The 211,503-nt window shown below is 43.7% G+C and carries 177 protein-coding genes, 3 tRNA genes and 2 riboswitches (1 of these 182 only partly in view); of the genes, 87 read left to right on the forward strand and 93 right to left on the reverse strand.

The genetic code is table 11. The features are described from left to right. Together I6E86_RS01880 and ribBA are read left to right on the forward strand one after the other, a co-directional pair. On the forward strand, positions 1-244 hold the final stretch of the coding sequence (locus I6E86_RS01880) for a replication-associated recombination protein A (protein WP_197174817.1). 1,046 nt of this gene lie to the left of the window's left edge; 244 of the gene's 1,290 nt are visible here — the last part of the coding sequence; its start codon lies beyond the left edge, outside the window; its stop codon occupies positions 242-244. A gap of 329 nt (positions 245-573) precedes the next feature. Next, positions 574-1,686: a bifunctional 3,4-dihydroxy-2-butanone-4-phosphate synthase/GTP cyclohydrolase II gene (gene ribBA, locus I6E86_RS01885; RefSeq protein ID WP_197174818.1), complete on the forward strand. Its 1,113-nt coding sequence runs from the start codon at positions 574-576 to the stop codon at positions 1,684-1,686. A 168-nt stretch (positions 1,687-1,854) separates the two neighbouring features. On the opposite strand, the gene I6E86_RS01890 is transcribed toward ribBA, so the two are convergent. The 6 genes from I6E86_RS01890 to I6E86_RS01915 all read right to left on the reverse strand — a co-directional run bounded on the left by I6E86_RS01890 (position 1,855) and on the right by I6E86_RS01915 (position 8,297). After that, on the reverse strand, positions 1,855-2,346 hold the full coding sequence (locus tag I6E86_RS01890) for an acyl-CoA thioesterase (RefSeq protein WP_197174819.1): 492 nt from the start codon (positions 2,344-2,346) through the stop codon (positions 1,855-1,857). Between the two features lie 50 nt (positions 2,347-2,396). After that, positions 2,397-3,422: a hypothetical protein gene (locus I6E86_RS01895; RefSeq protein WP_197174820.1), complete on the reverse strand. Its 1,026-nt coding sequence runs from the start codon at positions 3,420-3,422 to the stop codon at positions 2,397-2,399. A 74-nt stretch (positions 3,423-3,496) separates the two neighbouring features. Then, a complete protein-coding gene (locus I6E86_RS01900) occupies positions 3,497-4,516 on the reverse strand; it encodes a uroporphyrinogen-III synthase (RefSeq protein WP_197174821.1) in 1,020 nt (339 codons plus the stop codon). 221 nt (positions 4,517-4,737) lie between these two features. Continuing rightward, positions 4,738-5,772, reverse strand: coding sequence for a hydroxymethylbilane synthase (gene hemC / locus I6E86_RS01905; protein WP_197174822.1), 1,035 nt, complete (start codon positions 5,770-5,772; stop codon positions 4,738-4,740). Between the two features lie 343 nt (positions 5,773-6,115). Then, a complete protein-coding gene (locus tag I6E86_RS01910) occupies positions 6,116-6,853 on the reverse strand; it encodes a LytR/AlgR family response regulator transcription factor (protein WP_194363412.1) in 738 nt (245 codons plus the stop codon). 364 nt (positions 6,854-7,217) lie between these two features. Beyond that, complete coding sequence (locus I6E86_RS01915; protein WP_320158514.1) at positions 7,218-8,297, reverse strand: histidine kinase; 1,080 nt, start codon at positions 8,295-8,297, stop codon at positions 7,218-7,220. Between the two features lie 185 nt (positions 8,298-8,482). Here I6E86_RS01915 and argH point away from each other — a divergent pair, with 185 nt between their 5' ends. Together argH and I6E86_RS01925 are read left to right on the forward strand one after the other, a co-directional pair. Next, on the forward strand, positions 8,483-9,856 hold the full coding sequence (gene argH / locus I6E86_RS01920; protein WP_197175032.1) for an argininosuccinate lyase: 1,374 nt from the start codon (positions 8,483-8,485) through the stop codon (positions 9,854-9,856). 201 nt (positions 9,857-10,057) lie between these two features. Continuing rightward, complete coding sequence (locus I6E86_RS01925) at positions 10,058-10,348, forward strand: oxidative damage protection protein (RefSeq protein WP_194363410.1); 291 nt, start codon at positions 10,058-10,060, stop codon at positions 10,346-10,348. An 81-nt stretch (positions 10,349-10,429) separates the two neighbouring features. On the opposite strand, the gene phoU is transcribed toward I6E86_RS01925, so the two are convergent. The 5 genes from phoU to pstS form a co-directional block, all read right to left on the reverse strand. Further along, a complete protein-coding gene (phoU, locus tag I6E86_RS01930; RefSeq protein WP_194363409.1) occupies positions 10,430-11,212 on the reverse strand; it encodes a phosphate signaling complex protein PhoU in 783 nt (260 codons plus the stop codon). A 121-nt stretch (positions 11,213-11,333) separates the two neighbouring features. Further along, a complete protein-coding gene (gene pstB, locus I6E86_RS01935; RefSeq protein ID WP_194363408.1) occupies positions 11,334-12,254 on the reverse strand; it encodes a phosphate ABC transporter ATP-binding protein PstB in 921 nt (306 codons plus the stop codon). 78 nt (positions 12,255-12,332) lie between these two features. Next, positions 12,333-13,238, reverse strand: coding sequence for a phosphate ABC transporter permease PstA (gene pstA / locus I6E86_RS01940; RefSeq protein WP_197174824.1), 906 nt, complete (start codon positions 13,236-13,238; stop codon positions 12,333-12,335). Between the two features lie 64 nt (positions 13,239-13,302). Next, positions 13,303-14,253, reverse strand: a complete 951-nt coding sequence (gene pstC / locus I6E86_RS01945; RefSeq protein ID WP_197174825.1) for a phosphate ABC transporter permease subunit PstC — start codon at positions 14,251-14,253, stop codon at positions 13,303-13,305. A gap of 228 nt (positions 14,254-14,481) precedes the next feature. After that, entirely contained in the window at positions 14,482-15,636 is a 1,155-nt protein-coding gene (gene pstS / locus I6E86_RS01950) for a phosphate ABC transporter substrate-binding protein PstS (RefSeq protein ID WP_197174826.1), read from the reverse strand. A gap of 303 nt (positions 15,637-15,939) precedes the next feature. Beyond that, positions 15,940-16,064: riboswitch (TPP riboswitch) on the forward strand. Positions 16,065-16,310: 246 nt separating this feature from the next. Here pstS and thiC point away from each other — a divergent pair. Both thiC and I6E86_RS01960 read left to right on the forward strand, forming a co-directional pair. Further along, positions 16,311-18,236 (forward strand): phosphomethylpyrimidine synthase ThiC, encoded by a 1,926-nt coding sequence (gene thiC, locus I6E86_RS01955; protein ID WP_197174827.1) that lies wholly within the window; start codon positions 16,311-16,313, stop codon positions 18,234-18,236. Positions 18,237-18,429: 193 nt separating this feature from the next. Continuing rightward, entirely contained in the window at positions 18,430-22,239 is a 3,810-nt protein-coding gene (locus I6E86_RS01960; RefSeq protein WP_197174828.1) for an autotransporter domain-containing protein, read from the forward strand. A gap of 100 nt (positions 22,240-22,339) precedes the next feature. Here the strand turns inward: I6E86_RS01960 and I6E86_RS01965 are convergent, their stop codons facing one another. Both I6E86_RS01965 and I6E86_RS01970 read right to left on the reverse strand, forming a co-directional pair. After that, positions 22,340-23,230 (reverse strand): fructose bisphosphate aldolase, encoded by an 891-nt coding sequence (locus I6E86_RS01965; RefSeq protein ID WP_197174829.1) that lies wholly within the window; start codon positions 23,228-23,230, stop codon positions 22,340-22,342. A 194-nt stretch (positions 23,231-23,424) separates the two neighbouring features. After that, positions 23,425-24,273 carry a DMT family transporter gene (locus I6E86_RS01970; protein ID WP_197174830.1) on the reverse strand — a complete coding sequence of 283 codons (849 nt, stop codon included), beginning with the start codon at positions 24,271-24,273 and terminating at the stop codon, positions 23,425-23,427. A gap of 307 nt (positions 24,274-24,580) precedes the next feature. On the opposite strand from I6E86_RS01970, the gene I6E86_RS01975 reads away from it, so the two are divergent. From I6E86_RS01975 to I6E86_RS01985, 3 genes are all read left to right on the forward strand, one after another. After that, on the forward strand, positions 24,581-26,485 hold the full coding sequence (locus I6E86_RS01975) for an ABC transporter ATP-binding protein (protein WP_197174831.1): 1,905 nt from the start codon (positions 24,581-24,583) through the stop codon (positions 26,483-26,485). Positions 26,486-26,550: 65 nt separating this feature from the next. Continuing rightward, a complete protein-coding gene (locus I6E86_RS01980; protein ID WP_197174832.1) occupies positions 26,551-27,441 on the forward strand; it encodes an alpha/beta fold hydrolase in 891 nt (296 codons plus the stop codon). A 20-nt stretch (positions 27,442-27,461) separates the two neighbouring features. Continuing rightward, positions 27,462-28,079, forward strand: coding sequence for an alpha-ketoglutarate-dependent dioxygenase AlkB family protein (locus I6E86_RS01985; RefSeq protein ID WP_197174833.1), 618 nt, complete (start codon positions 27,462-27,464; stop codon positions 28,077-28,079). Here I6E86_RS01985 and I6E86_RS01990 read toward each other — a convergent pair. The 10 genes from I6E86_RS01990 to I6E86_RS02035 form a co-directional block, all read right to left on the reverse strand. Continuing rightward, positions 28,076-29,071 (reverse strand): NADP-dependent oxidoreductase, encoded by a 996-nt coding sequence (locus I6E86_RS01990; protein ID WP_197174834.1) that lies wholly within the window; start codon positions 29,069-29,071, stop codon positions 28,076-28,078. The two genes, I6E86_RS01985 and I6E86_RS01990, sit on opposite strands and share 4 nt — an antisense overlap. A 142-nt stretch (positions 29,072-29,213) precedes the next feature. Next, positions 29,214-29,969 carry an endonuclease/exonuclease/phosphatase family protein gene (locus I6E86_RS01995; protein ID WP_197174835.1) on the reverse strand — a complete coding sequence of 252 codons (756 nt, stop codon included), beginning with the start codon at positions 29,967-29,969 and terminating at the stop codon, positions 29,214-29,216. A 247-nt stretch (positions 29,970-30,216) separates the two neighbouring features. After that, positions 30,217-31,137, reverse strand: coding sequence for an ABC transporter ATP-binding protein (locus I6E86_RS02000; protein ID WP_197175034.1), 921 nt, complete (start codon positions 31,135-31,137; stop codon positions 30,217-30,219). Positions 31,138-31,152: 15 nt separating this feature from the next. Next, positions 31,153-32,094, reverse strand: a complete 942-nt coding sequence (locus I6E86_RS02005; protein WP_197174836.1) for an ABC transporter permease — start codon at positions 32,092-32,094, stop codon at positions 31,153-31,155. A 72-nt stretch (positions 32,095-32,166) separates the two neighbouring features. Then, the gene (locus I6E86_RS02010; RefSeq protein ID WP_197174837.1) at positions 32,167-33,192 is read right to left on the reverse strand and encodes an ABC transporter substrate-binding protein; all 1,026 of its coding nucleotides are present in this window, start codon (positions 33,190-33,192) and stop codon (positions 32,167-32,169) included. A 150-nt stretch (positions 33,193-33,342) separates the two neighbouring features. After that, positions 33,343-35,184, reverse strand: a complete 1,842-nt coding sequence (atzF, locus tag I6E86_RS02015) for an allophanate hydrolase (protein WP_197174838.1) — start codon at positions 35,182-35,184, stop codon at positions 33,343-33,345. 79 nt (positions 35,185-35,263) lie between these two features. Further along, on the reverse strand, positions 35,264-38,917 hold the full coding sequence (gene uca / locus I6E86_RS02020; protein ID WP_197174839.1) for an urea carboxylase: 3,654 nt from the start codon (positions 38,915-38,917) through the stop codon (positions 35,264-35,266). 59 nt (positions 38,918-38,976) lie between these two features. Then, positions 38,977-39,657, reverse strand: coding sequence for an urea amidolyase associated protein UAAP2 (locus I6E86_RS02025; RefSeq protein WP_197174840.1), 681 nt, complete (start codon positions 39,655-39,657; stop codon positions 38,977-38,979). 198 nt (positions 39,658-39,855) lie between these two features. Further along, a complete protein-coding gene (locus tag I6E86_RS02030; RefSeq protein WP_197174841.1) occupies positions 39,856-40,620 on the reverse strand; it encodes an urea amidolyase associated protein UAAP1 in 765 nt (254 codons plus the stop codon). A 45-nt stretch (positions 40,621-40,665) separates the two neighbouring features. Beyond that, positions 40,666-40,779: riboswitch (guanidine-I (ykkC/yxkD leader) on the reverse strand. 530 nt (positions 40,780-41,309) lie between these two features. Next, positions 41,310-42,422: a hypothetical protein gene (locus tag I6E86_RS02035; RefSeq protein WP_197174842.1), complete on the reverse strand. Its 1,113-nt coding sequence runs from the start codon at positions 42,420-42,422 to the stop codon at positions 41,310-41,312. Between the two features lie 525 nt (positions 42,423-42,947). On the opposite strand from I6E86_RS02035, the gene I6E86_RS02040 reads away from it, so the two are divergent. From I6E86_RS02040 to I6E86_RS02055, 4 genes are all read left to right on the forward strand, one after another. Continuing rightward, positions 42,948-45,155 (forward strand): M3 family metallopeptidase, encoded by a 2,208-nt coding sequence (locus I6E86_RS02040; protein ID WP_197174843.1) that lies wholly within the window; start codon positions 42,948-42,950, stop codon positions 45,153-45,155. Continuing rightward, a complete protein-coding gene (locus I6E86_RS02045) occupies positions 45,156-45,413 on the forward strand; it encodes a YheV family putative metal-binding protein (RefSeq protein ID WP_194363395.1) in 258 nt (85 codons plus the stop codon). Positions 45,414-45,533: 120 nt separating this feature from the next. Then, positions 45,534-46,082 (forward strand): hypothetical protein, encoded by a 549-nt coding sequence (locus I6E86_RS02050; RefSeq protein ID WP_197174844.1) that lies wholly within the window; start codon positions 45,534-45,536, stop codon positions 46,080-46,082. Between the two features lie 29 nt (positions 46,083-46,111). Next, entirely contained in the window at positions 46,112-46,675 is a 564-nt protein-coding gene (locus I6E86_RS02055) for a hypothetical protein (protein WP_197174845.1), read from the forward strand. Positions 46,676-46,801: 126 nt separating this feature from the next. Here the strand turns inward: I6E86_RS02055 and pnp are convergent, their stop codons facing one another. The 14 genes from pnp to tpiA form a co-directional block, all read right to left on the reverse strand. Next, positions 46,802-48,904 (reverse strand): polyribonucleotide nucleotidyltransferase, encoded by a 2,103-nt coding sequence (pnp, locus tag I6E86_RS02060; protein ID WP_197174846.1) that lies wholly within the window; start codon positions 48,902-48,904, stop codon positions 46,802-46,804. Between the two features lie 654 nt (positions 48,905-49,558). Beyond that, the gene (gene rpsO / locus I6E86_RS02065) at positions 49,559-49,825 is read right to left on the reverse strand and encodes a 30S ribosomal protein S15 (protein WP_045443035.1); all 267 of its coding nucleotides are present in this window, start codon (positions 49,823-49,825) and stop codon (positions 49,559-49,561) included. Positions 49,826-50,143: 318 nt separating this feature from the next. After that, positions 50,144-50,320 carry a hypothetical protein gene (locus tag I6E86_RS02070; RefSeq protein WP_197174847.1) on the reverse strand — a complete coding sequence of 59 codons (177 nt, stop codon included), beginning with the start codon at positions 50,318-50,320 and terminating at the stop codon, positions 50,144-50,146. 131 nt (positions 50,321-50,451) lie between these two features. Continuing rightward, positions 50,452-50,604 (reverse strand): hypothetical protein, encoded by a 153-nt coding sequence (locus I6E86_RS02075; protein ID WP_197174848.1) that lies wholly within the window; start codon positions 50,602-50,604, stop codon positions 50,452-50,454. A gap of 88 nt (positions 50,605-50,692) precedes the next feature. Further along, positions 50,693-51,217, reverse strand: coding sequence for a type 1 glutamine amidotransferase domain-containing protein (locus I6E86_RS02080; RefSeq protein WP_197174849.1), 525 nt, complete (start codon positions 51,215-51,217; stop codon positions 50,693-50,695). Positions 51,218-51,567: 350 nt separating this feature from the next. Continuing rightward, a complete protein-coding gene (truB, locus tag I6E86_RS02085; protein WP_197174850.1) occupies positions 51,568-52,659 on the reverse strand; it encodes a tRNA pseudouridine(55) synthase TruB in 1,092 nt (363 codons plus the stop codon). A gap of 9 nt (positions 52,660-52,668) precedes the next feature. Beyond that, the gene (locus I6E86_RS02090; protein WP_194363387.1) at positions 52,669-53,058 is read right to left on the reverse strand and encodes a ribosome-binding factor A; all 390 of its coding nucleotides are present in this window, start codon (positions 53,056-53,058) and stop codon (positions 52,669-52,671) included. 187 nt (positions 53,059-53,245) lie between these two features. Then, on the reverse strand, positions 53,246-55,969 hold the full coding sequence (infB, locus tag I6E86_RS02095) for a translation initiation factor IF-2 (RefSeq protein WP_194363386.1): 2,724 nt from the start codon (positions 55,967-55,969) through the stop codon (positions 53,246-53,248). 149 nt (positions 55,970-56,118) lie between these two features. Then, on the reverse strand, positions 56,119-57,603 hold the full coding sequence (gene nusA, locus I6E86_RS02100) for a transcription termination factor NusA (RefSeq protein WP_194363385.1): 1,485 nt from the start codon (positions 57,601-57,603) through the stop codon (positions 56,119-56,121). Between the two features lie 142 nt (positions 57,604-57,745). Beyond that, positions 57,746-58,246 carry a ribosome maturation factor RimP gene (gene rimP / locus I6E86_RS02105; protein ID WP_197174851.1) on the reverse strand — a complete coding sequence of 167 codons (501 nt, stop codon included), beginning with the start codon at positions 58,244-58,246 and terminating at the stop codon, positions 57,746-57,748. A gap of 465 nt (positions 58,247-58,711) precedes the next feature. Then, positions 58,712-58,788: transfer RNA gene (locus I6E86_RS02110), tRNA-Met, on the reverse strand. Between the two features lie 124 nt (positions 58,789-58,912). After that, a tRNA-Leu gene (locus I6E86_RS02115) sits at positions 58,913-58,996 on the reverse strand. A gap of 142 nt (positions 58,997-59,138) precedes the next feature. Continuing rightward, positions 59,139-59,447: a preprotein translocase subunit SecG gene (secG, locus tag I6E86_RS02120; RefSeq protein WP_021814138.1), complete on the reverse strand. Its 309-nt coding sequence runs from the start codon at positions 59,445-59,447 to the stop codon at positions 59,139-59,141. Positions 59,448-59,662: 215 nt separating this feature from the next. Then, positions 59,663-60,475: a triose-phosphate isomerase gene (tpiA, locus tag I6E86_RS02125; RefSeq protein WP_197174852.1), complete on the reverse strand. Its 813-nt coding sequence runs from the start codon at positions 60,473-60,475 to the stop codon at positions 59,663-59,665. A gap of 418 nt (positions 60,476-60,893) precedes the next feature. Here tpiA and pilB point away from each other — a divergent pair, with 418 nt between their 5' ends. The 4 genes from pilB to coaE all read left to right on the forward strand — a co-directional run bounded on the left by pilB (position 60,894) and on the right by coaE (position 65,773). Next, entirely contained in the window at positions 60,894-62,609 is a 1,716-nt protein-coding gene (pilB, locus tag I6E86_RS02130; protein ID WP_227680477.1) for a type IV-A pilus assembly ATPase PilB, read from the forward strand. A 216-nt stretch (positions 62,610-62,825) separates the two neighbouring features. After that, positions 62,826-64,049: a type II secretion system F family protein gene (locus I6E86_RS02135; RefSeq protein ID WP_197174853.1), complete on the forward strand. Its 1,224-nt coding sequence runs from the start codon at positions 62,826-62,828 to the stop codon at positions 64,047-64,049. 8 nt (positions 64,050-64,057) lie between these two features. Next, a complete protein-coding gene (locus I6E86_RS02140; protein ID WP_197174854.1) occupies positions 64,058-64,957 on the forward strand; it encodes a prepilin peptidase in 900 nt (299 codons plus the stop codon). 123 nt (positions 64,958-65,080) lie between these two features. After that, a complete protein-coding gene (gene coaE / locus I6E86_RS02145; RefSeq protein WP_197174855.1) occupies positions 65,081-65,773 on the forward strand; it encodes a dephospho-CoA kinase in 693 nt (230 codons plus the stop codon). Here the strand turns inward: coaE and rlmB are convergent. Further along, complete coding sequence (rlmB, locus tag I6E86_RS02150; RefSeq protein WP_197174856.1) at positions 65,736-66,506, reverse strand: 23S rRNA (guanosine(2251)-2'-O)-methyltransferase RlmB; 771 nt, start codon at positions 66,504-66,506, stop codon at positions 65,736-65,738. The two genes, coaE and rlmB, sit on opposite strands and share 38 nt — an antisense overlap. Before the next feature lie 253 nt (positions 66,507-66,759). Continuing rightward, positions 66,760-67,095, reverse strand: a complete 336-nt coding sequence (locus tag I6E86_RS02155; protein ID WP_197174857.1) for a pyrimidine/purine nucleoside phosphorylase — start codon at positions 67,093-67,095, stop codon at positions 66,760-66,762. Between the two features lie 771 nt (positions 67,096-67,866). Between I6E86_RS02155 and recN the strand changes: the two genes are divergently transcribed. The 10 genes from recN to I6E86_RS02205 all read left to right on the forward strand — a co-directional run bounded on the left by recN (position 67,867) and on the right by I6E86_RS02205 (position 75,807). Then, entirely contained in the window at positions 67,867-69,546 is a 1,680-nt protein-coding gene (gene recN / locus I6E86_RS02160; RefSeq protein WP_197174858.1) for a DNA repair protein RecN, read from the forward strand. 144 nt (positions 69,547-69,690) lie between these two features. After that, positions 69,691-70,254, forward strand: a complete 564-nt coding sequence (locus tag I6E86_RS02165) for a YqgE/AlgH family protein (protein ID WP_197174859.1) — start codon at positions 69,691-69,693, stop codon at positions 70,252-70,254. 56 nt (positions 70,255-70,310) lie between these two features. Continuing rightward, the gene (gene ruvX, locus I6E86_RS02170) at positions 70,311-70,877 is read left to right on the forward strand and encodes a Holliday junction resolvase RuvX (protein WP_227680478.1); all 567 of its coding nucleotides are present in this window, start codon (positions 70,311-70,313) and stop codon (positions 70,875-70,877) included. A gap of 94 nt (positions 70,878-70,971) precedes the next feature. Continuing rightward, the gene (locus I6E86_RS02175; RefSeq protein WP_197174860.1) at positions 70,972-71,490 is read left to right on the forward strand and encodes a hypothetical protein; all 519 of its coding nucleotides are present in this window, start codon (positions 70,972-70,974) and stop codon (positions 71,488-71,490) included. Positions 71,491-71,547: 57 nt separating this feature from the next. Continuing rightward, positions 71,548-71,874 carry a sulfurtransferase TusA gene (gene tusA, locus I6E86_RS02180; protein WP_197175047.1) on the forward strand — a complete coding sequence of 109 codons (327 nt, stop codon included), beginning with the start codon at positions 71,548-71,550 and terminating at the stop codon, positions 71,872-71,874. A 120-nt stretch (positions 71,875-71,994) separates the two neighbouring features. Next, positions 71,995-73,209 (forward strand): methyltransferase, encoded by a 1,215-nt coding sequence (locus I6E86_RS02185; protein ID WP_197174861.1) that lies wholly within the window; start codon positions 71,995-71,997, stop codon positions 73,207-73,209. Positions 73,210-73,233: 24 nt separating this feature from the next. Beyond that, positions 73,234-74,172, forward strand: coding sequence for a site-specific tyrosine recombinase XerD (gene xerD, locus I6E86_RS02190; protein WP_197174862.1), 939 nt, complete (start codon positions 73,234-73,236; stop codon positions 74,170-74,172). 38 nt (positions 74,173-74,210) lie between these two features. Then, positions 74,211-74,549 carry a DUF3817 domain-containing protein gene (locus I6E86_RS02195; protein ID WP_197174863.1) on the forward strand — a complete coding sequence of 113 codons (339 nt, stop codon included), beginning with the start codon at positions 74,211-74,213 and terminating at the stop codon, positions 74,547-74,549. 149 nt (positions 74,550-74,698) lie between these two features. After that, positions 74,699-75,139, forward strand: a complete 441-nt coding sequence (locus tag I6E86_RS02200; RefSeq protein ID WP_197174864.1) for an MgtC/SapB family protein — start codon at positions 74,699-74,701, stop codon at positions 75,137-75,139. A 59-nt stretch (positions 75,140-75,198) separates the two neighbouring features. Further along, positions 75,199-75,807, forward strand: coding sequence for a class I SAM-dependent methyltransferase (locus tag I6E86_RS02205; RefSeq protein WP_197174865.1), 609 nt, complete (start codon positions 75,199-75,201; stop codon positions 75,805-75,807). 86 nt (positions 75,808-75,893) lie between these two features. Here I6E86_RS02205 and lptG read toward each other — a convergent pair whose 3' ends face one another. Both lptG and I6E86_RS02215 read right to left on the reverse strand, forming a co-directional pair. After that, entirely contained in the window at positions 75,894-77,102 is a 1,209-nt protein-coding gene (gene lptG / locus I6E86_RS02210; RefSeq protein WP_197174866.1) for an LPS export ABC transporter permease LptG, read from the reverse strand. Then, on the reverse strand, positions 77,102-78,409 hold the full coding sequence (locus I6E86_RS02215; RefSeq protein WP_197174867.1) for an LPS export ABC transporter permease LptF: 1,308 nt from the start codon (positions 78,407-78,409) through the stop codon (positions 77,102-77,104). Before I6E86_RS02215 ends, lptG begins: the two co-directional genes overlap by 1 nt. A gap of 589 nt (positions 78,410-78,998) precedes the next feature. Between I6E86_RS02215 and I6E86_RS02220 the strand changes: the two genes are divergently transcribed. The 4 genes from I6E86_RS02220 (at position 78,999) to sstT (ending at position 83,528) form a co-directional block, all read left to right on the forward strand. Then, positions 78,999-79,616 carry a cysteine hydrolase family protein gene (locus I6E86_RS02220; protein ID WP_197174868.1) on the forward strand — a complete coding sequence of 206 codons (618 nt, stop codon included), beginning with the start codon at positions 78,999-79,001 and terminating at the stop codon, positions 79,614-79,616. Positions 79,617-79,872: 256 nt separating this feature from the next. Continuing rightward, on the forward strand, positions 79,873-81,534 hold the full coding sequence (locus I6E86_RS02225) for a leucyl aminopeptidase (protein WP_197174869.1): 1,662 nt from the start codon (positions 79,873-79,875) through the stop codon (positions 81,532-81,534). Between the two features lie 7 nt (positions 81,535-81,541). Then, on the forward strand, positions 81,542-82,042 hold the full coding sequence (locus I6E86_RS02230; protein ID WP_197174870.1) for a DNA polymerase III subunit chi: 501 nt from the start codon (positions 81,542-81,544) through the stop codon (positions 82,040-82,042). Between the two features lie 283 nt (positions 82,043-82,325). Further along, positions 82,326-83,528 (forward strand): serine/threonine transporter SstT, encoded by a 1,203-nt coding sequence (gene sstT / locus I6E86_RS02235; RefSeq protein WP_197174871.1) that lies wholly within the window; start codon positions 82,326-82,328, stop codon positions 83,526-83,528. Positions 83,529-83,664: 136 nt separating this feature from the next. Here the strand turns inward: sstT and I6E86_RS02240 are convergent, their stop codons facing one another. The 4 genes from I6E86_RS02240 to I6E86_RS02255 form a co-directional block, all read right to left on the reverse strand. Then, positions 83,665-83,988 (reverse strand): chaperone modulator CbpM, encoded by a 324-nt coding sequence (locus I6E86_RS02240; RefSeq protein WP_197174872.1) that lies wholly within the window; start codon positions 83,986-83,988, stop codon positions 83,665-83,667. A gap of 100 nt (positions 83,989-84,088) precedes the next feature. Next, complete coding sequence (locus tag I6E86_RS02245; RefSeq protein ID WP_197174873.1) at positions 84,089-85,087, reverse strand: DnaJ C-terminal domain-containing protein; 999 nt, start codon at positions 85,085-85,087, stop codon at positions 84,089-84,091. A 322-nt stretch (positions 85,088-85,409) separates the two neighbouring features. After that, positions 85,410-85,703, reverse strand: a complete 294-nt coding sequence (locus tag I6E86_RS02250) for a Bor family protein (RefSeq protein WP_194363362.1) — start codon at positions 85,701-85,703, stop codon at positions 85,410-85,412. Positions 85,704-85,715: 12 nt separating this feature from the next. After that, on the reverse strand, positions 85,716-86,015 hold the full coding sequence (locus I6E86_RS02255) for a Bor family protein (RefSeq protein ID WP_197174874.1): 300 nt from the start codon (positions 86,013-86,015) through the stop codon (positions 85,716-85,718). Positions 86,016-86,890: 875 nt separating this feature from the next. Between I6E86_RS02255 and I6E86_RS02260 the strand changes: the two genes are divergently transcribed. Beyond that, entirely contained in the window at positions 86,891-87,253 is a 363-nt protein-coding gene (locus I6E86_RS02260; protein ID WP_194363360.1) for a septal ring lytic transglycosylase RlpA family protein, read from the forward strand. 74 nt (positions 87,254-87,327) lie between these two features. On the opposite strand, the gene I6E86_RS02265 is transcribed toward I6E86_RS02260, so the two are convergent. Then, positions 87,328-89,361: an ABC-F family ATP-binding cassette domain-containing protein gene (locus tag I6E86_RS02265; protein WP_197174875.1), complete on the reverse strand. Its 2,034-nt coding sequence runs from the start codon at positions 89,359-89,361 to the stop codon at positions 87,328-87,330. 470 nt (positions 89,362-89,831) lie between these two features. Here I6E86_RS02265 and erpA point away from each other — a divergent pair, with 470 nt between their 5' ends. The 8 genes from erpA (at position 89,832) to I6E86_RS02305 (ending at position 98,247) form a co-directional block, all read left to right on the forward strand. Next, positions 89,832-90,212, forward strand: coding sequence for an iron-sulfur cluster insertion protein ErpA (gene erpA, locus I6E86_RS02270; protein ID WP_227669969.1), 381 nt, complete (start codon positions 89,832-89,834; stop codon positions 90,210-90,212). Between the two features lie 361 nt (positions 90,213-90,573). Then, entirely contained in the window at positions 90,574-92,148 is a 1,575-nt protein-coding gene (gene gshA, locus I6E86_RS02275) for a glutamate--cysteine ligase (protein ID WP_197174876.1), read from the forward strand. A 158-nt stretch (positions 92,149-92,306) separates the two neighbouring features. Beyond that, positions 92,307-92,834 (forward strand): disulfide bond formation protein B, encoded by a 528-nt coding sequence (locus I6E86_RS02280; RefSeq protein WP_197174877.1) that lies wholly within the window; start codon positions 92,307-92,309, stop codon positions 92,832-92,834. Positions 92,835-93,286: 452 nt separating this feature from the next. After that, positions 93,287-93,916, forward strand: coding sequence for a copper resistance protein NlpE N-terminal domain-containing protein (locus I6E86_RS02285; protein ID WP_197174878.1), 630 nt, complete (start codon positions 93,287-93,289; stop codon positions 93,914-93,916). A gap of 236 nt (positions 93,917-94,152) precedes the next feature. Beyond that, positions 94,153-95,622 carry a UDP-N-acetylmuramate:L-alanyl-gamma-D-glutamyl-meso-diaminopimelate ligase gene (gene mpl / locus I6E86_RS02290; RefSeq protein WP_197174879.1) on the forward strand — a complete coding sequence of 490 codons (1,470 nt, stop codon included), beginning with the start codon at positions 94,153-94,155 and terminating at the stop codon, positions 95,620-95,622. 324 nt (positions 95,623-95,946) lie between these two features. Next, on the forward strand, positions 95,947-96,201 hold the full coding sequence (locus I6E86_RS02295) for a GlsB/YeaQ/YmgE family stress response membrane protein (protein WP_194363354.1): 255 nt from the start codon (positions 95,947-95,949) through the stop codon (positions 96,199-96,201). Positions 96,202-96,397: 196 nt separating this feature from the next. Continuing rightward, positions 96,398-96,949 (forward strand): peptide deformylase, encoded by a 552-nt coding sequence (gene def, locus I6E86_RS02300; protein ID WP_197174880.1) that lies wholly within the window; start codon positions 96,398-96,400, stop codon positions 96,947-96,949. A gap of 122 nt (positions 96,950-97,071) precedes the next feature. Then, positions 97,072-98,247 carry a type III PLP-dependent enzyme gene (locus I6E86_RS02305; protein WP_197175048.1) on the forward strand — a complete coding sequence of 392 codons (1,176 nt, stop codon included), beginning with the start codon at positions 97,072-97,074 and terminating at the stop codon, positions 98,245-98,247. Positions 98,248-98,339: 92 nt separating this feature from the next. On the opposite strand, the gene I6E86_RS02310 is transcribed toward I6E86_RS02305, so the two are convergent. From I6E86_RS02310 to dnaJ, 3 genes are all read right to left on the reverse strand, one after another. Next, positions 98,340-99,200, reverse strand: coding sequence for a hypothetical protein (locus tag I6E86_RS02310; protein WP_197174881.1), 861 nt, complete (start codon positions 99,198-99,200; stop codon positions 98,340-98,342). A 102-nt stretch (positions 99,201-99,302) separates the two neighbouring features. Continuing rightward, positions 99,303-100,133 (reverse strand): 4-hydroxy-tetrahydrodipicolinate reductase, encoded by an 831-nt coding sequence (dapB, locus tag I6E86_RS02315; protein WP_197174882.1) that lies wholly within the window; start codon positions 100,131-100,133, stop codon positions 99,303-99,305. Positions 100,134-100,305: 172 nt separating this feature from the next. Continuing rightward, entirely contained in the window at positions 100,306-101,445 is a 1,140-nt protein-coding gene (gene dnaJ / locus I6E86_RS02320; protein ID WP_194363350.1) for a molecular chaperone DnaJ, read from the reverse strand. Between the two features lie 406 nt (positions 101,446-101,851). Here dnaJ and I6E86_RS02325 point away from each other — a divergent pair, with 406 nt between their 5' ends. After that, positions 101,852-102,502 (forward strand): DUF2939 domain-containing protein, encoded by a 651-nt coding sequence (locus I6E86_RS02325; protein WP_197174883.1) that lies wholly within the window; start codon positions 101,852-101,854, stop codon positions 102,500-102,502. Positions 102,503-102,673: 171 nt separating this feature from the next. Here I6E86_RS02325 and I6E86_RS02330 read toward each other — a convergent pair whose 3' ends face one another. Continuing rightward, entirely contained in the window at positions 102,674-103,738 is a 1,065-nt protein-coding gene (locus tag I6E86_RS02330; protein ID WP_197174884.1) for a disulfide isomerase DsbC N-terminal domain-containing protein, read from the reverse strand. 528 nt (positions 103,739-104,266) lie between these two features. Continuing rightward, positions 104,267-104,971, reverse strand: a complete 705-nt coding sequence (locus I6E86_RS02335) for a pseudouridine synthase (protein ID WP_197174885.1) — start codon at positions 104,969-104,971, stop codon at positions 104,267-104,269. Between the two features lie 196 nt (positions 104,972-105,167). Here I6E86_RS02335 and I6E86_RS02340 point away from each other — a divergent pair, with 196 nt between their 5' ends. From I6E86_RS02340 to I6E86_RS02355, 4 genes are all read left to right on the forward strand, one after another. Then, a complete protein-coding gene (locus I6E86_RS02340) occupies positions 105,168-105,764 on the forward strand; it encodes a YigZ family protein (RefSeq protein ID WP_197174886.1) in 597 nt (198 codons plus the stop codon). Positions 105,765-106,008: 244 nt separating this feature from the next. Further along, a complete protein-coding gene (locus I6E86_RS02345) occupies positions 106,009-107,082 on the forward strand; it encodes a YheT family hydrolase (RefSeq protein WP_197174887.1) in 1,074 nt (357 codons plus the stop codon). 49 nt (positions 107,083-107,131) lie between these two features. Further along, on the forward strand, positions 107,132-107,674 hold the full coding sequence (locus I6E86_RS02350; RefSeq protein WP_197174888.1) for an acyl-CoA thioesterase: 543 nt from the start codon (positions 107,132-107,134) through the stop codon (positions 107,672-107,674). 113 nt (positions 107,675-107,787) lie between these two features. Continuing rightward, positions 107,788-108,165, forward strand: a complete 378-nt coding sequence (locus I6E86_RS02355; protein WP_197174889.1) for a DsrE family protein — start codon at positions 107,788-107,790, stop codon at positions 108,163-108,165. Between the two features lie 112 nt (positions 108,166-108,277). Here the strand turns inward: I6E86_RS02355 and I6E86_RS02360 are convergent, their stop codons facing one another. After that, positions 108,278-109,222, reverse strand: coding sequence for an alpha/beta fold hydrolase (locus I6E86_RS02360; protein ID WP_197174890.1), 945 nt, complete (start codon positions 109,220-109,222; stop codon positions 108,278-108,280). Positions 109,223-109,579: 357 nt separating this feature from the next. Between I6E86_RS02360 and I6E86_RS02365 the strand changes: the two genes are divergently transcribed. Then, a complete protein-coding gene (locus I6E86_RS02365; protein ID WP_197174891.1) occupies positions 109,580-109,834 on the forward strand; it encodes a DUF2798 domain-containing protein in 255 nt (84 codons plus the stop codon). 15 nt (positions 109,835-109,849) lie between these two features. Here I6E86_RS02365 and oppF read toward each other — a convergent pair whose 3' ends face one another. From oppF to I6E86_RS02390, 5 genes are all read right to left on the reverse strand, one after another. Continuing rightward, a complete protein-coding gene (gene oppF, locus I6E86_RS02370) occupies positions 109,850-110,866 on the reverse strand; it encodes a murein tripeptide/oligopeptide ABC transporter ATP binding protein OppF (protein ID WP_197175051.1) in 1,017 nt (338 codons plus the stop codon). A gap of 39 nt (positions 110,867-110,905) precedes the next feature. Further along, a complete protein-coding gene (oppD, locus tag I6E86_RS02375) occupies positions 110,906-112,057 on the reverse strand; it encodes an oligopeptide ABC transporter ATP-binding protein OppD (RefSeq protein ID WP_197174892.1) in 1,152 nt (383 codons plus the stop codon). Positions 112,058-112,084: 27 nt separating this feature from the next. Beyond that, positions 112,085-112,990: an oligopeptide ABC transporter permease OppC gene (oppC, locus tag I6E86_RS02380; RefSeq protein WP_010197600.1), complete on the reverse strand. Its 906-nt coding sequence runs from the start codon at positions 112,988-112,990 to the stop codon at positions 112,085-112,087. Between the two features lie 110 nt (positions 112,991-113,100). Further along, on the reverse strand, positions 113,101-114,021 hold the full coding sequence (gene oppB / locus I6E86_RS02385; protein WP_194363336.1) for an oligopeptide ABC transporter permease OppB: 921 nt from the start codon (positions 114,019-114,021) through the stop codon (positions 113,101-113,103). Between the two features lie 189 nt (positions 114,022-114,210). Continuing rightward, entirely contained in the window at positions 114,211-115,881 is a 1,671-nt protein-coding gene (locus tag I6E86_RS02390; protein ID WP_197174893.1) for an ABC transporter substrate-binding protein, read from the reverse strand. Between the two features lie 945 nt (positions 115,882-116,826). Between I6E86_RS02390 and I6E86_RS02395 the strand changes: the two genes are divergently transcribed. The 3 genes from I6E86_RS02395 (at position 116,827) to I6E86_RS02405 (ending at position 120,031) form a co-directional block, all read left to right on the forward strand. Further along, the gene (locus I6E86_RS02395; protein WP_197174894.1) at positions 116,827-117,804 is read left to right on the forward strand and encodes a zinc-binding dehydrogenase; all 978 of its coding nucleotides are present in this window, start codon (positions 116,827-116,829) and stop codon (positions 117,802-117,804) included. Positions 117,805-117,988: 184 nt separating this feature from the next. Further along, the gene (locus I6E86_RS02400) at positions 117,989-118,993 is read left to right on the forward strand and encodes an oxidoreductase (protein WP_197174895.1); all 1,005 of its coding nucleotides are present in this window, start codon (positions 117,989-117,991) and stop codon (positions 118,991-118,993) included. Positions 118,994-119,221: 228 nt separating this feature from the next. Next, a complete protein-coding gene (locus I6E86_RS02405) occupies positions 119,222-120,031 on the forward strand; it encodes an abortive infection family protein (RefSeq protein ID WP_197174896.1) in 810 nt (269 codons plus the stop codon). A gap of 189 nt (positions 120,032-120,220) precedes the next feature. Here I6E86_RS02405 and guaA read toward each other — a convergent pair whose 3' ends face one another. Next, the gene (guaA, locus tag I6E86_RS02410) at positions 120,221-121,816 is read right to left on the reverse strand and encodes a glutamine-hydrolyzing GMP synthase (RefSeq protein ID WP_197174897.1); all 1,596 of its coding nucleotides are present in this window, start codon (positions 121,814-121,816) and stop codon (positions 120,221-120,223) included. Positions 121,817-122,456: 640 nt separating this feature from the next. Between guaA and I6E86_RS02415 the strand changes: the two genes are divergently transcribed. Continuing rightward, positions 122,457-124,187: a YadA-like family protein gene (locus tag I6E86_RS02415; RefSeq protein ID WP_197174898.1), complete on the forward strand. Its 1,731-nt coding sequence runs from the start codon at positions 122,457-122,459 to the stop codon at positions 124,185-124,187. 233 nt (positions 124,188-124,420) lie between these two features. Here the strand turns inward: I6E86_RS02415 and I6E86_RS02420 are convergent, their stop codons facing one another. Further along, a complete protein-coding gene (locus I6E86_RS02420; protein ID WP_197174899.1) occupies positions 124,421-125,587 on the reverse strand; it encodes a MalY/PatB family protein in 1,167 nt (388 codons plus the stop codon). A gap of 354 nt (positions 125,588-125,941) precedes the next feature. On the opposite strand from I6E86_RS02420, the gene I6E86_RS02425 reads away from it, so the two are divergent. Both I6E86_RS02425 and I6E86_RS02430 read left to right on the forward strand, forming a co-directional pair. Beyond that, positions 125,942-126,793, forward strand: coding sequence for a hypothetical protein (locus I6E86_RS02425; protein WP_227680479.1), 852 nt, complete (start codon positions 125,942-125,944; stop codon positions 126,791-126,793). A 278-nt stretch (positions 126,794-127,071) separates the two neighbouring features. After that, positions 127,072-128,286 carry an IS256 family transposase gene (locus tag I6E86_RS02430; RefSeq protein ID WP_197174900.1) on the forward strand — a complete coding sequence of 405 codons (1,215 nt, stop codon included), beginning with the start codon at positions 127,072-127,074 and terminating at the stop codon, positions 128,284-128,286. On the opposite strand, the gene I6E86_RS02435 is transcribed toward I6E86_RS02430, so the two are convergent. Then, complete coding sequence (locus tag I6E86_RS02435; RefSeq protein WP_197174901.1) at positions 128,278-128,955, reverse strand: tetratricopeptide repeat protein; 678 nt, start codon at positions 128,953-128,955, stop codon at positions 128,278-128,280. The genes I6E86_RS02430 and I6E86_RS02435 overlap by 9 nt on opposite strands. A gap of 25 nt (positions 128,956-128,980) precedes the next feature. Further along, positions 128,981-129,781: a crotonase/enoyl-CoA hydratase family protein gene (locus tag I6E86_RS02440; protein ID WP_197174902.1), complete on the reverse strand. Its 801-nt coding sequence runs from the start codon at positions 129,779-129,781 to the stop codon at positions 128,981-128,983. A gap of 320 nt (positions 129,782-130,101) precedes the next feature. On the opposite strand from I6E86_RS02440, the gene I6E86_RS02445 reads away from it, so the two are divergent. Together I6E86_RS02445 and rlmF are read left to right on the forward strand one after the other, a co-directional pair. Next, the gene (locus I6E86_RS02445) at positions 130,102-130,833 is read left to right on the forward strand and encodes a LysE family translocator (RefSeq protein WP_197174903.1); all 732 of its coding nucleotides are present in this window, start codon (positions 130,102-130,104) and stop codon (positions 130,831-130,833) included. 29 nt (positions 130,834-130,862) lie between these two features. Continuing rightward, on the forward strand, positions 130,863-131,921 hold the full coding sequence (rlmF, locus tag I6E86_RS02450; protein WP_197175055.1) for a 23S rRNA (adenine(1618)-N(6))-methyltransferase RlmF: 1,059 nt from the start codon (positions 130,863-130,865) through the stop codon (positions 131,919-131,921). A gap of 211 nt (positions 131,922-132,132) precedes the next feature. Here the strand turns inward: rlmF and I6E86_RS02455 are convergent, their stop codons facing one another. The 5 genes from I6E86_RS02455 to dnaA all read right to left on the reverse strand — a co-directional run bounded on the left by I6E86_RS02455 (position 132,133) and on the right by dnaA (position 140,136). Further along, entirely contained in the window at positions 132,133-132,762 is a 630-nt protein-coding gene (locus I6E86_RS02455) for a manganese efflux pump MntP family protein (protein ID WP_197174904.1), read from the reverse strand. A gap of 107 nt (positions 132,763-132,869) precedes the next feature. Further along, complete coding sequence (gyrB, locus tag I6E86_RS02460; protein WP_227680480.1) at positions 132,870-135,479, reverse strand: DNA topoisomerase (ATP-hydrolyzing) subunit B; 2,610 nt, start codon at positions 135,477-135,479, stop codon at positions 132,870-132,872. A 503-nt stretch (positions 135,480-135,982) separates the two neighbouring features. Further along, entirely contained in the window at positions 135,983-137,188 is a 1,206-nt protein-coding gene (recF, locus tag I6E86_RS02465) for a DNA replication/repair protein RecF (RefSeq protein ID WP_197174905.1), read from the reverse strand. A gap of 168 nt (positions 137,189-137,356) precedes the next feature. After that, positions 137,357-138,532, reverse strand: a complete 1,176-nt coding sequence (dnaN, locus tag I6E86_RS02470; protein WP_197174906.1) for a DNA polymerase III subunit beta — start codon at positions 138,530-138,532, stop codon at positions 137,357-137,359. A 158-nt stretch (positions 138,533-138,690) separates the two neighbouring features. After that, positions 138,691-140,136: a chromosomal replication initiator protein DnaA gene (dnaA, locus tag I6E86_RS02475; protein WP_197175059.1), complete on the reverse strand. Its 1,446-nt coding sequence runs from the start codon at positions 140,134-140,136 to the stop codon at positions 138,691-138,693. A gap of 590 nt (positions 140,137-140,726) precedes the next feature. On the opposite strand from dnaA, the gene rpmH reads away from it, so the two are divergent. The 8 genes from rpmH to I6E86_RS02515 all read left to right on the forward strand — a co-directional run bounded on the left by rpmH (position 140,727) and on the right by I6E86_RS02515 (position 148,188). Then, positions 140,727-140,861, forward strand: coding sequence for a 50S ribosomal protein L34 (gene rpmH, locus I6E86_RS02480; protein ID WP_007394757.1), 135 nt, complete (start codon positions 140,727-140,729; stop codon positions 140,859-140,861). 186 nt (positions 140,862-141,047) lie between these two features. Beyond that, entirely contained in the window at positions 141,048-141,425 is a 378-nt protein-coding gene (rnpA, locus tag I6E86_RS02485; RefSeq protein WP_197174907.1) for a ribonuclease P protein component, read from the forward strand. A 1-nt stretch (position 141,426) separates the two neighbouring features. Next, the gene (yidD, locus tag I6E86_RS02490; RefSeq protein ID WP_197174908.1) at positions 141,427-141,801 is read left to right on the forward strand and encodes a membrane protein insertion efficiency factor YidD; all 375 of its coding nucleotides are present in this window, start codon (positions 141,427-141,429) and stop codon (positions 141,799-141,801) included. 216 nt (positions 141,802-142,017) lie between these two features. Continuing rightward, the gene (gene yidC / locus I6E86_RS02495) at positions 142,018-143,700 is read left to right on the forward strand and encodes a membrane protein insertase YidC (RefSeq protein WP_197174909.1); all 1,683 of its coding nucleotides are present in this window, start codon (positions 142,018-142,020) and stop codon (positions 143,698-143,700) included. A gap of 210 nt (positions 143,701-143,910) precedes the next feature. Then, positions 143,911-145,347 carry a tRNA uridine-5-carboxymethylaminomethyl(34) synthesis GTPase MnmE gene (gene mnmE / locus I6E86_RS02500; RefSeq protein WP_197175062.1) on the forward strand — a complete coding sequence of 479 codons (1,437 nt, stop codon included), beginning with the start codon at positions 143,911-143,913 and terminating at the stop codon, positions 145,345-145,347. Between the two features lie 117 nt (positions 145,348-145,464). Then, entirely contained in the window at positions 145,465-145,941 is a 477-nt protein-coding gene (gene nrdR, locus I6E86_RS02505; protein WP_194363315.1) for a transcriptional regulator NrdR, read from the forward strand. Positions 145,942-146,019: 78 nt separating this feature from the next. Continuing rightward, positions 146,020-147,075, forward strand: coding sequence for a bifunctional diaminohydroxyphosphoribosylaminopyrimidine deaminase/5-amino-6-(5-phosphoribosylamino)uracil reductase RibD (ribD, locus tag I6E86_RS02510; RefSeq protein ID WP_197174910.1), 1,056 nt, complete (start codon positions 146,020-146,022; stop codon positions 147,073-147,075). Between the two features lie 438 nt (positions 147,076-147,513). Continuing rightward, a complete protein-coding gene (locus I6E86_RS02515; protein WP_197174911.1) occupies positions 147,514-148,188 on the forward strand; it encodes a riboflavin synthase in 675 nt (224 codons plus the stop codon). A gap of 176 nt (positions 148,189-148,364) precedes the next feature. Here I6E86_RS02515 and I6E86_RS02520 read toward each other — a convergent pair whose 3' ends face one another. Beyond that, positions 148,365-151,235, reverse strand: a complete 2,871-nt coding sequence (locus I6E86_RS02520) for a response regulator (RefSeq protein ID WP_197174912.1) — start codon at positions 151,233-151,235, stop codon at positions 148,365-148,367. A gap of 319 nt (positions 151,236-151,554) precedes the next feature. Here I6E86_RS02520 and fmt point away from each other — a divergent pair, with 319 nt between their 5' ends. The 9 genes from fmt to I6E86_RS02565 all read left to right on the forward strand — a co-directional run bounded on the left by fmt (position 151,555) and on the right by I6E86_RS02565 (position 162,905). Next, entirely contained in the window at positions 151,555-152,625 is a 1,071-nt protein-coding gene (gene fmt / locus I6E86_RS02525; RefSeq protein WP_197174913.1) for a methionyl-tRNA formyltransferase, read from the forward strand. A gap of 75 nt (positions 152,626-152,700) precedes the next feature. Then, positions 152,701-154,281 (forward strand): transcription antitermination factor NusB, encoded by a 1,581-nt coding sequence (locus I6E86_RS02530; RefSeq protein WP_197174914.1) that lies wholly within the window; start codon positions 152,701-152,703, stop codon positions 154,279-154,281. A gap of 46 nt (positions 154,282-154,327) precedes the next feature. Continuing rightward, complete coding sequence (gene thrC / locus I6E86_RS02535; protein ID WP_197174915.1) at positions 154,328-155,749, forward strand: threonine synthase; 1,422 nt, start codon at positions 154,328-154,330, stop codon at positions 155,747-155,749. Positions 155,750-156,090: 341 nt separating this feature from the next. After that, on the forward strand, positions 156,091-157,188 hold the full coding sequence (locus I6E86_RS02540; RefSeq protein WP_227680481.1) for a LysM peptidoglycan-binding domain-containing protein: 1,098 nt from the start codon (positions 156,091-156,093) through the stop codon (positions 157,186-157,188). Positions 157,189-157,246: 58 nt separating this feature from the next. After that, a complete protein-coding gene (gene dprA, locus I6E86_RS02545; protein WP_197174917.1) occupies positions 157,247-158,500 on the forward strand; it encodes a DNA-processing protein DprA in 1,254 nt (417 codons plus the stop codon). Between the two features lie 170 nt (positions 158,501-158,670). Continuing rightward, positions 158,671-159,300 (forward strand): L-threonylcarbamoyladenylate synthase, encoded by a 630-nt coding sequence (locus I6E86_RS02550; protein ID WP_197174918.1) that lies wholly within the window; start codon positions 158,671-158,673, stop codon positions 159,298-159,300. Positions 159,301-159,439: 139 nt separating this feature from the next. Next, positions 159,440-160,393 carry a TIGR01777 family oxidoreductase gene (locus I6E86_RS02555; protein ID WP_197174919.1) on the forward strand — a complete coding sequence of 318 codons (954 nt, stop codon included), beginning with the start codon at positions 159,440-159,442 and terminating at the stop codon, positions 160,391-160,393. A gap of 174 nt (positions 160,394-160,567) precedes the next feature. Beyond that, entirely contained in the window at positions 160,568-161,641 is a 1,074-nt protein-coding gene (locus I6E86_RS02560; RefSeq protein WP_197174920.1) for a metallophosphoesterase, read from the forward strand. Positions 161,642-161,780: 139 nt separating this feature from the next. Then, positions 161,781-162,905, forward strand: a complete 1,125-nt coding sequence (locus I6E86_RS02565) for a metallophosphoesterase (RefSeq protein ID WP_197174921.1) — start codon at positions 161,781-161,783, stop codon at positions 162,903-162,905. Between the two features lie 54 nt (positions 162,906-162,959). Here the strand turns inward: I6E86_RS02565 and I6E86_RS02570 are convergent, their stop codons facing one another. Then, on the reverse strand, positions 162,960-164,354 hold the full coding sequence (locus I6E86_RS02570) for an alpha/beta hydrolase (RefSeq protein ID WP_197174922.1): 1,395 nt from the start codon (positions 164,352-164,354) through the stop codon (positions 162,960-162,962). 452 nt (positions 164,355-164,806) lie between these two features. Between I6E86_RS02570 and grpE the strand changes: the two genes are divergently transcribed. Both grpE and dnaK read left to right on the forward strand, forming a co-directional pair. Then, positions 164,807-165,406, forward strand: a complete 600-nt coding sequence (gene grpE, locus I6E86_RS02575) for a nucleotide exchange factor GrpE (protein ID WP_197174923.1) — start codon at positions 164,807-164,809, stop codon at positions 165,404-165,406. Between the two features lie 183 nt (positions 165,407-165,589). Next, entirely contained in the window at positions 165,590-167,533 is a 1,944-nt protein-coding gene (gene dnaK, locus I6E86_RS02580) for a molecular chaperone DnaK (protein ID WP_197174924.1), read from the forward strand. Between the two features lie 211 nt (positions 167,534-167,744). On the opposite strand, the gene I6E86_RS02585 is transcribed toward dnaK, so the two are convergent. Together I6E86_RS02585 and I6E86_RS02590 are read right to left on the reverse strand one after the other, a co-directional pair. Further along, positions 167,745-168,554 carry a methyltransferase domain-containing protein gene (locus tag I6E86_RS02585; protein ID WP_197174925.1) on the reverse strand — a complete coding sequence of 270 codons (810 nt, stop codon included), beginning with the start codon at positions 168,552-168,554 and terminating at the stop codon, positions 167,745-167,747. 116 nt (positions 168,555-168,670) lie between these two features. Then, positions 168,671-169,903, reverse strand: a complete 1,233-nt coding sequence (locus I6E86_RS02590) for an 8-amino-7-oxononanoate synthase (RefSeq protein WP_197174926.1) — start codon at positions 169,901-169,903, stop codon at positions 168,671-168,673. 296 nt (positions 169,904-170,199) lie between these two features. Between I6E86_RS02590 and I6E86_RS02595 the strand changes: the two genes are divergently transcribed. The 3 genes from I6E86_RS02595 to I6E86_RS02605 all read left to right on the forward strand — a co-directional run bounded on the left by I6E86_RS02595 (position 170,200) and on the right by I6E86_RS02605 (position 172,324). After that, positions 170,200-170,739: a porin family protein gene (locus I6E86_RS02595; RefSeq protein ID WP_197174927.1), complete on the forward strand. Its 540-nt coding sequence runs from the start codon at positions 170,200-170,202 to the stop codon at positions 170,737-170,739. A 214-nt stretch (positions 170,740-170,953) separates the two neighbouring features. Beyond that, a complete protein-coding gene (locus I6E86_RS02600) occupies positions 170,954-171,448 on the forward strand; it encodes an NfeD family protein (protein ID WP_227680482.1) in 495 nt (164 codons plus the stop codon). Between the two features lie 15 nt (positions 171,449-171,463). Further along, positions 171,464-172,324: an SPFH domain-containing protein gene (locus I6E86_RS02605; protein WP_194363297.1), complete on the forward strand. Its 861-nt coding sequence runs from the start codon at positions 171,464-171,466 to the stop codon at positions 172,322-172,324. A gap of 94 nt (positions 172,325-172,418) precedes the next feature. Here the strand turns inward: I6E86_RS02605 and hemN are convergent, their stop codons facing one another. Further along, positions 172,419-173,882, reverse strand: a complete 1,464-nt coding sequence (gene hemN, locus I6E86_RS02610; RefSeq protein ID WP_227680504.1) for an oxygen-independent coproporphyrinogen III oxidase — start codon at positions 173,880-173,882, stop codon at positions 172,419-172,421. A 410-nt stretch (positions 173,883-174,292) separates the two neighbouring features. Here hemN and I6E86_RS02615 point away from each other — a divergent pair, with 410 nt between their 5' ends. Continuing rightward, a complete protein-coding gene (locus I6E86_RS02615; RefSeq protein WP_197174929.1) occupies positions 174,293-175,864 on the forward strand; it encodes a YifB family Mg chelatase-like AAA ATPase in 1,572 nt (523 codons plus the stop codon). A 65-nt stretch (positions 175,865-175,929) separates the two neighbouring features. On the opposite strand, the gene I6E86_RS02620 is transcribed toward I6E86_RS02615, so the two are convergent. Together I6E86_RS02620 and I6E86_RS02625 are read right to left on the reverse strand one after the other, a co-directional pair. Beyond that, positions 175,930-176,613 carry a phosphoglycolate phosphatase gene (locus I6E86_RS02620; RefSeq protein WP_197174930.1) on the reverse strand — a complete coding sequence of 228 codons (684 nt, stop codon included), beginning with the start codon at positions 176,611-176,613 and terminating at the stop codon, positions 175,930-175,932. 188 nt (positions 176,614-176,801) lie between these two features. After that, entirely contained in the window at positions 176,802-177,302 is a 501-nt protein-coding gene (locus I6E86_RS02625; protein ID WP_197174931.1) for a DUF4385 domain-containing protein, read from the reverse strand. 104 nt (positions 177,303-177,406) lie between these two features. Here I6E86_RS02625 and I6E86_RS02630 point away from each other — a divergent pair, with 104 nt between their 5' ends. Beyond that, a complete protein-coding gene (locus I6E86_RS02630; RefSeq protein WP_197174932.1) occupies positions 177,407-177,748 on the forward strand; it encodes a hypothetical protein in 342 nt (113 codons plus the stop codon). A gap of 211 nt (positions 177,749-177,959) precedes the next feature. On the opposite strand, the gene I6E86_RS02635 is transcribed toward I6E86_RS02630, so the two are convergent. Further along, positions 177,960-178,035, reverse strand: a tRNA-Phe gene (locus tag I6E86_RS02635). A gap of 122 nt (positions 178,036-178,157) precedes the next feature. Further along, a complete protein-coding gene (locus I6E86_RS02640) occupies positions 178,158-178,580 on the reverse strand; it encodes a hypothetical protein (RefSeq protein WP_197174933.1) in 423 nt (140 codons plus the stop codon). 551 nt (positions 178,581-179,131) lie between these two features. Between I6E86_RS02640 and hisB the strand changes: the two genes are divergently transcribed. The 3 genes from hisB (at position 179,132) to I6E86_RS02655 (ending at position 181,282) form a co-directional block, all read left to right on the forward strand. Next, entirely contained in the window at positions 179,132-179,779 is a 648-nt protein-coding gene (gene hisB, locus I6E86_RS02645) for an imidazoleglycerol-phosphate dehydratase HisB (protein ID WP_110922184.1), read from the forward strand. Between the two features lie 188 nt (positions 179,780-179,967). Continuing rightward, positions 179,968-180,603, forward strand: coding sequence for an imidazole glycerol phosphate synthase subunit HisH (hisH, locus tag I6E86_RS02650; RefSeq protein WP_197174934.1), 636 nt, complete (start codon positions 179,968-179,970; stop codon positions 180,601-180,603). A gap of 286 nt (positions 180,604-180,889) precedes the next feature. Next, positions 180,890-181,282, forward strand: a complete 393-nt coding sequence (locus I6E86_RS02655; protein WP_197174935.1) for a hypothetical protein — start codon at positions 180,890-180,892, stop codon at positions 181,280-181,282. 52 nt (positions 181,283-181,334) lie between these two features. On the opposite strand, the gene I6E86_RS02660 is transcribed toward I6E86_RS02655, so the two are convergent. Beyond that, a complete protein-coding gene (locus tag I6E86_RS02660) occupies positions 181,335-182,657 on the reverse strand; it encodes a valine--pyruvate transaminase (RefSeq protein WP_197174936.1) in 1,323 nt (440 codons plus the stop codon). 544 nt (positions 182,658-183,201) lie between these two features. Here I6E86_RS02660 and I6E86_RS02665 point away from each other — a divergent pair. Genes I6E86_RS02665 through I6E86_RS02675 form a run of 3 tightly spaced genes read left to right on the forward strand, consistent with a single transcriptional unit; the run spans position 183,202 to position 185,363 of the window. Next, positions 183,202-184,251: a hypothetical protein gene (locus tag I6E86_RS02665; RefSeq protein ID WP_197174937.1), complete on the forward strand. Its 1,050-nt coding sequence runs from the start codon at positions 183,202-183,204 to the stop codon at positions 184,249-184,251. A gap of 13 nt (positions 184,252-184,264) precedes the next feature. Then, the gene (locus I6E86_RS02670) at positions 184,265-184,696 is read left to right on the forward strand and encodes a hypothetical protein (protein WP_197174938.1); all 432 of its coding nucleotides are present in this window, start codon (positions 184,265-184,267) and stop codon (positions 184,694-184,696) included. After that, complete coding sequence (locus I6E86_RS02675) at positions 184,689-185,363, forward strand: hypothetical protein (protein ID WP_197174939.1); 675 nt, start codon at positions 184,689-184,691, stop codon at positions 185,361-185,363. Before I6E86_RS02670 ends, I6E86_RS02675 begins: the two co-directional genes overlap by 8 nt. 207 nt (positions 185,364-185,570) lie before the next feature. Here I6E86_RS02675 and I6E86_RS02680 read toward each other — a convergent pair whose 3' ends face one another. From I6E86_RS02680 to I6E86_RS02740, 13 genes are all read right to left on the reverse strand, one after another. Further along, complete coding sequence (locus tag I6E86_RS02680) at positions 185,571-188,186, reverse strand: ABC transporter permease (protein ID WP_227680483.1); 2,616 nt, start codon at positions 188,184-188,186, stop codon at positions 185,571-185,573. Then, positions 188,179-188,907 (reverse strand): ABC transporter ATP-binding protein, encoded by a 729-nt coding sequence (locus I6E86_RS02685; protein ID WP_197174940.1) that lies wholly within the window; start codon positions 188,905-188,907, stop codon positions 188,179-188,181. Before I6E86_RS02685 ends, I6E86_RS02680 begins: the two co-directional genes overlap by 8 nt. Continuing rightward, entirely contained in the window at positions 188,904-189,743 is an 840-nt protein-coding gene (locus I6E86_RS02690) for an arylesterase (RefSeq protein ID WP_227680484.1), read from the reverse strand. Before I6E86_RS02690 ends, I6E86_RS02685 begins: the two co-directional genes overlap by 4 nt. Before the next feature lie 140 nt (positions 189,744-189,883). After that, positions 189,884-191,116 carry a CynX/NimT family MFS transporter gene (locus I6E86_RS02695; RefSeq protein WP_197174941.1) on the reverse strand — a complete coding sequence of 411 codons (1,233 nt, stop codon included), beginning with the start codon at positions 191,114-191,116 and terminating at the stop codon, positions 189,884-189,886. A gap of 383 nt (positions 191,117-191,499) precedes the next feature. Next, the gene (gene nqrM, locus I6E86_RS02700) at positions 191,500-191,745 is read right to left on the reverse strand and encodes a (Na+)-NQR maturation NqrM (RefSeq protein ID WP_194363280.1); all 246 of its coding nucleotides are present in this window, start codon (positions 191,743-191,745) and stop codon (positions 191,500-191,502) included. A gap of 145 nt (positions 191,746-191,890) precedes the next feature. Continuing rightward, positions 191,891-193,021 carry an FAD:protein FMN transferase gene (locus tag I6E86_RS02705; protein WP_197174942.1) on the reverse strand — a complete coding sequence of 377 codons (1,131 nt, stop codon included), beginning with the start codon at positions 193,019-193,021 and terminating at the stop codon, positions 191,891-191,893. A gap of 124 nt (positions 193,022-193,145) precedes the next feature. Continuing rightward, positions 193,146-193,946, reverse strand: coding sequence for an SDR family oxidoreductase (locus I6E86_RS02710; RefSeq protein WP_197174943.1), 801 nt, complete (start codon positions 193,944-193,946; stop codon positions 193,146-193,148). A 166-nt stretch (positions 193,947-194,112) separates the two neighbouring features. After that, positions 194,113-195,348, reverse strand: coding sequence for an NADH:ubiquinone reductase (Na(+)-transporting) subunit F (gene nqrF / locus I6E86_RS02715; RefSeq protein ID WP_110924426.1), 1,236 nt, complete (start codon positions 195,346-195,348; stop codon positions 194,113-194,115). A gap of 122 nt (positions 195,349-195,470) precedes the next feature. Next, complete coding sequence (gene nqrE, locus I6E86_RS02720) at positions 195,471-196,079, reverse strand: NADH:ubiquinone reductase (Na(+)-transporting) subunit E (RefSeq protein WP_011281361.1); 609 nt, start codon at positions 196,077-196,079, stop codon at positions 195,471-195,473. Next, positions 196,079-196,750: an NADH:ubiquinone reductase (Na(+)-transporting) subunit D gene (locus I6E86_RS02725; RefSeq protein ID WP_197174944.1), complete on the reverse strand. Its 672-nt coding sequence runs from the start codon at positions 196,748-196,750 to the stop codon at positions 196,079-196,081. The genes nqrE and I6E86_RS02725 overlap by 1 nt, the downstream gene beginning before the upstream one ends. A gap of 1 nt (position 196,751) precedes the next feature. Beyond that, entirely contained in the window at positions 196,752-197,654 is a 903-nt protein-coding gene (locus I6E86_RS02730) for a Na(+)-translocating NADH-quinone reductase subunit C (RefSeq protein WP_197174945.1), read from the reverse strand. Next, positions 197,635-198,870 carry an NADH:ubiquinone reductase (Na(+)-transporting) subunit B gene (locus I6E86_RS02735; RefSeq protein WP_197174946.1) on the reverse strand — a complete coding sequence of 412 codons (1,236 nt, stop codon included), beginning with the start codon at positions 198,868-198,870 and terminating at the stop codon, positions 197,635-197,637. The genes I6E86_RS02730 and I6E86_RS02735 overlap by 20 nt, the downstream gene beginning before the upstream one ends. Before the next feature lie 5 nt (positions 198,871-198,875). Next, positions 198,876-200,228 carry a Na(+)-translocating NADH-quinone reductase subunit A gene (locus I6E86_RS02740; RefSeq protein ID WP_197174947.1) on the reverse strand — a complete coding sequence of 451 codons (1,353 nt, stop codon included), beginning with the start codon at positions 200,226-200,228 and terminating at the stop codon, positions 198,876-198,878. A 1,076-nt stretch (positions 200,229-201,304) separates the two neighbouring features. On the opposite strand from I6E86_RS02740, the gene hisA reads away from it, so the two are divergent. The 3 genes from hisA (at position 201,305) to I6E86_RS02755 (ending at position 204,130) form a co-directional block, all read left to right on the forward strand. Continuing rightward, entirely contained in the window at positions 201,305-202,045 is a 741-nt protein-coding gene (gene hisA, locus I6E86_RS02745) for a 1-(5-phosphoribosyl)-5-[(5-phosphoribosylamino)methylideneamino]imidazole-4-carboxamide isomerase (protein ID WP_197174948.1), read from the forward strand. A gap of 75 nt (positions 202,046-202,120) precedes the next feature. Next, on the forward strand, positions 202,121-203,749 hold the full coding sequence (locus tag I6E86_RS02750; protein WP_197174949.1) for a mechanosensitive ion channel family protein: 1,629 nt from the start codon (positions 202,121-202,123) through the stop codon (positions 203,747-203,749). Between the two features lie 81 nt (positions 203,750-203,830). After that, entirely contained in the window at positions 203,831-204,130 is a 300-nt protein-coding gene (locus tag I6E86_RS02755; protein WP_197174950.1) for a hypothetical protein, read from the forward strand. Positions 204,131-204,215: 85 nt separating this feature from the next. Here the strand turns inward: I6E86_RS02755 and rnr are convergent, their stop codons facing one another. The 4 genes from rnr to thrS form a co-directional block, all read right to left on the reverse strand. Next, positions 204,216-206,492, reverse strand: coding sequence for a ribonuclease R (rnr, locus tag I6E86_RS02760; protein ID WP_197174951.1), 2,277 nt, complete (start codon positions 206,490-206,492; stop codon positions 204,216-204,218). 139 nt (positions 206,493-206,631) lie between these two features. After that, positions 206,632-207,876: a toxic anion resistance protein gene (locus I6E86_RS02765; protein WP_197174952.1), complete on the reverse strand. Its 1,245-nt coding sequence runs from the start codon at positions 207,874-207,876 to the stop codon at positions 206,632-206,634. Between the two features lie 290 nt (positions 207,877-208,166). Next, positions 208,167-208,670 (reverse strand): translation initiation factor IF-3, encoded by a 504-nt coding sequence (gene infC, locus I6E86_RS02770; protein ID WP_194363269.1) that lies wholly within the window; start codon positions 208,668-208,670, stop codon positions 208,167-208,169. A 23-nt stretch (positions 208,671-208,693) separates the two neighbouring features. Then, on the reverse strand, positions 208,694-210,628 hold the full coding sequence (gene thrS / locus I6E86_RS02775; protein WP_197174954.1) for a threonine--tRNA ligase: 1,935 nt from the start codon (positions 210,626-210,628) through the stop codon (positions 208,694-208,696). Positions 210,629-211,503: the final 875 nt, after the last annotated feature.

Genomic DNA, 211,503 nt, shown 5'->3' on the forward strand with positions numbered 1-211,503 from the left:
AGAAAAGGATGCCTCTCCTGTACCACTACATCTACGCAATGGCGTGACCAAGCTGATGCGACATCAAGGTTATGGTCAGTACTATGTCTATCCTCACGATTATCCCAACCATTACTATCCACAGTCTTATTTACCAGACAACTTAATCGGCACACGCTTTTATGAGTTTGCAGACAATCAACGAGAGCAGCATAGCAAACAATTTATGGAATGGCTAAAAACCCAAGCAGCAAGTAATGACTAACCATGTATAACATGGCTCGGATCATTATGTAACGTGCACTTTAATGCATAAATGGTAGCGGTCATTGATAATACTTATGACTATTTTTGACATACTGAACGATATAGTGGGAAGATGACACAGCACGTTGCGATGAAAAGCGTTAAAATAACCTCATAATGAACTATACAAGCCATTAAGTGCGTCACTTTTTATTTGAATGACATTACTGATAGCGCGCTTTGCTTGACCGTAACAGCGCTTTGTATCATCTGCTGCTACAATAGGCAGATAATGCTCTATATTCCAAATCACACCTATCTATAAATAATAAGACATTGAGATTTACTATGAGTTTAAATACGATCCCTGAGATTATCGAAGACATTCGTGCTGGTAAAATGGTCGTCTTGATGGATGATGAAGACCGCGAAAACGAAGGTGATATCATCATGGCAGCGACCCATGTGCGCCCTGAAGATATTAACTTTATGATTACCCATGCGCGTGGCTTAGTCTGTTTGACTATCTCACAAGCGCGTGCACATCAGCTGTCTTTACCACTGATGTCTGAGCGCAACGAAGCGAAATTCAGCACCAACTTTACTGTATCAATCGAAGCGGCTGAAGGCGTTACGACTGGTATTTCTGCTGCCGATCGCGCCCGTACGATTCAAGCAGCGGTATCTGCTACTGCTAAAGCTGAAGATATTGTACAGCCTGGCCATATCTTCCCTATCATCGCACAAGATGGTGGCGTATTGCATCGCGCTGGTCACACAGAAGCAGGTTGTGACTTATCACGCTTAGCAGGTCTTGAACCAGCATCTGTACTGGTCGAAATTATCAATGCTGATGGTACGATGGCACGTCGTGATGATCTTGAGATCTTTGCCAAAGAGCATGATTTAAAAATAGGTACGATTGCCGATCTTATCAACTATCGTATTGCGAATGAGCAAACAGTAGAAGAAGTAGAATCACATCCTTTTGAAACTGAACATGGTACGTTCACCTTGCATCGCTTCCGTGAATTTGGTGCTGATGAGACCCATTTAGCATTAGTCAAAGGCGATGTCAGCGAAGGCATCAGTACGGTACGTGTTCATGGCTTCCATCCATTACGTGATTTGTTTGCGGCCAAAAATGACATGACCGGCCGTAGTGGCTGGAGCGTACAAGCGGCATTAAAAGAAATTAGCGCCTCAGATCGCGGTGTATTGGTTTGGATTGGTAGTAACCAAGCAGTTGATTTAGGGGATGCGTTAGATAAAGCCGCAGATAATGAATCGCAATCAACGCTCACTCAACAGCCGTATCGTAGCGTTGGTGTTGGCGCACAAATATTACGTCACTTAGGTGTCCGTGATATGCGCCTATTGTCATCACCGATGAAGTTTTTTGCTCTTTCAGGCTTTGATCTGAACGTGGTTGATTTTGTTCAAGCACCGCAACAAAACTAATATCTGCTTGCACTATTGAGTCGAAAAGCTAAGATTAAAAAAGGGCACGCTAGCGTAATGTTAGCGTGCCCTTTTATTTTAACTGCTGGGGTCATCATTATTCAGAGGTTAACGATTCATCTAGACAGGCCCTAATATAGACAGTGATTGGTATAGATAGACCTTACGCTAAAGCTCAGGTACGTGACCAAACTCTGCCTCTAATGCCAACAGTTTTTCGCGTTCCTTGATCGTCCACGGCAATTTATTTACCCCATCACTGTCAAGACGCACCACAACTGCTGATGCTGTGGCGACGACTATATTCTGCGCAGTACTATAGTAGCTATACTCCATTGCCATACTGGTGTTACCCAAACGCTGACAGCGAACCCCTAACAGTAGGGTATCAGGATACGTCACTGGGCGTAAATACTGGCAACTCGACTGCGCCAATACGGTCACCATGCTGCCATCGAACATGTCTAGCGCATGTAAATAACCAATGCGTGCTGACTCTGAGTAACGATAATAAACCACGTTATTTAAGTGATTAAAGGCATCCATTTCACCCCAGTGAATAGGCTGATGATGAATCACTGCATAATGTGCCAGTGCTTCAGGACGAGGATAATACTCTGGTGCAGACACCAAACCTGATTGCTTATCAAAACTGCTCATAACTTACCTTATTGCTTGTATTGTCTGTGTCTAAATTTTTGAGAATTGGCCTAATTTTGGGGTTTTTCCAAAATTTGCGTGGTCAGTAACGGCGTGGGTTTGGGTGCATTGGCGATCAGTTGATCGAGCCAAGCGATCACTTCTGACACATCACTAGGTGATGTCATCGTCTCTACGTTATTCTGTCCACTGGCTGGTTTTTTATTGGACTGTACGATGCCGATTGCACTGTCTTGTGAGCGCTTTTTATTATCACTGGTAGGTACTTTGGGTACCAGGGTTTTAAGCTGTTTGCGAGCTTGGGTCAAATACCCAATCAGCTGATCTTGCTTACGCATATTGCTCGATTGACTGGCTAAATTCAACGTCATGATGACTTCATGAATCGTCAGCTGTCTGCGTGTCAATGTCGAGTCATTGCTAATAGATGTCTTGTTTGCGACACGATTGGTCTTGTCCTCAGTCACTGTATCTACTAGCTCACGTCGCTGAATATCGGCGCCCTCATAGCTGCCAAGGCGCTCGTGACTGTGTAAAAAGTCTTGGATATTTTGAATCGCAAGATTTTGTATTTGCCAAGGGCTAGGTTGCGAGCTTTGTGCCTGCAAGCGTTCAATATCTTTCATAAGGCTTTGTTTAATCACAATGGTCAACGCTGGCGCAATCTCATTACTCTTTTGTGCAAGCTGCCAATGCAGACCTCGTAACAGCTCTATGGCTGCGCCATCATCGCTGTCCGCCAACAACCTATCAGCCGCTTTTATCTGGAGTCGCAATAGATCGAGCTGATTTTGTGCTTGGCTACTGGCTTTGACGCTAGGTGTTGGCAAGGTCTGCTGGCTCACAGCAAACAAACGATCGTCCATCTCATTTAAACGACTGACCACTTGTTCGTTGCTTTGCAAGCGCTCATTGATACTATGTTGAAAGCGCTGCTGGCTGATATACAGCCATAATAATGCAGCGATAAGCAATAGGATAACGAACCACTGCATGCGCAATAACAGAATATTTGCTTGACGGCGCTGTTGAACCGTAGAAGGATCTTTAGGTAAAGATTCAGAATTCATTGACATAGGGCAGTACCGTTATGGATAGGTATAAACGTGTTTAGAGCAAATAATAAATTTGAGATACTATATTTGACATATCATGTTTCAGAAGTAATGGCACAAAGAATCGTATCTAGTGCCAAATCTTCTACGCGCCAGTGATTTAAGTGCTGAGCGGCGACTATATTGGCCAAACGCTCACCCAGTACCACATAAGAGAAATCTGATAATATGAGCTGGGTACTATGCTGAGTATCAGTTACTGTATAAATGCCATTTTCTGTATGACTGTCCATTGCTAGAGATGTAGCTGGTGCAGGTTCGATAGCCTGTGTTTGTGCTTCTTTGACAGTAGTTGTCCAGTGTTCAAAGGCTACTCCACTGCTCACGATTACGATTGGCTTTGGCCGCTGTGGGGCTGCGACACCTGAGACTGCATCACCTGCCAAAAATTGCTGTTGCCACTGCTGATATTGAGTTGCCGCATCGCTAGGCATGCTGCGCTCATACCATGCAATACTATCGATATGAACCCCTCGCGCCTCTAAGGTATCGACCAATAGTCGTCGCCCACCCAACCCACGCCATATCAGTAGTTTATCCCCTGCTTGCAAATCCTCAATTTCTGGCATGGCCAGCATACCTTCATTATTGGCCACGGTAGGCTGCAATATCTGGTAGCTTGCTATAACTGATATGTCTGACTGGCTGAGTACTGCAGCAGTTGCTGTGCCAACCGCAATGAGAGGGCTTGGTGGCTGCAAAACCTGACAATCTGTCTCTACTCGCTCATCATTATTAGCCTGAACATGATGTTTAAGGGACTGCCAAACCGCCAATCCTGCAGCGGCAGCCGTCGGGCTAATGATGACCAATGCTTTGTACTCACCAGCCAGCCATTGTCGCATTATTGCCATGTCACTATCAGTCGTAGGACGGGACTGTAGCGCCAGCATTGGTATCTCAACCACTGTCATTCCAGCCGCTTGTAGATACTCAGTCAGTGCTGCTGCACGCGCCAACGGTCTTGTATTGATGACAATTTTTGGCACTGATGAAGGCGTGTCAGTGGATGTATCACTATGAATCGAGGTCGTATGAGTTGACATTGATGACATAAAAGTACCACAGTGCAATGATGAATAACTGACGATTAATAACACTAAATAGGCTCAATCGCAGGCTATAGTCAATCTTTTATAAAAGAGTTAAGGCGTTAACCTTGCTTGAGGTATCACATATACATCTGTAGTCGGTTGCCTTGTACCTCTTTTAAACTGAATCAACTATAACCTATTCTATGGCTGGTCTATCAATTGAGTATCCTATGAACAACGCTTTATTCAGGATGATAAATCGCTGATAAAATAGCGCCAGCACCCTCAGTAAGTAGCATTTCTGCAACATCAATACCCAGCTGATTGGCCTGTATTTCCTGCTCATCTTGAGTACCAACTAAGGTGACCCTTTTATCTGATTTTAGCAGTTGACTGCCATCCGCTTGCCCGACTCGGCCACGCAGCCACAACACATTGCCGTGGTCGTTATTGCCACTTTCACCATTATCATCGTTGTTAGCGCTCGTCTCTTCTGCCATTTGTAAAACAGCATAAGCGGCAATCGGTACTTGACAGCCACCCTCTAAGTGACGGTTCAGCGCACGTTCAGCGATGAGGCGAATACGGGCCTTGGCATCATTCAGCGGGGCAAGTAATCTTAATACCTCGTCATCGCCTTCACGGCATTCAATTGCTAGTGCACCTTGACCAACCGCAGGTAAGCAAGCATCGATATCGAGCTCACCGCGAATTCGCTCATCAAGCTCAATACGTTGCAGCCCACTGGTCGCTAAAATAATGGCGTCATATTCACCAGCATCGAGCTTGCCCAACCGTGTACCCACATTGCCGCGTAGGGTCTTGATTTGTAGGTCAGGTCGATAGGCTTTGATCTGACATTGACGACGCAAACTTGAGGTGCCAACGACAGCTCCCTGTGGCAGCTCATCGATACTATTATAAGTGTTTGAGACAAAGGCATCTGTTGGGGAAGCGCGTTTGCAGTAGACGCCTAGCATCAAACCTTCAGGCAATTGCATCGGTACGTCTTTTAACGAATGGACTGCAATATCTGCTTGGTTCTCATACAAGGCTTGCTCGAGCTCTTTCACGAACAATCCTTTACCACCGATTTTGGCTAAAGGTGTATCCAAAATCTTGTCACCCTTAGTGACAATTTTTAGCAGGTTAATGGTCAGATCAGGATATAACGCCAATAAACGATCGCGAATATGCTCAGCTTGCCATAGCGCCAAAGGACTCTGACGTGTCGCGATATTTAGGGTAGTCAAAGCAGATGATTTTGGATTGCTCATAAAAGGCCTCAATAAGTTCAATACGATCGTCAGTGCTAATCATATCCGTGGCCATCATGTCATTACCAAGCGATACTATAAGGCGGTATCAAGCAATAGGTATGTTTGTCATAAATAGCAGGTGATATGGATCAGTGATAGTCAATACTGACGCAAAAAAATCCCCCTATTTAAGCATAAATAAGGGTTCGATGATATGGGATGATTATGTCACTCTTACTACAGCAGTATAAACTCACAACAATAGGGTCGGCCGTATCACACTCATCTAGTCTACGATATATCGTATGAGTACGGTATGGCTATTGGTTTCCTAGCTGTTCTTATTTTGCGAATGTTTAAGTTACATGCTTTGAATTTTATCACGCAATGCAGGCAAGTGACGACGGCTAACGGCTAATGTCTCATCAATGCCTTTAAAACGTATCTGGTACTGTCCTGCATCTAGCGTCTCTAAAAAATCCAAAAAACTCAAATTGATAATGGCATTGCGATGCACTCGAAACAGGCGATCATCGAACTCTAGCTCAAGCTCTTTTAGCGTCTCATCAATTAATACAATGCCATCTTTATGACGCACTTTGACGTACTTTTGGTCTGCTGCAAAATAGTAGATGTCTTTTAGCTTAATCAATTCTACACCGCGATGGGTGCGAGCAGCAATATGTTCACGTATTGGCCTAGCAGTGGGATCTTCGAGTTTACGGATCTCATTTAACTGTGCGGCATTCAAGTTTTTGGCTTTATTCAGTGCCTCTAATAGCTCATCTTTATTTGCAGGTTTTAATAAATAGCCAATAGCATTGGCTTTTAATGCAGCTATTGCATAATGATCATAAGCTGTGACAAATATGATTGCTGGTGGATGGTCAAGCTTTGCAAGCTCTTGAGCACAGCGTACACCGTCCATCTCAGGCATGCGAATATCTAATAATATGATATCTGGTTGCTGAGTCTTGACGGCGACGATGGCCTCTGACCCTGTGGTCGCTTGAGCAACAACGTCATGTCCTGACTCTTGTACGATTCTGACCAAACGCTCTCGCGCTAATGGCTCATCATCACAAACTACGATACGCATGTAAACTCCTATCCAAGGACGTACTTAATTTTTTGCTAAATAGTATGACCATAGTATTCATAGTCATTATCAATCACTTAGTATAAAAAATCTCAATTATTTTCTATCAATTTTTTAATAGTATTTTGACGAGATACGTCAGTTTTGTAGCGGTCAATATACGCGCGATACTTGTACGTTTACCACGGTGCAATTGTGTTGTATCGTATGTTGACGCTACTTACTGTTAATCGATATTTAACAAATAATAAGCAGTGCTGTTTTCGAACGTTTAAGACTTTAATATATTTAAGATTCTGCAATAAGCGTGCCATATAAATATTTACAGCCAGAACGCTTAAGGGAATCATTTAAAAATATAGCGTTATAGACCGACGTCTTGGAGGGGATAATCAATAACCGTCACGATTTGAGTGCTGGCCACTGTGCTATGAATATCGGCACTTTGGCCAAAATAGGCACGCAGACGATCCGCTTGAATATAAAAATTCATGTGCTGACGCAAATCGTGATTGATGATGAGTGTTTTTTTGGGAAGGGCGACATTGATTGTGATTGTGACTCGGTGCTGATGCCAAGTGACTTGAATGTCGATATAAATCGTTTCAGTGGTCATCTCCACCACGTTGAGCAGTATTTTTTCTAGTACGCTTTGTAGCGTCAGTGCTGTGATGACCATATCATACATCACATCCTCATCAGGTAGCTGCCAACTGACTTTGAGCTTATCGGCTAGCCGGCTAGACTCGATGGCCAAATAATGCTCACACAAATTGATCTCTTCTTCAAAGCTTATTTCACGCGCGCCACTAAAACTGGCACGAAACAATGCAGAGACGTGTTGCAATAAGGCCGCCGCTCTTGCTGGATTAGATTCGATCAAAGAGATCAGTGTATTAATGGTATTGAAAAAGAAATGCGGGGCAGTACGGGTTTTGATCAAGTCGTTCTGAGCGGTTAGCTTATATTCAAATGACAATTTTAGCGCATTGAGCTCGCGGTGACTGCGCAAAAAATACAATAAAAACACCAGCGTGAAACCACCTGTGAGTACCGTATTAAATAATAAGCTTAGCGCAAACAATTGAAAATTGTATTCTATCCAGCCAACATTGATCATGATTAATTCTACTAAAGTCATAGAAATAATAGTGGCTATCATGAGTAGTAAAACGATACGTATGCTGACACTAGGAATACTGGCTTGCTTTAAGATAGGTCGCAAATAATCGACCAAGTACAACGATGGCATGACGATTAGGGTGTTTTGTACCCAGCTACGCATGAATTGCATGATAAATGCAGACCATGTGGCCAGACCATGACGTTCAATCACCGTGAAGCATATAGACCAGAAAAAGATATACGTCAGCCACTGCCAAGGTCTCATCACTTCCATGAGTTTGGGAATAAAAAACTCTAAGCGCGTGGCTAGTAAGGCCACCTCATCATTTGCTATACTCGAGTTCTTATTCTGCTGACTTGTCTTGTACCGATATGAACGCCAATTCTTCAAAACCTAGTAATCCTGAATCAAGTAAAAGTTCATCTGTCTCTGATTTTAGCACAGATGGTTCTACAACAACCGCCCCAACACAAAACAGCGCTGCAAGTGGTCAAGGTCAGCAAATGTGGGGTGGCCGCTTTAGTGAAGCCACCGATAGCTTTGTTGCGGCTTTCACAGCCTCTGTGGGCTTTGACCAACGCTTTGCGCGTCACGATATCCAAGGCTCGATTGCTCATGCAACGATGCTAAACGAATGCGATATTTTGACCGCTGATGAAGTAGCCACTATCATCGACGGCCTACATCAAGTGCTGCGCGAGATTGAGGCTGGAGAATTTAACTGGTCAATCGCCCTCGAAGACGTCCATATGAACGTTGAATCACGCCTCACTGATATCATCGGTGCAGTTGGGAAAAAGCTCCATACTGGTCGTAGCCGTAACGATCAAGTGGCCACTGATATTCGCTTGTGGCTGCGTGAAGAGACAGACAATATCATCGCGCTATTAGTGCGTCTACAAAGCGGCTTGCTAGATTTGGCTGAGCAACATACTGATACCATCATGCCAGGTTTTACGCATTTGCAAACGGCACAGCCGGTCAGTTTTGGTCATCATGTGATGGCATGGTTTGAGATGCTGTATCGTGATACCGAACGTTTAGTCGACGCGCGTCGCCGTATCAATCAGATGCCACTTGGTAGCGCAGCACTCGCTGGCACGACGTTTCCAATTGACCGTACCATTACCGCTGAGTTGCTTGGCTTCGAAGGCATTTGCCAAAACTCACTTGATGCTGTCTCAGACCGTGATTTTGCGATTGAGTTCACCTCTGCCGCATCTATACTTATGATGCATATGTCTCGCATGAGTGAAGAGATTATCCTGTGGATGTCCGCGCAGTTTAACTTTGTGCAGATTCCAGATCGCTTCTGTACTGGCTCATCTATCATGCCGCAAAAGAAAAACCCTGATGTGCCAGAACTGGTTCGTGGTAAGGCAGCCCGTGTATTTGGTCAACTAATGACCCTGCTTAGTCTGATGAAAAGCCAGCCCCTCGCCTATAACAAAGACAACCAAGAAGACAAAGAACCTCTCTTTGATTGTGTTGATACCCTTACCGGCTGTTTATTGGCATTTGGTGACATGCTACCAAACATCACACCAAATAAAGAAAACATGCGCGCCGCCACCATGAAAGGCTATGCAACAGCGACCGACCTTGCAGATTATTTGGTACGCCAAGGAGTGGCGTTCCGTGATGCCCATGAAGTGGTGGGTAATGCCGTTGCTTTGGGTATCAAAGAAGGCGTTGATTTGAGCGATTTGTCATTGGCACAGTTACAGCAGTTTAGCGATGCTATCGGTGAAGATGTCTTCGATTATCTCACGCTAGAAGGCTCATTGGCCGCTCGTGACCACTTGGGTGGCACTGCGCCGAATCAAGTGAAACAAGCTGTTAGCCGTGGCCGTAACCGCTTAGAAGTATTTGCTTAACAGCTACTTTACGATTAAGTAGTGTATTAACCCAAAACTGCAAACACCCGCATCAGTAGCGGGTGTTTTTTATTGATGACGCTATGCTAGCACTTGCAAACAATACACCAGATACCCTTTGCTAAATGGTCTAAGACCGTTATCATAGAATCATATGACCATTTGGTTTCACCACTTACTATCACGAATAAGGAATGCCTGATGACTGAGACTTTTAATCCTCAAGCCAACACTGTATTTTGCCGTAAGTACAAACAAGACCTACCAAAGATGCCGCATCCACCTTTTCCTAATAAAAAAGGTCAAGAGCTCCAAGAAACCGTCTCTGAAAAAGCGTGGAAAGAATGGCTTGAGCATCAAACGATGCTTATCAATGAAAACCACTTGAGCATGCTAGATCCAGCAGCTAAAAAGTTTCTGACAGAGCAACGTGATAAGTTCTTAGATAATGAAGACTATGAGCGTGCACAAGGCTGGACGCCAGAAAGCTAATCAATCTAGACTTTGTCATCACCAATAAAAAACGCGCTATATTCAGCGCGTTTTTTATTGATCATAAGATAGTAGCTGTTATTAATCATCGTCATTGTTTAATAAGTCAAAGTCTGCAACTGAGATGTTACTGACTTGGCGGGCAGCCAAGCGATCATTGGCTTCTTGCACGGCTTTTTCGACCATTGCATAATCTGAATGGCGTACATCTTGGCCACTAATATAGTTAATCACCAGCTCTGCTACGTTTTGAGCATGGTCACCGATACGCTCAAGCGAGCGAAGTATCCACATGATATTGATGACTTTTGAGACTTGTCTTGAGTCTTCCATAATATAAGTCATCAAAGCACGAATAGCAGATTGATATTCGTTATTGACCACGCTGTCGTTGCGCATGACTTCAAATGCTTGCTCAGCATTCGATTGGCTAAAGGCTTCTAATGCGTTGTTGAGCATCAATCTTACCTGATTGCTCAAGTGTTGCACCTCGGCATAGCCGTATGCCGATTTGCCTTGTGCCGCGAGCTTGCTTGCCATTTTCGCGATTTTCACCGCCTCATCACCGACACGCTCTAAATCTACCACCCCTTTACTGATCGACATGACCAATCGCAAATCACTGGCGGCTGGCTGACGCTTTGCCACCAATAATAAAATATGTTCATCAAGCTCAACTTCCATCCGATTGATATCAAAATCCATATCAATGACTTCTTGTGCCAATGTCTCGTCTTTGTCAATGAGCGCACGAATGGCTTTGGCTACTTGGTTGGCAGCACTATCACCCATGTACAAAAATAAACGGATGGCTTCATCAAGATCTTGGTCAAAACTTTTGGAGATATGCTTGTCACTTTGCATGAGAGGTATTCCCTAAAATCCATATTTTGGTAGCACAGTTACTTGCTGAATCGTACGAGCTGGCTTGTGAATGAAGTCTGCTTAGACGGATGAACCATGCCGTATTTATTGGCTCATAATATTAGCCATAGCGACCTGTAATATAGTCTTCTGTCGCCTTTTGCACAGGCTTAGTAAATACCTGATCGGTCTCACCCATCTCAATCATATCGCCTAAATACATATAAACCGTATAATCAGACACACGCGCGGCTTGCTGCATGTTGTGAGTGACAATAGCAATGGTGTAGTCGTTTTTGAGATCTTCAATCAAATCTTCAATCGCGCCAGTCGAGATAGGATCAAGCGCTGACGTCGGCTCATCAAGCAGTAAAACTTCAGGCTTGGTCGCGACACTTCGAGCGATACATAGACGCTGCTGCTGACCACCTGATAGCGACAGTCCTGATGCTTTGAGCTTGTCTTTCACCTCTGGCCACAATGCTGATTTTTTTAGCGCCCACTCTACGCGGTTGTCCAGCTCAGCTTTGCTGAGTTTTTCATACAGTCGTACCCCAAAAGCAACATTGTCATAAATAGACATGGGGAACGGTGTTGGCTTCTGAAAAACCATGCCGACTTGGGCGCGCAGCAAGTTTACATCGATGTCTTTACCTAGGATATTATTACCATCAAGGTTGATGATGCCTTCTGCTCGCATCCCTGGATATAAATCATACATACGGTTAAATGTACGTAACAGCGTAGACTTACCGCAACCTGACGGACCAATAAAGGCGGTGACTTTTTTATCAGGGATATCGATATTGATGTTTTTTAATGCTTGGAAATCACCGTAATAGAAGTTTAGGTCTCGCACTTCCATTTTTGCAGGAGGCATATTTTTGGGCAAATCATGCAGCGTTTGTTTGGTCAGGCTGGCAGTATCTGGTTGCTGCATTTGCGTGCTCGTAGACATGGATCGATTCAATAAATTGCCAGTTGTCGTATTGAATGTATCAACCGTGCTTTTGGTGCGTGTTTTGCTTGCGACGTCATTCATAATATTATCCAACCTAGCTTAATTGATTTCGTATAAGTGTGAGTAAATGCTTGGTGTTATGTCATCTAGCTTCAGGATTTATTTGACCTGACCTCGATTGCCTATAAATCTTGCCAAAACATTTAATACCAAGACAGATGCTGTAATCAGAAGCGCCGCGGCCCACGCCAATGTGTGCCAATTATCATAAGGACTCATCGCAAACTGATAGATGGTATTGGGTAAGTTGGCAATTGGCTGACCCATATCGGTACTGAAGTACTGGTTGTTAAGCGCCGTAAATAGTAACGGTGCTGTCTCACCAGTGATTCGGGCAAAGGCCAATAACACCCCTGTCGTCAGACCCGCTTTGGCAGCCTTGATCGTCACTTGCGTTACCAATTTCCACTTAGGTGTGCCAAGTGCATAAGCGGCTTCACGCAAGCTGTTAGGCACCAAATTCAGCATGTTTTCAGTCGTACGTACGACGACAGGGATAACAATCAATGCCAATGCCAACGCGCCTGCCCAACCAGAAAAACTCTGACCTTTTACCATTAAAGCATATATGAATAGACCAATGACAATTGATGGTGCTGATAACAAGATATCATTTAAAAAACGGGTGACCTTGCCAAGCATACTGCCTTTAGAAAACTCAGATAAATAGATACCTGTCATTAGACCAATGGGCGCACCGATGAACAATCCTGAAAACGCTAGCATGACTGAACCAACAATCGCATTGCGTAGACCACCTGGGCTCATCGGTGGCGGCGTATCAGCCGTAAATATCGGCAGCTGCACTATGCCTTGAAAGCCTTCAACAAATAAAGTCACCAAAATCCATGACAACCAAAACAACCCAAAAATCATCGCTGACATGGCAAAGCCTAAACCCAACTTATTGGTCCAGCGGCGCTTGTTGTATAGGCTTTGGTTATAACGCCCAGCACTGCTTGGCTTATTAGGCATTGGAGCATTGATCACATTGTTAGCAGGCATAATATTCAATTCCCATATCTTTTATCAATATCTATCAAGGTCTAATGATTCCGTTTGGATCTGATCAGTTGCCTGCTTTGTGATCCATACGCATAAGCATTAATTTGGCTAAAGACAGCACGATGAAGGTGATGACAAACAAGATTAAGCCTAAATGTAATAAAGACGCCAGATGTAGCTCGCTCGACGCTTCGGCAAACTCGTTGGCTAAGGCTGAGGTAATCGTCACGCCTGAGGTAAACAGGCTTGGGCTGATGTTAAAGGCGTTACCAATCAAGAAGGTCACTGCCATGGTCTCACCCAATGCACGGCCAAGCCCCAAGATAACGCCACCAACCACACCAGCTTTGGTATACGGCAGGATAATCTTGAACATCACTTCCCACGTCGTCGCGCCCATACCGTAGGCTGACTCTTTGAGCAGATCTGGCACGACAGAGAAAACGTCACGCATGGTGGCGGCGATAAATGGGATGATCATGATGGCAAGTACCAAAGAAGCGGTAAACATGCCCAAACCCATAGGCGCGCCCTCAAACAACTTACCAACGATAGGCAATGGGCCAATGTGCTCGATGAACCATGGCTGAATATGATCGCCAAAGAATGGCGCAAAGACAAACAATCCCCACATACCATAAATGATAGAAGGGATACCAGCCAATAGCTCAATGGCGATACCGAGTGGTTTTTTGAGGAACTTAGGACACATCTCGGTCAAAAATATGGCAATCCCAAAACTGACAGGAACGGCGATCGCAATGGCGATGAATGACGTCACCAAGGTGCCATAAATAGGTGCGAGTGCACCGTACTCATTGGCGACCGTGTCCCAATTATTACTGGTATAAAATCCAAGGCCAAACGTTTGGATACTTGGCCAAGCACCAATAATGAGAGACACCAAAATGCCCCCTAAAGATAGGAGCACCAGTATGGCAAACGCTTTAGTAGAGTTGACAAATAAAGCATCGTAACGTTTTTGTTTAGCCAGTTGGGACCTTAAGTCTGTCATAAGTGTCTCAGCATTGAATGGGTGAATTCAAAAAACCAGTATTTTCGTTTAGTCTTATGACAGCAAACTCAACCCATATAATCATTGATGATGGTTCTCGACATACCCATCAGTACTATCAATATTATGGTCAAATTTGCTGTGATAAAACCTCTTAAATCACTACCGGAGAATAGTGATTTAAGAGGAGGTTTATAAAGTTATAAAACAATGACTAGCGTAGCAAGATTACTGTGCAGGCTTATAAACAGGCTGACCATCGCTACCTTTTACGTCGTTCCATTTCGCTTTGAACAAGGCAACCGCTGTATCAGAGAATGGGACATAGTCTAGTGACATGGCGCTGTCATCACCTTGAGTGTAGGCCCAATCAAAGAAGTTCAATACACCAGCGACTTGCTGCGGATTCTCTGGTTGCTTATGTACCAAGATAAAGGTCGCAGCAGCGATAGGCCATGCTTGCGCAGTCTCAGAGTTAGTGATGACTTTATAAAAGCCTTCTTGTTGTGACCAATCAATGTCACCTGCAGCAGCAAAGGTCTCAGCAGATGGCTGAACGATGTTGCCAGCGGCATTTTTTAGTGCCGTATGTGACATTTTGTTTTGCTTAGCGTAGGCATATTCCACATAACCAATAGAGTTTTTCATACGGTTTACGTAGCTTGAAACCCCTTCATTACCTTTACCACCTGCACCAGTTGCAGACGTTGGCCATTTGACTGTTTTATCAACACCAACTGTGTCTTTCCAGTCTGGTGAGACTTTGGCTAGATAGTCAGTAAAGTTAAAAGTGGTGCCAGAACCATCTGAGCGGAATACCGTGGTAATTGCTGCATCTGGCAAGGTCAAATCTGGGTTCATAGCAGTGATAGCAGGATCGTTCCACTTGCTAATCTTACCCAAATAGATGTTTGCTAGCGTTTCACCATCCAACTTTAACGCACCAGGCTCAATACCGTCGATATTGACGATTGGCACAACACCACCGATAACTGTCGGGAACTGGATAAGGCCAGATTCTTCAAGCTCTTCAGGTGTCAATGGCGCATCAGAGGCACCAAAATCGACCGTTTTTGATTGAATTTGCTTGATACCACCAGATGAACCAATCGACTGATAGTTGACTTGGCCGCCGGTAGCAGCATTGTAGTCATAAGACCATTTGGCATAGATAGGTTGCGGAAATGATGCACCTGCACCCGTGATATTCATGGCGATATTTTCAGCAGATTTAAAACCTGAAGTAGTAGAAGGTGTCGTTTCAGTTGTCGTGACAGCGCTACTGCTCGTGTCAGCAGTGGTTTCTGCTGTCTCTGTTGATTTATTACACGCCGTGAGCATCAATGTACAACTAACAGCCACTGCCAATAACGAATAACGCATGTAGAGCTCCTAAAGTTTAACAACGGTATGAAAAAGCATCGTTTGTGATATGCATGCTATCTTGCCAAATCTTTATGACAGTTTCATGACAGTTATCACAATCTTTCATTCGCTTTACATAATATTTAGGTAGCACTGCTATATTTTTAATAAATACATATAATATCAACATCTTATAGTCAACACCCTAACATAACCGTACTCATGCAAACCATCAGATGCCATCTTAAGTTGCCATATACTTAGCTAAATACTATTAGCCGTTGGTACAGAATTTTGTTAGTATGAGGGTGATTCACAACACTGACAGACTCGGGGTGCGGTGTGTTATTGACTGACTGATGGTTGGTTCTGATACATTCGCTGAGAGATCACCCGCCGAACCTGATGCGGTTAGTACCGACGCAGGGAAGTCTTAAGCACTTTGTTATTTATGACAAGGGACGCGTAGAAATACCTTTTTATCATCACTACTGTCTTAATATGCGTAATGCATGACCTGATAGCGGCGATCGATACAAAGCTGCGTCTGATATTTGATGACCGATACCTGCGACGATGTTTTTGGTTGCAGGCTTGTACTCACAATATGAACTTGTCTAGATGATTGATGCTACCTCCGCAGATACTGGCGGTGTTGATTTTATTTAAAAACCAACACGCTAGGACAGCATATGACTATTTCAAGCACCACCTCAAATACCCATACCGCTCAAACCCATACTCCAGCCAGTGCCTCACTCAATACCACTGACAGCAAAGCGGATAAAAAAGCTGATGCGCTAAAAACGCCTGCTCACCGCACAGCAAGTGATGCTCGCTTCGAAGAAGATGCGCGCGACTTACACCGTATTTTGCCAGCGTCTCGTAAAGTATATATCGAAGGCTCACGCCCCGATATTCAAGTACCCATGCGCGAGATCACGCTTGACCCTACCCCTGTGCAAGGCTTGTCTGAGAACGAATGGGAACAGAATCCACCATTTTATGTTTATGACACATCAGGCGTTTATACCGATCCTAACGTCGAGATTGATTTGACCAAAGGCTTGCCAAAGCTGCGTGAAGGCTGGATAAATGAGCGCGGCGATACCGAACAATTACGTGGCTTGTCTAGCGCTTATGGACTGGCTCGCGCTCGTGACATCAGCACTGCTAACCTTAGATTTGCTCATATCGACAAACCGCGCCGCGCCAAAGATGTCGATGGCAAAACAGGTAACGTCACCCAAATGTACTACGCACGTCGCGGCATTATTACCCCAGAGATGGAATATATCGCCATTCGTGAAACGCAAAAGCAGCATGAGTTGACTGACATGCGTCAACACGACGGTGAGAGTTTCGGTGCCAATACACCCAAAATAATCACTCCTGAATTTGTGCGTAGCGAAGTGGCGGCAGGTCGCGCCATTATCCCCAACAACATCAACCATCCAGAATCTGAGCCGATGATTATTGGGCGTAATTTCTTAGTGAAAATCAACGCCAATATCGGTAACTCAGCGCTTGGTTCTTCTATTGATGAAGAAGTGTCAAAAATGACGTGGGCAACACGTTGGGGTGCGGACAACATTATGGATTTGTCGACTGGCAATCATATTCACGAAACCCGCGAATGGCTGATTCGTAACTCGCCAGTGCCGATTGGTACTGTCCCTATTTATCAAGCGCTAGAAAAAGTCGATGGCGTGGCTGAAGACCTGACATGGGAGATATTCCGCGATACGCTCATTGAACAAGCCGAGCAAGGAGTGGATTACTTCACTATTCACGCAGGTGTGCTGTTGGACTATGTGCCGATGACTGCCGGACGCCTAACCGGTATTGTGTCACGCGGCGGCTCTATCATGGCGCAGTGGTGCATGGTGCATCAACAAGAAAGCTTTTTGTACACGCACTTTGAAGACATCTGCGAGATTATGAAAGCTTACGATGTCGCCTTTAGCTTAGGTGATGGTCTGCGCCCTGGGTGTTTACAAGATGCCAATGACGAAGCGCAATTTAGCGAACTCAAAACCTTGGGTGAGCTGACCAAAGTGGCGTGGGAGCACGATGTGCAAGTCATGGTTGAAGGACCAGGCCATGTCGCCATGAACCGTATTAAAGAAAATATGGATTTGCAGCTTGATCTGTGTGCTGACGCGCCATTTTATACGCTAGGGCCTTTGACGACTGACATTGCACCCGGCTATGATCATATCACCAGTGCTATAGGGGCTGCGATGATTGGTTGGTTTGGCACTGCCATGCTCTGTTATGTGACGCCAAAAGAACACTTGGGTTTACCTAACAAAAAAGACGTTAAAGACGGCATCATCACTTATAAGATTGCGGCTCACGCTGCTGATCTGGCTAAAGGTCATCCAGGTGCACAGGCACGTGACAATGCCTTATCTAAAGCCCGTTTTGAATTCCGCTGGGATGATCAGTTCAATCTGGCGCTCGATCCAGATACAGCACGTGAATTCCACGACGAAACGTTGCCAAAAGATGCACACAAAGTTGCTCATTTTTGCTCAATGTGTGGCCCTAAATTCTGCTCAATGAAGATCACTCAAAACGTGCGGGATTATGCGGCGGGGCTCAAAGCCTTATAACTAGGTATTAAACTTAACCCAATAGATAAAAATAAAAGCTGCCTTTTTAAGGCAGCTTTTTTACTTTTGCAAACAATCAAATTGGAACAAACTTTTGTGTATAAAATATAGACAAATTCATAGAATAGAGTAATATACTGGTCAATTAGTAATCAAATGTTACTTAAAAAACCCATTCTCTTAAGGTTCCAGTATGAATCATGTCTACCGCGTTGTCTTCAATCGTTCATTAGGTGTTTATCAATGCGTGTCTGAGCTTGCCAAGTCTCGTGGCAAGTCATCAGGTAAATCACAAGTATCTACTAAGCTCATACTTGCTCCATTAGCAGTAGCTATGCTTGGATTGTCGGGGACGGCCATAGCGGCTGATGTTGTAATCAATGATGGACAGCGGACAGAGTATCAAGACGATGTTGCTATTAATGGTAGTGTTTTGATAACGGGTTCAGGCACTGTTATTGCAGCGCCAAACCATCAAATTAACTTCGGTGCAAATCCAAATGGTCAAATTTTGGTTATAGATACAGACGTTTTTATTAAAAATAAGGCCGCTGTAGAAGCAGGTGTCAGTAGTACCGTAGGAGTGAGTAGATTTAGTAGAGTTACTGTCGATAACGCCTCATTAAATGCACCAGCTATAGCGATAGGAGGGCTCGTTGATGGTGAAGTTAACGTTATCAACAATGGAGAGCTAAAGGCTACCGATAAAGTAATATTAGGCTACAGTCCAAACACTACAGGACGTTTGAATGTAGATACCTCAGGCAAGGTTACGACAAATAATCTGATCATTGCCGACGCTGCAGATTCAGTAGGCAACGCGGTCATTGATGGTACTGGAAGTAATTTAACTGCTCAAAATAATACCTTTGTCGGTGATAATGGTATAGGTAGTCTCTCCGTTCAAAATGGTGGTGAACTTACTAGTAACACTCTAGTCGTTGCTAATGATATAGGTTCTTCGGGAAGCAATGTAGTTGTTAAAGGTGTAGGATCAAACATCAACGTTAAAGATAGTTTTTTTATAGGAACAACTGAGGATGGTTCATTAAGCATTAACGGTGCAGGGACTGTTACTAGCGACAAAATATCTGTAGGCGATCTATCAAAGGCTAAAGGTACCCTTTCTATTACTGATTCAAATTCTGTAGCTAATGTTACTTCAAGTCTAATAGTAGGGCGAGAAGGCTCAGGAATTATAAATATTACAAACAACGCTACACTAAATTCTAATAATGCTGATTTAGCTCAAGAAAGTAGCGCTCTAGGCGAAGTAAATCTCTCTAACGGTGGAAAGTGGAAAAACCTAGATACCATTATAGTGGGTGTCGAAAATATAGGCACTATTAATATGACAGGGCAACAATCTCAGATTGAGACCAGCGACCTTTTAGTTGGAGGCGTTAATGGTAAAGGAGTCGTAAATATTAGAGATAAAAGTAGTCTGAAAGTTGACCGAATCACTCAGGTTGGCGGTTTTGACCAAGATAGTCAAAACGCTATTGGAGAGTTAAACATTGATAATGCAAGAGTCGAAACTCTCGGAATGGTGGTCGGTGCATCTGGTAAGGGTACTGTTGATGTCAAAGAAGGTGGTGCCTTGTCTGTAAATGATTTAATTACTGTTGGTAATGAGTCAACAGGAAAAGGCACTATTAATTTAGATGGCGGTTCAAAATTTTTTACGAGTAGCATCGATAGTGAGCGACTCGTAATAGGCAGAGAAGGCAAAGGCATCGTAAACATTAACAACACTTATGATGTTGATGATGGTGCTTGGTCTATTGGAATGGAGATCTCAAAAGATACTATTATTGGTGATACTACAACAGGTATCGGTGAGCTCAATATTGATAGTGCTCTTGTCGATGCTGGTAACCTTATAGTTGGTAATGAAGGGTCAGGGACTCTAAGGGTCGTTAATGATGGATTTTTAGCGGTTGATAATATTTCGCGCGGTGTCGACTCGACACTTTCTGATGTTTATTTTGATCGTGCAGATTTAACTATTGGAAATGACCAGCCAAATCTTTTTGCCAACTTTACCGACAAGCAGCCCATCAAAATAGGTTCAAACGGTCTAATATTTGATGTTATTGATAATGATGTCACGATTAACCCAAATGCTGTACTGATGGGTAATGTAGGCGCTGTGGATTTTGAAGCAGTCAAAGGAGGGTTCGCCAAAGTTGGTACTGGGACTTTGACGATGTCTGCTAATAGCAAGCAATGGACAGGCGAAACTTTAATTACTGAGGGTATTCTGAAGTTGAACGGCGACTATACTATGGCGACAAATGACACGCTAGGTATTGCCCTTGATATCGAAGATGAAGGTAATCTAGAGAGTTATGGTCAATTAGTCGTTAATGGTAATGCTGATATCAGCAAAGGGGCTTTAAAAGTTTACGCTTCTGAAGCTATCGCAGGCATGTCTGGTAGTAATGAGTGGAAAAATATCGTTAGCGCAGACAGTCGTACTGGTGAGTTTGTATCAGTCAGCGATAACAGCCCACTGGTCAGTTTTTACGCAGATTACAGTGACGCTAATGCTGTACATTTAAAAATGGGTACAGCACCAGTTGAGCCTGAGACACCAGTAGTCACACCTGAACCACCAGTAATCACGCCTGAACCACCAGTAGTCACGCCTGAACCGCCAGTAGTCACACCTGAACCACCAGTAGTCACGCCTGAACCGCCAGTAGTCACGCCTGAACCGCCAGTAGTCACGCCTGAGCCACCAGTAGTCACGCCTGAGCCACCAGTAGTCATACCTGAGCCACCAGTAGTCATACCTGAGCCACCAGTAGTCATACCTGAGCCACCAGTAGTCATACCTGAGCCACCAGTAGTCATACCTGAGCCACCAGTAGTCATACCTGAGCCACCAGTTGTTGATACCACGTTTGTAGAATCAGTAAATACTCAGTCTCAACGTAATGACGTAGGCATCGCCTATGTATTAGACAAAGCCATTCAGGACCGTGTGACAAATGGTGACAATGTATTGGCTGATAGCTTGATTAACTCTACCATCAACTTCAATCAGGCTCAGCTTGCGACAGCTACCAATCAGTTACAGCCATTATTTATGGGTGCAACCAATCGTATCATCACTGATGCTAACTATGCAGTGACTGATGCTATCAACGAACATAGCCAGACTACCCCTCAGCGTAACCTTTGGGCTCAACTGCTCGGTAATGACAGTAGCCATGATACCGAAAACGGTATTACTGGCTATGACTCTGAAGGATACGGTGCCATTGTAGGATTAGACACACCTGTCAATAGTGATTTAAACCTAGGCGTTGCTTTCTCCTACATCAAGAGTGATGCAGATACCGACGGTACTAGTCTTGATCAGGAGCTAACTACCAAAAACTGGCAAGTATTGGGATACGGTAATTATACTGTAAGCGAAGCAACTGCTCTAAACTTCCATGCAGGTCTAGGTAACAGTGACGTTGAAGGTGAACGTCGTATGACCATATTGACAGATGCTATTGCAAGCTCTGATTACTCTGTTGATACCTTACAAGCAGGACTAGGCGTTGATCATCGTATTGGCACTCAGCAGCGTAATGTGACTCCGTTCGCCCAAGTGAACTATGCGCGTGCTGAGAGCGACAGCTATCGTGAAACAGGGGCTGGTGTATATAACTTAAATGTCGATGAAAATACCTATGAGTCAATGCGCTGGACTGCAGGGCTGCGTTTGTCACAAGCATTGACACCAACGCTTGCACTCACTGGTCAATTGGCAGCAGCTATTGAAAATGGTGATCGCCGATCTGATATTACGGCAAGCTTCATCAGTATGCCTAATGATGAATTCACTACCATTGGACAAGAAGTTGGCCGCGAAATTGGTATTGCAGGTATTGGTTTGAGCTACACACCAACTATCAATACTAAGCTATCTGTAGGTTATCGTGGTGAGTGGCGTGATAACTATGACAGTCAAGGCGCAAATATTTCCTTACAAACGACTTTTTAATAGTTAATACTGCTGCAGAATAAAAAAGCTTGAATCTAATTATCTTAGGTTCAAGCTTTTTTTATGTGTCTAATTTATTGTAAATTTCGTTATTTTGAACCTAAACTTTCGACGCCTGATAAATCTCTTCGATAGAGGTGTTGATAGTGTCAGCAAACTCGCTATCGCTTTGCTGTTTACTCAATCCTTCGGTAAAGGCACGCGAGAAGCTGGCAATCATACCGGGGTTTTGCTTGAGCTTAGCGCATGCGTCACTACGGCTATAACCACCCGATAGTGCCACTACTTTTAATACATTGGGATGGTCAATCAATTCTTGATAAAATCCTGCTTCCTCTGGCAATGTCAGCTTAAGCATGACTTGTACGCCGTCACTCAAACGTTCAAGATTGCGCAAAATATTGGTTTTGAGTATGACTTCGCATTCGTGCTTATTGCTACTGTTGATATCCACTTCTGGCTCAACGATTGGCATTAGACCTTTCGAGATGATTTGTTTGGCCACATCGAACTGCTGCTGTACGACCAGCTCAATACCATCGACGTTTGGCTCATAGATAACAGAACGCATTTTGGTACCAAATACCGGATAGTTTTTTGCTTTGTCTAATAGCAAGTCTAGATTTGGCATCGGCTTCATCACTTGCACGCCACTCATTTGCTCAGCCAAACCCTTATCTACCTTCAGAAATGGCACGATATTTTTATCTTCCCATAGATAATTGGCGGTTGGCTTACCATTGATTTCACGCTCCATGGTGTCTTCAAACAAAATCGCGCCAAGTACCCGTTCATTATCAAAAGCCTTGCACGTTATGATACGAGCACGCATTTTATGCACCATATCAAACATGGCCTCGTCATTATCGTAATCATCACTACCCACGCCATAAGTTTCTAGCGCCTTAGGTGTACTGCCCCCACTTTGATCGAGCGCCGCGATAAAGCCTGAACTGTTTTTTATGCGCTGTAATTGCTTGTCATATTCCATTGAGAGTGCATCCTGTTTTTATTAATTAAAGTTAAACGTTATAGATTGAGTTTTTGTTAGTTTATACAAATCATGCCATTTTTAGATAACCTTACCATAGGATGCTTTGTCTGCCTATATGGGATACGTGAGCATGGCCTAGATATTTCGATGTGTTAATTTATTAGATATCCATTAACGACATCCTAAATCTATCACGCCAAAAATAGTACCGCCACACAACAAACAGCCAGCCCCAATCCCAGCATGTTGATACGATTAAGCGTCTCTTTGAACACCCCAACCCCTATCAAAGTTGCAACGGCGATGACCCCAACATTCATACCTGTAAAGACGATACTGGGCGATTCGTGCAATACTTGGTGAGCGCGTACATAGGCATAAATATTCCCCATGTTTAGCGCACCCAGTAATACCCCTGCTGCTAGCGCATTGCCTTGCCAGCGCACGCGCGTCACGAGTAAATAGATAAAGAGCAGCAAACCGGCCAAACCAAAACTAAGAAACAACGTCAATGGAAAAGCAGTACCATGTTTGGCGACCTGCTTAAACAATATGTCAATGATTCCATAGCCCGCCCACACGCCAAATAGCCACAATGGCGTCTGTTTTGCTTGCGTGGTGATGTTTTTATGCTGTGGCCGATAGATCAATGCGCCCAATGCCAAAAACCCCAGTACCAACCCAAACACACGCGTACCCGTCAGCATCTCACCAAAAAACAAAAAGGCGGCTACAATCGGAATAATGAGAGACAAACGCTGCGCGGCATCAGTTGCGACCATACCCACTGATTCAATAGCACGTCCAAGAATAATGAACACCGCTGGCAGTAGGATGCCAAGTGCAATGACAATACCCCAAGCACTTCCAAGCGCATTGATACTACTCAGATCAGGCTTTAATAATAACCAAGTGAGCAAAAAGGCGACTGGATAACCGGCAACAATAGTCTGACGGATGTCTATGTTTTTCTGTCGTAATATTTTTAGAAGTACTGAAACGGCGACACTACAAAGCACCGCAATGGTTAAATACATCATACTTTTTTGCCTTATTACGCTTTGATATTTTATGCCAATTGATGTGAATACCAAATCTGCTATCACAGCTAAATTGAAACAAAATTTGAAATGTAGCAATATATTCATCATAGAGTCAGACATTTATCAGTGCTCAAAAGATAAAGTACCAGATAGTGTCTGCTACGTTCAAATTACAATTAGCCTGCAGGTCTGCTGGGTTATTTTGCTAAAATAGCGGGTAACCCCAATCACAAAAGTAAAGATTTGAGATAGCGAGTTTACTCGTTCATCTTGACGTACTGCTATTGATGTTTTATTACTGCCTATGAATGCTCTATTTCGCTTTTTCGAAAACCGTCTGCCCGCCTTTCCTGATACCCCCATGCCATTGCCATCCCCTCGTGATGGTATGCTCAAGTTTTTGTGGGCATGTACCACTGGACTGCGCGGCTGGCTACTGATTTTCATGATTTTGTCCGCTGGTATCGGCATTTATGAGGCCATGCTATTTGCTTGGATTGGCAATATCGTTGACTGGCTGGGTGTATATACGCCGCAGAATCTATGGCTAGAAAAAGGCGATATGCTGCTCCTGATGCTCGCGGTCATGATAGTCAGTCCGATATGGATTGCCTTATCGTCTTTTATCCATTTTCAGACCTTGCAAGGCGTGTTCCCCATGCAGATGCGCTGGCGTTTTCATCAGCGGATGCTGGGTCAATCCATGCAGTTTTATCAAGATGAGTTTTCGGGTCGAGTCTCAGCCAAAGTCATGCAGACGGCACTAGCCGTTCGCGATACGGTGATGACTGTCACCGACATGTTCATGTATGTCTCTGTGTATTTTATCACCTCAGGGGTGATTTTATTCAATTTAGACAGCCTGTTACTTATTCCTTTTATGATTTGGCTGGTCTTGGTTGCGATAACTATTTGGTACTTTATCCCTAAACTCAAGGAGACGGCCATAGTTCAAGCAGATGCGCGCGCGTTGATGACGGGGCGCATTACTGATGCGTATGCCAATATCATGACCGTTAAGCTGTTTAGCCATTCGCGGCGTGAGCTGGGTTATGCCAAAAATGCCATGGGACAATTCCTAGGTACGGTACATGCACAAATGCGCTGGGTCAGTTATTTGGAAGTGTCCACGCATATGATTAGTGTAATTTTGGTCAGTAGTACGGCCGGTATCGGGCTTTATTTATGGCAGCAGGGCGCAGTTGGTGTCGGCGCGATTGCGGCAGCGACCGCCATGGCACTGCGCTTAAATGGCTTAACACGCTGGATCATGTGGCAGACAGCCAGTTTGTTTGAAAGTATCGGTACGGTACAAGATGGTATGCGCACGTTGTCGGCGCCGCAAACGATTGTGGACAAACCTAATGCGCCAGCGCTTGCTGTTACGGACGGTCGCATCGTATTTGACCATGTTGATTTTAGCTATGAAGGGGATGAGGACGAGAGTATAGACGGAGCGCCTCTTGATGCTACTAAGCATACGCCAACCGCATACACCAAATTATTAGACGATTTTCACCTCGACATCAAACCCGGTGAAAAGATTGGTTTGGTCGGACGCTCAGGTGCTGGTAAATCAACGCTCGTTAATCTATTACTGCGCTTCTTCGATGTCGATAGCGGTAAAATCCTGATTGATGGTCAAGCTATCGATGCCGTTACGCAAGAGTCGTTACGCAGGCAAATCGGTATGGTGACTCAAGATACGTCATTGCTACATCGTACTGTGCGTGAAAACATTGCCTATGGTCGTCCTGATGCGACGGATGCAGAAATTATGATAGCGGCCAAACAAGCGCAAGCGTGGGATTTCATCAAAGACTTGTATGATGACAAAGGCAACGTCGGCCTTGATACCCAAGTGGGTGAACGCGGCGTCAAACTATCTGGCGGTCAACGTCAGCGCATTGCCATCTCACGTGTTATGCTAAAAAACGCGCCCATTCTATTGTTAGATGAAGCGACTAGTGCGCTAGATTCTGAGATCGAATATGCTATTACCGAGAGTCTAAACGATATCATGACGGGCAAAACGGTCATCGCTATCGCGCATCGCCTCTCTACCATTGCCGCACTGGATAGACTGGTTGTCATGCATCAAGGTCGTATCATCGAGCAAGGCAGCCATGATGAGCTGTTGGCATTAAATGGCGTTTATGCCCGACTGTGGCAGCGTCAAAGTGGTGGTTTCTTAGGTGAAGATAACTAAGATTCATTGAGAAAAACCACAATAAAACAAATCACAAAAATAAGTCACAAGGAATTGTTTATTTTATGGAAGCATTCACAAATAGTATCAGTCTTAATAGAAAACAGGCGCGCTATTATAACCTTAGCCAATTTAATCAACCGTTAGATTCAAACTCTACTCCACGCGCACCAGCGCACTTTTATGGTGGTAACAGTTTTACGGTTGGTACCTATACACCATTGTTAAGCGCGTTGACAAATAATTTTGAGGTCTGCTCCCTCGCCCTGCGTGGCTACTGGTACGATAAGCCACAAAGCCGTCGCCTCACGCGCGAGCAAGATGCCGACATGCTGATTGAGTTTTTGGAAAAAACCCAAGACAACCCTATCGTTGGCATTGGACATTCGCAAGGCGCAACGGCTACCGCCATTGCAGCAGCCAAACGTCCAGAGTTATTTTCGCAGCTGTATCTCATAGAGCCTGTGACCTTTACCAAAAACCAAGCCACCTTATATAACTTATTACCGCGTAAGCTTTTGCTGAACCGTGAGCCTTTTAAAAGCACGTTAATCAAGCAATCTACTTGGCCGAGCGTCCATGATTATTATGAGAGCCTACGGGCGCAGCGAGCCTATAAACGTATCAGCGATGAGCATTTGCAAGTGTTTGCTGAGCAAAGCTTAAGCAAAAATAAAGATGGTAGCTATACGTTGATATTCGCGCCTGAGCAAGAGCTCGCCAACTATTTTGGCGCACCTCATATTGATGCGGCGCTCAAAAAACTGCACTGTCCGTATACCTTGATTACTGGTAAGCCTACCTTATTCATTAATAACAAAGTGAGAAATCAATGGCAAAAATTTGTCCCAGATAGCAGTATCATCTCGCTGTCAGATTACGGTCATCTTTTACCAATGGAAGCGCCTGAACTGTGCGCTAAAATCATCAATGAGCATTATCAAAACAGCCAATAAGGATTTAAGACAAATAACCTATGACTGATCTCTTTGCCCCTGCGCCCACCGATAATTTACTGCCCTATGATGGTAAGGTGAACGATCTAGGGGTGATTATCGATGACGCCAACACTCTTTATAACACCTTACTCACCGACCTTCCTTGGCAATCAGATATCGTGACGTTGTTTGGTAAGACTCACGTGACGACTCGACAAATCGTCTGGATGGGAGATACAGAGGCAGACTATCAATACTCAGGGCATGTTCGGCAGACAGTGCCATGGTCAAGTACAGTGTTCCACGTGAAACAGTATATTGAGCAAGCTTTAGCAAAAATTGGGGTTATTGCTCATTTTAATACTTGCTTGCTTAATTATTATCCTACTGGCTCTGATGGTATGGGCTATCATGCAGATGATGAAAAAGAGCTAGGTGCTCAGCCAATCATTGCTTCGCTATCTCTTGGTGCGACGCGTAAGTTTGTCTTTAAGCATAAAAAAACTCAAGACAAAGTCGAACTTCATCTTGAGTCTGGTCAGTTAGTTGTGATGCATGGTGACACACAAACCTTTTGGAAACACACCATTACGAAGACTAAAAAGGTATCAGAAGGGCGTATGAGCCTGACGTTTCGGCAGATGGTCTTGAGCTAGTCAGCCTTCAAAACTATCTTGCCAAAGGCATCGCCTTTTTGCAGCTCATGGTGAGCGACAACGACTTCAGAGAGTGGATAGATTTTTTGAATCTTTAGCGTCAGCGCACCATCTGCGACAAGCTTTAGAACTCGTGCCATGTCGTCACCATTACGCTCCGACTTATAACCCGCCACATTTAAGTTCTTTTGACTACCTGCTTCTTTGAGCTTATCTACCCAAATGGTGGGTAATACATAGACATGCCCTTCAGGCTTGATCACGCTAAGCGCTCGTATACCGGCATCACCGCCAACCAAATCTAACAGTACATCCGCTTGCAGCTCAGGGAATGCCTCATCCTTAGTATAATCAATCCAACCTGCCAGCTTAGATTTATCTATTAACTCATCCAGCTTGGCGTACTTTTCTGGTGAGCAAATTACCGTCACTTTGATATTATCTTGCGCCACTTTATTCATGAGCAATTGAATCAATAAATGTCCGACGCCGCCTGCTGGCGCATTGATCACCACATGCTCATCTGCTTTTATATCTGCAAAATCTACAAACTGTAACGCCGTTTGACCAATACAAGGCAATGCCCCCGCTTGCTCCAAGGTGACATTTTCTGGCACTTTTGCAAGCAACTTGGCATCTACTGCCGCATATTGTGCATAGCCGCAACCACTAAAACTCAAAGCGGCCACTCTATCGCCGATAGCAAACTCGTCGCTATTACTGCTGACTACTTCGCCTGCTACATCAAAACCTAAAATTGCAGGCTGATTATTATCGAACTTTTCTGTTTGGATGGCAGCCGCTCCCCAACCCTTACCTTGACGTGTTTTATAATCGACAGGGTTGATGCCAGCATAGGCAATTTTTATCAATACTTGGTCGTCAGTCAGTTCTGGTACTGCCACATCTTCGTGGTATTGCATCACTTCAGGCTCGCCAAATTCACGTATGAGCACCGCATGCTGAGTATTTGGTATTTGATTATTAGACATCGTTATATATCCTTATATGTTATCGGACGATTTATTTTGCGCCCATTTTTTGATTGACACTTTATTTGATAAAGGCTGCATTTTATACAAGCTTAATTTTATAGAGCTTTTCTCATTATTTTTTTAGTACTTTATCGCTATTTTATAGCAAAGCCAATTCTGCGCTAATTGGCAGATGATCTGATAGCGTTGACCATGGTTTGCCAGTGTGTACCCAAGCGTCCTTAACAACCAGATTGCGTACATAGATACGATCTAGGCTGAGTACGGGTAACTTGGCTGGGAACGTCGGCATTAGCTTGCCATGGCAATGTTTAAAGGCTTCGGTCATACCAAGATCATGCGCCAGTTTATCGCAAGACATTTTCTTCCAATCATTAAAGTCGCCTGCCAAAATCAATGGCTGATCATCAGAAATCTCATGACATATATAGTTAGTAATGGCTTCATACTGCTTAATACGATCACGCTCAAACAGATTTAAATGCGCGCATAACACAACGACAGGTCGCTCCCAACCGATAGGCTGTACCTCACAGTGTAAGACGCCGCGTTGCTCAAGTTTATTGACGGTGATATTGACATTGTGTTTTGGATCTAACGGAAATCTGCTCAATACGGCATTGCCATGATGGCCGTTCTCGTATTCTGAGTTTTTACCATAGCTGTTTTCTAGATCTAAAAACTCGCCAAACCATTCGTGCTGCGACTGATCTGGGTATTCGTTGTATTGTATGTTGCGCTTGAGGTTTTGTCCTTGCACTTCTTGCAAGCACAGTATATCTGCACCCGCAGCTTCTAGTGCTTTAGCAATACCTTGCATTTTTACTTGGCGGTTTAGTGGTGACATGCCTTTGTGAATATTGTAGCTGGTCAGCACAAAAGAGGTGGTAGTCATAATTTCGTTCGTCATAAAAAGATCAGCAAGCAGATGAATACGCTACTGAGTATAACAGCAGTCGTATTTATCAGCAGCAGTTAATCAGAGATAACTCGTAGTAGTATTGCTAAGAGAAACTGATAAATAGATCATAGTCTTTATGACTCAATACGATAAAGCACAACCAATGCGCCATATGGCTAACAACGATCGTGCTGGTTAAAATTAATGCTACATGATGCCATTGATAATTTAAGATAAATGACTATGTTACTGATTTGTTTATATCCAAAGGCGTCATACGTGGAATATCTGGCATATCTGTCAACGCAGGATCAATAACAGGCTGTGGATTGTGAACGATACTATTGATATGAGCTTTTAGTTGTAAAAAATGACTGTCTGTCACAATATCAGGAGAACGAGGCCGTGCGAGCGGCACTTCAATAATCTCTTGTACCTCACCTGGATTGGCCTTTAGCACAACGATACGATCTGACAGTAATACTGCCTCATCCATGTCATGCGTAATAAATACGATGGTAATATCAATATTGCGCCACAAATCTAGCAAATGCTTCTGCATTTTTTGACGCGTGTAAGGATCAAGTGCGCCAAAAGGCTCATCCATGATCAATACTTTTGGCTCATTGACCAGCGCTCGCGCAATCGCAACACGCTGCTTCATACCGCCAGACAGCTGATGTGGATAGTGGTTTTCGTACTTGGTCAGTCCAACCACATCAAGCCACTCACGAGCGCTACGCTCTGCACTCGACTTGCTGCGACCGCCCATAATAGGACCAAACATGACATTTTCTTTCACCGTCTTCCAAGGAAATAACGTATAACCTTGAAAAACCATGCCACGACTGGCGCTTGGGCCTTTGACTTTTTCTTTATCAACGATCACCTCGCCGCTAGGATACGCATCTAAGCCTGCAACGATACGACCCAATGTTGATTTACCGCAACCAGAAGGCCCAATCACACATACAAACTCACGCTCATAGATTTTTAGGCTGACATCTTTCAATATTACTTTTTGGCTACCACCTTGATCAAACGATTGTGTCAGTTGATCAACTTGCAGCACCACATCTCGCTGATAAAGCGCTTTGAAATAATCATCAGTGGCACCGCTATGGGTGGTGCGTGCACTATCTGTAGGGACGGAAGAGACCATATCGTTATTTATCATTTAAATACTCGCTTTCCATTTGAAGAGTTTTTTACCGAGTTGGTACAACAAGATATCTGTACCTAAACCGATAAACCCAATGAGTAGAATACCTGCATAGACGTTATCAAAATGTTGGTAGCGGGCTTGTTGCACAATAAACCATGTAATACCGGACGTCGTCCCTATCAGTTCAGCGACAATCAAATACGTCCATGCCCATCCCAGTAGAACACGCAGGTCTCGATAGACATCAGGCAAGACGGCAGGCAGCAGTACATAAAAGAAGCTTTTTAGTTTGGTTGTGCCTAGCGTATAACCTGCCTCAATAAGACCGAGATCCATAGTACGCGTGGTATTTGCAATGATTAGAATCTGTTGAAATAGAGTCCCAATCACGATGATGGCAATTTTTGGTCCATCGTAAATACCAAGCACCGCCACGGCCAAAGGTCCAAATGCTGGCGCTGGTAGATAGCGAAAGAACTCTATGAAAGGCTGAGTGATTTGTGCGATTTTCTGAGAAAACCCGCACAGCAGACCTAGTGGTATACCGACGATAGATGAGATAAAAAAAGCGATAAATACCGTACGGATACTCTGCCAGAGACTCTCATGTAACCATGGCCCATCAGCTTGTGTAGGCGAGGTGACAAACGCAGTGACCATCGCTGTGGCTACCTCATCAGGTGCTGGCAAGTAAACAGGATTGACCAACTTTCCTTGCGGCGGTACTGCATCAGAGGCCATCGCATCCTGTGCCTCACGGTAAAATACCTCTTTATCAATGCGGCTGCCCTCTTGTAGATAGGTACTCGCGCCAGCATCGGTAATCTCAACCTGCGGATGCCAAATAAAAGGAAGGTAGCTGACCGCACACCATATTAAGATTGGAATCAAAAATGAGAGTACATTGAGCCCAAGCGTGGTTTTCTTGGTTAAATATGTATTGATATGACTCATGGGCTACCCTCTAAAACGATGATAAAGACTCAACAACCACTGCCTTTGTAATAAATAAAACGGCAACTATCCTTACTGATTAATCAAATCAGGATAGATCAATTTATCTATATCCAGCGTTTGATCATAAACTTTATTATCAATATTGAACTGATTGACGTGATAGCTAGACCCATAAATAGAGCTCAGCTCATCAGACTTCGCAAAAATCTTTTCATTGTCTTCCAGACTCATCAATTTCGTCCCATTCAAGAAAGCACTATATTGATCAGCAGGGACATTGACCTTGTTAGACATAATGCTGATCGCATCATCTCTAGTCGCTGGATCATTGATATAGTTGACGACCTTGCCCCATACCTGAATGATCTTGGCGTACTCTGCCTTGTGCGCAGATAGACTGGCGGGACTGACGGCTAGCGTGTCATAAATAAGACCCGGCTTATCCGCTGAGGTATAAATAGCCTTTGCACTTGGTACATTTTTTAGTGCTTGATTGGCATTGGGCTGCCAGATAGAGACGGCGTCAATACTGTCATTTGTGAAGACTTGTGGTAGCTCGTTTGTGGTTGCATTCACCAGCGTTACATCAGCTTCTGTCAACCCATTGTCAGCCAGCGCGCTATTGAGCAGTAAATGATCTACCAAGCCCTTTTCGACACCGATTGATTTGCCTTTTAGATCTGCTATGCTGGTGACCGAAGGTTTAGCAATGATCTGATCATTACCTGCTGAGTAGTCATTGACCAAAATAATGATGCCCTCACTACCGCTCGCAGCGTTGACTAAGTTGTCACCGTTGGTCACAGAGATGGCATCCAACTGGCTGGACGCAAAAGCAGATAATGAGGCTGAGTAATCAAACCATTTAAACTCAACATTCACGCCAGCTTCATCAAACCAGCCTTTATCAATTGCAATTTGCCATGCTACCCAGCCAGGCCAATCACTGTAACCGATAGAGATTGGATCATCATTTGAGGCAGTGACTTTTTCTGGTGCCGCCTCCCCTTCAGATGCTGATACGGTGGCCGTGTTGTCACAACCAAATAGCATAAAGCTTGAGAGAACCGCAAAAGTAAATAAGCGTCGATTCATGAGTCTTGCTCCTTGAATAAAGACAAGCCCATTATGGGAATGTCCGTTGATTATTGTTTGCAATACCACGAGAGAGAATATTACTGGCGCTACTATTTTGGATCATATTCAAATTGAGTCAGTCTGAATGCTGATTAATTAAGCAGCCATCTAAGTAACCGATTCTGTTTGCTTGGCTATATAAGCTTTCCAACCACCGAATGCGGTCACATCTGTACCACCTTCAAACCCATATTCTTCACAAATGAAGCTCTTAACCCAGCGCCCGTCTGCCAATTCAACATTACCAATGCCTAATGGCGTAGGCACTTCGTTGACGATTTCGCCAAATCTCGCTTTAGGGATTTGCCAGACTTCTACTGCAATCGAGCGTCCTTCTTCGTGTCGTTTCAGTCCTGGTTTGGCAGGCGTTGATCCTGCCAATGCAAAGAGCTGATAAGTGGCTGCCGTTTGAGTTTGCTCAGACAATACACCGCCTCTATCAGTCAGCTGATAATTGAGCGGCATACCACTCAAATGCGCACCAACTACGGCTAATGCCACACTGCTGTCACTGTCATCGGTACTTAGTGGAATAAGCGATTGCGGTTGATCAGATTGAGTTGTTCGCGTTTGAGAGGTGTCGGAGTGATAATGATGGTGAGAAGTTCCCATTGGTATATCTAGAGCAGTTTGCCATTGATGTCCAAAGTTGGCTAAGGCTTCATCATGCCAGCCCATAGCGATAAAGGTCACACCGCGCGGCAAGCCATCTCTAGCAATTAGATTCGGTAACGCCAACGCCGACAAGTCCGCTAGATTCACAAAATTAGTATAAGCACCCATGTGACTGTTTTTCGTTAACGGGTCAGCATTGACCGCATCGATGGTATAGATAGTCGGCGCAGTTGGCACCATTAATGCGTCAAATTCAGATAGCATTTGTTGAATACGGCGACTTAATGCAGCACGAGAATACTCAGCACTCATCGCATCAACCGCATTGTAGTTCTCAGCTTGACTGATGATTTGGCGAGTGACAGGCAACAATGTGTCACGCTCGACGAGCTGATCAATGGCAAAGGTGCGTTCACTAACCCAGCTGTCGTTATAGAGTGCATCTGCTAACTCATTAAAGACGGTAAAGTCTATCGGCGTGATCTCATAACCCATCGTCTGTAGCTGCGAGATGGCTATCTCAAAAGCCTGCTCTGACTCGGTATCACCGTAAAACTCTAAGCTATCAGGAATAGCAATTTTGCCAAGACTAAAGGCGACTGGCACAGTGGCAGGATGGATACGACTGTAATCATCCTCTTTATCGTAGCCCTTCATTAGCTGTGCTACGTGCCACGCATCATCAACACCCAGTGCAAAAATAGAAATCACATCATGTAATCGACAAGCGGGAATGAGACCCTTACTGGAGAACCAGCCTTTTGTAGGCTTCAAACCCACTATGTTGTTGTGACCCGCAGGCACACGTCCAGAGCCTGCTGTATCCGTTCCTAATGCAAAAGGAACGATGCCATTTGCCACACTTACCGCAGAGCCGGAGCTTGAGCCACCACTGATATAGTCAGGATTGAAACTGTTGGCCACTGCCCCATAAGGTGAGCGCGTACCTACCAGTCCTGTCGCGAACTGGTCAAGATTGGTTTTGCCGATGACGATGGCACCTGCTGCCTTTAGCTTGGCGATCACATGCGCGTCTTTGCCAGCCAAATACAAAGGATCTGTACATCCTGCCGTGGTATGAAACCCTGCCACATCGATGTTATCTTTTACCGCAAACGGTATGCCGTATAGCGGTATGCCGTATAGCGGTAAGTCTTGGGAGTTTTGCGTGGCGATACTGTCAATCTGAGCGGTCAGCTGCTCAGGAGTCGCAATCTCAATCCAAGCATTATTGTCATTGCTGATACCCACCACATAATCCAATAGATCACTTAGCTGGGTAGTTCCTTCGGCATAAGCGCTTTGCCAATCTTTGATCGTCCAATTCTTTTGCATAGTTGCTCTCTCTATTATTCTTCGCCATTTTTATCGTTGTTTTGCTATCTCACTATCGGCTAGATGAGTCCGTACGACATCAGCTTTCTTCGTGTGCGTCTGCGTCTGTCACCAATGTCTCGCGAGCAGTAATAGGTGCAAGTACAAATACAGGCTGCTCGGGTTTCACCGTGGTGCCAATTTCAATCTCAATACTCACGACCTGCATCGCAACGGGTGAGACAATTGGTATCTCAATTTTCATGGCTTCTATGATTGCTAATGTCTGCCCCTCATCGACCACATCACCTACCGCGCAAGAAATCTTCCAGACACTGCCCATCATATGAGCTTTGACGACTACACCGCCCTCAGGTACAGAGACCTCTGATGACACTTCTACCGCATCAATATCTTCGCCAACATACTGGTCAAGTCCTTGCTGCTTCCAGCGTTGTCGCTCTGCATCAAAGTTGGCTTGCTGCTGATCTTTGAACGTCTGAATACTGTCCTTGTTTTCATGCAACATCTCGTAATACTCAGCGAGGTTTAACACACTATCCTCAACCTCAATCGAGAGCTCACCTGCCTTAAAGGCAGTTCGCATCGATAACAGTTCTTCTTCACTGACTTCATAAAAACGAATTTGATCAAAGAATCGTAGTAACCATGGTTTTTCGGCTTCAAAGCTTGGATGCGAGCGATAGCGGTTCCAGATTTGTAGCGTCCTACCGACGAACTGATAGCCACCTGGGCCTTCCATACCGTAGATGCACATGTAAGCGCCGCCGATACCCACAGCGTTCTCTGGCGTCCATGTTCTGGCAGGATTGTATTTGGTGGTGACCAAACGATGTCTGGGATCAAGCGGTGTGGCAACAGGCGCACCCAAATAGACATCACCAAGTCCCATAACCAAATAGCTGGCATCATAGACAATATCTTTGACCGCTTGGGCAGAGGCCAAGCCGTTGATACGTCTGATAAACTCGATATTATCGGGGCACCAAGGTGCGTCAGGATAGACAAGTTGCTGATACTTCTCCGTTGCTAGCTTAGTCTGAGAGTCAGCCCACGCCATTGGTAAATGAACAATTCTGGACGGCACTTGCATGTGCTTAATATCGGGCAATGCACTTTCTGCTTGCTTGAGAATTGCCAGCAGTGCTGCCTGTGGCAATTTCAATGAATGGTAATGCACTAATAACGAGCGAATACCTGGCGTCATATCAATGATGGCATCGATATGCTGTGCTTGTAGGCACTCCACCAATGCCTGAACGCGGAAGCGCAATTGCAAATCAAGCACCTGCTCGCCGTACTCAATCAATATATAGCTATCTCCAGCAGGGCGATATACCACTTTTGGCTGGTCGTTATTGATGGGTAAAGTGTCTAATATGGCTGTCTGCAAAGTCGCGTTTTCTGTATGAATGGGCAAACTGTAATCAACCAAATGACAGTCATCAGCGCGTAGCATGTCATCGTAGCACTGATGTAATTGTGCTGCTTGATCGTAGCTGACAGGGACAAACTGCACTCGATCACCTGCCTTGAGCTGTCCCATTTTCCAGCGCTCACCTGCGACAATGACGCTCAAGCAGACAAAGCCACCGAGGCTTGGTCCATCAGGCCCTAAAATGATCGGCATGTCCCCTGTGAAGTCAATCGCACCAACAGCATAAGCATTATCGTGGATATTTGAGGGATGTAGCCCTGCCTCACCGCCATCTTCACGCGCCCATTCAGGTTTAGGTCCGACCAGACGGATACCAGTACGGCTAGAGTTATGATGAACGTCCCATTCATGTTCAAAGAACTGCGTCACATCAGCATTCGTAAAGAAATCTGGCGCGCCATGTGGTCCATACATGACTGCGATTTGCCATAGTCCATCAAACGTTGGTTGCTGTACAGCAGGTAAGGCTTTAGTAGCAATGGACGTATCGCACTGTACAACGGGTAGCATGTCGCCGATAAGTAAGTTACGACCAGCATGACCACCAAACTGACCTAAACTAAAGGTTGCTTGGCTGCCTAGATACTCAGGGACATCTATGCCACCTTTGATAGCGATATAGCTTCGGCAGCCTGAGGTGATATTGCCACAAATGAGTTTTTGGCCTTTACGTACCGTGATGGTCTGCCACATTGGTTGCTCTGCACCATCCAAGGTACAGGCCATGTTACCGCCAGTAATAGCAATCTGACTGTCGCAATGGAACAATAAAGTCGGTCCAGTAACCACGCACTCAAGACCTGCAGTGTTAAATGGGTTACCCAACAGCTGATTACCAGTATTGAGACTCAGACCATCTATCGCACCTGATGGTGGTACACCCACATCCCAGTAGCCTTCTCGACCAAGTACATCTTGTACAGCCGTCTGTACGCCCGACTGCAACACTTCAATTTTTTGACTGAGCCATGTAAAAGTGTTCAAAAACCTTGTAGTCTGCTCACCTTGATAAAATATCTCTGAGGACACTATCTGCTGCAAATACTCAAGATTGGTTTCAAGACCTGCCATACGTGACATGGCCAAACTTTGGCTCATTTTCTCCAGTGCTTGCTTGCGGTCAGGTGCCGTAACGATGATTTTTGCTAGCATCGGGTCATAAAAGGCTGATATCTCACTGCCCGTTTCTATCCAAGTCTCGACACGAGCGGCTGGGTCAAAATAAGCATCCGTTAAAATCCCCGTGCTTGGTTGAAATCTTTTGACAGGGTCTTCGGCATACAGACGCACCTGAATCGAATGTCCTGATGCGTGCAGTGGCAACTCTGGCAATACGAACTCGCCTGCAGCCAGCTCAATCATCCAGCGTACTAGGTCCACGTGATAGATTTCTTCTGTGACGCCATGTTCAACTTGCAAGCGTGTGTTTACCTCCAAGAAATAGAAGTCTTGCGTCGACACATCCATCACAAACTCAACGGTACCAGCAGAGCGATAGTTGACTTGTTGCATCAACTTAGTCGCTACCTCTTGTAGGTTTTGTCTTTGTGCATCTGATAGTAAGGGCGCTGGCGTTTCTTCAATCACTTTTTGATTACGACGCTGAATAGAACAGTCACGCTCTCCTAAGGTGATGATATTACCTGCCCCGTCACCAAATACTTGCACTTCGATATGGCGAGCATGCTCTACAAATTTTTCGAGATATAGCCCAGCATCACTGAAGTTGCTTTGTGCCAAATGATGCACAGACTCATAAGCATCCTTTAGTTCGACCTCATTCCATACCAGACGCATGCCGATACCGCCGCCGCCTGCAGTGCTTTTCAGCATGACAGGATAGCCAATACGTTTGGCCTCACGTAATGCTTCGTCCACATCTTGTAGCAGTTCGCTACCGGGTAACAATGGCACTTGGCTGTCAATGGCGAGCTTACGAGCCGTATGCTTGAGCCCAAAGCTCAGCAGCTGCTCAGAGGTTGGCCCAATAAAAGCGATTCCAGCATCACTACAGCGGTCAAAGAATGCAGCGTTTTCTGACAAAAACCCATAGCCAGGATGAATCGCTTCTGCGCCTGAATCAATCGCTGCTTGCAATACTTTATCCATATTTAGATAGCTATCACTGGCAGGACCCGAGCCGATGTTGATGGCTTCATCAGCTTGACTGACATGTAGTGAGCCTCGATCTACATCGGTATAGACAACGACTGAGCCGACACCCATTTGCTTTAAGGTACGTATAATTCGGCAAGCAATAGCACCGCGATTGGCAATCAATACTTTTTTAAACATCACAACTTCCTCAGCATTCTCATTAATAGGCAGTATCGTCTTGTTCGAAAATCGCTTACTTACTCATAAATCACAAGCTCAATGGGCGTGGGGTTATAGCCGTTGCAGGGATTGTTGAGCTGAGGACAATTGGATATCAGGACAATCATATCCATTTGAGCGGTGATATCGACGTATTTGCCAGGGGCTGAGATACCATCATCAAACGCTAAACTACCATCAGGCGTAATAGGCACGTTCATAAAGAAATTGATGTTTGGTCCGACATGACGTAGGTTCAGATCATATTTTTGAGCAATGGGATGCGTTGCTAGAGTATGCATAAAGTTGTTTCGGCAGCTATGCATGGGATAAGTATCATGAGCGTAACGCACGGTATTACTCTCACATGAGCATGCACCGCCCAACGTATCGTGACGACCGCAAGTGTCATCTGTGATAGTGGCAATGACTTGCCCTCTATTAGTGAATAGCTGACTACCCATCTCTAAAAACAGCTTTTGATTTTGTGCCAAGGTATCCGTGGCACTATAACGTTCAGCCGTATCAGTACAGCTTATAAACAGCGTATCGACTGCCTGATTGCCTTCAGTATCTATAATGCGCAAGGTCTGGTTTTTCTTAACCTCGGTCATCCACCCCTCTCCAGCAGCACAAACCTCACGCAGCTTGATAGTTTTGGAATTGATTAAATCTACATTTTGAATAGCTTTATTTTTAGTATCATCATTAATTGTCATGAGTCTGCTCTCTTAATTGCTGTAAATGATTGCTATGACTGGTTGTGAGCGTTATAGACGTAGGTACGGTGCTCGCGAACCTATAAAATCGTTTTACCAGTCAAAAATTAGAATTTGATAACCACTTGATCATTACTTAATACCACTTAATTGATAAGCACTTAATAGCTGCTTTCGCCTATCGAACACTGCCGATTGTTAGGCATTCGTATAGTCGCCAAAATAGTGTGCATTGTTCTCAAACCCGCGTTGGTTTTGCGAGCAAGAGTCACGGCAAATATCAAAATCTGCCTTTGGCACTATAGGCGCTGCCTGCTGAATGGTTAGCTCAATATCAGCTGGATCATAGATGTCTGATGGATCAAGTGGGTGCGGGGCGTTACAGATGAATACTAAGCAATTCATCTCAAACCGTAGGGTGATAGCTTGGTTGGTGTTGTCAGCAGCGATATAGGACAGCTGCCCTTGTAGATCGGGGGTGACTTTGGAGAACAGATTGACCGTTGCCGTAAGGTCACGCTCATTTAGCGCAAACTTCGACATTTCTGTTAATAGTCCGTCAAGACCGTTTTGATAGCGCTCATTACGAGCATCTTGGAAGGTTTTTTTGCCATATTGTGAGCTAATCATAGCAGCGGTGCTAGGGCCACAAATCGCATCGTTCCAGCCATGGTCATCACTAATAATAGAAGCAAGCACTCGGCCCATATCGGAGTAGAGTACGTGACCTTCAGACAGGTATAGTGTGTGTTGTGCTTTTAGACTGTCTGGCATGTTGAAGCGTTCAAGCTTCTCATCAGCATTGACCACATATAGGCTAGCATTGGCATTGGCTGCCAGTGATTTGAGCGTTAATACAGTATTCTTATTAATACGTCCGCACCAATGATGGCCACCTGGTAGAGGCGTGGTGAAGCAATCTGAATACAAGCTATCGGAAGTAGTGATTGAAACGGATGACATAAAAAACTCCACAGTTATGAGCTTAAGTGATCAGTGTCACTTAGAGTCTCCCGGGCTTTTATCCCTCCGTGTAGTTCTTTCGAACCGCCATCTCTCGGACCAGTCATATAGTTTTAGAAAACTTTCCTCTACTATATCGGAACCCTAGACGGCATTTTTTTAGCTCTTAGATTGATGATATACGGTAGTTAACCGTGTACTAACAACGATGCAAGCCTTGTGCCAGCTAAGATTTACAATGCCTAATTTATCGATTATGTTTACTTAAAAAGAAAATCTACTCAGCAAAAAATCAATAATACTGGCTGAATTAATCTTTAAAAAATCATACTAATAATTCCTTCAATCAACTGATATATATAAGATGTACGCAATATTTATATTACTAACACTACCTTAAAATCCAAAGCTCACAGTATTCAAAATAGTTATCCCAACAAACTTTAGAGAGACTAATTGCCAAATTTAAAAATGCACTATAGTAGAACATGGTGCACCACAATGATAACGACTGCCCTACTCTGTACCGTTCAAAATTAATAAAAGATGGCTTAATCTCTATTAATACAAGTATTTTCATACAAAAAAAAGAGCACTGGTTCATATTTAACCAGTGCTCTCATGTCAAAACTACCCACTATTAATGACTCATTTATAAATGAAAATCGCTAATAGCAGTCACTGTTAAATTAGTAACGAGTGACTAAGGCAATCGGTTGATCTTCACCCATAATATCTTGTGGCATAAACACGGCCTCGCCGCCATTATGAATGACGTGCTCGATAATTTCACCAATGGCATCATCAGTTACCCCTTCTGCAGTGACGTCATCTGCAAGACTTAATGTTTGTGCTTTTTCATCAATTTTGGCAGATTGTATATAGCCACGGCGTACATAGAGGGTCTCGCCAGCACCTTGGAATGCGCTGCGATATACTTCCTGCAAATCCGTCTGTAACATATTGGCACCGCGGGCTTTGTCAATCTCGCCCAAAGCAGCATGATGCAATGACGTACGATATCCTTCTACAGATTCTTGTACACTATCGACGATATGCTGTGCACTACCATCCTCTAGATTGGTGGCGTTTGATACCGTGGCAATGATATTGTCTGGACGATCACAGACTTCTTTGTAGTAACCTATATTTTTGGCATCACCCACAATCACAAGTGGCATTTTATGGTCGCCCCACAGCTCTTGTACGCTTTTATCGACTTGGTTAAAGTATTCTTTTAGATGGCTGCTCTCATTATTCGATGAGCGATCTGAACCGCCGTCACCTGTTGTATATAACCCATTATTCTCAACAGGGAACTGAATATTTTCCATGTTGTTTTGTGCATCGTCATCTTTATCAAACTCTCTGATGACACGATCATTTGATGCTTCAATCAAGCGAGCCTTATCACGGGTCAGCACGACTGTATAGTAGTGAACGGCACTTGCCATATCACGAACTAGGTCACGCGTGGCAAAACTGTCCGAAATCACCACACGCTCTGTGGTATCGATTGGCATACGGATCACTTGTGCATCATCAGTACTGGCAAATATGGCTAAGGTATCAAGATTATAATTATGGTTTAACTCGCTGGTCTTAGCATGAATCTTGTCTAAGATAGTTGTCGCTGTACTCTTATCATATTCTTTGGTTAAGCGATCTTCGACGACTTTTAGCTGATTTTTTAGAGCGATTGGATCTTGCTCATTGGCTGGATGCGCTCGATGTGTCTTAACAAAGATACTGACCGCTGGATTGGCTTTGGTTTCACGTAAACTTTTAAGAGTCGCTTTCATATACTGCTCCTTGTTTTATTATCATTTACTTTCGATGTTACACGGATTTTCACCAACACAGCATTAGAGCCTCTTGCTCTACAGCTTACTGGCATTGGCGTTAGTAGATCGCTTGTAGACAATCAACCATGCTTTTCTTTTATCAGTCGTTTTCCATCTATATACTATGAATATACCCTATAAACGGGCAATATTTCTATTCCTTCATACTGATGCTAACAGTTACTCCTTACTGGCTATAGGGTGAATTTGCAAGCAAATGATAGCGCTTTGTAAGTAGAGCACACTGCATTGTTCAATATATAGGCTATCTCAACCAAAGCACGCATGTGTCAATATCCTGAGCTTTCATGGTCAGTTTATGAGCACTCAGGTTGTATTTTCACTAAATGAACCCATCTTTTATATAACTTAACTATAAAACGTCACCCACTCGCATCATAATGCGCCGTATATGTCAGCAGTGACCAAAATAATGTAACACTAGATTTTCTCCATAATAACTCATCAATATCGGATACCTTTATGACACTTACCTCTCCAGATTTGCGCCTTGTCGACTTTGCCGATACTGCGCCAAGCACACTACAAAGCCAAGTTATTGACGCCATTGATGCTGCCAATACTTTCTTAGACACATTGACAGTGATAGAAAGCGATAACGCTGCAAAAATAAGCGCCGAACAAGCGCTAGCAGATGTGATGCGATTTGATCATATCAATTTGGCACTAGATCGTAGCTGGGGTATTTTGTCGCACCTCAATGGCGTGATGAGTAACGATGAGATCCGTCATGTGCATCATGAGCTGCTACCTAAACTGTCCACTTATGGCACGCGAGTTGGACAACATCAGCCATTATTTAGCCGTTATCAAACGATTGTCAGTGACACAGCATTCTTTGACTCACTTGAGCCTGCCCGTGCGCGTGCGATTGAGCTCGCATTACGTAGTTTTGAGCTATCAGGGGTCGCATTACCTAAAGCTGAGCAAGAGACATTTGCTGCCATTCAAAGCAAACTATCCACCTTATCAGCAACCTTCTCAGATCATATCTTAGATGCAACACAAGCGTTTGCACTGCCTTTAGAGCAGTCACAGTTGAAGGGACTAACAGAGAGCGGTTTGGCATTATTGGCAGATGCAGGCGAGCAGTACAAGTCACGTGAGCTTGCCAGCGGCACGCTTAGCCAGACGGATGTAGATGCCCTTCCTACTCCTTACTATGTGGCCAGTCTAAACATTCCTGTCTATCTCGCTATAACGACTCATGCTGATGATCGTGATTTGCGTGAGACTATGTACCGCGCTTACGTCACGCGTGCTTCTGAATTTGATACGCATACCAATGCCAAAGGCGAATCACTGAACAACGCCGATATCATGAGTCAAATTCTCACGTTGCGTGAACAAAAAGCCAAGCTATTGGGATTTGATAATTATGCTGAAGTATCACTATCGACCAAAATGGCAGACAACGTGATCGAGGTTGAAGCATTCTTACGTGATTTGGCTGTGCAAGCCACACCAGCAGCTAAGGCAGATTTGGCACAGTTACAAAAGTACGCGCAGGATTACGGGATTGATGAGCTACAACCGTGGGACAGTGCCTATATCGCTGAAAAGGTGAAGCAGAGCGAATTTAGCTTATCGCAAGAGGAGATTCGTCCTTACTTTCCACTACCGACAGTAATCAATGGCTTGTTTGCCATTGTCGAGCGCCTGTACGGTATAAAAGTACAAGAGCAAGACTTTGACAATTTCGATGCTGATGCTGATGCTCACTCTGCCTCTCGCTGGCACAATGACGTACGCTTTTATCAACTGTTTGATGCTGACGATCAACTGATTGGCGGCTTTTACTTTGATTTATTTGCGCGTAGTGGTAAGCGTGGCGGCGCTTGGATGAGCGGTTTTCAGTCTCGTTATACCTATGAAGAACAAAACCACAAACAGCTACCCGTCTGCTTTATGGTCGGCAATTTCACGCCAGCACTTGCGGGCAAGCCAAGCCTATTAACACATGATGAAGTATTGACGTTGTTCCACGAGTTTGGTCACGGCTTGCATCATTTATTGACCCAAGTGACAGTTGGCGATGTCGCAGGTGTCAACGGTGTTGAGTGGGATGCGGTTGAGCTGCCCAGCCAGTTCATGGAAAACTGGGCATGGGATGCCGAAGGTATTGCACTTATTAGTAGTCATGTCGACACTGGTGAGCCATTGCCTAAAGAAAAGCTTGATGCACTATTGGCCGTCAAAAACTTCCAAAGCGGACTGCAAACGCTTCGCCAAATCGAGTTCGCCCTTTTTGATTTACTGATTCATGCTCACACGCCAGCGCTTGATTATAACGGTATTTTGGCCACCCTAAATGCAGTGCGTAGCGATATCGCTGTCATGCAGACACCTGACTATAACCGCTTTGCCAATGGCTTTAGTCATATTTTCGCGGGTGGCTATGCTGCTGGCTATTACTCTTATAAATGGGCAGAGCTGCTATCTGCCGATGCGTTTAGTAAGTTTGAAGAAGACGGTATCTTTAATCCAGCAACGGGCAAAGAGTTCCGCGAGTCTATTCTGTCGGTTGGTGGCAGTTTCCCAGCCAAGACTAACTTCGAGAACTTCCGTGGTCGTAGTGCCAGTATTGATGCCTTATTACGCCATAGTGGCTTTCTTGATGCAAAGCTTAACACTGCTGCCAATGCCCAAACGACGCACGAGGTTATCTAAATGCGCTATCAGTCATCCAGCCCCAAACGTCGGTTTTTAGCAGGCGTTCGCTGTCCAAAGTGCCAAGAAGTAGATGCGGTGGTACAGGTGAATATTATGGCTCCAGAACCTGATGAATATATCGAGTGTACCCTGTGTGGACATTCAGAGCATCGTCCTGATCCAGATGCTATCAGCGCCAAAAACCATCTCGAAGATCAACTTGCACGTGATGCCATGAGCACAGGCACGAGCGGTACTGTGAAGTTTAAATCCTAAGTATTTGATATTACGCGTCAAGTCCTAATCGCTACTGGCCTATCTATCAATAGATAGGCTTTTTATTTTGAGTTTGCTATAGTATGGCTACTGATGTTTTTGACTTAAAACGATCATAATATGAACCCTAAAAAAACGCGACCTTTGGCAACCAAGCCCTCTAAAGCCTCTGCGAAAGCAGGCCGACGAGTTTGGGGCATACTGATTTTTATATTACTGCTCATCGCTGCGGCTTACTTCATTTGGCCAAAACCTGAGCCAGAGTCTGTATTGCCTGTCAGTAATCCACCAACAATAGCTGAGCAAACTGAAGCGGCTCAAGCAGCTGCGATGGATGATGCCACCATGAATGATGAGCCTGAAACCTTGCTGATCAACAGTGCTGTCACTGATGAAAGCATTGATATAGTCGATGACAAAAATATCGATACGCCAAATCCTAAAGCTATCTTAAATGCGCCTTTACCAAAAACGGAAAGCCTAGCCAAAGAAGAGATCGATCGTTTAGAGGATGAGCGTAAACGTTTCGCCGAACAAGAGAAACTGGCAGCTGAACAATTGGCAATGAACCAACAATTAACTGATATGAAAGCGGAACAAATCGCCCTGCTCGAACAGCAAATCGCACAGTTAGAAGCAGATAGCGCGGCTGACGCAGCGTCAAAATAAAAGCAGTGTTTTTTATATAGGGGCTTATGATGGCAACTCTGCAACTCACTCATGCCTCTATTTTGAATAGCAGTGCCCAACTGCTTGTCTTCCCTGTCAACAACGCTGGTGTCATCTTAGACCCTGTGCTGACGCGTGCCAAAGCGCTATTCCCTGATAACTATCATCGTTACCATCGCGCGTGCCGTGATGGTAGCTTGAGTGTTGGCAGCTGTTTGCTTCATAAACGTACCCGTGAACAAGCAGGTTTGGGCATCAGTAGTAACGGCAATCAGCCAAATTATATCGCCAACCTTGTCATATCAAACCACCCTTATCATCCTATTCGCAAACGCTGGCTCATTGCTGCCTTGATAGACTTACAGCAGCAAATAATGCCATTGGTAAGATACCAAGGCATACGCAGAGTGGCACTACTTGCACGTCCACTTATCTCAGGCAATCCACGTGATATCGCACCCAATCAAAATGATGGAACAAATACACTTGCTTTAGATTGGGAGACTGATACGCTGCCATTATTGACTGAGTACTTACAAGATTTACCTAAGCTACGTATCGATATACATTTGCCTAAAGACACTATTTTATAAATCGCCTTTTAGCTTTTGGCTAGCCAATCACCATCTTTTTAAGCACATAAAAAAACCGCCTTGGACACTCATTACGAGCATCTCAAGGCGGTTTTTTATGACGTAAATTACATCAAATATTGAGTATTAGTTCTGCTCAACACCTTTCATAGTCAGCTTGATACGACCACGGTTGTCAACATCTTGAACCAAGACTTTAACGATCTGGCCTTCTTTTAGATAGTCTGATACATTCTCTACGCGCTCTTCTGCGATTTGTGAAATATGTACTAGACCATCCGTGTTTGGCAACACATTAACAAATGCACCAAAGTCTACGATACGAGCAACCGTACCTTCGTAGGTTTTGCCTACTTCAACTTCAGCAGTCAAGGCTTCGATTTTGCCGATGGCGGCTTTGGTCGCGGCTTTGTTTTCACCAAAGATACGGATAGTACCTGCGTCATCGATATCGATAACGGCACCAGTTTCTTCGGTTAGCTGACGAATCGTTGCGCCGCCTTTACCGATAACGTCACGAATCTTGTCTGGGTTGATCTCGATAACAGCATAGTTCGGTGCATGAGCGTTGATTTCAGTACGGCTCTCAGGCAGTACTTGGTTCATTGCATCTAGGATATGGATACGACCAGCATGGGCTTGCTTAAGCGCTTGCTCCATGATATCAGGAGTAATGCCTTCGATTTTGATATCCATCTGAAGGGCTGTGATACCGTCTTTAGAACCAGCCACTTTAAAGTCCATATCGCCAAGATGATCTTCATCACCTAAGATGTCAGACAAGACAGCGAAACGCTCGCCTTCTTTGACCAGACCCATTGCAATACCAGCAACTGGTGCTTTGATTGGTACACCTGCATCCATCAATGCCAAACTTGCACCGCAGACAGATGCCATAGAAGATGAACCGTTTGATTCAGTAATCTCAGAGACCACACGAATCACATACGGGAAGCGTTCGCTGTCTGGTAGCATCGCTTGTACACCGCGGCGTGCTAGACGACCATGACCGATTTCACGACGTTTTGGAATACCTTCACGGCCCGTTTCACCAACTGAGAAATGCGGGAAGTTGTAATGCAACATGAAATGGTCACGAATAGTGCCACCTAGCGAATCAATCATGTTGACGTCACGGCTGTTGCCCAAAGTCGTTGTGACTAGTGCTTGCGTCTCACCACGAGTAAATAGTGCTGAACCGTGCGTGAATGGCAATACGCCAACCTGTACATCAAGCGCACGTACTGTCTCAAGATCACGACCATCGATACGCGGTTTGCCTGACAAGATATTGTCACGAACCGTACGGTATTTAAGGTCGTTATAGATTTCTTTAAGCTCAGTTACGGTATCCGCATAGCTTTCTGACTCAGCATCACCCGCAAGTGCGTCGATGATTGACTGCTTGATTTCGTCAAGCTTGGTGTAACGTTCTTGCTTGTCTGTAATGGTGTAAGCGTCAGCCACTTGTGCGCCGAACTGCTCTTTCATGCTGCTGGTAAGCGCTTGATCACGCTCAGGAGCAGAATACTGCTGCTTAGCCGTACCGATTTCTTCTGCCATTGAGGCAATGTTATCAATAACGATTTGTTGTTGCTGATGACCGTATAATACCGCACCCAACATTTGATCTTCTGACAGCTCAGCCGCTTCAGATTCAACCATCAATACTGCAGATTTAGTACCAGCGACGACTAGATCAAGATCACTCTCTTTAAGCTGTTCAATCGTGGGGTTTAATACGTATTCACCATTGATAAAACCAACACGGGCAGCAGCAACAGGACCGTTGAAAGGTGCGTCAGAGATAGCCAATGCTGCTGAAGCACCGATTAGCGCTGCGATATCTGCTGATTGAGTTTTATCCGATGATACAACCGTCGCTGTGATTTGGATTTCGTTCACATAGCCTTCAGGGAACAGTGGACGAATCGGACGGTCAATGAGGCGTGAGGTTAGGGTTTCAAACTCGCTCGCACGGCCTTCACGTTTGCCATAAGCACCTGGAATTTTACCAGCTGCATACATTTTTTCTTGATAATTAACGGTTAGCGGAAAAAAGTTCTGGCCAGCTTTGGCTTCAGATTTTACGACCGCAGCAACTAGGACGGTAACGCCGCCCATATGAACCAAAATAGAGTTTGCTTGACGGGCTACGCGGCCTGTCTCGATAACAACCTGCTGATTACCATATTGAAATTCACGTTTAATAGTGTTGAACATTGTCATGTATTTTTCCTAATGTTGACTGACGAAAATGATACCAGTGCTATAAAATCTGATACCTGTCATTAAAATTCTTTGTATATGTTTAGCATCTTACTGCTATATATCTAGTGATTCGATTTTAGCTTTACTATAAATACTATCAAAAGGATGTTAAGTCAAAAGACTTCAGTGCTAAACACCGTATCAGATACGTTTCTATAATTTTGAAAGTTGTGCATTTGCGCTTTGCATTCGCATGATTGTTTTGCAAACCATTGCTTTATGAATAACCATCTTATCAATGACTGCCATTTATGTCGTAGACGTACTATTAAAATCACAAGGCATTATTTTACAGTGATTTGAGGCTATTGACCAATTAATTGGCAAACGAGGCGTTTATCAATCATAAATATCAAGCCTAACGCGCAATTATTACTAGGCCATACCCTTAGTTCGATCGACAATCATTTTTATGAGATAAAATATTGCTATAAAAACTCAGGCTATAAAACGAATAAGCATAAAAAAACGGCGTGAAACTATTCCACACCGTTTTAAAAAATCTATTTTATCTTTAACAACCAAGTGCCAAGCGGCTTAGCGAAAATACTGAAACCATGCCATAAAATGACATTTAGTATCTTAGCATCCACTCGTACTATTGTCGTTGGATTAACGACGTAGACCTAGCTGGCTGATAAGAGTGGTATAACGACCAAGATCTTTACCTTTTAGGTAATCAAGCAATTTGCGACGCGTGTTAACCATACGGATAAGACCGCGACGGCTATGATGGTCAGCTTTATGTGCTTTGAAATGGTTCTGCAAATCATTGATACGAGCACTCAATAGTGCTACTTGAACTTCTGGAGAACCAGTGTCATTTTCGCCACGTTGGTATTGAGCAATGATTTGTTCACGATCGGTATTAGTTAACATAAAAAACTCCGGCAATGCTAAAAACTTTAAAAAGACTGTGGTTTAGTCAGCTCTAAAGCAATAGAATAATAAATAAAATAACCTGCACGCCATTCAGGACAACCCTGCATTACTAGAGTTGACCTACTGTACGACAAGCTCAGTTAAGGATATCAGCCATTTAAAAAAGTAAACTTGATATATCTATCAGATACTTAATCCAAATGTGAGGGCAATTATAACAAAAAACTGCTGAACTAGCAGCAGTTTTTCATGATAGTTGTAAAGTCAATTTCAACCGTTATGGAAAGACTTTTCAGATGTGACCATAAGGTACACTTACTTTTTGATACTATCTTCTGTAGCATTGCCACCTAGTTCATCATCTTCAAGCGGTGCCGCAGTCGTAACTTCCGCTAAGCTATCCGGAACACTATGTTCGCTAGGATTAATCTCTTCTGCAAGCTTTGCAATCTCTTTCTCTTGCTCATCCATATTGCCTGTTGAATTACTCATACTAGCTCCTAAATTATTATTTTTGAACCATCTATTTATATACTTGTCGATGTTCAGATAAAAATTAATGTTCAGATGAAAAACCGTAAACACATACATATTATCCTATTATGGATGACATGCTAAATATATTATTTATTGTTTTCTGTATTTTCTGCAATACGATCTGCTGCAGCTTCGCTATCTTCAGCATGGTTGTTTTCAACTTGATCTTTAAGAGCGTCGGTTGCTGAGTCAGAACGTTGTTGCTCAAGCTGAGTATCGTTTGGATTAGAATTTGACATAGTATTTTCCTTAGTTATGATTATGAATGATTAAAATGTATGGTTATTTAATGATCTAATAAATTAATGTAATAAGTGGAAATAACAATTAAGATAGAGCCTTATCGATTGCATCAACGAAATTAGGAATATCGTCTGGGTTACGTGAGGTTATTAGATTGCCGTCAACTTGTACTGTTTTATCTACATAATTTGCGCCAGCATTTTCTAAATCTAGTTGTAATGTAGGATAAGCAGTCAATGTTTTGCCTTTAGCGATGCCTGTATTAATAAGAGCCCAAGGAGCATGGCATATAACAGCGAATGGCTTACCTGCATTATTAATAGCATTGATAATACTATGAGCTTCTTCGTTACCCCGGATCGTATCCGCATTTACAGTGCCACCTGGTAGCACCAACGCATCATAATCATCAACGTTGGCCTCGCTTGCAAAGATGTCAGCGGTAAACGTATCACCTTTGTCGACGTCTTGTTGCATGGCCTGCACTTCTTTCTCTTTATTGGTTGTTATAAGAAGCGTTTTGTAGCCTTTAGCTTTCAGCTGATTGTTGACCTCTTCATATTCTGCTTGTTCAAAGTTGTTATGTAATAAGAAAGCGATGGTCTTCATAGTATTTCCTGTCTTTATATTTGTGGTTTTTTATAAACAACTTATTGTTGATTTACGTGTTTTTCTTGTTGTTGATACTTCTTATTTTTATTAAGTGTTGAGCACTAAAACATTCGTTGTTAGACGTATTCCATACTAATTTTTTATTGTTATGAGTTTTTCTTATTAGACTACTTATCATTATTATATTAATTATTTCGTCTCGCTTTCCCTAGCTGACATATCTAATGTACAAAAAAAACAGGTTTCACCATAGGTGAAACCTGCAATAAAATGTGACGATATGTGATTAGTGTAAACTGTTAGTAAGCCAAAAAGGGTTTATCGCGACTTATTTAACAAGAATAAAACTAACGCTGAATTAATTTTTTTGGCTGTAGTCGACCATTCAGACTGACTGCGCCTAAACCCAAGAACTGACTATCTTCGTTTATCAAGCGAATATCTACCGGTATTTCATGTATCAACGGCTTTGTATTAATAGATTGATCACTAATATCTGTCTCAGAAATAACCTCTCTATGAGCAGTTATCTCTTTATTGTCTGATGATTCGCTATCAATATTGTTTGTTATATAATTTCTGATGTCATCTGTCAGTTGCTCAAACACATTTAAACGTTGACCCATATGTATACGAGCACATTGTTCAGTCGTCAACATCATCTCAGCGTCGATATTGACACAAGCATCTACTGGCATCAGCTGACCTTGTCGGCTATCCAACGCTAGCGCTTCTAATTCTGGCAAAGTTATCGCATTACCAATATTGAAATCACCAACTTGCGTACGTCGCAATGCTGTCAAATACCCTAATGTACCTAATGCTTTGGCAATATCTTCACCAAGAACACGTACATAAGTACCTTTAGTGCAAGTCACTATCAATTGGATCTGCTCGTGATCAATCGCTTTTAAATCAATCGCTTTAATCACGATATCTCTAGGAGCTCGCTCTACTTCTATACCAGCACGGGCATATTCGTAGAGTTTTTTGCCATCTTTTTTTAGCGCAGAGTACATTGGAGGTATCTGCTGCTGAGCGCCTGAGAATTGCTGAGAAATTCGCTCTAACATTACAGTATCGAATGTTGGAATAGCTGCTTGCTCAACGATTTGACCATCTGCATCACCAGTATCGGTCTGACCACCAAGTAAAATAACTGCTTCATAGGATTTGTCAGCATCAAGCTGATAATGGCTAAATTTAGTGGCCTCACCTAAACAAATAGGCAGTAAGCCTGTTGCCATTGGATCAAGCGTCCCTGTATGACCTGCTTTTTTGCTGTCGTGACTTGGCGACTTAAACAGATACTTTACCTTTGACACCACTTGCTGTGAAGTCATGCCTTTTGGCTTATCCACCAAGATAACACCTGAAACTTTTGTTTTATCAGGTGTGTCATTGGTTTTTTTTTCAGTGTGCTTGGACGATATAGACATAATGATAACTTACTCGTCATTTTCGTTTTGCTCAGTTTTGGTGACAGCCTTACTGATCAAGTCCATCATATAGTTGCCACGAGCGGTTACTTCATCATAGTGAAAACGCAAGCGCGGTGTGGTACGTGTCTTTAGGCTATGGCTTAATTCAGTGCGTAAAAAACCTGCTGCTTTATTTAGTACTTTTATGCTGTCTTCATGATTGGTCTTGGTCATTGCATCATTGAGCTCAGGCTCCATGATAGTAACGTAGACATCAGCATAACCGAGATCTGGGCTGACTTTGACACTAGAGATCGTGACAAAACCCGTTAAACGAGGGTCGTTAACTGCGTCGCGAATAAGGACTGCAAGCTCACGCTGAATTTGATCGGACAAGCGTTGTAAGCGTTGGTTCATGTGATTACCTTGTGATTAATATGTTTTTAATATTCTATTATATAAATTATGATGGATAATTGCTAAAAAAGGCCTAGCAGGATGTACCTGTTAGGCCTAAGTACAGCTAAATATCGACAGAGTATCTGAAACGCTCAGCCAGTTGGCTTTATTGCATTAGCAAACATCTGACTATCAAGCAGCAGCTTTAGATAGTACGTGCGAACTCTTGAATCTCAAAGACTTCGATTTTGTCGCCAGATTCGACATTGTAACCACGAACCGCTAGACCACATTCTATACCCGTACGTACTTCATTGACGTCTTCTTTATAACGACGTAATGACTGCAATTGACCGGTAAAGATAACTTGGTCATCACGCAATACACGAATAGGTTTGTTGCGATAGATTGTACCTTCAACGACCATACAACCTGCTGCAGCACCAAACTTACTAGAACGGAATACTTCACGAACGTCTGCAACACCCAAGATTTTTTCGCGATGTTCAGGAGCAAGCATACCGCTCATTGCTGCTTTGACATCATCGATCAAACCATAGATAACACTGTAATAGCGAATATCCATATTGGCAGTATCTGCTTTACGACGTGCGGTAGCATCTGCACGAACGTTGAAGCCCAATAGTACTGCTTCACTAGATTCTGCTAGAGTGACATCAGACTCAGATATAGGGCCAACGCCTGAGCTAATCACTCTGACTTTCACTTCGTCAGTTGATAGCTCATTTAGTGCCGAAAGCAATGCTTCTAGTGAGCCGCGAACATCTGTCTTCAACACAATGTTCAAGAATGACACATCGCCTTGTTCCATTTGATCAAACATGCTCTCTAAACGCATAGCGTTCTGACGTTCAAGTTGACGCTCACGCTCACGATTGCTTCTGAAATCAGCCACTTCACGTGCTTTTTTCTCATCCGTCACTACTAAGAACTCGCTACCAGCGGCAGGTGTTTCAGGTAGACCTAAAATCTCTACTGGGATAGAAGGACCAGCTGATTGAATGCGTTGGCCATGTTCATCAGTTAGTGCACGAACTTTACCATAATGCTCACCAGCTAGAACCAAATCACCTTGCTTCAAGGTACCTTTTTTGACGAGGACACTAACAACAGGACCACGGCCTTTTTCTAGTCTTGATTCAATGACCACACCTTGCGCAGCACCGTCTAGTGGTGCTTCTAATTCCATCAGCTCAGCTTGCAAACTGATGAATTCTAGCAAGTTGTCGATACCTTCGCCAGTTTTGGCAGAGATACGAGCCATTGGTGTATCACCGCCCCATTCTTCTGAAACGACTTCTTTCGTCGTCAATTCATTGAGAACACGGTCAGGATCAGCACCTGGCTTATCCATTTTGTTAATAGCAACAATAATTGGCGTACCAGCAGCACGTGCATGATCAATCGCTTCTGCTGTTTGTGGCATCATACCATCATCAGCTGCAACGACTAGCACAACGATATCGGTCGCTTGAGCACCGCGTGAACGCATGGCACTAAAGGCGGCGTGACCTGGCGTGTCAAGGAAAGTAATAACACCGCGCTCGGTTTTTACATGGTAAGCACCGATATGCTGTGTGATTCCGCCCGCTTCGCCATTCGCAACTTTCGTTTCGCGAATTTTGTCTAACAGTGATGTTTTACCATGGTCAACGTGACCCATAATAGTCACTACTGGCGGACGAGTCTGGATGTTACTACTACGCTCATCAACGGCGTACTGTAGATCATCTTCAACTTTAGTATCACTAACTGGTACTGGGTTATGACCCATCTCTTCAACAAGCAAGCTTGCAGTTGCTTGATCAATGGTGTCTGACTCACGAGCCATTTCACCCATTTTCATAAGTAATTTGGTCACTTCACGAGCTTTTACTGCCATGCGTTGAGCAAGATCTGCTACTGTGATTTGCTCACTGATTTCAACGTCATAAACAATTTTTTCAACAGGTTTTTCAAACTTATGCTGTGAAGCTTGTGTCGAACGTAAACCATTTTTACGGTTCTTGATTTCGCGCTCATCTTGGTTCTTACGACGACGACCACGAGTACCAGTGCTATTCGCACCACGTTTGATTTCACGTCGCTCTTTTTCAAACGACTCTTCTAATGCATCACCGACCAAACCTTCAGCCAATGGTTCATCTTTACGAACTTCAGCAGCAGGTTGGTCCGTATATTGGCCAGCCATTTTACGCATTTGCTCAAGCGTACGCTTTTGCGCTTCTTCAGCTTGAGTACGGCGTGTTTTAGATTCGATTTCACGCAAACGCGCTTCTTCTTTTTCACGTACTTCGCGCGCTTTACGTTCAGCAGCGGTTTCAATTTTTGGCTTGGTTGCGGCAACTTTCTTCTTTGGTTGCTCTTTTGGCTTAACTTCAACCGTGGTTTTGCCGCCTTTTTTCACAACAACCGATGTAGAAATATCATCGTTCTTGTCATCTGATTTTTTGCTAGAACCTAAGCTTGCACGCATTGCTGCTAACGTTGCCGCTTGGCGTTCTTCAGATTTTTTCTTGGTTGCAGCACGCTCTTCAGCGTCTTTAGCAGCACGCTCTTGAGACTCAATCAGCGCTTGCTCACGCGCAGCCAATTCTTCAGCCATTTGTTCTGGATTTGGCTTTTCAAATATTTTCTTTTTACGCACTTCAACGTTGACGCTCTTAGATTTGCCTGAAGAGCCAGTCACGCGCGCAGTACTGGTCGTCTTAGACTTAAGACTAATGCGACGCTTGTCTTGTTGACCATGACTTTGCTTTAAATACGTCACCAACTTCTCTTGCTCAAGTTCAGTGACTAAGTCACCCTCTGCACGAGCAGGTAATCCAGCATCTACCAATTGCTGCTTTACAGCATCTGTAGTTTTGCCTACCATTTCTGCCAGTTCTTTGACGGTCTTATCTGCCATTTATTATCACCTACTGTCTATTATTTGCTATATGTTCAATTCAGTTGTTGGCTACAAATGATTGGGGTAAGGCTGGTATATATTAAATCAATACCAGCGCTTTATTTTCAATAGCATATCACCAAAAGACAGCGATATGCAGTTACCGCTTATTCATCGAACCAAGATTCCCGAGCTTTCATGATGAGTTTTCCTGCAGTTTCAGAGTCTAAACCTTCGATATCTTCTAGATCGAAGACGGCTTGTTCTGCCAAATCATCAACGGTAATGATGTCTTGCTGTGCCATTTTATAAGCCCAGCTGACGGTCATACCTTCAAGCTCTTGTAGCTCTTGACTTGGCTCTTTCATGTTTTGTTGTTTGACCAGCTCATCAGCAATGACGACTTCTTTGGCACGTTCTTGAATCATGTCAATGGCGTCGTCATCCAGACCTTCGATATCATAAAAAGTATCGACTGGTACATAAGCCACTTCTTCGATACTGGTAAAACCGATATCGACAAGCGCTTGGGCTAAATCTTTATCTACCTCTAGACGCTCATAGAACAATTCAATGAACGCTTTAGATTCGTTTTGTTGACGTTGCTGATACTCTTCTTCAAGCATCATATTCAACTTATAACCTGTTAGCTCAGACGCCAAACGGACGTTTTGACCTTGTGAGCCAATAGCACGGGCCAACTGGTCGTTAGTGCTAAAGATAATATCTGCTGTTTTCATATCTTCATCTAAAATGATACTACTAACATCAGCAGGCTCTAAAGAGCTGATGATGAACTGGGCTGGATCATCTGACCAAACCACGACATCGATACGCTCACCGTCTAACTCTTGCTGTACCGCTTGGATACGTGTACCACGCATACCGATACAAGCACCGACTGGATCGATGCGATGATCGTTGGTCTTGACCGCTATTTTAGCACGAGTGCCTGGCAGACGAGCGACATTGCGAATCTCGATAATTTGTTCTGCAATCTCAGGCACTTCTTTTTGCATCAATGCCGATAGCATTTCAGGATGCGTGCGTGATAACAACAGCTGTGCACCGCGGTTTTCACGATTTACATGATAGAGGATCGCGTTGATACGTGATTTTGCCCGTAGTTGCTCACGTGGCAACATTTGATCGCGTGACAAATAACCTTCGGCGTTATCACCCAAATCGATGATATAACCGTCACGAGTTTGCTTTTTGACTTCGCCATACATCATTTCACCAACACGTGGCTCAAAGGCATCTGCGACAAGCGCACGCTCTGCTTCACGGATTTTTTGAATGATGACTTGCTTAGCTTGAGTCGCAGCAATACGACCAAATTCGATCGACTCGATCTGCTCTTCTTTGATATCACCGATTGACCATTCTTCTTGATCAAGGTCCGTAATAGCTAGCTGACAAGCAGGCATTTCATGGTCTTCATCTGCAACCACTGTCCAGTAACGATAAGTATCATAATCACCCGTTGCACGATCGATGGCAACCCGTACCTCCACTTCTGGCTGTTCGGTGTATACTTTTTTCTTAGTCGATACTACTAAAGCATCTTCAATTGCTTCAAAAATATCTTCAGGATTTAAACCCTTTTCATTACTGACAGTTTCTACTACCGTTAAGATTTCACGACTCATGCTATACCTGTCCTATCATTTTTTGATTGACTCAAATTTTATAATTTGTGTATTGATATTATGTTTCAATTATAAGTCATATAACCTATTTAAAATAAAACCAATGACGACTTAGTAGCTACCCACTTTATATCAGATAAAATTAAGCATCTACATAAATCAAATTGGCTTTATCGATATTGCTCAGTGCAATTTCAAACTGCTGACCATCACTTGACGTCAGTTGTAGAGAATTCTCATCAATACTGTCTAAAATACCCGTTGCCTTGCGACGTTTTTGGTCGCCTTCGCCGATCGCTTGGATCAAACGCAAGCTAACGGTTTGACCGACATAACCATGCATCTGCTCATCTGAGAAAAATGCACGATCAAAACCTGGTGAGGATACTTCTAAGATGAATTCGCCTGAGATAGGGTCATGAACCTCTAAAATACCACTTACTTGGTGATTTACCGCAGCACAATCTTCGATGGTCACTTGCTTATCTTGGGCTTGCACTTCTGGCAATGCCTCAATATAGATACGCAGCAAAGAACGATTGCCTTGTGGCGCGAATTCTATGCCCCATAGTGCCACATCACAAGCGGCTACGGCAGGAGCAATAATACTAGTCAGTTCTGCAACTTTGGTCGAAAGCTTCATAATCTATTTGTCTTTTCCTATTCACTTATCTATCGTACTTGGTAAACCGTATCAGAGCATTGCTCTTTTCTTACCTATTTATAGCAAGCCTCTAGTGAATAGCCAGTATATAGTTATAAGAATGACGGTCATTGTATAATTTTAATCCACAAACATATGATATACGTTGTGTATTTATATAGGGATGAGCATAGAAAACATCAAGCTCAGCCAAATAATGCTTTTATGATTCATAAAGCACTACTATCGGTAAAAGATTGAGGAATAAAGGATAGTGTTGCTCAAGAAACATCGCGCTGGTATCAGCAAATGACGAATAATCTCGTACTCTATAGATTTAGAGCTTAGCATAATTGGGATAGATACCGCGATAACACGTACCATCAGATACAAAAAAACCCACAAGCATAATGGTGGGCTAATCGGTACTGACAAATTTAGTGTACAAAACATCAGTATAAAAAGTGGTAGCGGGGGCTGGATTTGAACCAACGACCTTCGGGTTATGAGCCCGACGAGCTACCAGACTGCTCCACCCCGCATCAATCTAGAACGCATATTATAGGGAGATAATGTAGAAGTGTCAACACTTTATTTAAATTAATTATAAATTAAGTATCTGCTACTAAAAAACCTAACCTGACGCTATGCTGCGTCTGTGAAACTTGGTGCGATTGGGGGGACTTGAACCCCCACAGCTTGCGCCACCACCCCCTCAAGATGGCGTGTCTACCATTCCACCACAATCGCATTTTACTGCCCTGATCTCTAACTTCTTATCTACTATATAGGATGCTTAAGGTAGGCATCAATAAATAAGGACTTGCGAAAACAGAAAAGCATTGTAAATGTAACGCAGCGAAATAGCAAGGCCTGCCTGCTTAAAAGATACTTATTCAGGGTTTTGCGTCAATGGGCGTGGCGTTTGCGGCGCTGACACAGGCGCATCTAGACGAAACTGATCTTCAGCTTGCTTACGAGCATGAACCGCCAGTGTCATACTGGTGATAAAAAATATGACCGTCAATACCGCCGTTGCACGTGTTAAGAAATTGGCAGTCCCTGCGGCACCAAATACAGTACCTGATGAGCCCGCACCAAAAGAAGCCCCAGCATCTGCCCCTTTACCATGCTGAATCAAAATCAAGCCAATCATGGCAATCGCCACAATAATATGCAGGGCTAATATAAACGTAAACATGGTGGCCTCTTTTGCCGCGTAATGACGACTGATAACGAAAAATAAAACTGAAGGTTAATAGCAATGACAATGAGCGTCTAATCATGCCAACTCGATTGTATAAATAAGGCGCATTGTACACGATTGCAAGTGCACTGTTAAACCTACTTTTGCCAACTGATAAAGGCATACTATATATACGCTATGGCTTTGATATCTGAGTGTTATTTATTTAACTAGGCATTGGCCTGACTAAAAGCATTGGCAATCATCAAAAAGCTCTCAGCCTTTAATGAAGCACCGCCAACCAACGCGCCATCAATCATAGGATCTGATGCAAAGCTTTCTGCATTATCCGCGTTGACACTACCACCATATAGGACAGTAATCGCATCCGACATATCAACAAAACTTGCCACTCGTTGCTTGATATGCTGATGAGTATTACTCACCTCTGCCACAGTTGGGACTTTGCCAGTGCCGATTGCCCATACAGGCTCATAAGCAATAATCAGACGATCAGATAATGATGCGATAAGATTTGGCTGATGCTCAAGCACTTCTTTGATCACAGACAACTGCAGGTCTAGGACGTCAAGGGTTTGCTTATCATCATATTGCTGTTGGGTTTCACCAATACAGAATACCACACCCAAGTTTTGTGCAAATGCATGTGACATTTTTTGTACCAGACTATCATGGCATTCTTGATGGTATTGACGACGCTCTGAGTGCCCCAGTATCGTCCAAGTAGCTCCTGTATCTGCGATTTGCTGTGCAGAACAGTCACCCGTATAAGCCCCTATATCGGCACTATGACTACTAATATTTTGTGCGGCACTGAGTATCGAGCTACCCGACAGGCGAGCACTAACAGCACTCAGATGAATACAGCTTGGTGCTACCATCAGTTGACAACGGCTGTTTGCCATTGCTGGATTGGTTGCCTCCTCAGCGTCGACCTTAGACAATAAATCATCTAGCAGCGCATTGACAGCGCTCGTCGTTGCAGGATTCTGTTTCCAATTACCAATCACCCAAGCTTGCATACTCATCTACCTTGTCTCATGTATTCATGCCAATTCGGCTAATATGCGCGTCAGTATAACAAATATTTCGCAAGTGCTATAGTAGAGTGCCAACAGAAGTAGCATCGCTTTCAAGAGCTGCCATCAAGATGTGCGGAATGAAGCACTAATATTTTTGCATTGAACGTTTAATGGTCTGTATAAACTCTTCAAACTAAAGTAAAGTCCTATATTATTACTGCTAATAAAGACTGATACCGTGACAAGGTTGCTAATAGAGCATCCGAACGCTATCAGTCACTGACGCATCAATGTTGATTTAATGGGGCGAGACGGTATCACAAAAACTGAAAACGATAAATAAATTCAGAATGGCAAATAAACAGTATCTGCACATCATAAAAATGTGCGAAAAACTTTGTATTAAGAAGGGGTCATAATGTCTATCACAAACAGTAAGTATGGTGGTTTAGCACAGCAGCTTATCAATGATGGGGTTGTTAGCGAAGCGAACATGAAAACGGTACAGATTGAGTCGCAGCAGCAACAGATAGGACTCGTACCTTATCTTGTAGACAATAAGTTGGCTGATGCCTATCAACTTGCTCAGATGCTATCACAAGCCTTTGGTGACCCCTTATTTGATCTTGATGCTCTCAGTATAGATACTATCCCTAAAGATCTGGTCGATGAAAAAATCGTTCGCAAATTTAATGCACTGCCACTATTCAAGCGTGGACAGAGACTGTTTGTAGCACTGAGTGACCCAACGCGTGTGGATGCCATCGATGCGATTGCCTTTAACTCCCGCTTGTCAGTCGAGACGATTGTTGTCGAAGAAGGTAAGCTAAAGAAGCGAATTGAAAGTGTTTATGCGGATACCATGCAAAGCTTTGATAGCTTTTCTGATAGCGATCTCAACGTTGGCTTCGAAAATCCTGATGAAGATACAGAAGATGGGGAAACCAAACTTAATGACGGTGTCGATGAGGCACCTGTCGTAAAGTTCGTCAATAAAATGTTGGTTGATGCCATTCGTATGGGAGCCTCTGACCTACATTTTGAGCCTTATGAAAAATCTTTTAGAGTACGCTTTCGTGTCGATGGTGTCATGCAAAAAATGGCCAATCCACCAGTCCAGCTTGCCAGTAAAATTGCAGCTCGCCTAAAAGTCATGTCGCAGATGGACATCTCAGAGCGCCGTGTACCGCAAGATGGCCGTATCAAGCTCAAACTATCCAAAAATAAAGCCATTGATTTTCGAGTAAACTCATTACCGACGTTATTCGGTGAAAAAATCGTGCTACGTATCTTAGATCCTTCATCGGCAATGCTCGGTATCGAAGCCTTGGGCTATGAGCCTGATCAACAAGAAATGTTTTTAGAAGCGCTACATAAGCCGCAAGGTATGTTACTTATCACAGGACCCACCGGTTCTGGTAAAACCGTATCGCTTTATACTGGTATCAACATACTAAATACTGGCGCCACCAATATCTCTACTGCAGAAGATCCTGTTGAAATTAACCTTGAAGGTATCAATCAGGTCAATGTCAACGCCAAGGTTGGTTTAACCTTTGCCAATGCGCTCAAATCTTTTTTACGTCAAGATCCTGATATTGTCATGGTCGGTGAGATTCGAGATTTAGAGACTGCTGAAATTGCCATTAAAGCGGCGCAAACAGGACATATGGTGCTCTCAACCCTGCACACCAACTCAGCGCCTGAAACCTTAACGCGTTTGCGTAATATGGGTGTGGCTTCTTTTAATATTGCAACGTCCGTCAATTTGGTTATTGCCCAACGATTGGCCAGACGCTTATGCAAAAACTGTAAGAAACCTCTCGATATTCCACGACAAAGTCTGCTTGAACTTGGTTTTACAGAAGCTGACTTAGATAATGCCGACAATGTCATTTATGAGCCGATCGGCTGCAATGAATGCCGTGAAGGCTATAAAGGGCGTGTCGGTATTTATGAGGTAATGAAAGTCAGTCCTGATATTTCACGCATTATAATGGAAGATGGTAATGCCATCGATATCAAAGACGCGGCTCTAAAAAATGGCTTTCGTGATTTAAGGCGCTCAGGTATTTTAAAAGTGCTGCAAGGTGTCACCAGTATCCAAGAGATGATGCGCGTTACCTCTGAATAATTCTTATAGGCTCCAAAGGAGTCCTTGCATTATTATTAAATTTAACAGTATCAACTGTCATAAATCAGCAACCATAACTACAAGCACCCTGTAAAAATAAAACAGATGCGCACTGGTTTTTTGCGCTAAAATAAAGTATGCCTGAACATAACACTCTATCAACTATCGGGCTGTACATTTGCGATATCTATATTAGACAATTTTGAGGGTAGAAAGATGGCAAAAGCTAAGACCGATATGTTGTTAGATTTTACCTATGACGGGGTAAATCGGCGTGGGCAGAAAGTAAAAGGTGAAACCACCAGTCGTAGCCTAGAGCTTGCCAAGGCAACTTTACGCAAACAAGGTATTACGGTCAAAGGTATCAAGAAAAAACCAAAGCCTCTGTATACCTTTAAAAAAGCCATCAAAGCCATTGATATTGCTATTTTTGCTCGGCAATTGGCCACGATGATGAAAGCGGGTGTACCACTGACACAATCGTTTGAAATTGTGGCTGACTCTCTAGATAATCCAAGTATGAAGGAATTGGTACTGCAGATAAAAGCAGATATCGAAGCAGGCAGTACCTTTGCTTTCGCATTGCGCAAACATCCACGTTATTTTGATGATTTATTTTGCTCTCTGGTCGAATCTGGTGAACAATCAGGTGCACTAGAAACCATGCTTGAGCGTGTTGCTACTTACAAAGAAAAAAGTGAGTTATTAAAAGCCAAGATTAAAAAAGCAATGAAATATCCGATTGCGGTGATTGTCGTCGCAATCATTGTCACTATAATCTTGCTAGTAAAAGTCGTACCTGTATTTTCTGGATTGTTTGAGTCATTTGGTGCGGAACTACCAGCATTTACCCAGATGGTCGTAGCTATGTCTGAATGGATGCAGGCGTGGTGGTTTATTTTAATCATTGTCATTGGCGGAAGTATTATTGGTTTTACTGAAGCCAAAAAACGGTCTAAGAAATTTCGTGACCTTTTAGACCGTGCTGTATTAAAAGCACCCATCTTTGGCAACATAGCTTATCAAGCCATTATTGCTCGTTTTGCCCGTACTCTATCCACAACTTTTGCTGCGGGTGTCCCGCTCATTGATGCCTTAGACTCTACGGCTGGCGCGACCAACAACGTGGTCTTTTATAATGCAACACAGCAAATAAAAAATGATGTCTCTACCGGTCAGCAATTACAATTTTCCATACGCTCGACTAATCTATTCCCAAGCCTAGCTATTCAGATGGTCGGTATCGGTGAAGAATCTGGTAGTTTGGAGGAAATGTTAGATAAAGTTGCTGTTTATTATGAAAACGAAGTCGATAATGCGGTCGATGGTTTGACCAGTTTAATGGAACCCCTGATTATGTCTGTATTAGGTGTATTGATTGGTGGCTTAGTAATTGCAATGTACTTACCAATTTTCCAAATGGGCGCAGTCGTAGGATAATCAATTTGATGCAACTAATACAATTATTACAAGAAAATATGACGCTCGCTTTATTCGTATTCGGTCTATTGGGGCTTTGTGTTGGCAGCTTCTTAAACGTCGTCATTCATCGTATGCCACTGATGATGGTGCATAGCTGGCGACAAGAATGCAGCCAGTTTATGTTTGAACAAGCAGACATGCCGCGCGGGCATACGCAGCCATTAGCCAATGTTGTCGCTACTGACCAGCCTATTACGCTTAGCCGACCAGCCTCACGCTGTCCGCATTGCGCTCATAAAATCAAATGGTATGAAAACATACCTTTAATAAGCTGGTTTTCACTGCGTGGACGGTGCTCAGACTGTGAAGCGCCTATTGGTATACGCTATCCCATTGTTGAGCTCATCACCGCTTTGCTGTCAGTGTTGGTGATTTATAAATTCGGCGTGAATGCTACAGGATTGTCCGCACTGGTACTGGTATGGACATTGGTTGCACTAACGGGTATTGATTTCGATACCCAGTTATTACCCGATCGCTTAACCTTCCCTTTAGCGGGTTTAGGATTGGCTGTCAATTCACAAAGCTGGTTTGTATCACCAACACAATCCATATGGGGATTATTATTTGGATTTTTGTCGCTATGGATAGTAGTCAAAATATTTTATTTAATCACCAAAAAACATGGTATGGGGCAAGGCGACTTTAAGCTCCTAGCTGTACTGGGTGCGTGGCTCGGGCCTATGATGCTACCACTGATTATTCTGCTGTCATCCTTGCTCGGCTCGATCGTTGGATTGATATTGATGAAAAAACAAGGTGAGAGTAAACCTTTTGCCTTCGGTCCTTATATCGCGATTGCAGGTATCGTTGCATTGTTATATGGTTCAGACATCGTCAGCTGGTACCTTGGTATGTACCCTTAATAATTTATAACCGTAAAAACAGATTGTGACAGCAAACCATCAGCCTTTAGCTGTCATACTTGAAAGCTATATTTCCAACTGGCAATTGCTACCATTACGATACCAACCAAATAAGTCATCATTATGATAAATAATACAAACGCCTCTTCACCTTACTCACATCAACCACAAAGCCCACAAACTACAAGTAAGACGCTAGTCGTCGGTTTGACAGGTGGAATCGGTAGCGGAAAGTCAGCAGCCAGCGCATGGTTCGCAGAGCAAGGCGTCGATATTATTGATGCTGATGTGATCGCTCATGAGATTGTAGCCAAAGGCAGCGATACGTTACGAAAAATTCAAAAGAAATTTGGTGACTGGGTATTAGACGATAATGGCTCAATGGATAGAGCCGCTGTACGCACGCACGTGTTTGCAAATGCTGAAGCCCTGATCGAGCTTGAAGCCATCACTCACCCAGCGATACGTGAGACCGCGAAAGCACAGCTGGCATCCAGTACCTCACCGTATCTAATATTGTCAGCACCCCTGTTGCTTGAGGGCGCAGAAGCTGGACTTGCCAATTTGTGTCAACGCATCTTGGTGATGGATGCCACTGCAGACACGCAGCTTGCCCGTGCCAGTCAGCGCGATCATCAAAGCGTACAGAAAATCAAAGCCATTATGACCAACCAGTTAGGCCGCGAAGAGCGCAACCGTCAGGCCGATGATGTAATCTTGAATGAGAGTGACCTTGCTGCTTTATACTTACAGCTGCAACCCTTACATCAAGAATACCTTAAGCTGGCCCAGCAGCTAAAGTACGCTGCCGATTGACCTCATATAGCGCCATACCGGTTGCCACACTGACATTTAAACTTTGTAGATTACCATGCTCGTTTCCTGACATTGGAATATAGACCAGCTCATCACAGCTCTCCATTGTCAGGCGGCGCATGCCCTCTCCTTCTGAACCCATGATGATGGCTGTTTTGCCTGTCAAATCTGCTGCATGAATGGGTTTGGCATCTGCATTGAGCGCTGTACCAAACACAAAAACCCCTGCATTTTTAATCTTTGACAGTGTACGTGCCAAATTGGTGACGCTAATAATCGGCATCATTTCAGCGGCACCAACGGATACTTTAGCAACAGTTGGCGTTAGGCTTGCGGCATGATGTTTCGGACAGACCACGGCATCCACACCCATTGCCACGGCTGTACGCAAGCAAGCACCAAAGTTATGCGCATCTGTGATTTGATCCAATACCAATAAAAGACACTGATCACGCCCAGCGAGCGTATCAAGCAGACCTTCGTCAGCAAAACCTAACGGACGCGCGTTAAGCACTACGCCTTGATGCTGCGGGCTACCACACAACTGTGTCAGCTTATCTTTTTGGGTGGGTTGTATGCTGATACCGTTATCGCTTGCTGTTGACATGATCGCTTGTACATGACTGTCCGTCTCGCGACCTTGCTGTACAAAAAGGCTAAGTCCATCAAGAGGGCGGTATTCGAGTAAGGCATCGATTGCATGGATGCCATAAAAATAAATGGGTTTTGCCATAATAGGCCTATTGAATATAAAGTGAGTATCGTACGAGACGATGAGATAAAAGAGAGTGTCATTGGTGCTGAGTATGCCTACCCATTACCGATGAGATAACGATAGATTAGATGTTAAAAACAGAAATAAACAATACCATTCAGATATTGTTTATTTTTTATACATTTGATCAATATTGTCTAACTAACACTGCATCGAACAATGTGTCGATGACTCTGATGAGCCCTGTTATGAGAAGTAGGCGTCAAGCCTACTAGCCTTCTAGATGACACACGTATTGCACGATCTCTTCAGTACGTAGGTTGAAGCCACTATTGCCTTCGACGACAAATGACTGACCTGCACGGTAATAACTGAAGTCATCATCACCATTTATTTTTACTTCGCACTCACCACCAGTGATTTCGATACGCTCAGAGGTATTGGTGCTAAAGTGGTAATGCTCGACCAAGTTATCACAAGGCAAGATGACGCCGAGGGTCTTATGGCGGCCGTCCTCAAACATAATAGTATGGCTTGAGCAGCGACCATCATAAGATACTGTCGCTTGGGCATTAACGGTTACATTAGTAAATTGCGCCGCTGTCATAGTGGCTTCCTTATCAAATAATTATGGCAAAACTAAAAAATAAGTAACTGATTGAAGTGTTGCTAGAGTGAAGAACACAGAAGAACTATACGGCTCTAGATACTGTATCATTTGGGTATTACATTGCTCTATTGGTTAAATCCCTACACGGTCAATGGCTGTATGTCAGAGATAATAATAACCTTTGTCAAAGTCACTAACACATTGAGCCATATATCTTTATGACTATACGCCTATAATTTTACAAAATTATGACTTATGTTCATGTAGTAAAATTCATAATTCTAACCCTAAGAGTTTATCATTATGTGAGATTATGCTACCACATTATATCTATAAAGTTTGTTAAAGCGACCAGGAAATGCTATTTCATGACTCAACTACCTCGACTTGTTTATCTTTTGTGGAGCAAGTCCTTGTTACTATAGCAGATATATTTTGGTCAGCATTCCCCATAAACTTTACCAGTATATAGACATTGTTTTGACTAGATAAGTCATCGCTACGCGCCCTTATTGCGAACGTTACGCCAATAGATGCTGATTCATTTTCGCAGGTCTAATGAGCAGATTTTGACAATAATTCACACTATTTCAGTGCTTAATATTTGTATTTAAACGCATTTAACACCATACTATTTGCCTAAGGTATGCATGAGCATTCGTTGATTTCAGGCGATTAATTAAATAATTCCATCTTTTTATCTATTCTATTTTACATATGGCTTCCCAAGAATTATGCGAAGTCCATTGTCTGTCATGAGAGGCGTTGATGCTCGTATCATTAACTTTACACCAGTTTGCATTGATTGCTCAGCATGAGCTGAGCGTGGCTGAAGGCTTCAATGTCATCACAGGTGAAACAGGTGCTGGCAAGTCTTTATTACTTGATGCATTATCCTTATGTGTCGGTGAGCGTGCAGACAGTGCAATGGTGCGACATGGCGCCGCGCATGCAGATATTTATGCACAGTTCGATATAGAAAATAACAGCGTCGTGGCGGATTGGTTTGCCAAAAATGATCGGTCGCTAGAAGATCCTGACATTTTGATACGTCGACAGCTCAGTAATACGGGCCGCTCAAAATCATGGTTGAACGGCTCGCCTGTGAGTCTGGCTGAGCTAAAAAGCTTGGGCGCGTTGCTAGTCAATATTCACAGTCAGCATGCTCAGCAAGCCTTACTTAAGCCGCAATTTGTGGTGCAGTGGCTCGATGAGATGGCACAGATAACGCCGCTAGCGCGGCAAACTGCCAGCATTTACCAGCAGTATCAGCAGCTAAAACGCCGCGCAGATGACATCGCCAGCCGCGAAGCTCAGCGCCAAGACCGCATACAGCTTTTACAAAGCCAATTGGCAGATATCGCGCCATTGTTGGCCGTCGACTATACAGAGGTCGAATCTGAACACGAAGAACTCTCTAATATCGAAGCACTGATGCAAGAGGCCAGTCACGGCTTACATCTGCTTGATAATGACACGGACGAGCCTGATGTCATGACCTTGCTAGGACAAGCAATCAAACTCTGTGATAATCAAATGAGCGTCAGTCAAACCTTTGAGCAAGCCTCTGAACAGCTGCATTTAGCACAGCAGCAAATTACTGAAGTGACAGGGCTGCTATCTGACTATGCTGAGCAGCAGCTACCTGATCCTGAACGCTTGCAGACATTGGACAGTCTTATCAGCTTGGGTCATCGTTTATCACGTAAGCATGGCTTGCCAGCGAGTGATTTAATCGATGAAGCAAAAGGCTGGGAAACCCAATTAGGGCTGTTAGAGAACGAGCCAAGTAGCGATGCGCTGGCAGCACAAATTGAGCAGGCTTGGCAAGAATATCTCACACTAGCAACTAAGCTCAACAAAGAACGTGCGAAAGCTGCACCAATTGTCAGCAAACAGCTGATTAAGCAACTGCAACCACTGGCACTACCAAATGCCCGCTGTGAGTTTGTTTTTACAAAAAAGGCCGAACCGAGCCACTATAATGCACAAGGCTGCTTTGATATTGACTTGTTGTTTAGCGCTAACGTCGGTATGCCGATGCAGCCGCTACACAAAATCGCCTCTGGTGGTGAGCTGTCACGAATGGCGCTGGTCATGCAGGTATTACAAGCGACCAATGCGGACAATAACGCTGCCAAACCTATGCTGGTGTTTGATGAAGTCGACGTGGGTATCAGTGGCGGTACTGCACAGGTGGTTGGTGAACTGCTCCGTGAGCTTGGAAAAACGCAGCAACTACTTGCTATTACCCACCAAGCACAAGTGGCAGCACAAGCACATCAACATATCCTAGTGCAAAAATATCATCAAGAGCAGACTGAAAGCGAGCTGCTGATTTTGACAGACAAGGCTCAGGTCGATGAGCTGGCACGTATGTCAGGCGGTGTTATTATCACAGAGGTCACCCGTGATCATGCTCGTAGCTTGCTATCCGATGTGAAATAGCCAAAGCCTTTTAACAAAGGTACGATTCATGCCTAAATCCTTATAGTCAGTAATAAGTGTCGCGATTGGCTTCAATCTTGCTTTTATAGTTGTCATCACCATATAGTGGTGCTCCACCCTTCTTATTAGGTTGCATTTTTTTCTATGTCTAAAGCCAATTTGACTCATCATTTTTTGATCGCAGCGCCAGAGCTATCAGACCCAAGGTTTGAGCAGGCTCTTATTTATATCTGCCGTCATGACAAGCACGGCGCGCTCGGTCTGATGATCAATCGACCGTTAGAGCAATCTCGCGTTGGCAAACTGTTAGAAGACTTAGATATAGAAGTAACTGACCCTCAAGTAATGGAAGATGTGGCACTAGAAGGTGGTCCTATGTATCCTGAGGTCGGCTTTGTGCTACATACAGGCCAACCCGAATGGGCCTCCTCGTTCGCTATTTCAGAAAATGTCTGCATCACGACCAGTCAAGATATCCTAAAGCGTATCGCCGCAGGTCAAGGGGTGGGTCATTATCAGCTATGCTTGGGTCATGCCAGTTGGGGCAAAAAACAGTTGGATCAAGAACTGAGTAACGGCGATTGGTTAGTGTGTCCTGCGGATCTGAACTTATTGTTCGATACGCCATTTGAAGAGCGCTGGCAAATAGCGGCTGATAAAATCGGCATCAATTTTGACTACTTAAGTAGCGATATTGGTCACGCTTAATACCACATACGCCTGAATACAGACATAAAAAACCAGAATAGGAAACCTCCGTTACTATGGTAGACAGCACCCTTAAAACAGACAGCGCTATAATCGAGAACAACATAACAGATAGCACCAATGCAATAGAGACGGATTCTGACAGCGCTGAAGCGCCCATTAAGCCGCATCTGATATTATCATTAGATTATGGTGTCAAAAAGATGGGCATGGCACTGGGTAATAGTATTACCGAAACGGCACGTGCGTTTGATATTCTCGTGATGAATAATGGTCAGCCTGACTGGGATAATCTACTCGGTATTATTAAGGTATGGGGGGTGTCAAAGGTGGTCGTCGGCCTACCGCTTAATATGGATGGCAGTAGCTCAATGTTGTCTAAGCGTGCGCACAAATTCGCTCGTCGTCTAGCTCATAGAATTATGGAACAGCATTTGCCAGTGGTCGTGAGTCTCTGTGATGAGCGTTTGACCTCAGTCGCGGCGCGTGAGATAGCATGGGATAATGGTTGGATTCAAAATGAGCGGGACCCGATTGATGACATCTCAGCCTGTATTCTACTGTCGACGTACTTCGCTGATCCAAGCAGCAGTATCGCTATTGATGCGATCAAAGCCGATTAATCACGCGACCGCTTCATGCTCAATAGCATCGTTTTCAAAAGCACCGCTACTTTCTGATATATCGCCCCTTTTAATGGATAAATGACTGAACTCTATGACCACTGTCTCAGACCAATCAACGCAGAATAAATCACAACGTGGTTTTGCGCCACTTGCTATCGCTCGTATCAAAGGCGCACAGCGGGCAAACCAAATAGCGATTTATCTCATTTATGCCGCCATTATTGCATTCATCGTGTTTGGTACGATTGCTAGTGTCAAAGCCTTCCATGACAATCAACTACTTTATCAATTATTTTACAACCTACCCTATGCATTAATTACCCTCACAATTCCGATCACCATTTATGATGCGCTGGTGGTTTATCGTTATCGCTTAAACCAGCCTTCGATGATTGCCATGAGTATCGGTGTATCGACCATCATATTGATTGGCGGGCTATTATTTGCTGATACCGTATGGCTTGGATTGTCTTGTTGGCTGGGTGTGGCATTTTTATTTAAAGTCAGTTTTAAGCGGTTTTTTGATTTTTTGGAAGTCGCTGATGAGCATGATATTGATGAAACGTCAGAGACAGTCATTGTAGATGATCCAGACAGTACGCACCCTTAAACGATTGAAACAACCACTCGTTCTCAAATCCATCCATTTAGCGTTATTATCATGACTATGACCACTTCTATACCAGACACTGCTATCAATCACCACTTAGACACCCAAGGGCTGATCTGCCCTGAGCCCATTATGATGCTACACCGAGTAATACGTAGCGCAGATGGTGGTGAGGTGATTGAGATATTGGCCACTGATCCCGCTACCACGCGCGACATTCCTAATTTCTGTCGACATTTGGGCCATGAGCTACTCGGTCAAGAGACGCTGGCTGAAAACGTGAGCTTAGATACTGACCCTGATGAAATCAAAGTGGATAGTGATGATGATGCACCCCTAAGTGTGACGCTTTATCGCTATTTGGTTAAGAAAAAAAGCGCTTAAATTCACTTAAGTTACCGCAGCAAAGCATTAGTCACAGCAAAATATTGACAGTGCAACAAACAATATAAAGATATCTTTACTTTGTACGAGATATATCTTTCACAAAAGGTAGGCTATTACGTGTTACAAATAGAAAAGCAGTATGTACAATGGCAAGAAAACGAAACTCTACGTAATGCTCTTTGGTTGTCTGAAAGCAATCATATGCCACCTGCGCGCATTGTATTGGTCGATGATACAACGACCGCAGATGATTCTTATCGCTTGGCGTGCGAAGGTAGCTCACTGCTATGGCGCGGTGATTTTCATAATGCACGCCAGTTGCTACAAGCGCTCGGTCGTCGCATAGATCGTACCAATGAGCGCTCTGAGCTGCGTAAAGCAAAAAAAGCGGCTAATAAAGCAGCGAAACCTACAGCAGAATCTGATTCAGTCAGCTCTAAAGAAATACCTAACCTCTTTCATCAACAGCGCCAACTCCAAGCGCAGCGTTCACGCATATTAAGCCGTTTGCTACTAGAGCTCGATGCCAGTTATGTCAGCCAACTACGCCGTGCGCCCGACGTCAGTGCGGCCTGTACAGCAGCTTTTGGCCCGTTAGATAAGGCGATAGATGAGTCTTGTGTGCTGTCATTTCGTGACTTGCAAGGCGCACTTGGCGCAGCAGGGTGGCGCGAAAAAGGCGTCCCAATAGACAGCTTAGGCTTATCAATTTTCCCGCATTATGGCGTCTTTGCACCAACCCGTCATGAGTATGTGCAGCTGTTGCTCGATGCACCGCTACCAGCGATTCATGATGTCGCCTATGACATCGGTACCGGAACAGGATTACTGGCTATTATCTTAGCGCAACGCGGCGTTCCGCAAGTGATAGCAACGGATTTGAATCCACGTGCTTTGGCCTGTGCCGACGAGAACTTTACACGGTTAGAGTTACCTGCCGTACAATTGCAGCAAGCGGATTTGTATCCGACTGATGCACCGCTCGCCAATCTGATTGTCTGTAATCCGCCTTGGTTACCTGCTAAGCCAAGCTCGTCTCTTGAGTACGCCGTCTATGATGCCAAGAGCGCGATGCTGCGTGGGGTGTTGCAAGGTGCCAAACAACACTTAGCTGAGCATGGAGAGCTTTGGTTGATCATGTCGGACTTAGCTGAGCACCTACAACTGCGTGCCCGTGATGAGTTATTAAGCTTGTTTGCTGATGCGGGATTGGCGGTAAAATATCGTCTAGATACCCAACCTAAGCATAATCGCAGCCAAGATGATACAGACCCGCTACATGTCGCGCGCAGTGCTGAAGTTACCTCGTTATGGTGTTTAACACTTATCTAACATTCAGCTATCGAGTATTGAATTATGAGCCGTGATCGTGCCGTGCAACAGCGCCAACCTAAGGCGCTGGCAGTAGATGACGAACCCAGTTATATGACTGAGTTTCGGCAAGCCATGCTGGCACGTGGTCTAGCGACTCGTACTCGTAATGCGTATGTCCGCGACCTGCGCTCTTGCGAGCTGACCAATCCTATTGCCCTGACACGCTGGCAGCCTGATGACGTGCTGCACTGCTTATCAACCCTAACTCAAGAGGGCAAAACCCCACGTACCCAAGCACGCATGCTCTCAAGCTTGCGCCAATTTTATCTGTGGATGATTGCCAGTAATCTGCGTGAAGACAATCCGTGCGAGCGTATCAAAAGCCCAAAGCTGGGACGTCCACTACCAAAAGATTTGGCCGAGGCGGATGTCGATAATCTACTTGCCTCGCCTGATACCAGCACTGCGCTAGGACTCCGTGATAAAGCCATGCTAGAGGTTCTATATGCCTGCGGGTTGCGAGTGAGCGAGTTGATTAACCTCTCATTAGAACAAGTGAATCTAAACGCTGGCTGGCTACAAATCACAGGCAAAGGCAATAAAACGCGACTGGTGCCATTGGGCGAATATGCCAATGATGCGCTAGAAGATTATCTAACGCATGCTCGTAGTGATTTAATTGCACATTTGAAGTCAGGAAATTGCCAAGCGGTGTTTCTGACAGCGCAAGGTGGCTACATGACGCGGCAGAACTTTTGGTATTTACTCAAAAAGTACGCCAAAGTCGCGAGTATCGACAAAGAGCTGTCACCGCATACGCTGCGCCACGCCTTTGCTACCCATTTGCTGAATCATGGTGCAGACTTGCGCAGCGTGCAGTTACTGCTAGGGCACAGTGATTTGTCCACCACGCAAATCTATACTCACGTGGCGACTGCCAGATTGCAGAAATTGCATGCCGAGCATCATCCGCGAGGTTAGGATTTAATTTTTATTGATGACCGTTAGAGGACTAAACTGTGTTGCAAGCTCAACCATCTCTCCTGCCTGCCCTAACCGAAAAGCAAAATTTCGCCCTCAAAAAACTGACCATCATGGGATACTTAGAAGGCACTTCTTTTTTATTGCTGCTGGGTATCGCGATGCCACTAAAATATATGCTGGGCATGCCTGAAGCAGTGAGCTATGTCGGACCAGTGCACGGAATACTATTCATTGCTTATATCATGGTGCTGATCATCACGGCGAGTAAAATAAAAATGCCGCTATGGGCTCTGCCTGCTGGTGTGCTTGGCTCGTTTTTACCCTTTGGGCCGTTTATCTTTGATCATTTATTAAAGAAGCGTTTGGGAAAGTAGTTTCAAAAAATCTCGATAACGCAAATCTGTAACCCTGTAGTGATGACGATATAGCAGAAATCATTAAAATAAAATCGATGTCTTTTAAATGATCCGCAACCCTGTATCATGAATTATTGACTACTGGCTTTTTAATAGCGGGGTGAGCTATGTTTGGGTTTGATATCGACTTACAGTTAATGGGCTATCATTTTTTTCAGTTGTGTATTGCCTTTATACTGTCGTTACCCATTGCCCTCAATCGAGAAATGAAAGAAAGTGGTGCAGGACTCAGAACCTTTCCATTAGTAACTATTGCCTCCTGTGCTTTTATGTTGGTGGGCCGAGATATTTATCCAGATGGTGATGCCGAAGCACGTATCATGTACGGTATTATTACGGGTATGGGCTTTATCGGTGGCGGCGCTATTTTCAAAAGTGGCGGCAGCGTAAAAGGAACAGCGACAGCAGCAAGTTTATGGAATACAGGTGCTATCGGCATCTCCGTCGCTTATAACCGCTACGAAATCGCTATTATTTTATCTATTGTTAGTTTTTTGATATTGCAGTTCTCTGATCCATTTAAAACAGAGAAGCAAACCAAAAAGTAAGCTGAAATTTTATTCCGTTGTCGCTACAATACTCACCATACTTATCAATTGAGAACCCCATGAGCCATAGACCACCTGCTGACCTATTAAAGAACGCCCAACACTGGCGAGAAGACATTAACTTTCGCCAAGAGGTACTTGGCAAACCATTTGATTTTGCGACCACGTGGGGTATTTTTTCACCGCAGAAGCTTGATGATGGTAGCTTGATGCTGCTTGATTATATTGACTTTGAAGCTGACGATGACTCGATAGATTTAGGTTGTGGTTACGGCGTACTTGGTATGACAGCAGCACGTGAATGTCCAAATGGTCTGCACACTTTGATCGATAAAGACTTTATGGCAGTAGAATATGCGCGCCGTAACTGTGAGAAAAACGGTCTGAAAAATGTCGATGTGCATTTATCAAACGGCTTTAATCATGTGGCAAAAGACAAAGACTTTAGCCTCGTGATGTCGAACTTGCCTGCCAAAGTAGGTAAAGAGCAGCATTATCTATATTTCCTCGATGCTTATGCACGCATGCGTAAAGGCGGCCGTTTTTATGTAGTGACCATCAATGGCTTACGTCAGTTTGTGAAGCGCTCATTTACCGAAGTATTTGGCAATAGCGACAAAGTCAAACAAGGTAAAACCTATACCATTACTATGGCGACCAAAGACTAATACCAAACGCCAAAAATAAGATACAAATAAGAAGCCCGCTAAAACACTATGTTTTAGCGGGCTTCTTTATGGCAAATGATATCTGGCTACATCTGCCGTTTTATTAAATATCCGCCCAATAGCGCACTGCCGATAATCGGTAATAGCACCATCAGCATAGGCGAAAAACCTGTCGCCAGCGATACAAAACCAACCAAATCCTGAATATAGCTGAATAGCAATCCAAACAGTAATGCCACGACGATGCGTAAGCCTAAGCTGTGCGTCCGTAGTGAGCCAAAGACAAACGAGCAAGCAACGATTACCAATGATAATATCGACAAAGGCGATAGCAGCTTTTGCCAAAACGCGACTTCGTGTTCTAACGAGCGATTGCCCTGTTGCCGCATAAACGTACGATGCTCATACAGCTGCGTCAATGATAAATCCTCTGCCTTACGCGTGAGTAAGTATACTGACTCTGGGGCGAACGGCAAGCTTATGGTGTCTGATGGCGCTACTGCTTGGCTACTCTCAAAGCCTTGGTTGATAGAGAGCTTGACCATATCATTCAGTTGCCACTCATAGCGATACTGCTCGCTTGGCTTTTCACTGCCCGTATCGATAGGAGCACGGCCCGTATATTTCCCACCTTCAGCATGGACAGCCGTTTGCAAATTGCCATCGTTGTCCAAATGCCAGCGTTTGACCTCACCGATGTTGCCTTTAACATCTGCATAATCGATATACAAAATATCACTACCATCAGGGGTGGCGCTACCATCTTTTGCACTCTCAAATCTTGGCTGTATCGTCCAGTAGCCGCGTACCGAAGTAACGAGCGAGATATTGTCTTCCTCATTGATCTGCTTTGCCAACTGGTTTGAATACGGTAACACAAACTGATTGATAGCCAGTGCCAATAACACAAAAATCAAAGCGGGCTGCAATACCCAGCCGACGATGCGATAAATACTGACTCCAGCCGCGCGCATCACCACCAGCTCACTTTTATTGGCGAGTAGTCCCAATCCAATAACAGCACCAAGTAATGCACCCGTTGGAATAAACTGCTCTAAAAAGTACGGTGAGCGATAAAAGATATACTTGAGCGCCTCACCCATGGTGTAGTTGTCATCTAACGAATCGAGCTCTGATAAGTAAGAAAAGACCAACTGTAGCGCCCACAATCCAACGACGGCACCGATGATAGCGAGCAGAGCATTGAGCTTAACGTAACGACTGAGCACTTTTAGGCTACCGGCCTTTTTGGCCAGCTGATCAGAGTCTACAGATTTAGCAAATAAAGAGCGCATTAGATCTGCCCTCCTTGTGAGCCACTGTTTTGATTGTCTATGCCATTGCTTGAGGCATTGCCGAGCCTGTTTTCTGGTTTGCGAAAACGAAGTCGATGCTGCACACGGCTACCCCAATTCATATAGAGTGCCAATACCATAAATCCTATAATCAACCATGCATATGCCCATACGCTGACACTGTCTTTACTCACGGCATTTTTCAGCGAGATGATACCCAGTGCACAACTGACAAACAATAGAATAGAGGGGAATAGGCGCAGCCAGCGACCTTGGCGAGGGCGTACTTGTGCGAGCGGCACTGCCAACATAGGCGCGATAATCATCAGCCACGGTAGTGCGAGACGATAACCGAGTTCACCTTGAGCAGCACGCAATGCACTATTGGTGCTAGTTTGTGATCCGCTCGTTGCTGCTTGCCATAGAGGTCCAATTTTTTGGGTTTCAATATTGTCTTCGGTGATGACTTCTTTGGAGGATTCCGTCAACGTGATGCGATAACGATCGAAGGTGACTTGGTTGTATTTCAAGCTGCCTGCACCGACTTCGTAACGGCGACCTTGAAATAAATCCAACTGGGTCACGCCTGTATTGCCCGTGTCGACTTGTTCAGCACGCTTGGCAAGCGTAATCGTATCCTTGCTGATGTTTTTTGCGCCACTGTTTACGATGTCTTTTGGCAGATCCGAGATACCCATTTGCTCAGCGGTGTCTTGGTCTAATGAATTACTAGCATCAGAAGATGCAGTATTTGCCGCAATATTTTTGTCAGCACTGCCCTTTTTTTCAGGTTCAGACTGGATCAATATCACATCTTGTAGTTTTTTCTTATCGTCGCTTAGACTGCCTACATACAAATGATAATTGCCACTACTGATAAATTCATTGGGACGAATCAAATCAAACGCACTGGTTAATGCCTGCTGTTGCCAGACGGCCTCAGACGAGCGTACTCCCCAAGGTTTGCCCACGACAGACAGTGCTGCCTCGCCCGCAAATAATGCCAATATCAACGGTGTCATCAACCGTGCAAGCTTACCACGCGAGACGCCACTGGCATTGATAACGGCCATTTCCTGATCGACATACAAGCGACCGAACACCAACATCAGCGCGATAAAAAAGGCCAAAGGCAGTATCAACTCTAGAAAGTACGGCAGGTTGTACCCGATAATCGTAAAGAGCAAACTGACATCCAAACGCCCTTCAGCGGCAATGCCAAAATAACGTATCAAACGACCACCCAGCATCATCACCACCAAAAACCCCAGTACTAGGGCAGTGGTTGAAGCAACTTGTTGGGTCATATAGCGGCGTAATATCACAATGGGTACTCTTAAACAGTGGGTATGCGTGAGACGTTGGTAGGCGCACAGCTCTTGATACGTTGATCATGAAATTTGGGCAAAATGATAACGCATCATAGGTATGATATTGGTTCAGTCGAGTAGTTGTATAAAGACAAGCCTCGTCAAATAATTAACTGATCAGACCCCACAAGCACAAACGACAGACATAACCGTCAATGCTAGCATGTTTTGCTCAAAAATGACGGTGAAATGTGTTTGAAAACATTACGTACTCCTTGCTGACAGCGCATTATCGTCAGCGAGCGGAGAATATATCAAATATTGAATGAAAGAGCAGCATATTCTCAAGTAACTAGATTATCACTGTTTATTTCATTAGATTCTTGCTTTATTTATTTTAGAAAGCTTTGTTTGTCATTCGTATCATCAAGCGTCACTCTCTAAGATAAATTGCTAGACTAAGTGCTGCTAAAGCAAATGAGGCTCGGTTCTGTATGCTATATAACGGAGCCTATAGCTTAACGATAAACACGACTTGATGGAATAAGCAAATAACAGAATAAGTCATCAACGGAGAATAATACTAATGAATAAAACCACAACCAATCCTGCTACCTTACTCGAACTCGCGGGTGGCGCTTTCGACACACTCGACTGGTCAAACGCTGCGCTTGTCTTGATTGATTATCAAAACGAATACGTCGACGGTGCGATGCCATTAGGACAAGCAGGTGCCATAGCCATCTCAAGTGCACGCCTGTTACTTGATAAAGCCCGTCAGCAAGACATTCCGATTTTTCACATTACGCATCATGGCGCAGAAAACGGCAATGTATTCGATCCTTTATCATCTAAGGTTGAAATTGTCGAGACGCTACAGCCACATGATGGTGAGATGGTGATTGCCAAAAAATATCCCAACGCCTTCCATGATACTAAACTGCAAGAAATGCTTTCAGCAGCATCAAAGCAGCAAATTATCTTTGCGGGTTTTATGAGTCATATGTGTGTTAGCTCAAGCGTCCGCGCGGCATTTGATTTAGGCTTCGACAGCTTTGTGTGCCATGATGCCTGTGCCACACGTGACTTGCCTAGTGCCAAAAAAGAAACGATAAGCGCTGAGGTGATGCATAATACCGCGATGGCTGCATTACAAGATAGATTTGCCGCTTTAATGACCACTGATGATCTGGTCAATGGCTAAGTAGAGTGGTTAAGAGAGCCGATTTAGTCTTTGTCCACGTAGACTATGCACTTGAATAAGTCTCTGATATCACCATCAAAGGCTTAGGTAAATGGACGCGGTAACCTCGCTCGACCTTTTTACTTAATCCTTGCTAACTGCATAGCGATATTGCAATATGCTACACTATCGTGATTGCTCAATAGACTAAATACTCTAATAATCATAAGCAATACACGAACGTTATAATCATCATAACTCTAATAAGGATAACTGTATGAATATCAAATTATCTCAGCATCTACCAAAGACACATACCCAAAAAATTCTAAAAAAAGAAGCCAACAGTAAAGACAGCGCTTGCTTGGTTGTTTTAATCGACAGTAAGAAAAACATCTTAGCTGAGTCAGCACTGACTGATTATACTGCCCGTATTGAGCAGCTGATTGAAGTGTCACACTTCAAAGGCTCACTGGGTGAGACTGTTGCGGATTATGCATTGGCAGGTGACAAAAAAACCACTAAGCAAAACCCTGTACAGCTGTTATTGGTTGGTGTGGGCAATACTGACAAGTTCAGCAATACCGTACTACAGAAAATCGCCAATACCATTTATAACAGTACGCAAAAACGCGTGGCCTCTATCACGGTCGCACTAGGCGATGCCTTAGAAGAAAATCATTTTGGTCAATTTGCGCTAAATCTGTTGGCCGCCAGCTATCGTTTTGATAAGTATAAGTCTGAACAAGCAACGCCTGTATTGACTGATGTTTATCTATTGGCTGATGAGACGCTACAGCCTGCGCTTACCTTTGCCAAATCAGTATTTGCCGGTCAGAGCCTCACCCGTGATGTGGCCAATGAGCCAGGCAACATCTGCTTCCCTGCATATATGGCAGAACAAGCACAAGAGCTTGCGAAAACCTACCCTGACCTATTGACCGTGAAAGTACTAGGCGAAGATGAGATGTCAGCGCTCGGTATGCATTGCTTCTTAGCAGTGGCACAAGGCTCTACCAAAGAAGGCAAATTGGTACTGATGGAGTATCGCGGCAAATCATCATTCAGCGCAGATGCTGGTACTACCGAGCAAACGACGACCAACAGTGCAAAAGTCACAAGCGGACTAAAAGCCCTAGCCGATAAGCTACCAACCAAAAAATCTGCTAAGAAAGCAGATAAAAACAGCGACGACAACGCGCAAACCACTACTGATGATGCGCCTATCGTCTTAGTCGGTAAAGGCGTCACCTTTGATTCAGGCGGTATCTCAATCAAGCCAGGTGCGGCAATGGATGAGATGAAATTCGATATGGGTGGTTCAGCCTCTGTACTCGGTACGATCAAAGCCTTATGTGAAGCTCGTCTACCAATCAACGTCGTTGGCGCGCTTGCCTGTGCTGAAAACATGCCATCAGGTGATGCTACGCGTCCAGGCGATATTGTCAAAGCGATGAACGGTAAATCAGTTGAGATTTTGAACACTGATGCTGAAGGTCGCTTAGTGTTAGCAGACACCTTATGCTACGTACAGCGCTACAATCCAAAAACCATCATCGATGTGGCGACCTTGACTGGTGCTTGTGTGGTAGCTTTGGGTCACGTTCGTTCAGCGGTCTTCAGTAATGATGAAGATGTCTTGTTCGATTTAGAAAATGCCAGCAACCTATCAGGGGATCTCATTTGGCATATGCCGCTTGATGATGAGTATCAAGCACAGATCGACTCACCCATCGCTGATATGCAAAACATCGGTGGTAAAGGTGCTGGTGCCGTGACAGCCGCTTGTTTCTTGTCGCGCTTCGTCGAAGAAGGTCAAGCATGGGCGCATTTAGACATCGCAGGTACGGCTTGGAATTCAGGCAAAGACAAAGCAGCAACTGGTCGTCCTGTACCATTGTTTATGCAATATCTAAAAAACAGCGCAGACAGAATATAAGCGTTCTATGAAGATTAGCTTTTATGTATTAAGTGAGAATAAGGCCCAAGACTTCTTGGGCTTTATTTGTCAGTTGACCCAGACGGCGCTGAATAAAAGCACTCAGTCTTTGCTGATCCTTGTCGAAGATGAGACATTGTTAGCAAATCTAGACACAGCGCTTTGGGCACAAGAGGCGACGAGCTTTATACCGCATCAATGTCTCTCTGATACTAACGGTAAAAGTACTGAGGCGAAAATCATCGACACAGACAGTGCTGATGCTAATGTTTTTAATCAATCACTAGCACCCGTATTGCTCGGTAATCATATGCCAACAGATTTTGCTGGTATTGTACTCAATACAACGACGCGCCCTGTAAATGACTTTATGGCAGTTACCAATAATGCCAAACCTTCTCGAGTCCTTGAGTTAATCAAACCTGATACCACAAGTACCCAAGCAGGCCGTGATAAATACAAGGCTTATCAGCAATTAGGCTATGAGCTGACCCACTTTAAGGTGTAGCTCTACCCTGTCGCTTTCTGTTCTTATTACTATGAAATATACTTCTCACTTTATATATCACTGTTTTTAATGCCTCATTGATGAGGCATTTTTATTGGCTATCCTTAGCTCATCCTTGTGGCATCCTTTATCGTACTCGCTATATTCTCCTATTATTTCCCACTTTGCGCATAGCAGCCACTACTATGAGCGGTATGCGAATATGTCAAAAAATGCTACCATCCTTCGATAATTTTTCATTCAAACAATTCATTTACTTTTGACAGACGTCGAGGATGTACAAATGCGTTCATTGATTGCGATGTACCAACGTATCGGGTTGGTTCCGCTCATTATTATCGGTTTGGTATTGGGAGTGTTGATTGGTTGGCTCGCACCGAGTGTCGGTACTTCCATCGGTTTACTTGGTACACTATTCGTCGGTGCCCTAAAAGCAGTCGCGCCTATCTTAGTATTTATTTTGGTCATGGCAGCGATTAGCCAGCATCGTAGTGGCAATGAAGTCTATGTGAAGCCGGTACTGATCATGTACATGTTCGGCACGTTTTTGGCAGCGCTAACAGCGGTGGGTGCCAGCTTTTTATTCCCGACCGACTTAGTATTGATAAACGCCGATATCGCGCAAGTGCCACCTGCTGATTTAAAAGAAGTATTGACCAACTTATTAATGAATCTAGTGGCCAATCCGATCAATGCCATCGCTGAAGCCAACTATATTGGCATCTTGGCATGGGCCATCATTATTGGTTTTGCCTTGCGCCAAGCCAGCGACACCGCTCGCACAGTCGTTGGTGATTTTGCGGATGCGATCTCACAGGTCGTCAAGTGGATTATTGCGTTAGCCCCATTTGGTATCTTGGGTCTAGTCGCTAGTACCGTGGCTGAGACCGGTTTTGCGTCTTTGGCAGGTTATGCGCGTATCTTAATGGTGCTGGTCAGCTGTATGCTGTTCATCGCGTTGGTCGCAAATCCGCTTATCGTCCTGATCAAAACAGGCAAAAACCCGTACCCACTCGTGTTCACTTGCCTACGTGAGTCAGGAATCACAGCGTTCTTTACGCGCAGTTCAGCAGCCAACATTCCTGTCAACATGAACCTTGCCCGCAAGCTTGGACTGCATGAAGACACGTATTCTGTGACCATTCCACTGGGTGCGACCATCAACATGGCGGGTGCGGCGATCACCATTAACGTCTTGACGCTTGCCGCGGCTCATACCTTGGGTATCGAAGTCACCTTTGCATCAGCACTGTTGTTAAGCATAGTCGCTACGGTTAGTGCTTGCGGTGCTTCTGGTGTCGCTGGTGGTTCCTTGCTATTGATTCCACTTGCCGCAAGCTTGTTTAGCATTCCAAATGATATCGCGATGCAAGTGGTTGCGATTGGCTTCATCATTGGGGTGATTCAAGATTCAGCTGAGACGGCCTTGAACTCTTCAACTGACGTACTATTTACGGCAGCAGCTGACCCTACTTACTCACGTTAATTTTTAATAAAGCATTTTCTATCAATACAAAAAAGGGCCCATTTGAACCGACCCCCATAAGTTGGACGCAACTTATGGGGGTCGGTTCAAATGGGCCCTTTTTATGCGGTCTTATTGATCATCTAACTATTTTTAACTACTTTGAATTGTCGATATCAACTTCTATGGCTGGGGTTTGCAGCTCTATCTGACGCTTGAGTTGTCGCAGTTGCTCAACCTCATCTAGCAGTTCAAGAATTAAACCAATCGCTGGCACGCTGGCTTCAAAATCGCGACTGAGTCGCGACGCACGGCGCACGGTCGTCAGCTGGTAACCAGTGAATTTTTCATGCTCTGGTACGTCATACTCAATAATACTTTCTTCGATTAACTCGATGACCCATTGGCGCTCTTGGCCACAGGCAGAGACCAGTTCATCTAAGCTCATGATAATGTCGGTAAATTCAGTCGAGTGCTTCATAGCTATTATCCTCGTTTTATCTTTATATCATCGGTATCGTGTTCATCTCTGCGATTTTTTTCTCACTACAGTGATACCTAACGGTTAACCATAATGTTATTTAGCGGTTGATACTGGTGTCAGCAAAGGCTTGCTTTAGCTGCTCATACGCCTGCATCGCCGCATCACTACTGATATCTGGATTGACAATATTTAAGGTTAAGTACAAGTCACCTGCTTGCTTGGCAGGGATACCTTTAGCCTTTAAACGTAAATTGCTACCAGACTTGCTATTCTTAGGAATACTCACACCCAGCGTACCTGCTGGCGTACTGACATTGATTTTTTCACCCAATGCCGCCTCCCACGGTGCGATATTAACGGTCTGATAGACATCTGCACCTTCTATCCGAATATTGCTATCGTGGCGAATTTTAACCTTCAAAAATAAATCACCATTTTTGCCGTTACTGCTACCAGCAGCACCTTGCCCTGCTAAGCGGATTTGCTTGCCATCCGTAATGCCTTTCGGGATTTTTATTTTGAGGGTCTTGTTGTCGTAATCGACAGTGCCATTTGGCTGCCTTACTGGGACATTTAGCTTAATACTATAGTCATCACCGTTATAGACTGAAGATAAATCAACGGTAATCTCGGCATGCTGGTCTTGCCCTTTAGTATCTTGTGCACCAAAACCACCACGTTGTGATTGGCTACCCGCCTGCCCATTCGTTGAACCACGTGCGCCATGACCAAATGCTGAAAAAATATCATCGAAGCGAAAGCCACCATCGCCATAAGCTTCACCATCACCGAACTGATCTTTTACGTCCTCCCAACGGAAGCCGCCTTGACCTGTCGTTGACTGTCCACCAAACCCGCTTGCGCTACTTTGTCCCGCAAATGGGTTGTTTAGCATGGCATCGTATTCGGCACGCTTGTCTTTATCTCTGATGGTTTCGTAAGCGTTATTGATCTCCGCAATCTTGTTATCCGCGTCCGGATGATCGCTGACATCGGGATGATATTGACGAACGAGCTTACGGTATTTCTTTTTGATATCAGCGTCTGAGGCGTCTTTTTCGACCCCTAAAATGTCATAGTAGTTTTTCTCTGCCATGTTATTTTTCCTTACCATCTCAGCTCTTATATTATGTACACAATAGAAAGCACTCAAACCTAATCAGCATTCAGGTACTACCCGCCCATTATGAAAATAACTCGTTGTATGTATATAAGCATACTCTACTTTGGTTCTAGCATCATTCATATTGACGGTTATTAAGTAAATGTTAGCTTACTTTAAGCAATGATTTGACTATTTGGACATAAAAAAAAGAGCAAACAGTCGCTGTTTGCTCTTTTTATCAAAGGCTTAATAATACATCACTTAATGGCTGGTTAATTAGTAAGCAATATTAGCAATGCAATAATAAGTAATCTTATCGGCAGAACACTTTAGCAGTACGAGGTGTATAAATACCAAAAGTTACCAAACCTAGCGCGATGTCTTTAGCTTCTTGTACCGTTTGTACTTTGGCAACGTTCTGAGCACCGCCACATACCTCAGCAGCATTGACAGTCTGCTCTTGCCCAATGCCACTAATAAAGAAAGTCTGTGACTTAGTATATTCTGGGACAGTCTTTTGGGTTGGTTGAATCAGGCCAGTTTGGGTAGCACAACCTGATGCCAACAATACCGAACCCATCACTGCAGTTATTAGTAGTTTTTTCATTATTATCTTTCCTTACTTGCAGTAAACACTGATTTGACGAGGGGTATAGATACCATTAGAGACAACACCTAGTACAACGTTGATAAAATTTGCCTTTGTCTGGATACTGGCCACATTTTGTTGGCCTTGACAGACTTTGGCAGCATCAATTTCTTGCTCTTGACCAAGGCCACTTACAAAAAACGTCTGCATTTTTTCAGCAGATGGTTTTACTACAGCGTTTGGTGCTTCTGAGGATGACACAAGATAATTTTGGGTCGCACATCCTGAAGTCAGAATAGCGAGCAGTGCTACAGCAACTATTTTATTCATATACGGTCTCAATAACTGATATTTGTTTGGTGCGGATGATACTGACAAACTATCTTCAATGCAACAAATTTGTAAGCTAATTTTACGTGACCTTTTACATCGGTAACTTTGACATCTATGAACAGGGTAGGCTCAATCACAGCAAATAAAACCTACTTCTTTCATTTGATAAAATCAAAGAAGTAGGTCTTTACCATTTTATAATCCCATAGACAAGAGGGTATGGCTAGCATTGTTGCTGTGGTAACCTTAAGGCAAAACCGTCAGATGATATGGCCCATCTCTATTGTCTTAAATTTATAAACAGAAGCAGCATTCGCTTCACCAAACGCAATTATTGCTGCGACAACTGAACCAAATCCGATTTTCAACGTAAAACTTCTTTAAAGAACGATAGAAAATAAGTTATTAGGCAGTATGGTTGAAATTATGAGGAGTATACGCAATAGATATTCCAGAATAATGTTTAACCTTGCGTATTGTACGAAATAGTAACAATATAGCAATGTTCGTTTACACGAATTTAGGTACTTGTGATGATTCTCATATAACACTAAGTATGCTATATCGATAGCGCTAGTCTTTATATATTACCTATCTATATAGTATGACTTGCTTTCCAATATTTTGTCGGCTTCTATATAAGAATCAATCTCTATAAGACTGATTCTTACGCTTATACCACCATTAATTTTTTTCAAAAGTATGTTTTTTCTCTTAAAAAACAGGTATTTGACCTCATGAGTTTTTTACAGAGCAGTAATAATATGACAAGCTCATGCTTGTAGAATCTCCCTATTATTCATACTCATAGGGAGTATAGATAACGTAGGCAAGAGTATCTGTCTATTTTATTAATTGCTTAAAGGTATTAAATGTCTTATTTAATCAAGTCTTTGGTTGTCGCATTATCACTATTACTTAGCACCACGGTTTTCGCTGCCAATACCAGCTACTACGGTAGTAAGTTTCACGGTAAGCGTACCGCTAGTGGCAGTATCTTTAATATGAACTCCTTAACCGCTGCACATCGCACGTTACCGTTCGGCACAAAGGTACAAGTGACCAATCAAAAGACAAAGCAGAGCGTAGTCGTAAAAATCACCGATAGAGGCCCTTTCATTGGCGGCCGTATCCTTGATTTATCGAAAGCCGCTGCTGGTGAAATAAACTGTCAGCTTTGTACGACCACGATGAAAATACTGTCGTACGGTGATGGGAAATATCGTAAGGAATGATGTAATAAAAAAGGGATGGCTTACGCCATCCCTTTTTTATATCTGCTATATAAGTACCAATTATTTAAAATGCTTTATGCAAACTTGGCTTCCATCTCTTCTAATGTCGTCATCGATAGCAATAGCGTCTCTTCATTGTGGCTATGCTGCTGCTGTAGCGCGGTCTGCTCATTGAGTAGTACCATTAGGTCAGACTTACGGCTCTCTTCATACAATGTTGTATCAGCAAGCTTTTCTTCTAATGTGACAAGCTGTCCATCAATCTTAGCCAATAGCTTTTCGGTCTCTTCAATCTCACGGCGGATAGGAGCAGTCAACTTGCGTTGTTCAGCAGCCAGTTTACGCTGTGCATCTTTACTAAGCGCAGGCTGAGCAGATGTTTTTTGTGGTGATGCTTTTGATTGCTCGTTATTGTTTGATGCAGCAAATTTATCATCACCTGTTTCACGTGAAACAAACTTCTTATTGGCCTTTTTGTTTTTCTTTTTATTGTTGCCTTTATCCTGAGAGTTTTCTTGCTTACGCTTTTCTGCCAACCACTTACCGTAGTCGCTGATATCACCATCGAACTCTTCTATGATACCGTCATGCACCAGATACAGCTCATCACAGACGTTGGCAATCAGTTCACGATCATGCGAGACCAGTACCACTGCCCCTTGGAAACCTTGCAAGGCAATAGTCAACGCTTGACGCATTTGTAAATCTAAATGGTTGGTTGGCTCATCCAGCACAAGGACGTTTGGACGTTGCCAAACGATCAATGCTAGCGTCAGACGCGCACGCTCACCACCAGAGAATAGCTCACTTGGGGTATCGATGCGCTCACCGCGAAAGTCAAAACTGCCCAAAAACGAACGTAGCATCGCATCAGAGGTTTTACCTGCCAGACGACGCAGCATCTCTATGGGTGTAGCTTTAGCATCTAGGATATCCATTTGATGCTGATTAAAATAACCTAACTTCAGTGTATCCGAAACACGATACTTCCCTGTTAATACCCCAAGCTCACCGACTAACGCCTTAATTAGTGTTGATTTACCAGCGCCGTTCATACCAAGCAGACCAAGACGGGTATCAGGTGTCACCTGTACATTAGCATTGTGTAGAAGCGGTGTCTCACTATAACCAATATCTGCATTGGTCAGCTCAATCAGTGGTGAGCTCATGTTTGCTGGGTCATAGAACTGGAACGAGAACGGGTTGTCTGCCATCATCGGTGACAACTCTGCCATGCGCTCTAGCTGCTTAATACGGCTCTGTGCTTGCTTGGCCTTACTGGCTTTAGCACGGAAACGACGAATAAAGTCATCCAAATGGGCCTTAGTCGCTTCTTGCTTTTCAAACGCTTGCTGCTGCTGTGCCATACGCTCATGACGCGTGCGAATGAACTGCTGATAGTTACCCGTATAAAGGGTGATTTTTTGCTGTTCTACATGCAGGATATGACCGACGGTTGCATCCAAAAACGCTTGATCATGCGAGATGACGATGACCAGACCCGTATAGGCATTGATCCACGTCTCAAGCCACAAGATAGCATCTAAGTCCAAATGGTTGGTTGGCTCATCGAGTAGCATCAGATCAGCACGGCTCATCAAGGTCTTAGCAAGGTTCAGACGCATGCGCCAACCACCTGAGAACCCTTCTACTGGCAGTTCATGCTGGCTAGTATTAAAACCAAGACCTGCCATAATTTGTGCGGCTTTAGTCGGGGTACGATAACCATCGATCTCGTCAAACTGCTGATGCAATACCCCAATCTGCTCGTCACTCACGCTACTCAAATCATTGAGGGCGGCGTTAATCTCATACCACTGCTCATCACCGCTCAATACATAGTCAACCGCAGACTGCGTTGTGGCACCCACTTCCTGTGCCATGTGCGCCACATGCCAGCTATCAGGGATACTGACCTCGCCTCTATCAAGCGTGACATCAGTGTCGCCTTTACCCATTTGCGTCAATAACAAAGCAAATAAGGTAGATTTGCCCGTGCCGTTGTTGCCCGTCAAGCCAACTTTGTGGCCTGGATGGAGCTGGAAGCTTGCACCTGCAAACAATTCACGACCATCACGGCGAACACCAACGTCTTTAAATTCGATCATATAATTTCTTCATCTCAACAATAATATAAATATAAGGCAATAAAAAACACACATGGGGTATGCTATCTGGCGGCTATTATTTCAAACGCTTGGCCTATAGGCAAACGATTAAATAACTATTTCAAAACTAAGCAATTATTTAGGCCACGGTTATCGTAAAACCTTGGATATTATACAAAGCTAATAGGCTCATGAATACTCGGTATCATGAGGCTATTATGACGATATTTTTGGCAGGTAAAATTCAGTTAGTCGCGTCACTCTTGACAAACGAATCAATATCCCCATTATGATATACTGCTAAAATATAAGTGGCTTACATACCTTTATTTGATAGCTATAGTATGTAGCGCGGCCATGATAACAGCACCCAATTTAGTCAAACGCCGTACGTATCTTTATTTGCCACTATTTAATGGCAAACCCAAACAGGACGACGACCGCATTTGATCCTAGCAACTGAGGTAGATATGAACGAATCAGCCAACCAATTTAGTCCAAGCTCAAGTCAGCCAGTAGATCCAACAATATTGAGTCTCACAGACAGTGCGGCACAAAAAGTGCGCCGTCTGCGTGAAGAAGAAGGGGATAGCGACCTCATGCTGCGCGTCTATGTGACTGGCGGTGGCTGCTCAGGATTCTCTTATGGGTTTAATTTTGCCAATGAGCTGAATGAAGATGATGCCAACTTTGACAACGATGATGTAACGTTGGTCGTTGATTCACTGAGCTATCAGTATTTGCAAGGCTCTACGGTTGACTATACTGAAGGTTTAGAAGGCGCACGGTTTGTCGTGACCAATCCAAACGCGACAACCACTTGCGGCTGTGGCTCATCGTTTTCTATATAATATGCTTTAAATGTAATCTGATTTAAATGCCTTATATTTGAGATGCTACGGTGATCGCTGATATTGTTTTAGACAGCCTAACGGCATCACAATCAAAGCATCTATCTCTGGGGTAGGTGCTTTTTTTGTCGATATTCTTTACCAGTATCGACATCTTACTGCCAGTCAGCTTACTAAAAAATACGTGTCAAAACTCGAGCAAGTCAGCTCTTCTAAAGCTTATCGTATTTGTAAGCGTCCGTGGTTTTCGACACGGCTTTGAGCTAAACTGACGGAATTATTGACCTAATATTTACCTATTTTATGGACCAACACATTGCGTGTTTCGATCCGCCATAATAAATGACCATAGACGACGATTATGAGTAATTTTGCGAGTAGCTTTGTTGATTTTGAGATTCCCAATTGGTTTGACAGCCAGCATTTGACGGGTATGCTCCGCGGTATCGAAAAAGAAGGGCTGCGTGTGAAGCCAGATGGCTACCTAGCACAAACGCCGCATCCTGCCAAACTGGGGTCAAAACTTACCCATCCTTTTATCACTACAGATTACTCAGAGAGCTTGCTTGAGCTTATCACTGAACCCAAAGCCTCACCAAAAGAGACGCTAAATATGCTGCGCCAACTGCATGTATTGGTATATCAGGGCATGCCTGAAGGTGAGCTGATGTGGCCACTATCGATGCCCTGTATGTTGTCTTCTGATGATGCAGATATTCCATTGGCTGATTATGGCAGCTCTAACACTGGTAAGCTAAAAACGCTCTATCGTAGTGGTTTGGGTATTCGTTATGGTCGCCGCATGCAGACCATTGCAGGTCTTCATTACAACTTATCATTCGGTGATGAGCTGTTTGAAACGTGGCAAGCCAAAACGCCAACGGCACAAAGCCAGACGCTAGTAGAGTTCAAAAACGAGAAATACCTAGGTCTTATTCGCAACTTTAAGCGTTTGACCAGCCTAGTCCTATATCTATTAGGTGCCAGTCCAAGCGTCTGTCCTTGTTTCTTAGCAGGCCGTGAGCATGACTTAGAGCTGCTAAATAATTCGACCTATTATAAGCCTACTGCCACCAGTCTACGTATGGGTAAACTGGGCTACACCAATAGCGTGCAAGAGCAACTTGATATTCGTTATAACTATTTACCAGAATATGTCGCAGGTCTGCGCCGTGCGATTCAGACACCACATGAAAGCTTTGCCAAGCTTGGCCTAGAAGATGCAGATGGCAATCCGATTCAGATCAATAATCATATTCTGCAAATAGAAAACGAATACTACAGCCCTATCCGACCAAAACAAATTGCCATGAGCGGTGAGACGCCAACCGAAGCACTTGAGCGCCGCGGTATTGCTTATGTGGAATTCCGTGCTATCGATCTCGATCCGTATAGTGATGTCGGTATTCGTCTCTCTAGTGCCTGTTTCTTAGAAGTCATGGCACTATATTGCTTATTCAATGAGTCTCCTGACTTACTTCCTGATGAAGAAGACGCCCTAGCCATCAATCTTGAGCGCGTGGTCAATGAAGGTCGTCGCGACAATCTACATATTATCAATAACGGTGAAGAGCAATCGCTTGAGAGCTGGATGCTCATGCATTTAGAGCGCATGCAACCGCTTGCCGCATTGTTAGATGCGCACTACGGTGGTAACGATTACCGTGCAGCAGTGGCGCTAATGCAAGGCAAAGCAGGGCATTCTGAGTCGACCATCTCTGCACAGGTCAACTCTGACAGCAAACGCTTAGGCAGCTTATGGCAGCTTGGCTTTACGTTGGCCCAGCAGCATCGTGAGTCACTATTGCAGCAAACGCTCAGTCCAAACACCCAAGCGAAGTATGAGGTATTGGCAGAAAAATCCATTCTCCAGCAAGCTGATATTGAAAAGTCTGAGACAGATGACTTTATGGACTTTTTGCAGCAATATCGCTAATCCTCTGTTACCTGTAGTCAGTTTGAGATGATTTGGATAAATCGCAGACAAGACTGCGCCTTACACACAGTAGACGGCGCATGTCTAACATCCTATCTACATCATATAAGATTGGCTGCACTATCTATTTTAGACGAATCCATAAGAGTAACCGTATAATGCGACAGCTAACCACCTACCGTAATTTGCAAGTATTTTTGGTCTTGATGTCAATCATAGGAATGAGCTTTGCGTTTTTCTTTTTACAGCGTCATTTGGGTCTAATGCCTTGCCCGCTCTGTATCTTTCAACGTGTAGGTCTGATAATAATGGGCAGTTTTGCCTTGATATCAGCGTTATTTAATCCCAAGTCTAAAGTGGTCAGACTGTTATTGTGGCTTGGTAGCTTGGCAGGGATTGGCTGGGCCACTGCAGTTGCTACGCGTCATGTTTGGCTACAGCATCTACCGGCTGATCAAGTACCCTCATGTGGTCCAGGTCTGGATTATTGGCTTGATACCCTGCCTATTTTGCAAGTATTTAAGGAAGTTTTTGCAGGCTCTGGTGAATGCGCCTCAGTCGACTGGACCTTTATGGGGTTGAGTATTCCTGAGCAGTCTTTGATTTTATTTGTCATACTGCTGATCGTACACGTATTGATATTAATGCGTATTATTAAATCACCTAAGGCTATTCGCACCGCTTAGAACTGTCTTGATTATATAAATTGTTCACAACTTGCTCGCAGTATTAAGCCTTCTCTTTAAACAAACAGACATTCATATTTTATTATGTAATGTCTGTTTTTATATAAGCCACTGTTTACTGTCCCTTATAAACTCCATTAGTCATAGCACAAGACTAATGAGGTTCATCGCTAAGCCACTCAATATATCGACCACAACAAAAAGCCCACAGAGATATCTTTAACCCTTTGATATCTTTAGACAGATTGTTTATGAACAGCTAGACTTTAGTTATTCCTATATTTTCTTATTAGGCTTTTTCACGGTTATTACAAGATAATTTAATAAGTTACCCGACTTATGTTATTAATAATTCCATACTCCTTACTGCCTCTCTGTTCTGACAAGAGCATTACATTGTCGGTCAGATGAGAAAACTCTCAAATATTATCTGAAATTGTTTTGGTATGATCATGATATATCTTGCGTCTATTCGTTCTACCACATCTGCTGTCAGTCGCTGGCACCTTTCGATATTAGCAGTGCCGCTATGTGTGCTGCTCATAGGCTGTGACAGTGCCTCCTCTAATGCTGACCAAGAAATGATGACCAAGATGGCCTCTGTTGATACCGTTGATCAAAATGATCTCTCAAATAGCCTACAAAGTAGTGAAGCGTCTCAATCGGACTCTAATAATCTGGATGAAGTGACAGAAGGCCAATCGCTTATCGCAGCGGCGCAATTCAGCAATGATGCTTATAAACCGTCATCGGCAACACAATCAGAATCCAAAATTAGCATGCTACAAGCAACGTTAATGGGTGATTATGGTGGTATGGTACCTTGTATAGACTGCGATAGTATTGATATCACTCTGAATCTATTTGCAGATGGTTCGGTGTTAAAGTCCAGTAGCTATCACAACCCTGAACGACCACGAAAACCATTACTTGAATCTGGCATTTATCGTCAAGATAACGATAAAATCACGATTGTTTATGAAAGCAAAAATATCGAAGCTTATCAGATCCAAGACAATCATCTAGTGTTACTCGATAAGCAAGACAATCCAGATAATGACTATACGTTGTCGCGTCAATAAACTTTGCTAGTCAGATTGACCAAATATAGCCTATTGAATGACGCCTACTTGTTGGGCGTTTTTTATTGGTCATCGAACAGCGTTTACTTTACAATGATTGCTGGTTGATGGTTGATAGCGCTATTGCCTTGGCAAGCCTTGGTCAAAAGATGAGCTGTCCTAATGGCAGCCAAGCATCCAAACTCGTGTCTTTTATTAGATTTTATTTCCTTTATTCAAGCTTGTACGGAACGTCTATGCATATTCATATTCTTGGTATCTGTGGTACTTTTATGGGCTCGCTAGCGCTGTTAGCACGAGAACTCGGCCATACTGTCACGGGCTCAGATGCCAGTGTTTATCCGCCGATGTCGACCCAACTTGAGAATGCTGGCGTCACGATTGAAGAAGGCTATTTGATCTCACATTTACAGCCAGCACCCGATCTAGTCGTCGTGGGCAATGCGATGAAGCGCGGCATGGATGTGATTGAGTATATGCTAGATAACGGTCTGCGCTATACCTCAGGGCCACAGTTTTTATCTGAGCAAGTACTGCAATCGCGCCATGTGATCGCCGTTGCTGGTACTCATGGTAAGACGACGACCACCACCATGCTTGCTTGGATACTACATTATGCGGGTATCGATACGGGGTTTTTGATTGGCGGTGTGCCATTGGTCAACACCACTGACGAGCACTTGCAGCAAGTGTTTGCGCACAGCAGCTACTTGGGTGCTGATAAGAATAACGATGACCCCTCAAAGACAGGATACTTTGTCATTGAAGCCGATGAGTATGACTCTGCTTTTTTTGATAAGCGCTCAAAGTTCGTTCATTACCGTCCGCGTACGGCTATCTTGAACAATCTAGAATTTGATCATGCGGATATCTTTGCAGATCTAAATGCTATCCAGACACAGTTTCATCATATGATACGCATGATTCCAAGCACTGGAAAAATCATCATGCCAGCAGCGACCGCCAGTTTAGAAGATACGTTAGCGAAAGGCGTTTGGACACCTGTTTGGCGGACATCGGTGGTTGATGAGAGCACAGCTAATAACCTTGTAAACGATAGCGAATGGCAAGCTGAACTCATGCGCGAAGATGGCAGCCAGTTTCAGATGAGCTTTGCTGATAATAAAGACGCGACAGCGATCGTAAACTGGTCGATGAGTGGTATTCACAACGTCAATAATGCGCTCGTTGCCGTCGCGGCAGCGTATGATATCGGCGTGAGCATTTCGACGGCTTGCGCCGCGCTATCAGCCTTTGCTGGTATCAAACGCCGGATGGAGCTGATTGGTGACGTAAACGACATCCTAGTGTTTGATGACTTTGCGCATCATCCAACCGCCATTACCACGACATTAGATGGTGCCAAAAAGAAGCTGTCTGACAGACGTATCTGGGCGATTATTGAACCGCGTAGCAACACCATGAAGATGGGAGTTCATCAAGACAACTTAGCTGAGTCTGCGGCCCTCGCTGACTATACGCTTTGGTATGAGCCTACTGGACTAGAATGGGGCTTGAGAGAAGTTATTGAACAGGCCACTGCCACAAATGACGCCATTGGTAACCAGCAAGTCATGTCTAGTGTCGATGCTATCGTCGAGCATATCACCCATCATGCGCAGGCAGGTGATGCGATTGTGGTGATGTCTAACGGTGGTTTTGAAGGTATTCATCAGCGTTTATTAACTGCACTTCACAGCAAGTAATCCTGTTAGTTAGACTCTATTCTGAATAGTTACTACAGCAAAGAAGCGCGACTATCTTTTCAAAGATAAGTCGCGTTTTTTTATCTCAGTTTTTATAAATTTCGCCATAATACCAGCACTGACAAACACCCCTATTAGCATTACAGCTACCTTTGTAACCTCCCGTTTACCTATTGCCTCTACGTGTTAGCAAACAAGACTATTTTCTCACATAGCCCGTACACAGGTAACATTTCGTGCTTACTTTTGTGTCTTGCGACTGTTTACAATGTATTCATTAGAGACGTAACACATTATAACTATTGATAAATTTAGGAGAATATTATGAGCTTTATTTGGATGATTATTGTAGGTCTAGTCGCAGGTCTATTGGCACGTGCTATTAAACCAGGCAGTGACCCTATGGGTTGGATCATGACCATTGTCTTGGGTATCGTTGGTGCAATGCTTGGTGGACTTATCGCAGGAATGATCGGTATCAATGCAGATGGCGGCTTTACGGGTCTTATCTTCTCAGTAATCGGTGCCATCATACTACTATTCTTGTATGAGATGATTGTAAATAAACGCCGTGCATAACTGATAATTTAAAATAACCGTTCAAAATAGAAGCCCTACGCCAAGTAGGGCTTTTTTGTGCTGTTCATAATGAGAATTTATATATTCTCGTCTTATAGAGTATCTTGTGACTGCGAAAGTATTGATAAGCATTACTTTTGTCCCCATTTATCTTATAATATCAACCCTATTTTATCTTATCATTGAGGTGAGCGTTATGGCACTACTCCCTATTCTAAGTTATCCAGATCCTCGTTTGCGCACGATTGCCAAGCCTGTCAAGGAAGTCACTGCTGAAATCAAAGCCTTAATCAAAGATATGATTGAGACGATGTATGATGCTCAAGGTATTGGTCTTGCTGCCAGCCAAGTGGATCACCATATTCAGCTTATCGTGATCGACTTATCTGAAGATAAAGACAGCCCTCGGGTGTTTATCAATCCAAAAGTGACACCATTGGTAGAAGACAAACAACCGTATGAAGAAGGTTGTCTGTCAGTTCCTGAGGTTTATGACAGCGTTGAACGTCCTAATAAAGTGCGTATCGAAGCCTTGGATGAGAATGGCGAAAAAATTGACGAAGAAGTAGAAGGTCTGCTTGCCGTTTGCATCCAGCACGAAATGGATCATCTCAATGGTGTCATATTCGTCGATTATTTGTCTCGCCTCAAGCAAACACGTGCTCGTGATAAAGTGCGTAAAGTCCTCAAAATACGCGAAAAGCAAGAAGCAGCTGAAGCCCAACCACAGGCTGCGACCAACGTTTAATCTCTGTATTTGATGTCCACTATATAATAATGCCTAACGCGGATATTATGATTTAATATCCGCTGTTTGACGATAATTTTTCTAGCAGATACTGTCCTTACTAAAGGTTTACCACTATGACAATGATCAAAATTGACCAATATTTTGACCCTGCCAGCTGGCAGAAATTCACCAAAGCTGCTGAAGGTCGTGAGACGCCTTTTTTGATGGTTGACCTTAGTCGTATAAAGACGAAATATCATGAAATGGTTGGGTTCTTCCCTGATGCAAAAATCCATTATGCAATGAAAGCGAGCCCTGCCGTTGAAGTCATTAACCTACTGGCTACGCTTGGCTCAAACTTTGACTGTGCGTCTATTTATGAGCTTGATCGCGTGCTGGACTGCGGTGTAGATGCATCGCGTGTTTCTTATGGCAACACCATCAAGAAAGCCGATCATGTCAAATATGCGTTTGAAAAAGGGGTTGATCTGTATGCCACTGACTCAGAAGCAGATCTAAAAAATATCGCAAAGCATGCACCTGGCTCAAGAATATTTGTGCGTATCTTAGTACAAGGGTCAGATACTGCAGAATGGCCGCTATCTCGTAAGTTTGGTTGTCATCCAAATATGGCAATCGAGCTATTGATTCAAGCGCGAGATTTGGGCTTAGTGCCTTATGGCATCTCATTCCATGTGGGCAGTCAGCAAAAGGATGTTGCCGCGTGGGATGATGCATTAGCCAAGGTCAAATACATGTTTGACTGGATGAAAAATGAAGAAGGCATCAAGCTACAAATGATTAACTTGGGCGGTGGTTTTCCAGCCAACTACATCAGCGAAGTGAATCCGATAAAAGTATACGCAGAAGAAATCAAGAGCTATCTAACGGACGATTATAACGAAGAGGATATGCCTGAGATTATTTTAGAGCCAGGCCGCTCGTTAGTAGGCGGCTCAGGGGTGTTGGCGAGTGATGTGATCTTAATATCGCGTAAATCTAGCACCGATTTGACTCGCTGGGTATACACCGATGTAGGATTGTTCCAAGGCTTGATCGAGACACTGGGCGAAGCCATCAAATACCCTGTTTATACCCCTAAGATGGAAACCTCAACCAGCGAAGGTACTGTGGTATTGGCCGGTCCAACGTGTGATTCAACTGATATCATGTATGAAGAAGCAGGGTATCAGTTGCCAGAAGAGCTAGAGATTGGTGATAAAATCTACTGGCTCACCACTGGTGCTTATACCAATTCTTATTCATCAGTTGAGTTCAATGGTTTTCCACCATTAGATGTGATTTACATTGACTAGTTTTTTGCTCTACTGTTAATAAAAAAGCGCGGCACTGTTGATATCAGTGCCGCGCTTTTTTATGCTCGTTTAACGATATCATTGATAAACAACTACTGTACCAGTAATGAAATAGGCACACTGTTATGACTATTGACTGATTGGTTACTGCCATAGCTAGTACTTTGGTTTTGACTGTTTTGAGAGATGTGTCCGATAGTCACCCATTGCCCGCGAGACACGATAATCGTACTACTCAAACGTTGACCTTGAATAGCATGATTCACAGAACCACTGCGATTATAAGTCGAATTGGATCGCGCGAGTGTTTCTTCCACTTGGGAAAGTTGTACTTCAACTTGTCCATTAGCAAGCAATCTTGGTGTAACGGTAATTCCTTGAGTGGTTGGAAGCAATACTTGCTGCTGAATAATAATCTGTGGCTTTAGATTAGGGTTAGCGGGTCGCTGCTGATTGCCATAGCGATTGCTACTATAAGCCTGAGTTAGAGAGTAGAGCGTGCCAGTGCTAATGCTCGCTACACTACCAGATAAGGTTTTTATTTGGTATGAATTACTGCCCTGCTGCTGACTGTTACTTTGATTAATGATACCTGACCCTTGAATACCACGATTAGTAATAATAACCTGCCCTTGCTGGATACCACTCTGCGTGCTGCTATTACTGCCAACTCGCACAGCGACGGTCAAGGCTTGCGGCTGACCATCAATCTGAGTCAAGAGCTGCTGTACGGCCTGATAATTAGCCGCTGTGGTATTCAGTACCAGCTTGTCTTGATAAGTTGTGACCGTCCCGCCATCAGCGCTGCTATTTAATTGCTGTCTGACTGCAGGTAACAGAGCAACTCCGCCGTAAGTTTCAATCACGTAGGTTTGAATGGTACCCGCTTGTACGGTCACTGGTAGGACAACGACACTTAGTACCAGTACACAGAAGCACGCCCTGATAGTCATGCAAATAGTACTCACCAGCTGATGCGTTATATAGTGCTTAATACCATTCACATCTATCCCCTCATATCATCAAGCCATCATCGATTTTGTAATCAACAATATCTAGTCGTTGAGACCCAACACATCCTGCATATTGTACTGCCCGACTTCTTGCTGAATAATCCAAGTCGCAGCACGCACAGCACCAGTGGCAAAAGTCATGCGAGCGCGAGCGCGATGAGTGATCTCAACCACTTCACCGTCAGCGATGAACATTACGGTATGATCGCCGATGATTTCACCACCACGAATCGCATGAATACCAATCGTACCAGCTTCTCGCTCGCCTGTTTGTCCTTCGCGGCCATAAATAGCGACATCTTTTAGATTCTGTCCACGGGCTTCTGCCACGGCTTCTGCCATCATATAAGCGGTACCTGATGGCGCATCGATTTTGTGCTTATGATGTGCTTCGATGACTTCTACATCCGCGTCATTGCCAAATGCTTTTGCTGCCATTCCTAGCAACTTCAATGACAGATTCACGCCTGTTGAGTAGTTACCTGCATAAACGATCGCAATCTGCTCACTCACTTTTGCCAATACCTGCTCTTGCTGCTCATTGAATCCTGTGGTACCGATGACCATAGCAACGCCATGCTCAGCACAAATCTGCATGTTTTTTTCAGTGGCATCAGGCAGACTGAAATCAATCAGCACGTCGATATCACTGATTACAGCCTGTAGATCATCAACGATTTGCACGTCTAAGCGTCCGACAGCAGCGACTTCTCCTGCATCTGCGCCGACGAGGCTAGATCCTTGGCGTTCAATCGCAGCTCTAAGCATGGTTTGGGTATTGTCGTTTACCGCCTCGATGAGCATACGGCCCATACGACCACCTGCACCAATCACACCAACGTTGATGGCTTGTTCTTTTGCTTGTTGACTCATATTGTTACCTTAAATGCTGTATTTTTAGTGAGGTTGTTTGGCATATCATTGGTTGTAAGTTTAGCAAATATCATCCCATGAGGGGTCTTTTATACAGGCAATAAAAAGCCCAAAGGTTTCATGTGAAACCTTTGGGCTAATTTTGATTATAACTACTTAGTAGTAGTTATTCTTAATCAAACAAGTCACTAATCTTTTTAAAGAAAGATTTTTTATGCGGCGACTGTTGATGCTTGCTATCGTCATCTAAGGTATCTTGGAATTGACGTAACAGATCTTTTTGCTCACCTGTTAGATTCACTGGTGTCTCGATGATGACACGGCAAATTAGATCACCTTTCATCGTGGTGCGAACTGGCGTCACACCTCGGCCACGCACACGTAACAATTTACCGCTCTGCGTACCCTCGGCCACCTTGATTTTTACTTTACCATCTAAGGTTGGGATTTCAACTTCTTTACCTAGTGCCGCATCGGTAATGCTGACAGGCACATCCATATAGAGATCGGCGCCTTGACGCGTGAACACATTATGCGATTTGACACGTACTTCGACATATAAGTCGCCATTTTGTACGCCAGCGCCGCCTGCTTCGCCTTCACCTGACAAGCGTACGCGATCACCGTCATCAACGCCGGCTGGAATAGACACTTCTAGCGTACGTGATTTGTCTTTGACACCATTACCATGACAATCAGAGCAAGGGTTTTTGATTTGTTTACCAGTACCGCCGCAATGCGGGCATGCTTGCTGCACAGCAAAGAAACCTTGCTGCATACGGACTTGCCCTTGCCCATGACAGGTTTGACAAGTCACAATATCAGACGCATTTTTTGCGCCTTTACCATCACAAGTTTCACAAGGGGCAGGAGCCGTAAAGCTGATTTCTTTTTTGCAGCCACGTACCGCTTCTTCTAAGGTCAGCTCGATCACATAACGCAAATCCGAACCACGACGTGAGCGTCCACCGCCGCCACCGCCACGCTGCTGACCGAATATATCGCCAAAGTTGCCAAAAATATCGCCAAAGATGTCTTGGAAATTGCCACCGCCTGCACCGCCGAATCCACCACCACCCATGCCGTTTTCGAAGGCTGCATGACCCATACGGTCGTATGCTGAACGCTTTTCTGCATCGCTCAGCACTTCATAAGCCATCGACGCTTCTTTAAATTTATCTTCAGCATCAGGGTCATCAGAGTTGCGATCTGGATGATATTTCATGGCAAGCTTGCGGTAGGCTCGCTTAACTTCTTTGTTGTCAGCGGTCTTGCTGACACCTAATATTTCATAAAAATCGCGTTTACTCATGGTTTCTCCTATCGTCCTTACAGTACCACCGGTTTGTCAGCTCATCTGCTCCAATCAACGACTGTCTCAACCTTATACAATCAATCTACAAGGTTTCACATGAAACATAGAAAACGAACGTTTCATAAACAGGTCTAAGATTTTATGAGGAGCAGTGCGTGACTCTGACAAACAAATACGGTGGAGGGCTGCTTAGCCAAATCAATTATAAAAAGTTTGCGCTATTTATGGAGATGGTCTGCTGAATTATCAAGCTTTGGGCTGATGAAATTCGTGACTGATGCTGATTCATGGAGATACACAGTTTATTAAGAACGCTATAAAGCTTTTCATACCTGAATCACCTGCACTCGTGATAATATCTATCGCCATAACTGATGACATTTGTGACAAGGTGCCAAGTCTTATGAAAAAGCTGATTGTTTTATTGATAATAATTGCCATTGCAATCTATGCAGGCTCTCCTTATTACAGTGCCTATCAGCTCAAAAATGCTTATGATGACAAGGATGGCGCAACCATCGCAGCAGAGATCAATTATGATCAAGTACGACCAAGCATCCAAAACCAGTTAACTGGCCAGTTTGCCACGACGATGACGAAGTACCCTCTTATCTCTGAGCTGGGCGGCGAGCCATTGACTGAGGCAGCCAATGGCTTTATCACCAAAGCCGTCAATGGCGCTATCACCCCGCAAAATATCGAAAAGGTCATCAATACTCAAGGGCAAGCCAACACAGCCACCAAAGAGCTGGCCGCTGCATGGGCCATCGCTAGCGATCAGGTCGACCTCAAAAACCTCATTCAGTCTTTGATCATTCAACGCGGTGATGTCGATGCCGTGGTCAAAAGCCAAATACAGCAAGTCATGAAAAAACAAGCTGCCGAACTTGAGCAACAAGTCGCCCAAGGCAATGACAGCGAGAAGCCATCGCTGAGCTATTGCGGCATCAATTGCTTTAGCGTGAGTGGTCAAGTGAAAGGTTATCCGTTGACTATTGAGATGCAGCGTGAAGGACTGATCAACTGGAAAATCGTTGATATCGTCTTACCATAGGTCATTTAAGATAATTTTTGAGACACGGAAGCTTCTAAATAAAACGCTAAAAAAACCGCCTTATAAGTCATCTCATAAGGCGGTTTTTTATGGCTTGCGCTAAGCGCTCAAGATATCAAAGCGCTGAAGGGCTAAAAAGAAGAGCTAAAAATATTTAATGGTACCGATAAATTATTCAATGCCTAGGAATTCTAGAAACTCAGGACTTTCAAAGCTTGCTTGGTACAGCACCCCGTCTTCACGGTAGATAGCAGGCGTCGCCATTACCGCGAGTCCAGCTGCTATTTCACGATTGGGTGTCACATGATCGATGCTACAGCTTGCTGATGCAGGTGTCATCTCACCTTTTAGCATTGCCTTGTCAAACGCTTGACGGCGACTGTCTTCATCAGCCTGACACCAAATACCACGCATTTGCGCAGGTGACGCCTCATATATCGGGTAGCCTATGACATTGACCGTCACGCCTTTGGCATTGAGCATCGGTACTTGCTTGTGAAACAGGCGGCAATAAGGGCAGTTCACGTCGTCAGCGATATAGATAACAGCGCGCTCGGCACTGGTCGCAGGATAAGTAATCAGTTGGCTCTTATCCAACGTCGCAAACACAGATTGATTTTTCAGCGATTCAAATGCTTCGTCAAGTCCGATAAACTGACCATTTTCGATGACAGATATCTCGCCATCAGTGATGTACTGTGCATCATCTGACAATAAAAACGGCACGCCTTCTAGCGTCGCGCCCCAGATCACACCAGGCACGGCTGTGTAAAAGAATGGCGTTTTCGCACTCATGTTTTTCAGTGCAGCCATATTTGCTAGCATGTCAGACTTGACACTCGCACTGACAGGTTTGCCTACCTGCGCACTCGTGCTGCGTACGGGTGTTTTGGTCACTACCCGCTTGCTTGGATTCTTTTGTAGCTCACCTTGAATGACATATTTACCATCTTCAGTGATATGCAGTGGCAACTGGCCAGCCAAATTGACTTGATACATATTGGGTAATTTGGACGGCACAATAGCGGTGATTTGCGTTTTGATGCCTGCTTGAGTCAGTACTTGGCGCAGTCGCTTATCGACAGTCGAACTCACCGCTTCAACCGTTTGTGAGCTTTGGCTATTCTGACTGGGTTGGGTGCTGGTCGCGTCCGCTGAACTTGGCTGCGCGCAAGCCGTGGTTGCTAGTAGTATCACACTGATCAAACTGGCTGATTTTAGTACAGGTAATGTCACAGAGAGAGTCCTATCTGGTATTTAATCATGGCGGCTTTCAATACTTGGCCATACTGAGCTAGCCATACTAAAGCCACACTAAAAAATGATGATATAAAGATGTAGATAGAAAAGACTGTAGCATATGGAATGGTTTTGCGAAGTGTTAAATGACTCATGTCGCAAAACTGCTACCTAGCTTTAAGAGATAGGCAACACAAGTTACTGCTAGACATAACGCAATGATAATGAGCTCAAAAAGAGAGTGAACCTAAGGCGTGTCCTCATTTTAAAAATGGTGATAAAAATAAGATAAATTGCCGTCAAGCAAGGAAAATAGCGCAGATAATCTCGAGATATTAGTCAGCTATTTGACGCCGTTTGGCAAGATTTAGCCATTTTTAACCCGTTTAGATGACTGTCGATTGAATTGAGAATATGCCCTAGAATAATGAATCAAAAAAAGCAGCACACTATATAGTGTCTGCTCCTAATTCACGAAACGATACTCTAAAAAACAACAGTGCTAAGCATTAAACCGCTCAGTCATTAAAACTTGGCCACTTCTTCTGGAGTCAAAAAGCGACTGTCGCCTTTTTCTAGACCTTCTAGCGAGACATGACCGATACTGGCGCGATGCAGCTCAGTGACTCGATTACCAAAGTAGCCCATCATACGCTTAACCTGATGGTATTTGCCTTGCTCTAGTGTCAGACGAGCATGCGTCTCATCGATGAACTCAAGCACGGCAGGCTTGGTTTCTTCGTGATCACCTTCGAGCAAGATGCCTTCAGCTACTTCTTTAACCGCGTTGGCTTGCGCTGCGCTATCCATCGCATCTGCCAAGGTCAGCTCATAGACTTTTGCATGTTCATGCTTAGGACTGGTGACACGATGTAGCCAGCCGCCGTCATCACTCATGAGCAGTGCGCCTGTGGTATCGACATCAAGTCGACCTGCGATACGCATGCTGCCCAATTCTGGTACTGCAATCAGTTCGGTGACGATTGGATACTCTTTAACTTTGAGGGTACATTCAAAGCCTTCAGGCTTATACAACAAGATATAGCGATTGCCAGCAGCGACTGACAAAGGCTCGCCTGCCCACATCACTTCATCATTGACGATATCGACATGTAGACCCGGATCTTTGACCACTTGATCGTTTACGGTGATTTCGCCGGCGTGCATAATCTTTTTGGACTCTTTACGCGACAGCTCAGTGGCTTTACTAATAAATTTATCTAAACGCATACTATTTACTACCATCGGTTTTATTATACCAGCCCTAAATCAGAAACTAACGATGCCAGCACGCAGCCGTGAGCGGCTCGTTATCTTCGATGGTTAGAAATGGTACTATAATGAAAATTAAATGAACACTGTGCCAAATATGGACAGCAGTGAAAGTTATGCCAGTTTAACATATCCAACCTAAGCCTGATGAAATATGAGCTATCAAACGCTAAAACGTGCGGTCAACACTCGACTAGAAATTAAAAAATCCGAGTTTATTGCTTACGCCTATCCTATGACCTCCCGTGAGCAAGCAATGTTTCACGTGGAACAACTACGTACGCAATATGCAGATGCGCGTCACTTTTGCTGGGCCTATATCGTTGGCGACCCTGATAACACCACCAGTGCAGGGTTCGATGATGACGGAGAGCCAAGCGGTACGGCAGGCAGGCCTATATTGAACGTCCTACAGCATAAGTCTATCGGCAACGTTATTATCATCGTGGTGCGCTACTTCGGTGGTATCAAATTGGGTGCTGGCGGTCTCACCCGTGCTTATGCAGGCTCTGCCCAAGCGGTCGTCGATGAGATGATATTAAGCCCCTATATACCCATGACACAGATTCAAATACTAGCGACATTTGCGACCGAAGCACAGTGCCGCTATATCATAGAAAGTCTTGGCGGTCACATTGAAGATGTCACCTACAGCAAACAAGTGACCCTAACCGCCACACTTGCTGAAGCAGATGTTGAAAATTTAAAAGAGCGACTGGCAATGGATGGTCGAGTATTGGATAAATCCTAAGGCGCTAATAAGTTTGATTAACCACTCTCATCACCATTTTAATAGTTTTTTTCAATGTACTCATTCAGCAACAGTCTTTCAACTAAGTAAGTCAGTCGCCATTTTTCAGTAATCGTTTTCAGTAGCTATTTTCAGTAATCATGCGTTCACTGAAAATCATTGGTTTTCACCATTGCTGACGTTATGATAAAGCACTGTTATTAAACAACACTACTTTTTAACGATGATTAAATAAGACCACTATATGTCAACTTCAACCACACCTTTTGCTCCAGTGCCTTTTAAGCCACCCTTTTGGCTAACCAATCCACATTTGCAGAGCATCTTGCCCAAATTCTTTGCTCCTAAAGCACCAACCTATCGCCGCGTGGTGATGCAAGATTCCTTAAGTGAAACCGATATTGCTTACGACTTTTATGATGCGCATTCTGTAAAGGCATCAAAAGCTGGTGAGCTTGAGCAAACGCCATTGATTGTGCTATTTCATGGTATGGAAGGCAGCAGCGATAGCCATTATGCTCGCGCGCTGGCATATCAAATACATGCGCAAGGCTGGCATTTTGTGGTGGTGCACTTTCGTAGTTGTGGCGGTATTCCAGCTAATGGTCGAGTTTTTTATAATGCGGGTGATACTGCCGAGGTGCATCACGCGCTACAAAACTTACGTGCGCAGTATGCCAATATCTATGCGGCTGGCGTGTCACTCGGTGGTAATGCACTAGCGAAGTATATGGGCGAGTATGGTGACGAAGCCATCTGCAAAGGCGCTGCGGTCATCTCTGCTCCCGTCGATATGTCGTCAGCGGCCATTACCATGCACAGCTTTTTGAGTCATCGTATCTATACGCCTTATTTGCTCAATCCAATTATCAAAAAAGCACTGGCGAACGATATTACCAAAGAAGAAATTGATGCTATCAAAGCTGTCAATCGTATCAGCGACTTTGATGATATCTTCACCGCTCCGCGTCATGGCTACCGCTCTAACAATCACTATTATCACTCTTCTTCTGCCCTACCTTATTTGATCAACGTAACCAAGCCTCTACTATTAATTAGTGCAAAGGACGATCCTTTCATTGGCTTTACCGCAACGCCAAACGATGTCTCTGACAGTGTCACCATCCTCGACACGGAGCATGGTGGACATATCGGTTATCTGCGTTATCGCTCAGACAATGGTCAGGCCAAAAATAAAACGTCAGTCACCAATGGCACAAAACCCAAGACTTCAAAGTTTGATATTAACTGGATACCCGAGACCGTCAGTGCTTATTTTAATTATATTGGCGTACCGTCTAATAAAGAGCACCAATAATCATCTGGTAGACCCTACCTTTATCCTTTAACCCTTTTGAGAGTGTTCTATGTACCCATTTATCCGTTATGCCGCCACCATCGCTCATGCCGCCCTCAAAGCAAAACGAGGCGATACATTGACGCTCAAGGACACCAGTGAGATTCAGTTTCGCTGCCGCTTATCTGATATCGATAACTTTTTTGAGATGAATAACGGCCGCGTATTCACGCTGTATGATTTGGGGCGTATGGACTTTGCGGTACGGACTGGGCTTGGTAACCAGCTACTAAAACAGCGTTGGGGTTTGGTGATCGCGGGCAGCACTATTCAATACCGTAAGCGTATTCGCGCCTTTCAAAAAGTCACGCTAAAGACCAAAATCGTCGGTATCGATGCGCGTTGGCTCTACATCGAGCAATCTATGTGGGTCAAGGGCAAACCCTGCTCATCTGGGCTACTGCGTACAGGTGTGACTAAGGGTGGCAGAGTGATCGACACGGCACAAGTAATGGCAGCATTAGGGCAGTCTGAATGGGAGCTACCGCCAACGGGCTACGTCGCCGAATGGATAGAGAGCGATGCTGATCGTCCGTGGCCGCCAATAGGCTAAGTAACTCAAGCGATACTGTTTGATAACAATACATTATATAAAAAAGTATAATAAATGGTAATCTATTAGCCAGTTAGTTATTTACTATGACAAAACACTAATAGGAGAACCATATGATTAATACAACAGATTATGTCGGTACATTATTTGATAATAGTGAATCAAACCCAAGCAAAATCACGCTAGCCTTTACGATGGCTGGTGTGGCACTCAAAAAAGGACACTCTGCCTCAGTGATATTGATGGTAGATGCGGTGCGTTTGGCTTTGCCTAACGCACTGGACGATGTCAATATTGGTGCACCGTTTGAACCTGCGGGTGAATTACTAGAAGCCTTTATCGAAAAAGGTGGCCAAGTATTGGTCTGTAGCGCATGCATGAAGCACAATGGTGTTGAAGAATCCGCCATCGATAAACGCTTTACAGTGATTAGCGGTGATGATGTGGTTGAGCTGTTGATGAATGCGAAAGGGTCGTTGCAGTTGAGCTAAAAAACAAGCTTGTACAAGCATACTAGTAACGACGCTTCATATAGTAAAAAAGAAACATCAGACATTCTGATGTTTCTTTTTAGTTTAAAACACGCTTAACTAACCTAACTCATTATTTCTCTAATCCTGCCCGAAACTCTTTATAATCTTCGGCCGTATCTTTTACCGCCTCTATCATAGGCACGTGCCCCACTTGTGACATCATGATGATCTGTGCTTGCGGCATCAGCTCGCTCATTATTTCGGCCGTCTCAGGTTTTATGACTTTGTCCTCTTCTCCCCAAACGATCAGCGTTGGAATATTGTATTGTGCAATGATTTTTGCACGTTCTTCTACATTGTCTTCAATGATCTGTTTGAGTATTCTAGTATTCAGCGCCCGATTGGCGATATTCTCTTGGGCAAAGACCGCTTGTATCGTCTTTGGAACATAAGGTGGCTTGTACATGACCGTCTTATACATCGTAAAATATGCTTCAGTGTTGTCAATCAATAAAGGACTGTTATCAAGGTCTAATGCTTTGAACTCTCGTTGCGTCTCGGCTGACCAAAACCCACCACTGTCGAGTAACCACAGGCTTTTGACACTATCAGGATACATCGCCGCATAGGCAACACTGATAGCACCGCCCATCGAGTTGCCACCGACATGGATATCCGATGCCATCCCTTTAGCTTGCAATAGTTCATGCAAACGCTTTGCTTGGGCATCAGCGCGGTAGTCCGCCTCTGGTGGTTTGCTAGAATTACCAAAACCTAGCAGGTCAGGAACGATCAGATGATAATCGCCTAGCTTATCCGCAATACGAGTAAAGTTATCTTTATTACCACCAAAACCATGAATCAATAGTAAGGGTTCACCAGCTAAGTTACCGCCTTCTAAATACGTCATTTGCTCGCCAGATGCCAGCGTTAACGATTTGGCTTCAAGGTCTGACTTGTTGCGTTCGTACTGTACGAGCTTTTGGGTCGTAGCGACGGTAAAGGTATTGGGCGTCGTACACCCCACGACAGAAAGAGCCAGTAGAGCAGCCAAACTTGTACGCAGTAATATCATTGGAGCATCCCTATTAATAAATGGCAAAATCTTACGACCTGAAAGCAATAAAAAACGTATAGCAAAGCTTATCGTATTAAAACAGTGAAAACCAACCCAATCCGTGTACTCATGCACCTTCAATTGGCTTAACTTGGGACAATGAGGACAATGACTTTTGATGATTATCTGATAAATTTTTGCGTTATTATTGCGGTCAGTTTTGTCCAAATTTTGCCAAATCAGCCATGCTCATCATATTGAATTACATTACTATTACCCCATCTTGACCGTATTAACGCCATAATTAATAACTACCGCGCCCTGCTTATAGAAGTTTTTAAGCAGAGTGATTTTAATATTAGACCGAGCCTCTTTATGTCACAAACCTCTACCTTCAGAATTCGCACCCGCCGCAAATATTACCGACTTATATTCACAGGTATCATGGCGCTGATGATGTCATTCATTATTTCGACGGCCTTGTTGGTGGTAAAACAAGGCTTTATCGATGGCTTTTTTATGGAGTTGATGCACTCGTGGGGACTGGCCTTTATGTTTGCGTGGCCAAGTGCTTATATCTGTGCCTATCTGGTGCAAGAGCATGTATTGAGTAGAATAGAGTTTTATTGAGACACCATTTAACCATTATAAAACCGCTATAGCGTCAACCTTATTTTTTAGACAAGCGACCCTATGGTTTAACGTGCCTTCTAGCTCAGGTTTGATTTGGGCACACTCGCTGTCTGCGATCGGGCAGCGGGTACGGAATACGCAGCCTGACGGTGGATTGATCGGGCTTGGCAAATCCCCTTCCAATAATTGAATGGCTTTATTACGCTCGGCGATTGGGTCAGGCAATGGCACTGCAGACATCAGCGCTTGAGTATAAGGGTGCGTCGGATTGCTATACACGGCCTTGTCTACCCCTAGCTCAACCGCATGACCTAAATACATGACCAGTACCCGATCGGCGATATGCTTAATCACTGACAGATCATGAGCGATAAAAATCAGCGCCAATCCCATCTCTTGCTGTATGTCTTGCAATAAGTTAATGACCTGCGCTTGAATAGAGACATCAAGGGCAGAAACTGGCTCATCACAGATAATAATTTTAGGCTTTAGTATCAATGCACGCGCAATACCAATGCGTTGACACTGACCACCAGAGAACTCATGCGGATAGCGGTTAATCTGATTGGACAGTAGGCCAACTTTTTTCATCAGGGCGCGTACTTCATCCTGTACTTCCGCTTTTTTCATGTTTGGATAATACGTTCGTAGCGGTTCTGCGATGATATCGCCTACTGTCATGCGCGGATTGAGCGACGCTAGCGGATCTTGGAATATCATTTGAATGTCTTTGCGCTTCATTCTCATGGTTTTTTTGGAAGCGCCAACGATCTCTTCATCCCCGAATTTAATACTGCCGGAATTGGCTTGTATAAGCCCGATGATCGTTCTTGCCAGCGTCGACTTACCGCAGCCCGACTCACCTACCACGCCCAAAGTCTCACCAGCAAATAGCTCAAACGAGACGCCATTGACGGCCTTTAAAGTGTCAGGCTTTTGCCAAAAATACGTGCCCTTTTGCTTGATATTGAATGTCGTATGCACATTTTGTACTTGTAATAACGGGGCTTGGCTGTTGTTTTTGACCATCTCTGCACTTGCCATCTCTGTATTTGATAGTATCATGCTCTAGCCCTCCAGCTTTGATAGATTATTGGTGCCCGTATCAATATTAGCATCTGCTGAAATGTGCTTTTCAGTGTCTGCTGACTCATCGACTTGTTTCTCAGGCTGCCAATGGCAAGCGCGTTGACGCTCATTCGGCAAGAACTCAAGCGGCGGCGGTACATCTCGGCAGATATCCATCGCATGCGTACAGCGCTCATGAAAAGGACAGCCAGTAGGCAGGTTAAGTAGATTGGGCGGACTGCCAGGAATGGTCTCAAGCTTGCCTTTATCATCATCTAGACGCGGAATGGCCTTTAATAGTCCGATAGTATAAGGATGCGTAGGCGTATAAAAAATCTCTTCCGTCTCTCCATATGCCATGGTACGACCAGCGTACATCACAAGTACCCGATCACAGATACCTGCCACCACACCCAAATCATGCGTAATCATAACAATAGTGGTACCGAAATCACGTTTTAGCTCATTTAATAGCACCATAATCTGTGCTTGTACGGTCACATCAAGCGCTGTCGTTGGCTCATCGGCAATCAGTAGTTTGGGCCGACAGAGCAGTGCCATCGCAATCATGACCCGCTGACGCATACCACCTGAAAACTCATGCGGATACATGCCAATACGGTTTTTTGCTTCAGGGATTTTGACCGCATCTAGCATACGTATCGACTCTGCCCACGCTTGCTTTTTGCTCATGCCTTTATGCAAGATCAACACTTCAGCCAGCTGATCGCCTATTTTCATATATGGGTTGAGTGAGGTCATTGGATCTTGGAAGATCATAGCGATTTGCTCAGCGCGGATTTTATTCAGAGCCTTTTGCGATAATCCCAGTAGCTCATTGCCTTCAAATTTTACGGAACCTTTGGTACGGCCATTCTTTGCTAGCAGACCCATTATGGCGAACGCCGTCTGCGACTTGCCAGAGCCTGACTCACCGACGATGCCCAAGGTCTCACCCTCATGCAGGTTAAAATTTAAACCATTCACGGCGGTCACAAGTCCATCTTCGGTCGTGAATTGCACCGATAGATCTTTCACTGCTAATAAGCTGCTTTCTTTATTAGCCTGATTATTGAGCTCTGACTCAGCGCCTACTTTGCGTACAGTAGAATCTATTTTTTCAGGTGCACTATTAATATCTTGAGTTGCCATGATGTTGTTCTCCTAGCGAGCTTTAGCCTAGCGGTCTTTGGGGTCAAACGCATCACGCAGACCATCGCCAATAAAGTTAAAGCAGAATAAAGTAATGACCAAAAAAGCCGAGGGAATCAAAATCTGCCAAGGAGCTACTTGCATCGTTTGTGAGCCTTCCTGTAATAGCGCACCCCAACTGGTCATTGGCTCTTGTACACCAAGTCCCAAAAAGCTCAAAAACGACTCAAACAAAATCATCGTCGGTACTAGTAAGGAGGCATAGACCACTACCACGCCAAGCACGTTGGGCACGATATGACGCAGGATAATATTAAAGCCAGATACCCCGCCGACGTGTGCCGCTTCAATAAACTCTTTGCTTTTTAGACTGAGCGTCTGACCACGGACGATACGAGCGACATCCAGCCAAGATACCAATCCGATAGCGACGAAAATTAAAATAAGGTTACGACCAAATATCGTCACGAGCAAAATCACAAAGAACATAAAAGGAAAGGCGCTAAGGATTTCTAAAAAGCGCATCATAATCATGTCGACTTTGCCGCCCAGATAGCCTGATGTTGCGCCATATACCGTACCAACCAGTACCGCCACTGTTGCGCCAGCGATACCTACCAATAGAGATATTCTCCCGCCGACTGCTGTGCGCACGAGCAAATCTCGACCAAGCGAGTCCGTACCAAAATAATGCTTGTTTTCAATCGAGGGCGCAGACTGCATAAAGTTCCAATCGGTATCTGCATAACCAAAAGGCGCTAGCATGGGCACAAAGATGACAAACATACCGACGAGTAATAAGATAAAAAAGCTCGTCACTGCTGCTTTGTTTTGATAAAAACGTCGCCATGCATCTTGCCACAGGCTGCGACCTTTAATCTCTTTAACAGGCGTATCCATAAGCTCGGTTGGCTGGTCTACGGTCAGGCTCATAGTCGTCCTTTTACTTATCTAATTGAGGGTCTAATTGAGAATCTGATATTTATTTTTAAGCGATGATTGGCATTTATACGGTGTGTTTCAAGCGGCCATCAATATTAATATCAATACTGGATTTTTGGATCAATGATGGCGTACAAAATATCGACGATGGCATTAAAGGCGATCGTCAATACACCAACCAAAATGGTCAAACTAAGCACGACCCCATAATCACGATTGAGCGCCCCATTCACGAATAACTGCCCAATACCCGGCAAACCAAAAATAGTCTCGATCACGATAGAGCCGGTAATAATGCCCACAAAAGCAGGGCCTAGATAAGAGATGACGGGTAATAAAGCGGGTCTGAGCGCATGCTTCATGACGATTTGTCGCATCGGTAAGCCTTTAGACCTAGCCGTGCGGATGTACTGGCTATTCATCACCTCAATCATAGAGCCACGCATAATCCGCGCGATACTGGCGACATAAGCCAATGCTAAGGCCGTGACGGGCAATATCAGATTTCGCACTGCCCCATCGTTCCAGCCACCTGCTGGCAGCCACTGCAAAATAATGGCAAAAATAAGTACCAATAGTGGGGCTTTTACAAAGCTTGGAATCACGACACCTGTCATGGCAAACGCCATCAGCACATAATCCATCCATGAGTTCTGTTTAAGCGCCGCTATTACACCAAGGATAAGTCCTAACACCAGTGCCAATATAAACGCGTACATGCCCAGTTCCATAGACACTGGAAACGACTGCGACAATAGCTCGTTGACCGTATAGTCTTTATATTTAAAAGACGGGCCAAAATCGCCTACTGCCAGCTGCTGTAGATAGTGGATATATTGTAGCCACATGGGATCGTTAAGATTGTATTTGGCTTCGATATTGGCCAATACCGCTGGCGACAAGCTGCGCTCACTACTAAAAGGACTGCCCGGTGCTAACCGCATCATAAAAAAGGACACGGTTATCAAAACAAACATGGTCGGAATGGCTTCTAAAATCCGCCGAAAAATAAGCTTTAGCATAATGCCTCTTTATAATATTACCTGTACAACGATGCCTGATTTTAAAATGCTCGTTTTGAGTATTTACGCCGCTTTCAGATTTTCTCTGATCCATAGCAGACCGACGCTATCAATCGGAATTACTCCTTTTCATAGCGCCTGCTGATAAGACTATTGGATGTTCATTTTTTGATGGTCCGTGCTTAGTGATCAGTGCTTGGCGATAGAGATATCTTTACCTTGCCAATTGTCTAGAGGATCGTTCTTTGAAAAGCCGATGACGTAAGGTTTTACCAAACGAGGGCTGACGTAATGATAGATATTGAGTAGCCCCATATCTTGATCTAGCTGTGCTTCGGCTTTTTGATACAAACTTGCACGCTGCTCAGGCGTGACGCCTGCTTTTAGTGTTTGTGCCATCAAGTTGTCAAAATTGGTATTGGCGTACTTACCGTAGTTACCGCTATTGTCAGATTTGGCAATATTCAAAAAGGCTGACGGTTCGTTATAGTCCGCACACCAGCCAGCACGAGCGATTTGATAGTTACCGTTGCGGCGCGTATCAAGATAGGTTTTCCATTCTTTGTTGGTCAATGTCACATCAACAAAACCAAGCGCCTGTGTCCATAACGAAGTGGCAGCAACTGCGACCTTTTTATGATTGTCATTGGTGTTGTACAGCAGCTCAAAGGCGAGTGGATTGCTCTCGTTGTAACCGGCTTCATTCAGTAGTTTTTTGGCCTCAGTGATACGCTTCTCTTTGTCCCAAGTAGACCACTCTGGTGTATTAGCCACATCTCCATTCGCGGCTGTAGGCGTGAGCTGATAAGCGGCCGTCTGTCCTTGACCAATCACTTTGTCTGCAATAGTGTCGCGATCCAATGCCAAGGCTAGCGCGCGACGTACTTTTGGATTATCAAAAGGCGGTTTGACCGTATTAAATTCATAGTAATACGTACAAAGATAAGGAGAGACTCTGAGCTCATCGCCATTGGTTTCTTTTAAAGATGCAAATTGCTCGGTTGGAATCTCGTTATAAGTGACATCTACTTCGCCAGCTTGATAGCGTGCGACATCTGTGGTGCTAGAAGGAATCGGTAGCATTGTGATTGTATTCAGCGTCGTATTGGCATCGTCATAATAGGAAGGGTTACGTGTCAAAACGAGTTCATCGTTGATCTTCCACTTACTGACTTTGTAAGGGCCATTGACGACGATATTGGCAGGATCTGTCCATTTATCACCGAACGCTTCGACCGTTTTTTGATGCACAGGTTTGACGGAGTTGTGAATCAGCATATCGGGGAAATAAGGTACGGGCTCTGACAACGTGACTTGCAATGTTTTGTCATCGATTGCTTTTACCCCAAGCATCTCGATGCCAGCAGCGCCTTCGACGATTTTGTCAGCGCCGACGACCTTGGCATCAACCAAATAACTTGAGTAAGGTGATGCAGTATCTGGATCGACCAATCGGCGCATACTATAAACAAAGTCTTGCGCCGTCACTGGATCGCCGTTTGACCACTTAGCGTCACGCAGTTTGAACGTCCAGACTTTGTTGTCCGGACTCTCCCACTCAGTTGCCATTCCTGGAATGGTTTTGCCATCTGCATCGGTATTGGTCAATCCTTCGAATAATTGACGACCAATATTAGACTCCGGTACACCAGATACTTTATGAGGGTCTAGCGACTCAGGTTCCGTCCCGTTATTAATGACCAATTCTTGAGTTTCAGACAGTACACTAGGATCAATATCGGCTGATGAGCTGGTATTATTGTTTGCCGTATTGTCACTACAACCGGTCATAAACATAGCAAGTGCAAGAGAAGTAGGTAAAAATACAGCAGTACGAAGGGAGAGAGGGTTGTGGCTCATATAGCGTCCTAGCGGGCAGATGGCGAACAGATTAATCAACCTGTTCATAAATCCATTAAAGTTGAATGTTTATCGTTTTCATAGCCGTTATTATGTTGTTAGAGGTCATAGTCTGACCATCTGTCAATAATGAACGTTAGAAAACTATTGGTAATAGTAATAATAAAAAAAGTTATTGGTGTCAACAATTTTTCAGTTCATAGAAAAAACATGAATTTAGTCAAACATACGCATATAGTAATCATGAGTAAAAACGAACAAAAAACATACTAATTCACGTAATTCTACAAGAATTTAACCAGTTTTTTTATAAAGAATGCACCACTCGTCAAAATGCTACTCTCATGTTATTAATTGTAACTGACATCTGTTTGACATTTTATAATGCTAATGAATTAATACTTGGATGAGTATTATGCTATCGAGCGTAAGACGTTTGATGATTTAGACAATCATATGGAAGATCGCTCATGCAATCAGTTCTAACGCAACCGCGAGTGACATGGTGATTAATTAACATAAGTGATTAGTTGACATATTCGCCATAATTTGTTGAGTCATGTTACCAATAATTTTTCTTTTTAGTTTCTCTCTAAAAGGCCATACTCATTAGAGAATCCTGCTGAAACCCATAAACCAAATAACATGAACGGCTCTACATCAGTGCGAGCGGTAACACAAAGAATATTACCGATGTAAGCCAAGCTTTCTATAACAAAATCCGGTTAGCGCAAATGTATCCGACGTCTATACGACCAGTCTATTTTTGAGTATAGTGTCTTTGTGAGTCGATAACCTATCAGCATCATTATCGTGGTATCGTTTCTACTCGAAGAATAAATACATTGGTGAATGACCTTGATGACATGATGTTTATAGTCGGTTATTCATACTCTTAATACACTTATAAATAAACCAAATCATAAATACATAAAGGGAATCATCATGCGTAGTGCTATTCATAACAGCTTTGGCAAACCTTCTGACGTACTGAGCGTGGGCGACAGTCCTATGCCGCAGCCTGCTGCCAACGAAGTCCGTATCAAAACCATCCTCTCCCCTATTCACAACCATGACATGCTGACAGTGAGCGGACAATATGGCTATAAGCCTGAGATGCCAGCCATCGGTGGTAGTGAGGCACTAGGCATTATTGATGCGGTAGGCGATGACGTAACAGACTTTAGTGTAGGCCAGCGTGTGGCGTGTGCCAGTGTGCATGAGACGTGGGCAGAGTATTTTGTCGCCCCTGCCAGCATGGTATTTAACATGCCTGATAGTATCGAAGACGAGCTGGCAGCGCAATTGGTTGCCATGCCACTATCAGCCTTAATGCTACTAGAATTCTTAGAAGTGACTAGCGGTCAATGGATCATCCACAACGCGGCAAACGGCGCTGTCGGTAAAACCCTCGCCATGCTCGCAGCAGCGCGCGGTGTGAACACGATTAACCTCGTCCGTAGCAAAGACGCGATAGAAGAACTGACCTCACTAGGTATCAAAAACAACGTCGTCACTGCTGACGACGACTGGAAAGACCAAGTCCGCGCCATCATCGGCGATGATAAAATCACAGCCGCCGTTGACTCAGTCGGTGGTGAGTCAAGTAATGACCTGCTATCGCTATTGGGTAGCAAGGGCACGTTGGTCTCATTCGGTATCATGTCAGGCAAGCCAATGGCACTAGACGCTGGCAGCTTGATCTTTAAGCAAGCGACGGTAAAAGGATTCTGGGGTAGCAAAACCAGCCAAGACATGGATCTAGATAATAAACAGCGTCTGATCACTGAATTACTAGAACGTGCATCGAATGGCGATTTAAAACTACCAATTGAAGCCATCTATAGTCTGGACGATATCGCAACAGCGGTCTCTGGAAAAGTACAATCAAGTAAAAAAGGCAAAGTGCTTTTAAAACCTTAATTCCTACACTCGCCTCGTAATTTCGTAATAAGGGCAAAAACTAGCGGTATTAGCAAATATAAGAAAGCTCATGTGTATTAGCTATAAGATACAGTGGGCTTTTTTAACCATTTTGCTGTAGCAGTAATCATATCTATCGCTAAGCCAATCAGAGTAAATAATAAGATTTAATAAGGATATAACCATGTCAAACGATACAACATTCAAAGCCTTAGTAGTTGAAGAACGTGAAGACGGCACCTTTAGCAAAAGCATTCAAGAGCGTAATCTCAGCGACTTGCCAGAGAACGATTTGCTTATAGAAGTACATTATTCATCGTTAAACTTTAAAGATGCGATGTCAGCATCAGGTAATAAAAGAATCACTAAACAGTATCCACACACGCCCGGTATCGATGCCGCTGGTGTCGTCGTCAGTGATAAATCAGGCACGTTTACCGTAGGCCAAGAGGTATTGGTATTCGGCTATGATCTCGGCATGGACACCGATGGTGGCCTCGGTCAAATGATCTCAATCCCAGCAGACTGGGCGCTGGCTTGCCCAGAAACGCTAACCCTAAAAGAAGCGATGACCTATGGTACTGGCGGCTTAACCGCAGCGCTCAGTGTGCAAAAGCTAGAAAAAATGGGTGCAAAACCAAGTGATGGCCCAATCGCTGTCACTGGTGCAACAGGTGGCGTCGGTACGATCAGTATCGCTATCTTAAAGCAGCTCGGCTATGAGGTGATTGCATTCTCAGGTAAGCCTGAGCAAAGCGAGCACCTAAAAGCATTGGGCGCGAGCGAAGTACGTCATCGTGATACCATCAATGAAATCGGTAACAAGCCTGTCGGCCGTGAGCTATGGGCAAACGCTATTGATACCATCGGCGGCGATTACTTACCTAACCTGCTCAAGCAAACCAAATCTGGCGGTGCAGTGACCAGTTGTGGCCTAGCTAGCGGCGCTGATTTTTCGATGTCGGTGATACCTTTTATCACCCGCGCGGTGTCACTATTGGGTATCGACTCGGTCTATATTCCACTGGCTGATAAAGAAGCCATTTGGAAACGTGTCGCCACTGATATGAAACTGCCTAACCTTGAGAGCTATGGCGAAGAGATTACGCTAGAGCAAACGCCAGAGTACTTAGATCGCTTTATGTCGAGCAAAGTGGTTGGACGTTATGTGGTGAATGTGAAGGGTTAGTTTTTTAAGAGCTAGTTTTATAAATAAAAGGCAGCATCTCTGTTGAGGTGCTGCCTTTTATTTAAAAAGTCAGCTCCATATTGATAGCATAAACAATAACTTAGACTTACTAAGTCTTATAATCTTGACTATAGTTCATATATATTTAATAGTAGTCCTACTAACCTAAATTTATAGAAAATGGAGTACTGAATGCCTCTTCAATTGTCAAATGAACTTAGGTTCCCTATGGGTTCTACAGAGTCCTTAAATGCCGAGACTACAGATGATTTTTTATCATTGATTAGAAAAATATCAGATCCAATGGGTTATAAACAAATAATAGAAATTTTTAAGCGACATTTTTGCAAAGTTTCTAACGATAATTATTCGCGTAGTTCCTCTCTAGAGTGGGCAGAATCAGATATGTCTACTCAAGCATATAATGCCGCAAAGGACGCACCTAACTTTATAGCAGCTATGTATGAGGCTTTAGAAGAATTAAAACTTAAAGGTGCTGCTGTACCAACAGTACAAAATATTAATCAGATCTTGAAAAAAAATGATACTCAGTATGAAATTATTGGAGATCAGCTAATCCAAAATACTGGGAGTGTAGCTGCTCCGGAATTCAGTGAATCTATATCAACCACAGTAATGAGAGCTTTAGGTGATGCAAAGGCTTTGATAGGAACTGTAGATTCATCTAGCGCCATCGATCGCGCTCATACAGCGCTTCATGGTTACTTAGTACAATTATGTATAGACAATAGTATTAATCTGCCAAACGATCCAACCGTATCTAAAGCTTTCAAAGAGCTTAGAAGTCGTCATCCTGCGTTACAAGCTTCTGGCAATAGATCTGAGGAAATTACTAGGGTTTTGAACTCTTTTGCTGCTGCGATTGACGCTTTTTCTACATTGAGAAACAAGGCCAGTCTTTCACACGTCAATGAGCTTTTAGATGTTCCAGAGGCAACAGCTACAGTCAATGCTATGTATACTATATTTAGATATATACAGGATTCTATGCACAGAAATAATATTGAACTTATTTAATCTTGAAAGTAGCTTTTCAAACCAAAAAAAGCACCCAACCATGTTGAGTGCTTTTTTATTTATAACAAGCTGTATATCAATTCAAAAAATTTGAGTAGCGAGGAAAACAAGTGACAGCAATACATCGAGTAGGCTGAACGAGTTTGACGACGCTAATCAGGTTTTTAGTTTGATAGCTTTTATTAAGTATTATTCCCACTCAATCGTTGCAGGCGGCTTGCTCGACACATCATAAGTCACGCGTGATACTTCAGCGATTTCATTCATAATGCGGTTCGATACCGTCTCGATCAAATCATACGGCAGATGCGCAAAGCGAGCCGTCATAAAGTCTACGGTCTCAACGGCACGTAGCGCGATTACCCACGCATAACGGCGGCCATCACCGACCACACCGACTGATTTGATAGGTTGGAATACGGCAAATGCTTGCGCCGTTTTGGCATACCAGCCTGAACGCTCAAGCTCTTCCATAAAGATGGCATCAGCTTGACGTAAAATATCTGCATACTCTTTGGTCACTTCACCAAGGATACGTACACCCAAACCTGGACCTGGGAACGGATGACGATTGATCATTTTAGGCGGCAAGCCAAGTGTGATACCCAGTTTACGTACTTCGTCTTTGAACAAATCACGTAACGGCTCAATCAGCTTGAATGCCAAGTCATCTGGCAAACCACCAACGTTATGATGGCTCTTAATCACGTGTGCTTTACCTTGATGCGATTTTGCTGACTCAATCACGTCAGGATAAATCGTACCCTGTGCTAAGAACTCAACGACTTTGCCATCGCTTTGCTCGCTTACTTGGCGGGCGCTTTCGGCGAATACGTCAATGAATGTTTTACCGATGATTTTACGTTTGACTTCTGGATCAGACTGACCTGCCAATGCGTTTAAAAACAAATCTTCTGCATCAACACGAATCACTTTAACGCCCATGTTTTCTGCAAACACTTGCATCACTTGGTCGCCTTCATGCAAGCGCAGTAGACCGTTATCGACAAATACGCAAGTCAACTGATCACCAATGGCTTTGTGCAATAGCGCAGCAACAACTGAGCTATCGACACCGCCTGATAGACCTAGCAATACTTGCTTGTCACCGATTTGCTCTTTTAATTGTGCGATACGCATCTCGGCAATATTGTCTGGCGTCCAGCTACCAGCACAGGCGCAGATGTCATGTACAAAGCGTGCTAGCAATGCCTGACCTTGTGCAGTATGGGTCACTTCTGGGTGAAACTGTAGGCCGTAATAATGGCGCGTGTCGTCGGCCATAATGGCAATTGGACAACTTGGTGTGCTGGCAACAACGTCAAAGCCTTGAGGGGCATCAACCACTTTATCGCCATGGCTCATCCAGACATTGAGCGTGCCTGCTGCATCTTCGATACCATCGAGCAAGGCGCAAGTACCGTTTACATTGATCACAGCAGCGCCAAATTCATGCACATCACTGGCTTGAACTTTGCCACCGAAACGATCTGCCATTGCCTGCATACCGTAGCAGATACCCAATACCGGAATGCCTAAATCAAACACGGCATCATTAATGCGCGGGCTGTTTTCTGCATGAACGCTCTCAGGGCCACCCGATAAGATGATGCCTTTTGCACCAAAATCGATGATGCGCTGGGTGTCAATATCATAAGGGAACATCTCACAAAACACGCCAGCATCGCGCACACGGCGGGCGATAAGCTGGCTGTACTGCGAGCCAAAATCGAGAATTAAGATGCGGTCTTCTTTGATCGTAGGGGTGGCTGCGGCAGTGGTCATAAATCGATGTCCATCAATAGATAAATTGGTGCTCTATTTTAACAAGTTTATGCCGCATAAGGGCTACTTCATCCGCAAAATTTCATTATTCAGTCATTTTTCTCGTACAAACTCTCTAATAATGCATTTTCACCTGTGACCCATGTTGTTAAGACCTATTATTTCATTCAATCCTATATTAAAAGTATCTATTTTTTGGACGTTTTGTTTTAAGACTCTTTGCCGTCTTGAGACACTCTGTTCTGCTAGGCTGTTTGTTTCACATTCATATAATGATAGAAAGCTAACCATAATCCACCTATAGCATCTCAACTGATTCTTATCATATTTCTTCAATTATCGTGTCCTGCTTTTAACTGTGCTTCATGATAAAGCAAAAAAACATCGCTTAAAATATTTTCTTAAAAGTCTATAAAGTTTAGCTATTCAAATCCGTATCGTATTGAAACAATAGAAAAATATTAGTCGATTTTTGTTACAAAGACGTGTACTTTATTAAAAAGTTCTTGCTGTAGCAGTTACAGTTAGTTGTCAGATTTTTTAGATAAAACCCCTTGATACTGAGGGTCTAGTATTTCCTTAGCCACACTCACCGGACGAGTCACAAAGCACTTAACGCTTTTATAAAAGGATTAAAGTTATGGAAATGAATTTCTCAAAACGCTCAGCCCTTAAGCTTAGCTCACTCACTTTGGCAGTTGCCGCAGCGTCTTTTAGTACGTCCACCGTCATGGCGGCTGAATGTCAATTGAGCAGTGGCGATGTAGGGGGTGCATCTAGCTTTGGTGCAGATGCTTTGGCTTGTGGCCCAAATACCAGCGCCTTTGCCGACAATACCACTGCAGTAGGTCAAAACTCATTCGCAGCGGCAGCTAACGCTGTTGCGGTAGGTAACACCGCTTTTGCCTCTGATGAAAACGCCATTTCAATTGGTGCTAATTCACAAGCTGATGGAATAGATGCTGTAGCAATTGGTGGTGGCGTATCTGAGAATGGCTCACGTGCTGGTGCTCAAGCTTTGGGCAATTCAACCACAGCAGTTGGCGGTGAATCAATTGCTACCGGCCCAGGCTCTACCGCGCTTGGCTGGCAGTCCTCTTCTGTTGAGCGTGCTACTGCTGTTGGTCACTTAGCAACCGCCCAAGGCGTTCGCTCAACTGCAGTGGGCGAAGCAGCCATGGCAGGCGGTAGTAATGATACCGTCGCCATCGGTAACCAGTCGATTGCTGGTAATAACTCAGCCACAGCGGTCGGTGGCCAAGCCAATGCAGCAGGTGTCGGTTCAACCTCTATCGGTTGGCAGTCAGCAGCCACGGCTGAACGCGCACAAGCCTTTGGTCACTTAGCGACTGCTCAAGGTGAGCGTTCACTGGCCATCGGTGAAAACGCCGATGCAAAATCTGGCTTCGCTACCGCTATCGGTAACGAATCCATTGCTAATGGTGTAGATGCCTTGGCGATTGGTGATACTGCCAATGCAAACGGTAATTCGACGACTGCTGTAGGCGGCGAGTCAGTAGCGACTGGCCCAGGTGCAACGGCTATCGGCTGGCAGGCCGGCGCAAATGCTGAGCGCGCGCAAGCATTCGGTCATTTGGCTCAAGCAAATGGTGTACGCTCTACCGCAGTCGGTGAAGCAGCAATGGCAGGCGGTAGTAATGATACAGTCGCCATTGGTAACCAAGCCAGTGCTGGTATGAAATCAGCCACAGCAGTCGGTGGTCAAGCAAACGCTGCAGGATTAGGGTCTACTTCAGTAGGTTGGCAATCAGAAGCGACTGGTGAACGCGCACAAGCATTCGGTCATTTGGCATCAGCAACGGGCGTACGCTCTACTGCAGTCGGTGAAGCCGCCATGGCACAAGGCACAGGATCTGTCGCGCTAGGTAATCAATCATCTGCGACTGGCTCAAACGGTATCGCTATCGGTAACGGTGCCACTGCAGCAAATGACAATCAAGTTGTATTGGGTAGCGCAGGTCAGCTACAAGCCAGTACCGCATCACAGTCAGGTGCCACCAATATCGTAACTGCTGATGCAAACGGTACGCTGGGTACTAGCATCAGTGTAGACTCGCTAGCGACATCGAGACAATTTAACGATTTACGTAGTCAATATAATCGTCAAGAAGATCGCTTAGATGAAGCAGAAGACGGTATCGCCATGGCACTATCTATGGAGACGCCAGTGATTCCTTCAGGCAAAAAATACGCGATGACCATTGGTACAGGTTACTACAATAGTAGCACCGCGATCAGCGCCTCGTTTGCTGGACGCGTGAGTGACAGCGTTACCATTTCTACCGGTGCTGGTTTCGGTACTGATACCGGTAAAGTAGGTGCACGTGGCGGGGTTACTTTTGCTTGGTAAATAGCTCATCAGCTTTTATCAAACCTATTACTTTATATAGGTAAAAAGATTGATAACATTCTAATAAAAAGGCTGGACTACACTGGTATAGTGGATTCAGTTTAAAAGAGATACAAGGCAACCGAGTGCAGATGTATATGTGATACTTCAAGCGAGGTTAACGCTGTAGCTCTTTTATAAAGGATTGACTATAGTTCAGCCTTCTTATCATTTATCGCCCAAATCTTAGTTTTTTATGAAGACGTAGCGGTATCACTCAACGCTGCATGCATACGATTGAGCCCCTCTAATAGCAATGCTCTAGGGCAAGCGACATTAATACGCATTTTAAGATGCCCTTCCCCACCATATTTAAATCCCGCACTCAGCTCAACCTTGGCAGCGCGAAGGGTGTCATACAGTGCTTGATCGTCTTCAGCATACGCTGAGCAATCTACCCAAATTAAATACGAGGCTTCTGGGCGCATGACCTTAATCTTAGGCAAATTCTCTTCTAAAAACTGCACCGTTAAATCAATATTGGCTTCGATATAAGCAAGCACCTGCGCCAACCACTCATCGCCATGCTCATAAGCCACGCGCATGGCCGTATAAGCGAATAGATTCAACTCATACTCGTCATTTAGGTTTTGCTGCTGGCTAATTTTTTTGACCAATGTCCCATCTATCGCAAATATCATCGAGCCTTTGATACCTGCGATGTTAAAGGTTTTGGTCATTGACGTCAGGCTTATGACATTGTGCTCATAGCCTTTTGCTAATGTTAAAAACGGTATAAACGTGTGACCCGTTAAGGTTAAATCTTGATGGATTTCATCACTGACAATCGCTACGTTATGCTTTTTACAAATAGAAAGTAATGCTTCAAGCTCATCAGTCTTCCATACGCGCCCGCCCGGATTGTGCGGATTGCAGAGTAGATACAGCTTAACGTCATGTTCGATTATTTTGGCTTCTATATCGGTCAAGTCCAGATGATACTTGCCCTCGACTTCCTTTAATGCAGAGAGCACAAGCTTGCGGCCATTTTGCTCAACTTTGCTCATAAAGGGTGTATAAATAGGATCATTCACCAATACTGCTTCGCCTACTTCGGTAAAGACATTCATCATCAGCGCTAAGCTTGGGACGACACCGGGAGAGAATAAAATATTTTGCTCAGTCAGCTGCAAATTATAGCGACTGCCATGCCACTGAATAATTGATTCATACAGGCTATCTGTAGGTTTGGTATAACCCAATATGCCATGCTGCACGACCTGCTCAACGGCATCTAAAATTGGTTGGGCGGCTTTAAAGTCCATGTCTGCGACCCATAACGGAATCGTGTCATTGGTATAATGCCATTTAAGTGACCCTGTATCACGTCTGTCGATTATCTCATCAAAGTTGTATTGCATTGGACTTCTTCTTAATTGTAAAAATAATGGCTTTGGGTAAAAAAAATACAGTGCCGTATATGTACTACGTTACCGATATACTTTATTGTATTTGTATCAATAAACGAATAGTTAGCATGCCTTTAGAGCATAGCTATCTATTCTCCGCTTGAGCACTCTTTGAGCATATAAAAGGTATAAAGCGTTTATTGATTGAATTGTCATTATAAGTTAATGTGAAAGTCGTATAGTTAATTTTACGTACCGATTGGAACTCATGTCATGACAGTATATTAATACTATCAATCTGATGATTCCAAGTCACCTATAACCCCACCATAAAGTCTCTATGGCTTTTTTACAGGACGATGCATAATGAAAATGGACTTTCTATCAAACGTAGCACTTAAGAGTACAGCACTCAAGATTAGCGCCCTTACTTTAGCTATCGCCGCAACCACGGCATGCACGACGATGGCAACAGGCGCTGAGCATAAGATGTCAGACGCTCCAACCACTGCAACTGTGACTAGCAGTACCGCCATCACGCTTGGCAACGCTGCCACGACTAGCGGCACTAATGATACCGTCGCTATCGGTAATCAGGCCAATGCAGGTCTGAATTCAGCAACGGCTGTGGGTGGTCAAGCCAATGCAGCAGGTCTAGGCTCAACGTCTATCGGTTGGCAATCAAAAGCCACCGCTGAACTCGCGCAAGCGTTCGGTCATCTAGCCAATGCTAGCGGTGTTCGCTCTACCGCAGTTGGTGAAGCAGCCATGGCTGGTGGTACTAACGATACAGTCGCTGTCGGTAACAAAGCCAATGCAGGTCTGAACTCAGCAACGGCTGTGGGCGGCGAAGCCAACGCAGCAGGTCTAGGCTCAACGTCTATCGGCTGGAAATCCAAAGCCACAAGCGAGCGAGCACAAGCGTTCGGTCATTTAGCTGACGCTAGTGGTGTTCGTGCTACGGCAGTCGGTGAAGCAGCAGCAGCACAAGGTGCAAATTCGGTCGCTGTCGGTAATAAGTCTATGGCAGCTGGCATGAATAGCATCGCTATCGGTAATGAGGCAAAGGCAGCTAAAAATAACCAAGTCGTCTTAGGTAGTGCCGGACAGGTTCAGTCTAGTACCGCAGCACAATCAGGTACGGTCAGAATCGTCACTATCGATGACAACGGTACTTTGGGCACGATGATGGTTGATTACTATAAGTCAGCTAAATAATCGTCAATCACCGCCTAGTTTCTAACGCTGGTAAAGATGTAATTAGCTATACTCAATAAAATAAAAAAGACCTCGCAATTGCGAGGTCTTTTTTGGTTGGTACAGCTAGTTTGTATGATGAATTTTTGGCTGATAAGAGCGTATATAAGTGCGAGATACAGAAACCTAGCGTTGTAGGTAGTCCAGTTTGGATTGTGCAGAAGCATTACCTTGACCGGCAGAGAGCCTTTCCTAAAAAGTGTGTAACTGCTTATAATCCAATAACAGGAGAATAAGCAATGACTACTCAATCTGACATCAAGAAACTGGCCGAGCAAATGGCTGGTAGCATGAACAGCTTCGATGACATCAAAGACTTTCAGAAGCAGCTCATGCAATCCTTCATCGACACTGCCCTTGAAGCTGAGATGGCAGACCATCTCGGCTATCCCAAGCATGAAAAGGCGGATAAGCCTAATAAGCGCAACGGGCACACTAAAAAGACCGTCCGCAGTGACACAGGCGATCTTGAGATCTCCACCCCAAGAGACCGCGATAGCAGCTTTGAGCCTGTGTTGGTCAGTAAGCACCAAACCCGTATTAGTGGCCTTGATGACAAGATCATATTCCTTTACGCCAAGGGTCAAACCACCACCGAGATTGTAGAGAGTATTAAAGAGCTCTACGATGTCGACATCTCAAGCTCTCTTGTCTCAAGAGTCACCGATAATATATTAGAGGACATCACAGCTTGGCAGAACCGGCCGTTAAGCAGTGTTTATCCTATCGTCTATTTGGACTGCATCGTCGTGAAGATACGTCAAGACAAACAAATCATCAACAAAGCTATTTACTTAGCCCTAGGCGTCAATCTTAGTGGTAAGAAAGAGCTGCTTGGTATGTGGCTCTCAGAGAATGAAGGCGCTAAGTTCTGGCTAGGTGTTCTCACCGAGCTACAAAACCGCGGGGTGCAAGATATTCTCATTGCGTGTGTGGATGGCCTAAAAGGCTTTCCTGATGCTATCAACACCGTTTATCCCAATGCACAGGTTCAGCTGTGTATCGTACACATGGTGCGTTATTCTATGAAATTTGTGCCATGGACGGATAAGAAGGCAGTAGCGGCTGATTTAAAGGCCATCTATGGCGCTGATACGCTTGAGATAGCAGAGGCCAATCTTGAGCACTTTGATGAGGTGTGGGGCGATAAATACCCACATGTCATCAAGTCTTGGCGCAGCAATTGGGAGGGCTTGACAGTGTTCTTTGGTTATCCTAAAGACATCAGAAAAGCCATTTATACCACCAATGCTATTGAGTCGCTAAACAGTGTGATTCGTACGGCGGTGAATAAGCGTAAGGTGTTCCCATCCGATCAAGCCGCATTCAAGGTGGTTTACTTAGCAACCCAGCAAGCATCCAAAAAGTGGTCGATGCCCATTCGTAACTGGACGTCTGCTCTTAATCGCTTTATGATTATGTTTGATGACCGTATTAGTAAGCATTTAATCTAAAGGGCAGTTACACAGAATCTGGGATGGTCTCCCGGCAGATTTTTGATACCACTCTATGGCTTTCTCGTATGACTGAGCAACCCCTCTACCCGTCTCATAGATTAGCCCCACATTATACTGAGCATAAGAATCGCCCTGTGCAGCGGCTAACAGTGTCCATTTTAATGCTTGCTTATAAGATTGCACCACACCACGACCTTGATAATACATTCCACCTAAATCAGACTGCGCATGGGTATCTCCTTGCTTTGCTGCTTTTAAAAACCATTTAGCCGCTTCAGTATCAGATTGAGCAACTCCTCTGCCCATTCTATAAAGCTTACCTAAACTTTGCTCGGCAGGTTCATAACCTTGCTGCGCTGCTTTCAGGTAATAAGAGTAGGCTTGGGCATAATCTTTATGATTATAATAAGCTTGTGCCAGTTGATAGATATAATACGGATTATTAGGGTTTTCTAATACGGATTGTTGACATGCGTCAATCATCCCTTGGATCTCTATACCTGGTTCTGGAGCATTATATCTCTCATGGAGATGGTCATCATAAGCGTCGACCATGTCGCAGCTTTGTACTTTCGTTTGGGAATGATTTTTCTCATGCGTTTGAACGTGTGCATGCCCTGATGATATCCACAAAAACAAACCTACTGATAGAAATAACCCTTTCATCATAGTTGACCTTATATTATTAAGCCTAACACCCCTTAAACTCAGCCTCACGTCTCTCAACCATCGCCATTACACCTTCTTTCGCATCTTCTGAGTGAAAGAGTGGCGGCAGATAGCTATGAATATTGGCCAATGCAGTCGCTGCCCCATTTCGACTGGCATCTTGTGCTGAAGACAATGCCCCTCTCACACCTAAAGGCGCAGCTTTACAGATCTCTTGTGCCAGCGTTAACGCACGCTCATATTCAGTGCCGTTTACTACCACTTCGCTGACCAAATTCAGTCTATCAGCCGTTTGCGCATCGAATGCTTTACCAGTGAGTAGATATGGCATAGCTTTTTGCCAGCCTGCTGCCGCTACAAAACGTACCGTCGCCCCGCCAAATGGCATGATGCCGCGCTGGACTTCCATTTGTGCAAAGTTGCAGTTATCACTAGCGATGACCACATCACTGTTTAGCATCAGCTCAATAGCTACCGTAAAGCAAGTGCCTTTGACCGCCACGACCACAGGTTTGGTACGCAGCTTTCCACTGATGCCCCACGGATCGATTTGATCATCATTAAACTTAAACACACCATCATTTAGCTTGTCTTGCAGCTCGACCAAATCTAGACCAGCGGTAAAGTGATCACCATGCGCAAATATCAACGCGCAGCGTAAGTTGTCGTCTTGCTCATAGCGGGTCATCGCGTCAGACAACTGACCAATCATATGACTGTCAAAGGCATTGCGTTTATTGGCACGATTTAGCCCGACCAGGCAAACATGGCCTTGGGTGTTATAAGTGATGCGATTTTCTGTTGCGTTGCTGTCCGTAGTCATGGTTCTGTCCTTGTTGAAATAATCATTATTATGTAATGGGTGGTTATGTAGTTGCGCCTCGATATCCTTGATATATCCTCAGTCGCAGCAATCGTCTATCTTCAATATAGTTCTGACCAATACAGGTCTTACTAATGAAGATGATAATTCGGTAATAGATTCATAGAAATTTGTCGATAAACCCACTTTTAATATAGACACCCTCGCGCCATAACACAAGCAGTAGAACTGCTACGAATAAAGCTCATATCAATATCAGTTGACCCCATTCACGTTAAGTGTAACCATGAGGAAAATATAGACATTACTCAGAGCACTCTATGGAATTTTGGCACGGTTTTTTGCTGATCACTACAGTCCACTTACTCGCTGCAGCCTCCCCGGGGCCTGATTTTGTCTTGGTATCACAGCAGACGTTGGCAAAGGGTCGGCGCACTGGTTTGATCTGTAGTCTCGGTATTACCTTGGGTCTTGCCGTACATATTATCTATTCGGTGTTGGGACTGGCGACGGTCATCGCTCATTCGCAGCCACTATTGACTACTATCAAATGGTTGGGCGGCGGTTATCTGATTTATCTCGGTTGGCAAGGTATTCAAGCCAAACCTAAAAAACCAGCAGATTTAGCCAACTTAACAAATGCAGCAGACTCAGAAGTAAGTTCAAGCGCTCACGTTTCACAGGATGCGCTTACTAGCCAAACCACACCCCCAACTAAAGATATCTCTACCCAAAAGTTACCTAGCAATAGCGAATCCACCTTTGCTACGTTGCGTCGCGGATTTTTTTGTAATGTCTTTAATCCAAAAGCACCCGTATATTTCGTCGCGATATTCACACTCGTATTATCACCTGATATACCGCTGTGGCAGCTGGCCATTTATGGCGTATGGATGATGGTCTTACAAATGGCATGGTTTAGTACGGTCGTGATGCTGCTTTCTATCTCTGCGATTCATCGCCGGTTTCAGCGTTTTGAGCATTGGATCGACCGCGTATTGGGTACAGCGATGATAGTATTGGGATTAAATCTGATTTTACGTAGTCGATAAGACATTCGTTACTCGTGAAATCTGCTAAAATGGTTGATTATATTCAAACATCAAAGCCACACACTATGACCCGTATTCCAGCAAATAGTACACACAGAAACAGATCACCGGCGACCGCCAAAAAACTCGGTCAGCTACATCCGCGCAACCCACATCAAGGTCGTTATGACTTTGCGGTATTGACTCGCGCGTTGCCTGAGCTTGCCAAGCATACTATTACCAACCCTAAAGGCGAGCCGACGATTAATTTCTCGGATCACCAAGCCGTACGTGTCCTCAATCAGGCGCTACTGGCCCATTATTATGGCGTTAAATTTTGGGACATTCCAGAAGGCTATTTGTGCCCACCTATCCCAGGACGTGCTGATTATATTCACTATATCGCTGATTTGCTTGCGCAGACCACTCATGTGAATGCGGATAACACACCGCCGACAGGTAAAGAAATCCATGCCTTAGATATTGGTACGGGTGCCAGTGCTATCTATCCAATTATTGGTAGCCAGAGCTACGGCTGGCGCTTTACCGCCAGCGATATCGATCCAATTTCAGTTAATACTGCTGCCCTTATTTGCGATGCTAATCCAAAGCTAAAAGGTGCGGTAAAAGTCAAATTACAAACCAATCCTAAGCATATGTTCGCAGGCATCATCGGTCGTCAAGACTACTTTGATGTGGTGGTCTGTAACCCTCCATTCCATGCCTCATTAGAAGAAGCGATGGAATCTAACAGCCGCAAGCAACATAACTTGCAAAGACATCGCGGCAAAAATGAAAACGAGCAAATAAGCCGCAGTTCGACGAAGACTGGTAATGCTGCACAAAACCTAAACTTCGGTGGTCAGCATAAAGAGCTATGGAGTGAAGGTGGCGAAATTGCCTTTTTGACCAAAATGGCAAAAGAGAGCCAAGATTTTGCAGAGCATGTTGGTTGGTTTACGACCCTAGTCTCAAAGTCTGAAAATGTGAAACCATTACAGCTATTATTAAAGCAACTTGATGTCGCCCAAATGCGTATTATTGAGATGAGTCAGGGTCAAAAAAGTACCCGTGTATTGGCATGGCGTTTTGGCACTGACGAAGAATAATCGTTAGAAGCTTATCTATTTAAGTTTCACGTGAAACAAAAAGCACCGCTCTAAACTTTAGAGCGGTGCTTTTTATTGGAAGTAGTAAATTAAAAAAACGACTGATAGTCAAAGAAGCTTAAAACAGGTACAAGGCAGCCGACTGCAGATAGTACAAGTCGTACATCTAAGGAGGGTAACGCCGTAGCAGTTTAGTCATTCTTTGACCATATTAACTAAAAAACATTACCTTTAGCCCAATTAAAACAAGCACCAATCCACCTAATGCTTCTGCTTTATCCTCTAACCACGTACCAGATCGCCAGCCTAAATAAACACCAAACAAGCTAAATACAGCAGTAATTAACGCTATGATTAAACAAGCTAACCATGCATTTAGTTCTAACAAATTAAGTGTAAATCCTGCTGCCATCGCATCAATACTCGTCGCAATGGCGAGTGTGAATAAAGTGCGGTGATTGATAGTTTTATGGCCGTTATGAATAACTGACATTGCCTCACTATCAGCATTTATAGCATCACCCTTTGTGTGAAGCGCACTATCAACAGCATCCTCTTCATCCGCAGTAAATACTTCGAAAAGCATTTTTCCACCGAGAGCGATCAGAATAAACCCACCAATCCAAGGTGCAGCTGCTGCCAACCAACCCAAAAGTACTGCGCCTAATAGATAACCAATGAGCGGCATCACACCCTGAGCAATACCAAAATATAGAGCTGCGTAAATAGCCAATCGTAGTAAATACGACTTACTCTGTTTTTGTGACTTAGCACCCAATCCAATAGCGACAGCGAATGCATCCATTGCCAATGCGATAGCAAGTAATACGACTTCAATCATTTTATTTTTCTCGTAAAATGGTCAGTTATTTGTTCCACGTGAAACAAAAACACCGCTTTGGAGGCCAAAGCGGTATTTTAATGTTTTATTAACAGCCAACTCTAATTTTAGATATCTAGATTAGAAACAGTCAGTGCATTCTCTTCGATGAAGATACGGCGCGGCTCAACATGATCGCCCATTAGGCAAGTAAACATATGGTCAGCGGCGATTGCATCTTCGATAGTGACGCGTAGCATACGACGGTTTTCAGGATCCATCGTTGTGTCCCAAAGCTGATCGGCGTTCATCTCTCCTAGCCCTTTATAGCGCTGGATTGCTAAACCGCGACGCGCATCGACCATCATTTGCTGCCAGAGATAATCGAAGTCACGTACTGGGATATCTTTCGTCGTACCCGCTGTTGCTTCACGGCGGATAAAGGCATCACTCTCAAGCAACGTGTTCCATTCAGCAGACAAGCGTAATAGTTTGCTATATTCACCCGAACTAATGAAACTCGCATCCAGTAAATAATGATGGGCCAACTGATGCACATAGACCGTGATACGTGGTAGCCACTGTGCTTTGGTAGATAATGCCTCGCCATCAATAGTGTCTTCAGCCAATACTTCTGGCTTCATACCCAATAAATCAGCTGCTGCCGCGTCCATATTTTTTGGCTGAGGCGCATGGATATTGATCAGTTCAATCTCAGGGCTTAGATCACTACCAAAATGGTCCAGCTGCGTTTGCATGGCGTCTTTCCATGCTTGCATAGCAGATTTATCGTTAGTCATATCCGTGGTCAGCTTTGGTGTATGCGTCAACGCATCTAAGATTACTGCTGGGAAACGAATCTGCAAACGGGCTTTGATCAGCTGCGTTTGGTTATAGTCATTCAGTAGTGTCTCTAATGCTTGACCAGTGATCGCAGGCGCATCAGCACTGATATGCAGCTTAGTATTGTCAATTGTCGATGACAGTAGATACGCTTTAAGTGCCTCATCGTCTTTTAGGTATAACTCTTGACGACCTTTTTTGACTTTGTATAGCGGCGGCTGAGCGATATAAACATAGCCACGCTCGATTAATTCAGGCGTTTGACGGAAGAAGAAAGTCAACAGCAACGTACGAATGTGTGATCCATCAACATCGGCATCGGTCATGATAATGATTTTATGATAGCGTACTTTATCAGGATTATATTCATCAGGGCCAATGCCACAGCCAAGTGCAGTAATCAGATTACCTACTTCAGCAGAAGACAGCATTTTATCAAAACGAGCACGCTCAACGTTCAAGATTTTACCTTTTAATGGCAAAATGGCTTGGGTTTTACGACTACGACCCTGTTTGGCTGAACCACCTGCAGAGTCACCCTCCACAATGTAGAGTTCTGATAGTACTGGATCTTTTTCTTGGCAATCAGCCAACTTACCCGGCAAGCCTGCGATATCCAAAGTCGTCTTGCGACGCGTCATCTCACGCGCTTTACGAGCAGCGTCACGTGCACGTGCCGCATCGATAATCTTACTCGCAATCGCTTTACCCGCACTTGGGTTCTCTAGTAGATAATCATTGAACTTATCATGCATCGCTGATTCAACAGCTGATTTTACTTCGCTTGATACGAGCTTATCTTTAGTCTGACTAGAGAATTTTGGATCTGGTACTTTCACAGAGACGATAGCCGTTAGACCTTCACGGGCATCATCACCAGTTGCAGCTACTTTTTCTTTTTTGAATAAATTTTCACGATCCATATAGCTATTCAGGCAGCGCGTCAAAGCTGAGCGGAAACCTGATAGATGCGTACCACCATCTTTTTGAGGGATATTGTTAGTGAAACACAGTACTTTTTCGTTATAAGTATCTGTCCACTGCAGTGCGACTTCTACGCTGATACCGTCGTCTTGTTGACTGGTAAAATGGAAGACTTCGTTGACACCGTCTTTGCCAGCATTGATATAACTAACGAACTCTAACAATCCACCTTTATGTTCAAACTCATGACGCTTATCAATGCGCTCATCAGTCAATACAATACGCACACCAGAGTTCAAAAACGATAGCTCACGTAAGCGTTTTGCCAAAATGTCATATTCAAAAATAGTACCAGTGAACACATCACTGCTCGGGTAAAAACGGATTTGCGTACCCGTCTGATTCGTGGCTTCCATCTGCTGAATATCAGCATCAGGTACACCATCAGTATAAGTTTGATTATAGTGATAGCCTTCACGCCAGATATTCATCTCTAACTTTTTAGATAAAGCATTGACCACTGAGATGCCTACGCCATGCAGACCACCTGACACTTTATAGCTATTGTCATCGAACTTACCACCAGCATGCAGTACAGTCATAATGACCTGTGCTGCAGATACACCCTCTTCTGGATGGATATCGACAGGCACACCGCGACCATTGTCCATCACACTGACAGATTCGTCTTCATGGATAATGATGTCAATCTGATCACAGTGGCCTGCAAGCGCTTCGTCAATAGAGTTATCCACTACCTCAAAGACCATATGGTGGAGGCCTGTGCCATCATCGGTATCACCGATATACATACCAGGACGTACACGTACCGCTTCTAGCCCACGTAATACGCGAATATCTTTAGAGCTATAATCAGAGGGTAATACTTCAGGCGCCACAGCTGGCACCGTCGTTGCAGCAATACTATCTGATGTCAGTTGCTCGTGGTCAGTAGGTAATGAATCACTCATGTGTCTTCCTTAATCTAGCCATAATCAGCCGTTTGCTATGGACTCACCACTACGATGATGCCTCATAACGTTATTTTAGACTCAACTGTTGTAGTAAAAATCTTCGATACGCATCATTGGCTAAAACATAATCAACCAAAATTTCATAAGAGATGATAGTGACTCAGAGAATACCAAGTCAACGTTTTAACATTTCACAATCAGCTTCTTTTTTTTAAACATTATTAAAGCTAGCAGAATCAATTAAACACATACTTATCAAACACTTAGAAATCTATAGATAATAAAAAATATCTACATAACGCTATTAAACAACTTGCTGAAAACAGGATGAAAATAAAGCCTAATTTTAGCATTTTTTTGCTTCTAAGTCACTGTTTACTGACAGTTTTCTTAGTATGAGTGACTCTCAAAAAATAAATGGTATTGTAGGAAAGTAATGGTAGGTACAAAGGAGTTACGAGGTAATAAGTGAGGGTAAAATAGGTAGTATAGGAACATTACTAAAGAGGTTGAATGTCGCCTTGTTTCACATGAAACATATTAGGGTTCGGCCATAATTCTTTAACCAATGGTACGATATCATCGGTCAAACTGCTCATAAATACCTGACAGGGTAACTGTGATAAAGTTGATAATAAAATCTCTATTGCCTTACCATCAAGCTCTGCCGTTATATCGTCTAGCAATACGACTGGCGTGGCTCTAGTATTAAATCCGTCTCTCTGCGAATCAATATCCTGTTCAGCGTTGAGCAATAGCGGTAACTGAGACAACCGTAGTGCTGTGATTAACAACTTTTTTTCGCCACGAGATAGTACATTAGCCGCTTGTTCTTTTAGAGTCGGCAATTTAGCACTGATATCGTTTTTTGGCGCTGCACTTGCATGCTCACTACTCACCTCTACTGAATCATCAGAATGCCAATGCACATGAACATCAGCTCGGTGGTTACCGATGCGAGTGTATCCTAGCTGCAGATCCTGCTCTAGTCGCTCGTTAAGCTGCACATCTAGCGCAATACTCGTATCATAGCCAGCATTGTAGCTTAAGCTCAACTGTTCAGCATAAGATGGTAGTAACTGCTCAATGCTTTCAGAAAAATAAGGCTGCCATTCGGCAAATATCCGCTCGCGATAATGATGGATGAGTGCTGCATGACTACTCAAGCCCTTATCCCATGATTTCAACTCAGCAAGCTGTACTTGAGTCAAATGGCGCGATTTTTTTAGTAAACTATTGCGCTGTTTTAGCAATCGTTGATAGGCAACCCATTGTGGATGAAAACCTTGTTTCATGTGAAACACTAGCCAATCTAATAGCTGTCTACGACTGGCGCTACCCTGCTCTAACATATCCATCGTTGATGGATCTATCAGTAACGTTGGCAGTTGCTCAGTTAGGATACTTTGGTTGTAGACAGTCGTCTGATTAAGACGTAAGAGAGTTGTCGCATCAGCTTGTTTTTGGATAGCTAAGGTACTGCTATCGTTAAGCTTAGCATGTACAATAACTGTATTTTGATGATGCTGAATATAACGCTTAGGCTGGTGATGACGGAAGCTTTTGCCTCTGGATAGCAGAAATATGGCTTCAAGTAATGAGGTTTTGCCACTACCATTTTCGCCAATAATGACGTTACAGGCAGCGGACTGTAGATTGACTTGCGTTAGATTACGAAGGTGTGAAATTTGCAGACGTTCAATCATAATACCGATAACCGCCTATTAAAATAGTATACAAGAAGTAGGCATAAGTTTTCTTTTAATCTAAATAAAAAAGATTAAACTCTAAAAGTGCAAACCTACTCTAAGAGTAAATTTGCACTTAAATACAGCTCAAAACCCAACTCTGCCACTCTTATAAAACGAATATCACTATATTCGCATTGGCATAATGACATACTGATGGAATTCATCATTCAGCTGATGGACCAACACTGAAGCGTTTGATTGGCTCATATGCATTTGCAAATCACCTTGAATAACGCCCAGTACATCTTGTAAGTAAGCAGCGTTAAACGACAGCTCCATTGGCTCACCTTGATACTTAGCTTGTATCATTTCCACCGCTTCGTCTTGCTCAGCATTATTAGCACGTACTTCTACCATACCATCACTGGCAAAGTTAAATACCACACCGCGAGATTTTTCATTACTCAAAATCGCAACACGACGTAGCACATCCGTCATTTTTTCTTGGTTAAACAACGCTAGCTTATCCGTATTACTTGGCATGACACGGCGATAATCTGGGAACTTACCATCGATCAGGCGTGCCGTAAAAGTGACCATTAAATTATCACTCACCTGCCCTACACTATCAACATCACCAAACGGTAAGCTGACTTGCAGAAACTCACGACCAAAACTTAAGGTAACTGGATTATCTTTATCACCAAGCATTTTACCAAGCTCAGAAGCCAAACGCTCAAGCTCAATGACAGCTTTGCGTGGCAAGATAGCCTGCATATTCAAATCAGCACTCACATCGATGACACTACGCGCTAAAGCCAATCTATGTCCATCAGTTGCAACCGTGGTTAGCTGCTGCTGTGATACATCAAACAACATGCCGGTTAGATAGTAACGCACATCCTGAATCGCCATCGCAAACTGAGTTTTGTGGATCAAATCAGTAAGGCGGCTACGGCTGATGATTAATGGTGTGATGTTTTCTGGATTACCCAAGCTTGGATAGTCTTCGGCAGGCAATGTACCTAATGTAAAGCGACTCTTACCGCTAGTCAGTAGGCAACGTTCATTCGCTTGAGTTGCCAGATTGACTTGCGCTTGTGCTGGTAATGATTTGCAAATATCTTTCAGCTTTGTCGCAGGTAAAGTTGTTGTCCCAGCTTCAACACAAGCACCTGTAGGCAATTTCAACGTCGACGTCAACTCTACTTCCAAATCAGAGGCAGTTAAAATAAGCGCTGATTCAGATAGCTGTAGCTTAATATTGCCTAAAATAACCATATTATGGCGTTTATCAGCGGCTTTGGCGATCAGATTAATAGCTTTTAATAACGACTCTCGATTAATCGATAATTGCATGCTTAGTTACTCTTAATTGAATGATTTTATTATAAAAATGCTAAGTAATGATTTAATAATACTCTGTCTGATAACGATAATCTACAAAGCAGTTATTTGCTTATATTTTCAATATTATAAACGATATCTATCGACTAAAAAACATGACAAAAAGCACTTTAACCTGCCTGTAACATCAATGCTAACGTCTTATAGTCTTTGTCAAATGCTGGATCTGCTGCTCGTAATTCGTTTACCTTATCACACGCATGCATCACTGTTGTATGATCGCGTCCACCAAATGACTGACCAATTTCAGGGAAACTATCACCTGTTAACTCACGCGACAAAGCCATCGCTATTTGACGCGGTCTGGCTATGCTTCGAGTGCGTTTTCGTCCCATCATATCTTTGATAGTAATATCATAATATTCAGCGACTATCTTTCGAATATTATCCATATTGACGGCTTGCACACGCATGGCGACGATGTCTTTTAGCGCATATTGCACCATCTCAAGCGTTATCTGTGCACCTGTTAAATTTGCATTGGCAAACACTTGATTTAGCGCACCTTCTAATCGCCTAACATTCGATACCACATTTTGTGCGATAAATAGTGCACATTCTTTAGGTAACACCATTCCATATGATGCTGCTTTTTTCTGCAAAATTTGAACACGAGTATCAATCTCAGGTGGATCAACTGCTACGGTCAAACCCCAAGAGAATCTTGATCTAAAGCGCTCGTCAAACTCAGTCATTTGTGATGGATGACGATCAGAGGCCAAGATAAGTTGTTTATCACCACTGGTAAAATCTGCAAACAAAGTCAAAAATTCATTACTACTTTTGGTCTTTCCTGCTAATACATGAATATCATCTACAATTAATAAATCTACTTTTTTAATTTTCTTTTTAAAATCTTCTATTTTATTATTTCTTAATGAATAAACCAATTGATTAATAAATTTTTCAGAAGTGAAATAGTAAAAACTTTGATTATTTTTTAAATAGCGATGTGCTACAGAATGCATTAAATGCGTTTTTCCTAAACCAGAAGGGCCATATATAAATAAAGGATTATGACGATTTTTTGATTGCTTCTTACCAAGCTCATAACAAGCTTTATAGGCCAAATTATTAGACTTGCCAGTAACGAATGTCTCAAACGTAAAATCAGGATTTAGGTAACTTAAGGACTTGGCATCAGTAGAATCGAGTAATTCTGCATGACGCATATTGGCATCAACATCTGCTCTAGAATTATGATGATGGATAGATTCAAACTTATGCTCAGATGGGGTAGGGGCGTGCTCATCTTCTCCAAACAGTGACCCTGACGTTGCTTGGTTATTATCCTCTACATTACGTCCCGCATTATCGACACGTACAATAACTTCCTCAATACTACCTTGACTATGCTTAGTTACTAATTGCTGAATATCTTGTAGATGATTCTTTTTGATGTAAGTTACAAAATAATCATTAGGAGCGAGAATGATGAGGGTTTGTGCTTCCTGATGAGCCGATAAAGGCCTCAGCCACATAGTAAATACATTGTCTTTGACGCTGTAACGCAAATCGTTTAGACATTTATCCCAAATATTTGCTGTTTCTATCATGAAAAGTAGTGACCCTATAATCTGAAAAAATAATCGTGTTTTAGTCATATAGACTGTAACTTAATCCTTGATACTGATTGTAGGTATCCGCATAAAAAGCCACGCTTTTAAGTACTACAAACTAGTATATCAACTAGCGGCTAATCTAACACAAATAACCTGTGGATAAAACCTTGTTTTTTGGGGATAAGACTGTGGATAGTTTTGTGGATAAATACAAATAATGACTTATCCATATTCAATACACAGGTTATCCACAGGTTTACCCATAGCTTAGTTATTTGATAATAAAGAGGAAATGGCAGTTAGCCACAGAAAAATAGGCTTCCAATAACAACAATATCTATATATATTAATCAATTATTATTATAGAAATCGCTAAAATCTGTGGATAACTATGGAAGTTAACTCGCATTGACTAGCTATAATTTGCAAATGAAGTAACAATTTTTATTGAGATATAATTCATCTGTGAACAAAGGAAATCAAATACCTAGACACTCATATAATTAGTTTATTGACCAGAACTATGCTGAATGGTATAATCCTCCGTTATTACGAATTTAGTCCATTATTTTGATAGGTGAGTTATGAAACGTACATTCCAACCAAGCGTGATCAAGCGTAAACGTACTCACGGTTTCCGTGCTCGTATGGCAACTAAAAAAGGCCGTCAGGTCTTAGCCCGTCGCCGCGCTAAAGGACGTCATCGCCTTACTGTATAATCAGTAGATTGCGATGAGCATGGCTAATTGTGCTTGTTGTGTTCTTATTGTTTATAGATTGCGATAGTCGATCCTCACAACTGACACTTAGCCATATATTAAAAGCGCCCGCATCGGCGCTTTTTTTGTCTCTATATTTTGCTATTATTTCTCATATTATCATTCGCTATCCTACTAGGTTGTATTATGCCCAATTCTCTTTTAGCTATACCTGTACCTACCGCTAGATTCACCAAAGAGCAGCGCTTGCTTACGCCTGTAGCCTTTCGTGAAGTATTCGATGCGCCTGAGCGTAAGATACACCAGAGTCATCTAATGGCTTTTGTGAGATCTAATGTTCATGATAAGCCTAGGGTCGGTATGGCTATTACTAAGCGTAAGGTGCCTACTGCTGTTGTTCGAAACTTGATTAAAAGACATATACGTGAGCAGTTTCGTACAAAGTCTTTGGAAATGGAAAATAAAGACATTGTCTTTATTGTTAAAAAATCAATAAAGGATATAAATAAAGAAGAATTAAAAAACCAAATTAATAATATATTTAAAAAAATAGAAAAAAAATAAAATGATTTTTTTATTTAATTCTTTTAAAAAAATATTTTTAATATTTTTATTAAATACCGTTTTGTTCTATCAAAAAATAATAAGTCCCCTGATTCCTGCGCGCTGTCGTTACTATCCAACTTGTTCAAATTATGGTAAACAAGCTTTGGCATGGCATGGTCCCCGTGTAGGTAGTTGGTTGCTATTAAAACGTCTTAGTAAGTGTCATCCTCTCGGTGGGCACGGTATTGACTTTGTACCTCTCCCCTTATCTTCTTATAGCTATCAATACTTATCTTCTACTGATACACCAAATAAAGTTGTTAAAGGATTGGGTATTTACCGAGACAATAATAGCTATGTTTCACAGCTTAACTATCTGATGAAGTCAGAGTAAAAATGACTGTCTTTGGGTATGGATCTTATCCCCAGTGAGTTACCCACAAGTTATCCACACTCTTGGTATCATTTGGGGCAGATTTTTAGTAAAATGATGCACATTTTATGTAAATGACTATCAACGCAGTTGTCATGTATGCGGTTAACTGTAATGTACAGTCGTGACACATGCCCTAATTTTTCATTCCCTAATTTTTTAATCTAGGAAAGGTTTATGCAAAAGATATTTCGGGTGATGATCATCATTGCGATGTTAATTACCGCTTATCTGCTGATTTTGGCATGGCGAGATGATTATGCCGATGCACCAGCTGTTGATGCGGTGCCAGAAACTACAAATTCAGTAGGTGCTGACATTCCTTCTACAACGGGTGGAGCAGGCGATATCCCGGTTCAAACATTACCTGCTGATAATGCAGTTGTGACAGCAGCACCTGCCAAAAATGCAGGTCTAATCACAGTAACGACCGATCGCTATGATATAAAAATCAATCCAGAAGGCGGTGATATTGTTTATGCTGCGCTTAAACAGTATGACGCGACGCTCGATAGCGATAAGCCTTTCGTATTGTTAGAAAATAACAGTAATCGTGTATATGTGGCACAGTCTGGACTGATTGGTCAAGATGGTATTGATACAGCAGAAGGTCGAGCGACTTATAACCACACTGCCAATAACTATGTCATGGAAGATGGTCAACAAACGCTGTCTGTACCCCTGACTTATAAAAAAGATGGCGTAACAATCACCAAGACCTTTACCTTTACTGAAAACAAATATCCGATTGATATTAGCTACAAAATCCAAAACGCCTCTACCAGTGCTTGGCAAGGCCAGATGTTTGCACAGCTAAAACGTGATGATAGTAAAGATCCTGGTATGTCTGATAAAGGCGCGCTAAGCATGGCGACTTATCTTGGTGGTGCTTGGGGTACGCCAGATGATCCTTACAACAAGCTGAAATTTAAAGACTTTAGCGATGGCGAGTTGACGACGACCAGTGATGAAGGTTGGGTTGGCATTGTACAGCATTACTTTGTATCGGCATGGACACCTCAAAACTTTACGGGTAAGTTCTTCAGCCGTGAAACCGGTGATGATTATTTTATTGGTTTTAATAGTCAGACTGTCAATGTTGCACAAAACAAGCAGATTACTTTAAATGCGACGCTATATGCAGGTCCAAAAGTCCAGTCTGAATTAAAGGACGTGGCGGTAGGTCTGAATAAAACGGTCGATTACGGTCTGTTATGGCCAATATCGAAGGTCTTGTTTGCTATCTTGGAAGGTGTGCATAAAGTTGTGGGTAACTGGGGTTGGTCAATTATTCTACTGACTATCTTGGTTAAAATCGCACTTATGTGGTTCTCTAATAAGAGTTACTACTCGATGGCGAAGATGCGTGCTATTGCCCCAAGACTCAAGTTGCTCAAAGAAGAGCATGGCGATGATCGTATGAAGATGTCGCAAGAGATGATGGCTATCTACAAAGAAGAGAAAGTCAATCCGATGGCCGGTTGTCTACCTATATTGATGCAGATGCCTATTTTCTTAGCCTTGTATTGGGTACTGGTCGAGAGTGTTGAGCTACGTCATGCGCCGTGGATTTTGTGGATTAATGATCTCTCAGCGATGGACCCGTGGTTTATTTTGCCACTGTTAATGGGTGCATCGATGTTTGTACAGCAGCAGTTGAACCCGCAACCAGCAGATCCAATGCAAGCAAAAGTTATGAAGTTTTTGCCGATTATCTTTACTGCATTCATGCTGTTCTTCCCAGCAGGCTTGGTTTTGTACTGGACAGTGAACAACCTATTTAGTATGACTCAGCAATATATCGTCAATAAAAAAGTCGATGAAGAACAGAAGCGTCGTACGGTAAAAGTGGTTGACTAACTGATTCTGTATCAAAAATGTGACAGCAAAAAGACCATCGATAAACTCGGTGGTTTTTTTATGGGTAGTGCATTTTTATCCACAACTTATCAACATTCAAAAGAAAAGCCTACTGATGAGATGTGCTTTCAAAGTTTGCTTTGTCAGTATGAGTTTAGCCGTCTATAATGGGGTTTTTGCCTATTGAGAGTAATTGTGGATTCCTTAGCGATGGCATCAGCCACACCTAATTCTTCTGAAAAATCTAATACATTTGGATCGACCACGATTGCTGCGATTGCAACGCCGCTTGGGCGAGGGGGCGTGGGTGTTATACGCCTGTCTGGCACGCGTGCTTATGATATGGCATGTGCTTTAACAGGTAAATCGGGCTTTACACCACGAATGGCCAGTTTTTGTCGTTTTTATCAAGCAGACGGTACGGTTGTCGATGAAGGATTGGTGTTGTATTTCAAAGGCCCGCATTCGTTCACGGGCGAAGATGTGATTGAGCTGCAAGGTCATGGTGGCGTGATATTACAAAACCAGCTACTCGCACGTGTGTTTGAACTGGGTGCCAAACAAGCAAGTGCCGGAGAGTTCTCTTATCGTGCTTTTGACAACGATAAATTGGATTTGGTGCAAGCAGAAGCGATAGCTGATGCCATTGATGCGACCAGTGCTGCTGCAGCTAGTAGCGCCATTCGCTCATTGAGTGGTGAATTTTCACAAAAGATCAATCAACTACTCGAGCAATTGATTCATCTTCGCCTGCATGTAGAGGCTGCCATCGACTTTCCTGATGAGGAGGACGTGGATTTCTTATCTGATGGTGTGATACAAAGCAAACTTGAACAAACACAAGATAAAATCCAGCATGTATTAGCGACTGCGAAACAAGGCCAGCTCTTGCGTGATGGTATCCATGTGGTTTTAGCAGGTAGGCCTAATGCAGGCAAGTCGAGCCTACTCAATCGTTTAGCGGGACAAGAGCGTGCTATCGTAACTGATGTCGCAGGGACCACGCGTGATACGTTGCAAGAAACCGTGGTACTCAATGGGTTGACGTTGCATCTTACGGATACGGCAGGATTGCGTGAGACAGAAGATACCGTAGAACGTATTGGTATTGAGCGTGCTCGAACTGCAATTGCACAGGCTGATATGCTATTGATGGTCTACGATGTCACGCGTGATGTTGAAGAAGAAAGCACACCGTTGCAACTGGCAGAGCAGTTATTTGGTGAATTACCACAAGCTAAACGCTTATTAATCATTGCTAATAAAAGCGATTTATTGAGCGATGACAATAGTGATGAGATTGCTGCTGTGACCCAAATTGAAATCAAAAATAGAGGTTACGAGCAAGTTAATGTTTCATGTGAAACAGGTGTTGGCATTGATAATTTAGTCGAAGCACTATGCGATAAGGTAGGGTTTCACCCACCAGAGAATAGCTTGATCGCTCGTACCAGACATTTGGATGCGCTCAGACGGACTGCTAATTTCCTAGTAGAAGCACATGATCAATTAACGGTGTTTGAAGCAGGTGAGTTGGTTGCTGATAGCTTACGTCAAGCACAGCAGAGCTTGGGTGAAATCACGGGTGAGTTCAGTGCTGATGATTTACTAGGCAAGATATTCGGCAGCTTTTGTATTGGTAAATAGAGAAAGTAACTACTTAGCTCCAATAATAGTTATTGAATTTTTTATACCAACTACTCTGTTATCTTTAACTGTTATAGATAACGACGCTCGCTTTCGATATTAAGATAAGGAAATGCCATGCACTGCCCGTATTGTAATGCATCAGAGACTAAAGTTATTGATTCACGTTTGGCTGCTGAAGGGGCTCAGGTGCGCCGCCGCCGCTCGTGTAATAGTTGTCAGGAGCGTTTTACGACTTTTGAGATGGTCGAAGTTGTCATGCCGCGAATCATCAAATCAAGTAATAAAATTGAACCTTATGATAATGAAAAGCTGCGTCGCTCCATCTTGCTACCTTTGCAAAAACGCCCCATTACTATTGATGAGCAGGAGGCGATGATCAGCCGTATCGAAAAGCGCGTCAGACAGATGGGTGAGCGTGAGATCAGTAGTAAAGTTTTGGGTGAGATTATCATGAGTGAGCTGAAAACGTTGGACGACGTCGCTTATGTGCGTTTTGCCAGTGTCTATCGCGACTTTCAGGACATTGATGCTTTTCATCAAGAAATTGCTAATATCCGTCCAAATGAAAAACAATCGAATGAACCTGATTAATAACGCCTAATTATTGGTCAAACTTCACCTATTTGTTTTCTTATATAGAACCCTCAATCATTGATTAAGTCTACTATTATGCCAACCAAAAACCACTCTCAAGATGCGCAAGACCGCTACTTTATGATGCTTGCCATTGAACAAGCTAAACAGGGTTTGTATACCACCAGACCGAACCCAGCTGTGGGTTGCATCATTGTTCAGGCATCAGAGATTGTCGGGCAAGGGTTTCATCCTAAAGCAGGTGAGCCTCATGCAGAGGTTTTTGCACTCAAAGCAGCAGGTGCGAAGGCAGTAGGGGCAACTGCTTACGTGACGCTAGAGCCATGTAGTCATACAGGTCGCACGCCGCCTTGTGCGTTGGGTCTCATCGATGCAGGTATAAAACGTGTGGTGGTGGCTGGCCTCGATCCTAATCCACAGGTTGCAGGCCGTGGTGTTAAGTTATTAGAGCAAGCAGGAATTGATGTGACTGTTGGCATACTGACAGCGCAAGCAGAGTCATTGAATCGCGGGTTTTTAAAGGCCATGCGTACTCAAATGCCTTATGTGAGGCTTAAGATAGCCACCAGTTTGGACGGTCGTACCGCTATGGCATCTGGTGAGTCCAAGTGGATTACCTCGGCAGCTGCCCGTGAAGATGTGCAAAAGCTAAGAGCACAAAGTGGGGCGATTATTACGGGTAGCCAAACAGTGATGACTGATGACCCAAAACTTAATGTGCGTTCAGCCCAATTAGGAGTGCCTGCAGAATGTATACCAGCCCCTAAGGTAGTCGTTCTTGATAGACGTGAGCGTCTAGCACATAGTGCGCAGTCTAATTATCAGTTGTGTCGACGTACAGATACGCTTTACTGGCGCGAGGATAATTTAACGGCGTTGTTAGCAGAGTTGGTCAGTGAGCACCAATGTTATGATGTCTTAATCGAAGCAGGGGCTAGTGTGGCTGGTAGTTTTTTAAGTCAGCAACTGGTGAATGAGTTGGTTGTTTATCAAGCGCCTTGTCTACTTGGTGCCCAAGCACGGCCCATGGTGGATTTTAATCCATTATCTCTGTCTCAGCAGCTACGTTTCAACATTGATAGCTATGAGCAGTTAGGGTCAGACCTCAAGCTAACCTTGCTTCCCTTGTAGCACTATCTATCACAGAGTTTTTATCCACAATTTATGTTAACTGTGCATTATGTGGGGATAAGTCACTCAGGTTATTAGTGGTTTCATGTGGAACTGTGTATAACTCTGTTTCACATGAAACAAAGAACAGCTAAACTTTTTATTTATTTATAATTAAGTTGATATAAATCAGCTACTTATATTAATAAGCTTAGAAATATATATACTGTGCTAAGTTAAAGTGTATTGTGGATAACTTTATGATTGATAAGGTTTTTAGGTACCTTTGGGTTGACTTATACTTACTTATCCACAATCTATCCTATAGTGGTTTAAAACAAGTAGATGTTTCATCTTTATAGAAAATTTGAATAAGCCACACTAAGTCATACACTTGAGCTCTTAATAAACCAAAATACGTTGTCCATAAAGGCAACATAATAATGAGATAAAAACCTTATGTTTACTGGAATTATAGAAAGTGTTGGAAAGGTTAAATCTATGCAGCCGACAGGTGGTGACATACGTTTGACAGTAGAGTCTGATGATTTAGATTTCAGTGATGTGAAACTGGGAGACTCCATTGCTTCGAATGGTATTTGTCTGACGGTTGTAGCGCTTGGGAGTAATTACTACTCTGTAGATGTTTCACGTGAAACTATTGCTCGAACAGCACTAGCAACATTGAAACCAGGTCATACGGTCAACTTAGAAAAAGCCATGCTACCGACGACTCGTTTCGGTGGTCATATCGTAGCGGGTCACGTGGATGGCATAGGGCTGGTCAGTAAGTTGCAGCAAGATGCTCGCTCAATTTATATTGAAATTGAGATACCACAAGAGCTGGCGCACTATACGGCGACTAAGGGGTCTATTACTGTGGATGGCATCAGCCTAACCACCAATCTAGTAAGGGACAATATTGTTTCCTTAAATATTATTCCTCATACGGCTCAGGTTACTAATATTGCCAAGCATTGGTTGGTTGGCAGTCCAGTCAATATTGAAGTAGATATTGTGGCGCGTTATCTAGAGCGTTTATTAACCAAGTCACAATCTGGAGGTATGAACGCACCGGGCCCGCAGAGTCAGATTACAGAGGCGTTTTTAGCAGACAATGGTTTTATGAAGTAATCGGCTGAATTAGAGAGGATTAAACCTATCTTAATGTTTAATAACTATTTCACTAGGGCACGCTCTAGATAAGCCAGCATTTGTCATTTTAAATGTTTTATAGGTTTTGCTAGATGCTAAGATAACGAATCTAAGCCTCATCGTTTAAACGGTGAGGCTTTTCAGTGTGATAATCATCAAGAGAGAGAGATAAGGCTTTGCAAAACCGTTTCTAGCTCTTTTTTGTTGATCGGTTTTGACAAAAATTCATCCATACCCACTTGCATACATGCCTCTCGATCTTCTTCAGTGTTATTTGCAGTGAGTGCGACGATAGGGATGTCGTCATCTTGGGCACGAATTGCTTGGGTAGCTTGCAACCCATCCATTATAGGCATTCTGCAGTCCATCAAAATCAATGAAATATCTTCACGCTGCTCTTTTAATGTATCGAGTGCTTGCTGACCGTCTTCTGCAACAATACTGCGATAACCCAATTTGCTTAGCATTTTGCAGGCTATTTTCTGATTGGTTAGGCTGTCTTCAACCACTAAAATCAGTGGTGACACCATTTGAGTGGTAGCTTCTAAGATGACGAGTTCGCTCACACTTTCCTCGATATTTTTTGTTTGGGTGAACGTCCGTGTCACGGGTAGCGTTAAGCGCATCAGCTCCGAGAGTAGTAGTGCACTGTCTAACGGTTTTGTCAAAAACCCATCACATTGATCCAGCAATAATGAAGGAATGCGGCGTTCATGCTTTGTACTAAACAGAATTTTAGGTAGTGAGGTGTTTGCAAGTAAACTGCTCAACGCTTGACGTCTATCGATACTTGTCACTATTTGGTTACTATCGGATAAGATGGCTCTGGTTGCATCAAATGACGTTAGGGTAGAGGATTTCTTATCGCTGCTTGAGATATTAAATTTGGCGTCATTACCGACAACGATGGTGCTGGTATCATAATATTCGTAATCTAATAGTAATAAAGGTGCTAGGGTTTTTACATCGTGCTCGAGTTGCTCTGTAATCTGTTTAATGGCAGCGAGGTCTATAGAGGTATAAATAGTGGCAGTGATAGATAGATGAATACACAGCTGCTGTAAGTGCTTTGCTACCAGTGGTTGGTTCACGACTGCGATAAGATAAATCTGACTTAGATGTGGACTCTGATGATAGACCGGTTGGTAATTTGGGCGACGACAAGGCAAATAAAGGTTGAACGTACTGCCTTCATCAACCGTACTGGTTAGCTCGATAAATCCGCCCAACAGTCTTGCAAAGCTATTGACGTTTTTTAAACCCAGTTCTGTCTCAATGGTATTTTGCTCTACCAAGGTATTTTCTTGATGTTGAGATTTGTTCAAAGAAGCCAGTAGCTGATGCTGCTTGGCAGTCGTTATACCTATACCGGTGTCCTGTATGCTAAATCGTACCCAACAGTCAGCGTCTGCTACTGTAAGGTTATTATCGATAAACCGTAAGGTGTTTTGACTACTCTCTGGCATTTGCTCTTGAGTGACTGTTTCAACAATCAAGGCAACGTGACCGAGTGATGTGAACTTTATGGCATTGTGCAACAAGTTCAATAAAATCTGGCGAAGACGGACATCGTCTGTGTCGATATAGCGTGGACAATTTGGCTCAAAAAAGTAAATCAGCTCAAGACTTTTTTGCCGTATGTCACCTATCAGCATTTCATTGACGTCTTGGCCTAGCTTATAAATATCGATAGGTTCAATATTTAGGCGCGTCTTTCTGACTTCAATATTGCCGATATGTAGCGTATCATTCAGCGCCGTTAGCATGTTTTGACTGGTTCTGATCAGAGTATCTAAGATCTTGCTTTGTCTGTCATCTAACTTATTAGGATCGAGAGGTTCAAGAATATCGATCATGGCTTCTAGCGGTATGCGCAGCTTATGACCAATAACGAATCGAAGTTTATTGAGCTCATCCAGCTTGTGCTGTAGTTTTTTGTTTTGTCGCTGCAACTGCTCATTTTGATTGACGATTTCATTGACGTCGTTAAAAAGAACTGTAAAACCGTGTACTTGTCCATGTTCACCAAACCACGGGGTGATATGCAGTTGATAAGCTTGTTTGTTCTCTAGTCCATAGACTGTAAGGGTGCGAGCGACTTGTAGACTAGATAAGGTTTGTAAAAGTTGCTGAGTGGGCTCATCTCTACCCACGACAAAATCAGTCAGCTCATAACTGTGCTCACTCGTAGGGGAAGGGGCAAATATCTGCTCAAAGCGCTGATTATAAAAACTGATCCGACCACGGCGTACACTCATCAGCATGGGTAGTGGTGCTTGGTCAACCAAACGCTCTAAACGATGCTTTAGCGTCTTGATACGTCTATAGTCATTATGGAGCTGATAACTGACACGGCTAAGGGCATGACCTAACAACATAAATTCAGCGGTAGATTTTTTTCGCAAGAATGGCGGCGGTGTGTAGGCTTCTTTTGCGTGACTGCTCAAGCTGTCAGTATATACCAGCAACTGCTCCCAATTGGCTCGGCGACCGAGCATATAGAGCAAAGCCATGATAAAAAGGATGATCGCAGTCATCAGTGGCAGCCAGTAACGGTAAGATACCCAGCTAATAACAAGGGGCGCATGCGTTAAGATAATACAAATCTTATGACCACTTTTGAGGTTGATTGTCCCTTTTAAGTCACTACTACTGATGACATAGGCACTCTGACCCTTACTATTGGCAGGTATGGCTTTCGTAGTAGGAAAGGTGACAGCCGCAAAAGCTGATTCATCGGAGCGTATATTCTGATGAATATAAGTTTGTCCCGATGGGGTCATCAAAATAAGCTGATAACTGACATCATCTAAAAAAGGCCGCGCCAGGATCTTTTTTATTTCACTATTCACAGGTTCTGTATGTTCAATAATACTGTGCTGTAGTGAGTAGAACGTATCTATGCTGTGTTGTTCACTATGCTTTTTCATTCCATCAAACAGTGTGGCATAGTACAGTACTAGCATGACCAATAAGGACAAAACATAAAAAATCAGTAAGCGCTGCAATGACTGAAACTGTTGCATGAAAGCGTAGCCCTATATCGACATAATAGAATATAGTAAAATTATAATACCTTTTTATGAGCGCTCAGTGGTCTACAATTTTTAGTGAGTATATTGTTAGGCCAGTGCTTATCTCAGAATAACAATGGGCTGCCAGTCAGCAGCCAGTATCCATATATTATTACTCTATAATAAAGCCAATAGACTGAACAATTCGGGTATTTTCTATTATAGAGATAAATACCATCGTTAGTCATACTCGATTGCCACCATTACAATCATGGCACAACATCGTAAACTCACCTATAATGAGCAAATCAACCTTATATATTGCACCATTATGACGACGATTGCCTCCACTTTTGATCCAGCCAATTTTTCTACTAAAAATAATAATCCAGCTACTGCCCCAATGAGAGTGGTATTTGCTGGAACGCCTGAGTTTGCAGCGATTAGTCTGGAGTCACTAATCAGTCAGCAAGACGTACTGAATATAGAGATTGTCGCGGTGTATACACAGCCTGATCGCAAGGCAGGTCGTGGCCAAAAGCTGGCGGCTTCTGCGGTGAAAGAGGTTGCACTCGCAAACGATATCGCTGTAGAGCAACCACTCACCTTTAAAAAATCCAGCACCGAAGGGATGGCCGCGCGACAGACTTTACGCACTTACCAGCCTGATATCATGATTGTCGCCGCTTACGGATTGATTTTACCTATCGGTGTATTAGAGACGCCTACTCATGGTTGCTTAAATATCCATGCCTCGCTATTACCGCGTTGGCGTGGTGCGGCACCTATTCATCGTGCACTATTGGCAGGAGATGATGAGACAGGCATTACCATCATGCAGATGGACAAAGGGTTGGATACAGGCGACATGCTTTATAAAGTCAGCGCTAGTATTGAGCCTATTGATACTGCTGCCAGTCTACACGATAAAATGGCTGCTCTTGGTGCGACAGCCATCAGTACGGTGCTAAACGACTTGTCCACTTATCAAACGCAAGCTATCGCTCAAGATGATAGTCAAGCCAACTATGCTGAAAAGCTGGTCAAAACGGAAGGCGAAGTTGACTGGTCGCAGCCTGCTGCCGCTATTGAACGCCAAATCCGAGGGCTGACGCCATGGCCGGGTGCTTATACTTTTCTTGCAGGGCAGCGTGTCAAAGTATTGGCCAGCTTGCCTGTGAATACATCTCAGCAAACCAATGAGCCTGCTGGAACTGTAGTGAGTGTCGGACGCAAAGCGATTCTAGTCGCTTGTGGTAAGGGTAATGATACTGAGTCGTCGGCCACGACTTTAGCTATTACTCACTTACAGTTTGCAGGTGGTAAGCCCATGACTGCTGAACAAGTTTGCCACGGCAACCAATTAAATGACGGCGATCAATTTACGACAGCATCAAAATAACTGAACCTAACTTAATGATAGTTAACCCTATCTGCACAAGACGCTATCGATGATACGTCAAGGAAATGAAATTTAATGAGACAAAACAGTACTGCGCCTAGAAACAATAAGCTCAAACCATCAAGCAACCTTATTATGAATGGTAGCGTGCGTGTACGTGTGATTCGTACCTTACTGGCTATTCAAAATGGTCAGTCGCTCTCAAGCGTCCTTGATCCATTATTGAACAGTCTACACGATGGTGACAAAGGTTTTGCACATGCGCTACTGCTTACGACATTGCGTCAATGGCACGCGCTGGCACGGTTGCTCGATAGCTTAGCGGATAACCCTATCGATGAAGTTGAGGTTCGTACGACCATTCAAGTAGGCTTAGTGCAGTTACTGTATTTAGAAGTGGCTGACCATGCTGCAATTCATGAAACCGTTGAAGCTGCAAAAGAAATTGAGTTCGCTCATTCGACTGGTTTGGTGAATGCTATTTTGCGCAAAGTCGCCAAGAATCCAAGCAAATTCCGTAAGAAGTGCGACAAAAAGCATAGCCTACCGAATTGGCTCGCTTATCAGCTTAAGCAAGACTGGAGCGAGCAGTATGATGAGCTGACACAAGGCTTGCGCCAACCAGCACCGATGTTTTTACGAGTGAATTCTGCGGTTACTTCGGTAGAGGAATATCAGCATGCATTGGACGGGGCAGAAATTGATACAGATATCGTTGAGCTAACGACTGGTTTTAAGGTAGCGAACGCATCAGAGACTACCACGCTATCAACCAAAGGTCTTAGACTACATCAAAGCACTGCCGTTAACGCTTTGCCTGATTTTGCTGTAGGGACTGCCAGCGTACAAGACATGCATGCCCAGCTAGCGGCACCGATTATTAATCAAGCATTGATGGCTAAGCTTAGTTCTGAAAGTGCGAACACTAACAGCGAAAGTGATGAAAGTAATAATAATGAGCTACACATTTTAGATGCATGTGCGGCACCTGGTGGTAAATTGGCTCACTGGTTAGAGCTTATAAGCGCTAATGATGAATCATCGTTGTTTCACGTGAAACAAGACAATGCTGAAACGTCACCTGTGATTACTGATATCAAGGTAACGGCTATTGATAATGAAGCACCACGTATCGAGCGTATTCGTGAGAACTTACAGCGCCTAAATTTAAGTCAGCATGATTTGCAGCAAGCAGAGAAAAGTGTCGCACTTAATATCGTCTGTGCAGATGCAACCAGATGGCAGCATGGCAAGAATAAAAAAGCGGCGACAAATGAACCCGTATTTGATGCGATATTATTGGACTCTCCTTGTACCGCGACTGGCGTGATTCGCCGTCATCCTGATATCAGTATCCTGCGTACCGAAGAAGACATCGAGCAAACGGCGCTGCTACAAGCAGACATCTTGCATAATCTATGGCCACAACTCAAAGCTGGTGGTTATCTGTTGTACGTGACATGCTCTATCTTAAAACAAGAGAACGTCGAGCAAATGCAGGACTTTATCACTCATCATAATGATGCGGTAGCGATTGAGTTTACTGAGGATTGCAGCTGGGGTATCGAACAAGCCATCGGTCGTCAGTGCTTACCAATTGATAGCGCAAGCGGTGATGGTTTTTATTATGCGCTGTTGCACAAAACGGCTGAATAAACCGTTTTTAACTATTGAATAACATTATTGTAGACAGGACAATCTAATGAAATATATCAGTACCCGTGGTCAGACAGCACCAATGGATTTTAGTGATGTGCTTTTGATGGGTCTTGCCCCAGATGGTGGTTTGATGTTGCCTGAGCATTATCCGAACATCGATAGTGCAACGCTTGATGAGTGGCGTACGCTCAGCTATCCACAGCTTGCGATGGCGATTATGCAGCGTTTTGCGACAGATATTCCTGTGGCTGATCTGCAAGATATCATTGAGCGCACTTATACCGCTGAGGTGTTTGGTTCTGATGAGATTGTACCTGTCCGCAAACTTGAAGATAGTTTATATATTTTAGGATTATCAAACGGTCCGACATTAGCGTTTAAAGATGTTGCCATGCAATTTTTGGGTAATGCTTTTGAGTATGTGCTTAAGAAAAAAGACGCGCGTATTACGATCATTGGTGCGACCAGTGGTGATACGGGTAGTGCAGCAGAATATGCACTACGTGGCAAAGAAAATGTCGAAGTGTTTATGCTGTCACCACATGGCAAAATGAGTGAGTTCCAGCGTGCGCAAATGTATAGTTTGACGGATGCTAATATTCATAATATCGCGATCGATGGGATGTTTGATGACTGTCAGGACATCGTCAAAGCCCTACAGCAAGATGCTGAGTTTAAAGCCGCTTATAATTTAGGCACGGTAAACTCTATCAACTGGGGTCGTATCCTAGCGCAGATTGTTTATTACTTTAAAGCTTACTTTGCGGTCACGACGAGCAATGATGAAAAAGTCAGCTTTAGCGTACCATCAGGTAATTTCGGTAATATCTGTGCTGGTCACATCGCGCGTGAAATGGGACTGCCAGTTGACCGCTTGATTGTCGCAACCAATGAAAACGACGTGTTGAATGACTTTTTTAACCAAGGCGCTTATCAGCCGCGTCCGACTGAAAAAACCTATATCACCTCAAGCCCATCGATGGATATCTCAAAAGCCTCTAACTTTGAGCGTTTTGTTTATCTGCTATTAGAGAAAGATAGCGCCCGTGTCCATGAGTTATTTGAAGGGGTGAAATCTGGTCAAGGTTTCGATCTATCTGAGCTAATGGAAGCGGTTAATAATCGCTATGGTTTTGCTGCTGGTAAATCTACTCACAGCGATCGTCTGCAGACCATCAAAGCACTGTACGAGCAACACGGTGAGCTGGTCGATCCACATACTGCCGACGGTATCAAAGTGGCTAAAGAGTTGCAGCAAGAGGGCGAAATCATTGTTTGTGCAGAGACGGCACTACCTGTTAAGTTTGCAGATACTATCGTTGAAGCCATTGGTCAGATAGATATCGCTCGCCCCGATCATACCGAAGGATTAGAGAGTTTACCGCAGCATGTTGTCGTGCTAGACAACAATGCTGAATTGGTCGCTGAGCAAATTCGCCAGCATGTCACTCCTAATCTAGCCTAAATAATGGCGAGTTTGAGGCTTTTTGAGTGTGTCATCCAAACAAGCTATATCCGCATAAAAGTTACACCATTGTAATAAAGTGTTTATGATTGTGTTATGGTAGATATAATTGTAATATTAGAAACAGCGTCGGCCATATATCATTGTGCTAGACGCTTTTTTAGAAATCCTACTGGCCAATTATACTGAACCGTTGCCCTATAAGCGTCATAAAAAATTTCTGATATATTACTGATATCATTGGTTTTTACTTGAATTTTAGTCAAGTAAAAATTTTAGAAGTGATAAATCAAGTACGATGTATTGTGACGAAAACAGTGGTACATATTGTGGATATAACAATGAAGATGAGCTTAAAAAAGATAGCAAAAGCACTGTTAATCACGACATTTAGCAGTGCCATGCTAATGACCACAGCCCACGCTAACAATCCACCACCTACCATCAAAGCCGATGCCCCTAACCGCTATACTGTCAAAAAAGGCGATACGCTTTGGGACATCTCGGGTCGCTACTTGGACAGTCCATGGCGCTGGAAAGAAATTTGGGCAACCAATAAGCAAATCAAAAATCCCAACCTCATTTATCCCAATGACATTCTTATTCTTTGCGTTATTCAGGGCAAGACACTCATAGGTGTCGATACGGGCGAGGGCTGTGCTGGTATTGAAAAGCAGCTAACAGGTAATGTGGTTGCTAGTACAGTATCAGTGACTTCAACTGCCAATAGCATTCCACCTATTCCATGGTCTGCTATTCAGCACTGGCTTGATAAAACACTCATTGTTAATCCTCAAGACTTCAACACCACTCCTTATATATTGGCCTCTAAAAAAGGCAACTTAATCACGGCAAGTGGTGACAAGATATATGCCAAAGGTGTGCCGCTTATCGTCGGTCAGCGTTATGGCATCTACCGTGAAGGTGAGCTGTATGTTGAGCCAAAAACCCAAGAGGTTATCGGATTGGAGGTCACGCAAGTGGCAACAGGTCTGGTGACTTCTACTGAGACCAGTGGCGTTACCAGCTTACAGCTGACTAACAGCTACGGTAAAGAAGTGCGTGAAGGTGATCGGGTGTTTGTAGAGCTGGACAATGCGATTCCACCTGTTTTTTATCCGACCCCTGCGAGCGTCAGTCGCGGCGGCATGATCGTGCGTGTCATGGACTCCATCAGCTCAGCTGCCAAAGGTAGCGTGGTGGCCATCAATCTAGGTAGTTTAGAAGGCGCCAAACCAGGTGATGTACTGACGGTCTATCAAAAAGGTGCTTTGGTACGTGATACCAAGGACAATGATATGCCCGTACGCTTGCCAAATGAGAAAAGCGGTATGGTGATGGTGTTTAATAGTTTCGATCACATCAGTTATGCTTATGTGCTGGATTCAGAGTTACCGCTCAATGTCGGTGACCAGTTGTTGCCACCGCCTTATCTATAAATAAGTAGCACTGCTCTGATATGCCCATGATACGTGCGCCCATACGAGACAGATAACCATGACGGCAGTTACCTCTTCTTTGTCTGATGATCAGCGCGCCATATTGGCACTATGGTATGAGGTGAATGCATCATTAACAGCGTATCATAAGCTTATTACTGCTTTTGGCAATGCACAGTTTGCATGGCAAGCAACGGTGTCAGCTTGGCGACAGATGGGTATTCATCATACTCATCTCAAACGTCACGAGGAGCCCAAGCAAACCTCTGCGAACATCGAAAAAATTCAGCAAGCACTCGTAGATGGACGTTATGGTCTACTATTTGCCGATCAGCCTGACTATCCTAATCAGCTTTTACAAATCTATGATCCACCGCCATTATTATTTTTTCGAGGTAATAGTGCGCGTCTACATCAAGCTCAAATTGCGATCGTTGGTAGCCGTAAACCCACTGCGCACGCCCAAAAAATCACGTTTGATATGGCGCAATATTTAGCGCAGGCAGGTTATATTATTACCAGCGGTCTGGCGATGGGCGTAGATAAGCAGGCTCATTTGGGCGCATTGGCGCAGACGGATTTTGACTATCAAGGTCGGACGATTGGCGTGATGGGCACAGGTATTGATGTTAATTATCCCAATCATCGCGATCACTTGTTTACCCAGATTATTGAGCAGGGTGGTTGTATTATCAGTGAGCTGCTACCGCACACTCAGCCGCACAAGCATACATTTCCACGTCGCAACCGGTTGGTAGCTGGGCTCAGTCTAGCGACGATTGTCACAGAGGCTACTATCCAAAGTGGTTCACTGATTACCGCACGCCTAACCTCTGAGCAAGGCAAGCAAGTTTTTGCGATTCCAAGTCATATCGATAATAACAATGCTGAAGGCTGTCATCACCTGATTCGTGAAGGTGCCACTTTGATTTATCACCCAAAGCAAGTACTAGAAGATGTTAGTGGGCAACTTGAGTATAGTCATCGCTCATATAGTGCCTCGAGTCTCGCTGATAATCTCAATAGCCATCAAGCGACCACCACTCACGCTACTGATGAGCCAAGCATAGAGCCAGTCGCGAGTGTAGCCATTAATCAGCAGCAACCTTCTAATATAAAATTGCCTCGTAGCACAGCGGTTATCCCAGAGCATTTGAATGTTATTTATGATCAGCTTGATTGGCATGGTCAGGATCTAGACGCACTTATAGTGTCTACCAAGCTGACTGCACCAGTACTGATTGGACAGTTAATGGAGCTTGAGCTCTTGAGTGTGATCAGTGTCCAGGGCGGGCGTTATTTGCGCGCATAAGCCATCTCTACCTTTAAAGCCTGTACCTTTAAAATAAGTATCCATACTTGTGTATGCCTAGAGATACTAGCAAACCAGTTTTAGAGATATTTAAACTTCTGCCACTTAGTTCTTCTGCTGTGCATGATATTATTGATAATTAATTTCTACTATCCTGAACTATGCATACCATGAATCAATCTACTCCGCTTATCACTGACTCTCCAACACTAGCTGCACAATGGTTAAAAGAGGGAGAGCTGCTCGCATATCCAACCGAAAGCGTTTGGGGTATCGGCTGTGATGCCTACGACGAAGCAGCCGTCCAGCGTATCTTAGACATCAAACAGCGTCCACAAGCCAAAGGGATGATCGTCATTACTGACAGCGTAGAGCGATTGACGCCTCTGCTATCTGCTCTGACTGATGAGCAACGGGCGACCATTACCAAGAGTTGGCAGATAGATAGCGCCAACGATGGCATGCACGATAAGCAAGCACAGACATGGCTGTTGCCTGTTCCGCACACCCTAGCTATTGCTATTCCTACTTGGGTAACAGGTCAGCATCAGACCATCGCTGTCAGAGTGATTGCTCATCCAGTTATTCGGCAACTGTGCCAACAAATGGTCAGCGCACACAATCCATTTGGCTTGATAGTCTCAACCAGCTGTAACCCATCAAGCCACCCGCCCGCTAGTACCTTTGAGGCAGCTTATGCTTATTTTGGTGAGAAAATTGGCTACTTGCAGGCTGAGACCTTGGGTTATACCTCACCCAGTCAAATTCGCTATGCAACGACAGGGTTAGTTATTCGTTAAACCTAATCTCCCACATTCCTTTACCAAAAGTATGTCAAAGTCATTTTGATATATAGGCCAAAAAAGAAGAGGATGGTTGTATAGGTCGACACTTTATTGAATATGAGATACGACAGCTAGCAGATATAGGGAGTAGGGCATGAATATTTTAATCAGTGGTGGCTCAGGGTTTTTGGGTAGTGCGTTTAGCGAAGCGCTTCAAAGGCATTATCAACAGGCTGATAGAGACCTAAACGTTACTTGGCTAACTCGAGATAGCAGTCAAGCACATCCTAATGACATCAACATGATGACTTATGAGGAGTTAGCCCATTCTGATGCCAGCTTTGATGTCATACTGAACTTGGCAGGTGCAGGCATTGCTGATGCGCGCTGGAGTGATGAGCGCAAAGAGCAGTTGCTCGCTAGCCGTATCAAGCCGACTGAGTCGCTGTTAGCATTCATCGCACGCACCAGCATAAAACCCAAATTACTCGTGAGCGGCTCAGCGATTGGGTGGTACGGTACGCAAGGTGATAAACCGTTAACTGAAAGTAGCGATTATGAGTCGGATTTCGCCCATACATTATGTGATGAATGGGAGCAGCTGGCCGTAAAAGCAACTCAATATGACGTCCCTGTCGCTATTGTCCGAACCGGTGTGGTGATTCACCCTGAAGGCGGCATGCTTGGCAAGCTGTTGACACCATTTAAAATAGGTGTCGGTGGTCAGTTGGCTGACGGTCAACAAATCATGAGCTGGATCAGTCGTGAGGACTGGGTAGCAGCTACAATATTTATCATTGAGCAGCAGCTTGCTGGTAAGAATGATGAACGTGCTAATGCTTTGCAGACTGCCAACGATACACCAGCACTCGTGTATAACCTGACGGCACCAAATCCGGTGACCAATCATACCTTTACCAAAACACTTGGCGCATGGCTACATCGTCCAACGTTTTTTACCTTGCCAACATTCTTGCTTAAGCTGATGTTTGGTGAGATGTCGACATTATTGATTGATGGTCAAAAAGTACTGCCGAAAGCATTAGAGAATGCAGGTTATGAGTTTAGACAACCGACCCTCAAACAAGCATTAGAAACTCAAAAATAGCTCTTTATGTTTCATGTGAAACAAAAAAGCACTTAGATAATGAGATACTTAAATATCTCTCTCTTAGATACACGCCCTAGATACTATGAATTATTTATGAAAAGTATGTCGCTGACACGGATGCCCATAGATTTCGTATAAGATGAAGCTATTCCTATACGTGTAGATACGACTATGTGGCCTTTTATTATTTTTACTCAGCTGTTAGTGGTGATAACCAGTGTCATGCTTTGGTGGTTTATCAAACCAAAACACACTTTTGGTAAAATAACGCTGGTAGTCGCTGTCTGTATTGTAAACAACCTAGTGCTCATATATGGACTGACTGAGTCCTTGTATGAGCGCTTTCACGTTTACTTGGTGGTTGGTACCTTACAAGGGTTCATGCTCTATACTGCTTTGATAGTGGCGATTATTTGGCTTATTTATCACCAGCTATTTAAATACCCTTTTTCTCATAAGTACCTACGTGTAGTAGCAGTTGTTATTTATATCGGCATTGTTAGTTTAGCGGTATTCAATGCGTATTCCCCTGTGGTACACCATATAACGGTCACAACAAACAAACCGCTTGATAAACCGATGACCATTGCTTTAGCGTCTGATACCCATCTAGGCAGATGGTTTGGCAATCGACAACTGAATAAATTTGCCAGTCTGATTGCGTTACAACATCCCGATGTGGTGATGCTGGCAGGTGATATCATGAACGATGCGACTTATTATTATGATAAAAACAACATGCATGAGCAGCTATCAAAACTGCACGCGCCGCTTGGCGTTTATGCCGTCTTGGGTAATCATGATTATTCAGGAAATCAGGTGGAAATTGCGAAGGCTGTGACTGATGCAGGTATAAATGTCATTGATAATAAAAGTGTCCTGCTTGATGACTCAGTATGGCTAGTAGGTCGATCAGATGAGACCGACCCTATGCGCCCAAAGGCGGCAAAATTACTCACTCAAGTTGATACAAATAAGCCAGTCATATTTTTGGAACACAGCCCAGCTGCAATGAATGAAATAAGTGCTTTACCAGTTGATTTACATCTGTCTGGGCACACCCATGGCGGGCAAATATTTCCGATGACCATTTTGATACACTGGTTACAGCCTTTGGTGTACGGTGCTAAGCAACTGGGCGGTACTGATTTTTTGGTCACTTCAGGTTATGGCTTTGGTGCGGTGCCTTTTAGATTAGGCACGCGCTCAGAGATTTGGATTATTAAGTTGCAGTCTACATCGTAGACTGTATCGTCTTAGCTGTGCTTACTACTCCGATTTTGTAATACCTTCAACAACAATCGTTTTCGCTTACCGTTACTTCCTTTGTTTCTCTTTTTCTTAACGTTAGTTGTTCCAAATTTATCATGTCCAAGGACACTTCATGCGTTACGCATTTTTCATCACCATTTTTTTATTGTTGCAGTTGTTTAGTGCCGGTACGGTCTTGAGTCTACAGTGGTGGTTAGCGCCGTGGTTCTCAGTAATGCCGATATCAATCGTATGGATTGGTATATTCACCGTGACCAATGGCTTGCTACTGCTAAGTGTCAAAAGAGTATTTGCTAACAGTTATCGCTGGATCAGTGGCTGGATGTTGGTCATGCATTTTATGCTACTAACGGCGTTTTTCACCAGTCTACTTTACGGTGGATACTGGCTAGCAATGTCATTGGTAGATATGCCGTTAAACGAATCGTCTGTGATGGATGTTGGCCTACGCATGCTAGCGCTCGCGATATTTGCTGGACTATTTGTATACGCACTATACAGCGCCTATGTGCCTGTCACTCGTAAACTGTCCATCAACATTGACAAGCCTTTAGCAAAACCGCTTCGTATCGCTGTTGCCAGTGATTTACACATTGGGCGACTGTTTGGCAGTGGAGCGATAGATAGATTGAGTCGTATGATGACGTATTCTGAGGCAGATATATTGCTGATGCCAGGCGACATCATGGATGATAATACAGAGGCCTTTGCTGATTATGATATGCAAAATAATTTGGCACAGCTGTGTGGTAATGTGCCTTACGGCGTCTATGCGACACTAGGGAATCATGATTTGTACGGCCATGAGCAACCGATCAGTCATGCGCTTCGTGATGCAGGTGTGCAATTACTCAACGATGAGGCAGTGTGTATCGAGCACGCTGGGCAATCTATTTGGATCGTTGGACGTTTTGACAACCATAAACGGCAGCGAGTCGCGACTACTGAATTATTGGCAGGCATAGATACCGCGCTGCCGGTGCTATTGTTAGATCATAGGCCGAGCGATATCGTTGAGCATAGCCAGCTACCAATCGATCTACAGGTATCAGGGCACACTCACAATGGACAAGTTTTCCCTGCCAACTTTATCGTCAGTGCCATCAATCGGCTAGGCTATGGTTACGAAGCGATTGGCAATGGGCATTTCGTTGTGTCATCAGGTTATGGATTTTGGGGTATTCCGTTCCGCTTGGGTTCACGCTCAGAGATTTGGTTAATCACGGTTTCTGGTTAGAACGATTAGTTGGTAGCTGATAGCTGATAGTTAGTAGAAAGCAGTAACTATCGACTATGCCACGAGCTGCGATCTTGTATTAATGACTTCACGTACGAAGTCGCCAAAACCATTGATGATATTTTTAGTTTCTTGACCAAGACCTGAATGCACGCTCATAAAATGAATAAAACCATGCGGTGCACCCAGTATCGTCTGGGTCTCAACGAAAACCCCGTATCCTGTTAATTGTTTGGCATAAGCGAATGCTTCGTCACGCAATACATCCAGTTCAGCGGCAACAATATAAGTGGGACATACTTGACTGTTGTCACCGAGCATAGGGGCATTGAGGATATGCTGTCGTGGTAGAGGGCTATCCTTTAGACAAGCAGCACCGAATACGGCCACATCCGCATGATCCAATAGTAAACCTTCGCCATATAATTCCCAGCTTGGATAATCAGTCTCAATATCAGTGACTGGATAAAGCGGCATTTGTGCCAGTGGTGCTGGTAGCTCGGTCAACAAATCAAACATTTTTTGGCCTTCTACGCCTAAATCTAGCCAAGCTGATTTTGAAGGGGCAGATAGCTGCTGCGCCATCAGCGTGGACAGACCACCACCCGCACTATCACCTGCGAGGACGATACGCGATGGTAACGCGCCTAATGTATGGCAATGCTCAGTGAGCCAAGTATAAGCGGTAATACAGTCTCTGAGTGCAGTGGGAGCAGGGTATTCGGGCGCCAAGCGGTAATCCACACTGACCACTGGCCAGCCAGTCTGCTCACAAACTGCATGACAGAATTCATGATGCGTATCGACATCACCGATACAAAACCCACCACCATGAAAAAACAACATGACGGTTTCATCAGGATTATGAGCACGTCCTTTTCTAGAGCCAATTCTATTGGTTCTTGCTTGATAGCAGCGCACGGTCATATCGCCAGCATCAGCATTGGCTATGGTTTTATCTTCCCAATGGACAGATTTTTCGCCTTTCTTTGTAAAGGGTTTGATGTTACTTAACATATGGTTGCCAGCTTGCTGCCAGACTCTTGGTGCCTGCATCGCCACTGCATCTGCGGTAAAACGCTCACGAAGCTCATGCATCGGCGTAAGCTCTAGCGGTGTTTTGAGATGACTGTTGACAGCTAAGATGAAACGCAGATGAGCATTGGCATGTAGATACTGCTTTGAATGTGGTCCCTTTAAATAGGCAATCAAACTCTCTAGTATCGGCGTTGGCAGATAACCAAGGCTTTTCATTGCGTAATGCAAAGTATGTGGTTGATAATTTGTCATTGGGTTGTAGCTGAGCATTTTCTCTTTAACGCTCAGACGCTTTTGTTGAACATTACTTTCTTTTGTTTCGCTACTTGTCTCATCGTTCGACGCCAAATGCAGCGCCATCAATGTTTTGTTAAGTAGAGTATTGATTGATGATACTGTTGAATTAGACATAACATCTCTCAGGACGGTTTTTAAGTGCTTGTTGTTACATCAACGCACACTTTAATGTAAGTAATAATATTTGTAGAAATAATAAGGTAGTAGTGCGTAAAGCGGGGTGTTATTTGGTAATACCGTGGATAGTAATAGTAAAGTATTTAGATTAATTGACGTTTTTTTGTACCTTTTGTTAGCGAATATTGGGATCCATTGACACAACAAGAAAATACTGTGCGGATATTATAGACAGTGTTGTGAGCATATTTGTCGTAAATGCGAAAAAATCCTTGGTTTTAGGCTTGAAATTTATACCCATCACCTTTATCAAGCAGCTATTGAAGCGTATTGATAAAAACAATCAGTAAGAACCGTTAAACATTGAATGAAGACACAGTAAGACTAGCCCTTGGCTGAGCTGCGGTGTCTAAAATCACTCTCTATTATTGACATTCCAAGGAGCTATCATGAGCGAGCAAACCCCGAACCCTGAATCTGTTGACCAAAACGTAGTACATGACAACATTGAGCACAGTGACAGTATCTTAGAAGAAACCATGAAAGAGTTTGATCCACAGAACAACTCAGGTGAAGCAGCTACTATTGAAAACGAAATCAATCTTGATACGTTTACAGCTCGTATTGCTGAATTAGAAGGCGAAGTAAAACAAGCCAAAGAAGGCACGGCTCGTGCTAACGCCGAAGCTTACAATGCGCAAAAACGCATGGAGCAAGAAGCAGATAAGAGCAAAAAGTTCGCACTACAGAAATTTGCCAAAGAGTTATTAGACATCGTCGATAACTTAGAGCGAGCCATGGAAAACGCGGACGCCAACGATCCTGTCGCTGAAGGCGTGCAACTCACGCACAAAGCATTGGTTGCCGTACTGACCAAAAATGGCGTAGAAGTGGTCGATCCACAAGGCGAAAAATTCAACGCTGATTTCCATGAAGCTGTCGGTATCGACCCAGAAGCTGCCGCTGATACTGTAGGCACAGTGTTGCAAAAAGGCTATAGCTTGAATGGTCGTCTATTACGTCCTGCCATGGTACGTGTGGGTCAATAATTTTTTTTGGGCTAAACCTTACTAATATAAAGGTTTTTCACAAAAAATCACATGAAACCACAGTTTTTGCGTGATGATTGCCTTGAAAAAACCAACAGGCAAACCGATATATAGCAACAAGTGACCGACTATGGTCTGGATAGATAAGTATTTATATTTACAATAAATTAGGAGCAATTGATTATGGGTAAAGTAATTGGTATTGATTTAGGTACGACTAACTCGTGTGTAGCAGTAATGGAAGGTGACAAAGTCAAAGTCATCGAAAATGCTGAAGGTACTCGTACTACACCATCAATCGTCGCTTATAAAGATGACGAAATCCTTGTTGGTCAGTCAGCTAAGCGTCAAGCGGTAACCAACCCAAACAATACTTTGTTTGCGATTAAGCGTTTGATCGGTCGTCGTTTTGATGACAAAGTCGTGCAAAAAGACATCGGTATGGTGCCTTACAAAATCGCTAAAGCAGACAACGGCGATGCATGGGTAGAAATCAACGGTAAAAAGCTTGCACCACCACAGGTTTCTGCTGAAATCTTGAAAAAAATGAAAAAAACAGCAGAAGATTATCTTGGTGAGAGCGTGACTGAAGCAGTTGTAACTGTACCTGCTTACTTCAATGACTCACAGCGTCAAGCAACCAAAGATGCAGGTAAAATTGCTGGTCTAGATGTGAAACGTATCATCAATGAGCCAACTGCCGCTGCACTTGCTTATGGTATGGACAAGAAGCAAGGCGATAGCACTGTTGCTGTATATGATTTGGGCGGTGGTACATTCGATATTTCAATCATCGAAATCGCTGACGTAGATGGCGAGCAGCAGTTTGAAGTACTAGCGACCAACGGTGATACTTTCCTAGGTGGTGAAGACTTTGACTCAGCGTTGATTGATTTCTTAGTTGCTGAATTCAAAAAAGACCAAGACGTCAACCTGAAAGGTGACTCTCTTGCGATGCAGCGTCTAAAAGAAGCAGCAGAAAAAGCGAAAATCGAACTATCAAGTGCTCAAAGCACTGAAGTGAACTTGCCGTATATCACTGCTGATAGCAGTGGCCCTAAGCATTTGGTTGTAACGATCAGTCGCTCGAAACTTGAAAGCCTAACGGAAGAACTAGTACAGCGTACTATGGGTCCTTGTAAAATTGCGCTTGAAGATGCAGGTCTAAAAATCGGCGATATCGATGACGTTATCCTAGTTGGTGGTCAGACTCGTATGCCACTAGTACAGCAAAACGTACAAGCATTCTTTGGTCAAGAGCCACGTAAAGACGTGAACCCTGATGAAGCAGTAGCTGCAGGGGCTGCGATTCAAGGTGCCGTATTATCTGGTGAAAAGACTGACGTATTGCTACTTGATGTGACGCCATTGACTTTAGGTATCGAAACGATGGGCGGTGTGATGACGCCAGTGATCGAGAAAAACACCATGATTCCTACCAAGAAATCACAGGTATTCTCAACGGCTGAAGATAACCAACCAGCAGTAACGATTCAGGTATATCAAGGTGAGCGTAAAATCGCTAACCAAAATAAACAGCTTGGTCGTTTTGACTTGACGGACATTCCACCAGCACCACGTGGCCTACCGCAAATCGAAGTGTCTTTTGACATCAATGCTGATGGTATCATGAACATCTCTGCGACAGACAAAGGTACTGGTAAAGCACAAAGTATCCAAATCAAAGCGGATTCTGGTTTGTCGGATGAAGAAGTCGAACAAATGGTTCGTGATGCAGAAGCCAATGCTGCTGAAGATGAGAAATTCGCTAACCTAGCGCAAGTTCGTAACGAAGCAGATGGTCGTATCCATGCGGTACAAAAAGCATTGAAAGAAGCCGAAGATAAAGTCACTGATGAAGAAAAATCATCAGTAGAAACGGCCATCACTGAGCTTGAGACTGCGGCGAAAGAAGATGACCATGACGACATCAAAGCCAAGCTTGAAGCATTAGACAATGCATTCTTGCCAGTCAGCCAAAAGATTTATGCTGATGCAGGCGCTGGCGCAGAAGGTATGGATCCAAGCCAGTTCCAACAAGGTGCTGACGATGCAGCAGATAGCAACCAAGCTGATGACGATGTCGTTGATGCTGAGTTCACTGAAGTAGACGAAGACAAAAAATAATACCAAATCCAAAAATGAGATTAGCTGCGTCAAACTCGCTTAGTCTACTCAATGTAGCACTTACGCTCGTTTTCCTTGCTACTCAAGTTTTTGAAAATGGTATAGTCGATACAAATCGATAAGTCGTTAAACTAAAAAACGCATCCTTCGGGGTGCGTTTTTTTGTGGCTGCTATTTTTACTAGCTATTGCTTCTACTATAAGTTGCGTGATTAAGGCTTAAATGCACTCACTATCAGCACCTCATACGTCAAGTACACGCAAGGCTCGCCCTCATCATTCTGTCCTGAAAACTGTTGCCAATAGTCTGACTCAAACTGCTGCAGACGCGATTTTGTCCATCGAAAAGGAGGTGTGCTATCTGGCAGTATTTGCGTTTGGTTGGTAGATACCCCTGTCAACTTCATATGCTTCAATACTGCATAAGGGCTGATAAATGGTAAATCAAAACGCTGAATTGAGAGAGTGATACCTTCGAAGCCAACCTCTACCAGTGTAGATTGCCATTCGCTGACATCAGGATAGTTGAGACCTTGACCAGTTAGTGCGTTAATTTGTAAAAAATTATCTGGCGTGAAGGTGCTAAAGAGCAGCTGACCTCCCGACTGTAACCGCTGCGCTGATTGCGCTACAAAACTGAGCGGATTATCAAACCACTGTATGGCATTGGCACTGATGATTAGACTATGACTTTCTCCTAAGTCCATGGTCTCAGCATCACCAATCCTGATAGTCGCAGTTGGCAAAATAGCCTGTAAGGTAAGGGCTTGCTTTGCGCACAACTCATTAATAATCCACTGTGGGCTATCAATCTGCACCGCTATCAATCGAGTCAACTGACCTGTCCCTGCACCCACCTCTAATATGCTATTTTGCTTAGTATCAGCAATGCTATTGAGTAAAGTCTGACAGACTTGCCGCTGAATACTGGCATGTTGGTCATAGTCGTTTGCATTGGCAAAATGTTGAGCGATGGTTTGTTTTCTGGAGGTGAGGCTCGAGAGTGTGGTGCGCGTTTTCATAATATTTATGGCATCCAAATAGGCCGAATTTCAATTGATAGTATGATTGACTGATTAATGAAAGCTGATGCATAAGCGCTTGCTACTGAGTGAGATATAAAATTCTAGATTCAATACTATAGTTGCTGAATAAGACGGCCACAGTCCTCGTCAGTTAACTGAGCATTCATTACCAATCGAATACGGGCAGTATTCATAGGCACGGTGGGTGGCCTAATGGGCAAAGCGTAAAATCCTGCTGCTTGAAATTGCGCTGCTTTGGCAAGGGCGTCTGCATTATCCCCTAATATATAGGGCACGATAGGCGAGGCATAAACAATGTCTTGAATGTTTGACGATGCAGAGTGTCGCTGTTGTATCGCTTGACTGACCTTGATGGATAAATGAGCGAGATGCGCACGTTCGTTGGTCAATGTGGGCATTTTGGCCAAAATAAATCGCGTCCATGCGTGATTGATTGGTGGTAGTGCCGTGCTATAAATGAGCGGTCGCATGGTGTTTATTAGCCACTGTTTGACGACATCATCACACATGATATACGCACCGATTGAAGCAAATGCCTTGCCAAACGTCCCAACCAAATAATCAATCTCAGCTAACGTATGGGTTTCTTCCGCCAATCCCAATCCTGTATCACCTAACACGCCAATGGCATGAGCCTCATCGACATACAACTCGATACGGTCATCTTTGGCTTTTAATGCCACCAGTTGAGGCAAATCAGCACGATCCCCATTCATACTAAACACGCTTTCGGTAACGATAATAATACGCTCAATGGTAGAGTCGGCTTGTTCAATCAGTCGAGCCAGCTGCTCGTAATCATTGTGACGATAACGGCGATAGGTCACCAACTTATTCTGAATCAAGCGAAGTCCATCGATAATACTGGCATGAACCAGTTTGTCCGCCAAAATAAGCGTGCTAACAGGTAGTGACGTGAGAGCAGGTAAGAGTCCAATGTTGGCATGATAACCACTATTAAAGACAAGTACCGATTTTGCTGTCGATAGCACCTGTTTGTCCGCTGCATTTTGATACCAGCTTTGCAATTCAGCTTCTAAGGCATCGAGCTGGACGTCGTTGCCAGTGAGCAGCCGCGATGAGGTAGCACTCATCTTTGGTGGATTATCCTCGGTCAACTGCCCTAGTTGGTCGAAAAACTCAGTCTGGAGTTCAGGAGCGCTACCCAATCCAAGATAGTCATTACTGGCAATATTTAATAGAGTTTTGCCATCACTGATTACATAGCGCCCTTGATGTTCGATTTTTGGTAATTTGCGATATTGCTGCTTATCTTTTAATTGCATAATCTCAGTTTGGAGACGCTTATGAATAGAGATAGGCATAAAAAATTGTCCTTTTTATTATTTATCTAAGCAGTGAAGCAAGTAGATAGGCAGCAAAATGAGTAGGGAGTATTACACAAAACCTAGAGATGTAACAGAAAGTTTCATATCTCGCCCTTTGTAACGTTCACACTGATAAACGCTTTCAAATCTTAACTTGGCTACCGCCAAACACAGACAGTGTTTCTGAAATAGTTTGTTACTATGTATCCATCGTTAGCAGACAAGACGATAGGGTCAAAAAGCCCATATAAATAAATAACTTGTTTGTCAAAAAGTAACTCAAGGAGCTCATTATGAAAACTTTACAGAAAACCTTACTAGCACTAGCAACTGGTTCTTTACTAACAGTGAGCGCGCAAGCTGCCGTTAATTATGGCAATGGTTACACAGGTCAGCCATATGTCGGCGCTAAAGTCGGTCAATTCGATTTAGATGTTGATGGCGCTGATGAGCCAACTGCATATGGTGTATACGCTGGTTATAACTTCGATCCTAACTTTGGTATGGAAGTCGAATATGTTGGTTCAGATGATGCTGACTATAGAGGCGGCGACATCGATGCTAAGACATACGGCGCTTATGGTACTTACCGTTATGCCTTCCCAAACAGTGGCTTATACGCAAAAGGTAAGCTAGGTGTGGCAAAAACTGAAGTAGAAGCTAACAACACTAACTTTGCTGGCGCTTCTGACTTCTCAGACGACGATACTAACATCGCTGGTGGTGTAGGTCTTGGCTACGCAGTAAACTCTGACTTCAGTGTTGAAGCTGAATATGACATGCTAGGTAGCGACGCAGATCTTATGACTGTTGGCGCACAGCTAAAATTCTAATTTATTAGAAAACAAGATTTTAGCTAAACAGCTATAACAAAGAAACGATCACTTTAGGTGGTCGTTTTTTTTGTCTAAAATTTACGATAAAGCTTTTATGCCAATCGCCCATCAATACATAATGGCTAATATATCATTACCGTTAAAGCATTGTTATCTTTGAAAATGTGCTACATTAAAAGCTAGAATCTCACAGACAAGAGGGACAGGTGCGATGGAGATACTTTGGATGATTGAGCCTTGGCATTGGCTGGTATTAGGATTTGTACTGCTAATCGTTGAGATGTTTGTACCCACGTTTGCAAGCCTATGGTTTGGTGCAGCTGCCATTATCGTTGCTGCGCTTTCGTGGTTATTGCCAATCTCTATCGTTGCCCAAATCATTATTTGGCTAATACTCTCTGCTATATTCTTGCTTGCATGGTTTAAGTTTATCAAACCGTTATCAGTAGATCGTACCAAAGCTGGGCTTGGTGGTAGTGTAATCGTCGGTGAGGTTGGCATGATTATCGAGCCGCCGCAATTGGATCGAGCAGGTATGGTCAGGTTTAGTGTGCCTATTGTCGGCGCTGCTGAGTGGGTGTGCCGGACAAGAGGGGAGCAGGTAGAAGTCGGTGATAGAGTGGTCGTGACCGATATCGTTGGCAACGAGCTGATTGTGAGCAGTATGAAATCGCAGGCAGCGATGCATAAAAGTATGCAGATATAATAATAGGGATGAGTTATGGAAAGCTTTAGTATCGTAATGATCGTATTGATTGCACTGGTAGTATTAACTGTGTTTAAAGGCGTGCGTATCGTACCGCAAGGTTATAAATGGGTCGTGCAGCGACTGGGCAAATATAGTCAAACGCTGGAGCCGGGGTTAAACCTGATTATTCCTTATGTCGATGATGTGGCTTATAAGGTCACTACCAAAGACATCGTGCTTGATATTCCATCACAAGAAGTCATCACGCGAGACAACGTGGTTATCATCGCCAATGCCGTGGCTTACATCAATATCGTGCGCCCTGACAAGGCAGTCTATGGCATCGAGGATTATGAATATGGTATTCGCAATCTGGTGCAGACGTCTTTGCGCTCGATTATTGGTGAGATGGATCTGGATAGTGCCTTGTCCAGTCGCGACGAAATCAAGATGAAGCTAAAGCATGCAATCTCAGAAGATATCGCCGATTGGGGCATCACCCTAAAGACGGTAGAGATTCAAGACATCAACCCTTCACAAACCATGCAAGCATCAATGGAAGAGCAGGCAGCGGCAGAGCGTCTACGCCGTGCCACAGTGACCCGTGCTGATGGTCAAAAGCAAGCAGCTATCCTAGAAGCCGATGGGCGTCTAGAGGCTTCACGCCGTGATGCTGAAGCGCAGGTAGTGCTAGCGAGAGGCTCAGAAGAGTCGATTCGTTTGATTACCAACGCCATGGGCACAGAAGAGATGCCGATTGTTTACTTACTTGGTGAGCAGTATATCAAGGCAATCCGTGAACTGGCTGAATCTGATAACTCAAAAATGGTAGTGTTGCCCGCTGATATTTTAAGTACCGTAAAGGGTATGGTGGGTGATAAATTAAAAGTGTAGTAACTATTATTTCAGATAAAAAAAGACCTCAAGCGAGGTCTTTTTTGCGCTATAAACTCAGAGTTGCTTTCTAAAGTTATTTTTTAAATTTGCTTTAGATCACTTTCGAAAAGCGATTCTTGTGTTTTTTCTCAAGATACTCATCAAACACCATAGCGACATTACGACCAAGCAATCGACCTCTTGGTAAGACACGAATACCAGCGGCATCCATATCAATGAGCTTATCGTCTTGCATGGCGCCGAGCTGTGCTATTTCATCGATGAAGTAGGTAATCGCATCGATACCGAATTTCTGGTTTACGTCTTTAAAGTCAATATAGTCGTGACATAGCAATTTCATAATCACGTATTCACGCAAGCGATCTTTGATTGATGTCTTGATGATTTTTACCGCTGGCATGACAGTAGGATTGATTTTTGCCATATCAATATTGGCTTGATAGGCTTGCAGATCCGTATCATTCTGCAATATATAGCGGGTACTGGCATTGGCAATCTGACTGATAGAAGAGACACCGAATCCTAATAGGTCGCAGTCACCCATGATGGTATAGCCCTGAAAATTACGATGTAATTTGCCCTCACGCTGTGCGATAGCCAGCTCATCATCAGGCTTAGCGAAATGGTCAATACCAATATATTGATAGCCGGCTTCGCTCAACATATTGATAGTATTGCCAAGCATCGTAAGCTTCGCTGCTGGATTTGGTAGGTCTTCATCTTTGATCTGACGCTGCGCTTTAAAGCGCTCAGGCAGATGCGCATAGTTAAACACCGACAGACGATCTGGTGACATTTCTATGATGCGCTGTACCGTTTGATTAAAGGTATCAGGCGTTTGATGTGGTAAGCCATAAATCAAGTCGATGTTAATAGAGTGAAAGCCGAGTTCGCGCGCTTCATTGAGGACACTCTCAATCAATTCTGCGGAATGCACACGATTGACAGCGATTTGTACGGTTTCATCTAAATCTTGCACACCTAAGCTGATACGGTTGAAACCAAGACCACGCAATACTTTTAGTGTGTCTTCGCTCAGCTCACGCGGGTCAATTTCGATAGAATAGTCACCTTGGTCTTCGGGCAAAAATTCAAACTGAGTCTGTAAAAACTCCCACAGCTGAACCATCTCTTCATCGCGCAAAAATGTAGGCGTACCACCGCCCAGATGCAGCTGCTTGACCAATGGCTTGCTGCTACCTTCAGGCGCCGATAATAAGCGACGCTTGTGCTTAATCTCAGCAATCAAGTACTGCAAATAGTCACCAGAGTCGCTATTTTTTTTAGTAATAATCTTATTGCAAGCACAGTAGTAGCAAAGATGACGACAGAACGGAATATGAAAATATAGAGACAGTGGTGCACGCGCTTCACGGTTCTGCAGAATTTTGGTTTCAAGACTGTCAGCGATTGGCGCGAACTCTAAAGCCGTTGGATAAGAGGTATATCGTGGCCCTGAGCGATTGTATTTATTGATGATCGCTTCATCAAAGGCGGGTAGATGTTTGCTCGTAATACTGCCGCGTGTACTGGCATAAGGATTGTCTGGTTGCATAACAGGACGTGTCGTGGTCGGCTGCTCTCCGGCGCGATTGTAAGGCTGCTCGATATGGTCAGCACTGTTAGAATTGTTTTGTTCTGATTGTTCTGGATGTTCTGTCATGCGATATTCCTCGTTTTGACCATATATATTGCTAGAGTTTATGTGGTTCAAGGGTAGCAATTGAAATCGTTCATTTATGATCACCTTTCTAGCAATATTTATGTCTAAATAGACAGTGGCTAGTATAACAAATCCTTGTTAATAGTGGGGTGAATAGCGAGTGCTCTTAGGCAAAACTTATTAAGATAATGAGCTCATGATTGAATCATCAATCACATGAGGTTTTATGACTCAAAACACGACATTTGCGTACCTATGTGTAATCCTCTATTATCGAGAGAGCCTCTTTATAGGAAACACTCATGTCGTTTGCTCAAGTCTATACCCGTTCAGTCGTCGGACTGCATGCACCTAAGGTCATTATTGAGGTGCACTTGTCGCAAGGTTTGCCTGCACTCACCATTGTCGGTCTACCAGAAGCTGCGGTACGTGAGAGTAAAGACAGAGTCCGTTCTGCGATATTAAATTCTGGGTTTCAGTTTCCCAATCGCCGCCTCACTATTAACCTAGCACCTGCGGATTTACCCAAAGATGGCGCAAGGCTAGATTTACCGATTGCTATCGGTATCTTGGCAGCTAGTGATCAGCTCGATCCAGAGGTGTTATCAGGGTTTGAGTTCATCGGTGAATTGGCACTAAATGGAAACTTACGGCAAGTGACAGGCAGCTTGGCAGTGGCTAGAGCAATTAAAGCGGAGCGATTGGCCGTAAAGTCATCTAGCAGTAGTGAACAATCACTGACTGAGCAGCTAGCAGCAGAGCTAACATCAGTCAAATTAATCGTGCCAATGGATAATGGGGCAGAAGCCAGCCGTGTCGAGGGAGTAGAGGTATTAGGTGCGCAAAGTCTCAAAGCCGTTTGTGACCACTTACAGTCGTTAGCGAATCCAAGCATACCCAATGAGAGTTTGGCAGTCGTCACACCCAGTCCAGCACCGCAGCATGTGGGTTATCAAGTGGATTTGGCCGATGTCAAAGGTCAGCATCATGCACGGCGTGCATTAGAGATTGCGGCGGCAGGTGGGCACTCGATATTATTTACAGGGCCGCCCGGTTCAGGAAAGACACTGATGGCATCGCGTCTACCGACTATTTTGCCTGACCTCAGTGATGAAGATGCATTAGAAGTAGCCAGTACGTATTCAGTCGCAGACAGCGATTACGACTATGGCACACGGCCGTTCAGGCAAGTTCATCATACGATATCAGCCGTGGCGTTGGTCGGTGGTGGTTCACGTCCAAAACCTGGTGAGATTACCCTTGCGAATAAAGGCGTATTGTTCCTTGATGAATTGCCAGAGTTTGATCGTACGGTGTTAGAGGTATTGCGGCAGCCATTGGAAGCTAAGCAAATAACGATTAGCCGTGCCAACTCACAAATGACTTTTCCCGCAAATTTTCAATTGGTCGCTGCTATGAACCCCTGCCCATGTGGTTATGATGGCGATACATCAGGGCGTTGTCGCTGTCGACCCGAGCAGATTAAACGCTATCAAGATAAACTATCAGGACCGCTATTAGATCGCATTGATTTGCATATCACTGTGCCCGCTTTACCGATTGCTGACTTACAAAATGCTCAGGCTGGAGAAACCTCCGAACAGGTGAGGGTAAGGGTAGCCGCCGCTCATAAAAATCAGATGCAGCGGCAACAAAAGGTCAATAATGAGCTGAGTCCTAGCGAGATTGATAAATATATCCAACTAGGAGAGAGCGAGCAGCAGCTATTACAACTTGCTCAGCAGCGCCTGAATTTATCCGCTCGTGGGTATCATAGAGTACTAAGAGTAGCGCGTACCATCGCTGACCTTTCTGACAGCATGGATATCACGAGCGTCCACGTATCTGAGGCACTGAGTTATCGTAGCAAGTGATTCTATTCCCACAAGGTAAGCCATACAAAATGCGACTAACTTTGTGGAAGTTTTTGAGATTATAATTATTTAAGCAGATAATCTTGCAGTGCCTGAAAGCTATCAAACGCTTCGGTCGGATTTAACTCACGAATATCTTGCCCGTAGTTATAACCATAAGACAATCCAAGCGTGTCCATCTTGGCGTTTTGTCCGGCTAAGATATCGTTTCTAGAATCACCAATCATAACGGCTTGTTCTGGAGAAACGTTTAACGCTTCACAGACATGCAGTAGCGGTGCAGGATCAGGCTTTTTGGTCGAGAGGCTATCACCGCCTAATACTTCACTGAATAAGTCTTGCCAGCCAAATGATTGCAATATCTTCGGTACAAAACGAATAGGTTTATTGGTGACTAATGCTAGTGTATACCCTGCGGCTTTCAGTTGTTTTAGTCCGCTGTCGACATCTGGGTAAGCGACGGTTTTGCTGCCACTGAGATTTTTATAGGCCTCAAAAAATATTTGCTCCGCGTGATCAGCTTCCTCGACCGTCAACTCGCCTTCTAGCACTTCTACCTTACCCACTAGCGCACGCTCAACGAGCAAGCGTGAGCCATTGCCTATCCAGTTGCGTATCGTCTCGATAGAGTAGGTGTCTTTGCCAAGGGTGGTTAGCATGGCATTGGTCGCATCAGCCAAATCTGGTACGCTATCGATCAATGTACCATCGAAATCAAAAATCAAAAGTTGCTTCGTTTTTACAGTCATTATTATTTATCCATGCTATTAAGTGTGTACTTTTTTGAATTGCTGGCTACAGTTTTTATTACCTTAGCATAGCGAGTCGTTAAGTCTAATTTTTTGTCACCAGTAACGATAAACAGTCATTATGACCATTTATTATGAACGACCATTTGTTTACGTGATATTTGTGGGTTGTGGACGATACTTTAAGTCTACTCAACCTCTTTATAACGTTCGCGATGCTCTTTTTTCATTCTTAAATAATCTTGGTTCTCACGGCACAGATCCCATTTCTGTTTAAATATACGTGCAGATTCGGCCTTGATAGGGTCTTCCTCTTGCCGTGGTAACTCTTCACGCCCATGCGCACCGCTTTGGCCTTTTTTATCATCAGGGACTGCGCCTTTGTATTTTTTGCCACCTTTATGATTGGCATAGCGACGGGCACGGGTATAGCCCATTTGAATAAATTTGCGCGCCATATCCGCACCGACAAAGTCATCGGCAGCCAGATAGTCTAAAAACATCTGATAAATAGTGTCGCTGCTTTCTGTCGCTATATCGGGAGTAGCAAAGCGCCAGTGGGGAAGTATTTCAGATTTGTATGGCTCAACCAGCAATACGCCTTGTTCGCCACGTCCGACACGATACAATTCTGGCTGTGCACGCAAATCTAAATGCTTATAATCCAAGTCGTAATCAAACTCTCTCATAACCTCACCTGATTAAGATATTGATGTTTAGTATACTGAGCCAAGTTGTTGAAAAAACAGCTTAGAAATGTTGTTCAGCTGTGACTATTAGGAAGCCAATCATCATGAATAGAACACCCATTACTTATTTGACTCTCATGAAGCCATTAAAAAATGTACTCATGGTAACGGCAGTACTAATGAGCGTACTAACGACCAGTGCAGCTAATAGCGCTTGGTTTGAGCGTTTGATTCCAAAAGGAGAGATGTACACGGTACGCGAGATAGATCGTGATGTGGCATTTGTGATTGATGGGTTTATTTATGATGCGCGCACTTCTTGTTTTTTAGCAGTGGGTGATCGAGTGATATTTTTTGAAGGGCGTCATGGTATTGACTACCGTGCGACGGTTTATGATTTAGACGCGAATGAGCGATGTGAGTTGCTATTAAGAAAGCGCTTATAGTCATTTCGCTATAAAAATATTACTGCGTTAACCTCGCTTGAAGTATTTAATATACATCTACACTCGGTTGCCTTTTACTACTTTTAAATTGAATCGACTATACAACAGTGATATTAAATAAATCTAAGCATGCTACCTAAACATAAAAATCTAAACATAAAAAAAGCCCCAAACATAAATGTTCGGGGCTTTTTAGAATTCTTAAACGAGATGGTGGCTCGAGGCAGGTTCGAACTGCCGACACACGGATTTTCAATCCGTTGCTCTACCGACTGAGCTATCGAGCCGTCTTCGTTGAGGCGCTATTAAACTAAATATAAGCACTGCTGTCAAGCAGTTTTTGCATTATATCTGATAAAAGACGATAAATAGTCAGATATGGGCAAAATTAAACATTCTAGTTCTCAGTTTAGTCTTTGACGCGCAGTAGCTCATACTCGCTCATAATGCGATGAATATTGGTATCCACAGGCACAAACTCACGCACGCCTTTTTTTACTTCGGCATCATAGACCAGTTTAATGAACTTGGCATCTATAGCACGGCCGCGATTCTGTTCATGCACTGTGAGATACTGCAAGCGTTTAGCATTGGTCTGCCCATCATCAAAACAGGCGACAGCAGCGATAGGCTTATCATTGAACATACCGACATAGAGATACTGTCCACGCTTAAATCCTTGCTCAACGAGACTGAGTACATCGGCACCAATGGGCTGAGCATCATCGCTATCATATAAAGCCTGCAGGCGTTCTGCTAGCTCGTTTTCGCGTGCAGGTTTTTTAATCAGTGGGGCATCCAAACTATTGATGGCGATCGCTTCTAAAGGCATAGCAGTTCCTATAAACAGAGGGTTTCTATGATGTGAGACATTATAATGTCATAGAGTGTGGTGTCATAAATTGTCGTGTTATAGCATTAGCGTGCGTCATGATTGATAATACTGAACGCACTATTTTAGCAGAATGAGGTAAATTTGTGCGTGGTTTACGGCTTGGACATAGCAGTAAATGTTAGGTTTTGCTATGATGAAGACAGACAATGCCTAGGGCGTGTCCTCAATTCAATCGATAGTTATCTAAATGGGTTAAAAATGTCTAAATCTTGCCAAACGGCGTCAAATAGCTGACTAATATCTCGATATTATCTGCGCTATTTTCCTTGTTTGACTGCGATTTATCTCATCTTTATCACCATTTTTAAAGTGAGGACACACCCTAGTAGGCATAAATCCTAATATTATTCGTATCATACGCAAACATTGATAGATTTTTTAAATTTTTCATTATTCACTTAATTATTCACTTATTTAAAGACTCGGGCGTGTTTTCGTCCTATTTTATTGACCGCTTTTCACTGATAAAAAACTGATAGAGAGTAGCCATGACAGCCAATGCAACTGAGCAAAACCCATCACAGAACCCGAACCTACATGGTCGTCCAGCGCGTATCGCCACGGTTGAGCGTATCACTGCAGAAACGCAAGTGAAGTGCACTGTCAACCTTGATGGTACGGGTCAAGGCACTGTAGACACTGGTGTACCGTTTTTGGATCATATGATTGATCAAATCAAGCGTCACGGTTTATTTGACTTGGATATCAAGTGCACAGGCGATACCTTTATCGATGATCACCATAGCGTCGAAGATACCGGTATCACCTTGGGACAAGCGTTCAATAAAGCATTGGGCGACAAGAAAGGTATCCGTCGTTATGGGCATTTTTATGCACCACTCGATGAGTCGTTGACTCGCGCCGTTGTCGATCTATCAGGTCGTCCTGGTTTACACATGGACATTCCGTTTACCCGCTCGCACGTGGGCGGTTTTGATGTTGATTTGTTCAGTGAGTTTTTCTACGGCTTCGTCAACCACTCGTGGATGACCGTGCATTTGGACAATCTCAAAGGCAAAAATAGCCATCACCAAATCGAATCGACCTTTAAGGCTTTTGCTCGCGCTCTGCGCATGGCTTGTGAATATGACGAGCGTGCGTTGAATACCTTGCCATCGACCAAAGAGGCTTTCTAAGTCGCATTTAAGGCTCTTCTACGGTGTCAGTCAAGCTTGGCGTACTAGCTGTAAAGCCTGCGCTTGGCTTCCTTGTAGCAAAACCTTATCTACACCCGCGATAATAGAAAAGGCAATAGCCAACAATATAAATGGCTAACGATACAAATAGTACAGTAGTCAAAATATTTAAAAATGAGAACCAATCGATGACCAAAATTGCACTATTAGATTATGGTATGGGTAATTTGCATTCCGCCAGTAAAGCATTGTCAGTGGTCGGGGCAGAAGTCTCTATCACCAATGACCCCAAAGTCGTCGCTGCAGCAGATAAAATAGTCTTCCCTGGTGTCGGTGCCATGCGCGACTGTATCGCTGGCATGCAAGATGCTGGGATTGATGAGGTCATACGTCATGCAGTATTTAACAAGCCTGTTATGGCCATCTGTGTAGGCATGCAGGCATTGTTTGAGCAGTCAGCGGAAAATGGTGGTACAGATTGCCTTGGCATCTTAAAGGGAAGTGTAGAAGCATTTGACCCTACGTGGAAAGATCAGCAAGGCGCGACTATCAAAGTACCGCATATGGGCTGGAATACCATCAGTGGCATGGATTTTGATCATCCATTATGGACAGGTATCGAAGACAACGCGCATTTTTACTTTGTGCATAGCTACTACTGCGAGCCTGCCGATAGCACACAAGTGGCCGCCGTTTGTGACTATGGTCAGCCGTTTTGTGCCAGTGTCATCCAAGACAACTTATTTGCGACCCAGTTCCATCCAGAAAAGAGCCATACCGCTGGCTTGCAGTTGTTAAAAAACTTCGTCGACTGGGATGTATAAAAAGACGATAAACGTGAATTGAATGTTTAATTTAGCAGAAGGCAGATTATCCATTGTATAATCTGCCTTTTTTGTTCTCATATTTTATTATCAGCTGTCAATTTTTAGCCACCACTTTTTAGTCATATTGTTTATAGTCGATTCAATTTAAAAGTAGTACAAGGCAACCGAGCGTAGATGTATATGTGATACTTCAAGCGAGGTTAACGCTGTAATACTTTTATAGTGGGATGGCTATAGTGATACGCTCAGTGGTTCTCTGCTCGCCTATATTTGGAATATCTCAGTGGATTTTACCGCCTTTAAGATGAATGTTGTTGAAACAACGGGCCTTGCCAAAGATGCGCTGCATATCTATGTTGGCATCGGTGTCTACCTGCTTTGCCTCATCGTGCTACGCCCTATCATCAGGAGCCAAAATCTTAGATCGTTTGTCGCTCTAATCGCCGTGACCAGCATTGCATTGTTGGGTGAGTATCTGGACAATCGAGAGACGATTGAATCGCTAGGCCTAACGGGTTTAAGCCGTGAGCAGCTGACCGCCAGCATCCGTGATTTGATCAATACCTGCATGCTGTCTTATATGCTCTATGCGTTAAATAAGTGGACGACATTCTTTCACCCGACCAGCAACAAACCAAAATCATTAATCAAGCGCCATAAAAAAACGGACTATTAATAAGTCCGTTTTTTTCGTTTTACTATTTGAATTTTGATTCTAGCAGCTAATCTTATTTTTTAGCTTCATCATACAACTCACGCACCACTTCACCAATGACTCTAATACCATCAGTCAGTGTCTGTTCATCAGCAGCGATACTCATACGAATACACTCATGCGCATGCTTATAATCACTGACATCGACACCGGGGAAGAAGTACTCGCTTGGCACGATAAGCGTGCCTTTTTCTTTTAGCCGCTCGTATAGCTCAAGCGTACTAATTGGCAAGTCTTTAAACCACAACCATAAGAAAATCGCGCCTTCAGGCTTATGAATCATCAATGGGTAATCACCCAACGCTTCTTTTAGCAGCTTCACGGCAAGGGTCGCCTGCTTTTGATAAAACGGCTTAATCTCATTATCGGCTAACTGCTTGATACGATCGTTTTCTACCAATGGCGTGGCAATCGCTGCACCAAAGCGTGTTGGCGCTAAATTCACCACCGCATTCATTGCGCTGACCGCTTCGATGACTTTCGCATCGGCAACGATAATCCCCGTACGCATACCGGGCAAGCCAATTTTAGACAGGCTAAAGCACAGAATCGTATTATCATCCCACGTCAAATGCGCGTCTGAATAGATGATATTAGGGAAGGGCATACCGTAGGCATTATCGATGATAAGCGGTATGTCATAACGTTTGGCAATCTCGGCCAAATGCGCCATTTCTTCATCAGTTAATACGTTGCCCGTCGGGTTGGTCGGGCGTGAGCAGCAAATCGCACCGATACGACCTTCCTTTAGCGCTGGCAAGTTCTCCAATGCGTCAAAATCGACACGATATTTAAAGAAACCTTCCTCGCCATCATGAGTCACTTCATCGATATGTGGCAATACCGCTGCGAAATGCTGACCTTCGACATGCACGTCGCTATAGCCGATATACTCAGGGGTCAATGGCAGTAGAATAGATTTGTCGATAGATTGGCTCTGTTCATCAGCGAAAGCGCCACCAAATAGATTAAACAGATAGAAAAACGCATTCTGTGAGCCATTGGTCAGGGCAATATTTTCTGACGTCAGATTCCAATCATAATGACGGTTAAAGAAGCCAACCAAGGCATCAATAAAGGCCGAGTCACCTTGCGGATTAGAGTAATTCGCCATGCTGATAATCGCGCTACTATTGGCCTCACCTGTATCGTTATCATTACCAAGCGCTTTATACGTCTCCAAAAACAGCTCATTAACGGCATCAATTTTGGCAGGGTTACCACCGCCCAGCATGTTGACTGGCTGATCGCTTTTTAGCGCATCGCCTAGATCGTCCATCAATTGTGAGATGCCAGTGGGCTGGGTAAATTTTTGACCGAACTTTGAGAATTTCATAAGACTACCATGCTGTTTTGGAGGATGTTGTAAGAAGGAATTTGATTGATAAAAGTTAGGCTAGTATAGCAAATGAGGGCCATAAAATAAGCAAAGTGCGGGGCAGATGTGGGTTTAAATGTCTGTATAGCTTACTAAGCAAAAAAAGCCCTCTAGGTGAGTAGAAGGCGTTTTAAAGTTAGGGTTCAGGTGTTGAGGATTTTGTAGCTAATCTTACCAAAAATTATAATTTCCTAAAGCTGAAACTGTTAAGTAAAAAGCTATGAAAGCTAGTCTTGCTATAGGATAAAAATAACTTTAAATAACTTATGTTTACCTATATGATTATAATTTATTGAAGATAGCTAACAATACGACAGCAGATGTCACTTAATCTACAGAAACAGTCTCTAAATATAGTTTGGTTCTGACAGTTATAGTATGCTTACTATCAATACTTTAGATGGTAGTATTTCAAAAATTAACTCGATTTGAGCTTAAAAATTTCATTAGACTTTCAGTTAGTAACTAAGTGTATTTGAAATAAAAATTGACGGGTTAATTTATGAGTGAAAATGTTGATCTTAATGAAATACGAGAGAAAATAGCGAAGCATGTAGACTGGGCTCTTGATAGAAAAATTCCTCTTCCAGAGCTACAAGCTACATTCAGAGGAGTAAAACGTACTCTAAGTGCTAGGAACGGAGAAGGATTAAAAACTAAGCTAAACAGTGAGTTTGACTTGGATAAGCTTTCAAAACTAAAAGAAGAGCTTGAGAAGCTACTAAAGTCACATATATTTTTTGATGATAAGTTAATATCAGTTTATTACGAAGTTGATGTAGAAGAGACTACTGAAAAGCTATTAGAATTTTTCAAAAATAATCTAAGTGAATGTCCTGAAAACGAATACCACCCTATAGAGCAAGTGAAGTTATCTGATTCCGTGTCATTATTTCAGTTCTCAATTGTCAGAGAGATTAGTGTTCGTGATATTCTTGACCCAGATGATTTAATAGAAAGTATATCAGAGGAATATCAACAGCTAATTGGTATAAAGAAAATCCCTTTAGCTTGTTACGACTTAGTGATTTGTGATACCAAAAATAACTATGTTGTTGTTGCTATGGATCTCGCAAGCGTATTGAGTAGAAGTGATTTAAACTTAGCTTATATTAATTTCAATAATTATCTTGATAAAGATATTGGTATAGTTTTGACTAATGCCTGTGATTTCTTCCCTAAAATCCAAGAACTCTACGAAGAAAAAACTAATAAAAACGGTGTTACTGAAATAGTGTTTATGACACCTCATGGGACTACGCATGATGAAAGACTGAAAGGTAACCAAAAAGATCTGCGAGACGCAACATATCACGATGAAGGTACAAAAGCTGTTAGAAACGAAAAAGTTAATGGTAAATTGTTAGGTAATAATATTACACCTTACAGAATAAGTATGCGTTATTATCGCGATAATAGAAATTTAGATACATCACTAAAGAGCTCTTATCAAGCCATACATGCTGCAAATGGTTCCCATTTATACGAAGCTTATATATATGGAACACGAAATATTGATGAGCTTAACTTTATATTAGGTAAGTTAACTTAATTGGACTATTCAAGTGAACACAATTTTTGTGAATGAGTTGAAAAGTAAAGTGTACTCTAATTTAAGTGATATCGATAAAGATATGGCTGAAGTCTGTTTGGCTATTATAGAGCATGTTTCAGTAGGGCCTTCAAAAAAGTCTCATCTAACATTTACTTACTTATATAGTATTGGCCCTAAAGTTAATGAGGCTGTATTTTATGAAGCTGTATTCTATTTAACTCTAAGAAATATTGATGTATTAGAGCAACAATTTGAAGCTATAGAACCTAGAACTTGTTCTTTTCAGTCTATCCCTAATAAAGAAGATTTTATCGAAGATATGCGTGATGGTGAACTCTATAATCCATTTATAGGTGATCTATTAAGTGAAAAAGAGTTTGGTGAGCAGGTCATAACTTATTTCTCTCCTTCTAAATACTTTATGGAGAGAGTAAATGGTTAGTGGTTTGAATAATCCTAGTTTAGCAAATATGCACATCCGTAAGCTTTCATACAGAAGAGCTCCAACCAGCTATCAAGAGTTTTTAACACTTTTATATCATGATATCGACCGTACTATAGACAAACTATCTCAATCAAAAGATAAATATCTTCAAGGTTTGAAAGATAACTCTGAAAAAGGTGAAGACCTAATAAACTTATATATATGTGATATGTTGGATGCTAGAGGTTGGGTAGCAAATCATAGTAAGTATGTTAATGGTAATGCTGATATTGTGGTTTCCGTTGACTATGGAGAATATGAGTGGGTAGGCGAGGGAAAAATTAGAAGTGGAAATGGAAATTTAGATAAAGGTATGAAACAGCTTATTCATCGCTACTCTACCGGAAGGGACTTCAAAACTTCTGGTGGTATGATGATATATGTTAAAGACAAGCAAATAAAAGCTAAAAAAATGTTAGATGACTGGAAAGATTACTTATTGGAACCTGACCTTAATATTGTTAACAAAGAGGGGTTACCTACAATATTGCCACCAGCATTAAGAGTTGAGGACTGTTCTGAGAAACAATTAGTCTTCTATAGTTATCATGAGCATCCTTCTTCAGGACTAGAATATACTGTACGTCATGTAATAATTGATTTTAGACACAACCCATTAGAATGAATTTTTTTATTAAAAACTAATTGTAGATGTGTTTAGCCCTGTCTGCCTCAGTTATGCTGACGGACTAGGCGAGTTGATGTTGCTAGTTTTGGTGTGATTACTTAAGCAAGAAGTATAGCCGCCACATAGACTAAACTAGCAAAGATTAACGGATTGAAAAAACCCCTATAAAGGGGTTTTTTCGTTTAAAGCTAAAATCGAATACGCTTAAATCATCGCCCTGACCCTTGCCATAATCCCGCGTCCAATCACCAAGCGTACATAAATAATGGCAATTGCAAACAGCAAGGCAACTAACGCAATACCGCCGAGTCCTAAGTTTGCCCACGGCACACTAAAGCGCAGATTGAACCACTGAGTGACCGCCAGCCAAGCACCACCAGTGGCGATAATCACCGCAAATGTCGCCGCACTAATCCCAAGCACACCCAGCTCTAAGATATTGAGCATATACAAGTCACGCTTTTGCATACCAAGTAGTCTAAACGACGCACTCTCTTTCATGCGATCTTGTGACGTAGAGAGTAGCGAGCTGATGAGCACCATGATGCCCGTAAGCAAGGCGAGCAGGGTAAAGATATACACCAAGCGGCTCATCTGCGCGACCAACCCTTGGACTTGCTCCGCGATAATCGTACCGTCAATACTGGTCACCGCTGGGAACTCGCGTACCAGCTCACCTTGCAGGTCAGGAATATCATCGGCAGAGACATGCGCCGTCGCAAATTGAATTTGCGGTGCGCTAGCCAGTATCTCAGGCTCAAACAAGAAGTAGAAAAACGGACTAGGGCCGCGCTCGAAACGCGAGCGAATACTGGTAATCTCGCCGACCAACTCGATACCTTGGATATTAAAGCTGATCTGATCGCCCATGCCGACATTTAGCATCTCGGCTGCCGTGTCCAAAATAGACAACGGCTGCACTTGCGAAATCGCAGAGGCACTCGCATCTTGATTTTCAATGGGCGTATAAAGCGCATCGTCAGTCAGCGACTCAGTGATAAACTCCGTGTCCATGACCGTATCGGAATAACTTAAATTGAACACCCGAGTAGGGTCGTCTTCGCCTTCAGGCGCGTCGATATCTTTGGGTTCCACACCGTTAGCCGTACCGATACGTGCTCGAATCACTGGATAATAAGTGACAGGTTCTTTGAGAATGCTGTCTATCTTATCGTGCTGATCGGTCTGCACATCCAATAAGAATAGATTCGGCGCATCTTCAGGATACGCATTGATAAACTGCTCATTGATACTGTGATTGATCGATGTGATAAGGGTCAACACCGCAACGGACAGTGACAATGTCACAAAGAATAGCGCTGATTGATTGCCTTTACGTGCCAAGTTATGAATGGCAATACGCTGCATCCAGCTGATTTTTTTACCAGTGGCGATGCGCGCCAGCAACCAGAGCCAACCGCGTGCCAATGCCCAAAATATCGCAATGAATACAATCAATCCGACCAGTATCTGTGCGCCCAACGCTAAAGATTGCACTTCATAAGCAAGGAAAGCATACAGCCCGATAAACAATAAACCATAGCGTAACAATGGTATCCGCTGCTGCCAAGGCAAACGTTTCGATGATTGACCAGTACTCTGATTGAGCAGTGCCGCAGGTTTGGTGCCATCAAGCGCGTGTAGACTGCGCTGGGTAATCAGTAGTGTCATGACAAGGGCGATGACGATCGTTTTGAAGATACTAATCGGGTTAATCGCCAATCCTAAATCTGACGGTAAAATAGCCGTCAGATAGGGCTGACCAATCTTGAGTAACACAAGGCTGAGCGATACTGCCGCGACACAAGCCAAGACAGACATGATTAATAGCAGCCAGTAATAGCTACGCTTAATCGAACGATTGGTCTCACCCAGCGCCATACGTATGGCATCGTTGGATTGCTGCTTGGTCACAAAGGCAGTGATGACCCCATACATGGCAACTGCAGATAATAATAGAACGGCGATGACTAGCAATTTCAAGAACATCAATACATTGTCAGAGATACGTGAGACAGACGTCTCCTCTGAGGTAGGGTCAGACATCTCTATATCAGGATAATTGACTAGCATCTGCGTCAATTGCTCACGCTGAGTGGCAATGATTTCTGGCGTGCCTGCCATCTCGATTTGGTAACTGACCCGACTGCGCTGACCGATTAGATTGGTCGCTTCTAATGCGTCTTGCTGCATCATGACGCGACCACCAAAACCGAATGCCGTTAGCGGACGATCTGGCTCTTTGACGAGCTCATCACTGATGGTGAATTTTCCCTCACCAATATTGATACTGTCGCCAATCGACACGTTCAGACTTCTGAGGACTTCAGGCGCGACCACCACGTTGGTTGCACTTAGCTGCTCGGACAATGGTTTGCCTGACGCCAGTTCAACCTCACCGTATAAAGGATAAGCAGCAGTAACGCCTTTGATACGAGCCAACAGCGTTTGGTCTGCTGCGACCAACATGGCATTGAATTGATAATCATAAACCGTTTGGCTATCAGGCAATGTCTGGACTTGCGCCAAGACTTCCTCAGGCCATGCTTGATTGCTTTCTAGTATTAAGTCACCACCAACGAGTGCCAGCTGATTGTCATTGACATAAGTATTCACCGACTGTTGAATAGAGTCCAACGTCAGATAGGTGGCAAGCGATAGCATCAGTGTTAGCAAAAAGAGCAGGGGATATACCCAGCGTCGCCACCAACTGCGAGACAATGCTTTCGCACCTAAAGTTCGGGCAGTGAAGGGATTGCTACTTTTGCTTTGATTCACAGCGTCAGCGTTGCCATTGGTGTCTATAGAAGGCTTATCCATTGGCAGCTGACCCGTCTATCATGCCATCGTGCATGGTAATGACTCGGTCTGCCATTTCCGCCAGTGCAGGGTCATGGGTCACGACGACCAATGCCGAACCGACTTGCTGTCTTAAATCTAACAGTAGCTGCATGACTTGGTCAGCGTTTTGCTCATCCAAGTTGCCCGTAGGTTCATCAGCGAATACAATTTTTGGATGCGAGACCAATGCACGGGCGACAGCCGTACGTTGCTGCTCACCACCTGACAATTGATTGGGCAAGCTATCACGTCTATGACCGAGTCCAACGGCATCGATTAGTTCATCGACTCGTGCAGGGTTGGGCTGTCGTGCAATATCTAGCGGAAAAGCAATGTTTTCTGCCACGGTTAGCGTTGGTAGCAGATGAAATGACTGAAACACAAAGCCCATGTCACGCTGACGGATAGCTGCCAGTGCATCTTCATCAAGGTTGCTGAGCATTTGGCCTGCCAGCTCAACGGTGCCACTATCAGGGTAGTCTAATGCGGCCAGTAATCCCAATAACGTCGATTTACCAGAGCCAGACTTGCCCATGATGACCACAAACTCGCCCGCATTAATATGAACGTTCACGTCTTTAATAATAGATAGAGTCTGCTCACCGACTTGCACGGTTTTGTTTAAATGCGAGGCGGTCAATAATGCTTTTGCTGTAGCGGTAGGCGTCGTCACTGTGTCAGCTGAAGGTGATGATGTCATTGCGTGGTCTCAGTTGGCGTGTTGTTTGATGCTGTCGTATTAGTGCTATTACTGGCTTTCAATTTTTCAATCTCAGGCTTTAAGATAGGCAAAATATTGTCTTTGACGATAATCTGATAGCCTTCCTTGGTCGGATGAATCGCATCGGCTTGATTCAGCTCAGGGTCACCGCCCACACCTTCTAAAAAGAAAGGTATTAAAGGCACATTCATGTCTTTTGCCACACGAGGGTAGATGTCTGAAAACGCGGACACATAATCATTACCGAGATTGTCATAGATCGACATACCACCTAAGATAACGTGACTGCCATTGTCTTGCAGCGTTTTGACCGCAGTACGGATATTGGCTTCAATCGTCGCTACATCTAAACCGCGCATGGCGTCATTGGCACCAATGGTCAAAATAGTAATATCAGGTTTGGTCTGTGCTACCCAGTCTAGACGATTGACTAGGCCAGTACTGGTTTCACCACTTAGGCCTGAGTTGATGACTTTGGCATTGGTATAGCCCAACTCTTTTAAGCTGGCTTCTAATTGCGCAGGATAGTTGGCATCACTATCAACACCAAGACCTTCAGTCAATGAATCGCCAAGCGCTAAAATGGTCAGTGGCGAATTGATTTGTTGGGCGGCGGATACTGGCGCGTCAGCCGTGACTTCATTGGTATTGGTTTGAGTATTGACGGTTGACGCATCAGTGTTTTGGGAGCTGGTATGTTGCGAATCAGTCGCGTCAGTTGGTTCAGTATCTTTTTGGCAACCACTGATAGCCACGGCGATGGTCAGCACTGCCATTGCTGGCAAGTGTCGAGAGAAATGAGGAGATACTTTCATGATAGTTATTCTGTCCTATATGCAATTGAGCCAGTGTAGCAAAATTAGACAAAGACCAGTATTGCCCTACGGTTAATGTAAGGGTCGTTTTATTGCGCTCTAGCAATCAAAGCTTTGTTAAAATTAAAGGTTTTTTAGCGTTAAATATATTTGCCATCGACCATGACCGGGCGACTGATGAGCCAAGCAATCACCACATTTAGCATCATCAGTATTAGCAGGATAAGAAGCGGTATGCTCCAGCTGCTCGTTGTTTCATGAAGCCAACCGGTGCCCAATGGCCCAAAAAATGCAATGACATAGCCAACGGCTTGCGCCATACCAGACAGCTCGCTGGCCTGATTGGTGGTGTAGGTTCGCAATGAGAACAGCATCATGCTCAAGGTAAAAATCGCCGCACATCCCATGCCCATCATTCCTGACCAGAGCCATGCCAAATCAGTCGATAGATAGCTGACACCCAACACCCCAACCACATTGAGCACCGCAGCAAACACCGCGAGCGCTTGGATCGGGCGACCACGATTTATGAGCCATGTCAGACTCAAAATAGAGACGGGTGCCATAAACTGAAACACGGAATTCATTTGCCCGGCACTCACTACAGACAAACCTTTACTGACCCAAATAGAGGGCAAAAAACTGGCGACTGTATAAAACAACAAGGATTGTAGCCCCATAAACACAGCTATCTGCCACGCAAAAGGCGTACGCCACATCGATATATCAGAGGTCTCTGATATAGAGGGTATAATCGCTTGATGATTTGAAGAGCCCAAACGCACACGTAAAAATAGCCAAATAACGATCGCAAAAATGCCCAATAGCGACCAGCCACCCAGTGCCCATTGCCAGCCCACTTGCTCAGATAGTGGCAGTACAACGCCTGCGACGATGCCTGCCGTTACTGTCATCGTCAAACTAAAAAGCCCCGTTATCAATGGGATATGCTTGGGTGTGCGCTGCTTGATAACAGGGGACGCTAGTGTATTGGCAAAGCCGATGGCCAAGGTTAGCAGTAATGTCCCGATTAAAAACCCAGACCAAGTGGGGATAACCGTACGAATAATCATACCGGCGGTTAACAGCCCAATCATCGCAATCAATGTGTTTTCAAGTCCGAATCGTTTGCCAATGGTTGGGGAGATGAGCGCCCCAATCGCAAACGTTAGCATAGGAACTGCACCTAGCCACCCAATTTGAAACTCGGAGATATCGAGTGCTTCTTGCACCACTGGGGCAATAGAGCCAAGCGCCACGATAGGCGCTCGCATATTGGTTGCAAGCAGTATGATGGCACACAGCACTAGCCAAAAGGTAAAACGTGAGGAGGGCAGACTGGATAAAGAGGGTAGATTGGACGAGGTAGACATAGCAATACAACGATAGCAGCGAAAAAAGACACGTTATTCAACATCGCCGATACATCGCCGCTTATCAAACAACACCTATCAAACAACATCATAGAGAGTGTAACAAGAGACTAGCGGTTAGCCTAGATAAAATAGAGAACATTTGAAGGGTATCTTATAAAAGTATTTTCTCATATTTTCGCTATTAATTAGGATGATATGCTCGTGCAGATAGTGAGAGTGCACTCTAATATACGGACAATTACTTCAAACGCCGACTACGATAGGCGATCATAAAGGCTTTCGGCAATAAAATAGCGCCAAGTCATCTTCGGACGACTTGGCGCTATTATAAGAACAGATGTTAGGTAAATATCATCCGTGTCTGGTAACCCGTGACAGTCTTATACGGGCTTGCCCAACTGCGCAGCTCTCAATGCATTTTCTTGTTGTTCAGAAATGATAGAGTCGCATTTGTTGGGATCATCGCCGCAGTATGAGCATTTTTCGTTGCCCATCAGTTTAGCGACACCGCCACAAGATCCTCTAAGCGGCTTTTTTTTGACCATATAACCGACACCCATAAAGATAAAAAATAGGACAAAGACGGTAAAGGTAATGGCAAGCATGGGAAGCAATTGGCTAAGCATAGAGGAAACCTCGTTTTTTAAAAGTGGGACAGTTGAGACAAAAAACAGCACTCTGTCTTCGATAACAACGATAGGTTAGTATAACAAATTTTGGTATCGCTCGTTATACGTTATCGTACTCTCTTGTTTCAGTTCTATAACGTTGCTAAGGTCTTTTATCAGCACGCAATGCTTGCATGGCAGGGGTTTGTATCACTTGCCAGTCATCGATACTATCATCAGAGCCATCGGCTTTTGCTCGTTCAGTCAACACGACAAACATAGCAGCTAGGTTTTGTTCTTTAGCAGTTTCTAAGGCCTTCTGATAAGGCATCGCAGTGAGTGCGGTGGCCCATGCATCAGCCAGTGCAACTGAGTCAGCGGCCACGGTGACAGAAGGTGCGCCACCAGCGATAGGCTCTCCAGTGGTAGGATCAATGGTATGGCTATAGCGTTTGCCGTTAAATATAACGGAATTGCGATAGTTGCCAGAGGTTGCCAGATGCATTTGGGTCGCTGTGTTTTTTGGTTGGCGAATCGCAGAGATACTTTGGCGCTCGCTGACCGTACTACCTTCAATAGGCGCATCAATCGCAATCTGCCATGGCTGCTGTTGGTTGTTCACGCCAGAAGTCGAAATCTCTCCACCGATCTCAACCATATAGTTACGAATCTTATAATCATCTTTGAGTACATCCGCGATGACATCGACGCCATAACCTTTGGCAACTGCTGAGAAATCAAGACCGACACCGTCTTTGGTCTTATAAACGGTTTTGTCTTTTTGCACGACACTCTCAAAATCGACCAATGCTTTTGCTTGGGCAATCTCAACGGCAGTGGGCGGGCTTTGTAGGCGGTCAACGGTCATGGTGCTGCCAAAGCCCCATGTTTCTACCAATGGCATCACAGTGGGATCAAAAGCACCGCCAGATTGTTCATAAACAATGCGTGAGACGTCGAGTACACGACTAAAATCTGCATCGATAGTGATAGGTGTGTCTTTGCCCAGTTGATTGAACGTGGATATGGTTGAATCGCTTTGATAAGTCGACATGCTGTCATTGATTTGTTTTAGACGCTCATCAATTGATGCTTTGATGGCGGCTTCATCTGCATCTTTAGGTAGCTGATAGCTAATGTGATAGCTTGTACCCATGGTCTCACCAATCAGATAGTCATAATCTGGTGTTTGTTGACAAGCACTGAGGCTTACGATGCTGGCGAGACTCATAATGCCAAACAAAACGTTATTCGTGATTTTTTTGGGAAATGAGCGAGGTATTGTATTTTTCATAATATAGTCAGTATGGTGCAAAAATGAGAAAGGGTGTAAAACAAGCCTTGCTTATTTTACACCCCTTAAACCCAAAAGTACCCATGATGACAACGTTAAGTGACAATTTGGTTGATGACCAATATTAGGTTACCTGTGATTCACGAATCAGCTTATAGAGTTTGGGCGGTGACACACGGTTGACTCGGGTTGCCAGCTTTTCTTTTTTGCCAGCGACGATGATGTATTCTTCGTCTTTTGTGAGCGCCTTCACAACTTGTTTGGCGAATTCTGTCGCAGTCAACCCTTTCTTGGTGGCATCATCCATCGTACCTTGTGCGCTACCATCACCTGTTAAGGCATTGATAGAAACATTGGTCTGGATAAATCCTGGGAATATGGTGGCAACCTCTATCCCTTGATCATGTAATTCAGCTCGTAAACTGTTTGCCCACATATGCAGCGCCGCTTTGGCAGCACCATATGCACCGCGATACTGAGTCCCTAACAAACCTGCTACGCTAGATACCATAACCACTTTGCCGCCACCTTGCGTGATCATATCTGGCAGCACCAATCGTGTCAGGCGAGTCTGAGCAAAGTAATCTATCTCCATGATTTGACGCTCAACCTCTTCATCAGTATCCATGATGAGCGCGCGTTGACTGATACCGGCATTGTTAATCAGCCAATCGATCTTTCCTGCTTGCGCTATCGCCATCTCATAAGCAGATTTTGTTTGACTGGCATCACTGATATCAAAGGGAATGACAATATGTGTGCTAGGACGCTTGCAGCTTTGTTTGACCGTGTCTAATCTTTCCTGATCACGTCCGCTTAAAATAATCCGAGCACCTTTTTTGGCAAAGGCAATGGCAAGGGCTTCTCCAATACCGCTAGAGGCACCTGTAATCCAAATGGTGAGATCTTTGTATTTCGTTTTCATAAGCATCCTTACTTAATGGTTAGATAGTTCATCATATAGGATAATAAAGCCAGTCTACTAATTAGATTTGTAGTCTCAACAACCACGATTGTATCTAGAAAAAAGACAGAAAAAAGAGCCTCAATTGAGACTCTCTTTATATATGTTTGTCAGTTCAATACTTTGGTTAACCACCAAAGTCATCAAGCATGATGTTTTCATCTTCAACACCCATGCTATGTAGCATGTCGATGACTGCAGCATTCATCATCGGTGGCCCACACATGTAATATTCACAGTCTTCTGGGTTTGGATGACCTTTTAGATATTCTTCTAGCAAGACGTTATGGATAAAGCCGGTGTAGCCTGTCCAGTTGTCTTCAGGAAGTGGATCTGATAGTGCCACATGCCACTCAAAATTAGAAAAGTCTTCTTGAAGTTGATCATAGTCTTCAACGTAGAACATCTCACGAATAGAACGTGCACCATACCAAAAACTGATTTTACGGTCTGTGTTCAAACGCTTAAGCTGATCAAAAATGTGCGAGCGCATTGGTGCCATACCTGCACCACCACCTACGAAAATCATTTCAGCTTCAGTCTTCTTAGCAAAGAACTCACCGTAAGGACCTGATACCGTTACTTTATCGCCAGGCTTTAAACTAAATGTCCAAGAAGACATCTTGCCTGGTGGTATACCGTCTGGACCACGTGGTGGTGGACTTGCGATACGGATGTTGAACTTGATAAGACCTTTTTCTTCAGGATAGTTAGCCATTGAATAAGCACGAATCACTGGCTCATCAACCTTTGACACATAATTAAAGATGCCAAATTTATCCCAATCTTCACGGTATTCTTCTGCAACATCAAAGTCTTTATAATGCACTTCATGCGGTGGCGCTTCTAGCTGTACATAACCACCAGCGCGGAAGTTAACTTCTTCGCCTTCAGGAATTTTTAGTACCAGCTCTTTAATGAAGGTGGCAACGTTATCGTTAGAGACAACCTCGCACTCCCATTTTTGTACATCAAAAAACTCAGGGTCAATCTCGATCTTCATGTCTTGCTTAACAGCTACCTGACAAGCTAAGCGCATGTGATTGCGGATTTCGCCTTGAGTAAAATAGCCTTCTTCAGTCGGCAAGATCGAACCGCCGCCTTCAATAACGCGGCAACGACACTGCGCACAGGTACCACCGCCACCACATGCTGAAGATAAGAAAATACCTTCGCTCGCAAGTGTTTGCAGCAGTTTACCGCCCGCTGGTGTCACGACGTCATTATCGGAATTATCATTGATATGGATGGTAACATCGCCTGAACTGACCAGTCTTGAGCGCGCCGCCAAAATAATGGCGACAAGGCCCATGATGATCAAGGTAAACATAGCAACGCCACCAATCGCCGTAGCGTAATCCATGGTAGGTATCCTTAATCTATGGAGTAGGGGAGCGAAGTAACGTCATAACGTTTTTCTGAACCCCTACCGAATAAATGAATTAAATAGGTCAAATCGCTAAATAAGTGTTTAAGCTTAGCGGTCTAGATTGACATACCGCCGAAAGACATAAAGCCAAGTGACATCAGACCAACGGTGATAAACGTAATACCAAGACCACGCAGTGGTGCTGGGATGTCTGAGTATTTTAGTTTTTCACGGATACCAGCCAATGCGGTAATCGCTAATGCCCAACCAAAACCTGCACCCACACCATAAACGACTGATTCGCCGAAGTTGTAGTCACGTTCAACCATAAATAGTACACCACCTAAGATAGCGCAGTTTACGGTAATGAGTGGTAAGAACACACCAAGGGCGTTGTACAAGCTAGGAACGAACTTATCCAAGAACATCTCTAGAATCTGTACGGTAGCGGCAATAAGACCAATATAACTAAGCAAACCTAAGAAGCTTAAATCGATATCAGGGAAACCTGCCCATGCCAGTGCACCATCTTTTAGGATGAACTGAAATAGTAAGTTGTTTAATGGAACCGTAATCGCCATGACGACGACGACGGCAACACCAAGACCGATAGCGGTTGAAACCTTCTTTGATACTGCCAAGAAAGTACACATACCTAAGAAGTAGGCAAGCGCCATATTCTCAATAAAGACTGAGGTTATAAATAAACTAACATAATGTCCCATTAGTGACCGCCTCCATGTGCCATGCCTTTAGACTGCGGCTTCATTACAAATTCAGCTTCTTCAACCTGTTCTGGTTTCCAAATACGGACAATGGCAATGAACAAAGCAATAATAAAGAATGCTGACGGTGGTAATAATAGTAGGCCGTTTGGTATGTACCAACCGCCGTCAGTCACTGGTTGTAGAATAGTGATACCGAACCAAGTACCTGCGCCTAATAGCTCACGGATAGTGGCAACGAATAGCAGTACCGCAGAGTAACCAAGACCATTACCAATACCATCTAAAAAGCTTGGTACTGGTGGGTTGCTCATAGCAAATGCTTCAGCACGACCCATCACGATACAGTTAGTGATAATTAGACCAACGAAAACTGACAAGCCTTTACTTACATCGTAAGCGACGGCTTTTAGTACCTGATCGACCAAGATAACCAATGAGGCAATGATGGTCATCTGCACGATGATACGAATACTTGATGGAATTTGCTTACGAATAATCGAGATAAAGAAGCTCGAAAATGCCGTTACCAGTGTCAATGCTACACACATAACCATGGCGTTGGCCATGCTTGTGGTGACCGCTAGTGCCGAACAGATACCTAAGATCTGTAGGGCAATAGGATTATTATCAAAGACAGGCGAGGTTAAAATACTTTTAGTGTCAGCCATGTTAAGCCTCCTTGCCGTTTGCTACTGGTAGTTTCGCTGCCAGTTCGGTTTTAGGTTGAGCGGTTTTCTTTGATTGATTTGCTTGTGTCTCTGCAGTATCAACTGTCTGACCACCCTCTTTGCGCAGCATATCTAGATAAGGCTTATAACCTTGCTCGCCTAACCAAAACTGAATCATGTTACTGACGCCGCGGCTAGTCAATGTCGCACCGCTGATACCATCAACCCAGTTGTCTTTTGGATTACCTGCTTTGGTCACACCAGTGGCAACTTCACCATTCTCATCATAAGACTGGATACCAGTCCACTTGGCGCGCCACTCTGGCTCTTCGATACGAGCACCCAAACCTGGGGTTTCTTTATGCTCATAGAAGCTGATACCTTTGATGGTATTCATGTCGCTTTCAAGCGTCAAGAAACCATAGATAGTACCCCATAGACCGTAACCTTGAATAGGCAACACGACGACTTCAGGTTGACCAGCATCGTCTTTTTTGACATAGACTTTGGCATATTTAGGCTTACGACCGATACCCGCAGGATCATCGTTACCTAGGTCGTCACTCAATGCTTGATTCTTAGTCGCTTGACTGGCGTCATAAGCATTGCGATCAGGGATACCCGCGTCTGCTAGCGTTGCATCATCGACATAGTTGCCTTTGTTTAAGTCAATAATCTCGACATCAAAGTCTTTGAATCGTTCGGCGACATCGTCTTGTGTGTCAGACTCAGCATCGTACATGTCAGCCGCGACCAAGATGTTTTTGTTACGGTCTAAACGCGCGTTTTCAAGCTGAGCTGGCTTTAGGCCAACCGCAACTGCTGAGACCAATACTGAACACACCAAGCATAGCGTCAATGCCACACTAATGGTTTTCGCATTATTACTTTTGGGCTTGGACATAACGAACCCTCCGAGCTGTTTGGCGTTTGATGTTTGCTTGGGTCACAAAATAATCAAACAATGGCGCAAATAAGTTGGCGAATAGAATAGCCAGCATGATGCCTTCTGGGAAAGCTGGGTTGATGACACGAATCAATACCGTCATAAAACCAATCAAGATACCATAAGCCCAACGGCCTTTATTGGTATGTGCAGCTGAGACTGGATCGGTTGCCATAAACACCGCACCGAAGGCAAAACCACCGATGACTAAGTGCCAATAGAACGGCAAGTTCATCATCATATTGTCTTTAGAGCCAATCATGTTGAAGATAAGCGAGGTAGCCACAAGACCAACCACACAACCTGCCATGATGCGCCATGAGGCAATACGCGTCCATAGTAGAACAACGGCACCCATTAAGATTGCTAGTGTTGATACTTCACCGATACTGCCTTGCATGTTACCAAAGAATGCGTCACTCCAGGTGATCGCATTGCCATAGACATCGACAAAATCTTGAGGAGAGACACCAAGTGCAGCAAGACCGAGAGGCGTTGCTCCTGAAAAACCATCAACCGCTGTCCATACAGAGTCACCAGACATATAGGCTGGGTAAGCAAAGTATAGGAATGCACGACCCGATAGGGCAGGGTTAAGGAAGTTTTTACCTGTACCACCGAATACTTCTTTGGCTACGACCACACCAAAGATAATACCCAAGGCAACTTGCCATAAAGGAATATCTGGTGGTAGACATAGTGCAAATAGTACTGAGGTCACAAAGAAGCCTTCGTTGACTTCATGCCCGCGTACCACGGCAAAGATAATCTCACAAAGAATACCAACGGCAAATGTCACAAGGTAAATAGGTAGGAACTGCATGGCACCGTAGACAAAACTTGCCCAGACACTGTCTGGGTTATAGCCTGCCATGCTAGTGATAACCGTACGCCAGCCTTCAGGCTGCAAGCCAAGCTGAGCGATAGCGGTTAGCGCTTGATGACCGATATTGTACATACCCCAAAACATCGCTGGGAAAGTACATAGCCATACGGTAATCATAATGCGCTTTAGATCAATCCCGTCGCGTACGTGTGATGACGCGTATGTGGTTGAGTCTGGTTGACGCAAAAACGTATCAAACATCTCAAAGATGGCATAGTATTTTTCGTGTTTGCCGCCTTTGGTAAAAGATGGCTCCATACGATCGAACATGTTGTGTAAAAATTTCATCGTGGTTAGCCCTCCAGTTCGATGCGCGTTAAGTTATCACGCAAGATATCACCGAATTCATATTTGCCAGGAGATACAAAGGTGCATAATGCCAAATCTTCTTCATCCAACTCAAGTACGCCTAAATCAACAGCGACCAACATGTCTTCGACAATCAATGCGCGTAATAACTGCGTAGGCAGATAGTCTTGTGGCATGACTTCTTCATAGACACCAATTGGCACCATCGCTCGCGGTGAGCCATTACTCGTGGTGGTAAAGTTGTACTTTTTGCCACCAAAGAACTGCGAAATATAGATAGGCAGCTTAGAGAAGCGGTTTTTACCTGGCGTAAAGAAGTGGAACGCTGGGCGCTCATGACCTTCCGTCAGCACACTGATCTGATTATGAAAACGACCAATATAGGCAATATTGCTAAACACTTTGCGACCAGATAATACCGACCCTGAAATGATACGGTTCTCGCCAGCTGCTAGCTGACCTTTGGTCAAGGCAGTAATGTCAGCACCGCGCTCAGTCATAACTAAGTGTGGGTTACTGACAGAAGGGCCTGCTAAGCTCACCATGCGGCGCGTATATAGACGGCCAGTGGTAAATAGCTTACCGATTGCAATCACGTCTTGATAGCCAATCGTCCAGACGCTTACGCCACGCATGATTGGGTGTAAAAAGTGAATGTGCGTACCGGCAAGACCTGCTGGATGCTTACCAGCAAAGCCATGATATTCAGTGGTATTGTTAACAGCAGTTTTTGCCACAGGGGTCAACTTAGTCTTACCAGAGTGGCAGACAAAGGTCTTTGGACTAAGCGTAGAGAGTACGGCAAGTCCATCGTTGAACGCTTGCAGCTGCTCATTGATCACAAGCATCGGGTCAAAGGCTAATGGATTGGTATCCGTTGCTGTGACAAAGATGGCATGTGGACGAGCACCAAGTTCTGGCGCGCGGCTAAAGGGGCGCGTACGGAACGCTGTCCATTCACCAGAGGCAACCAATTGGGTTTCAACGACTTCAGAGTCTAGGTCAGCAAGCTGCTGTGAGTCATAGCGCTCGAAGTCTACTTCTTCACCATTTGGGTCAACCGCAATCACAAGACTTTCGAACACTCGACGGTTGCCACGTTTGATCGCGACGACTTTGCCAGCAGCAGGGGCCGTATAGATAACGCCAGCACGTTTTTTGTCTTCAAAAACGGGCTGACCTTTTGCTACGACGTCACCTTCTTTGACATTCATTGTGGGCTTCATGCCTACATAGTCATAGCCAACAAGGGCTACATGTGTCGGTTGGTGCTCAGATATCTCGCGGGAGGGTTCACCAGTGATGGGCAAATCCAAACCTTTTTTGATGGTAATCATAAGCGAAAACTTAGTCCATAGTCTAAAACGATACCAGACATCCTGTGTGGTATATCGATAGTATGAGCAGCCATATTTATCGAAAGAGAAAATGACTTCCTATTTCCATAGTGAAATAGTGACAAAATCTTTTCAACGGTATGGCATGATCATAACTACTAGTAAGAGCATTAACGCTGACCTTAGACTCCTTAACAACACGTTAACGTCTTATTCGAATTACCAAAGTGGCGTCTGGCTACCAAGGTGTATGCCAAGACCTTCTAATTAAAATCAATCCCCAAAGCTTGTAGCTCAAGAGAACTCTTTATAAATAAACAGTCTTATCATACGTTTCATTGAAATTTAAAACTTGTAACACCAGTATCATTGACCATAGATGCCTTATGAGTGCTATTGAATACACTCAATGGCTCAAAGCGGTGGTCAACTAACGATCTATAGAGGTAGATGATACACTGGTTAAAAGACAAACTATCTCAGCGGGTTTAAGTCAGAGTTACTCATTACAAACCGCTGTAGATATGGTCATAACTGTTTTAATTTGATTGACCAGTGATAGAGGTTTATGAGGTATTTGGTCGAGTTTAATACGGTAGGATTGAAGGTCAAAGAGCTGATGATTGAAAATCATATTCAGTCCTATCTAGCAATATATTGGCCAATCTTATACAGTCACACTAAGCCATTGCTTGATCCATTCTAATCATCATGTCGTATTAACCAGTCGTGATGACTGAATAAAACCATAATACATCGTTGCTTCACATAACTACTATCACACAGAAACAAATAAAATTTACCTAGGATTATACGCTAAATTGACCTAAAATTGCCAGTCAGTAATAGAATTTAACGAATGTTGGTGGTGCATCTACGCACTAAAACTTATGGTTATGATTGTCTGATTTCTATTATTTTTCATCTACCTATGGGCAGGTTTTTAAGCCATGTATCGCCCAAATCGCTTTATGGTGGCGCTTTTTATTATTGTGTAACGCTTAACGATTGTTTCATTTTCAAAAATGTAATTAACCAAAGTTATTACTATTATTTTGCTTTATAAGGAATGCTATATGTGTGCTGTGCCTGTTATTATCCCGGCGATTGATTTAAAAGATGGTAAATGTGTACGTTTAAAACAAGGCCGTATGGAAGATGATACGGTATTTTCTGATGATCCAGTAGCAGTAGCAGCGCGTTGGGTCGATGAAGGCGCACGTCGACTACATTTGGTCGATTTGAATGGTGCTTTTGATGGCGTGCCAGTACATAGACAAGTGGTCAATGATATTGCCAAGGCTTATCCAAATCTGCCTATTCAATTAGGCGGCGGTGTGCGCAATATGAATACCATTGAGCAATATATTACCGCAGGGCTGACATATATCATCATCGGTACAAAGGCCGTTGAAGATCCTAATTTTGTCGCTGAAGCGTGCCGCGAGTTCGGTGGTCATATCATCGTCGGTATCGATGCCAAAGACGGTATGGTTGCGACCCATGGTTGGGCAAATGTCACAGATACCAAGGCAACTGAGCTCGCCAAGCGTTTTGCTGATGTGGGTGTCTCCTCTATCGTTTATACTGATATTGCCCGTGATGGCATGATGCAAGGCGTCAACGTTGAGCAGACCGTAAACCTAGCGCGTGAAGGCGGTCTACCAGTGATTGCATCGGGCGGCGTGACTGATATGAAAGATATTGAACTGTTAAAGCCTTATGGTGATTGTATCGAAGGCATCATTACCGGCCGTGCTATTTATGAAGGTACGCTAAGCTTAACTGAGGCGCAGATTTATCTAGATCGTAAATAAGCAGTAAAAGCTTATTCATAACAATCAGTCATAAAGATTAGCAATAAAATTTAGTAAAAAAAGCAAAGGATGCTTATGGCCACTTACTTTGACCGTTCAATGATACGCAGTGTTATAACAGCGTTGGGTCAAATGGTATTGCTACTAAGCATCTTTTGTACGTGGCCAGCCTATGCTGCTGGCGAAGAGCTTTCTGATATTACAGCAACATTAGGTATAGAGCGTTCAGAAGCGCCAGAACCTGATACTGCTCCCACTACAGATAGTGAAGCATCAGCACCTGCCGCATCAATACCGACACCTGCACCGCCACCCGTGATTAGTGGCGAAAGCACTAATAATGCCCAAATCGAGACCACACCCACACCGCAAAAAGACAATGACATTCGTCGGCGTATCACTGGTATTTTCTCAGAAATCGAAGGTTTACAAGCTGTCAATATTAGCGTCACCCAAGGAGTAGTCACCTTAACGGGAGAAACAGCTAACGAGAAAAAAGCCCAGCAAGCCATTAATCTAACCAATCGTCTGACCGATGTGGTCACCGTAGAAGACAAAATTAATCGTACGCTAGATGTTCAAGAGAATGTCTCGACGGTCTATCAAGGTCTAAAAGCACAGGTGGCAAATCTAGTAAAGGCATTGCCACTACTGCTAGTCGGTATCATTATATTTGCCTTAGTGACATGGTTTGGTAGTTGGTTATCCAATCGCAAAAAGATGTGGCAACGCCTGACGCCTAACCCTTTCGTCGCTGAACTGCTGTCTCAAACGGTCAAAGTCATCTTTATTATTTTTGGTCTTATTTTAGGACTGAGTCTGATAGGGGCAGAGACGATTTTAAGCACATTGCTTGGCGGTGCTGGTGTCATTGGTATTGCGGTTGGCTTTGCGGTCAAAGATACTATTGAAAATTATATCGCATCCTTAATGCTCAGTATTCGTCAGCCTTTTCGTGCCCGTGATCATATTGTGATTAACGGGCAAGAAGGGATAGTGGTGCGTTTGACCTCACGCGCGACGATATTGATGACATTAGATGGCAACCAGCTACGTATTCCCAATTCTGAAGTTTTTAAGGGTACTATCCTTAATTACACCAAAAACCCTGAGCGCCGTTTCACTTTTGAGTTAGGTGTTGATGCCAACGATGATCCATTGGCTGCTATCAAAGTGGGTCTAGATGCGATACATACGCTAGATTTTGTTTTGGATGAGCCAAAAGCGATTGCGGTCATTACCAATGTAGGCGACTCTAATATTGTTTTGGAGTTTCAAACTTGGGTCGATCAATCTCAGACAGACTTTGCTAAAGCACGCAGTATCGCCATTCGTGAAACCAAACACGCTTTAGAAAATGAGGGCTTTAGTCTGCCTGAACCTATTTATCGCCTACGTTTTAATAATAAACTAGAAAAAGCTTTTGAGACGATGCAGGGTAGTACGAATAAGGTGGCGTCTGATATGACAGTGACAACGAGCACTTCTGAGCCTACAGTTAAAAATCAGAATGATGAGAGTCATATTGATGACCAAGATAAAAAGCAAGCGAAGGCACGAGCTAAAGTGATTTTACAAGGTCGCAGTGCAGATGATGTCCTCGATGCTCGTCCTAATGATAAACTGATGGAAAAAGTCGAGCAAGAGATTGCACAAAGCTCAGATGAGACCGATTTACTGAACAGTAATAGTCCGCAAGAATAGTATTATTAGACATATGTTAAATTAGGCATAAAAAGTGCAACAAAATCTATATTTGAGGTTTTATCAAATACGGAGCTTTTTATGGAAATGAAACATTTAATTATATTTGCAGTAATTGGTATCGTGTCACTGCTTGGGTTTAATATCATCAATGGTAATAGTCGTGAGCAAAACAGAGAAGCGATGGTTAGCAGTACCGTTCCCGAATCATCTACAGAAACGGTTGCCCCTGAGCCAGATACTAGCAGTAGCTCAACAGACATCACCAGCCAGCCACTGGGTCAGCATCCCAAAGCCATGGTAGATAGTGCCACTAACAAAATCGATCAAGCACAGCAAGCTGAACAAGAGCGCATGGATCAAATCAGCAGTACGCAATAATGGGTTACTCAACCTGCAATTAAAAAAAGCAAAAAAAAGGCTAACGATAACGTTAGCCTTTTTTATTTAATAGCTCAGTCAAAACTTAACTTTTTTTACTGACACTTCTACGATTGTTATTTCTTTTCGTAGGGCTCTTTTTTGCCTGCTCTTTCTTAGGTTGGTCTTTTTTCGTTTGGTTCATGGCGCTAGACTGCAATTTAGCCTTCAAATCAAAGTCAATCTGTAGCAAGTCCATATTGACACCAGCGACCTTCACTTTAACCGAATCACCAAGTCCAAATACGGTACCCTTGTCCTTGCCAATAAGCTGTTGTTGCTGCTCATCATAAATAAAGAAGTCATCACCAACGTTCGAGATGTGTACCAAACCGTCAATGTATAGGTCAGTCAAGGTCACAAACAAACCAAAGCTAGTGACCGTAGTGACAACACCTTCGAACTCTTCACCGACATGATCTTTCATGTAGTGGCACTTGAGCCATGACTCTACAAAACGTGACGCTTTTTCAGCACGGCGTTCTGTATCTGACGTCTGCGTACCAGCCCCTTCAAGAGAAAACTCCATGACAGGCTGTGAGCTATTGGTTACTTTTGCTTTAATCGCACGATGCAGCATCAAATCAGGATAACGGCGAATAGGCGACGTAAAGTGGCTATATTCGTCATATGCCAAGCCAAAGTGACCAATATTGTCAGGTGCATAGTTGGCTTGCATCATCGAACGCAGTAACATGCTATGGATACTAATCGCATCTGGTCTGTCTTTAGTCGCTTCAATAATGCGCTGATAATCCGCTTGCGTTGGATTTTCTTCTGGGAAGCTTAGGCCGAAGTTTTTCGCATATTCATGAATACGCATCGACTTTTCACCATCAGGCTTATCATGGTTACGATATAAGACTGGCAATTCATGCTTGAGTGCAAAGTTTGCCGCACAAGTATTGGCAAGTAACATGCATTCTTCGATGAGCTTCTGAGAATCACCACGAGTGCGTGGCAGGATAGCCTCAATGCCACCTTTTTCATTGAACTTGATATACGTTTCAACGGTTTCAAATTCCATCGCATGACGTTCTTCACGTTTTTTAAGCAGTAGCTCATAAAGCTGATGTAACGTGTCGACAGATTTTTTGACGTCTTTATTACCTGTTAATGATTTCGGCAGTCTTTTGTCATTCGGATTCACAAGATAATCGTTTACTTGATTATAGGTTAAGCGTGCTTGCGAATGCATCACTGACGGATAGAACTCGTACCCTGTAACTTTACCGGCGCGCGATATTTTAATATCAGCAACCATACATAGGCGGTCAAGATCAGGATTCAATGAGCATAGACCGTTAGAGAGCACTTCAGGCAGCATCGGAATCACGCGATGCGGGAAATATACTGAGGTACCACGCTCATAGGCATCTTGGTCAAGTGGTGAATTCGGTGTCACGTAATAGCTGACATCCGCAATCGCAACCACGACACGGTAGTTACCACCAGAACGCTTTTCAGCAAATACAGCATCATCAAAGTCACGAGCATCTTCGCCATCGATAGTGACAAGCGGTAGATGACGTATGTCTGTACGACCCTTTATGTCTTTCTCAGTTGGCTCTTGATAGTCATCAGCTTGTTTAAGCGCAGCTTCGCTAAAATCTGATGGAATGTCATAGTTGAGCAGGGTAGTCTCAATAATCAATTCACGGTCATTATCATCAGACAGCACTTCAGTGATTTTACCAGTGGCAAATTCGTGTTGGTTTGGCCAGTCAATGATATCGACTTTAACAGGAGCGCCTTGTTTGATATTTAGCGCCTGAACATTGTCATCAGTGACCGTAATCGGCTGATGATTATTCGGACTGCCAAGCTCGACGCAATAGCCATCCTCATCACGAGCCAACGTACCGATGAAATTATTTTGGCGACGTTCGACGACATCAACGATGCGACCTTCTGTACGGCCACGGTTGTCTGTTGACGTACCGACAGCGGCTACTGTATCGCCATTAAATACCCAGCGCATTTGCTTTTCATGCAAAAACAAGTCTGGCATATCGCTTAAAACAACAAAACCGAAGCCTTTTGGATGTGCAGATACCATACCAGTGACAATATCTTGCTTAGTCACAGTACGGTAGCGATAGGGACGGCCGTCGCGATTCACTTGACCATCACGTGCCATGGCTTTTAGGCGATTGCCCAGAGCATCAAATTGGTCAGGATCATCAATATTGAAGGCTTTTGCCAACTGTTGATGTGTGACTTCCCCATGCTCATTAATCGTACTGAGTATCAGCTCGCGACTAGGGATAGGATTGTCGTATTTTTTTGCCTCACTTGAGGCGTTTGGATCATTCCAACTCATAAATTACCGTATCTATTTTTAACATTATTAATAGGAGCTATCTTAACACGAACGACGTTGCAATATCTTGCGTCAATTGTCTTATGTGCATTCGGTAGCAGGAAGCAGTTCGTTTTTTAGCAACCGCTATAGGGACAAATCAAATATTGATATCAACACCGCTAGATTGATTGGTGATTTTCTTGCTATCTAGCTCTTTTGAGACTTCTAGTACCGTGGTTTGATTTGATTTATCCAAGTATTTTTGTGCTTTATCCACTTCAGTGGTCAAAGTATTGACCGTTTGCTTCATGTTTTCTAGTGCTTCAATTTTATAATTACTAATCATATCCATGGTGTCATAGACATTGTTAAAGGCATTTTGAAGTTTATCAAGTTCAATGCTACTGCTGGTCGCTTGCTCATGAATCTCACTTGACTGGCGCTTTAGCATGGCTGAGGTTGATTCAATCAAGCTACTCGTGGTTTTATTCAATGCAGTAATTTGATCAAGGACCAGTTTTTGGTTGGTCATGGCTTGTGCGACGACGACAGCTGTACGTAATGCCGACACGGTCGTCGTCGTTGCACGATCGACACCCTTGATCAGCTCCAAGTTATTACGGCGAATGGTATCAAGCGCCAAATAACCTTGTATGTTCACTGCTAACTGGGTCAAAAAATCCGTGTTTTTTTGACGAACATAAAACAGCATCTCTTCTTTAATGACACGTGCTTTTTCAGGATCTGTCGCTTCTATTGCGTAGACCTTTTGCTCTAACTGCTCATCGATCTTTTTACCGATATAGATATATTGGCGAATCGATTGCATCAGCTCCCACATATTGACTTTTTCTTGCTCAATCATTGCATTGTCTTTTAGCAATTCGTCTTTACCATTATAAAGACTGGTGACAACGGCATTGATATGCGATTGTGCTGATTCATATTGGCGAAAGTAGTCTTGTACTTTATTGCCAAATGGAATGAGACCAAACAATTTGCGCGAACTGGTCAGCTCTTTTTTACTGGGATCTAAGTCTTCCACAATACCCCGCAGCTCGGTCAAAGACTTTGCAATAGGGGAGTTGTCAAACAAACTGTCATTGAGACTTTTTGCAGGCAAATCGAGCATCCGGTTAGAGACTTGCGCTGATTCACGAATCTCTTTCGTACCCAAGTTATGGATAGACTGTACGTTCTGTCGGAACTCATCACTATGTACAGAGTTGGTAATCACATGATCGACAAAAGCATCGACTTTGGCATCCAGCTCTGGGATTTGGCTTTCATCCAACTTGACCATCTGATCTGCTTCACTTTTTTGAATTTCTTTGACAGGTTCAGGCGCAGTCAAAGAGATACTAGGCGTTCTCGCATTTTCTGGTGGGGTCAATTCTTGCATGAAATTTCCTCTGATGTTTAGGATGCGTATGATATTTGAACGATACGTTGTTTTTTCAACAATTAGAACATGAGTAAATAGATCTTTAGATTACCGTGTAATCTGAAAGTTGAGAAGGCAGGATTTGTAAAATAGCGTCAGCTAAATATATCTGAGTGAGGACGCAGCGTTAAGATAACTATCTACGTGGATAATAAAAAACCATCAATATCCCGCAGTATATTGATGGTCATAGTGATAAATATCTATGTCAGTTGACAGTGCGCGCTCAAAATAACCTTAAAAACTGATTATTTCTTTTTGGTTGGTCCAAGCAGCATACCCATCTGACGACCTTCCATCTTAGGATACTGCTCGACGTTTGAGATGTCAGCGGTGTCTTCGATGATACGATCAAGTTGTTTGCGTCCGATTTCTTGGTGCGCCATTTCACGTCCGCGGAAACGGATGCTGATTTTAACTTTGTCTTGATCTTCCAAAAAGCTCACGATTTTTCTCAGTTTAACCTGATAATCGGCCTCTTCGGTACTCGGACGTAGCTTCATCTCTTTGAGCTGAGTCTGTTTTTGGTTTTTCTTAGCTTCTTTTGCCTTTTGCTTTTGATCATAGAGGAAATGCTTATAATCCATGATCTTACATACTGGCGGCTTAGCTTCAGGAACTAATTCAACCAAATCCAGACTGTCTTCACGTGCCGCTTTCATCGCGGTTGCGATATCGACCACGCCCATTTGTTCGCCATCTTCTTTAACGAGACGGACTTCTTTGGCACTGATATCTTCGTTGATGTTCAAACGGTTCGACTGTTTAATAGGTATTACTCCTCATCTGTTTTTGGGGTCTGTCGGCCTTTTTTACTGACAGCGGTCTGTACTAATGTAATAAATTCAGAAACACTCATCACGCCAAGGTTTTCACCTTCACGCGTTCGGACATTGACGCTGCCCGATTCGACTTCTTTATCCCCTAATACTAGCATATAGGGAATACGTTCTAATGTTTTCTCTCGTATCTTAAATCCAATCTTTTCGTTACGCAAGTCACTATTGGCGCGCAAACCTGCATTTTTAAGCTCACGGACCACATTTTCGCACGCATCCGCTTGTTTATCCGTGATATTCATGACCACAACTTGCTGCGGTGCTAGCCATACTGGCATCCAACCGGCATAGTTTTCGATCAAGATACCGATAAAACGCTCAAAGGAACCCAAAATTGCACGGTGCAACATGATAGGGATTTCGCGATCGTTTTGCTCGTTGACGAACTCTGCATCGAGGCGCTCAGGCATGTTTGGATCTACCTGAATCGTACCGCACTGCCACACGCGTCCTAACGAATCTTTTAGACTGAATTCAATCTTTGGACCATAGAATGCACCTTCACCAGGCAGATAATCCCAGTCTAGCCCTGAACTATCAAGGGCATCTGCTAAAGCTTTTTCTGCGAAGTCCCAAGACTCATCACTACCGACACGCTTTTCAGGGCGGGTAGAGAGTTTCATAATAATATTGTCAAAACCAAAATCTTCATAGACAGCAAGAGTGAGCTTAATAAAGTCAGCCACTTCTTGCTGAATCTGTGCTTGAGTACAGAATATATGGGCATCATCTTGAGTGAAACCACGTACACGCATCAGACCATGTAATGAACCTGATGGCTCGTTACGATGACAAGAACCAAATTCTGCCATACGCAATGGCAGGTCACGGTAAGACTTTAGGCCTTGATTAAAGACTTGTACGTGACAAGGGCAGTTCATAGGTTTTACAGCATAATCACGGTTTTCACTAGAGGTCGTGAACATATTGGTGGCATAGTTGCCCCAGTGACCTGAACGCTCCCACAAGCTACGATCTACGATTTGCGGCGTTTTGATCTCTTCGTAGCCATTATCGTGCTGTACTTTACGCATATATTGCTCAAGTACTTGATAGATTGTCCAACCATTAGCATGCCAGAACACCATACCTGGCGCTTGCTCTTGCATATGAAACAAATTTAGCGCTTTACCAATTTTACGATGGTCACGTTTTTCTGCTTCTTCAATACGCTGAATATAGGCTTTTAGCTGTTTCTTGTCTGCCCAAGCCGTGCCATAGACACGTTGCAACTGCTCGTTTTTTGCATCGCCGCGCCAATAAGCACCTGACATTTTAGTCAGTTTAAATACTTTTAGGAATCGTGTGTTTGGCACGTGTGGGCCGCGGCACATATCGACATATTCTTGATGATGATACAAGCCAAATGCTTCTTCACCTGGCATATCATTAATAAGCTTTAGCTTATAATCTTCGTTACGTGACTCAAATATCTCAATCGCTTCAGCGCGTGGCGTCATTTTTTTGATAACGTCATAATCTTGCTTGATCAGCGCCATCATGCGCTTTTCAATCGCTTCCATATGATCAGGCGTAAACGGCGTCTCACTGAAAATATCGTAATAAAAACCATCATCAATAACAGGACCGATGACCATCTTAACATCAGGGTACAACTGCTTGACGGCATGACCTAATAGATGTGCACATGAGTGACGAATGATATCGACACCGTCATCATCTTTTGGGGTAATGATTTCGACTTTAGCATCAGCGACGATAGGATCATGAGCATCTACGAGATGACCGTTTACGCGTCCAGCAACCGTCGCCTTAGCAAGCCCCGCCCCGATACTTTGCGCCACTTCCATGACTGTTGTATTACCTTCGAAGTCTTTTACGCTGCCATCGGGTAAAGTAATCGCTACCATAATCTATTCACCTATTATTGGGTCCGTTGGCAGTGATGATTGCAACCATCAATCATATAACCGTGAGACCGCATCAAGTACATTTGTTCATTGTGGAAGGTATACATTATTTTATAAGTTGCTTGCTACTATATATTGCATATTACCGAACTAGTGGATTGTTCAAGTGTGTTTGACCAATGCCAATATAATAGGTAACGTCTCGTCATCTAATTGATAATGGACGGTTAGCGAAAAAAAATAATGCAGTAAACCAACTATTATAGCAAAGACCATCTATCAACACTAGATATCAAGGGATAGAGCATTAGTCTCAATAAGACATGAACCATAATATAGACTATGAAAGCCGTTTTGGACATTTCAGTATAGAGTGTTGGCGAAGCTCTGTGAATTACCTCCTATATATAGTGCTTTTTATAGGAATATCAATATTAAATGAATAGGTAGGAATACACCCAAAGTAGGTGGTAGGTAAAAGATACTTCAAAGATAGTAAATGGCACTCCATATGTAAAAAAGACGTCATTCAAAGCATATTCTCAGCAACCCCTTTAGCCTATTGAGAGTAATTAAAACCTAACCTATTGAAAAGAGTCAACTATTAGAAATGCGATCAAACTAATTAATAAATCTTTGATAAAGGTGTTGACTCAGACTTTAAACCGTCTATAATACGCCCTCATCAAGACGGACTGGCAGTAACTGATGTGTGATTACACATTAATAACTCAGTTAACCTGATGAAACAATTTATAAAAAAGCTTGACAAATCAAATCATTATGATAAGATAGTCGGCTCGCTAGATAGCTTAACCCGTAAGGGATTGAGGCTAAACAGCAAGAGAATTACCCTATATATCAGTTACTGGACG

The sequence above is a fragment of the Psychrobacter sp. SWN149 genome (assembly GCF_015864565.1).
GTDB lineage: Bacteria > Pseudomonadota > Gammaproteobacteria > Pseudomonadales > Moraxellaceae > Psychrobacter.

What these genes read in the sequence shown, in the direction of transcription:
- I6E86_RS02175 (WP_197174860.1), top strand. Translation starts at nt 70,972, where the DNA reads ATGACCACTGTCTCAGACCAATCAACGCAGAATAAATCACAACGTGGT.
- I6E86_RS02735 (WP_197174946.1), bottom strand. Translation starts at nt 198,870, where the DNA reads ATGAAATTTTTACACAACATGTTCGATCGTATGGAGCCATCTTTTACC.
- thiC (WP_197174827.1), top strand. Translation starts at nt 16,311, where the DNA reads ATGACTATTTCAAGCACCACCTCAAATACCCATACCGCTCAAACCCAT.
- I6E86_RS01895 (WP_197174820.1), bottom strand. Translation starts at nt 3,422, where the DNA reads ATGTCAATGAATTCTGAATCTTTACCTAAAGATCCTTCTACGGTTCAA.
- I6E86_RS02240 (WP_197174872.1), bottom strand. Translation starts at nt 83,988, where the DNA reads ATGAAGCACTCGACTGAATTTACCGACATTATCATGAGCTTAGATGAA.
- phoU (WP_194363409.1), bottom strand. Translation starts at nt 11,212, where the DNA reads ATGCAAAGTGACAAGCATATCTCCAAAAGTTTTGACCAAGATCTTGAT.
- I6E86_RS02415 (WP_197174898.1), top strand. Translation starts at nt 122,457, where the DNA reads ATGGAAATGAATTTCTCAAAACGCTCAGCCCTTAAGCTTAGCTCACTC.
- recN (WP_197174858.1), top strand. Translation starts at nt 67,867, where the DNA reads ATGCTCGTATCATTAACTTTACACCAGTTTGCATTGATTGCTCAGCAT.
- I6E86_RS02400 (WP_197174895.1), top strand. Translation starts at nt 117,989, where the DNA reads ATGTCAAACGATACAACATTCAAAGCCTTAGTAGTTGAAGAACGTGAA.
- tpiA (WP_197174852.1), bottom strand. Translation starts at nt 60,475, where the DNA reads ATGCAAGCTTGGGTGATTGGTAATTGGAAACAGAATCCTGCAACGACG.
- I6E86_RS02335 (WP_197174885.1), bottom strand. Translation starts at nt 104,971, where the DNA reads ATGCGTTTAGATAAATTTATTAGTAAAGCCACTGAGCTGTCGCGTAAA.
- I6E86_RS02755 (WP_197174950.1), top strand. Translation starts at nt 203,831, where the DNA reads ATGGAAATGAAACATTTAATTATATTTGCAGTAATTGGTATCGTGTCA.
- I6E86_RS02285 (WP_197174878.1), top strand. Translation starts at nt 93,287, where the DNA reads ATGATATATCTTGCGTCTATTCGTTCTACCACATCTGCTGTCAGTCGC.
- I6E86_RS02230 (WP_197174870.1), top strand. Translation starts at nt 81,542, where the DNA reads ATGAAGATTAGCTTTTATGTATTAAGTGAGAATAAGGCCCAAGACTTC.
- nusA (WP_194363385.1), bottom strand. Translation starts at nt 57,603, where the DNA reads ATGAGTCGTGAAATCTTAACGGTAGTAGAAACTGTCAGTAATGAAAAG.
- I6E86_RS02605 (WP_194363297.1), top strand. Translation starts at nt 171,464, where the DNA reads ATGGAAAGCTTTAGTATCGTAATGATCGTATTGATTGCACTGGTAGTA.
- erpA (WP_227669969.1), top strand. Translation starts at nt 89,832, where the DNA reads ATGAACGAATCAGCCAACCAATTTAGTCCAAGCTCAAGTCAGCCAGTA.
- I6E86_RS02050 (WP_197174844.1), top strand. Translation starts at nt 45,534, where the DNA reads ATGAACCCTAAAAAAACGCGACCTTTGGCAACCAAGCCCTCTAAAGCC.
- rimP (WP_197174851.1), bottom strand. Translation starts at nt 58,246, where the DNA reads ATGAAGCTTTCGACCAAAGTTGCAGAACTGACTAGTATTATTGCTCCT.
- oppD (WP_197174892.1), bottom strand. Translation starts at nt 112,057, where the DNA reads ATGGCAACTCAAGATATTAATAGTGCACCTGAAAAAATAGATTCTACT.
- I6E86_RS02630 (WP_197174932.1), top strand. Translation starts at nt 177,407, where the DNA reads ATGAATAGAACACCCATTACTTATTTGACTCTCATGAAGCCATTAAAA.
- I6E86_RS02365 (WP_197174891.1), top strand. Translation starts at nt 109,580, where the DNA reads ATGTCACAAACCTCTACCTTCAGAATTCGCACCCGCCGCAAATATTAC.
- I6E86_RS02155 (WP_197174857.1), bottom strand. Translation starts at nt 67,095, where the DNA reads ATGACAGCGGCGCAATTTACTAATGTAACCGTTAATGCCCAAGCGACA.
- ribBA (WP_197174818.1), top strand. Translation starts at nt 574, where the DNA reads ATGAGTTTAAATACGATCCCTGAGATTATCGAAGACATTCGTGCTGGT.
- pnp (WP_197174846.1), bottom strand. Translation starts at nt 48,904, where the DNA reads ATGACAATGTTCAACACTATTAAACGTGAATTTCAATATGGTAATCAG.
- I6E86_RS02215 (WP_197174867.1), bottom strand. Translation starts at nt 78,409, where the DNA reads ATGACCCAACAAGTTGCTTCAACCACTGCCCTAGTACTGGGGTTTTTG.
- I6E86_RS01925 (WP_194363410.1), top strand. Translation starts at nt 10,058, where the DNA reads ATGACTGAGACTTTTAATCCTCAAGCCAACACTGTATTTTGCCGTAAG.
- truB (WP_197174850.1), bottom strand. Translation starts at nt 52,659, where the DNA reads ATGTCTATATCGTCCAAGCACACTGAAAAAAAAACCAATGACACACCT.
- I6E86_RS02205 (WP_197174865.1), top strand. Translation starts at nt 75,199, where the DNA reads ATGAGCCATAGACCACCTGCTGACCTATTAAAGAACGCCCAACACTGG.
- mnmE (WP_197175062.1), top strand. Translation starts at nt 143,911, where the DNA reads ATGGCATCAGCCACACCTAATTCTTCTGAAAAATCTAATACATTTGGA.
- I6E86_RS02070 (WP_197174847.1), bottom strand. Translation starts at nt 50,320, where the DNA reads ATGAGTAATTCAACAGGCAATATGGATGAGCAAGAGAAAGAGATTGCA.
- I6E86_RS01960 (WP_197174828.1), top strand. Translation starts at nt 18,430, where the DNA reads ATGAATCATGTCTACCGCGTTGTCTTCAATCGTTCATTAGGTGTTTAT.
- I6E86_RS02010 (WP_197174837.1), bottom strand. Translation starts at nt 33,192, where the DNA reads ATGAATCGACGCTTATTTACTTTTGCGGTTCTCTCAAGCTTTATGCTA.
- I6E86_RS02440 (WP_197174902.1), bottom strand. Translation starts at nt 129,781, where the DNA reads ATGACTACGGACAGCAACGCAACAGAAAATCGCATCACTTATAACACC.
- I6E86_RS02640 (WP_197174933.1), bottom strand. Translation starts at nt 178,580, where the DNA reads ATGCCTTTAGAAGCGATCGCCATCAATAGTTTGGATGCCCCACTGATT.
- I6E86_RS02620 (WP_197174930.1), bottom strand. Translation starts at nt 176,613, where the DNA reads ATGACTGTAAAAACGAAGCAACTTTTGATTTTTGATTTCGATGGTACA.
- infB (WP_194363386.1), bottom strand. Translation starts at nt 55,969, where the DNA reads ATGGCAGATAAGACCGTCAAAGAACTGGCAGAAATGGTAGGCAAAACT.
- I6E86_RS02680 (WP_227680483.1), bottom strand. Translation starts at nt 188,186, where the DNA reads ATGGATAAGCCTTCTATAGACACCAATGGCAACGCTGACGCTGTGAAT.
- atzF (WP_197174838.1), bottom strand. Translation starts at nt 35,184, where the DNA reads ATGCAAAAGAATTGGACGATCAAAGATTGGCAAAGCGCTTATGCCGAA.
- fmt (WP_197174913.1), top strand. Translation starts at nt 151,555, where the DNA reads ATGACGACGATTGCCTCCACTTTTGATCCAGCCAATTTTTCTACTAAA.
- I6E86_RS02560 (WP_197174920.1), top strand. Translation starts at nt 160,568, where the DNA reads ATGTGGCCTTTTATTATTTTTACTCAGCTGTTAGTGGTGATAACCAGT.
- I6E86_RS02615 (WP_197174929.1), top strand. Translation starts at nt 174,293, where the DNA reads ATGTCGTTTGCTCAAGTCTATACCCGTTCAGTCGTCGGACTGCATGCA.
- I6E86_RS02550 (WP_197174918.1), top strand. Translation starts at nt 158,671, where the DNA reads ATGAATCAATCTACTCCGCTTATCACTGACTCTCCAACACTAGCTGCA.
- I6E86_RS02750 (WP_197174949.1), top strand. Translation starts at nt 202,121, where the DNA reads ATGGCCACTTACTTTGACCGTTCAATGATACGCAGTGTTATAACAGCG.
- grpE (WP_197174923.1), top strand. Translation starts at nt 164,807, where the DNA reads ATGAGCGAGCAAACCCCGAACCCTGAATCTGTTGACCAAAACGTAGTA.
- guaA (WP_197174897.1), bottom strand. Translation starts at nt 121,816, where the DNA reads ATGACCACTGCCGCAGCCACCCCTACGATCAAAGAAGACCGCATCTTA.
- tusA (WP_197175047.1), top strand. Translation starts at nt 71,548, where the DNA reads ATGACCACTTCTATACCAGACACTGCTATCAATCACCACTTAGACACC.
- I6E86_RS02250 (WP_194363362.1), bottom strand. Translation starts at nt 85,703, where the DNA reads ATGAAAAAACTACTAATAACTGCAGTGATGGGTTCGGTATTGTTGGCA.
- ruvX (WP_227680478.1), top strand. Translation starts at nt 70,311, where the DNA reads ATGGTAGACAGCACCCTTAAAACAGACAGCGCTATAATCGAGAACAAC.
- I6E86_RS02200 (WP_197174864.1), top strand. Translation starts at nt 74,699, where the DNA reads ATGTTTGGGTTTGATATCGACTTACAGTTAATGGGCTATCATTTTTTT.
- I6E86_RS02295 (WP_194363354.1), top strand. Translation starts at nt 95,947, where the DNA reads ATGAGCTTTATTTGGATGATTATTGTAGGTCTAGTCGCAGGTCTATTG.
- yidC (WP_197174909.1), top strand. Translation starts at nt 142,018, where the DNA reads ATGCAAAAGATATTTCGGGTGATGATCATCATTGCGATGTTAATTACC.
- I6E86_RS01900 (WP_197174821.1), bottom strand. Translation starts at nt 4,516, where the DNA reads ATGTCATCAATGTCAACTCATACGACCTCGATTCATAGTGATACATCC.
- dnaN (WP_197174906.1), bottom strand. Translation starts at nt 138,532, where the DNA reads ATGCAATTATCGATTAATCGAGAGTCGTTATTAAAAGCTATTAATCTG.
- I6E86_RS02350 (WP_197174888.1), top strand. Translation starts at nt 107,132, where the DNA reads ATGTACCCATTTATCCGTTATGCCGCCACCATCGCTCATGCCGCCCTC.
- I6E86_RS02625 (WP_197174931.1), bottom strand. Translation starts at nt 177,302, where the DNA reads ATGAGAGAGTTTGATTACGACTTGGATTATAAGCATTTAGATTTGCGT.
- I6E86_RS02220 (WP_197174868.1), top strand. Translation starts at nt 78,999, where the DNA reads ATGAATAAAACCACAACCAATCCTGCTACCTTACTCGAACTCGCGGGT.
- I6E86_RS02405 (WP_197174896.1), top strand. Translation starts at nt 119,222, where the DNA reads ATGGGTTCTACAGAGTCCTTAAATGCCGAGACTACAGATGATTTTTTA.
- I6E86_RS02565 (WP_197174921.1), top strand. Translation starts at nt 161,781, where the DNA reads ATGCGTTACGCATTTTTCATCACCATTTTTTTATTGTTGCAGTTGTTT.
- I6E86_RS02225 (WP_197174869.1), top strand. Translation starts at nt 79,873, where the DNA reads ATGAATATCAAATTATCTCAGCATCTACCAAAGACACATACCCAAAAA.
- dnaK (WP_197174924.1), top strand. Translation starts at nt 165,590, where the DNA reads ATGGGTAAAGTAATTGGTATTGATTTAGGTACGACTAACTCGTGTGTA.
- I6E86_RS01990 (WP_197174834.1), bottom strand. Translation starts at nt 29,071, where the DNA reads ATGTCTAATAATCAAATACCAAATACTCAGCATGCGGTGCTCATACGT.
- dapB (WP_197174882.1), bottom strand. Translation starts at nt 100,133, where the DNA reads ATGAGTCAACAAGCAAAAGAACAAGCCATCAACGTTGGTGTGATTGGT.
- I6E86_RS02765 (WP_197174952.1), bottom strand. Translation starts at nt 207,876, where the DNA reads ATGCAAGAATTGACCCCACCAGAAAATGCGAGAACGCCTAGTATCTCT.
- I6E86_RS02695 (WP_197174941.1), bottom strand. Translation starts at nt 191,116, where the DNA reads ATGTCTACCTCGTCCAATCTACCCTCTTTATCCAGTCTGCCCTCCTCA.
- I6E86_RS02260 (WP_194363360.1), top strand. Translation starts at nt 86,891, where the DNA reads ATGTCTTATTTAATCAAGTCTTTGGTTGTCGCATTATCACTATTACTT.
- I6E86_RS02690 (WP_227680484.1), bottom strand. Translation starts at nt 189,743, where the DNA reads ATGAAAGTATCTCCTCATTTCTCTCGACACTTGCCAGCAATGGCAGTG.
- I6E86_RS02430 (WP_197174900.1), top strand. Translation starts at nt 127,072, where the DNA reads ATGACTACTCAATCTGACATCAAGAAACTGGCCGAGCAAATGGCTGGT.
- mpl (WP_197174879.1), top strand. Translation starts at nt 94,153, where the DNA reads ATGCATATTCATATTCTTGGTATCTGTGGTACTTTTATGGGCTCGCTA.
- hisB (WP_110922184.1), top strand. Translation starts at nt 179,132, where the DNA reads ATGACAGCCAATGCAACTGAGCAAAACCCATCACAGAACCCGAACCTA.
- rpsO (WP_045443035.1), bottom strand. Translation starts at nt 49,825, where the DNA reads ATGTTAACTAATACCGATCGTGAACAAATCATTGCTCAATACCAACGT.
- oppB (WP_194363336.1), bottom strand. Translation starts at nt 114,021, where the DNA reads ATGCTAAAGCTTATTTTTCGGCGGATTTTAGAAGCCATTCCGACCATG.
- I6E86_RS02355 (WP_197174889.1), top strand. Translation starts at nt 107,788, where the DNA reads ATGATTAATACAACAGATTATGTCGGTACATTATTTGATAATAGTGAA.
- I6E86_RS02280 (WP_197174877.1), top strand. Translation starts at nt 92,307, where the DNA reads ATGCGACAGCTAACCACCTACCGTAATTTGCAAGTATTTTTGGTCTTG.
- dprA (WP_197174917.1), top strand. Translation starts at nt 157,247, where the DNA reads ATGACGGCAGTTACCTCTTCTTTGTCTGATGATCAGCGCGCCATATTG.
- I6E86_RS02090 (WP_194363387.1), bottom strand. Translation starts at nt 53,058, where the DNA reads ATGAACCAACGCTTACAACGCTTGTCCGATCAAATTCAGCGTGAGCTT.
- I6E86_RS01890 (WP_197174819.1), bottom strand. Translation starts at nt 2,346, where the DNA reads ATGAGCAGTTTTGATAAGCAATCAGGTTTGGTGTCTGCACCAGAGTAT.
- I6E86_RS02665 (WP_197174937.1), top strand. Translation starts at nt 183,202, where the DNA reads ATGAGTGAAAATGTTGATCTTAATGAAATACGAGAGAAAATAGCGAAG.
- I6E86_RS02000 (WP_197175034.1), bottom strand. Translation starts at nt 31,137, where the DNA reads ATGGTCTCTTCCGTCCCTACAGATAGTGCACGCACCACCCATAGCGGT.
- I6E86_RS01910 (WP_194363412.1), bottom strand. Translation starts at nt 6,853, where the DNA reads ATGCGTATCGTAGTTTGTGATGATGAGCCATTAGCGCGAGAGCGTTTG.
- I6E86_RS02265 (WP_197174875.1), bottom strand. Translation starts at nt 89,361, where the DNA reads ATGATCGAATTTAAAGACGTTGGTGTTCGCCGTGATGGTCGTGAATTG.
- argH (WP_197175032.1), top strand. Translation starts at nt 8,483, where the DNA reads ATGTGGGGTGGCCGCTTTAGTGAAGCCACCGATAGCTTTGTTGCGGCT.
- def (WP_197174880.1), top strand. Translation starts at nt 96,398, where the DNA reads ATGGCACTACTCCCTATTCTAAGTTATCCAGATCCTCGTTTGCGCACG.
- I6E86_RS02165 (WP_197174859.1), top strand. Translation starts at nt 69,691, where the DNA reads ATGTCTAAAGCCAATTTGACTCATCATTTTTTGATCGCAGCGCCAGAG.
- I6E86_RS02675 (WP_197174939.1), top strand. Translation starts at nt 184,689, where the DNA reads ATGGTTAGTGGTTTGAATAATCCTAGTTTAGCAAATATGCACATCCGT.
- nqrE (WP_011281361.1), bottom strand. Translation starts at nt 196,079, where the DNA reads ATGGGACATTATGTTAGTTTATTTATAACCTCAGTCTTTATTGAGAAT.
- pstB (WP_194363408.1), bottom strand. Translation starts at nt 12,254, where the DNA reads ATGAATGACGTCGCAAGCAAAACACGCACCAAAAGCACGGTTGATACA.
- I6E86_RS02140 (WP_197174854.1), top strand. Translation starts at nt 64,058, where the DNA reads ATGCAACTAATACAATTATTACAAGAAAATATGACGCTCGCTTTATTC.
- I6E86_RS02045 (WP_194363395.1), top strand. Translation starts at nt 45,156, where the DNA reads ATGCGCTATCAGTCATCCAGCCCCAAACGTCGGTTTTTAGCAGGCGTT.
- oppC (WP_010197600.1), bottom strand. Translation starts at nt 112,990, where the DNA reads ATGAGCCTGACCGTAGACCAGCCAACCGAGCTTATGGATACGCCTGTT.
- I6E86_RS02730 (WP_197174945.1), bottom strand. Translation starts at nt 197,654, where the DNA reads ATGTCCAAGCCCAAAAGTAATAATGCGAAAACCATTAGTGTGGCATTG.
- I6E86_RS02080 (WP_197174849.1), bottom strand. Translation starts at nt 51,217, where the DNA reads ATGAAGACCATCGCTTTCTTATTACATAACAACTTTGAACAAGCAGAA.
- I6E86_RS02040 (WP_197174843.1), top strand. Translation starts at nt 42,948, where the DNA reads ATGACACTTACCTCTCCAGATTTGCGCCTTGTCGACTTTGCCGATACT.
- I6E86_RS02345 (WP_197174887.1), top strand. Translation starts at nt 106,009, where the DNA reads ATGTCAACTTCAACCACACCTTTTGCTCCAGTGCCTTTTAAGCCACCC.
- sstT (WP_197174871.1), top strand. Translation starts at nt 82,326, where the DNA reads ATGCGTTCATTGATTGCGATGTACCAACGTATCGGGTTGGTTCCGCTC.
- rnr (WP_197174951.1), bottom strand. Translation starts at nt 206,492, where the DNA reads ATGAGTTGGAATGATCCAAACGCCTCAAGTGAGGCAAAAAAATACGAC.
- I6E86_RS02035 (WP_197174842.1), bottom strand. Translation starts at nt 42,422, where the DNA reads ATGAAAGCGACTCTTAAAAGTTTACGTGAAACCAAAGCCAATCCAGCG.
- lptG (WP_197174866.1), bottom strand. Translation starts at nt 77,102, where the DNA reads ATGCGCTCTTTATTTGCTAAATCTGTAGACTCTGATCAGCTGGCCAAA.
- I6E86_RS02515 (WP_197174911.1), top strand. Translation starts at nt 147,514, where the DNA reads ATGTTTACTGGAATTATAGAAAGTGTTGGAAAGGTTAAATCTATGCAG.
- I6E86_RS02555 (WP_197174919.1), top strand. Translation starts at nt 159,440, where the DNA reads ATGAATATTTTAATCAGTGGTGGCTCAGGGTTTTTGGGTAGTGCGTTT.
- I6E86_RS02530 (WP_197174914.1), top strand. Translation starts at nt 152,701, where the DNA reads ATGAGACAAAACAGTACTGCGCCTAGAAACAATAAGCTCAAACCATCA.
- I6E86_RS02055 (WP_197174845.1), top strand. Translation starts at nt 46,112, where the DNA reads ATGGCAACTCTGCAACTCACTCATGCCTCTATTTTGAATAGCAGTGCC.
- I6E86_RS02025 (WP_197174840.1), bottom strand. Translation starts at nt 39,657, where the DNA reads ATGACAATTAATGATGATACTAAAAATAAAGCTATTCAAAATGTAGAT.
- I6E86_RS01995 (WP_197174835.1), bottom strand. Translation starts at nt 29,969, where the DNA reads ATGACTACCACCTCTTTTGTGCTGACCAGCTACAATATTCACAAAGGC.
- pstC (WP_197174825.1), bottom strand. Translation starts at nt 14,253, where the DNA reads ATGACAGACTTAAGGTCCCAACTGGCTAAACAAAAACGTTACGATGCT.
- I6E86_RS01965 (WP_197174829.1), bottom strand. Translation starts at nt 23,230, where the DNA reads ATGGAATATGACAAGCAATTACAGCGCATAAAAAACAGTTCAGGCTTT.
- I6E86_RS02075 (WP_197174848.1), bottom strand. Translation starts at nt 50,604, where the DNA reads ATGTCAAATTCTAATCCAAACGATACTCAGCTTGAGCAACAACGTTCT.
- I6E86_RS02710 (WP_197174943.1), bottom strand. Translation starts at nt 193,946, where the DNA reads ATGAAAACGAAATACAAAGATCTCACCATTTGGATTACAGGTGCCTCT.
- I6E86_RS02435 (WP_197174901.1), bottom strand. Translation starts at nt 128,955, where the DNA reads ATGAAAGGGTTATTTCTATCAGTAGGTTTGTTTTTGTGGATATCATCA.
- I6E86_RS02660 (WP_197174936.1), bottom strand. Translation starts at nt 182,657, where the DNA reads ATGAAATTCTCAAAGTTCGGTCAAAAATTTACCCAGCCCACTGGCATC.
- I6E86_RS02005 (WP_197174836.1), bottom strand. Translation starts at nt 32,094, where the DNA reads ATGAGTCATATCAATACATATTTAACCAAGAAAACCACGCTTGGGCTC.
- I6E86_RS02520 (WP_197174912.1), bottom strand. Translation starts at nt 151,235, where the DNA reads ATGCAACAGTTTCAGTCATTGCAGCGCTTACTGATTTTTTATGTTTTG.
- I6E86_RS02305 (WP_197175048.1), top strand. Translation starts at nt 97,072, where the DNA reads ATGATCAAAATTGACCAATATTTTGACCCTGCCAGCTGGCAGAAATTC.
- pstS (WP_197174826.1), bottom strand. Translation starts at nt 15,636, where the DNA reads ATGCGTTATTCGTTATTGGCAGTGGCTGTTAGTTGTACATTGATGCTC.
- hemC (WP_197174822.1), bottom strand. Translation starts at nt 5,772, where the DNA reads ATGAGCAATCCAAAATCATCTGCTTTGACTACCCTAAATATCGCGACA.
- I6E86_RS01975 (WP_197174831.1), top strand. Translation starts at nt 24,581, where the DNA reads ATGAATGCTCTATTTCGCTTTTTCGAAAACCGTCTGCCCGCCTTTCCT.
- hisH (WP_197174934.1), top strand. Translation starts at nt 179,968, where the DNA reads ATGACCAAAATTGCACTATTAGATTATGGTATGGGTAATTTGCATTCC.
- oppF (WP_197175051.1), bottom strand. Translation starts at nt 110,866, where the DNA reads ATGGTCAAAAACAACAGCCAAGCCCCGTTATTACAAGTACAAAATGTG.
- rlmB (WP_197174856.1), bottom strand. Translation starts at nt 66,506, where the DNA reads ATGGCAAAACCCATTTATTTTTATGGCATCCATGCAATCGATGCCTTA.
- yidD (WP_197174908.1), top strand. Translation starts at nt 141,427, where the DNA reads ATGATTTTTTTATTTAATTCTTTTAAAAAAATATTTTTAATATTTTTA.
- I6E86_RS02360 (WP_197174890.1), bottom strand. Translation starts at nt 109,222, where the DNA reads ATGATATTACTGCGTACAAGTTTGGCTGCTCTACTGGCTCTTTCTGTC.
- I6E86_RS02685 (WP_197174940.1), bottom strand. Translation starts at nt 188,907, where the DNA reads ATGACATCATCACCTTCAGCTGACACAGTGACGACGCCTACCGCTACA.
- I6E86_RS02340 (WP_197174886.1), top strand. Translation starts at nt 105,168, where the DNA reads ATGAGCTATCAAACGCTAAAACGTGCGGTCAACACTCGACTAGAAATT.
- I6E86_RS02600 (WP_227680482.1), top strand. Translation starts at nt 170,954, where the DNA reads ATGGAGATACTTTGGATGATTGAGCCTTGGCATTGGCTGGTATTAGGA.
- I6E86_RS02390 (WP_197174893.1), bottom strand. Translation starts at nt 115,881, where the DNA reads ATGAGCCACAACCCTCTCTCCCTTCGTACTGCTGTATTTTTACCTACT.
- I6E86_RS02740 (WP_197174947.1), bottom strand. Translation starts at nt 200,228, where the DNA reads ATGATTACCATCAAAAAAGGTTTGGATTTGCCCATCACTGGTGAACCC.
- I6E86_RS01985 (WP_197174833.1), top strand. Translation starts at nt 27,462, where the DNA reads ATGACTGATCTCTTTGCCCCTGCGCCCACCGATAATTTACTGCCCTAT.
- I6E86_RS02570 (WP_197174922.1), bottom strand. Translation starts at nt 164,354, where the DNA reads ATGTCTAATTCAACAGTATCATCAATCAATACTCTACTTAACAAAACA.
- I6E86_RS02445 (WP_197174903.1), top strand. Translation starts at nt 130,102, where the DNA reads ATGGAATTTTGGCACGGTTTTTTGCTGATCACTACAGTCCACTTACTC.
- ribD (WP_197174910.1), top strand. Translation starts at nt 146,020, where the DNA reads ATGCCAACCAAAAACCACTCTCAAGATGCGCAAGACCGCTACTTTATG.
- pstA (WP_197174824.1), bottom strand. Translation starts at nt 13,238, where the DNA reads ATGCCTGCTAACAATGTGATCAATGCTCCAATGCCTAATAAGCCAAGC.
- I6E86_RS02245 (WP_197174873.1), bottom strand. Translation starts at nt 85,087, where the DNA reads ATGGCAGAGAAAAACTACTATGACATTTTAGGGGTCGAAAAAGACGCC.
- secG (WP_021814138.1), bottom strand. Translation starts at nt 59,447, where the DNA reads ATGTTTACGTTTATATTAGCCCTGCATATTATTGTGGCGATTGCCATG.
- thrC (WP_197174915.1), top strand. Translation starts at nt 154,328, where the DNA reads ATGAAATATATCAGTACCCGTGGTCAGACAGCACCAATGGATTTTAGT.
- rpmH (WP_007394757.1), top strand. Translation starts at nt 140,727, where the DNA reads ATGAAACGTACATTCCAACCAAGCGTGATCAAGCGTAAACGTACTCAC.
- rnpA (WP_197174907.1), top strand. Translation starts at nt 141,048, where the DNA reads ATGCCCAATTCTCTTTTAGCTATACCTGTACCTACCGCTAGATTCACC.
- I6E86_RS02325 (WP_197174883.1), top strand. Translation starts at nt 101,852, where the DNA reads ATGAAAAAGCTGATTGTTTTATTGATAATAATTGCCATTGCAATCTAT.
- gyrB (WP_227680480.1), bottom strand. Translation starts at nt 135,479, where the DNA reads ATGAGTGATTCATTACCTACTGACCACGAGCAACTGACATCAGATAGT.
- I6E86_RS02590 (WP_197174926.1), bottom strand. Translation starts at nt 169,903, where the DNA reads ATGCCTATCTCTATTCATAAGCGTCTCCAAACTGAGATTATGCAATTA.
- recF (WP_197174905.1), bottom strand. Translation starts at nt 137,188, where the DNA reads ATGATTGAACGTCTGCAAATTTCACACCTTCGTAATCTAACGCAAGTC.
- I6E86_RS02255 (WP_197174874.1), bottom strand. Translation starts at nt 86,015, where the DNA reads ATGAATAAAATAGTTGCTGTAGCACTGCTCGCTATTCTGACTTCAGGA.
- I6E86_RS02420 (WP_197174899.1), bottom strand. Translation starts at nt 125,587, where the DNA reads ATGCAATACAACTTTGATGAGATAATCGACAGACGTGATACAGGGTCA.
- nqrF (WP_110924426.1), bottom strand. Translation starts at nt 195,348, where the DNA reads ATGGATTACGCTACGGCGATTGGTGGCGTTGCTATGTTTACCTTGATC.
- I6E86_RS02705 (WP_197174942.1), bottom strand. Translation starts at nt 193,021, where the DNA reads ATGAAAAATACAATACCTCGCTCATTTCCCAAAAAAATCACGAATAAC.
- I6E86_RS01980 (WP_197174832.1), top strand. Translation starts at nt 26,551, where the DNA reads ATGGAAGCATTCACAAATAGTATCAGTCTTAATAGAAAACAGGCGCGC.
- pilB (WP_227680477.1), top strand. Translation starts at nt 60,894, where the DNA reads ATGTCTATCACAAACAGTAAGTATGGTGGTTTAGCACAGCAGCTTATC.
- rlmF (WP_197175055.1), top strand. Translation starts at nt 130,863, where the DNA reads ATGGTTGATTATATTCAAACATCAAAGCCACACACTATGACCCGTATT.
- dnaA (WP_197175059.1), bottom strand. Translation starts at nt 140,136, where the DNA reads ATGATAGAAACAGCAAATATTTGGGATAAATGTCTAAACGATTTGCGT.
- I6E86_RS02310 (WP_197174881.1), bottom strand. Translation starts at nt 99,200, where the DNA reads ATGACTATCAGGGCGTGCTTCTGTGTACTGGTACTAAGTGTCGTTGTC.
- I6E86_RS02135 (WP_197174853.1), top strand. Translation starts at nt 62,826, where the DNA reads ATGGCAAAAGCTAAGACCGATATGTTGTTAGATTTTACCTATGACGGG.
- I6E86_RS02595 (WP_197174927.1), top strand. Translation starts at nt 170,200, where the DNA reads ATGAAAACTTTACAGAAAACCTTACTAGCACTAGCAACTGGTTCTTTA.
- I6E86_RS02585 (WP_197174925.1), bottom strand. Translation starts at nt 168,554, where the DNA reads ATGAAAACGCGCACCACACTCTCGAGCCTCACCTCCAGAAAACAAACC.
- I6E86_RS01970 (WP_197174830.1), bottom strand. Translation starts at nt 24,273, where the DNA reads ATGATGTATTTAACCATTGCGGTGCTTTGTAGTGTCGCCGTTTCAGTA.
- thrS (WP_197174954.1), bottom strand. Translation starts at nt 210,628, where the DNA reads ATGGTAGCGATTACTTTACCCGATGGCAGCGTAAAAGACTTCGAAGGT.
- gshA (WP_197174876.1), top strand. Translation starts at nt 90,574, where the DNA reads ATGAGTAATTTTGCGAGTAGCTTTGTTGATTTTGAGATTCCCAATTGG.
- uca (WP_197174839.1), bottom strand. Translation starts at nt 38,917, where the DNA reads ATGTTTAAAAAAGTATTGATTGCCAATCGCGGTGCTATTGCTTGCCGA.
- hisA (WP_197174948.1), top strand. Translation starts at nt 201,305, where the DNA reads ATGTGTGCTGTGCCTGTTATTATCCCGGCGATTGATTTAAAAGATGGT.
- I6E86_RS02425 (WP_227680479.1), top strand. Translation starts at nt 125,942, where the DNA reads ATGAAAATGGACTTTCTATCAAACGTAGCACTTAAGAGTACAGCACTC.
- dnaJ (WP_194363350.1), bottom strand. Translation starts at nt 101,445, where the DNA reads ATGAGTAAACGCGATTTTTATGAAATATTAGGTGTCAGCAAGACCGCT.
- I6E86_RS02395 (WP_197174894.1), top strand. Translation starts at nt 116,827, where the DNA reads ATGCGTAGTGCTATTCATAACAGCTTTGGCAAACCTTCTGACGTACTG.
- nqrM (WP_194363280.1), bottom strand. Translation starts at nt 191,745, where the DNA reads ATGCTTAGCCAATTGCTTCCCATGCTTGCCATTACCTTTACCGTCTTT.
- I6E86_RS02540 (WP_227680481.1), top strand. Translation starts at nt 156,091, where the DNA reads ATGAAGATGAGCTTAAAAAAGATAGCAAAAGCACTGTTAATCACGACA.
- coaE (WP_197174855.1), top strand. Translation starts at nt 65,081, where the DNA reads ATGATAAATAATACAAACGCCTCTTCACCTTACTCACATCAACCACAA.
- I6E86_RS02455 (WP_197174904.1), bottom strand. Translation starts at nt 132,762, where the DNA reads ATGATTGAAGTCGTATTACTTGCTATCGCATTGGCAATGGATGCATTC.
- hemN (WP_227680504.1), bottom strand. Translation starts at nt 173,882, where the DNA reads ATGCAACCAGACAATCCTTATGCCAGTACACGCGGCAGTATTACGAGC.
- xerD (WP_197174862.1), top strand. Translation starts at nt 73,234, where the DNA reads ATGAGCCGTGATCGTGCCGTGCAACAGCGCCAACCTAAGGCGCTGGCA.
- I6E86_RS02030 (WP_197174841.1), bottom strand. Translation starts at nt 40,620, where the DNA reads ATGTCATCCGTTTCAATCACTACTTCCGATAGCTTGTATTCAGATTGC.
- I6E86_RS02725 (WP_197174944.1), bottom strand. Translation starts at nt 196,750, where the DNA reads ATGGCTGACACTAAAAGTATTTTAACCTCGCCTGTCTTTGATAATAAT.
- nrdR (WP_194363315.1), top strand. Translation starts at nt 145,465, where the DNA reads ATGCACTGCCCGTATTGTAATGCATCAGAGACTAAAGTTATTGATTCA.